Origin of the sequence: Pseudomonas sp. CFBP13508 (assembly GCF_005233515.1) — a bacterium.
GTDB lineage: Bacteria > Pseudomonadota > Gammaproteobacteria > Pseudomonadales > Pseudomonadaceae > Aquipseudomonas > Aquipseudomonas mercuritolerans.
In genome coordinates this window covers 450143-680828 of record NZ_QFZZ01000001.1, presented here as the reverse complement: position 1 = coordinate 680828, position 230686 = coordinate 450143, and the positions used below count along the sequence as shown (strand labels likewise).

Genomic DNA, 230686 nt, shown 5'->3' with positions numbered 1-230686 from the left:
CGATAAAGTCGAAGCCGCGGCAATGAGGTTGGCAGCTCCAGACGCCACCTATGTTTCTCTAAACTTTGACAATCCAGAACTCAGAAAAATCATGCCGTGGACCGGCACAAACAAAGGTCCCAAAGCCTTTAGCTCTTTGTTTTTGCAGGTCTCAAACTACTGGAAAATCGAAGACTTTACGATTACTACCAAAATCGCTTCCGGCGAAGATGTCGCGATTTTCGGTAAGTTCACCTACCGCTCCGTGGCGGTCGGACATCTGTTCACATCACCGTTTTCCATCCATGCGAAAGTTCAGGATGGAAAGATGACCTATTTCCAGTTCATGGAAGATACCTACGCGTCTGCCAGTTCGTTCCGGCAGTCCGGTTCATGGACCGTGAAGACATCCAAAGATGCACTTCCCTTCAAGGTGGGAGCGAATTAGCCGCAGATGATGTGCACTTGCAAAAGCAGCTTGGCAAGCGTTTTTCGGGCATTTAACTGAACCCCGCGAACGCGGCTGAACAATGCTGCATTCGTAAATTCACGGGGCTTTTCGGCACCCCTGAACTCGTCCGGAAAGTGGCTTTTAACCCTACCAGGACGGGTAGCGTTCTGCTTGCGCAGCCACGCATAACGCCGCTTTCGTATTGCTCTACTTACCAAAGGAAATGCGCCATGTCCAACAAGTACTTAGAAATACTGACCCCGCAAAACAGCCAAGTGATTTTCATCGACCACCAGCCCCAAATGGCCTTTGGTGTGCAGTCGATAGATCGGCAGGTGCTGAAAAATAATGTCGTGGGGTTGGCCAAGGCTGCCAAAGCGTTCGGCATACCTACCACCATCACGACTGTGGAAACCGAGGGTTTCTCTGGCAATACATACCCTGAGTTGCTAGCGGTATATCCGCAGAACAAAATCCTCGAACGTACTTCAATGAACTCCTGGGATGACCAAAACGTTCGTGATGCCTTGGCAGAGTCCGCCATTGCCGGCCGTAAGAAGATCGTCGTATCCGGCCTGTGGACCGAGGTCTGCAACACGACCTTCGCACTGTCCTGCCTACGCGATACAGACTATGAAATCTATATGGTTGCCGACGCCTCGGGTGGCACCTCGGTCGACGCGCACAACTACGCCATGGACCGCATGATTCAGGCCGGTATCGTACCGGTTACCTGGCAACAGGTGCTGCTCGAATGGCAGCGGGATTGGGCGCGCAAGGAGACCTATGAAGCCGTGATGGGGATCGTGCAGGAACATTCCGGCGCCTACGGGATGGGTGTGGATTATGCCTACACCATGGTGCATAAGGCGCCTGAGCGGGTGCAACATGGCGAGCACATCGGTCCAAACCCTGCTAAATAAATCCGTTATGCAAGAGCTGTCGCGCAGGGCTGACGCGATAGCTCCACCCATCGGCGCTATTGTCCAAAACACGAGGTGGAGCATGAGGATGTATGCAGTTTAAAAGTCCAGTCAGACGTGAGTAACCGGTTCGCAAGGTTCGCTATTCCCTGAAGGCCCTGGAAACGGGCTTTATATCTGTGAGGCCTCTACCTATGACATCGCGCCGAAAACTTCTCCAGGCCGCCTCCACCTTAGCGTTAGGGGGTGTCTTTGGACGCAGCGCTTTTTCCGAAACGCTAAGTAGGGAAGGGCCCAATATGACCGATTCAATTCCGGACATCATTTTCCACAATGGCGAGATCACTACACTGGATCGCGCCAACCCAGTCGCCCACGCCGTTGCAATCAAAGACGGCAAGTTTCTGGCTGTAGGGTCAGACCAGGAAGTCATGGCGCTGGCTGGCTCAGCCACAAAAGTTGTCGACCTCAAGCGCCGTTGTGTGCTCCCTGGCTTAGTCGATAACCATACCCACATGGTCCGCGGCGGCCTTAACTACAATCTGGAATTGCGCTGGGACGGTGTGCGTTCACTGGCTGACGCCATGGACATGCTCAAGCGCCAAGTGGCTAACACACCAGCACCGCAGTGGGTTCGCGTGGTAGGTGGCTTCACTGAACACCAGTTCGTTGAAAAGCGTTTGCCAACCATAGCCGAGATCAATGCGATCGCGCCCGATACACCTGTATTTCTTCTGCATCTCTATGACCGGGCCTTGCTCAATGGTGCGGCCTTGCGCGCGGTCGGCTACACCCGAGATACCCCCGAGCCACCAGGCGGGAAAATTTACCGCGATGCCAATGGTGCGCCTACGGGCCTGCTGTTGGCCACGCCCAACGCGACGATCCTTTACGCCACGTTGGCCAAGGGACCGAAGTTGCCCTTCGACTATCAGGTCAACTCCACTCGCCATTTCATGCGCGAGCTCAATCGCTTGGGTGTGACAGGGGTTATTGATGCGGGCGGCGGTTTCCAAAACTATCCCGACGATTACGCAGTGATCCAGAAGTTGGACAACGATGGGCAAATGACGGTCAGGTTGGCTTACAACCTGTTCACTCAGAAACCCAAGGAAGAGAAGGAGGACTTCCTCAAGTGGACCTCCAGCGTTAAGTACAAGCAAGGAAACGACTACTTCCGTCACAACGGCGCGGGCGAAATGTTGGTGTTTTCCGCTGCCGACTTCGAAGATTTTCGCCAGCCGCGACCGGACCTGCAGCCCGAGATGGAGGGAGAACTGGAGGAAGTTGTGCGCATCCTTGCAGAGAACCGATGGCCGTGGCGGTTGCATGCCACCTACGACGAAACCATTACCCGAGCGCTGGATGTATTTGAGAAGGTCAACGAGGACATCCCCCTCGCTGGCATCAATTGGTTCTTTGATCATGCCGAAACCATCTCGGACAAATCGATCGACCGTGTCGCCGCGCTCGGCGGTGGCATCGCTGTACAACATCGTATGGCTTATCAGGGCGAGTACTTCGTCGAGCGCTACGGCGCCCGTGCGGCGCAAGCGACCCCGCCCGTAGCGCGCATACTGGAAAAAGGGGTGAAAGTGTCTGCAGGCACCGATGCCACCCGGGTTGCCTCCTACAACCCCTGGGTTTCGCTATCCTGGATGGTAACCGGTAAAACGGTGGGCGGTCTGAATCTGTACCCTCAACGAAACCTGCTTGATCGCGAAGCGGCGTTGCGGATGTGGACAGAGAATGTCGCCTGGTTTTCTAACGAAGAGGGCAAACGTGGTCGCATCCAGACCGGTCACTTTGCTGACCTGATTGTGCCAAGTAAGGACTACTTCTCTGTGCCTGAAGACGAGATTTCATTTCTTACCGCCGATATGACCGTGGTTGGCGGGCGCGTGGTTTACGGGGCCGGCCAATTCGCCAGGTTTGACGACAACCCGCTACCGCCCGCCATGCCTGACTGGTCGCCGACGCGTACCTTTAAAGGTTATGGCGCCTGGGGAGACCCAGACGGAGCAGGCAGAAACTCGCTGGCTCCGCTGCGCGCCCAAGTCGCGGCCTCGTGCGGCTGCGCAAGCTTTTGCGGCCTGCACGGTCACGATCATGCCGGTGCATGGGGATCCAATGCTCCAGTATCGGACCCCCGAAGTTTTTTTGGTGCCTTGGGCTGCTCCTGTTGGGCCGTGTAGAAATGGGCCGGTGATCGATCAGCTATCCTATGAGGGTCATCGGCCATTACTCCTGCGCTGCCAGCGCCTCAATCAGTTCTTGGGTGGTCACGATTGAATGAGCGAAGGTCGGCCCGTTCAACTCGTGGGTGCTACGTGTTTGACGCTTTTGGCTGGGAGAATGGCGGCGAGGACGTTGCGGACCATTGCGCACGCTTTTGGCCGAGTGCGCTCTAAAGAGATTACAAAGAACTATGCACCCACAAACTCGATGACCGTCTTGCCCTTGCCGCGGCCTACGGCGACTTGGCGAAATGCCTCGTTGACGTCCTGCGGCGCAAAGTGCTGTTGATCCACGCGGATCGTCAGTTGACCCGCATTGGCCAGCGCAGCGGCCTCGCGCAGGATAGCGCCGTGGTGTTCGCGTCCTTTGCCGGTGAGCAGTGGCGCCAGTGTGAAGACGCCCGAGTAGGTGGCACTTTTGAACGATAACGGTGCCAGGCTGTGCTGGCCCCAGCCCAGGCAGCTCAGCACGTGCCCGGTATAGGCTTTCACAGCTTTGAATGATGCATCCAGCGTGCTGCCGCCGACGGTGTCGTAGACAATGTCGAACCCTTCGCCGGCGGTGTAGTGCTCGACATAATCCTCAACGCTCTGTGCCTGATAGTCGATCGCTGTAGCCCCCAGCGAGCGTATGAAGTCGAGACTGCCCGCCGAACCGGTGGCGTAGACATCGGCACCGCGTGCCTTGGCCAGTTGCACAGCCACTTGGCCGACCCCACCCGCGCCCCCATGAATCAGGACACGCTGACCAGAGCGAACATTGGCGTGATCGACCAGACCTTCCCACGCGGTGATGAATACCAAAGGCAATGCAGCCGCCTCACGCATGCTGAGGGTGTGTGGCTTGACCGCGATCAGGCGGGCATCCACGGCAATGTACTCGGCCATGGTGCCTTGGGCACCGCCGATCCCGCCGGGCATGCCGAAGACTTCCTGGCCCGGGGTGAACCCCTCGACCGCTTCGCCCACTTCGACCACCGTACCGGCAAGGTCAAGGCCGAGCACGGCCGGCAGCGTTTGGCGGGCGTGGGCCCCTGCGCCGGCGGCAATTTTGGTATCGAGCGGATTGACCCCTGCGGCGTGAACCTTGACCAGGACTTGCCCCTTACCGGCAACAGGGCGATCGATGTGACGGATGGCCAGAGGGGATTGAGCGGACTCGGCGATGGCGGCAAGCATGGAATGTTTCATGACGGGAACCTGTGTTCGGATGGACGCTTACAGATTGCCGCGCTTTAATCATTCCGATAAGAAACCCAATTTGCATATGACTTATTCCCCAAAGAGAACCAATCGTCGATGGATCTGTTCGATAGCATGCATGTCTTTGTCCGCGTCGTGGAGCGCGGGTCTTTCTCGGCGGTCGCCCGTGAACTGAACATGGGGCAGCCGGCGGTGAGTAAACAAGTGCGCGCGCTGGAGCAGTACCTGGGTGGGCCACTGTTCGCACGCAGCACTCGGCATTTGGCCCTGACCGACCAAGGTCAACGCTTCTACGACCACTGCCAGGATATTCTCGGCCACGTCGAAACTGCCACGCGAAGCTTCACCAGTGGCCAGGAGCAGATCGCCGGCCCTTTACGAGTCGCCGCCCCGGTCAGTTATGGAAGGTTATGCATCGCACCGCTCATAGGGATTTTCCTGCAACGCCATCCTGATGTGAGGATTGACCTGCGACTGAGTGACCACAATGAAGACCTGCTCAAGGAAAACATCGATCTGGCGATCCGCATTGGCGTAGTGAAGAGCGAGGGATTGGTGGCACTGCCACTGGGCAATAGCCCACGGCGTGTCTATGCCGCGCCCGGTTACCTGGCTCTGCACGGCGTGCCACGAGAGCCCAGCGAACTGTCAGGACACAACTGCATCGGCTTCACGTTGCTGGAGCATTACGACCGTTGGCACTTTACGCACCTCGGCCAGGCGTTCGATGTAGGTATCCAAGGCAACGTCACCAGCAACAGCAGCGAGGCCATCCGCGAAATTGTGCTTTCCGGCCTGGGTATTTCCCTCTCACCGCAATGGCTGTTCACAGCTGACGTCGAGCAGGGCAGGGTGAGTACCGTACTCGACAACTATCAGACCAGCGCGCTGCCTGTCAGCGCCGTACTCAGCCGCGAGCGACGACGTTCAGCGCGGACAATGCCGTTCATCGATTTTCTACGCGAGCAATTGTTGTAGAAGCGCCTTGTGATAAGCCGTCCGCTGCTTTCTTCTCCGGGACCCTAAAACTGTCTGATGACAGTCTCAAGTCGATTACTGCCGTATTTTTCCATCTACCAGAGATTTGATGCGGCCGAGTATTGGCACGGCAGCACGTGCCAGGGAGGTCAGCTCATGAGCGTACGCCTGCGGCCTGCTGCAACCGCCGTACCGCGTCTCGGGCCTGGGCGCCGAGTTCGGCCAGGTCGAAATCAGGCAACTGGTCGTCGTGTACGGTCAACCGGCCACCGACCAGCAAGGCGCGCAAGGTCGGGCGTCCTCCGCCCACCACCGGCCCGATCGCCGGGTCATGCAGGCCGAAGTATCGCGGCTGGTCCAGGCGGTAGATCGCCAGGTCGGCCGCCATGCCCACTTGCACGCTGCCCACGGCGTCCAGCCCCAGCACCCGAGCCCCGCCAGACGTACCCCAGCGCACCACGTCTTCCACCGTGGCCGCGCTGGCACCGCCTTCCTCTTCGCCGCCGGCATAACGCGGGCGGGCCCGTTCGCCAAGTCTGGCCCGTTGCATCAGCCAAGCGGCGTGGGTTTCGCTGATCATGTCGCAGGCCTCGTTGGACGCGGCGCCATCCACGCCAATCGACACCCGCATTCCCGCAGCCTCCATGGCCACCACATCGGCAATGCCACTGCCCAAGCGGCCATTGCTTTGCGGGCAATGCGCAATGCCCGTACCGCTGGCCCCGAGCATGCGGATTTCCTCGGCGTCGAGTTTCACCAAATGCGCGAACCACACGTCCGGCCCGAGCCACTCGTGCTCGGCACAGAACGCCACTGGCGACATGCCGTGGCGTTGCTGCACCTCATTTTGATATTCGACGGTTTCGCTCAGATGGCTGTGCAGGCGAATGCCCAGTCGCCGTGCGACCCGGGCGGTTTCGCGCAGGTGTTCGGCAGGCATGGAGTAGGGTGGGCTGGTGGGCGCCATCACCACCCGCCGCCAGGCATCGGCGGCAGGGTCGTGGTAGCGCCGCACCAGACGCTCGACGTCGTCCAGATATTGCTCCAGGGTCTCTGGCCCAGCCACGGACTTGCCTTCGGCTTGCCGTGCTTGCGTGGCACCGCCACGGCAGAGGACAAACCGCAGCCCCAGCCGTTCGGCTTCCTCGAACAGCACCTCGGCACTGTCAAAGTCCATGCCCGGCAAGTACAGGTAATGATGGTCTGCGACGGTGGCGCAGCCGGATCGTGCCAATTCGACCAGGCCAATGCGTGCGGCGAGGCGAAAGCTTTGCTCGTCAAACGCGCCGCGATAGCGATAGGGCACGGCACCCAGCCAGGCTCCCAGGCTCTGGTCGATACCTGCGGGAATGCCTTTGAGCAGCGACTGAAACAGGTGATGGTGGGTATTGACCCACGCCGGGTAGACCACGCAATCGGTGGCATCCAGCACTCGCTCGCCGGGCTGGGGTTGCAGGGCGCCGATGGCGCTGATGCGGCCGTCGACGATACGGATATCAGGCCCGGCATGGCGCGCCGCCGCGCCGGACAAACCGGTGAGGATCGCGCTGGCGTTACGTACCAGCCAGCTATTCTCAAGCTTCATGTGAGGCTCCATGCGCCGCGCCTGCGGCGGGTCAAAAGGTTCAGCCGAGTTCGCTTTCATGCCAGTTGCGCAGGCTCAACCGGGCCAGCACGGCCATCAGGCTGAATAGCGCGACACCGGTCAAGGCGATCAGCAGCAGGGCAGCGAACAGCCTTGGAATATTCAGTTGAAAGCCGGCCTGGAGGATCTGATACGCCAGCCCGGCACCGGTGCCCCCGGTGCCGGCAACGAACTCCGCCACCACCGCGCCGATCAACGCCAGCCCGCTGGCAATGCGCAGCCCGGCAAAAAAACACGGCAGGGCGCTGGGAATGCGCAGGCGCAGCAGCACCTGCCAGCGGCTGGCGCGGTTCAGGCGGAACAGATTGAGCAGGCCGGGGTTGACGCTGCGCAAGCCGAGTACGGTGTTGGCGATGATCGGGAAAATCGCCACCAGGGTCGCGCAAATAACCAACGCCAGCGTGGTGTTGCTGCACCAGATGATGATCAGCGGTGCCACGGCCACCACCGGCGTCACCTGCAACAGGATGGCGTAGGGAAACAGGCTGGCTTCCAGCACGCGGCTCTGCACAAACACAAAGGCCGCCAGGGTGCCGATAAGCACCGCCAGGGCAAACGAGAAAAAGGTGATCTTCAAGGTCATCCACAATGCACCGAACAGCATCGGGCCATCGCTGATCAGGGTACGGCCGATATCGACCGGGGAAGGCACCAGATACACCGGCACCTTCCAGGCCACACATGCCAATTGCCACAGACCCAGCAATACCGCGCCGAGCAGCAGCGGCGAGACGATGCGCAATACCGTGGGGTGACGTAACCAGGGAGTAAAGGACGGGTTCATGAGCGGGCTCTCAATAAAGTCAGCAAGAATCGCCATTGGCCTCGGCCAGCAGCCGGGACAGGCGTGCGCACTGCGCGATAAAGGCCGGGGAGGTGCGGTAGGCCTCGTCTCGTTCCAACGGGCCGTCGATTTCGATGTCGGCGATTACTCGGCCCGGGCGCGCACCCATCACCACCACCCGCGATGACAGGTAGACGGCCTCGAAAATGCTGTGGGTGACGAATATCACAGTCAGGTCGCGGCTAGCCCACAGCTGACGCAGGTCGCTGTCGAGCTTGTTGCGGGTGAACTCATCCAGGGCGCCGAAGGGCTCGTCCATCAGCAGCAGATTGGGCTCGGTGGCCAAGGCCCGGGCGATGGACGCGCGCATTTGCATGCCGCCGGACAGTTCCCGCGGGTACACCTGGCTGAAGCGGTCCAAGCCGACAAGGGCAAGGGCGGCGTCAACCTTTGGTTGGCTATGGGCTTTGGGCACATTGGCCAGATCCAGCGGCAGGCGCACGTTGTCGCTGACCTTCGCCCACGGCATCAGGGTCGCCTCCTGGAACACCATCGCCAGGCTTTGCCCTTGGGTCGGGCTGGCCGGGCTGTCCTTGCCCCACCAGCGCACGTGGCCGGCGGAGGGTTTTTCGAGGCCGGCGAACATTTTCAGCAGGGTGCTCTTGCCGCAGCCCGAAGGGCCGAGCAATGAAACGAACTCGCCGCGCTGAATGGCCAGCTTCACCCGGCTCAAGGCCTGGGTGCCGTTGCTGTAGGTTTTTTCCACCTGATTGGCGAACAGCGGTGTTTGCACGCCGACGCTGTCGCCCCGTGGCAACGCCTGTGGCAGGGCGTTGGCCCCAGTTATGGTTTGCATCAACATAGCGCTCTCCCCTTGGGTCATGAGCGTCCGGTAAAGCCCCGGCACACCGGGGCGCTGACTTCAATGGCTGAGGAACACTTCACTTTCACCGTGAGCTTCGAGCAGGCCCAGCAATTGCCGGCGAATCACCAGGCCAGGCTTGTCCGACGGCATGTGCAGTTCCACTCGCCGGCGAGTATCGACACAGGCGTCGTAATCGGTGGCTTCGAGGATGTCGCGGTCTTCGGCGGTGATCGCTGCGTCCCAGTCGATCAGTTCCTGGGTCGAGCATTGCTCTTCGCTGTCATTGCGATACAACCACTGGACCAGCATCAGGCGCCCGTCTTCCATGGGCGTCGCGCAGTTGTAGATGATGTGGTGGATGCCGCTGTCCGGGTACATGCAGCCAAAGCGCCGGGAGAAGGGCAGGTAATAGCGGTTGATCAGGTGGCGCTGGGTGATCGGCTCCCGGGTGCCGGTGATGCGATAGCTTTCCTCAGGATTGCGGATCGGCACCCGGGTCTCCGCCTCGAAACCATAGTCGGTTTCGCGAAACTCGTAGCCGGCCGGCGCGGGCTGGTCGAAAAGGCCGAAGTTGGCTTTGTGGACGAAGGAAAAATGCGAGTTGTCAAAGGAGTTTTCCATGACCCGCAGCGGACTGGTTTTCCACTCTTCATAAAACTGGAAGATGCGCCGGTAGCCCGGGGCGCCATCCTCGGGAAACTCAGGGATTGGTTGCAGAGGATCGTCGAGGGCGACCCAGGCGTAGCCGTATTTTTCCTGGCAGTGAAAGGCCTGGACCGAGGCGCCCGGCGGAATCATGCCAGCGGGGTTTTGCGGGATCTTCACGCAGGTGCCGGTGCAGTCGTATTCCCAGCCGTGATAGCCGCAGGCGATGTTGCCGTCCTCGCTGATAAAACCTTTCGAGAGCTTGGCGGTGCGGTGGCAGCAACGGTCGCGCATGGCCACCGGGGTGCCGTCGGGGCGCTTCCACAGTACCAGCGCCTCGCCGAGTAAAGTGAAGGGCTGCGGACCGGCATCCAGCGAGGTCATGGGCAGCAGGGCATACCAGAAACGGCGCAATACAGGTTGTTTGGTGACCAACATAACAAGTGTCCTCACGGTATTCGTTCAGCCGGCTCTTGGGCTCGGGCTCTGGGTTCAGCAGTCTTGCAATCAGGCTCAGCGGCTGGCGGACTGTTCGGCGCCAGGCAGTACCTTCAAGTCCTCGACGAAGCGCGTGGTGTAGGCCTTCTGCCAAGGCGCATCGGCACCGAGCAGGCCGGCGTCGACCATGAAATTGCGGGTGGCCTGCCAGCGCGCATCGCTCATCACGCCGATGCCTTGAGTGGCGGCATCACCGCCGGTGACCAGGCGATATTGCTTGAGCGTCGACAAGCCCCAGGCGAGCAATTCATCGCTCATGTTCGGGTTATCAGCCTTGATCAGGTGGTTGGCGCTCGGGTTGTCGAGGTAGCGCTTCCAGCCCTCCATCGAGGCGCGAACGAAGCGCTGGACTCGCTCAGGATGCTGATCGATGACGTCCTGGCGAGTGGCCAGCGTCGAGCCGTAGGGCGGGTAACCGGCGTCGGCAAACAGGAAGAAGTTGGCTTTCTCCCCGGCCTTCAACGCCTGGAACAACTCGGAGCTGGCATAGGCCTGCTGCGTGGTGTTGGCGTTCGCGAGGAAGGGTTGCAGGTTGAAGGTGTAGGGGCGGGCTTGGCTGTCCTTGAGCTGATATTTTTCCTTGAGCCAAGGCCACCAGGTTTGCTGGCCGGAGGTGGAAACCAGCACCTGCTTGTTCTGCAAGTCATCCAGGCCGCTCACATCGGCATGGGTCAGCAGACCCTGAGGATCACCTTGAAAGGGCGCGGCCACGGCCACCACCGGCAGGCCTTGCTCCACACTTTTGAGAATCTGCAAGTCGTAGTTGACGATAAAATCGGCCTGCTTGTTGAGCAGCAGCTGCATGCCATTGACCTGCGGCCCACCCATGCGGATGGTCACGTCCAGGCCTTCTTTTTTATACAGTCCGTCCGCCAGGGCCTGGTAGAAACCGCCCTGTTCAGCTTGGGCATACCAGGAAGTGAGCAGCACCACCTTGTCATTGGCCAACGCCAGTGGAGACGCGATCAGGGCGGCGGGCACAAGCGCCATGGCCAGTAGCGAGCGAAGCGGTTGACCCAAGGCAAAGCGAATTTTCATGATGTGTTCTCCACAACGATTCGAAAACCGCCGCGCGCCAATCGGCACGCCAGCGAGGGACCGATTGGAGAGAACAAGGGAGGAGAGAGGGCGCGTATGCGTAGTTACACGGCTGACACATCTCTCTTGCCCGGGGCGCTGGCGCCGCGTTCAAGCATCCAATCGGACGTACGCCCCACAGGGAAGGGCGCAAGAGCAATGCCCGGTGCCATTGCTGGCACTGACCGCTTCTACTCAAAAGTAGTCGTAGCCAAAAGTGTGCCAAGCCGTCGCAGGCCCGCCCTCACGGGATCCGGCGGGCGAGGCAATCAGCAGGAGGTGGGCACGCGAATCGCAACGGTGCGAATCCAGGTGAGCGCGCCTCAATCTGGTGCGCAGCCGATGGCTGTAAAGTATTCAGTTTTACGCGCGGATTGTGCTGAATGAGGGTTGAGGATTGTATTCGCTCAGTTGGCACAACCCCTGCTTAGTCCGGAATCGAGTAGAAGCGGTCAGCACAGAGGGCTCTCAACAGAACCCGAGGTGCAGGGCATTGCTCTGGCGGCATTACGCCGCGCACCCGGCAAGGGTCGCCCCTCGTTGATTTGAGGGCCAGAGCAGCTGCTTGATCCGCAGCTCGGGCGTGCCTTGCCGGTGATATCCGCTAATCACCTGACAAGGGCAGCCCATGAAAGCATCGCGTATTCCATTACTTGCACCTTCACAGCTGCGTCGCAGCCTGGCGCCGCTGTTAGCTCTGGCCAGCGCCGGCGCCGAAGCCGGCCCTTTGTTGTGGAACGACAACAGCTTGAGCTACCTCTACGGCCAGCATTTCAAAGTCGACGGCACTGGCGACGATACTCAGCAAACGCTGAGCTTCGAACACGCCAGCGGCTGGACGTGGGGCGATATCTTCATGTTCGTCGACAACAAATGGTCCAGCGGACTCTCGGGTGCCGACGGCCATTCCTATTACGGTGAATTCTCCCCACGGCTGTCGCTGGGCAAAATCAGTGACCGCTCCCTGAGCTATGGCATCGTCAAGGACGTCCTCATCGCCGCCACCTACGAGCGCGGTGAAAACCGCAATCGCAAATACCTGCTGGGTCCCGCTGTCGACCTCGTGCTTCCAGGCTTCGATCGCTTTTCCCTGAATACCTACTACCGCAAACCCGACGGCATTACCGGTAAGGCCTCAGGTCAATGGCAGATCAACCCGACCTGGTCCATGACCCTCCCGGTGGGTCGCTCCGACATTCTTTTCGACGGCTATCTGGAGTGGTACGTCAACGACGTCGGCAACAAAGGCACCTCCAACTATGTGGCCAGGAGCTTTCACTTCAACCCACAAGTCAAATACGACGTGGGCAAGGCGCTGGGGCAACAGCAAAAACGTTTTTATGCGGGACTTGAGTGGGATTACTGGTCGAATAAATACGGGATTGAAGACACAAGCGGATTCCCTACCGACCAGAACGCGTTGAGTCTCTTGCTCAAGGTGCATTTTTGACGGGGGCCGATCGCCAATTGCAGAAAGCGGCCTTGACGCACCTCCTCGGCAAACGGGCGAAACCGGTGGGGTTCATCGCCATTACACCTGCGCTGCCAGCGCCTCAATCAATTCCTGGGTGGTGACAATTGAGTGAGCGAAAGTCGGCCCGTTCAACTCGTGGGCGGCGTGCATCATTTCCGCGCGGAAAGCGGCGGTCGCATCGCGCACCAGCGTGACGTGGTAGCCCAATTCCGAGGCGTAGCGGGCGGTCGCTTCGATGCAGGTGTTGGCGAGCAGGCCGACGATGATGACGTGGGTGATGCCTTTCTGCTTCAGGCGAAAATCAAGGTCGGTATTGGCAAAGCCGCTGGCGCCCCAATGTTCCTGCACGACAATGTCGCCGTCCTTCGGTGCGAAATCGGGATGCCATTCGCCGCCCCATTCACCGCGTGCGAAGTGGTGCATGTGCATGATTTTGCACTGGGTGGGTGTTGGATGATCCCAGCCTTCGTAGTCGCCATGTTCCCAGCGGTGGTGCGGCACGATGACCACCGGAATGTTCTGCGCTCGTACAGCGCCATCGAGGGCTCGCAGGTTGTCGAGCAGCCCGACCTGTTCGGCAATCGGCTTGATCAAGGGGAAGACCTTGCCGTTTTCCGAGAGAAAATCGTTGTACGGATCGACCAGCAGATAAGCGGTGCGGTTCAGCGGATAAGAGGCGTTCGACATGACGATGTACTCCACGCAAGTTGAGTGACCGATGCGGTGGGCTTGCCCGTGCATCGTGCTGATCAATAGCTTTGTCAGGCTGTGGCGGACTCGCGGGCCACTTGCCTGAGGATTTGTTCGTATTCCGTGACTGAGAGCGATCCGGACACCAACTGACGACCGTTCAGCACCATGGCCGGGACCGAGTTGATCCCGCGTTCAAGGTAGAAACCTTCAAGTTCACGGACTTCGATAGCGAACGCCTCGCTAGTCAAAATCTTGCGGGCGCGGGTGGTTGAAAGTCCCGCTTCACCGGCCAGGCGCACCAGTGTTTCGTGGTCGCTGGGGTTCTCGCCATTGGTGAAATAAGCCTCGATCAGGATTTTCTTCAGCACGACCTGGCGGCCTTCCTGCACGGCCCAGAGCAGAAGGCGATGGGCATCGAAGGTGTTGTAGAAATGGCTGCGCTTTTCCAGGTTGAACTGAAAGCCGATGGCCTTGCCACGCGCGATGATCATTTCATTGCGCGAGGCGACTTCTTCGGCGCTGCGCCCGTATTTGCGCATCATGTGCTTGATGGCGTGCTCGCCCTCGGCCGGCATGTCCGGGTTCAGTTCGAAGGGCTTGAAGGTCAGCTCCACGGCAACCTCGCCGGCAACGTTCGCGATGGCTTGTTCCAGCGCCGTGGCGCCGAGTGCGCACCAGGGGCACACGACATCCGACACAAAGTCGATACTGACGGGGAACGTCATTTCTTCGACTCCGTCAATTGTTGGCGGTACTCGGTGGTGGTAATTCCGGCATAGCCCCAGTTGTCGGTGTCGACCTCTTCAATAACGATATGGGTGAGATGCGGGTCCTTGTTGAGGACGGTTTGCATGGTTTTGGTGATCTCGGCGATGACTTGGGATTTCTGTTCTTTGGTAACGCCGTCGCGAGTGATACGAACGCTGATGAAAGGCATGGGATAAGTCTCCTGTGGGCGCCCCATCGATATGAAAAGGGGAGCAGTGGGATGGACTTTAGAGTGTTGCGTTCAGGGGATAAATCAGGGGCGGAGAACATCACTTATAACGCGGTGTAATCAATACAACTGGGGGCTTTGCAGAAGGTAAATCGCCCTCCCTGGCTGCAGGCGCGGGGAGGGCGAATGCTACGGCGGGAGGAATCAGTTCTGCGCTTTGCTCATGCGGGTAAATAGCTCGGTGGGTACTTTCTTGCCGTTGGAAATGTACTGGTTGGTTCTGAACTTGTAGACCTCACCTTCCGAAAGAAAACCATCGTGGTTGGTGTCCATCGCTTTGAATTCTTCACCGCCCTGAGGTGCCACGGTCAGCAGTTCTTTTTGAGAAACAAGGCCATCGTGGTCGGTGTCTGTGCGAGCGAAAGAGTCGTCCCCACACTTGCCTTCACCGCACTTGCCCTCGGCAGTAGCGGACTTGTCGCTGGCTTCGCTGGCGCCGCATTTGCCTTCGCCACACTTGCCCTCGCCGGTTTTATCGGCCGATGCCAGTTGGTAGCCTTGGGGCAATGGCTCAACAGCAAAAGCCGCAGACGATGCCAGGCTCATGCCACCGGCTAAAGCAATTGCGGCCAGGCCAAGACTGGTTTTGTTCGACATTGGTTTACGGTACATAGTGCTTCTCCAGATGCTTTGCGCGGCCAGGCCGCGGTTCTTGCCACAGGGCGGATAGACCCTCAAGGAAGTTCGAGGCGAAAGGCACAAGCGTCTTCCACTTCGATACAGCGTCCTTGTTCGGGTAGGCCTATTTAGCGGGAGTCATGTATCGGCGATGTATCGGCGAGCGGAGCATTTGTAAGCCAATCCCAAGACTTAGCGTTTGGGTACATAGAGATACAAAAACTGACCTCAGCCTTTGCGCGTCATTCAGGACAACAGCTTTAAAACGGGTGTCGCTGCTATCCCGACGACAGCTTGCTCATGCAGCTGGCGCAGCAGCACCAGTGCGTCAGCGACGAAGCCGGTCACGTCTGAAGCACCAGCCTCCGCAGCCAAAGCGTGCAACTGCGCTCGACCATCCATGTCAGGGAACTGCTCGATCCGCTGCAACAAACGGAACGCGAGAGGGCTGACCTGGGAGAATTGCACTTGGCCACTCGGCACACGGCTGATCAGCAGCAACGTTGGTTGTTCTGGCGGTTCAGAAGGCAGATGACCTGGCCCGAGACGATGTACGGCCCAGGTGTAAGCCAGCGGCCAGACGAGTGGTGAAAGCCTGAGGGGACGATCGAGTAACTGTTCTGCATCACTAGCCTTTAACGGCGCAGCGTCCAACTGTTGCAGCGCCATTTCCACCCACTCGTAATGGGCCAATTCTGGCAAGAACGGGTACCAGGGGTGTTCGTGATCAGGCGAGTCCTCCAGGCTCGCTACGAATTCTACAAACTCACGAGCAATTTCTCCGAAGCGTGGCGTTTGCGCGCGGTAGTCACGCAAAAAACGTCGTACCAGTGCACGCCAACCGGCATCACCCAGCACGGCAACCAGCACCGGAAACGTTCCACCCAGCAACCCCAACAGATTGTTCAACACCAGGTTGAGATAGACCTGCGCTCTTGCAGGATTCATCTGCGCAGGCGGCGCATAACTGTCCGGGTCACGCAGGTACCGGGTCAGCGCGAGCTGCTGACTGGGCAAACTTGAAGGGGAGTCAGCCATCGACGGTCACCCGCACCAAAGCAATGGCGTCGCGTTGCAAGCGCCTGATGGTGTTCAGCTCAGCCACCAGTTCGTCGTAGGACGGAAAGTTGAAATCGCGCTCCAGTAGGGTTGGCTTCACGCCAAAGAGGCCATAAGCCTGGCCCAGCAATGACCAGACTACCGGTTTGACCGAGGCGCCATGGGTGTCGATGATCAGGTCATCAGCTTCGTCGTAATGGCCAGCCACATGCATGGCGACTACGCGTTCTGGTTCCAGGCCGGCGAGGAAAACCGCTGGATCGAAGCGGTGGTTCACTGAGTTGACGTACACATTGTTAACGTCGAGCAACAGGTCGCAATCCGCCTCGCGGAGCACTGCATTGGTGAACGTGAGTTCGTCCATGTCCTGATGAGCAGCGGCGTAGTAGGAGACGTTTTCTACAGCAAGACGACGACCGAGAATGTCCTGTGCACGGCGGATGCGCGCAGCAACGTGATGAACGGCCTCCTCAGTGAATGGCAATGGCAGCAGGTCGTATAAATGGCCATCGTCACTGCAGTAACTCAGGTGTTCGCTATAGAACGGCACGTTGAAGCGATCAAGAAACCCGCGGACTTGCTCAAGAAAAGATTCGTCCAGCGGCGCACTGCCACCCAGCGACAGTGACAGACCATGGCATGACAGCGGGTAGCGTTCAGCCAGCAACTGCAAGGCCTCACCATGAGCGCCGCCGATGCCGATCCAGTTCTCTGGAGCAACCTCTAGAAAATCGAAATCCCCGACTGGAGCGTCACGGAGCGTGTTAAGCAGCGCACGGCGCAATCCCAGCCCGACGGTCCCCTCAAGGGGGATCTGTGGATCTAAATGCGTTGATGATGAAGTGTTCGTTTGCATGAGCTCAATACTCCGATTCGACGTCTGAAACGCCCGATCCACGCCACCTCCACGGTCACCTTTGGCAGCCGGGTGGGCGTTGATCGGGCGGTTGAAACCCGCCACGGTTCTGCTCAAACGAGGTTGATCACTACGTTGATGTTGTTCCGCGTCGCTTTGGAGTACGGGCAAGTCTGGTGTGCGGTTTCGATCAGGTCTTGAGCGACTTCTCGATCAAGCCCGGGAAGGTAGACATTGAGGCGAGCCTGGAGGAAATAAGCGCCATCGGTTGTGCCTAGATCGACTTCGGCGTCGACAGCAAGGTCACCCGGGAGGGTGACTTTCAGCTTGCTCGCCGCAAGCCCCATCGCGCCGATAAAACAAGCCGACCAACCTGCGGCGAACAATTGCTCTGGGTTGGTACCGGCGCCAGAAGTGCCAGGCGATGACAGCTTTATATCCAGTCGGCCGTCGTCACTGAGGGCGGTGCCATTGCGACCACCCGAAGAGGTATGGACTTTGCCGGTGTACAGCACTTTATCAATATGGGTCATGGTGAAACTCCTGATTAACTAGCGGGGGTTGAGAGCGATAACCTCGGTGACGCGATAACACTCAGCGTGCATTCAAACGCTTGAGATACCGACCGATGAATGCATCCAGGCTCAGCTTGCCGGCGCCTGTGAATACCAGTGGCAGAAGTGCGACGAGATAGATCAACGGCAGCTTGAAATTGCCGTAGCCTTTGTTGCTGATGGAGTACCCCATAGCCAGTTCGCTCAACGTCGACCACTCTGCTGGCCAGTGAACTGCGGCAGTTGCCACGACGGTGACCACTATGAGGATCAGTGCCGAGAGGCGTGTTCCCAGGCCTACAAGCAAAGCAATGGAACAGAGCAGTTCTGCCCACATGGATAACTGCCAATTGAACGTAGCCGGCAGCTGATTGAAGGGAAAAGGAAAGGCCCCTTGAATGCTTGGGAACCAGTTCTCACCGTTCCACTTTTCCCATCCCGCTTCAAAAAACTCCCAGGCCAGAAAAACGCGCAGGCTCAAAGGGGCGATCCAGTCCCCAGCGCGATCGAGATTAAGTTGCAGCCGATTCAAGACCGATAACGCGTTTGTTTGCATTGGTTTAATCCTCCGACTCGTCGTCAAGAAAGTGGAAGCCGTTCAGGTGCTTCCAATGACAGGTGTCAGGCACAGGAGCACTGCGCTGGCCGTGAGCGCAGTTCATCGTGCTGGTGTATCTCGCTTGTGTCTGAGGGGGCGGGAAGATCAATGTTGTGTAACGTGTTTGCGTCCGTACACACTTGGATACAGAGCAGTGCCTGTCGAGGGCGCTATTTTGGAGTTGGGATATACGATCGGCTGCGTTCTGCCGGTGAATGGCGGGAGGATTTCACAGGGCGAATGAACGTCGCAGATGAGGGGGAGGGGCGAGGCGTGGAAAGTACTGTTGGATAAGGTGGGCACGCCAGATGCCCACCTTATCTGTCTGGAACCGCCTAAGGTATCAAGCGCATCTCCCGCAGCCTGTCGAACACGTCGAAAAATGCCTGATCGCTCGCCTGATAGGCAGTGAAGCCCATCAGGCGGCTTTTCGACATATCCGTGACCACTTCGATGGGGCGACCAAGGTCGGCATCGGTATGCCATGGAGAAATCAGGCGATCGATATCGGATTCTTTCAAACCGTGCTCCGCGACTATTTGCGTCCAAACGGCTTGATCGTCTGCCATCTGCTTTTCAAGGGGTGAGGCTGAAGCGGGATAATCGGCAGCATGCAGGTCGAAGTATTCGGCAATTCGGCTCCACATCCATTTCCAGCGGAATACATCGCCATTAGTGACGTTGAACGCCTGGTTGGCCGCAGCCGGAGTGGTGGCCGCCCACAGTTGTTGTTTCGCCAACTGCCGCGCATCGGTCATGTCGGTGAGGCTGTCCCACTGCACCTTGGATCCGGGAAACACAAAGGGGCGATTGGTGTGTTTGCAAATCGAGGCATAGACGGCGAGGGTGGTTGCCATGTTCATCGCATTGCCCACGGCCACCCCGGTGACGGTATGCGGGCGATGCACGCTCCAGGTGAAGCCGTCCTTTTCAGCTGCGGCGAAGAGTTCGTCTTCCTGTGCGTAATAGAAATTCTCGACATCGAGACGACCCTGTTCTTCGCGAAACGGCGTCTGCGGCAGACTGCCCTTACCGTAGGCTTCGAACGGGCCGAGGTAGTGTTTCAGGCCGGTAACCAGTGCTACGTGTTTGACGCTTTTGGCTGGGCGAATGGTGGCGAGGACGTTGCGCACCATGGCTGCATTGACGCGAATGTTTTCGGCCTCCGTGGCTTGCCGCGACCATGTGGTAATGAACACATGCGTGGGTTTCACATCCCTTAGCGCATGTTCCAGAGAAGCAGGATCCTGAAGGTCTGCCGCGACAGGAATCACGCCGTGCGCTTGCGATGGATGTCTCGACAGCGCGGCAACGTGCCACTGGTTGTCGATGAGTAACTGGGTGATGGCGCTGCCGACAATGCCGCTGGCGCCCACGACTAGAGCTGTCTGGGTCATAGGTTTCTCCTAGATTTGAGTTTGGGAGTCCTGCTGAGCAGCAGAGGTTCAACCTGAAAATCCGTTAGAGTGCGCGCTACTCCCCGTTAAAGCCTGTGAGAAAAATGACTCGTCCGCTGTTTGTCGCTCTGGATGGCCCCAAAGGCGTCGGCAAAACCTCGCTATTGGAGGCCATCACTGAAGTCCTGAGGGCAAACAACCAGAAAGTCATCCGACTGTGCGAGAAAAAAAGCGACCCGTTCAGGGGCGAGACAATGCATCTGGTGAATCGACTCGTCCGACATCCCGACCGGAATCTGGAACTGGAAGTTTGCCAACGCCTGGCTGATAGCCGCAGTTGGATTTCCCAGCACGTGCTGACCAAACAACCCGCCGACAGCATCATCCTCATCGATCGCTGGTACCCGTCCGATGCCGCGTTTCGCCGGATAGTCCCGTTTGCTGAAATCCTGCAATTGAACATTGACCGCAACGTACAGGTGCCAGACCTGCATGTCGGGGTGGTTACAGCGGCGGACATTTCGTGGGAGAGGGCGGGGGCACGACGGCGGGGCTTGAGCAGTACTGTACTTCGCGGTCTGGAGGAGCATGTCGCTTGTACTGAGGCGTTTGAGGTGGCCGCTGCCGATCAGGGTTGGTTTTTGTGTCGGAATGAGGGAACGATCGAGGAGGCGACGGGGCGGGTGGTAGGGGAGATTAATCGGGTGGTAAGCCGCCGGTGTAGCTTCTCGAGCTGACGCTTGAACACTCAGGTGAATCTGCGGCACCGACGAGCGGCGCAAATATGACAAAGTATTTCACGATCGAGCGAGGTCAAGTGGATAGGTTTATTCAGAGGTTTCAAGATGAAATTTGCACGCTTTTGCCAGGCACTTTCCAACTGGGCAGGTAGCCCGAAGACCTTTTTGACAGCGATCGTTCTGATCGTCGCCTGGGCTGGAACAGGGCCGTACTTTCACTACAACGACACTTGGCAACTCATCATCAATACCTCGACCACGATCATTACGTTCCTGATGGTGTTCCTCATTCAAAACACCCAGAACCGCGACAACGACATTCTGCATCTGAAGATCGATGAGCTGATCCGAGCCACCAATGAAGCGCAGAACGCCACGCTGGGTCTGGAGAAGATGGAGGCGCGCGAGCTGAGGAAGCTCCGTGATCGATATCGCGCATTGGGTGAGTCGAGTGAGATTGATGTCGAGCCGATCCACGATGATGGGGCTCGCTAGAATCTCGGCTGTGCAATATTCACAAGCGGCAATATTTCCGATCTTCACAATCGTTCAGCGCTCGTGGACAATCCGCGCTCTGTTCCGGGGTAGTTCAGCGGTAGAACACTCGGCTCTTAACCGGGTGGGCGCTGGTTCGAATCCAGCCCCCGGACCCACAACATCGCAGGCTCGGAAGGACTCATGCCCAAGGACGATAGGGAATCGAATGCTAATGCCGGCATAGGTGCCGGCTATGCAGCTTTTCAACTGTCTCGAGCACTCGCTGCACCGGGCCTCGACAATAACGGACAGACGAGCAAGCGCATCGAGCGCTGGCGCAATGTAATCGAGCACATATTGCAGGGATCGGCGTCGTATGGCTCACGGACTCCATTCGCGGATGTGCCTGAGTGGGTCACGCTGGAAGTCGTCACTGGAGGTTTCGCCACTGGGCAGTTCTTGGCCGGCGGTGCACTGACCGAGTACGAGCGACAGCTGGCTGTTGCAGCATCGCCTGGCTTCGATGGCCGAGGAATGCTTCAGATGGATATGCATGCGCCAGCAGATGAAGTTGAAGTTTTATCACTCCAGCCTGGTGATGATCAAAAATACGGCGTACGCGTGGCGGCAGATGGTGTTTTATCTAGCGATGCTCGATGAGGCAGAAATGCAATTTGCGCTTGAACGCATCGAAGCTCATTTCGCGATTCAGCCTCGTGCATTTCGTGAAAGGTTCCTGCCGGCGATTAGAGGATTGCGAGTAGCGGCTTCTGGCGCACCGTTGACCGGGGCTCGCCAAGCAAGCGAAGGTGCTCGGGTTTTTCTCGGATGGACTACCGAGAGACATTGGTTGTTGAAGCTGCAAACGAACGGCGTTGCTTAGACTGAGAGGTTAGGAGTGGTGGATCTGATATCTAAAGCCTGAGACCATTCGCATACACGATTTAACATAATATACATTACACGTAACAAGGTATTACAAGGTCAGCGTGGTTGCCCGGGAGATTTGAATCTGCGTTGGCCGCTTCAAAACCAGCTTTCCCTACAAACCGCATTCTTCCCAATCTACAGCCCTCATCCATCATCACGCGTCAGCTTTTCAATCAGCGCTCCGTGCTGTGGAAACTGTGCCGTGAGTTTTGCGCGATTACCGATTTCCATGTCTGCGAAATCAAACCCAGGCGAAACCGCTTCGCTGATCAAGCCAAAGCCATTTGAGCCTTCCAGTAATCGAGAGGCTTTCCAAATTCCACCCGGTACGTGCAACTGCAGTTGCTGACCAGCCAAAACATCGCTGCCCATCACCAGCGTTTGCAATGAGCCGTCGGCGTGGATCAGGTTGTATTCGATGGCGTCGCCCAACTGAAAATAATGCAGGATGTCGGACTGGTTGAAATGAAACTGGCCCGCCGGCGATTGCTCAGTGAGCAGATAGTAGATCGAGGTCAGCAGATAACGCGGGCCTTGCTGCGTTTCGAGGCAGGCACGGTGATCGGCTTGATAGGTTCTGCGGTAATAACCGCCCTCGACATGAGGCTGTAGATTCAGCGCAGCAATCACATCAAATGCGTTCGGCTTGCGCTGAATCATGGTTTTCTCCGTTATCGGTAATGATTTTTTGTTAGCTCAACTAAACGGTCATTTAGTGTAGTTAACGTATTATCGACGAAGATCGATGCAATCACCCTACTATCCTAGAAATCCACGGTCGCCGAAAGCAGATACGTTCTCGGCGTAGAAAGCGTCAATCCCGGCTCACTGTCATCCGATGCACCCGCCGAGCTCCAATAGCGTTTATCCAACACATTCTCGACATTGGCCCGCAAGGTAATGGTCTTCTCGTCCAGCTTGAAAGCATAGCGTGTGCCTACGTAGAGCCGTTCCCATGAGTCGATTTCCTTGTCGTTCGACTGGTCCAGATACTGCGAACTTGAGTAAATACCGCGACTGGTCAAGGTCAAACCCTGCACCATGGGCACGTCCCACTCCGCACCAAGGTTGACGTTGTATTTCGGCGTCGCCGGTGCGCGGTTGCCGTCGAATGTGCCGTTGGTGGTGTGGGTCAGTTCGCTGTCGATGTACATCAAACCGCCGAGCAATCGGAACCCCTTGAGCGGTTCGCCGAATACACTGAGTTCCACGCCATTGTTCTCGCGCTTGCCGTTCGGCCCGAAGACTCGCGTAACGGCGTTGGTCTCATACGCTGGTTGCTTGATACGGAACACCGCTGCCGTCAGCGCGTATGCGCCGGCGTCGTACTTGGCACCGACTTCAACTTGGCGGCTGATGAATGGCGGGAAGATTTCGTCTTCGTTGATAGATGTCGATGGCGCGATCTTGCCTTGGCTGAGGCCTTCCATGTAGTTGGCGTACAGCGAGAGTTTGTCCGTCGCCTTGAACAGGATCCCGCCCGATGGCGAGACTTTTTCCTCATCGTAAGCCGTGTCGCCCTTGATGCCGTCGCTCCAGTCATCAACTTTGACTCGCTGCCAGCGCGCCCCCAAAGTCAGCAACAGACGATCGTCGAAGAAGCCAAGCGTGTCGGACAGCGCCACGCCGCTGAAGCGGTTCTCGGTGTAGACCTTGGCGTCATTGCGGGTCGGCGTGCCGGGCCTGGGGATTTCCACCGGGTCGTAGAGGTTGCTGCGCCCGGCCGCGTAACGGGCGCCGCCGTTTTCGAAGTCCATATAAAAGTAGTTGGCCGCCAGATTGACTTCATGGCTGACCGGCCCGGTGTGGAACCAGTTGCGCACCCCAGCGGTAGCCGTGCGGACGTTCTCGTCGCGAGTGAAGTCGCGCGGCTGGACGCTGAAATCACCGGCATCGTTGGTCACCGAAACCGCATGGCGCAAAAAGTCATGATTGCTTTTGCGTGCGCCGACGCCGCCATACAGCATGACCGAGTCGCTGACATCGAGCTCGCCGTTGACCGTGCCGAAAGTGTCTTTGGTGCGCGCCCGGCTCCAGGGTTGCGCATAGTTATCGCGCACATCATTGGCGTTCGGCACCTTGGCATTGGCCGCGACTTGTACGCGTTCCTGCGGTGCGTCGGTGTCGCGTTCGGTGTGGCCGATATCGGTGGAAAGTCGCAAGCGTTCACCACGGAAATCCAGACCAAGGACCGCCATGTCGCGATCGACACTTTGATGATCCCATTCGGTATCACCGGACTGTTTAACCCCGTTGAAGCGCAGACCGAATTGGTTTTCGTCACCAAAACGCCGTCCGACATCCACCGCGCCGCCGACCTGGTTGTTCGAGGCGTAATTGGCCGTCAGCGAGGTAATCGGCTTGTCAGCCGCGCGTTTCGGCACGACGTTGATCCCCCCTCCTACACTGCCCCGTGGCGAAATCCCGTTGATCAATTGGCTCGGGCCTTTGAGGATGTCGACGCGATCGGCCATTTCCATGTCGATGGTGTAAGTCGGCAACACACCGTAGAGGCCGTTGTAGGCAACATCACTGTTGAACAGGCTGAAACCACGGATGGTGAATTGCTCGTAGCGGCCACCGGCCGGGTTGGTTGCGCGTACCGAAGGGTCGCTGCCGATCAGGTCGCCGAGGGTGCGCGCCTGTTGGTTTTTCACCGTTTCGCTGGTGTAGGTGGTCATGCTGAACGGGGTTTCCATGAAATCCTTGGAGCCCAACAGCCCTTGCGAGCCACGCCGCGCAACCTGACCGCCAGCAAACACGTCGGCATCCGCTGAACCGCTCGCGCCGAGAATCGATGTCGGTGCCAGTTGCAAGGTGCTGCCTTGCGCTGCGGGCACTAGCGTATAAGCCTGATCACCGACCGGTTGCAGCTGCAAACCGGAGCCCAGCAACAACCGACTAAACCCCTCCTCCACACCGAATTCGCCGGACAACCCACTGCTGTTGCGGCCGCTGACCAGCGCCGGATCCACCGAAAGATTGACTCCAGCGAGACCGGCGAACCGCGTCAGCGCCGCACTCAGGCTACCGGCCGGCACCTGATAACTGCGGCGGCTGCCGTCGTCGGCCCAGCTCGATTGGATCAACACGGGGCTGGCACTCAGGCTCAGCAACAGACTCAACTGCAACAACGGACGCAAACGACCTGGAAATACTGCGGGCATTGGAAGAAGCTCTCGATTTTGTTCACTTGCCTGGAATGACCAGCGAGGCGAAAAAAAGGGACAGGCTTCAGCCAGTTTTTTCTGCGCGCGGTACCAGTGACACCCAAAATCGCGTTCGCGTATGCACATCGACGGGCAAACTGGCTGCCAGCAGTGCCAGCACTTGATCGGTATCGTCGAGGCGGAAACTGCCGGTGATACGCAGTGATTCCAGCGCCGGATCCCAACGCAGCACGCCCGAGCGGTAGCGACTCAGCTCGCGGAGGAAATCACCCAGCGCCTGGTTTTGCGCCATCAACACGCCGTCGCGCCAGCCGGGCATCAACGCATCGAATGCCGTCACCGCCCCCACGCCCGAAGCTTGCAGACTGACTTGCTGACCCTGCTGCAATACCAGCGCCGGGCCGTGCAGTGGCTGCAATTGCACCGAACCACGCAATACGCAGACCTGGCAATCGCGCGCATTGAGGCGCACCGAGATGTCGCTGTGACTGACGATCATTCGCCCATAAGGCGCGTTGACGATAAAGGCTGAATCGCCCGCCACGTTGAGCGCCATTTCGCCACGAATCAGTGTCAGCTGACGTGCAGGCAGATCGACATTCACCGCGCTGTCGGTGTTGAGTTGCAATGAAGAATCCTGGGCCAACTGCACTTTGCGCCGCTCGCCAGTGCTGGTGTGCAAATCGGAGCGCCAGACCTCCAGCGGCAGCTCCCGACTGATCAACCACGCCGCCGGCACCAGCGCCGCCACGCCCAAGGCACGCTTGAGTGCCGCGCGCCGCGCCGGATCCGGCCGATCCAGCGTGGCCATGGCCAGTGTCGGCGGCAAACCTGCGAAACGCTGGCGAAGCTGTTGGATTTTCTGCCAAGCGTTTTCGTGGCGACTGTCACTGGCGCGCCAATACTGCAATCGGGCGTGATCTTCATCACTGGCGCCGCCGGATTCGAGCAAGGCCAGCCATTGCGCTGCGGCCCGTGCCACTTCACGTGTTTCCTCGCTCGGGGCAACGCGCATCACAGCTCCACCAGCAAGCAATGCTCGTACGCCTGGGCCATGTAGCGTTTCACCGTGCGTTCAGAAACCTGCAACCGCTCGGCAATCTCGCGGTAACCCAAGCCCTCAAGCTGACTCCAGAGAAATGCCCGTCGCACCGCACGTGGTAAGCCATCGAGCAATTCATCCAGCGCCTGCAAGGTTTCCAGCAGCAACCAGCGCTGTTCCGGCGACGGCGCGCACACTTCCGGCATTTGCGCCAAGGCGTCGAGGTAGGCTTTTTCCAGATGGCGTCGCGTGTAGAAATTGCTCAGCAGGCGTTTGCCGACGGTGAGCAGATACGCGCGCGGCTCGCGCAATTCGGCCAGTGGCGGCGCGTTGCACAGGACGCGCAGAAAGGTGTCCTGACTGAGGTCCGCCGCATCCCACGCATTGCCCATGCGCCGGCGCAGCCAGGTTTCCAGCCAGCCGCGGTGCTCGCGATACAACTGCTGCAGGCTCTGCTCCGACGGTGACGTGGCTTCAAACATCTCAAGAGACCCTGCGCGAAGGTAGATTCAAATGAGACTGATTCTATTTAACTTCTCGAAGGACACAAAGCCTTTTTCTGCTCAGCGCTTGAGCGTTTCGCTCGGCAGCTCCTTGAACAGCGCGCGGTAACTGCTGGAAAAGCGTCCCAGATGCCAAAACGACCAGCGCATCGCCACTTCGGCAACGGTGGTTTCCGTGGGCTTGCGCTTGAGCAATTCACGGTGCGCACTGTTCAGCCGCCTCAGCCGTAACCAGTGGCTCGGGGTCATGCCGGTGTAGGCCTTGAACGCCTGCTGCAACTGGCGCAGCGGCACACCGGCGACGTCGGATAGTTCGAGCAGATTGACCGTGTCTTCCGGCGAATCTGCCGCCCACTCCCCCACTCGTTTCATGATTTGGCGTTCGTCGTGGCGCCGCTGCAATCCACCGCGATCGAGACGAGTTTGAGCGTTGTCGAGGATGAACAGACAGTCCTCGAGCAGTTGCCGAGTCAGGCGATCTTTATCAAGTGGATCAGCAGCTTGCGACAACTTCGTGAGAATCGAGCTTAACCAGCCGCTGAACAAAGCGTTCTGTCCGCAGTTCAGCGGCGCCATGAACAACCCTTCGAGCTTGGCCACTTGCAGGCCGTGCTCGCGGACAAAATCCGCCCCGAACACCACGGCGATTTCCCGATAGTTTTCCGGGGTGATCCAGATGTTTCGGCTCTCTTCATTGAGCAGGTACAGCGCGTTGTCGCTGCGATCGAAACAGAACGCCAGAGCACCGGATGGCGCACTGAAATTCTGCTCGACCCGGGTGTTCATCTGTTCTTCGTAGACCTCGACGCCCTGCAGATCCAGATAACGAATCTGCCCGGCGAAATGCCCCGGCGACATCTGCTGGTAATGCTGGACCCAACCCGGTGTGGCGCGGATTTGCTCGGCCACGTCGGCGGTATTGAACGCTTGTACCTGGAGCGGATTGCACGTTGTCATGGGGTGACCTTGCGCACTCTTTTGGTGCGCTTTGGTGCTGCTGAAAGTGGATAGATGGAATCGCAAGCCGCGCCCAAGATAGTCGTCAACGCGCCACAGGGGAAGGGGCGGAAGATGAAACCCGCCCTCCCCGGCGTCTACAAAACCAATAACGAGGTCTTTATGAACGCCCCTTTCGATCAGCTGTTCACCTGGCTGAAAGATCACAAGATTACCGAAGTCGAATGTGTGGTCAGCGACCTGACCGGCATCGCCCGCGGCAAGATTGCACCGACCAACAAATTCCTGCATGAGCGCGGCATGCGCCTGCCGGAGAGCGTGCTGCTGCAAACGGTAACCGGGGATTTTGTCGACGACGACATCTACTACGACCTGCTCGACCCGGCCGACATCGACATGGTCTGCAAACCGGTTTCCGACGCCGTGTATGTCATCCCGTGGGCCATCGAGCCGACCGCCATCGTCATCCACGACACCTTCGACAAGTTCGGCAACCCGATCGAACTGTCGCCGCGCAACGTGCTGAAGAAAGTTCTGCAGCTCTACACCGACAAGGGCTGGAAGCCGATTGTCGCGCCGGAAATGGAGTTCTACCTGACCCAGCGCTGTGAAGATCCGGACCTGCCGCTCAAGGCACCGCTGGGCCGTTCGGGCCGTGCGGAAAGCGGCCGCCAGTCATTCTCGATCGATGCCGCCAACGAATTCGATCCGCTGTTCGAAGACGTCTACGACTGGTGCGAACTGCAAGGCCTGGACCTCGACACGCTGATCCACGAAGACGGCCCGGCGCAGATGGAAATCAACTTCCGCCACGGCGATGCGCTGGATCTGGCTGACCAGATCACCGTGTTCAAACGCACCCTGCGCGAAGCGGCGCTCAAGCACAACGTCACCGCGACGTTCATGGCCAAGCCGATCGGCGACGAGCCGGGCAGCGCCATGCACCTGCACCAGAGCGTGGTCGAGATCGCGACGGGCCAGCCGATCTTTGCCGACGCCGAGGGCAACATGAGCGAGCTGTTCCGTCATCACATCGGTGGCCTCCAAAAGTACATCCCGAAAGTCCTGCCGATGTTCGCGCCCAACGTCAATTCGTTCCGCCGCTTCCTGCCGGACACTTCGGCGCCGGTCAACGTCGAATGGGGCGAAGAGAACCGCACGGTCGGCCTGCGAGTGCCGACTTCGGGGCCTGAATCGATGCGCGTGGAAAACCGCTTGCCCGGCGCCGACGCCAACCCGTATCTGGCGATTGCCGCAAGCCTGCTGTGCGGCTACATCGGCATGGTCGAGAAGATCGAGCCGAGCGCGGCGGTCGAAGGCCGGGCCTACGAGCGCCGCAATCTGCGCCTGCCGATCACCATCGAAGAAGCCCTGACGCAGATGGAAGAGTGCCCGAAAGTGGCCGAATACCTGGGTAGCAAATTCGTCCGCGGTTACGTCGCGGTCAAACGCGCCGAGCATGAAAACTTCAAGCGCGTGATCAGCTCGTGGGAGCGTGAGTTCCTGCTGCTCAGCGTCTGACCGCGCTGCTGTCCCTGTGGGAGCGAGCCTGCTCGCGAAGACGTCGGCACACTCACCATAGATGTCGACTGAAACACCGCTTTCGCGAGCAGGCTCGCTCCCACATTGGATCTGTGATGTATCCAAGAAGTGATAACACCACAGACGAATGTGCAGCGCCTGAGAATTCCAATAAATCCAAGAGGTGTCGATATGCGTCTATTGAAATCCGTACTCCCGGTCGCGCTGAGCGTGCTGTTCAGCGCAGCAGCCCACGCCGAGCCCCAAGTGAGCGTTTACAACTGGACCGACTACATCGGCGAAACCACCCTCGCTGACTTCCAGAGCAAGACCGGGATCAAGGTGATCTACGACGTCTTCGACTCCAACGAAACCCTTGAAGGCAAACTCCTCGCCGGCCGGACCGGTTACGACGTGGTGGTGCCGTCCAACCACTTCCTCGCCCGTCAGGTAAAGGCCGGGGCGTTCATGAAGCTCGATCGTTCACAGTTACCGAACTGGAAGAACTTGGACCCGAAACTACTTGAATTACTTGAGAAAAATGATCCCGGCAATGCGCACTCGGTGCCTTACCTGTGGGGCACCAACGGCATTGGTTATAACGTCGATAAGGTCAAGCAAGTGCTCGGCATCGACCACATCGATTCCTGGGCCGTGCTGTTCGAGCCCGAGAACCTCAAGAAGCTGAGCCAGTGCGGCGTGTCGATGATGGATTCCGCTGACGAAGTCTTCCCCGCCATCCTCAACTACATGGGCATGGACCCGCGCAGTGAAAACCCTGAAGACTACAAAAAGGCCGAAGCCAAGCTGCTGAGCATCCGCCCGTACATCACCTATTTCCATTCATCCAAATACGTATCGGACCTGGCCAATGGCGACATCTGCGTCGCGTTCGGTTACTCCGGCGATGTGTTCCAGGCGGCCAACCGCGCCAAGGAAGCCAAGAACGGTGTGAATATCGCTTACGCCATCCCCAAGGAAGGCGCCAACCTGTGGTTCGATCTGCTGGCGATCCCAGCCGACGCGAGCAACGCCGAAGAGGCGCACGCCTTCATCAATTACCTGCTCGATCCGCAAGTGATCGCCAAAGTCAGCGCTACCGTCGGCTACGCCAACCCGAACCCGGCGGCCAAGCCGTTCATGGATCAGGAACTGGTCAACAACCCTGAGGTTTATCCGCCGCAGTCGGTGCTCGACAAACTCTACATTTCCTCGACCCCGCCCCAGGCGATCATGCGTCTGATGACCCGGTCGTGGAGCAAAGTGAAGTCGAACAAATGAACCAGCACAGCGCACAACACACCGGCTCTTATTACGCCGCTTCTGCGCGGGCGACCACGCCCTACCCTGCGATTGATGGTGATCTGCTTGCCGACGTCTGCGTGATCGGTGGCGGCTTCACTGGCGTCAACACCGCGATTGAACTGGCCCAGCGCGGTCTGTCGGTGGTGTTGCTCGAGGCGCGACGTATCGGCTGGGGCGCCAGCGGGCGCAACGGTGGTCAGCTGATTCGCGGCATTGGTCATGAAGTCGCGGGGTTCGCCCGTTACGTTGGCCAGGACGGCGTGCGCTATCTGCAGCGCGCCGGCATCGATTCGGTGGAGCTGGTGCGCCAGCGCATCACGGAAAACGCCATCGACTGTGATCTGCGCTGGGGCTTTTGCGAACTGGCCAACACCGCCGCGCAATTCGCCGCGTTCAAGCAGGAACAGGACAGTCTCGCCGAACTCGACTATGCCCACGAAACCAGGCTGGTCGGCCCGCAGCAGATCCGTGAGCAAGTGGTCGACGCCGGTGTGTACGCCGGCGGATTGATCGACATGGGTTCGGGCCATTTGCATCCGCTGGATCTGGTGCAAGGTGAGGCGCGACTTGCCGCATCGCTGGGCGTGCGTGTCTTCGAGCAAAGCCCGGTGCTGGAAATCCTCCACGGCCCTACCGTCGAGGTACGCTGCGCCACAGGTTCAGTACGCGCCGGCAGCCTGGTGCTCGGCTGCAACGCGCATCTGGATGACCTCGAGCCGAAACTCAGCGGCAAAGTGCTGCCCGCCGGCAGTTACATCATCGCCACCGAGCCGTTGGACGAAAGCCGCGCCGCGCAGTTGATTCCGCAGAACCTGGCGCTGTGCGATCAAAAAGTCGGGCTGGACTATTACCGACTCTCGGCTGATCGACGGCTGCTTTTCGGCGGCGCTTGTCATTATTCCGGGCGCGATCCGGCGGATATCGCTGCCTACATGCGCCCGAAAATGCTGAAGATATTCCCGCAACTGGCCGATGTGCGCATCGACTACCAATGGGGCGGCAAGATCGGCATTACCGCCAACCGTTTTCCTCAGGTTGGCCGGCTCAAGCAGCACCCGAACGTGTTTTACGCGCAGGGTTATTCCGGTCATGGCCTCAACGTCACCCATTGGTGCGCGAAGTTGTTGGGCGAAGCCATTCATGCCGGGCACAGCCAGGGCATGGACGTGTTCAGCGGCGTGCCGCACATGACCTTCCCCGGTGGCCCGGCCTTGCGTTCGCCGCTGCTGGCGCTGGGCATGTTCTGGTATCGCCTGCGCGAAATGCTCGGCTGAACCCGCCACATCCCCGGCCCCCTGTAGGAGCTGCCGAAGGCTGCGATCTTTTGATCTGTTCTGGGACGCAGAGTGTCCCCGGCGGCATTCCTTTGCTGCGCATGGGAACGATCAACGCCAGCTATACACATTTGCTCTATCGCCAAGCACTTCTATATTGATGAAGTGCTTTTGCGTTCCTGACGCTCAGTGCCCGATTAATTGAGGAGGACATGGATGAAGTCGTCAGCCAGCGATGAGCCGCGAGCACCCGGCCAGGCGCCGATCAAAACCCGCCGTTTCGCTATTTCACTGGTATGGATCGTGCCGATTGTGGCGGTGCTGGTGGGCATTTCGCTGGTGATTCACAACATCCTTCAGGAAGGCCCGGTCATCACCGTCACCTTCAAGACTGGCGATGGCCTCACCGCCAACAAGACCGAAGTCAGATACCGCAACGTGGTCATTGGCCATGTCTCCGACGTCGAACTGGCCAACGACCATAGACATGTCAACGCCACGATCAAACTGGCCAAGCAAGCCGAAGCCTTTACCCGCGAGGACTCGCAATTCTGGGTCGTGCGTCCCCGTATCGGCGCCGGCGGTGTCTCGGGCATCGATACGCTGCTGTCGGGCGATTACATCGGCGCCGACATTGGCCAGGCCAATACCCGCTCGAAAAACTTCAAGGGTCTCGAGAATCCGCCGCCGATTACTTACGGCGAGCCGGGCAAGCGCTTCACCCTGCATACCGCCGACCTTGGCTCGCTGGACATCGGCTCGCCCGTTTATTACCGCAAGATTCCCGTCGGCCAGGTTGTGTCCTACGCGCTGGACCCGGACGGTAAAGGCGTCAATATCGAAGTGTTCGTGCATTCGCCCAACGATGTCTACGTCACCGAAAATACCCGCTTCTGGAACGCCAGCGGTATCGACATCAATGTCGGCGCCAACGGCTTTGCCGTGAAAACCGAATCGCTGTCGACCCTGCTGGTCGGCGGCATCGCATTCCGCGCCCCGGACTACAGCCCCGACGATAAGCCGGCCAGCGACGACAAGAGTTTCGAACTGTTCGCCAATCAGACCGCCGCCCTCGCCCCGCCCGACGGCAAGGCGCAATACCTGTCGCTGCGGTTTGATCAGGCCTTGCGCGGGCTCAAGGTCGATGCGCCTGTCGAGTTTCTCGGCATCGAAATCGGCCGGGTGGTGGCAGTCAATCTCGACTTCGACGAGGTCAAGCGCACCTTTCCGGTGAATGTCGGCATCGTCATTTATCCGCAGCGACTCGGCCGTGCCCACGCGAAGATTCTGAAGACCTACCATGGCGACGAAAACGACGAGGCCACCGGCGCGCGCCTGATCGGCACATTCATTGAAAATGGCCTGCGCGCCCAGGCCCGCAATGGCAATCTGCTCACCGGTCAGTTGTATATCTCGCTGGATTTCTACCCCAAAGCGCCGAAAGTCGCGTTCGACCCCAAGGCACGGCCGGTCACCATTCCGACCGTCCCTGGCAGCCTCGAACAGTTGCAGGAAAAACTCGAGGCGATGGTCAACAAGATCAACGCATTGCCGGTTGAACGCATCGCCAGCAACCTCGACGGCAATCTGGTCGAGCTGCGCAAGGGCCTTAAGCAGTTCAATGCCAAGACCCTGCCGGGGGTGCAGAGTACCCTCGCCGACGTCAGCAAGACGTTGCAGTCCGCCAATTCGACTTTGGCCGAGGACTCTCCGCAACGCGAGCAACTCACCGAGACCCTCGACGAGCTCGGGCGCATGTCGCGCTCGTTGCGAGAGCTGTCGGATTACCTCGGTCGCCACCCTGAGTCGCTGATTCGCGGGCGTCCCGACAACGCCGCGCCGCTGGACCTCAAAGGACCGCCACGCAATTGAGCACAGGAGCTGCATCCATGGCTTTACCGTTGAAGATCACCATGCTCGCTGCGTTCGTGCTGCTGACTGCGTGCCGTAGCGACCCGATCAGCTTTCACACGCTGGTCCCGGCGCAACCGGGCGCCAGTCGCAACGGCGCCGACATCGCCATCGAAAGCATCAGCGTGCCGCCGCAGGTCGATCGCGCGCAGATTGTGATTCGCCAGGGCAACAGCGGCGTGGCCATCCTCGATACCGACTGGTGGAGCGCCACGCTTGCCGATGAGTTGCGCGGTGCGCTGGCCGATCAATTGAGCGGCGGCGTCGGCCAGCATCGAGCATCGGTGCGCGTCGATGTGCAGCGCTTCGATTCGATTCCCGGCCAGTACGCCTTGATCGATGTGAAATGGCGAGTGCGCCCGCTGGATGCAACGGACGCGGCGCTGCTCACCTGCCGCTCGGTGTTGCAGACGCCTTCAGGGCCGAGCATCGAGGAACTGGTGACGGCGCAGCAGAGCAACGTCAAACGCCTTGCTGCGCAAATCACTCAGGCTGCGAGCGGCTCGCGCTGCCCGGTGCAAAACTGACTCAGCCTACAAATCGAAGCGATCCACCGCTCGCCGTCGCTCGTTGTCATCGCGCACATCATAGTTGGCGGTCGTCTGGATATTGCTGTGATGCGCCAGTTTCTGGGCGATCGACAGGTCGTGTTCCTCGATCACCCGGGTGATGAACGAACGACGGAAGTCATGCGGCATGATTTTCACCCCGACCTGCGTACCGCGCTGGCGGGCGATGTAGTAAATCGCGTGTTTGGTAATGCGCTCGCGGGTGATGTGGCTGCCCCGGCGAATGCGGTTGAACAGAAAAGCATCGTCGCTCTCGCCTTCCTTGAGCTGTGAACGACGCAGTTCCAGCCAGGCATCAAGCTTGGCAAAGGCCCAGGCCGGCGCGTACTTGATCAGCTGTTTGTTGCCCTTACCGGTCACCGTCAGGCTGCGCTCTTTGAAGTCGACCTGACTCAGATCCAGATCCACCGATTCCGACTTGCGCATGCCGGTGCCGTACAGCAACGCTATCACCGCCGCATCACGCAAACCCTGCGGGCGCGGGTCGGCAGCGCAGACTTCCATCAGTTCGTGAATCAGCGTGCGCTTGAGGTTGCGCCCCTGGGACAGCCGTGTGCCGGCTATGCCCTTGACCGAACGCATCTTCAACAGGTGATCCTGGCTGATCAGGCTCATGCGCCACGCTTCGTTCATCACCCCGCGCACGGCGTTCACGTACAGCGACGAGGTGTTCGGTGCATAACCGTCGGCACGCAAAGCGGCGACCAGCGCCACCACGTCTTCCGGTTGCAGGCCGTGCCAGGGGATTTCTTCGATATCGACGTCCTCGAAACCGAGGCGGTCAGCGGCATCTTGCAGCACATAGCGCATGGTCAACTGGCTGGAAGGTGCCAGTCGCGCCAGGTAAACGGTCAGCGGATTGCTGTTGGACGGTGTGGGTTGGGTACTCGACAAATCACTCAAACGAAACGGCCTTGAAATAAAAAACGATTCAACAAAAACAATAAATGCATGAAATGAAACGCAAAAAACGGCATGACTCAATGAAAGGGGTTGCCGCGAAAGGCCGACAACCTGCCGTTCGAGGCGGTAAAAGTCAATCGGGCATTCCCCGAACGGTCTGTTTGCTGCTTCCTCAGTACGGTAGGCGAACTGAAACATCGCGCTCTTATGTTCAGTGCAGGGAACTGCAAGCAGGAGTGCGGCATGAAGATCACGGTGTTTGGCAGTGGTTACGTCGGTCTGGTGCAAGCGGCGGTGCTGGCCGAGGTCGGTCACGACGTTGTGTGCATGGATGTCGACGCGCAGAAAATCGAGCAGTTGCGTCAGGGCCACGTCAGTATTTTCGAGCCGGGGCTGGCGAGCCTGGTGCGTGAGGGCCTGGATTCGAAACGCCTGCAATTCACCACTGATGAGCGACTCGCGGTGTTGCATGGGCGGGTCGCGTTTATCGCGGTGGGCACGCCGTCACGGGAGGACGGTTCGGCGGACCTGCGCTACGTGTTGTCGGTCGGCGACGCGATTGCCCGGCATCGTCAGCAGCCATTGATCGTGGTGGAAAAGTCCACAGTGCCGGTGGGCACGGGCGACGCTTTGCGCAGCCACATCGAAAAAGCCCTGCTCAAGATTGGCCGCCTGCTGCAGTTCGATATTGTCTCCAACCCGGAATTTCTCAAGGAAGGTTCAGCGGTTGCTGATTGCCGGCGGCCGGATCGCATCGTCATCGGTTGCGAAGGCGCTGAAGTGCGCGATGTGATGCGCGATCTGTACGCGCCGTTCAACCGCAACCATGACCGCATCATGTTTATGGACCTGCGCAGCGCCGAGCTGACCAAATACGCCGCTAACTGCATGCTGGCGACCAAGATCAGCTTCATCAACCAGATCGCCGAACTCGCCGAGCATCTGGGTGCGGACATCGAGTCGGTGCGCCAAGGCATCGGTGCCGATACGCGGATCGGCTATCACTTTATCTATCCGGGTTGCGGCTACGGCGGTTCGTGTTTTCCCAAAGACATGCGCGCGTTGATTCACAGTGCCGAACAGGCGCATTGCTCCAGTGATCTGCTGCAAGCGGTCGAGGCGATCAACCAGCGCCAGAAGCACAAATTGTTTGAGCGCATCAACGCGTTCTACCGGGGCGATTTGCGCGGCAGGACCTTTGCCCTGTGGGGCCTGGCGTTCAAGCCCAACACCGACGACATGCGCGACGCGCCGAGCCGGGTTCTGCTCGAAGATTTATGGGCTGCGGGGGCCAGCGTGCGCGCGTTCGATCCGGAGGCCATGGTGGAAACCCAGAATCTCTATCCAAACGAATCAAAACTGATGCTGATGGGCACGCCGGAATCGGTACTGGCCGGCGCCGATGCGCTGATCATCTGCACCGAATGGCAACAGTTCAAGGCGCCGGATTTCGAGCTGATCAAACAGCGCCTCAATAGCCCGGTGATCTTTGACGGCCGCAACTTGTACGATGCCGAGCGTCTGGCGCGCAATGGTTTCCAGTATTTCCCGATGGGGCGCGGTGAATCGTGCAAGTTGCCGATCACCTTGCGGCAGAGGCCGGCGGAGTCGGATGTGGCTTGAACTGGCCCTGTGGGAGTCATTGCAAATTGTGAGCTACACAGACCCTGTGGGAGCGAGCCTGCTCGCGAATACGGTATGTCAGCGACATCGCAGGTGACTGGTCCGCCGCCTTCGCGAGCAGGCTCGCTCCCACAGGGAAATCATGTGTTCCCAGGGACGCTGGTATATCAGCTTGACCGGTGGCGGCTGCCCAGAGAGGATGGCGCTCGCCCCAGGCTTCCCGAATAAGGACATTCCCCTTCCGTGGCCATGTATTCGCCGTTCATTCGCCGGTTGATGATCAGCTCGCTGACCGTGGTCATCAGCCGCGCCTTGGTCAGTCCGTTGCTGACACTGTTCCTCAGCAATAAGCTCGGCCTCAATCCGCAGGATGTCGGCTTGCTGCTCGGCATCGCCGTGTTCAGCGCCACGCTGTTGTCGCTGTACGGCGGCTACATCATCGACAAGCTGGACAAGCGCCAGTTGCTGATTGTGGCCATGCTCTCCAGCGGTATCGGTCTGATCCTGCTGACCTTCGCGCAGAATCTTTATGTGGTCACCGTGGTGCTGATCATCAGCGAAACCGCGTCGGCGCTGTTCCTCATCGGCTCCAAGGCGATCCTCAGTGAAAATCTGCCGGTCGGCCAGCGGGTCAAGGCGTTTTCCCTCAATTACACGCTGACCAATATCGGCTACGCCGTCGGCCCGATGCTTGGCGTGGTGATTGCCGGGGTGCAGCCGTCCGCACCTTTCATCGTTGCCGGTGCGATCGCCATTGGCAGTATTTTTCTGCTGCTCGGTGTGGCCAAGGATTCCCGTAGTCCATCCGCCGGCAGCGCGCCGCAGAGTTTTCTCAACACGCTGATGATCCTGAAAAACGACAGAACGATGGTGCTGTTCACCCTTGGCTGCCTGCTCAGCACATTGGTGCACGGGCGCTTCACCCTGTACCTGTCGCAATACCTGCTGGTCACCCACTCCCAGCAACAGACCCTGGACACCATGGCCGCCCTGCTCGCCTGCAACGCAATCACGGTGATCCTCCTGCAATACCAGGTCGGTCGCTGGCTCAGCCGTGAGCACCTGCGTCACTGGATTGCCGGCGGTACCGCGCTGTTCATCGTCGGTTTGATCGGTTTCAGCGTGGCCGACAGTTTGCTCGGCTGGTGCGTCGCGATGTTCATCTTCACCCTGGGCGAAATGATCATCTACCCGGCCGACTTCCTCTTTGTCGACACCCTGGCCCCGGAGAGACTGCGCGGCAGCTACTACGGCGCGCAGAACCTGGCGGCACTTGGCGGCGGCGCGAGCCCGGTGCTGTGCGGGTTTTTGCTGATGCACACGCCGGCGCCGAGCATGTTCTATGCCTTGAGCGGCTTGGCAGCGCTGGGCGGTTATCTGTGCTTCGTCAGCGCACGCCGCACTGCTTCAATGCAAAATTAGTGTACTAAAACTGCATTTATATGAATTTGTCAGCATCGAATTTGCGCGGCAAACTACGCGCGTTCCTCCCCCAATGTTGGAACGCTTCGAGGGCTTTCCGGATATGCCGGACAAGTCCTTTTTTTTGCCCCGGATTTTGTAAAGGATCAGTTCTACATGCTTGCTCGCTGGTTGCCCGCTGCCATCAACACCCGCCCCACTGAATGGAGCCGTGCCGCGATCGGCATGGGCCTGGGCACGCTGTTCAGTGTGTGGATGTGCGCGCAGGTGTTCGGCCATGACGTTGCCTTTCACCTGGTCGGCCCGCTCGGCGCTTCGGCGGTGCTGCTGTTCGCGGTGTCCTCCGGCGCCCTAGCCCAGCCGTGGTCGATTCTCGGCGGCTACCTGTGTGCCGGCGTGGTCGCCTTGCTGGTGGCCCATGTGCTTGGCCGTACGCTGGGCAGCGCCTGCCTCGCCGCCGGCATGGCGGTGATTCTGATGTGCTGGCTGCGTTGCCTGCACCCGCCGGCCGGCGCATTGGCGCTGACGCTGGTACTGGCCGACCCCGCAACCATCGCCATGGACTGGAAAGCCATGGAGCCGGTGATGCTCGGCGCCCTGTGCATGCTCATCAGCGCGCTGGCCTATAACAACCTGACTCGCATTCGCTACCCGAAACGCGCTGCTGACCCGGCACCGCCAGTGGTCCCGGTCGACCGCCAGGCGATCACCGCCGAAGACCTCAAACTTGCGCTGGCCGACATGGAAGCCTTCATCGACGTCACCCCCGAAGACCTCGAACGCCTGATCCACGCCAGCGAACTGCACGCCAAGCGCCGCAGCATTACCGAAACGTTCAGATAACCCCTTTGTAGGAGCTGACGAGTGCAACGAGGCTGCGATCTGTTGATCTTGCTTTCAAGATCAAGATCAAGATCAAGATCAAGATCAAGATCAAAAGATCGCAGCCTTCGGCAGCTCCTACACGGACAGCGGCGCTAAGAGAAAAACGCAGATTCCCCCTGCACATATCCCCGTTGTACACGACAAATTTGCACTGTTACGATCCGCTAACGCCCGCGCGCGGGCTATTCGAATAAAGACAATAAAAGCAGGGAGTTACAGATGACAGCTCAGGCTTCATCCCGGCGGACCCCGTCCATGGATGCCATGAAAAACGACGTGCTGGCCGAGGTGCGCAACCATATCGGCCACCTGACCCTCAACCGCCCTGCGGGCCTCAATGCAATCACTCTCGACATGGTGCGTCTGCTGCAACAGCAGCTCGATGCCTGGGCGTCTGACGCCAATGTTCACGCCGTGGTATTGCGCGGTGCCGGCGAAAAGGCCTTCTGCGCCGGCGGTGATATCCGTTCGCTGTACGACAGCTACAAAAGCGGCGACACGCTGCACGAAGATTTCTTCGTCGAGGAATACGCCCTCGACCTGACGATTCATCACTACCGCAAACCGGTGCTGGCCCTGATGGACGGTTTTGTCCTCGGCGGCGGCATGGGCCTGGTGCAAGGCGCCGATCTGCGCGTGGTCACCGAGAAGAGCCGACTGGCGATGCCGGAAGTGGCCATCGGTTATTTCCCTGACGTCGGCGGCAGTTATTTCCTGCCACGCATCCCCGGTGAACTGGGGATTTATCTGGGCGTCAGCGGCGTGCAGATTCGCGCCGCCGATGCGCTTTACTGCGGCCTCGCCGACTGGTATCTGCACAGCAGCAAACTGGCGCTGCTCGACGAGAAACTCGATCAGATGGAGTGGCAGGACACGCCGCTCAAGTCGCTGCAAAACCTGCTGGCCAAGCACGCCGTGCAAACCCTGTCGGACGCACCACTCGAGGCACTGCGCCCGGCCATCGACCACTTCTTCGCCTTGCCCGACGTGCCGAGCATGATCGAGCAATTGCGCGCCGTCACTGTCGCCGACAGCCACGAATGGGCGCTCACCACGGCGGATCTGCTGGAAACCCGCTCGCCGCTGGCCATGGCCGTGACCCTGGAAATGCTCCGTCGCGGCAGGCACTTGAGCCTGGAGCACTGCTTTGCGCTGGAGCTGCATCTGGATCGCCAGTGGTTTGCCCGTGGTGACCTGATCGAAGGCGTGCGCGCCCTGCTGATCGACAAGGACAAGTCACCGCGCTGGAACCCGCCAACCGTCGCTGAGCTGGACGCTGCGCAGGTGACGAGCTTCTTCCATGGTTTTGATGAGAGCGGGAGCTGAGTCATGCACGATCTCGAACTGACTGAAGAACAAGTGATGATCCGCGACATGGCCCGGGATTTTGCCCGTGGCGAAATCGCGCCCCACGCCCAGGCCTGGGAAAAGGCTGGCTGGATCGACGACGCGCTGGTGGCGAAGATGGGTGAGCTGGGCCTGCTCGGCATGGTTGTGCCCGAGGAATGGGGCGGCACTTACGTCGATTATGTCGCCTATGCGCTGGCGGTTGAGGAGATCTCCGCTGGCGATGGCGCCACCGGTGCGTTCATGAGCATCCATAACTCGGTCGGCTGCGGCCCGGTGCTCAACTACGGCAGCGCCGAACAGAAACAGACCTGGCTGGCCGATCTGGCCAGTGGGCAGACCATCGGTTGCTTCTGCCTGACCGAACCCCAGGCCGGCTCCGAAGCGCACAACCTGCGCACCCGCGCCGAACAGCGTGATGGTCAATGGGTGATCAACGGCGCCAAGCAATTTGTCAGCAATGGCAAACGGGCAAAACTGGCGATCGTCTTCGCGGTAACCGATCCGGACTTGGGCAAGAAAGGCCTGTCGGCGTTTCTGGTACCGACCGACACACCGGGTTTCATCGTCGATCGCACCGAACACAAAATGGGCATCCGAGCGTCCGACACCTGCGCGGTGACGCTGAACAACTGCGGCATTCCCGAAGCCAACCTGCTCGGCGAACGCGGCAAGGGCCTGGCGATTGCCCTGTCCAACCTTGAAGGCGGACGCATCGGCATCGCCGCGCAAGCGTTGGGCATCGCTCGGGCAGCGTTTGAAGCGGCGCTGGCCTATTCGAAAGACCGGGTGCAATTCGACAAACCGATCATCGAGCACCAGAGCATTGCCAACCTGCTGGCTGACATGCACATGCAAATCAACGCCGCACGGTTGCTAATCCTGCATGCGGCGCGTCTGAGGACGGCGGGCAAACCATGCTTGTCCGAGGCGTCACAGGCCAAGCTTTTTGCGTCGGAAATGGCCGAGAAGGTCTGCTCATCGGCGATCCAGATTCATGGCGGCTATGGCTATCTGGAGGATTACCCGGTCGAGAAGTACTACCGCGACGCGCGGATTACCCAGATCTATGAAGGGTCGAGCGAGATACAGCGGATGGTGATTGCGCGGGATTTGAAGAACTATCAGCTGTAAAAGCTTCGCGAGCAGGCTCGCTCCCACATTGGACGGTGCAGATCCAGTGGGAGCGAGCCTGCTCGCGAAAGCGTCAGCTTAGGCACCGCATCTATTTGCCTTGGAATGCAGCCTCACGCTTGGCAATAAACGCCGCCATCCCTTCCTTCTGATCCTGCGTCGCAAACGCGGCATGGAACACCCGGCGCTCAAAGCGCACGCCCTCGGTCAGGTTGACCTCGAACGCGCGGTTGACGCTCTCCTTGATCATCATCGCAATCGGCAATGACTTGCCGGCGATCACCGCTGCAACTTTCAGCGCCTCATCAAGCAGCTCATCGCTCGGCACGATCCGCGCGACGATGCCGCAGCGCTCGGCTTCCACCGCGTCGATCATGCGCCCGCTCAGGCACATTTCCATGGCTTTGGCTTTGCCCACGGCGCGGGTCAGGCGCTGGGTGCCGCCCATGCCCGGCAGCACGCCGAGGTTGATTTCCGGCTGGCCGAATCTGGCGTTGTCGCCAGCCAGAATGAAGTCGCACATCAGTGCCAGTTCACAGCCGCCGCCGAGGGCGAAACCATTGACCGCGGCGATGATCGGCTTGCGTCGGTTGGCCACTCGATCGCTGTCGCTGAACAGATCGTCCATGTAGATCTGCGGATAGGTCAGTTCGGCCATTTCCTTGATGTCCGCGCCAGCGGCGAAGGCTTTTTTCGAACCGGTGAGGACGATGCAGCCAATGTGCGCATCGGCTTCCAGCGTATCGAGGGCGTGGTTCACTTCGCTGACCAGTTGCGCGTTCAGCGCGTTCAGCGCCTGCGGCCGGTTGAGGGTGATCAGGCCGACGCGGTCGCGGGTTTCCAGCAGAATCGTTTCGTAAGTCATGAATAAAATTCCTTGTCAGAGATTGCGCGAAATGACCATGCGCTGAATGTCGCTGGTGCCTTCGTAGATCTGGCAGACGCGCACGTCGCGGTAGATGCGTTCCAGCGGGAAGTCGTTGAGGTAACCGTAACCGCCGAGGGTTTGCAAGGCCATGGAACAGACCTTCTCGGCCATTTCCGAGGCGAACAGCTTGGCCATCGACGCCTCGACCAGCGCCGGTTGGCCGCTGTCACGCAAGGCTGCGGCGTAATGCACCATCTGCCGGGCGACGGCAATTTGCGTGGCCATGTCCGCCAGGCGGAACGCCACGGCCTGATGCTCGATGATCGGCTTGCCGAAGGTGTCACGCTCGCGGGCGTAATCACGCGCGGCCTCGAACGCAGCGCGGGCCATGCCGACGGCTTGTGAGGCGATACCGACGCGGCCGCCTTCGAGGTTGGCCAAGGCAATCTTGTAGCCCTCGCCCTCCTCGCCCAGCCGATTGGCCACCGGCACTTTCACATCTTCAAAAAGAATCTGGCAGGTGTCGGACGCGTGCTGGCCGAGTTTGTCTTCGACCCGCGCGACTTTGTAGCCGGGCGAGTCGGTCGGCACGATAAACGCGCTGATCCCGCGTTTGCCGGCGCTCGGGTCAGTCACGGCAAACACGATCACGATGCCGGCGTTCTGCCCGGAGGTGATGAACTGCTTGCAACCGTTGAGCACGTAGTGATCGCCTTCCAGGCGGGCGCGGGTTTTCAGGCTGCTGGCATCGGAACCGGCCTGCGGTTCGGTCAGCGCGAACGCACCGAGCATGGCGCCGCTGGCCAATGGTTTGAGGAAGCGCTCGCGCTGGTCGTCATTGCCGAACTTGAGAATCGGCACGCAGCCGACCGAGTTGTGCACGCTCATGATCGTCGAGCACGCACCGTCGCCGGCGGCGATTTCTTCCAGGGCCATGGCGTACGCGAGGTAGCCGGTGTCACAGCCGCCCCACTGCTCCGGCACGAGCATGCCGAAGAAGCCCAGCTCGGCCATCTCGGTGATGGCTTCCCTGGGGAAGCGGTGCTCGCGATCCCACTCGGCGGCGAACGGCTTGAGCCGCCCCTCGGCAAACTGCCGGGCCATGTCGCGGATCTGGGTTTGGTCTTCGTTGGGGATCATGGTGATTCCTTCAAATCTGAGTACGACATAGAACCCTGTGGGAGCGAGCCTGCTCGCGAAAGCGGTGTATCAGTCACGCATGTGCCGGCTGAAACGACGTCTTCGCGAGCAGGCTCGCTCCCACAGTTGATCGGCGATGCCTTCAGTAAACGCATTCCACCGCCATGGCCGTGGCTTCGCCGCCGCCAATGCAGATCGCTGCAATGCCGCGCTTGAGCTGTTTCTGCCGCAGCGCCGCGAGCAACGTCACCAGGATCCGCGCGCCCGAGGCGCCGATCGGGTGGCCCAGCGCACAAGCGCCGCCGTGCACGTTGAGCTTGTCGTGGGGAATCTCTAGGTGCGTCATCGCCGCCATGCCGACCACGGCAAACGCTTCGTTCACTTCAAACAGATCCACTTGATCCAGCGTCCAACCAGTCTTCTTCACCAGTTTCTTGATCGCGCCAATCGGTGCAGTGGGAAACAGCCCAGGGGTATCAGCGAACGCAGCGTGGCCATGAATCACCGCCAGTGGCTTGAGGCCCAGTTGCTGCGCGTGGGACTGTCGCATCAGCACCAGCGCCGCTGCGCCGTCGGAAATCGAGCTGGAGTTGGCCGCCGTGACCGTGCCGCCCTCGCGGAACGCCGGTTTCAGCGAGGCAACCTTGTCGAGTTTGGCTTTTGGCGGCTGTTCATCGTTGCTGATCACCACCTGCTCTTTGCCGACGGTCACCGTCAGCGGGACGATTTCGTCCTTGAAGCTGCCATCCTTGATCGCCTGTTGCGCGCGGGTGGTCGAGGCAATGGCGAAAGCGTCCTGCGCTTCGCGGCTGAAGCCGTTGGCCTCGGCGCAATCCTCGGCGAAGGTGCCCATCAGGCGGCCCTTGTCGTAGGCGTCTTCGAGGCCGTCGAGGAACATCGAATCGAGCACGCGGCCATGGCCCATGCGATAGCCGGCGCGGGCGCGATCGAGCAGGTACGGCGAGTTGGACATGCTTTCCATACCGCCGGCGATCACCACGTCGGCACTGCCGGCGAGCAGCATGTCGTGGGCCATGATGGTGGTCTGCATGCCCGAGCCGCACATCTTGTTGACGGTGGAGCAGCGCGTCGATTTATCCAGCCCGGCGCCCAGCGCAGCCTGGCGAGCCGGTGCCTGGCCGAGGCCGGCAGGCAGTACGCAGCCGAACAGCACTTCATCAACCGCGTCGCAGGCGACACCGGCGCGTTCGACCGCAGCCTTGATCGCCGCCGCGCCGAGTTGCGGTGCGGTAAGGCTTTTCAGCTCGCCCTGAAAACCGCCCATCGGTGTGCGGACAGCGCTGACGATAACAATTGGATCGTTGGCAATAGTCATGACTAATCCTCTTTACTTGGCGGCCATGCGCAAGGCGCCGTCGAGACGGATCACCTCGCCATTGAGCATGCTGTTTTCGATGATGTGGCGCACCAGCGCGGCGTATTCGCCAGGCTTGCCCAGCCGCGGCGGGAATGGCACGCCGGCGGCCAGCGAGTCGCGCACTTCCGGGGTCATGCCGGCCATCATCGGCGTTTCGAAGATGCCCGGGGCGATGGTCATCACGCGGATGCCGAAGCGCGCCAGTTCGCGGGCGGCTGGCAGGGTCAGGCTGGCGATTGCGCCTTTGGATGCCGAGTACGCAGCCTGGCCGATCTGGCCGTCGAACGCTGCGACCGAGGCGGTGTTGATGATTACTCCGCGCTCACCGTCAGCATTGGCTTCGCTTTCGGCAATCGCCGCAGCGGCGAGGCGCAGCATGTTGAAACTGCCGATCAGGTTGACGTTGATCACTTGCGCGAAACTGCTGAGTGCGTGCGGGCCGTTCTTGCCGAGGATCTTCTCGCCACGGACGATGCCGGCGCAGTTGATCAGGCCATTGACGCTGCCAAACGCGGCAACGGTCGCCTGCACAGCGGCTTCGGCGGCGGCTTCATTGCTGATGTCGGCAACCACACTTTGCGCACCCAGGCGCTGAGCCTGAGCGGCGACGGCTTCGGCGTTCATGTCGACCAGCATGACTTTGGCGCCGGCACTGACCAGCAATTCAGCGCTGGCGGCACCGAGGCCTGATGCGCCGCCGGTGACGATAAAAACCTTGTTCTCGATCTGCATGACGGTGTTTCCTTGGATTCAAGCTGAAACGTTGTGCGCCGCGGCCTCTTGAGCCTTGGCGATTTCCTGGTTGCGCAAGATAAAGCGCTGCAATTTGCCACTCGGGGTTTTGGGCAATTCGCTGACAAATTCGATTTCACGCGGGTACGAATGCGCGGCCAGACGCTTGCGTACGTGTTGGCGCAGTTCTTCGGCCAGCTCCGGCGCGGCGCGGTACTGCGCGCTCAGCACGACGAAGGCTTTGACCAGTTCGGTGCGTTCCGGGTCGGGCTTGCCGACGACCGCCGCTTCGACCACGGCAGGGTGTTCGATCAGGGCACTTTCCACGTCGAACGGGCCGACGCGGTAGCCCGAAGTGGTGATCACATCATCACTGCGGCCGACGAAGCTGATGCTGCCGTCCGGGTTCCATTCCACGGTGTCGCCGCTCAGGTAGTAGTTGCCGACGAAGGCCTTGGTCGGCGCGCCTTCGTAGCCGCCGAACCAGCACATCGGCGACTGCGGACGGTCGATGGCGAGAATGCCCGGCTGACCGACGCCGAGTTCGTTGTATTGCTCATCGAGCACGACGATGCGATGGCCCGGCGAAGCGAAACCGGCGGCGCCGACATGCACCGGGTGCTCGAGGCCGTGGTGGTTGCACAGCACCATGCCCAGTTCGGTCTGGCCGTAATGGTCGTGGATGACCACGTCGAGGTTGTCGGCGAACCAGCGGATCACTTCCGGGTTCAGCGGCTCACCGGCGCTGCTGACGATGCGCAGTTTGCCCTTGATCGATTTGGCGAACTCCTCTCCCCCGGCTATCAGCAAGCGATAGGCAGTCGGCGAGCCGGTGAGATTGGTAATGCCGTATTTGTTGATCACCCGGCAGGTGCTTTCGAGGGTGAACGGGCCATCGTAAAAGGTAATCGGGTGGCCCAGCGCCAACGGCCCGGTCACGCCGAAATAAATGCCGTACGCCCAGCCCGGATCGGCGACGTTCCAGAACGCGTCTTCAGGGCGCAGGTCCACCGCATCGCGGGTGTAGCTCTGGAAAGCGACGATGGCTTTGAGCGGTACTGACAGCGCTTTCGCCGGCCCCGTGGTGCCCGAGGTAAACATCAGCAGGAACGGGTCTTCGCCGGTCAGCAATACCGGCTCGCAAACATTGGAATAGTTGGCCAGCTCAGCCCAGAAACTGAAATCACCGCAAACAATGCCCTGACCTTTGGCGCCACCAACGGTGACGATGGTCGGGCATGCGCTGACTTCATTGAGCTTGGGCCGATTGACCGCGTCGGTGACCACGACTTTCGCCCCGGAACTGTTCAGGCGATGTTCGAGGGCTTTGGGGCCGAACGCGGTGAATAGCGGTTGGTACACCGCGCCGATGCGCCAGGTTGCGAGCACGGTGATGAGTAATTCGACGTTGCGCGGCAGCAGGCCGGCGACCTTGTCGCCCTTTTGCACGCCTTGGGCGAGGAGGTAATTGGCGAAACGCGCGGCTTTGTCTAGCAGATCAGTGAAGGTGTAAGTCGCACTCGATCCGTCGCGTCCTTCCCAGAACAACGCGATGCGCCCGGGCAAGGCATGGCGGTCGCAACATTCGACGCAGGCGTTGAGGGCAGCAAGCGTGCCGCTGAGTGCCGCGTCGACGGTGTGCTGATAATCGAACTGTTCGGTAGCAGACAAGTAATCGCGCATTGCCAGAATCCCTCGGTGTTTTTATTAGGCTGGGAACCGTAAACAACACAGGGATAGTCGCGCCGCGCGGGGCTCGGGGCAATGGTCAAAGTTATCAAAGTGGCTGACTGGTTTGGCCAAGAGGTTGGGGCCGCGTCCCCTGTAGGAGCTGACGAGTGCAACGAGGCTGCGATCTTTTGATCTTGATCTGGATTGTGAAAATCAAAATCAAAAGATCGCAGCCTCGTTGCACTCGTCAGCTCCTACAGCGGAATGCATTTCAAAGGGTGGGAGCGAGCCTGCTCGCGAAGGCGTCGGGTCAGACCACCTCATTGAGGATCAGTGTGCGGTAATGCCCCGGGTTCGACCCGGACCATTTGCGAAACGCCTTGTAGAACGAACTGGCATCCGCAAAACCCAGGCGTGCAGCAATCTCGACGAAACTGATCGAGGGCTCTGCCAGCCAGGTGATCGCCAGCTCTTTGCGCACACTGTCCTTGAGACCCTGATAAGTCTGCCCTTCCTCGGCCAGACGGCGGCGTAGTGTCGACGCGGACATGCACAGTTGCTGGGCCAGCGCCTCGGTTTCCGGCCAATGCTCGGCGGGCACTTGCCGCAGATCATGCTTGATCCGGCTGGCGAGGCTGTCGGGGTCGCGATACTTGACCAGAATGTTCGCCGGCGCCTGGGCCAGGAAGCGCTTGAGTTCTTCGGCACTGCGTTTGATCGGCAGATCGAGGCAATCAGCGGAAAAGATCATTCGTGTGCGCGGGCGCTCAAACCGCAGGTTTTCCGAAAACATCACCCGATAGTCATCAGTGAAATCCGGTTCGGCGCAGCGCAGTTCAATCGCCAGAATCGGAATCCGCCGCCCGGCCAGCCAGCACGCGACGCCGTGCACGATCATCCAGTAAGTGAAATAGGTAAAGGCGCGGCGCGGTTCGGCGTCGTCTTCGAGCAGGACGATTTCCGCAAGGCTCTGCTGATGCACCAGTTGCGCCGGCAGTTTTTCCAGCATCAGCGACAGGAACGTCAGACCGGTATCCAGCGCCGCCGCCAGCGTCGGTTGCGCCATGGCGCTGCGACACAAAAATGCCAGGCTGCCGGACTTGAGCGGGCGTGGGTCCATGCCAAAGAACTCGTCATCACCGCGTCGTGCCAGCAGGCGCCATAGTCTGGCGTATTGTGAGGCCGGCACCCTGCCTTCATCGGCCGCTAACAAAGCCGGTTCGATGCCGACCTTGCTCAACGCCTCATCCGTCGCCGCGCCCGGGGCGCAACTTTGCAGCAGCGCTTCGCGCACCAGTTGAATGGCAATGGTGTCTTTTTCCGCCATGGAGCGAGGTGAGCCTTGTTGTTTTTCGGTGGTGGGCATCTTAACCCAGCTGCGGAAGTCACCGCAGGGCCAATGTGGGAGCGAGCCTGCTCGCGAACGCGGTGTGTCAGATAAAGAAATGTCACAGGCATACCGCATTCGCGAGCAGGCTCGCTCCCACAGGAATCACAGTTGTTCAGCTAAGGTTCAGCTAAATGTCAATGAATGCCATTTGGGAATGAGTGTCATTATGTTACAACTTAGCCTCCTATCTAAATCGCTGTGGCTCGCCAATGCTCGTTCCCTTTTTGATCATGTTGCGCGAAGGCATCGAGGCCGCGCTTATCGTCGGCATTATCGCCAGTTATTTGCAGCAGACCGGCCGTGGCCAATGGATGCCAGCGGTGTGGATCGGCGTTTTCCTCGCCGCCGCCCTTGCCCTGCTGGTTGGCGGCGGTCTAGAGCTGGTGAGCGCTGAATTCCCGCAAAAGCAGCAGGAGCTGTTCGAAGGCGTGGTCGGTCTGGTCGCCGTGGGCATTCTCAGTTCGATGGTGTTCTGGATGCGCAAGGTCGCGCGGTCGATCAAGCACTCGCTGCAAGCCTCGCTGGATCAGGCGCTGACGCAATCCAGGCATCAGGTGATTGCATTGATCGCCATGGTCTTCTTCGCCGTCGCTCGCGAAGGCCTGGAGACGGTGTTCTTCCTGCTCGCCGTGTTCCAGCAAAGCGAAGGCCCGGGCGCGCCGATTGGCGCCCTGCTCGGCCTGATTCTGGCGGTGATCGTCGGTTTCCTGATCTACAGCGGCAGCATGCGCCTCAATCTTTCGGCGTTCTTCAAGTGGACCGGATTGTTCATCCTTGTGGTCGCCGCCGGGATTCTCGCCAACTCGGTGCAGGCGCTGCATGAAGCCGGGCTGTGGAATCACCTGCAAACGGTGCTGTTCGACTTCAGCGCGACGCTGCCGATGGACGGCCCGCTGGGCTCGGTGCTGGCCGGCATGTTCGGTTATCAGGATGCGCCGACCGTCAGCACCTTGGGCGCGTACCTGATTTATCTGCTGCTGGCACTGGTGATGTTCTTCATGCCCGCGCCTCGCCAGGCGACGCCAACCACTTCCGTTTCCAGCCAATAAGGCCCTTCATGTCTACTACCCAAACCTCTCCGGCCCTGCGTTGGGCGCTGGCCGGCTCGGTGCTGCTGATGGTCGCCGCTGGCGGGCTGTTCTGGTACGCCTCGAACATGGCCGCAGCCAAGCGTCAGCACAACCACGACGAAATCGTCGTCAACATCCATCCGCACAGTTGCGAGCCGAATGCCCTGACCGTGCCCGCCGGCCGCGCCAGTTTCCGCATCGTCAACCGCTCCGAGCGTGCGGTCGAGTGGGAAATTCTCGACGGCGTGCTGGTGGTCGAAGAGCGGGAAAACATCGCGCCGGGCCTGAGCCAGGTGATCAACGCCAACCTGCAACCGGGCGACTATGCGATCACCTGCGGCTTGCTCAGCAACCCGCGCGGGACTTTGCATGTGACGCCGACGGCCGCTTCCGATGCCGCCGCCAAGGCCAAGCCATCGATGGTGGCTTTCGTCGGGCCGCTGTCGGAGTTTCGCGTGTATCTGGCCGTTCAGAGCAGCGCGCTGATCAAAGCGGCGACGGCGCTGAACCAGGCAATTGCCACTGGTGATCTGGAACAGGCGCAAGCGCTGTACCTGCCGGCGCGTGCCGCTTATCAGCGTCTGGCGCCGGCGGCGCAGCGCCTGGCCGAGCTGGACAACCAGATCAATGCCCGCGCCGATTATTTCGAAAAGTGCGAGCAGGATCCGGCGTTCGTCGGTTTCCATCGCCTCGAATACGCGCTGTTCCAGCAGCGCAATCTCGACGATGTCGCGCCGATTGCCCAGCGCTTGCTCGCAGATGTCACCACCCTCAAGCAACAGTTGCTCGCGCAGTCGCTGCCGCCGGAGCAACTGGTCAGCATCGTCGTGCGCAACCTCAACAGCCTCGCCGAGGTGCGCGCCGGCAGCGGTGAGGAAGAGCGCTACAGCCACAGCGATCTCAACGGTTTCGCCGCCAACGCGCAGACCGCGCGCAAGGCCGTCGACCTGCTGCGCCCGATGCTGAGCAAATCCGCCGCTGACGTGTTAGCGAATGTCGACCAGGCCATGAGTGATTTCGACAGCCAGCTCAACGCGTTCAAATCCGCTGATGGCTACGTCAGTTACGACGCCGTGACCGCCGCGCAACGCCAGCAGATCGCCGCCAAAGCCAAGGCTCTGGCGACGGCAATGGATGGCATCGACCCCGCCCTCGGCCTTTCCGGCCTGTAAGCAGAAGACCACGACAGATGAACGATTCAGAACCTCTCAACCTGCAACGACGTCGCGTGCTGATGGGCATGGGCGCCGCCGGTGTCGCCCTTGCCGGATCGGCGCTGAGCTGCCCGGCCATGGCCGCGCAGCCTGCGCAAGTCACCGAAGCGCCGAGCAGCGACAAGACCGAAGACCGCCACGATTTCCACGGTGTGCACCAGGCCGGCATCGTCACCCCGCGCCCGGCCGCAGGCATGCTGGTGGCGTTCGATGTGCTGGCCAGCGATCGCGAAGATCTTGAGCGGCTGTTCCGCACTCTCAACGAACGCATCGCGTTTTTGATGAAGGGCGGCCCGGTTGCGCAGATCGACCCGAAACTGCCGCCGCCGGATTCCGGCATACTCGGCCCGGTGGTCACCCCGGACAACCTGACCATCACCGTTTCCGTCGGCGATTCGCTGTTCGACGAGCGCTTCGGTCTGGCGCCGGCAAAGCCCAAGCGGCTGCAACGTATGGTCGGATTTCCCAACGATGCGTTGGACGCCGACTGCTGCCATGGCGACCTCAGTCTGCAGTTCTGCGCCAACACCGCCGACACCAACATTCACGCCCTGCGCGACATCGTCAAAAACCTGCCTGACCTGCTTCTGGTGCGCTGGAAACAGGAAGGCAGCGTCCCGCCACAAGCCCCGGCCAAACCCGGTGTGCCGGCGCAGTCGGCGCGCAACTTTCTCGGTTTTCGCGATGGCTCGGCCAACCCTGATTCCAACGACGCCAAGGCCATGGAGCATATCGTCTGGGTACAACCTGACAGTGACGAACCGGCCTGGGCTGCCCACGGCAGTTATCAAGCGGTGCGCATCATCCGCAACTTCGTCGAGCGCTGGGATCGCACGCCGTTGCAGGAGCAGGAAAGCATTCTCGGCCGAGTCAAGAGCAGTGGCGCGCCGATCGGTGGCCACAGCGAAAGCGAAGTGCCGGATTACAGCAAGGACCCGGCCGGCAAGCTGACCAGGCTCGATGCGCACATTCGTCTGGCCAACCCGCGCACCGCCGCGACCCAGGCCAATCTGATCCTGCGCCGGCCGTTCAACTACTCCAACGGCGTCAACAAGAACGGCCAGCTCGACATGGGCCTGCTGTTCATCTGCTATCAGGCCGACCTGGAAAAAGGCTTTATCACCGTGCAGACCCGCCTCAATGGCGAGCCGCTTGAGGAATACCTCAAACCGGTCGGCGGCGGGTACTTCTTCACCCTGCCCGGCGTGACCGGCGACGCCGATTTCATCGGTCGCTCGTTGCTGGCTGCCACCTCCCACAACAAAACCGCATGACACCCAACCGACACTGGAGCCGCCCCATGAAAAAGACGCCACTCGCGCTATTGCTGACCCTCGGTTTGCTCAACACCCCGCTATCGGCGTTCGCCGCGACTGCGCCGCTGGATCTGGTGGGGCCGGTGTCGGACTACAAGATCTACGTCACCGAAAAGCTCGATGAACTGGCCAGCCACACCCAGCAGTTCACCGACGCAGTGAAGAAGGGCGACTTGGCGACCGCGCAGAAGCTCTACGCGCCGACGCGGGTGTATTACGAGTCGATCGAGCCGATCGCCGAGCTGTTCAGCGATCTCGATGCGTCCATCGATTCTCGCGTTGACGATCACGAAAAAGGCGTTAAGGCCGAGGACTTCACTGGCTTTCACCGGATCGAATATTCGTTGTTCGCGGAGAAATCCACTAAGGGCCTGGATGCATTGGCCGACGGTTTGAACAAAGACGTGCAGGATCTGCAAACCCGTGTGGCCGGTCTGACCTTCCCGCCGGAGAAAGTCGTTGGCGGCGCTGCCGCGCTGTTGGAAGAAGTGGCGGCGACGAAGATTTCCGGCGAGGAAGACCGCTACAGCCACACCGATCTGTATGACTTCCAGGGCAATATCGACGGCGCGAAGAAAATCGTCGACCTGTTCCGCCCGCAGATCGAACAGCAGGACAAGGTGTTCGTAGCGAAAGTCGACAAGAACTTCGCCACGGTCGACGGGATTCTGGCCAAATACAAGACTGCGGATGGCGGATTTGAGACCTATGACAAGGTCAAGGACAACGACCGCAAGGCGCTGGTCGGGCCGGTGAATACGCTGGCGGAGGACTTGTCGATGATGCGCGGGAAGTTGGGGCTGAACTGATTTTTTAGCCTCTGGTCTGGCCCCTTCGCGAGCAGGCTCGCTCCCACAGTTGGAATGCATTTCCCTGTGGGAGCGAGCCTGCTCGCGAAAGCAATTCCGGACGCTCTAGAGAATCCGGTAGAGCAACCGCTCAATCCTCACCCGACTCACCCGCTTGAGAAACTTCGCCACCCCTGCCGGGTAATCCGGCAGCGTTTCAAGCGTCTGGAAGTTATCGATCCGCGTGGTATGGCGGAAGATGTTCTCCAGCTCGTTCGCCCTTGGCTCCAGCCATTCGCCTTTCGGATCGTCGATCAGCAGCGCGTTTTCCAGATCGAGGCGGAACGCGCGCGGATTGAGGTTGTTGCCGGTCAGCAAGGTGTAGCGCTGATCGATCCACATGCCCTTGAGGTGATAGGTGTTGTCGCCGTCGCGCCACAGGTGCAGGTTCAACTGGCCACTGTCGATGCTGTGCTGATGGCGTTTGGCGAAGCGGCGCAGGCTGATTTCGTACAGATACGGCAGCGCGGCGATCACCTTGAACGGCTCGCTCGGCGGAATGTAGAAATCGTTGGCGGTCTTGTCGCCGACCACGATATCGATCTTCACGCCACGGGCCAGCGCTCGATTGATCTCACGGATCACGCCCAGGGGCAGGTTGAAGTACGGAGTGCAGATAGTCAGCTGCTTTTGCGCGCTGGCGATCAGCTCGAGAATCGCCCGGTTCAGCGGGTTGTTCTTGCCGACGCCGAGCAGTGGCGTGACCGACAGCCCTTCCCGGCTGGTGCTGCCGGCGCCGGTGTCATAAGTCGCGTATTTGAGACGGCTGCGCAGGTCACCGATGTCGTTGCGCAGGCTGCGGGTAGTCGGCAGGTTGGGCAGGTCGAGGCGGTGCACGGCTTTCGATTCGATCAGGCCATGCTTGACCAGGTGATGCATCGAATCCGCCAGCTCGCGACTGTGCAGCACGTGGTAACGGTCGAAACGGTACTTGTCGAGTTTGTGCAGATAGACGTTGTTGAGGCTGGCGCCGCTGTAGACCACCTTGTCGTCAATCACGAAGCCTTTGAGGTGCAGCACGCCGAACAGCTCGCGGGTCTGTACCGGCACGCCGTAGATCGGCACTTCGCTCTGGTGCGTGCGGGTCATGTCCTGATACCAGGCGGCGTTGCCCGGCTGCTTACCGGCGCCAATCAAACCGCGCTGGGCGCGCAACCAGTCGACCACCACGGCGATTTCCAGCTCGGGACGCTTGAGCTTGGCCGCGTGCAGAGCGTCGAGGATTTCCTGACCGGCTTCGTCCTGCTGCAAATACAGCGCGACGATGTAGATGCGTTGGGTCGCTGCGGCGATTTGCTCGAGCAGGCAGCGTCGGAATTCGGCAGCACTGGACAGAATGCTCACCGCCTCGGCGGTCAGCGCGAAGCTGCGCAGTTTGGGCAGCAGAGAACGTTTGAAAAGCAACGGCATAAGGCTCGCAAGGTTCGATTCCGAAGAGTTTGAGAGCTTACACCATCGTCTGCGCCGGGTCTTGTCAGTGTCCGTAATGGCCCCTTCGCGAGCAGGCTCGCTCCCACCGTTGAAATGCATTCCCCTGTGGGAGCGAGCGTGCTCGCGAAAGCGTTTTCACACACGCCGAAGAAATTCGCTTGACCAAGGAGAACACTCGTTCTACTGTTCGCCACATGAACGAATCAATCAGCAATGAGACACGCGACATCATTCTGGATGTCACCGAAAAGTTGATCTACAAAAGTGGTATCGCTGCCACCAGCATGGATCTTCTGGTGAAGACCGCCGGCGTCTCCAGAAAAAGCATTTACCGTTACTTTGCCGACAAGGACGCACTGGTTGTCGCAGCCCTTCAGCGACGGGATATTCGCTGGATGCACTGGTTCACAAATGCTGTCGATCAGACCGAAACCCCGGCCGATCGCCTGCTCAACCTGTTTACCGTGCTCAAGGGCTGGTTCGACTCGGAAGGCTTTCGCGGCTGCGCCTTTATCAACACCAGCGGCGAAACCGGTGATCCGCAGGATCCGGTGCGGCTGGTGGCCAAAGAACACAAACAGAAGCTGCTCGACTACGTGTGCGAGCTGTGTACCGAATATGGCGCCGAGGATCCACAACTGCTGGCCAGACAGTTGCTGATCCTGATCGAAGGCGCCATTACCGTAGCGCTTGTGATGGGTGATCACAGTGCCGCCGATAATGCGCAATGCATGGCGCGAAAGTTATTGGGCCTGTAACTGTTAATAAGCCGGACTTGTTGTTCTTACATCAAATGAATCAGGAGATTGAACATGTCGACTGCAACCCAGGTACGTCCGCCATTGCCGCCGTTCAACCATGCATCAGCAATCGAGAAAGTACGCCTGGCCGAAGATGGCTGGAACACCCGTGATCCGGAAAAGGTTTCGCTCGCTTACACTCTCGACACCAAATGGCGCAATCGCGCCGAGTTCGCCAACAATCGCGAAGAGGCCAAGGCTTTTCTGACGCGCAAATGGGCGAAGGAGCTGGATTATCGCTTGATCAAAGAGCTCTGGGCCTACTCTGATACACGTATCGCGGTGCGTTATGCCTATGAATGGCACGACGATTCGGGCAACTGGTTCCGCTCGTACGGTAACGAGAACTGGGAGTTCGATGACAACGGCCTGATGTTCCAGCGCTATGCCTGCATCAATGACATGCCGATCAAGGAAAGCGAGCGCAAATTCCACTGGCCGCTGGGCCGCCGGCCGGATGATCATCCGGGGCTAAGTGAACTCGGTCTTTAAAGGCTACCCCGTGTAGGAGCTGCCGAAGGCTGCGATCTTTTGATCTTGATTTGATCGCTCCCACGCGCAACAACCGGGACGCTCTGCGCCCCAGGAGATCGCAGCCTTCGGCAGCTCCTGCACGGGAACGCATTCCAAATGCAATCGGCAATGGCATGCTCTGGCTCGCCGCAACAGTTCGATACAGGTAACATAGCCGCCCTCCCCGCAGCCCATGTTCTGCGCCTTGCCGAATAAGCCGACTCCATGCCTTTCGAACTCAGCGTTGACCTCACCACCCTGGCCATTCTGGCTGCTGTTGCCTTCCTTGCCGGTTTCATCGATGCCATCGCTGGCGGTGGCGGTCTGTTGACCACGCCGGCGCTGCTGACGGCGGGCCTGCCGCCGCATCTGGTGCTGGGCACCAACAAGCTGAGTTCGACCTTCGGTTCGGCGACCGCCAGCTTCACCTTCTACAAACGCAAACTGTTTCACCCACGCCAATGGACCCACGCGATTGTCGGCACTCTGGTTGGCGCGCTTACCGGCGCGGTGGTTGCGCATTACCTGCCGGCCGAGTGGCTGAACAAGATGCTGCCGGTGATCGTCTTCGCCTGTGGCCTGTATTTGCTGTTTGGCGGCACGCCGAAAGCGCCGCTGGACAGCGACGCGCCGATCAAAAAGAAATGGCAATCGACCCAAGGCTTCAGCCTCGGCTTCTATGATGGCGTGGCGGGACCCGGCACGGGGGCGTTCTGGACGGTGAGCAGTCTGCTGCTGTACCCGATCGATCTGGTCAAGGCCAGCGGCGTGGCGCGGAGCATGAACTTCGTCAGCAACATCGCGGCGCTGTCGGTGTTCATCTTCTCCGGACAAGTCGACTGGATCATCGGCCTGTGCATGGGCCTGTCGGTGATGGTCGGGGCTTTCTTTGGCGCGCGCACCGCGATCAGCGGCGGCGCCAAATTCATTCGTCCGGTATTCATCACCGTAGTGCTCGGCCTGACCGTGCGCCTAGCCTGGCAACACTGGTTCAGCGTGGCCTAAGCGCCGCGCCACATAGACGTCGATCAGGTAACGGGCAATCGAACGCGACGCTGGCAACGGCGGCAAGTCATGCACGTTGAACCACTGGGCGTCTTCGATCTCGTCTTCCTGACAGACAATCTCGCCACCGGCGTATTCGGCATGGAAGCCGAGCATCATCGAATGCGGGAACGGCCAGCACTGGCTGCCGATGTACTGGATGTTCTTCACTTCAATCTGCACTTCCTCGCGAACTTCGCGAATCAGGCACTCCTCGGCCGATTCCCCCGGCTCGGCGAAGCCGGCCAGCGTGCTGTAAACCCCGGTGACGAAACGCGGCGAGCGCGCCAGAAGGATTTCGTCGCCACGGGTGATCAGCACGATCATGCTCGGTGAAATGCGCGGATAACTGCGCAGCTCGCACGGCTGGCAATACATCGCTCGTTCACGCGGTACTTGTGTCATCGGCTGGCCACAGTTGCCGCAGAAGCGATGCTCGCGAGCCCAAGTGCCGATCTGTGCGGCATAACCGAGCACTTTGTACAGCGTGTGATCGCCTTCGAGCATGAACGCTCGCAAGCCTTTCCAGCCGCATCCGGGCACTTCGCTGACGCTGCGCAACTCGAGCAGATACACCGGCTCGCCATCCAGATGACCAATCCCATGCTCGGCGAGGACTGAAAGGTCTTGGCGCTTGAGCCATTCGCGCGGGAACAGCGCGCCGTTGTCATCGAACAGAAAGCCTTCCGGGCTGCGCGCTACGGCCCAGCCGCCGGGTTGATCGGTGTCGAGTACTGCAGTGGTCCAGCGAGAGGTCATGGTTAACTCAATCCAGAAATTCGGGTTTCTGTTTGCTCATGTGGGCGGCCATGGCCACGCGCAGATCGGTGGATTGCAGCATGGCGGCGTTCCAGGTGGCAACGTATTCGAGACCATCGTCGATGCGATGATCGCGCATGTAGCTGATCATTTCCTTGGTGCCGGTCACGGCAATCGGCGACTTCGCCGCGATGTCACGGGCAATGCCGAACACGCCTTCGAGCAGTGTGTCTTTGTCACTGTAGACGCGATTGACCAGGCCCATGCTGCGTGCTTCCTCGGCGCCAAAGGTGCGACCGGTGTATGCCAGTTCACGCAGCATGCCGTCTCCGATGATTCGCGGCAACCGTTGCAGCGTACCGACGTCAGCGGCCATGCCGATGTCAATTTCCTTGATGGAAAATTGCGCGTCCTCGGCGGCATAACGCATATCACAAGCCGAGATCAGATCGATCGCCCCGCCCAGGCAATAGCCCTGAATCGCAGCAAGCACCGGTTTGCGGCAGTTGTCGACGGCGTTGAACGAGGCTTGCAGATTAAGGATCTTGCGCCGCAGCAGGCGCGCATTGCGGCCCACGTCCTTGCCCAGTTCATTGGCGACACCGGCAAGCATCATCAGGTCAATGCCGGAGGAAAAATGCTTGCCGTTACCGCTGAGGACTACCACGCGGACTTCGTCGGTATCGTCGATCCATTGGAAGATCTCGACAATCTCGCCCCAGAACGCCGCGTTCATTGCGTTGATCTTTTCCGGGCGATTGATTTGCACATGCGCGATGTTGTCGGCCAGTTCGACGCTGAAGGCGGAGTATTGAGTCATGGCAGTGATCCTTTACCGGGCTGGGAAATAAGGCCCGAACTATAACAAGGCAACGGGGCGGCGGTTCGGCCAAATGCGGGACTGACTGGCGCCCCCCATATGTAGGAGCTGCCGAAGGCTGCGATCTTTTGGGACGCAGAGCGTCCCGGGCTGCATTCCCACGCAGAGCGTGGGAACGATCAAGTCTGCGGAATATGCGGGCCTCTTCGCGAGCAGGCTCGCTCCCACAGGGAGACTGCATTTCAATGTGGGAGCGAGCCTGCTCGCGAAGGCGTCGGATCATTCACCGCACGCAATCATTTCAGCCCCAGCCTGTACAGCGAGCCATTCTCTTCGTCCGTCAGCACATACAGATAGCCATCCGGCCCTTGGCGCACATCGCGTATCCGCTTGTTCAACTCACCCAGCAAACGCTCCTCATGCACGACTTTGTCGCCATCAAATTGCAGGCGAATCAGTTCCTGGGTCACCAGTGCGCCGATAAACGCGTTGTGCTGCCACGGCGTGAAGCGATCGGCATCGTAGAACGCCATGCCGGTAACCCCGGGGGATTTTTCCCAGACATGGTGCGGCGCCACGGTGCCTTCAGCAGTCTTGCCCTGGGCTTCCGGAATCGGCTGCATCGAGTAATTGATGCCATGGGTCGCCAACGGCCAGCCGTAGTTTTTGCCGCGCTCGATGATGTTCACTTCATCACCGCCACGTGGCCCGTGTTCGTTCTCCCACAGCGTGCCGGTCCACGGGTTGAGCGCCGCGCCCTGCGGGTTGCGCAGGCCATAGGACCAGATTTCAGGCCTGACACCGGATTGGCCAACGAAAGGGTTGTCGTCCGGCACCTTGCCATCTGGGAAAATACGTACGACTTTGCCTTGCAGCTTGTCGAGATCCTGCGCCGTCGGCCGATCGTTGTTTTCGCCGAGGGTGATGAACAGATACCCGTCGCGATCGAACACCAGCCGTGAACCGAAGTGGTTGCTCACCGATAGTTTCGGTTCCTGACGGAAGATCACATTGAAGTCCTTCAGCGTCTTCAGGTCATCGGAAAGCCGTCCGCGCCCTACCGCCGTACCAGCCTTGCCGCCCTCGCCACCGCCTTCGGCATACGACAGGTAGACCATACGGTCCTGCTTGAAGTCTGGCGACAGTGCCACATCAAGCAAACCGCCCTGCCCTTTGGCCCAGACTTGCGGCACGCCACTGATCGGCTCCGACAGTTTGCCGTCCTTGCTCACGACGCGCAGATGCCCCGGGCGTTCGGTCACCAGCATGCCCTTCTGATCAGGCAGAAATGCCAGCGCCCACGGATGTTCCAGACCTTGGGCAATGGTGGTGACTTCAAGAATGCCCTGTTCGCTTTTCAGCTCTTTAGGCGCGGCGGCGAAGGCCGGGGCACTGATCAGCGCGGCGGCGCAACAGGTGGCTAGAAGGGTTTTACGCAACATGCACGATTCCTTTTGTTCGTGTGAAAGGCTGACAGGACCTCAGTCCTGCCGTTCAACGGTTGCTGCCGGTGCCCCGTGGGGGCGGGTTGGGAATGAAGGTTGGCGGATTGCTCGGCACCGAGCGAATGGGCTGGCCATTGCCGATACCGCGATTTTCAACGGTTGGCTGACGTGGCACGGGAACGGTGTTCGGCCCGCGAAGGGGCGGAGCACTGGGCTGGGTGCCCTGCATACTGTTGGGGTTGGCCCGGCGGATCGGGCTGTTGTAAGGGTTATTGCTGTTGCCGGTGGGGCTTTGCGCCAGCACGACATCGGCATGCACCAGACCGCCACTGAGGGCCAGGACGGCGATGCCAATCAGAAAGCGGTTCATGAGGAATACCTCTCGATGTGCGTGGACTAGAGCCTTGGAGCCCACGCTACGCCGTGGGTTCGGATTTGTTAACCCTCGCGTCTTAAACAACATGTAACACGGCTTGACCGTACCGCTGGACGCCGCGCAATCACTGGAAACTTTCTCACCGCGCCACGGGTCACCTGATCATCACTCGGAGGACAAGTCATGGCTCGGGCAATCTGGAAAGGCGCAATCAGTTTTGGACTGGTACACATCCCCGTGGCGCTGGTTTCAGCGACGTCGTCCCAAGGCGTGGACTTCGATTGGCTCGACAGCCGCAGCATGGACCCGGTGGGCTATAAACGCATCAACAAGGTCACCGGCAAGGAAGTCACCAAAGAACACATCGTCAAAGGCGTGGCCTACGAAAAGGGCCGATACGTGGTGCTCAGCGAGGAAGAAATCCGCTCGGCGCACCCCGTTTCCACGCAGACCATCGACATTTTTTCTTTCGTCGACGCCGAACAGATTCCACTGCAAAACATCGATACGCCCTACTACCTGGCGCCGGACAAGCGCGGTGGCAAGGTTTACGCGTTGCTGCGCGAGACGCTAAGCAAAACCAACAAGGTCGCCCTCGCCCGTGTCGTCCTGCATACCCGCCAATACCTGGCCGCGTTGATGCCGCTGGAGTCGGCGCTGGTTCTGGTGAAGCTGCGCTGGCCACAGGAAGTGCGCAGCCTTGATGAACTGGCGCTGGGCAGTGAAGTGACCAAGCCCCAGTTGGCCAAGGGTGAGCTGGACATGGCCAAACGTCTGGTTGAGGACATGACCTCGGAGTGGTCGCCGGAAGATTACAAGGACGAGTTCGAAGACAAGATCATGGCGCTGGTCGAGAAGAAAGCCCACGAAGGCAAGATCGAGGACGTCGAGACCGCCACTGGCGAGGAAGAACGCAAGACTGCCGATGTTATCGACTTGACCGAGCTGCTCAAACGCAGCCTCGGTGGCAAGGCACCGGCCAAGCCCAAGGCCAAATCAACCAGTAAGGCGGCGCCGGCGAAGAAGACTCGGAAGGCGTCTGGGGAGTAAGCGTTGGGCCAGATAGAGGTATGTTGGAATTGAAGCCGCCTTCGCGAGCAGGCTCGCTCCCACAGGGGTACGCATTCCAAAATGTGGGAGCGAGCTTGCTCGCGAAGAGGCGGTACTGACTCCGGAAATCTTCAGATCAGAATAAAGATCGCCAACAACGCGGCAAAAATCGCCCATTTTTCCAAGTAGTAACGCGTACGGTTGCGCTTCTTCAGATCTTTGCCGCGCAAACGAATCTTGTAGATCTTCGTAAACAAGCGGTTGATCCCACCGGTCTTGTCCCCCGCATCATTCGGCGCGCCTGCCGCTGACATCACCGTGCGGCTGAACCAGCGATTGAACGCCGCGGCCCAGCGGTATTTCAGCGGCCGCTCAATGTCACAGAACAGAATGATCCGGTTCTGATCCGTGGTGTTTTCGGCGTAATGAATAAACGTCTCGTCGAACATCACCGCTTCGCCATCGCGCCAGTGATAGTTCTCGCCGTCGACGTTGATGTAGCAGCCAGGATCGTTCGGCGTATCCAGGCCCAGGTGATAACGGTAGGAACCCGCGTACGGATCGCGATGGCGCACCAGTTTCGAACCCGGTGGCAGCTCGGCAAACATTGCCGCCTTGATCGAGCCGATGCTTTGCACCAGTTCGGTGGTGCGCGGGCACAGCTTCATCGCCGAGGGGTGACTGTCGCCGTACCACTTGAGGTAGAAGCGCTTCCAGCCAGTCTTGAAGAAAGAGTTGAAGCCGACATCGTCATACTGATTCGAGCGCTTGATCTCGCCGGCACGCAGCAGACTCTGGCCTTCCTCGCGAATCTCTTGCCAGTGCGCCTGCAATGGGCTCAGGTCGGGAAAGTCTGCCGGGTTCAGATAGGGCTTGTTGGGAATCTTCGAAAACAGATAGAGAAAGCAATTGATCGGGGCGAGAAACGTCGAATGGTCACTCAATTGCCGGCCCAGTTTGTGGCGCACGCGTCCACGCAGGTGGACGTAGGCAATTGAAATGACATAAACAGCGGCAATGATGAGTTTCACGGAAAAGAGTCACACGTCAAAAGTGAACAAACTGCGCGCGTGGCGGCCTTGAGCCCAGCGTCTTATGCAGCGGTCTTGATGCACAGGGCGCGTCCTTGGCCCGCGCCGTTTCCGGGCGCTCGGTGAAGGGTGGCATTTTAGCCACACTTTGTAACCGGTAGTGAACTCTCAAGTGTGAAAAACTGTCTTGCAGATCTTTTGTGTAATAGCTGCGGTACATGAAAAACAGGCGCAACGGCCATTGCTCAATTCGATGGAACCACGCTTCGCACGCACTCCTCTATCGCTTATCAACAATGGGAGGAACCCTCATGATCGCCCCACAAACCGGTATGAAACCAGGTCAGCGCTATCGCATTGAAAGTGTCGAACGCGCGCCGCAATTCTCTGGCTTTTTTCTCGATGGCAAGTATTACCTGGGACCCGAATTGCAGACCGCGATCGGCTGGCTTGAAGGGCAGACATTTTTTTACGACCAGCTCGACCCGACCGGTGAGCCGGTGTATCCGGACAGGATTGCCGGGACCATCGAGGGCCTGACGCTGGAAATGCCGGACGGCTTGCGCCTGGAGATCGAAGAAGCGCCCTACCAGGCGGAACCTGCCGCTGCGGTGCGTTCTTCGTTTGAGGGGCGGGTCGAGCGCATCTCGCGCCTGCCGATACGCCCTTCGCCGCTGCTGGTAGCCGGTGCGGCAATGCTGGTAGGGGTTTGCCTGCTGACCATTTCGCGCATCAGAAATCGCTGAAGGCCACCGCGCGAGCAGTGGCCCAACTATCGGTCACTGCTCGCGGGTTACCGTCAGTGCGACCACGGCGATTCGCTCGGCGCGCTCGTATTCAGGCTTGAGCAATTCCTCGCTGAAAACGTCCGGATCAAGCTCGCGATAGGTCCAGCCGAAACGCTCGCCCTTGAGCAGAGGCGCCACAGCCTCGCGGAACGGATCCTGCCCGGCGACGATCGCCACGCCGGTGTACACCAGCAACGTGCCGCCGACTTCCAGACGCGGTAACGCCTCACGCACGATCCGCACCGACAAACCCTCACCCAGCGCCCCGCCGCCGTGGCGATAGGCGCGCTGTTGTTCGTCGTTCATGTACGGCGGATTGGCGATGATCAGATCGAACTGCCCTTCGACACTGGCGAGCAGATCGCTGTGATACACCGACACATTGTTTGCGCCCGCCAGCTCGGCGTTGACCGCACTCATGCGCAGCGCCCGCGGATTGATGTCGACCGCCAGCACGTCGGCATCAGGACGTGCCTTGGCCATGACGACCGCGCCGGCGCCGCTGCCGCAGCCGATGTCCAAAGCGCGCCTGATCGGCGAAAAGCGTTGCTGCAATTGCGCTTCGATGGCCTGGGCGAAACGATAAGTGTCGGGGCCGAAGAACACCGCATCACTCGCCGTCGTCGGAAACGCCGAGTGGGCGAACAACCGGTCATTCAGCGTCGACCAGCGCACATGACTGCGCCACACTGCGCCATCGAGTTCAACTACGCCGGCCTGTTCCAGCGTGGCCAGTTCGTCTGCGCTGAACAGCTCAGCAGGAAACGGCATCGACCAACCAAACACATCGCGCAGATCTTTCGCCAACGGCGTGGCAAAGCGCTGCAGAAATCGTTCGTGGGTCAACGGCGTTGGGGTGATGAAGTGATAGCCGCTGTCGAGCAAACGCTTGCCCAGCTCGAACAGCGCTCTATCGGATGTTTCTTGTGCCGACATGAAGCCTCCTTGTTTCAACGCAAGCGGGCGCGCAGTTGGATGAAGCGACGCGTCGCAAAAAGTCCGGCCGGGCGCCAGTGTCGCTGCGGTTGCAGCCACGGCGTCAACAACGCCATTTGCTCGGCAGCAGGTTTGTCGGCCAGTGCCGCTTCCAGATTGAGCAGATCGGCATCATCGTCAAAGGTTTCCTCTACCGCAGCTTCGCGGCGTACGTAAGGCCGAGGGCGCGATGCCGGGCAATCCTGAGTGATCCAGTCGCGCAGCAGCTGTTTCTCATAGCCGTTGAACACCCCGAACATCGCCGCATCGCTACCGTCGATCAAACGCCAGAAGCGACTTTCTTCCACCGCCTCGCCGCGCTTGATCCAGCTCTTGCGCTCCAGAGCTGCGAGGAATTCGCCCATTTGCCCCGGCGTGGCCAGCCATTGATTGATGGTGCGGTTTTCGATGCGGCAATAATCGGAATGCATGTGCCGGCCAAAGACAGCCTTGCGCTCAAGCATGGCGATGACTTCGTGGTCCAGATCGAACTCTGTAATCACGGCGGTTGTGCCTTTGCCGACATCATTGAGGCGATAACCGACGGCCATGCGCCGATAGAACTCATCGCGCTCTTCGCCCAGCGGCATCAGTTCGAGCATTGATTGCACAGCCTTGCGCGCGTGCCCGGTACTGGCGTTGTCGATGGTCACATGCAGACGGAAATAGTGCGGATCGATGCCCAGCTCTGCCAATTCATAAGCACTGATCAGCAGATGCAGCGGCAGTTGTTCGTAGCCAAGATTGAAACCGATAACTTCAGGCAGAAACTGCCCGCCGAAACGTCCCAGTGCCAACTGCACCGCGCCTTGCAGAAAATACTCGTCGGCAAGACCGCTCAGATCAGAGCAGTCATGCTCAGCGAGCAGCTTGCGATAGATCACCACATGATTCTGCCGTGGCACGCCCTCGCCCAGCTCTTCAAGATAGGTATCGAGTAAATCGTCGAAACGCGGGTCCTGCCACTGCGGTAGTAACCCGGCCAGCCATGCGCCATCGACCTCTTTGGTCGGTGCCACATGCAGAATGAAATACAACGCGTGGGATTTGTTACGGAAATAGCGGCGCGGCGCGCCCTGCTGACGTTGCTCGAGGTAATCGGCGTACTCGGCCGCCACGCTGGCGCAGCGGGTTTCCGACCATTGCAGCAGTTCTTCAGCGCTGGCCGGCAAATCATCCGACAGCGCAGCCGCCTTGCTCAGTTGCCGGCGCAGGAAGTCCAGTGCCGCGCGATCAACCGTGGAATCTTCCGCCAGCAATCGGTCATAGAGCCGGCGCTCGGTATCCGCCGGCGTGGATGTTTTACCCGAAGACTTCCTGGTCGGGATTTCGATCAGCGACATGACTCATTCCCCTGCGTTATTGGCATTGCCTATAAACGAAAGAGTGATTGGCGCTGAAAAAAATTCCTTTTTTGTGCGGGGCGATGCGCTCAGTGGTGTGCGTCGGTTGGCTAACCCAAAGCCGTGTCGAGAAACATCATCACGCCGAAGCCGAGCATCAGCCCAAGCGTGGCAGGCGTTTCGTGACCGTTGCGGTGAGTTTCCGGAATAACTTCGTGGGACACCACGAAAATCATCGCGCCGGCGGCCAGGCCCATCGCCACCGGAAAGCCCAACGCAAAACTGTTGGTGATGCCCAATCCGATAATCGCGCCCAACGGTTCCATCAATCCTGAAGCGGCAGCAATCAACGCTGCACGCACGGCGGAAATGCCGGTCACCCGCAGCGCCAACGCCACAGCCAGACCTTCGGGAATATCCTGAATGGCGATCGCAGTGGTCAGCGGCAAGCCGATTTTCATGTCGCCGGTGGCGAAGCTGACGCCGATCGCCATGCCTTCCGGCAGGTTGTGCAGGGTGATCGCCAGCACGAACAGCCAGACCCGATTGAAGCGCTTGGCTTCAGGCCCGCGCCGGCCGCTTTTTTCATGTTCGTGGGGGACGAAGCGGTCAAGGCCGACCATCAACGCCACGCCCAAGGCCATGCCGGCCACAACGACGGCAGCGGCGAGCATGGGACTGCTCACCGCCTCCTTCGCCGCCGCAATGCCCGGCAGGATCAGTGAAAAGGAACTGGCTGCCAGCATCATCCCCGCCGCGAAACCGAGCATGGTGTCCTGGGTTCGCGAAGTAATCGCCCGCAGCGCCAGGGCCAATAACGCACCGACTGCCGTGGCCGCGAAACCCGACAGTCCGCCCAGTGTGGCGAGGCGCAAGGTGTCGCGGCCCGTACTGACCAAACCGGTGTAGCCACTGATCAACAGCAACACGGTGACGCCGACCAGGGTCAGCCAGAAAATGCGCCCTCCCCAGCCCGTACGCGACAGGCTGACGAACCATGCACGTACGGGAGCTGCGAATGAAGATGACGGTAGCGCCATGAAAACTCCTCGGTTTCAGGTGGCCGGTGCGAACGGTGTGGTTTCATCCAGCTGCGCCAGCGGAACATCGCTGCCACCCGGGGTCAGAATCACCTTGCGGCATTCTTCCTGCTTTTTATTGAAGATCTTGTAGCCCTCGGCCGCCTGTTCCAGCGACAGCCTGTGAGTGATGATCGCTTCGGGCTGCAACTTGCCGGTTTCGATGTAGCCAAGTAGCTCCGGCAGAAAACGCTGTACGTGAGTCTGGCCCATTTTGAAGGTCAGGCCCTTGTCAAAAGCGTCGCCGAACATGAAGCCATGGATGAACCCGGCATATACGCCCGGAACGCTGACCACACCACCGCGCCGGACGGCGGCGATGCACTGGCGCAAGGCCTTGCCGCTACTGCCTTCAAGCTTGAGTGTAGCCATCACCGTTTCGGTGGTGCTGCCCTTGGCTTCAAGGCCCACGGCATCGACCACGGCATCGACGCCGCGATGGCCGGGAGTCTGGCCGGTAATAGTGTCGGCCGGGTCATCGTCTTCATCGAAGTTGATCGGAATCACGCCATAGGTGCGCTGGGCGTAATCGAGGCGGTACTGGTGATGGTCGACCATGAAAATCAGCTCGGCACCGAGCATCCTGGCGCAGGCTGCGGTGAGCAGACCGACCGGCCCGGCACCATAAATCGCCAGACTCGAACCCTGTTTGACGCCGGCGTTGATCACCGCCTGCCAGGCAGTCGGCAGGATGTCAGAGAGAAACAGCACTTTCTCGTCCGACAGCGTGCCCGGCACCTTGAACGGCCCGGTGTTGGCTTTCGGTACGCGCACCAGCTCCGCCTGGCCACCGGGAATTCCGCCATACAGACGGCTGTAGCCAAACAGCGCTGCTGGCGGCGGAATCATTTTCTTGTTCAGCGCCGCGCCGGGGCCTTCATTAGTGGTCTCGCAGGCGGCGTAAAGCTCTTGCTGGCAGAAGAAGCAATCGCCACAGGCGATCACGAACGGAATCACCACACGGTCGCCGCGCTGCACGGCCGTGACGGCTGGGCCGGTTTCTTCGACGATGCCCATGAACTCATGGCCAAAGATATCGCCGTGCTCGACGGTGGGTATTTTGCCTCGATACAGGTGCAGGTCCGATCCGCAGATGGCGGTAGCGGTGACGCGCAGGATGATGTCGTCGGCGGCTTCAAGTTTCGGGTCCGGTACGGTTTCGACGCGCACGTCATGGGCGCCGTGATAGGTCATTGCTCGCATGGCTTGGTCCTCACTCGTTTGAACGAAAATGGCTACTGCTCCACTTTCCGAAGTGAAAATGGTCGAGTGAGTTCATTCGGGTTTTCGAGATTTTGATCAGCGGATATCGATCGCTTCTCGGACGAGCCGATGCGTACGTCCGTTTGCCTGCCATATAACTGCCGTCTGAGTTATGCGACAATGCGCGCCAATGTCCAACAAGAACCCCGTACTCGTCGCTCAGCAGCTTGCCTTCAACGGCCCCAGTTGCGGACGGCTTATGCGCGTTGGCTCAACTCAAGCACAGACTGGGGGGAGCTGGAAAAGCTCCAGATTGGTACTCAAGTCCGGTACCAGGCACCACAGACCAGCTCTAACCCATTGATAGGTAAGGTAATTGATCTCCACAGCTAACATCACGATGCAGTTTGGCGCCAAGCCGCTGTTCGAAAACGTTTCGGTCAAATTCGGCGCAGGCAATCGCTACGGCCTGATCGGTGCCAACGGTTGCGGCAAGTCGACCTTCATGAAAATCCTCGGCGGCGATCTCGATCCGTCCGGCGGTCAGGTCATGCTCGAGCCGAACGTGCGTCTGGGTAAGCTGCGCCAGGATCAGTTCGCCTACGAAGAATTCACCGTGATCGACACCGTGATCATGGGTCACGAAGAGCTGTGGAAGGTCAAGGCCGAGCGCGATCGCATCTACTCGCTGGCGGAAATGTCCGAAGAAGACGGCATGGCCGTTGCCGAGCTGGAAACCGAGTTCGCCGAGATGGACGGCTACACCGCCGAATCCCGCGCCGGCGAACTGTTGCTGGGTCTGGGCATTCCGCTGGAACAGCATTTCGGCCCGATGAGCGAAGTTTCGCCAGGCTGGAAACTGCGCGTGTTGCTGGCGCAGGCACTGTTCTCCGATCCGGAAGTGCTGTTGCTCGACGAACCGACCAACCACCTGGACATCAACACCATTCGCTGGCTGGAAAACATCCTGACTCAGCGTAACAGCCTGATGATCATCATCTCCCACGACCGTCACTTCCTGAACAGCGTGTGCACGCACATGGCTGACCTGGATTACGGCGAGCTGCGTCTGTTCCCGGGCAACTACGACGAATACATGACCGTGGCGACCCAGTCCCGCGAGCAACTGCTGTCGGACAACGCCAAGAAGAAAGCGCAGATTTCCGAGCTGCAGTCGTTCGTCAGCCGCTTCTCGGCCAACGCCTCGAAAGCCAAGCAGGCCACCTCCCGCGCCAAAGCGATCGACAAGATCCAGCTGGCCGAGGTCAAGCCTTCCAGCCGCGTCAGCCCGTTCATTCGATTCGAACAGAACAAAAAGCTGCATCGTCAGGCGGTCATGGTCGAGAAAATGGCCAAGGGTTTCGATGGCAAGCCACTGTTCAAGGACTTCAGCTTCCAGGTTGAAGCCGGCGAGCGCGTCGCGATCATCGGCCCGAACGGTATCGGCAAGACCACCCTGCTGCGCACCCTGGTCAATGAACTGACCCCGGACGCCGGTAGTGTGAAATGGACCGACGCCGCTGAACTGGGTTACTACGCTCAGGACCACGCTCACGACTTCGAAGACGACGTCACCCTGTTCGACTGGATGGGTCAGTGGACCCAGGGCGAGCAGATGATTCGCGGTACTTTGGGCCGCATGCTGTTCTCCAACGACGAGATCCTCAAGTCGGTCAAGGTCATCTCCGGTGGTGAACAAGGTCGCATGCTGTTCGGCAAGCTGATCCTGCAAAAGCCCAACGTGCTGATCATGGACGAACCGACCAACCACTTGGACATGGAATCGATCGAGGCGCTGAACCTGGCGCTGGAAAACTATCCGGGCACGCTGATTTTCGTCAGCCACGACCGTGAGTTCGTATCGTCCCTGGCCACACGCATCATCGAGCTGAGCCCGAACGGCGTGACCGACTTCAGCGGCACTTATGACGACTACCTGCGTAGCCAGGGTGTCGTTTTCTAAGGGCAGCTTTTAGTTTCAAGCTGCAAGTTGAAAGCCCTGTCCGTGTGACGGGGCTTTTTGCATTCGGCGGTTGGGAATTGTCGGTGCGCAGATATTCGCGAGCAGGCTCGCTCCCACAGGGGAATGCATTTCAAATGTGGGAGCGAGCCTGCTCGCGAAGGGGCCGTCAGCAGCCCCATCAATCCCAAGGGAAAGTAGTTAGCCTGCTTTCTTTTATCCCGGCCCCGCGCCATGATGTCGGCAACTCTCCCACCGCCGCCCGCGAACGAGTGCTCATGTCTGCGCAGCCACTGCCCCCGCAAAGCTCCCTGGCGATCACCCTGCAGATCGTCTCCATCGTTTTCTACACCTTTATCGCCTTCCTCTGCATCGGCCTGCCGATTGCGGTATTGCCCGGTTACGTCCATGAGCAACTGGGTTTCAGCGCGGTCATTGCCGGGCTGGTGATCGGCTCGCAGTATCTGGCCACCCTGCTCAGCCGGCCAATGGCCGGGCGCATGTCCGATACGCTCGGGACCAAGCGGGCGATCATTTATGGCTTGTGGGGGATTGTCCTCAGTGGCGCGCTGACGTTGCTGTCGACCTTGCTGCAAAGTTTTCCGCTGACCAGTCTGTTGATCCTGATTGCCGGGCGCTTGTTGCTCGGTATCGCCCAAGGCCTGATCGGCGTCGGCACCATCAGTTGGTGCATGGGTCAGGTCGGTGTCGAGCACACGGCAAAATCAATCGGCTGGAACGGCATCGCCTCTTACGGCGCGATCGCAATTGGTGCGCCTCTGGGCGTGGTGATGGTTGCCGAATATGGCTTTGTCAGCCTTGGCCTCGCGCTGTCGGCGTTGGCGGCAGGTGCGCTGTGGTTGATCCGCAACAAGCCTTCGGTGCCGGTGATTCGTGGCGAGCGCCTGTCATTCTGGGCGGTGTTCGGCAAGATTGCGCCGTACGGCACCAGCCTGACCCTCGCCTCGATCGGCTACGGCACGCTGACCACCTTCATCACTCTTTACTACCTCAACCGAGGCTGGACCGGCGCGGCCTATTGCCTGACCGTGTTTGGCGTGTGCTTCATTCTGTCGCGATTGCTGTTCATCTCGGCGATCGCCCGGTTTGGCGGGTTCGCCTCGGCCATCGTCTGCATGTCGGTGGAAACCGTCGGTCTGGTGATGTTGTGGCTGGCGCCCTCCACTGCGTACGCGCTGATTGGCGCGGGGCTGGCGGGGTTCGGGCTGTCACTGGTGTATCCGGCGTTGGGGGTTGAGGCTATCAAGCAGGTGCCGAGCTCCAGTCGCGGATCGGGGCTGGGAGCTTATGCGGTGTTCTTTGATCTGGCGTTGGCGATCGCCGGTCCGGTGATGGGCGCGGTGGCGTTGAATCTGGGCTATTCGTGGATCTTCTTCAGCGCGGCATTGTTGTCGGTGACCGGGTTGGGCCTGACCCTCGTTCTCAAGCGCCGCGCAACCTCCTGAAACCACACGGTTCCCCTGTAGGAGCTGACGAGTGCAACGAGGCTGCGACCTCTTGATCTTGAATAATCAAAGTCAAAAGATTGCAGCCTCGTTGTACTCGTCAGCTTCTACAGGAATTGGTGGGGGTGATGAAGTTATTGATCCGCCGTCTGCATTCCCGCCCTGCTCGATTTGCCCAACGCATGGGCAAAAAACCGTCCGGCCTCGGAGATCAGGTTGCGGTGAATATCCTCGCGATCCACCCCGTCGGCATCGGTGCACAATGCCGGCATGGCGCGGATCTGCTCTTCGGTGCAGGGCGCCATGAACACGAAGTGCCCTGCCCCGGCCAGCAGTTTGAAGTCCGGCGCGGTGGGCAGTTTGCGCGCCAAAGCCGCAGCGTTTTTATCGAAGGCCACCAATTTGTCGCCGTCGCCGCTATAGAGCAGCACCGGCACATGCACATCGGCGAGGGTATGGCGGCCGAATTTCAGGCTCAGCGGCGCCATCAGCAATAAGGCGTGAACCCGTGGATCGGCCACCGGCTGCAAGTCATCGCGATCGACAATCAACTCACCCTGGGTGTTGCAGGCATCGTGATCGTCCGGGCGTTCCTGACAATAGCGGCGCAGACGATCCAGATCCGGTTGCGCCCCGGAAAGAATCAACGCGGTCTCGCCCCCTGCCGAGTAACCGATCACACCGACCTGATCAGCATTGACGAACGGCGCGAGCATGCTGTCGCCGAGGGTCGCGGTGATCGCTTGGGAAATCTGGATTGGTCGCCCGTAGAGATTGCTCAAGGTGCCGAGTCGGCTGTGGTCGCGCCAGTTGTCGCCGGGATGAATCACCGCCACCACGACAAAGCCCTTGCGCGCGAGCGACGTCGCCAGATCATGCAAGGCCAGCGGCGTGCCGGTATTGCCATGGGAGAGCATCAACATGGGAAAGCGGCCGATGGCGACCTTGGTGTCCTCACCAGCCTCCACGGAATAGCCCTCAAGCAAACTCAGGTGCTCACGGTCACTGGACGGATAAAAAGCGATGGCGCGCATCGGTTGCAGATCGAGCGGGTCGAGAAAGGTCATCTCGTGATAACCGACGCTCCAGACAGGGTGGCGCCCCGGTGCGGCCTGCACCGAATTCAGGCTGCCCAGCAGGCAAATCAGCAACATTGCACAAAGATGCCTCATGAATGCCCCACCCTGTCGGACCACATCGTCGGATGTGCTGAAACTGCATAACCCGGGCCAGATTATGTAACAGCCAGAAACAAAAAACTCCGTATTCGGCCCTTGCGGAACCAGAATACAGAGTTTTTTGGGGATTGCCTGAACATCGGCTGTTCTTTACGCAAGCCTTACGCAGCGGCGAACAGTTGCTCGCTGATCTTCGCTTGTGCAGCGCTCATGGCGTTGTTGCGCACTTCTTCACCATAGGCCAGACCTTCAGCGCGAACGATCTCGATATCGGTGATGCCGAGGAAGCCCAATACCAGCTTCAGATATTCTTCGTGAGCGATGCCGCTCGCCTGACCGGCATGGATGCCACCGGAAGTCGACACGATCACCACTTTCTTGCCACCGCACAGGCCTTCCGGGCCGGCTTCGGTGTAGCGGAAAGTCTGGCCGGCCACGGCGATGCGGTCGATCCACGCTTTGAGCTGGGTCGGCACGGTGAAGTTGTACATCGGCGCGGCAATCACCACAGCGTCGGCAGCGATGAACTCGGCCAGGGTCGAAGCACTCAGCCCGGCTTCGTGCTGTTGCGCAGCGTCGCGCAGTTCGGCGGTGGTGCCGGCGGCAACCAGTGTGGTCGACGAAAAGTGGCTGATCGCATCGGCCGCCAGGTCGCGGTAGGTGACCACAGCGCTCGGCTCGGCGGCTTGCCAGGCCTCGACGACCTGACGGCTCAACTGACGGGAAGCCGAGTTGTCGCCGAGAATGCTCGAATCGATGTGCAACAGTTTCATATGGGTTCTCCTGAAAGAATCGCCGGCGGCGACGGAATGGAGACAATCCTACGCAACAAACCAATAGCTGATTAGTCGCCGACGATGCGATAGTTCGTCCCATTGATAGAACGACTGGAAACGCGCATGCAGGACCTCAACGATCTCTACTATTTCGCCAAGGTGGTCGAAGCCGGCGGATTTGCCGCCGCCGGGCGCCTGCTCGGCATTCCCAAGTCACGGCTTTCAAGAAGGATCGCCGAACTGGAAGAGCGCCTCGGCGCACGTCTGCTGCAACGCACCACCCGCCAACTCAATCTCACTGCCGTCGGTGAACGCTATTTGCGCCACTGTCAGGCGATGTTGCTGGAAGCGGAAATGGCCGATGAAGCGGTAGCAAGCATGTCCAGCGAGCCGCGCGGGCGCTTGCGGGTGTCGTGCCCTACCGGTCTGGCCCATGAAATGCTGCCGACGGTAATCAGCGACTTTCTCGGCAAGTTTCCGCAGGTGCAGCTGGAGGTCGTACTGCTCAATCGCCGGGTCGATCTGGTCACCGAAGGCATCGATGTCGCTTTGCGCGTGCGCGATCACGGCGATGAAGATCCGTTGCTGGTAACCCGGCGCTTGCGTCAGGCCCAAGCAGTGGTGATCGCCAGCCCGGCCTTCATGGAAGGCAAAACCATCAATCATCCGCAGGACCTGAAGAATCTGCCGGTGCTCGGCGCGCTGGAAGCCGATCGCATGGTGCATGTGCGTCTGCTTGATCAACAGGGCAAGAGCGTCGATCTAAGCATGGAAGCGCGGTTGGGCATCGATGACTTCGTAGTGCGCAAGGCCTGCGTGCTGGCCGGTCAGGGCTTTACCGTGCTGCCGATGATGTTCTGCGAAACGGAATTGCGTAACGGCACACTGGTGCAGGTTCTGCCGGAATGGTCATTGCCCGGCGGCTGGTTGCAAGCGGTGTATCCGCACCGGCGCGGAGTGATGCCGGCGGTACGCGCATGGATCGATCACCTGGTCGAATCGTTCAATGCCTGCGGGGATAGATTTCTATGAAACAAGGAAGAATGAGCGAAGCCGAGGTTGCCGAATTTTGTCTGGCGCTGCCCGGCGCGCGGGAAGACTACAAATGGGGCGGCGTGCGGGTATTTTCGATTGCCGGCAACAAGATGTTTGCCTTGCAGGGGCTGCGTGGGGATTCGCTGGCGTTCAAGGTCGACAAGGATCTGTTTCTCGGCCATTGCGACCGCCCCGGGATTCATCCGGCACCGTATCTGGCGCGGGCGCAGTGGATCATCATGCATCCGCCCTACCCGCTGGGTGCCGAGGAATTGCGGGGTTTGTTGCAGCGATCGCATCAACTGGTGGTGAGCAGGTTGCCCAGGAAAACCCAAATCGGCCTGAAGCTGTAAACCGATCCCGTGTAGGAGCTGCCGAAGGCTGCGATCTTTTGGGACGCAGAGCGTCCCTGGCTGCATTCCCAAGCAGAGCGTGGGAACGATCAATCAAAAGATCGCAGCCTTCGGCAGCTACAGAGGAATGTGTTTTCCTCAGATCAGCGACAGCAAGTTCGATCCGAGAAACATCTGGTCAATCCAGAACACCTGATGCAACAACACGATCGCCCAGAACAGAATCTGAAACGACACCTTGCGGGTCTTGTGCCGGAACACCTGCTGCGCGACCAAGGCGCCCGGCCAGCCGCCCGCCAGTTCTAACGCATGCAGGATGTTTTCCGGGGTGCGCCAGGCGTCGGCGCGAGCTTTGCGTTTGTCGGCCCAGTACACAAAGAACGCCAGCACACTGACAATCCCGTACGCCGCCAGCGGCACCGGCGAGATGCCGCTGAGCCACATCGACAGCGAGCCGAACAACGGCAGCGCGCAGACGAACAACAGCACCAGCAGTTTCAACTTCAAATGCTGAACGCGCCCGCCCGCAGGCCGGCCTTCCGGGCGGCGCGCGCGGGAATCATTCATGCCTTCGCTGCCGACCAGTCCACCCAGCCGAACTGCCACGTCGCCAGGATGAACAGGCCGAAGGCAATCCGGTACCAGGCAAAGGCTGCATAGCTGTGGCTGCCGATGAACTTGAGCAGGCCGCGCACAGCGATCATGGCGAAAATGAATGCCGTGACGAAACCAATCGCGAACACCGGGAAATCCGCCGGCACGAACAGGTCGCGGTATTTGTAGCCCGAATACACCGCCGCACCGACCATGGTTGGCATGGCGAGGAAGAACGAGAACTCGGTGGCGGTCTTGCGTGACAGGCCGAACAGCAGGCCGCCAATAATTGTCGAGCCGGAACGCGAGGTGCCGGGAATCATCGCCAGGCATTGCGCGAAGCCGATTTTCAAGGCGTCGGTCCAGCGGATCTCGTCGACGGTTTCGGCATGCACTTCATGCTGGCGCTGTTCGGCCCACAACATGATGATTCCGCCGATGACCAGCGCTGCGGCCACGGTAATCGGGTTGAACAGGTATTCGTGGATCAGATCGGCAAAAATCACCCCGAGCACTACGGCTGGCAGGAAAGCGATCAGCAGGTTGGCGGTGAAACGCCGTGCACTCGGCTGGGTCGGCAGGCCGATCACCACGTCGAGGATTTTGCGGCGAAACTCCCAGACTACCGCGAGAATCGCGCCGAGCTGGATGATGATATTGAACGCCATGGCCCGTTCGCCGCCGAAGTTCAGCAAGTCGGCAACGATGATCTGGTGTCCGGTGCTCGAAATGGGCAAAAACTCCGTCAGCCCTTCTACAACGCCTAGTATCAGTGCCTGCAAGGCAGTCCAAAGATCCATCAATCCCCCAGAGAGCGATGCACACCGGCATGCCCCGATAGTATTTTCTAGTGTTCACTGCGTTCAGCGTAGCTGGTTGAAGCTGTACCGATTCCGCGCGCACAGGATCCACACGAAACGGTAAAAATTCCGTGAAATTTCAAAACCGGATTCAGGTTTTCACGCGCGGGGCCGAAATCTTAACAGACAAGCCTTAATAGCGCTTCCCGCGTTGAAAGGCTTGAATCGCGCAGTCCCGAGCACTCAGCTGTGGCTGGATGCTGGCGATCGTTTATTACAAGAACAAGAATCCGGAGTGACAGCGTTATGAACAGCTTGCGCAGTGTGTCGATCAGCCGACGCTTGTGGCTCATCCTGGTGGTGGCGGTGGTCATGTTGCTGACCTTGGGCGTGCTGATGCTCAAGCAGATCCACGACGACCTCTACAGCGCCAAGGCGCAGAAAACCCAGCATGTGGTGCAGACCGCCAGCGGCCTGCTCACCTACTACCACGGCCTGGAAACCGCCGGCACCTTGACCAGGGATGCCGCGCAGAAACAGGCGCTGACCGCAATCCGTGGCCTGCGCTACGACCAGAGCGACTACTTCTGGATCAACGACCTCACCCCCGTGATGGTCATGCACCCGACCAACCCCAAACTCGAAGGCCAGAACCTCTCGGCGATCCGCGACCCGGACGGTTTTGCGGTGTTCAACGAAATGGTCGCCATTGCCAAGGCCAAGGGCGCTGGCATGGTCAATTATCGCTGGCCGAAACCGGGGGCGACGGATCCGGTGGCGAAGACTTCCTATGTGAAGCTGTTCGAGCCGTGGGGCTGGGTGATCGGTTCCGGCGTGTATGTCGACGACGTGCAGGCGGAATTTCAGGGACAAATGATCAAGGCGTCGGCAATCGGCCTGGCGATTGCGCTGATCATGGCGCTGCTGGTGATCCTGATCGCACGCAGCATCGTCCGTCCGTTGCAGGAAACCGTGAATGCGATGGCCAACATCGCCAGCGGCGAAAGCGACCTGACCCGCAGCCTCGATACTTATGGCAAGGATGAAGTCACCGAACTGGCCCATCACTTCAATGCCTTCACCGCCAAGTTGCGTCGGGTGATTGGTGAGTTGCAGGTGTCGGCCAGTGCCTTGGGTCAGTCGTCCAGCGAGCTGGGCAACGACGCATCGCAGGCCCAGCAGCGCAGTCAGCAGCAATCGCAGCAGATGGAACTGGTAGCCACGGCAATCAACGAAGTCACCTACGGCGTGCAGGACGTGGCGAAAAACGCCGAACACGCCGCCGCTGAAATGCGTGATGCCGAAGCGCAGGCGCAACAGGGCCAGATCAACATCGACGGCAGCCTGCAGCAGATCGACAAGCTTTCGGGCACGATCGATCAGGCGGTAGAAGTGATCCGCACCCTGGCGGCGGAGAGCACGCAGATTGGCAGCGTGCTGGAGGTGATTCGCTCGATCGCCGAGCAGACCAATCTGCTGGCGCTCAATGCGGCGATTGAAGCAGCACGTGCGGGTGAGCAAGGTCGTGGGTTCGCCGTGGTAGCCGATGAGGTGCGCTTGCTGGCGCAACGTACGCAGAAATCGACGGCGGAGATTCAGTCGATGATCGAGCGCCTGCAGAATCATTCGGAGGCTGCGGTGAAGGTGATTGGCGACAGCAGCAAAGCCTCGCAACTGACCATTGAACAGGCGGGACTGGCCGGGGCGAGTCTCAATGCGATTGGCCAGGCGTTGCGTAATCTGAATGGGCTGAATGCGTCGATCGCCAGCGCCACGTTGCAACAGGCGCATGTGGTCGAGGACATCAACCAGAACGTGACCCAGGCGGCCGGGCTTTCGCACAGCACTGCTTTGGCGGCTGAACAATCCAGTGCAGCCAGTCTGCGACTTGGACAACTGAGCGAACAGCTCAACGGGTTGCTGCGCCAGTTCCGGGTCTGACCGGTCACCGAGGTGAGCCCACCCCTCACCCCAGCCCTCTCCCCGAGGAGAGGGAGCCGACCGAGGGGTCTGGCGTCATACATCGACCTGAGCAATCGAGTCGATTATGGATTCAACGAAAATCGTTCAAACCGACGCTGCTCCAAAGCGTCCCCCAATCAGTCCCCTCTCCCTCCGGGAGAGGGTTAGGGTGAGGGGCTTTTGATGTTGCCGTCTGTACATTCGACTCGCTGTCCCCAAGTCGGCGTACCTCGACCAAACACCTCGGTCAGTCCCCTCTCCCTCCGGGAGAGGGTTAGGGTGAGGGGCTTTTGATGTTGCCGTCTGTACATTCGACTCGATGTCCCCAAGTCGGCGTACCTCGACCAAACACCTCGGTCAGTCCCCTCTCCCTCCGGGAGAGGGTTAGGGTGAGGGGGCTTTTGATGTTTGCCGTCTGTACATTCGACTCGCTGTCCCCAAGTCGGCGTACCTCGACCAAACACCTCGGTCAGTCCCCTCTCCCTCCGGGAGAGGGTTAGGGTGAGGGGCTTTTGATGTTGCCGTCTGTACATTCGACTCGATGTCCCAAAGTCGGCGTACCTCGACCAAACACCTCGGTCAGTCCCCTCTCCCTCCGGGAGAGGGTTAGGGTGAGGGGGCTTTTGATCTTACTAATGCAGTACAATCCGCCCCCTTCTTTAACTCCCCAAGGATCCCTCATGTCCGGGCTTGAACTGTTTGCCGCTGCCCTCGGGGTCATCGCCGTGTGGCTGACGGTCAAGCAGAATCCATGGTGCTGGCCGATCGGGCTGGTCATGGTGTTGCTCTACAGCTGGATCTTCTTTGAGGTGAAGCTGTATTCGGACATGTTGCTGCAAGTGATCTACGCCGCGCTGCAGATCTACGGCTGGTGGCAGTGGACTCGCGCCGGAACCATGCATGACGGTCGCGAAGTCACCCGCCTCGATACACGCTCGATTCTGCTCGGCCTCGGTATCGGCGCAATCGGCAGCATCTTGCTGGGCGCCGCGATGGCGCACTGGACCGATGCCGCACAGCCGTGGCTCGATGCGGCGCTCACCGGTTTCAGTCTGGTCGCGCAACTGTGGATGGCGCAGAAGCGCCTGCAATGCTGGGCGTTGTGGTTTGTCCTCGACGTCATTTTTGTCGGCCTGTTCATCTATAAAGGCCTGTACCTGACTGCCGGCCTCTATGCGCTGTTCACCCTGCTCGCCGTGCAAGGCTGGCGGGAATGGCGCGCCGATCCGGCGTTGCGCACATGAAAGTCGTTGTCCTCACCGGCCCGGAATCCACCGGCAAAAGCTGGCTGGCGGCAGGCTTGGAGCAGCGTTTCGGCGGCGTGCTCGTTGATGAGTATGTTCGCCGCTTCATCGAAGAAAACCCACGCGACACTTGCCTCGCGGATATTCCCGATATCGCCCGGGGCCAGTTGCAATGGGAAGATCAGGCACGGGCGAAACAGCCCGCGCTGCTGATCCTCGACACCCATCTGCTGAGCAACATGCTCTGGAGCCAGACCCTGTTCGGTGACTGTCCGGACTGGCTGGAAACCGAATTGCTTGCGCGTCATTACGACCTGCACCTGCTGCTGTCGCCGCAACAGGTCGACTGGGCGGAAGACGGCCAGCGCTGCCAACCGGATCTCGCGGATCGCATGGCCTTCTACGGAGCCACCCGCGACTGGTTGATCCAGCATCAACAGCCTGTGCAAATCATCGAAGGCAATTGGGCCGAACGCCAGACGCAAGCCTTTGCGGCGGTCGAGCGTTTGCTGTCCACTTGAGCCGCGACGGCGGCATTTCGGGCAAAACTGTCCGTTTTTGAAACACTCCTGACCGCGCAAAGCCCCCGTCCAAACGCTGTTCATCTCTCCGTCACGCGACCTGTTACGCCGATGAAACACATTGGCGCAAACCCTTGTTCCAGAGCTTTGTAACGTCAGTTGGCACTCAACCGGCTCCCCGCGTGTATCAACGGTGAAACAGTAACGACCAGAGCCATCCGCTCATATCCGCCAAACCATTGAAATAACAAGACAATCCAAAACCGGCACAGCTTTCGCTCTCTCCTTCACAACGCTGAATAACCCAGCCCACTGAAGAAGGAATTGCAGCCGTGGGGAATTTCAATAAAAGCCTGACCTGCCTCCTGCTGATCGGATCAGCCGCCAGCGCATTGATCAGCGTCAGCGCCCAGGCCGAAGGCAACGGGGTGATCGTCCTCAACCGCGACGTTCAGCCCATCCCGATCGGCCGCAATGGCGGCAAAGACCCGTATCCGACCACGGTCAACGCCAACCCTTCGGCGCGGATCAACCAGACCCTCAGCAGTACCGAACTGACTGACGGTGATTTCGCCAGTGTCGCCAGCGGCTCGTCGATTCGCGGCAACATGACCACGCCCAGCTCCAACCTGCCCGGCATGAACACCCTGACCAACCAGAATGGCCTGCCCGGTATGCGCACTGGCAGCGGCGGGGGTTCTGGCGCCTCCATCTCAAACACCGTCAACCGGGCGATGAGCACCGGCCTGGCGCCGCTGACTCGCATGGCCGGAGGCCAATGACATGAATCGCACCCTGCTGCTTCTCGCCCTGCTCGGCTGCACCAGCGCCATGGCCGATTCTTCTTCAGTCAACAAGGCAGATATTCAGGATTCAGGCGCTCAGTATCGCGGCAACTTCAACGTCAACCAGGCCGCCGGTGACCAGATGCAACAAGCCAACACCAAGGCGATTGCCATCGGCACCGAAGCCCATGCCACCACCAGCGTCAGGCAGACCATCGACACGCCCGCCAGCCGCGCCATCGACGCGAGCGCCAACATCGGCGGCAACTCCTTCAGCAATGGCAACGGCATCCTCGGTGTGAACCAGGGCGCCGGTGCCAACAATCAAATGGCCAACGTGACGCGCGTCAGCATCAGTGCCGGCCCGCAGAGCGTTGACGACAGCGCCCTTTCACAACAGAACGTGGCGTTTTTACCGAGCTCAGGAGCAACTGGTACCTCAATCGGCAGTCGCCAGGTCACGACAAGTGATCAGGCCTTCACCGGCAGCCGCGGGGTAATCCAGGTGAACCAGAGTGCCGGGGTGGGGAACCGAATGGCTAACACCCTGAGCATCCGGGTCGCAGACTGACCCATACAAAGTGCAATTGGAAAAGTAACAACACTTAACCCAACTAATAAGCACGACGGAGAAACACCATGAAACCTACAATGGCTCTCAAACCACTGGTTTTCGCACTCGCAGCAGTGATGGCAATCGCAGCACAGGCAGGCGGCCGTGATGACAACAACGGTCATGGTAACGGGCATGGCAATGGACACGGCAACGGTCACGGCCAGCCACAAGGTCCAAATCTTGAACAACTGCTGCAGATCACCGCAGGCGCCGGCGCCGCTGTACTCGACGCGCAAAACAGCGACGGCAACGTGGTGAAAAACCAGGGCACCCTGAACAACGCCAATGCCAGCGACTCGCTCAACGGCTCCAACGGCAACATGGGCGCCAACGTTGCCGCCGGCGACGGCAACCAGCAGGACAACGCAGCTGCGCTGGCCACCGCTGACGAAAGCTTCATCTTCGGCAACGCTGTTGCAGCCTCGAGCGCGACTCAGGTGAACAACAACAACTACGTGAAAAACTCGTCCACTTTCAACAACGCCACGCTCAACAATGCAGGCAACAATGGTTCCGGAAACATCGGCATCAACGTGAGCTCGGGCAACTTCAACCAACAGAAAAACAACCTCGCCATCGCCGTTTCCGGTGGTCGTGTAGCGCAGGCTGCTGCCTCTGCCAACCAGTCCTCGACTGGCCTGGTCGTGGAAAACAAAGGCGTGCAGGCTTACAAAACCGACACCCTCACCGGTACTTATGCAGCTGCCGGCACATTCAAAGCCAAAGGCACCGCGACCATCGAAGACGACAACCACGGCGGTTGGGGCAACCGTGGCGGCGGCCATGGCGGCAACGATGATCAGAAAGCCAAGTTCGAAGCCGTGGGTACTTTTGGCCTCGCTGGCGTCACCACCCAACAAGTGTTGACCAAAGATGGCTGGAAAACCCCAGTCGTCAACAACGCCAACATGACCAACTCGATGAACAACTTCTCCGGCAACGGCGGAGCCAACGTCTCGGCGGGTGTGGGCAACCAACAAAGCAACTCGCTGTCCATCGCCGCAGGTTGCAAAGCCTGCATGTAATCGCGATCGAAACGAAAGCCCCGGCAACGGGGCTTTTTTCCCAGGTTCCACAAGGCGTATTCGATCATGCGGACTCCTGCCCTCCTCGCTCTGCTTTGCCTGTGCGGCCTGACCCAGGCAGCGCAGATGCCCGTGGCTGCCCTGCCGGGTGGCGTGCTGGTCTACAAGGACGTGCAAAGCATTCGTGAGCGCAAGTTTGCCGACATCGTCGAACAGAAAACCGATTTCAGCTGCGGCGCTGCCGCACTGGCAACGGTTCTGCGCCAGGCCTATTGGCTCGACGTCGATGAGGAGCACATCATCAAAGGCATGCTGGTCAACGCTGACCAGGACCTGGTGCGAACCCAGGGTTTCTCCATGCTCGACATGAAGCGCTACGTAGAAAGCATCGGCATGCGTGCCCGTGGCTACCGGATCCCGCCCGAGAAACTCGAAGCGGTGACCATTCCGGTGGTGGTCCTGATGGACATTCGCGGCTACAAGCATTTCGTCGTCCTGCAGCGCTCGGACAAGAATTGGGTCTACATCGGTGACCCGGTTCTCGGCCACAAGCGCTACAAGCACGACGACTTTGTCAAAGGTTGGAACGGCATTGTCTTTGCCATCGTCGGCCCCGGTTACGACAAGGCCAACGCCTTGCGCAGCCCTCCCGTGCCGCTGACGGCGAAGAACTCGCTGGACAGTTTCAACCCGGTCAAAGATGCGGAACTGATGGATTTCGGGTTCATTCAGAGCGACTTCTTTTAATCGCCGAGTTAGAAAATGGGACTGGATGTCCCGGGAGCAGCAGATGAAAAGCTCATACTGGCTGGCCGCCGCCTGCCTGGCAGCGAGTGCGTCAGGTTTAGCCCATGCCGGATTCAAACCCATCGAAATCAAGGACCAGGAGCTCGCCGAGCTGCGCGGTCGTTACGTCATGCCGGGGCGGATCATCAGCTTCGGCATTGTCATGAGCAGCACCTGGCGCAACGCCAGCGGCGATTTGATCGGGGCTGCGACCTCGATGCAGGTCCAGGCCGCAACGGTCAAACCGGAATTCTATGTCTCGACCATCAAGGAGTCGGGCAATGGCAGTGCTCCCACATTGGGTACCGGCACTGTCATCGGTGGCGCCGGCCTCAACAGCAGCCAGGGCGTGACGCAAAGCGTGCGCGCCGCCGGCGATGGCAACACCGCCAACAACAACGTCGCGATCAACGTCAGCGAGGCCAGTCAGGCCCCGGCTCTGGTGCCGTCGCAAGGCCAGGCCCTTGTCGCCGGGCAGACCATCACCGGCAGCAACGGCGCCGGCAGCGTCGCGGTTTCGGCCAATGGTGGTGGCGTGCAAATGGCGATTCAGGCCAGCGGCAATCAGGGCACCGCGCTGCAACAGGTCGCCCAGGGCGGGCTGCTGCAGAACACGCGATTGCTGGGCAGTGCCAACGTAGTCAACAACCTCACTCAACTCAACGTCGTACTTAACAATAACGGCAGAAGCGCCGGTGCACTGGATTGCAACCTGACCCAACTCGGCGCCCTACGCAATATCGGATATTGAACTACGCTGAGTCTCGATCATTGGGCTTAAAGGGACGGCTTATTCATGTATCGATCAGTATCACTGCGCGCCGCAGTGTGTTTGAGTACCCTTCTCCCGGCGGCAATGCTGCAAGCAGCACCCGACGCCGATGTAGAAGCCCTGAAACGGGAACTTCTGGAACTGAAACAACGATACGAACAACAACAACAAGCGCTGGCGGTACTTGAACAACGGGTCCGCCAGGTAGAAGAAACACCCGCCGCCCCAGCGCCAAAACGGCTGGCCAAATCGCCGTCCGACATGAAAGGCAATCGCGTCGCTACCGGAGCCGCCACGGGCACCGGTGCGGCCGCTGCATCGGGAGGCGCCGCCGGGGGCAGTGGCGCTTCCTACGGTCAATCGCTGGCCGATGATTCGCAACCGGCGCAGAGCGTTTCCAATCTGTATGACGAAGCCAGCGGTTTCTTTGGCGGCGGCAAGTTCAGCGTCGAAACCGGCCTGACCTATTCGCGCTACGACACCCGCCAGTTGATCCTCAACGGTTTCCTTGCGCTGGATTCGATCTTTCTCGGCAACATCAACCTCGACCGGATCAAGGCCGACACCTGGACCCTCGACCTCACCGGGCGCTACAACTTCGACAACCGCTGGCAGTTCGACCTGAACGTGCCGGTGGTGTATCGCGAGTCGACGTATCAGTCCGGCGGCGGCAATCAGGGCGCGGCCGGTGTGACGACTGAAGAAACCGTGACCAAGGATCCAACCATTGGCGACGTCAACTTCGGGATCGCCTACAAGTTCCTCGACGAGTCGGTCAACACCCCGGACGCCGTGGTCACCCTGCGCGTCAAGGCGCCGACCGGCAAAGACCCGTTCGGCATCAAACTGCGCCAGACCGACGCCAACTCCAACCTGTTCGTGCCCGACACCCTGCCCACCGGCAACGGCGTCTGGTCGATCACCCCGGGCATCTCGCTGGTCAAGACGTTTGACCCGGCGGTGCTGTTCGGCAGCCTCTCCTACACCCACAACCTCGAGGAGTCATTCGACGACATCAGCTCCACGGTCAACCAGAAAACCCCGGGCAAGGTGAAGATTGGCGACAGCTTCCAGATCGGCGCCGGTATCGCCTTCGCGCTGAACGAGAAGATGAGTATGTCGTTCTCGGTCTCCGACCTGGTGCAACGCAAGAGCAAGCTGAAACAGGACGGGGGCGATTGGGAATCGGTGGTTTCCAGTGATGCCAACGCCGGTTACTTCAACGTCGGCATGACGATTGCGGCAACCGACAACCTGACGATCGTGCCGAACTTGTCGATCGGCATGACTGATGATGCGCCGGACTTTTCGTTCAGCCTGAAATTCCCGTATTACTTCTAAAGCAAAGCAAAAGATAGCAGCCTCCGGCAGCTCCTACAGGGATTACGCAATCCAAATGCAGGGGCCGCCGAAGGCTGCGATCTTTTGATTTTCAGGTTTTTTGCTCATCGACCATTCATCGGAAACATGCCCGCACCTGTCAGGTATGACAGGTGTGCTTTTCACGTAATTAACTTCTGATACTTGCAGTGTCTGGTCGCCCGTGATCAGCATGTTCAGGAGCATTTAGCCGTGACTGTACTTAGCGCCGCAGACTTGTTTCGTCCTCGAATTCCCTTGGCTACCGAGCTGGAAACGCCGGAGGAATATCATGGTGGCATATCGTTGGAAGCAGTGAAAAGTGGCTACCTGACCGGGGTCGTTGATCCTTGGCTTAACATGGCTCTGAAGGACAAGTGTGCTTTTTACTTTGATAACCCGTTTTTCCCGGTTCGTACCATAGAAATCGATGAAAACAACATTGATAAACAGCTCACGTTCGATATCCCGGCAGGCCAGATCACCAATGGCAGCGCCAACGCCTTCTACATAGTTACCCGATTGAATCAGGGTCCGGTCGAGTCGGATAGCTTGCTGTTATGGGTCAAACTCACCCGCCCTGGCGACGTTGACACCGACAGCGAACCGGGACATTCCGGCCTTCTCTACACCCTTGATCCCGACCCTTCGAAGGGTGTGGATGCCGATATGGCCAGGGGTGGGATCAAAATGCTGGTGAAGCCTTACAAGAATATTGCCACTCATGATCGGATGTTTTGTCGCTGGGGTGACGAACTGGTTTCGTACTACCCGGTGACTGAAGCACAAGTCGCTGATCCGGCAAACAATCCGATCATCGTCACCTTCACTGAAGAAGTCATCAAAAAAGAAGGCAGCAAACCCATTGTCGAAGTGTCCTTTCAAGTGGTCGACCGCGTTGGCAATTTTCCGGATCCAGAGGCGCCTTGGTCGAAAATTACTAATGTGTCGGTGGACCTTACCGACCGGTTGCCAGCGCCATTAGTTATGGTCGATGAACAAATCGTCTCGGCGATCGACCTAAAGCAATTGGGCAGCCACGATGCCGTTGCCCGCGCATTCTTCACAGACCAGCATTTCCAGATCAATGACGAGCTGAGCCTGACCTGGACGGGTACTCCGCCGCAGGGGCAGCCCGTAATTGTGGGACCGGCGAAAAAGAAGCTTCTCAGCCTGCCCAACATCCTCGATCTTACGATCCCGAACGCTGCGATCCTGCTCATCCGCAATGGTTCGGCCAAGGTCAGCTATGACTTGATCCGAGGCGACTTGCCTGCCCGTCAATCCCGTGAAGTCGACATCAAGGTGACCGGTGAAGTCAGCCAGTTGGAGCCACCGACTGTCACCGAAGCGCCGAATCTGGTGCTTGATCCGAATGTGCATCAAAACGGCTTCACAGTGGTGTTCGATAACTTGAAGTTGAATGCCAATGACGAAATTGAACTGGAGGTGGTCGGGCGACCTGGAGATGGTTCGGTGCCGCCCCAGAAGAAGGTCATAGTGGCTGGGCAAACGAAAACTGAATTCAAGATCCCTTACTCGATTACCGGAGCGAACCTGCAACTTCCAGTGGTTTTGAAATACTCGGTTATCAGCAGCGGACAGGGAACACCGGTTCAGAGTGTGGAATTGAAGATTGGCGAGTTGCTGCAGTCGAGCATGCCGATGCCGAAACTTGAGGGGTTTGATGGGGATGTGCTGGATGTTGGGTTGATCAAGGATGATACGAAGGTGTTGTGTGAGGCTTGGCCGTTGCAGTGCGCGAAAGGATGTCCGATTTGGTTGAAGTATGTGGAGACGTTTGCGGGTGGTGGGGAGCGGGTTAAGGAGCAGTTTGTGGGGGCGGTGCATGATCAGGGGGTGGGGCTTAGTTATTTGGCGGAGGTGGAGTGGTTGCGGGGGTGTGAGGTGGATTCGACGTTGGAGCTTGTTTTGAAAGTGGGTTTTTTTGATGAGGCCCCGCTGGCCGATTCGATCGAATGTAAGAGAGGGATATATAAGACCAATGTCGGAGATGTTACTACATTTGATAACTTCGACTGGAACGGTTGGGTTACTGTTCACACGAACAAAATATCAAACACAGGAGACGAGTATTTTTTAGAATCAGCCCTAGGGGTCCCTTCCGGCGTTCCATACACATCCATAGCCAAAACTTTTCAAAATTTCAAGATCGGACATAAGTATGTAGTGAGTATGGTTTATAGGGGAGGTAAAGCGACAATGCAATTTTGGCAGGGTGATAAAGTGTTTTTCACCGCGGAGCTGCCTGCGACCTCCGGCTGGCAAACAATAACCAAAGATTGGATTGGAATCGATTGGCACACTCCAACAACTACAAAAATTAGCATCTCAGGTTACTCCGATTCAACGTTTTACATAAATAAAATAATTATAAAGCAAAGCTGAGGACTACATGAAAGCATAGAACAAGAAAACCATCATCCACCTATCCCAGCTTTCAAGAGCGTATAGGGAGTCCGTACGAGCCCTTCAACCGCCGATTTACGATAAACTCAACTCACCTAATCTGATGCTTATGCAACAACCGATAAAAAGTAGGCCGCGAAACCCCTAGGACCTTCGCGGCCACACTCAAATTATCACTGTGCCGATTCAACACATCACACAACGCCTGCCGTTCCGCGCGAGTCTTGTAATCCTCCAAGGTACCCATCGGCGTGGCAATGGAGTGCTGGCTGATCAAGCCGAGATCCCGCGCCTCGATCTGCCGGCCCTCCGCCAACACCAACCCCCGCCGTACCCGATTCGCCAGCTCGCGCACATTCCCCGGCCAGTCGTGCTTGCCCATGGCGATCAACGCATCTTCGCTGAAGCTGCGTGGCCGGCGCCCGGTTTCATGGCTATAGAAGTGCGAAAAATGGTTGGCCAGCATGGATAAGTCGCCATGGCGTTCACGCAACGGCGCGGTCACGACTTGCAGGACGTTGAGCCGGTAATACAGGTCTTCACGAAAACGCTTCTTCTCGATGGCTGCTTCCAGGTCAACGTGGGTCGCCGCGAGCACGCGCACGTCTACGGGGATCGGCTGACTGCCCCCTACCCGCTCAATATGCTTTTCCTGAAGAAATCGCAGCAGATTGGCCTGCAATTCCAGCGGCAGGTCGCCGATCTCATCGAGGAACAATGTGCCGCCATTGGCTGCTTCGATGCGCCCGACCTTGCGCTGATGCGCGCCGGTGAACGCGCCTTTCTCGTGGCCAAACAATTCCGACTGAATCAGATGCTCAGGGATCGCCCCGCAGTTGATCGCCACAAACGGTTTGCTGTGGCGTTGCGATTGCCGGTGCAGGGTGCGGGCGACCAGCTCTTTGCCGGTGCCGCTTTCGCCGCGAATCAGCACTGGCGATTCGGTCGGTGCGAGTTTGCTCAGCAGCTTGCGCAGTTCGCGGATCGGTTTGCTGTCGCCGAGCAGTTCGTGCTCCGGCTGATCGACATGAATCGTGCCCTGCCCGCGCAGGCGTGCCATGCCGAAGGCGCGGCCCAGGGTGACCTGCACGCGGGAGACGTCGAAGGGCAAGGTGTGGAAATCGAAAAACCACTCGCAGACGAAGTCGCCGACGTTCTGCAAGCGCAGGACTTCCTGATTGAGCACCGCAATCCACTCGGTGCCGCTGCGGCTGATCAGCTCTTTAACGGCTTCGGGACGTTCCAGATGGAACGGCTGCAAACGCAGCAGGCCTACGTCACAGGCGCGGGATGCGGCGTTTTCAAGATTACAACTGTCGACATCCCAACCCACGGCGCGCAATCCGGGCAACAGGCGATGGCAGTCGTCACACGGATCGACTACCAGTAAACGTCTCGACGCGGGCGCTTCGCTCATGACTGCTCCTTGGCGCCAAATTTTATAAATGATTGTAAAAACAGTCATTTGGCAGACCCGGTTGTAACACTAGCAAGATTTTGACGGGGGCTTGTATCGATTGCTTATATGAAGCTTGATGAAAGAGTTATAAGAAACCTGGTTGTTAGTTAGCTATCGACTATTTGTGTTGTGTCAGAGAGCGGCCCCTCACCCTAGCCCTCTCCCCAGGGAGAGGGAACTGACCGTGGTGTTTGTTCGAGCTACACCGACCTGAATTATCGAGCCGAACCCAAGTTTGAGAAGCCCACAAGTCGGCTCCCTCTCCTCGGGGTGAGGGATAAGACCGTGGTGTTTGTTCGAGTTACACCGACCTGAATTATCGAGCCGAACCCAAGTTTGAAAAGCCCACAAGTCGGCTCCCTCTCCTCGGGGAGAGGGCTGGGGTGAGGGGTGAATTCAGCGCGGTGTCCTGACATGTGCAGGACTACCGAAGCGAACGGCCGTTATGTAAAGAACTTGAAATTTCTTTGTTTCAAGTGTGACCCACCCCCCGGTTGCGTGCATCAGTACAAGTAACCCGCCGTACGGTAAGCCCAACCGACGGCACATCATTTGATTGGGCGCCAATAGAGAGAAGACCCCATGACTGCCCCGCTGCGTATCAACGAAGCACTTTTGATTGCCAACCACGCGTTCAAGCCTTTCCAATGCGTGGCCTGGGCGCCACAAGACGGTAACGGCGAACTGAGCCTGACCGTCATCGACCGCACCAACTCGCACATCGGTCGCAAACAGATCCCGAGCAGCGCCTACTCTGACCCGGCGCAACTTGAACAACTGCTGCAGCAGGCCCGCGCCGAACTGAGCGAAGACGGCCACAAGTTGCAATCCTGGTCGATGCCACACTGATAACCGCACAAGGGCGGATGACGTTGAAGTCATCCGCCCTTGTTGTATGCGTAGTCGAACAAGCAGGTACTTTCAGCGCAGTTTTACCCAAAGTACTTGGCTCGCTTGCGACTGGTTCAACAAGACACTGTTCTGGCACAGTGCGACCGTCGTTCTGTTAATCCGTCCAGTTGTGCTTCACGCGGTTCAGGGATTGAATGTTTCGCTCGTGCAGTCAGCCGCCCAATCACTGGGTATCGGTTCACTCGCAAGGAGATGCGTGCATGTCCACCCTGAACACTTTTGCGCTGCCTACTGCATGGAACAACCCCGGTTCGCTCGACTCGGCATTCGCCATTGGCGGTGTTGCGCAGGTGTACTTTGCCGGCAGTCTATCGAGCCAGACTCAGCATGTAGCGCTCGATGCACAGGGGCGGATTCTGGTTGCCGCGAAAGTCGGTACGCCAAAGGGAAGCCGATTTGGCCTGGCGCGACTGCTGGCGGATGGTTCGGCGGATTTGTCCTTTGCCATTCAGGGCAGCGTGATTGGCAGCTTCATCGAAGGTTGCGAAGCCAGGGCCGGCAAGGTCCAGGTGCTGCCTGACGGAAGGGTTCTGCTGGGTGGCCTGCATTATGAGGGCACCCATCGCACCTTCCCCGCCCTCGCCCTGTTCGATACCAACGGCCAGCCAGACCGCACCTTCGGGGATGATGGCTTCCAGGTCGTGCAACTGCCCGGCGAGTTGTCCATGGGAACCCGCGACAACTGGTTGCCGCCGGGCGTGCCGGGTGTCGAAGCCTGTGATTTTGCGGTGCAGCAAGACGGCCGCATTCTGCTGATCGCCAATCATCATTTCAGCCTCGCCGACCACGCCGGGATGCTGATTCGTCTGCTGCCCGACGGCCAACTGGACGAATCCTTCAACGGACGCGGATTCGTGATGGTCCGCCACCTGCTGCTCAATACCTGGCTGAGCACCCTGCTGTTGAAGCAGGACGGGCGCATCGTCGTCGCAGGCTCGATCGACTTTCCGCAGCAAGGCCTGTTGGCAGTCTATCGCCCCGATGGCAGCCTGGATGAGCGCTTCGCCGTGGACGGTTTCATGGCCTTCAAGGCCCATGGCAACAGCACTCAGGTCAGCCAGATCATCGAGTCCGACGACAGGCTTTATTGCTTCGGCAGCAGCCGCGATCCGATCCGCTGCCTGACATTTGTCCTGCACGCCAACGGTCGACCGGACCTGCACTGTCATCGTGGCCAGCCACAGGTGTTGGACATCGGCCCCAGCGGTTGCCAATGGAATGCCGCCCAGCCAATGAGCGACGGCCGCATCGTCGCCGTAGGCGCCACCATCGGCGGGGTTGAAGCCGACTTCATGGTCGCCCGTTATCAAGCTGACGGCAGTCTCGATCCAGCGTTCGGCCAAGGCCAAGGTTGGTTACGCACGCGACTGGGACGAAGTCTCGACACAGCCAGTTCGCTGGCCGTGCAAACGGACGGGGCCATTGTTGTGGGCGGCTATTCACTGGATGGCAACTACCGGGCAATGGTTGCGCGTTATCTGAATCCATAGAGCATTGAACAGGATCGAGGTTAACGGCGACTTGATCTTCCCTGAAACATCCGGCAACTTTCGCGCTTCTAAATAAAAGGAGCAGCCGATGTCCGGTTCAATCGCCCAGGCGTTCGCGCACAACTTCCTCGGGCAATCGCCGCGCTGGTACAAGGCGACCATCGTCGGTTTTCTCATTCTCAATGCCGTGGTGCTGTTCACTATCAGCCCGGTCGCCGCAGGCTGGTTACTGGTGATCGAGTTCATCTTCACCCTGGCCATGGCGCTCAAGTGTTATCCGTTGATGCCGGGCGGCTTGTTGTTGATTGAAGCGTTGCTGCTGAAGATGACCACACCGCAAGCGCTCTACGATGAGTTGCTGCACAACTTTCCGGTGATTCTGCTGCTGATGTTCATGGTGGCCGGCATTTACTTCATGAAGGATCTGTTGCTGTTTCTCTTCTCGCGGCTGCTGTTGGGCGTGCGTTCGAAAGCCATTCTCGCGCTGATGTTCTGCTTCTTGTCGGCGTTTCTTTCGGCGTTTCTTGATGCGCTGACCGTGACGGCGGTGATCATCAGTGCGGCTGTCGGCTTTTACTCGGTGTATCACCGTGTCGCATCGGGCAACGATCCGCGTCAGGACAGCGAATTCGGTGACGATCAGCATTTACCGTCGCGACACCATGAGGACTTGAATCAGTTCCGCGCCTTCCTGCGCAGCCTGCTGATGCACGGCGCGGTCGGTACGGCGCTGGGCGGGGTCTGCACCTTGGTCGGTGAGCCGCAGAACCTGTTGATCGGCCATGAGATGGGCTGGCATTTCGGCGAGTTTTTCCAGAAAGTTGCCCCGGTGTCGCTGCCGGTACTGGTGGCGGGTCTGGTGACGTGCGTGCTGCTGGAGAAGCTGCGCTGGTTCGGATACGGCACGCTGCTGCCGGACAACGTCCGCGCGGTTTTGGCCAACTACGCCGCCGAGGACAACGCCAAACGCACGCCTCGTCAGACGGCGGCGCTGCTGGTGCAAGGTGCGGCGGCGCTGATTCTGATTGGTTGCCTGGCGTTTCACCTGGCTGAAGTCGGCCTGATCGGATTGATGGTGATTGTGTTGATCACTGCGTTTACCGGCATCACCGACGAGCATCGCCTCGGCAGTGCGTTCAAGGACGCCATGCCGTTTACTGCGCTGCTGGTGGTGTTTTTTGCCGTGGTGGCGGTGATCCATGATCAGCAACTGTTCGCCCCGCTGATCCAGTGGGTTCTGGCATTGCCGATGGATCAGCAGCCGGGCATGTTGTTCATCGCCAACGGCCTGCTCTCGGCGATCAGCGACAACGTATTCGTCGCAACCATTTACATCACCGAAGTGAAACAGGCTTTCCTTGCCGGGCACATGACTCGCGAGCACTTCGAAACGTTGGCGATTGCGATCAACACCGGCACCAATTTGCCCAGTGTGGCGACGCCGAATGGTCAGGCAGCATTTCTGTTCCTGCTGACCTCAGCAATCGCGCCGCTGGTGCGGTTGTCGTACGGGCGCATGGTCTGGATGGCGGTGCCGTATACCGTGGTAATGGGACTGTTGGGCTGGTATGCGGTGAGCTACTGGCTCTAAGCAACACTGAATAAACCTGTGGGAGCGAGCCTGCTCGCGAACGCGTTGGGTCAGGCAATGAAGGTGTTGAATGTGCCGACGCCTTCGCGAGCAGGCTCGCTCCCACATTGGTTTTTGTGTTGGGTCAGTGCGGGAGGATGTATTTCTCTATCGCCAGGACCACGCCGTCTTCGGTGTTTGACGCTGTAACGACATCAGCCTGACGCTTCACCGCCTCTTCCGCCTGGCCCATGGCTATCGACAAACCGGCGCATTTGAACATTGCCGGGTCGTTGCCACCGTCGCCGATGACGGCGGTCTGTTCCAGCGGCACGCCGAGGTATTCGGCAATCGTCGTCAACGCGGTGCCTTTGTTGGCCTCCAGGGCAGTGACGTCGAGATACACCGGCTGTGAACGCGACACTTGCGCCATGCCGTTGACCTTCGGCAACAGCTGCGCCTCCAGTTCGATCAACAACTCAGTGTTGTTGCTGGTGGCGACGATCTTGTCGATGCGCTCCAGATACGGTTCAAAACTTTCCACCACCACCGGCGGATAGCCGAGGCCGCTCTGTTCACGCGGGACCATCGGCCCGTGCGGATCCTTGAGCAGCCAGTCACCGCCGCTGAACACCCAGATTTCCACCTCCGGTTGATCGGCAAACTGCGCCAAAGCAATCAGCGCGGTCGTCGCTGGCAAATAATGCGCAGCCAACAGTGTGCCGTCCGGTTTGACGATGGTGCCGCCATTGAACGCCGCTGTCGGCAGATCAACGCCCAGCGCCTCGATCTGCTGCAACATGGCTTTCGGCGGGCGGCCGCTGGCGAGGCTGAACAGCACGCCGGCCTCGCGCAACGAGCGCACGGCGTCAATGGTGCGTTGATTCAGTGTGTGATCCGGCAACAACAGCGTGCCGTCCATGTCGCTGAGCAGAAAACGTATGGGTTGTTTCGACAAATCACTCATCCCAGGCTGTGCCAGACGCGACCATCGCGAGTCAGCAGATCTTCGGCGGCCTGCGGGCCATCGTCGCCAGCGGCATACAACTCGACGCTGGCATCCTGCTGCCACGCATCAAGGAAAGGCTGCACCGCTCTCCAACCGTTCTCGATGTTGTCGGCACGCTGGAACAGCGTCTGATCACCGGTCAGGCAGTCGTAGATCAAGGTTTCGTAGCCAGTCGAAGGCTGCATCTCGAAGAAATCCTTATATGCAAAACCCAGCTCGATATTGGCCATGTTCAGCGCCGGCCCGGGCCGCTTGGCCAGCAGGTCGAACCACATGCCTTCGTTTGGCTGGATCTGGATACGCAGGTAAGTCGGCTGCAACTCGTCGACTTCCGTGTCGCGGAATTGCGCATACGGCGCCGGTTTGAAGCAGATGACGATCTCGGTGTCGCGCACGCTCATGCGCTTGCCGGTGCGCAGATAGAACGGCACGCCGACCCAGCGCCAGTTATCGATCATCACCTTCAGCGCCACGTAGGTTTCCGTGGTGCTGTCGGGAGACACGTTGGCTTCTTCGCGATAACCCTTCAATGGCTGGCCATCGCGCTCGCCAGCGCTGTACTGCCCGCGCACCGAGTTGGCCCGGGCTTCTTCGGTGGACCAGGGACGAATCGCCCCGACCACTTTGGCCTTCTCGCCGCGTACCGCGTCAGCGCCAAAAGCCGCCGGCGGCTCCATCGCGACCATGGCCAGCAGCTGGAACAGGTGATTGGGCACCATGTCACGCAATGCGCCGGTGTGTTCGTAAAAACTGCCACGGGTTTCCACGCCGACGGTTTCCGCCGCGGTGATTTGCACGTGGTCGATGTAATGGTTGTTCCAGAACGCTTCGAACAGGCTGTTGGAGAACCGGCTGACCAGGATGTTCTGCACGGTTTCCTTGCCCAGATAGTGGTCGATCCGGTAGATCTGCTTTTCGCTCATGACCTTGAGCAGGCACGCGTTCAAGGCTTCGGCGGTGTGCAGGTCGGAGCCGAACGGCTTCTCGATCACCACCCTTCTGAACGCTTCGGGAGTTTCTTCGAGCAAACCGGCGCTGCCGAGGCGGCGCACCACTTCACTGAAGAAACGCGGCGCGGTGGCCAGGTAGAACACCGCATTGCCGGTGCCGCTGTCGGCGATTTTCGCCGCCAGGGCTGAATAAGTGCTGTCGTCGAGGAAATCGCCCTGGACGTAGCTGATACCTTTGGCGAGCTTGGCCCACAAGGCCGGATCAAGCATCTGATCGCCCTTGCCGACCTTCGCCGCCACTTCGGTACGGATGAAGTCTTCAAGCTTTTGCGCGAAGGCTTCATCGGTAATGGCGTTGTGATCAACGCCGACGATCCGCAGATTCTCGTCGAGCAGGCCGTCGCGGCTGAGGTTGTACAGCGCCGGCATGAGCAAGCGCTTGACCAGGTCGCCGTGGGCACCGAACAAGAAAAGCGTCGTCGGTGGTGCGGGTTCTGCCTTGGATTTTCTGCGGATCGTATGGGTCATTTTTTCGCGGTCTCCACGTGGCCGCCGAAGCCGAAGCGTTGTGCCGACAGGATCTTGTCACCGAAGGTGCCCTGCCCGCGCGAGCGGTAACGGGAGAACAGCGAGTTGGACAGCACTGGCACCGGCACGGCTTGCTCCATGGCCGCCTCGATGGTCCATTGACCTTCGCCGCTGTCGGCTACCGAGCCGGAGAAACCGTCGAGCTTCGGATCGCTGGCCAGCGCATCGGCAGTCAGGTCGAGCAGCCACGACGAAACCACGCTGCCACGACGCCAGACTTCCGCGATGTCCGCCACGTTGAGATCAAAACGCTGATCTTCCGGCAGGCGTTCGCTGGATTTGGTCTTGAGGATGTCGAAGCCCTCGGCGAACGCGGCCATCATGCCGTACTCGATGCCGTTGTGGATCATCTTCACGAAGTGCCCGGCGCCTGCGGGACCGGCGTGGATGTAGCCATGCTCGGCGCGGTGGTCATCGGACTTGCGATCCTTGGTGCGCGGAATGTCGCCCATGCCCGGCGCCAGTGCGGCGAACAGCGGATCGAGACGCTGCACGGTTTCGGCGTCGCCACCGATCATCATGCAATAGCCGCGTTCCAGGCCCCAGACGCCGCCGGAGGTGCCGACGTCGATGTAGTGCAGGCCCTTCTCGTTCAGCGTCTTGGCGCGACGAATGTCGTCCTTGTAGTTGGTGTTGCCGCCGTCGATGATGGTATCGCCGGGTTCGAGCAGTTCGCTCAGGGTGTTGATTGTGTCTTCGGTCGGTGCGCCGGCCGGCAGCATGACCCAGACCGCGCGCGGCTTGTCGAGGCCGGCGACCAGCGCTGGCAAGTCAGCGACGCCAGTGGAGCCCTCGGCGACCAGGTTATCGATGAAAGCGGTATTGCGATCGTAAACAACGGTGGTGTGCCCGTTGAGCATCAGACGTCGCGCAATATTGCCGCCCATGCGGCCCAGTCCAATAATCCCGAGTTGCATGTGCTGATGCTCCTTACTACAAATAAATGTGTGTCATTGGTTATAGCCCAACGCGACTGATGGAGGTTAGTCCAGAGCGTTGCGATGAAGTTTCCGGGCATTGTGCCCGATCCAGAGTGATAACGCCCCGAATCCTGCCGAAGACACACCGACCATGAAAAATAAAAAAGTTCCCTTCCAGGGCAAAAGAAATCAAAATTGGCGCCGATAGTAAGTCAAGCGCCTCGGAACGAGGAGTGACTTACAGTTGATGCACGCCATTTGCGAGGTGAGCAATGGGCACAGTACACACAGCAATGCCGCCACAAACCCTCTACGTTACGATCCGTCGCGATGAATTGCGCCAGTTGAAAGACGAGCGCGACCAGTTGAAGCACGAATTGGCGCAATTGCGCGCATTGACCCAGGGCTCGCAGCCGCAACCGCGTCCGGTTGTCCAGCGCGCACCCCACGCCTGATCCCCGCCAGCTTCGGGAACGGCCCCCGTCGTTCCCGACACGTTGCACCTATGACCGCTTGATACTCAACAAACGCGGCGCTTAACAAATCTTTCACAAGCCCTTGGGGATACTCCGCCCCATTCTGGCCGTGCCTGCGCGTACGGCCTCTGTTCGTCGGTGTCATGGAAGCGTTTCCGGCGTGGGTCTGATGATTGAGCTGGAGCGCTGAATGGCATTGTTCAAACGCAGCAAAACGACTGCGACCGGGTTCGACTGGGCCGGATTCATCTGGCTGTTCGTCTTCTTCTGGTACTTCTCGGGTATTACCCAACTGCTGATCCAGCTGACTGGCACGTCCGGCTTCACCGGATTTCGTCAGGCATTCGTGATGAGCGCGCTGTGGCTGGCGCCGATGCTGCTGTTCCCCAAACAGACTCGCCTGCTTGCGGCGATCATCGGTGTGGTGCTGTGGGCCTGCTCGATGGCCAGCCTGGGTTACTTCTTTATCTATCAGCAGGAATTTTCGCAGAGCGTCATCTTCATCATGTTCGAGTCGAACGTGTCGGAAGCCGGCGAGTACATGACCCAGTATTTCGCCTGGTGGATGATCCCGGCGTTCCTCGCCCATACCGCGTTCGCCTATTTTCTGTGGACACGCCTGCGCCCGGTGTACATGCCCCGCGGACGCGCACTGGTTGCCGCGACCGCGATCGTGGTCGCCGTGGCTGGCTACCCGTTGATCAAACAGACGATGCGCATGGGCAATTTCGCCGAAGGTTTCGAGAAATTCGAAACCCGCATCGAGCCTGCCGTGCCGTGGCAGATGGCCGTCGCCTATCACCGCTATCTGGAAACGCTGGAGGACATGCAAGGCATGCTCGACAGTGCCAGCAAGATCGCGCCGCTGAAAAACCTCAAGGACGCCTCGGCCGGTCAGCCGGCGACGCTGGTGCTGGTCATCGGTGAGTCGACCAACCGTCAACGCATGAGCCTCTACGGTTATCCGCGCAACACCACGCCGGAACTGGACAAGCTCAAGGATCAACTGGCGATCTTCGACAACGTCATTACCCCGCGCCCGTACACCATCGAGGCGCTGCAGCAAGTGCTGACCTTCGCCGATGAGCAGAACCCGGATCTGTACCTGTCGACGCCATCGCTGGTCAGCGTGATGAAACAGGCCGGTTACAAGACCTTCTGGATCACCAACCAGCAGACCATGACCAAGCGCAACACCATGCTCACGACCTTCTCCGAACAGGCTGACGAGCAGGTGTACCTGAACAACAACCGCAACCAGAACTCGGCGCAATACGATGGCGACGTCATCGAGCCGTTCAACAAGGCTCTGACTGATCCGGCTGAACGCAAACTTATCGTCGTGCACCTGCTCGGTACGCACATGAGCTATCAGTACCGTTATCCGCCGACGTTCGACAAGTTCAAGGATCGCCAAGGCGTTCCGGCTGGCGTGCGTGACGATCAGGTACCGACTTACAACAGCTATGACAATGCCGTGCTGTACAACGACTTCGTGGTCTCGAGCCTGATCAAGGACTACGCCAAATCCGACCCGAACGGCTTTTTGCTGTACCTGTCCGACCACGGCGAAGACGTCTTTGACTCGGCCGGCCACAGCACTCTCGGCCGCAACGAAAACAAACCGACCGCGCCGATGTACACCATCCCGTTCATGGCCTGGGCTTCACCGAAGTGGAAGGAAAATCACGACTGGAACTTCGCCGGCGACCTCAGCCGTCCATACAGCAGCTCGCAGCTCATTCACACCTGGGCGGACCTGGCCGGGCTGAGCTCCGATGAACTGGATCGCAGCAAAAGCCTGGTCAGCGACAACTTCGTACCGCGCAAGCTGCTGATTGGCGATCCGTATCAGGCACCGCGGCGGGCGTTGATTGACTTCAGTTTGATGAAACCCAAGCATCCCGATCCTGCGGAAGTAGCGCAGAAGTAAAACGACAAAGGGCCGAGAAGGCCCTTTTTTGTGCCTATCGACCGCGTTGTTTCCGTAATACGCCGCAATATTTGCGCTGAACCAGCGTTAACCCATTGTTAATGGCGGCGACACAGACTCTTTTCTGCGGTCTGCTTCACGGACGAACCGACTCCCACTTGTTCAGTAGGAGGCACCATGAAAACCACCACCTTCATCTTCACCACCCTGCTCGCACTCGGCTCCACCAGCGCCTTCGCCGAAGGCGGCGCCGAACGCATGCGTTATTACTACGACAATTTCCCGGTCCAGCACGCGCAAGGCGAGCAGAAGGCCGACGCCGGCGCGACAGAAATCCGCGTCCCTGCTGACCAAACGGCGCAGGTCACCGAGTCTTATCGCGACTGAGTTTTACCGAGCAACCGATGGACCTTCCGTGGCTCCGCTCTGGCCCGGGAGATGACAGTTGAGGCGCCCTGATTGGGGCGCCTTTTTTTATGGCGGGCAAATGGGGACCGGCTTTTCATTTGCGGTGAATTCCCCCCTCACCCCAGCCCTCTCCCCGAGGAGTGGAAGCCGATTGTGGGCTCTTCAAACCTGAGTTCGGCTCGATATTTCAGGTCGGCGTATCTGGATCAGTCACTGCGGTCAGTCCCCTCTCCCTCCGGGAGAGGGTTAGGGTGAGGGGCTTTTCAAGCCTGCAATTCCTTTATCCAGAACAGCATCCGCCCGTGATCTGGATTGAACATCCCCGGCGCAAAGCCGAATTTGCGATATGAACCCTGCGCCACAGCATTGCCTTCCAGCACTTCCAGGGTGATCTTGCAGCAACCACGCTGCCGGGCAATCTCCTCAACCTTCTGCAGCATTTTCTGACTAAGCCCAAGGCCTCGGAATTTGCCCACCACAGCGACGTCATGAACATTCACCAGCGGTCTGCAGGCAAATGTGGAGAAACCTTCGAAGCAGTTGACCAACCCCGCCGGTTCGCCGCCGACGAAGGCCAGCACGCTGAAAGCATGCGGGCGGCGAGCGAGTTCTTCGGGGAGACGGCGCAGCAGGTCGGGGTCGAGGGAATGACCGCCGCCCATGGGGTCCTCGGCATAGTGGTTGAGCACGATGCCGATGGCTTCGGCGTGCACCGGGTTGGTGTAGCTGGCCTGAAGAACGAGTATTTCTGCGGAATCCATTTCCATCCCCAAATACATAAGCCCCGGCGCGCGAGGTGCTTGCTGGAAGGCTGAGGGGGACATTAGCTTGGGTTTGAATGGGTGGGCAACTGGAAAACAGAAGAGCAAGATCAAAAGATCGCAGCCTCGTTGCACTCGTCAGCTCCTACAGCCCAAAACGTGTAGGAGCTGACGAGTGCAACGAGGCTGCGATCTTTCGCGTCAGTGGCCCCATACAAGTTCTTCCGTCCAGCCCAATTCCGCGAAGTCTTCGGCACGCAATGCGCTTTCGCCGACACAGAAAAACTCATCCAGTTGCGGTGGCTTTACCGCCGTGCCGCTGAGCATGGCGTGCACCTGGCCGCGATGATGGATCTGGTGTTCGAACAGGTGCGAGAGCATGCGCAGTCGACTTTCATGTTGCGGTGTGTCGCGGGCGATGGTGACGATTCTCGGCAGATCGGCATCGCGCAGTTGCTCGCAATAAGCGATCAGCCGGCGATCGACGCGTGCCTGTTCCTCGCGCAGTGCGGCGGCTTCGCTAAACGGTTCGTCTGTATCGAAGAACACGTAACAATCCGGGTGCGGCTCGTCACCGCGCAATTCGCGCTCCAGCGCGTCGACGTAGAACCAGTCGCAGGTGAGGATGTGATTAAGCGTGAGGCGGATGCTCGGGAAAAAGCTCACTCTCGGTGCGGCCAATTCGGCGGCGTCGAGCTGGCTCCAGGCCTTGGCCAGACGATGATTGGCCCAGGCATTCTGGTAGGCCATGGTCAGCAAATGATGGGACAGCGGTTGAGTCATGTCGGCGCCCTCTTCTTTCAAGCTTCGGCGAAACGCTGCAACTGCATCTCCTGCAAACGGCTGAGGGTGCGGCGGAACGGGAATTCCAGATAGCCCTCGGTGTACAAGGCGTCCATCGGTACAGCCGCCTCGACGTACAGCGGCACCTTGCGGTCGTAGCATTCGTCGACCAGCGCGATAAAGCGGCGAACGCCGTCGTCATGCACCGACAACTGCGGCAACTCGCGATCACCGGCCACTACGCGCTCGGCGCCGTCTTCGGTGCCGCGTGCGATGCGCCCTTCGCGTTTCTGTGCGCTGAGGTTCGGCACTTCGCTCAACAGAATAGCCCGGTAGCGATCACACAGGGCGATGAAGTCCATGGCGGCGAAAGGTTGCTCGCACAGATCGCTGTAGCGGCACCACAGCACGGATTCACTGGCCTGCACCACGTTGAGCATTCGATGGCCCACGGCGACGGGTTCTTCGCTAAGTGTCTCGCCTGAACCCAAGGTGTTGAACACGGCATCCAGCGAGCTCGGCGAACCTGTCGCGCGAACAAAATAGCGCTGTTCGATCATCCCTGGATGCAAACGATGATCCTCGGCGCCATTCACCGCGACCACGGTCATGTGCGCCTTGATCGCCGCAATCGCCGGCGTGAAACGGTCGCGGTTGAAGCCATCGGCGTACAGATTATCGGGCGGCAGATTGGAGGTGCAGACGATCACCACACCTTCCTCGAACATCACCTGAAACAGCCGGCCGAGAATGATCGCGTCGCCGATGTCATTGACGAACAGCTCATCGAAACACAGCACCCGCACTTCGCCGGCCAGCTCTTTGGCCAAAGCGCGCAAGGGATCGGCGATGCCACTGAGTTGGAACGAACGCTGATGCACCCAGCCCATGAAGTGATGAAAGTGTTGACGCCGCGCTGGCACCCGCAGGCTCTGATAGAACTGATCCATCAGCCAGGTCTTGCCGCGCCCGACCGGCCCCCACAGGTACACGCCGCCGACCGAGCGGGCGCCGGCGTGCAAGGCTTCATGGCATTTTTGCAAGGCCCAGACCGCGTGCTCCTGGGCTTCATCCTGGATGAAACCCTTGTGGTCGACTGCGTATTGCCATGCACTGAGGGGGGAGTCGAAAGTCATGCGCGGGAGTATGCCACGGGCGATTGGCCATTGCTGATTAACGGGCGTGGACGATCATTGTGGGAGCGAGCCTGCTCGCGAAGGCGGCTCGTCAGTCACCAAGATGCAGACTGAGCCACCGCTTTCGCGAGCAGGCTCGCTCCCACATAGGCAGTAAAACCTGACCTTTCAGGCAGTTATTGCTCGTTGCCCTCGCCGCCCTCTTCCGGCATTCTGCGCACCCATTTTCTGACCCGGCCCCGCCTTGCGGCGCGCACATCACCATGACCGCCTCTGACAAAACCCCGCGCAACAACGACCTGATCTACGGCCTCAACGACCGTCCGCACCTGACCGCCACGGTGTTCGCCGCGCTGCAACACGTGCTGGCGAGTTTCGTCGGCATCATCACCCCGACCCTGATCATGGGCGGCGCCCTCGGTCTGCACAGTGAAATCCCCTACCTGATCAGCATGGCGCTGTTCGTCTCCGGCCTCGGCACCTTTGTCCAGGCCAAGCGATTCGGCCCGGTGGGTTCCGGTCTGCTGTGTCTGCAAGGCACCAGTTTTTCCTTTATCAGCGTGATTCTCAGCGCCGGGTTCATGGTCAAGGCGCGTGGCGGTGGCACTGACGAAATCCTCTCGACGATCTTCGGCGTGTGCTTCTTCGCCGCGTTCATCGAAGTGGTGCTCAGCCAGTTCATCGGCAAACTGCGCATGCTGATCACCCCGGTGGTGACCGGCACCATCATTACGCTGATGGGCCTGTCGCTGATCAAAGTAGCGATGACCGACATTGCTGGCGGCTTCGGTGCGCCTGATCTCGGCGCCGCCAGCCATGTATTTCTGGCGGCACTGGTGATCGGCACTATCGTCGTGCTGAATCGCGTCGACGTGCCGTTCCTGCGCCTGGGCGCGATCGTCATTGGCCTGACTCTTGGTTATGTGGTGGCCTGGCTGATGGGCACAGTGGATTTCGCCTCGATGCCCGTCGTGCCGCTGGTCAGCGTGCCGGTGCCGTTCAAGTATGGCTTCAACTTCGATTGGGTGGCGTTCGTGCCGGTGGCGGTGATTTTCCTCGTGTCGCCACTGGAAGCTGCCGGTGACCTGACCGCCAATTCGATGATCTCGCGGCAACCGGTGAAAGGCCCGCTGTACATCCGCCGAATCAAATCCGGCCTGCTCGCCGATGGTCTCAACTCGGCCATGGCGGCAGTGTTCAACAGCATGCCGATGGTGACCTTTGCGCAGAACAACGGCGTGATCCAGTTGACCGGTGTGGCCAGCCGCTACGTAGCGTTTTTCATCGCCGGGCTGCTGGTGTTGCTCGGTTTGTTCCCGATGATCGGCGCGGTGCTGCAATTGATGCCGAAGCCGGTGCTGGGCGGCGCCGAGCTGGTGATGTTCGGTACCGTCGCCGTGGCCGGGATCAAGATCCTCGCCGAGGCCGGCCTGCATCGACGCAACATGCTGATCGTGGCGATCTCGCTGGGCATGGGCCTGGGTATTGCGGCGGTGCCGGAAGTCCTGCGCGAACTGCCGCAAGCGCTGCGCAACATCTTCGAATCGCCAATCACTGTCGGTGCGTTGTGCGCTATCGTGCTGAACATCTTCCTGCCGGAAGAATTCATTGAGCTGGAAGAAGATGATTTCGACCCGGAAGCGTCGATTCTGCAGGTAATGGAAAACCCCGACGTCGCCGCCAAAGGTGAACCCGGCCAAGCGGCGGCTGTCGCACAGTTGAACCGCTGACGTCACGCCTCGAAAAAAAGGGCTGCACCGGCAACGGTTCAGCCCTTTTTTGTCGAGAGATTTTTATGCGCCGCGTCCACGCCGTCATCCTGTCGCTTCTGCTGTTGTCGCTCAGTGCCTGCGCATTGTTTCCCAATCGCGACCCGGTGAACATCAACGTGGTTGGCCTCGAACCGTTGCCCAGCCAGGAACTGGAAGTACGCTTCGCGATCAAGCTGCGCGTGCAGAACCCCAATGAAACGGCGATCGATTACAACGGCATCGCCCTGGATCTGGAGGTCAATGGCCATTCGCTGGCGTCCGGTGTGAGCGATCAGAGCGGCTCGATCCCGCGTTTCTCTGAAGCCATTGTCACGGTACCGGTCAGCGTCTCGGCGTTCTCGTTCCTGCGCCAGACCTTGGGCCTGAGCCAGACGCAAAGCCTCGATAACCTGCCCTACGTGCTGCGCGGCAAACTGGCGGGCGGGTTGTTCGGCACGATGCGCTTTACCGACAGCGGCAAGTTGAGCCTGCCTAAAGCGAGTGCGGCGACTTGGTAGACAGCGCTCGCAATCGGCAGAACAACACACAACCCCTGTGGGAGCGAGCCTGCTCGCGATAGCGGTAGTTCAGGCAATTCCAATATTGCAGGTGCCTACGTCTTCGCGAGCAGGCTCGCTCCCACAGGTTCTCTACAAGTTTCAAGGTCAGGTATTGAACCGCACCCCCGGCTTCGCGCGCTCATCAACGGTCAACTCGAAGACATCCGGCCGCGCATAGTGGCCGACCACATCGTAGTCATATCGCGCGCGGATCAGTTCATCGGTGTCGATCTGCGCCGTAAGCAAGCCCGCTTCCCCGCGCAACGGCCCCGCCAGCACATCGCCCATCGGCCCGACGATCACGCTGCCACCGGCAATCAACGGTCGATCACCCGGCCAATTGGCAATCTCCACACCCAACGCATGCGGCGAGGCCTGTACCTGACAGGCGCTGACCACGAAGCAGCGGCCTTCATGGGCGATGTGGCGCATGCTGACCTGCCACATTTCGCGCTCGTCCACGGTCGGCGCGCACCAGACCTCCACGCCCTTGGCATACATCGCCGTGCGCAGCAGCGGCATCATGTTTTCCCAGCACACCACCGCGCCAAGCTTGCCGACCTGGGTGTCGAACACCGGCAGCGTCGAGCCGTCACCCTTGCCCCAGATCAGGCGCTCGGTGCCGGTGGGCATGAGCTTGCGGTGCTTGCCGATCAACCCAGCCTGCGGATCGAAATACAGCACCGTGCAATACAACGTGCTGCCGGCGCGCTCGATCACGCCGATCACCAGATTGGCCCCGGTGCGCGCTGACAATCCGGCCAGGGCGTCGGTTTCCGCTCCCGGCACATCGATGGCATTGGCGAAATACCGGGCGAAAGCTTCTCGACCCTCGGGCAGTCGATAGCCCAATTGGGTGCCGAAACCCTCGCCTTTCGGATAACCACCGAGCAAGGCTTCCGGCATCACCACCAACGCAGCGCCGGATTCGCGGATTGCGTCTTCCCAGCCAAGAATCTGCTCAAGGGTTTCGCCCTTGCCACCGGGTAAGGCACCGATTTGCAACGCCGCAACTATTGATTTGGCCATCGTGTTTACTCCATCAGGTTCAGGTGTTGCTGATTCTCCAGCGTCACGCGATGATGAATAAAGCCCTGCCCACTGCTGAATGATATGAGCCAAATGAATATCGCCGACATCGACCTGAACCTGTTGAAAGTCTTCGAAGCGCTGTACGAGGAATCCAGTGCCAGCCGCGCAGCCCTGCGCCTCGGCGTAACGCAGTCGGCGGTCAGCGCGGCATTGCGTCGTTTGCGCGAGGTGTATGGCGATCAGTTGTTCGTGCGCACCGGGCGCGGTCTGGCACCGACGCTGCAAGCCAATCAGCTGAAACCGGTGATCAGCGATGCCCTGAACAAATGCCGGCAAAGTCTGGCCATGCTTGATCCTGCGGCCAATCAATACGACGGTCGCTCGGTGGCGATTGGTCTGTCAGATGATTTTGAAATTGCCTACGGTCGCCGCTTGATCGAGGAAATCGCCCGCCGTGCGCCGAAACTGCGGTTGATATTTCGCCAGACCCACAGCCAGATCGTCGCCCGCGCGTTGATGGAGCGCAGCATCGATCTGGCGATCACTGCCGGAGGATTTGCCGAGCGCCTGCTCAGCCGTCAGGTGTTGGGCGACGGTGGCTATGCATGCCTCGTCGACCCGGCCAGTCTCTCGCCAAGCCAGCAGCACATCGAATTGCAGGAGTTCGTTGAGCGCGAGCACATTCTGGTGTCGTCGGGAGGCTTTATCGGCATTACCGATGAGGGATTGGCGGCAGTGGGTTTGAGCCGGCGAGTCTGCGCGTCGACCACGCATTTTGCTGCACTGCCCTTTTTGCTCAAGGGCAGTCAGGCAGTGGCGACCATTCCGGCCCACGCCGCTGAAAGTATCGCGGCGCTAAGCGGGCTGGCGCTGCTGCCCTGCCCTCTGGCTTTACCGCGCTATCCGGTGGAACTCGGCTGGCGCACCAGCACACAGATCGATCCGGTGCTGGTCAAGGTTCGCGAGGCGATTGCCGCCACGTTCAGCCAAGTGTGAAGCGGTTTATTTGTTCGCCGCCATCAGGCGATTGACTTCACTTCGCACCATGTTGGCGAACTCCGGCGGCGACATGCCGTCCAGCTCGGCGCGGACCCACTCGGCCCATTTGCCCTTGCGCTTGGAGCGCTCCCCAAACAGGCGCGCGGCTTCGCCTTTGGCTTTGCCCAGATTGTTCTGCCAGAGTTCGAACAGACGGGATTTCTCGTCTTCCAGTGCTGCGCGCTCTGCGAGGGATTTGTCGGCCAGATTGAAACTCATGGGGATTTATCCTGCTGCGTAAAATGGCGACATCTTACACGCTCGGTACAAATCTCCGGTGCAGGTTTTTCCCATGTCCGCGAATGACATGCAACTTTTCGCCTGCCGCTACACTCCATTGGTCACTGTCCATTCACCTGCAAGGAGTCACCCAATGGCCCGTAAAACCGCGGTGCAAGCCGCCGAAGAGCAAATCAAGGATCAGGCCTTCAGCGAGCTTCAGTCGCTGATCGAGGAATCGGACAAACTGCTCAAGAGCAGCGCTTCACTGGTAGGCGAAGAAGCGGAAACCCTGCGCGCACAAATCGCCCTGAAACTGCAGCAGGCACTGGATTCAGTGTCGAGCGTGCGCGAGCGCACCAAACCCGCCGTTGAAGCCACGGAAAATTACATCGGTGGCCACCCATGGCAAACCGTAGCGATCTCCGCCGGTTTCGGCCTGGTGGTGGGCCTGCTGCTCGGCCGTCGCTGAGTCAGGCGCACAAAAAAAGGCGAACCTCAGGGTTCGCCTTTTTTATGCCCACCGCTTTGCTTTTCCATTACTGAATTCACCTCGGTATCCCAAGTCCGCGTATCTCGCCCAAACCACGCGGTCAGTCCCCTCTCCCCCTGGGAGAGGGCCAGGGTGAGGGGCTTTTGACCTTGTCACTGCAATCGTCAGAACAACAAAAGACTCACTCCCCCGCCAACTCCCGCAACTGCCCCAACGTCTGTTCATCCAGCGCAATCCCTTGCGCCATCGACCGACTGCGCTGCAAATGCCGTCGATCCCCCGGCAAGCGCTTGAGACCGACCCCGTGCATCTGCCGCACCAGTTCCTCACTGCGCTGGGCGAAACTCTGCCCCGCCGCTTTACTCGGGTCGATCACGATCAATAGCTGGCCAGTCCATGGAGTCTTCGCGCCAGGATGGTTGGACCAGTCGAACTCGAAAGAGAAATTGCCGCCGGTCAACGCCGCCGCGAGCAGCTCGACCATCATCGACAACGCTGAGCCTTTGTGCCCGCCAAACGGCAACAAGGCGCCACCTTCAAGAATCGCCTTGGGATCCTGTGTCGGTTGGCCGAGGCTGTCGACGCCCATGCCGGCCGGGAGTTTTTCACCTTTGCGCGCGGCAATTTGCACATCGCCATGGGCAATGGCGCTGGTGGCGAGGTCGAAAACGATCGGCGCGGCGTTGGCCCTTGGCGCGGCGAAGGCAATCGGATTGGTGCCGAACAACGGCCGATCCGCGCCATGGGGCACCACGCAGGTCATGCTGTTGACCACGCTCAGGGCTACCAGACCTTCATCGGCAAACGGCTCGACATCCGGCCACAACGCGGCGAAATGATGCGAGTTGCGAATCGCCAACACCGCGATCCCGGCATTGCGCGCCTTTTCCACCAACAGTGATCGTGCAGCGGCCAGCGCCGGTTGAGCGAAACCGTTGCCAGCGTCGACACGGACAAAACCGGGCGCGACGTCTTCGACCTGAGGCACGGCGTGGCCATTGACCCAGCCGCTTTTCAACGTCGAGACATAGCCGGGAATGCGAAAGACGCCGTGGCTATGGGCGCCATCGCGTTCGGCGTTGGCGCAGTTGGCGGCCAGCACCCGGGCGACTTCCGTGGAGGTGCCGTGGCGCAGAAAAATCGTTTCAAGCAGTTGCGTCAGTGCTTCGAGGGGCACTGTGGACGAGCCATGATCGTGTGGCGCAGACATCTGAAGCTCCAGAATGATTATTGGAGGGAACAACAGCGTACGGTCGGTTTGCCCACCGATTAACCCCGTCGAAGCTGTCGGCTGTCAACCCTTCGATTGATCGCGTCCGTCCTGCCGCACATTTCGCATCGGCACGTGCGGTAACTCTCTACCGCAAGTGCTGCGGGCCGCGCCTCTACTGTTGAGTCCCGGCCCAAGGGCGCCCCGATCAGAGCTTTGATGATGTCCAGTTCGACCGCACCACTCCTGTTCCCCAACATTCTGAATTTCCCAGGTTTGCATCGTGCGCTGGCGACAGCTCACGGTTTCAACAGCAAAGATTTCGCCTGGCTCGCGCACGTACAGCTGGCGAGCCACGAACTGCGCAACGCGCAAACCCCGCCAATGCGCGCCGAGCGAATTCTGCTCAACGCCGACAAACAACCGGCCGTTGCTCTGGCCGGCAGTTTCATCCTCGGTGCCGGGCCGGATGACAACGGTGTTTTTCTCTATACCCCCTACGATGGGCTGAAGAAATACAGCGATGACAAAGCGCTGACGCTGGCCCTGCAAACGCGGCTCGACAACGCCACTGAAGAGGATGACCTGTTGGCGTTTCTCCGCGTTTCGCAGCGCAAGGAGCTGGTGGAAAAACGCGGTATCACCATCACCCGCGAGACCATCGAGGGAGATGTATTCGACGATCAACAAACCGCGATTACACGCTCTCAGGAGCGTTGCGCCGGTGACTTGCTGGACGAACTGAAACGCCTGCCGTCGCTCACCACCCTACTGGAGAAAATCCTCGACGAACAGCTCCAGCCTCACTTTGGCGATCTGCAGCAGTCGCTCACCCAGGTCGGTTTTTACGCCGCTGCGCCGCCTGCCTCTTCCGGCGCAGGCAAGCAGTGGGTCGACTCGCGCTCACTGCCTGAGGCGCTGTTGCTGCATTTTCGCCGTCAGGGCTGGGCACACGGTCAGACTGTCGAATTTTCACATCCGGCCCGTCTATCCAGCGCTGGCGATCAATCAGCGTGGGCAGCTGCAATCATCCTGGCCTCGGGCAAACTCACCATGCTGTTGTTTCGGCAGCTCGAGGGCTACTGGAATGCCGCTTCATTCGAGGGTTCGCCGCGACGCACCTTCTTCGCCCAGACGCTGAAGGATCAGGCGCGCGCGGACCTGATGATCAAGCGCGAAACGGAGATTCTTTCAGCCAGTGAGTTCGACGCCCTGCACAGCCTGATCCGCGAGCCAAACGTGGCCGTGCGGCGGCCTGCGTACGAAACCGTGTGCCTGCGCGAGGGCACTGCTCAAGTCGAGTTGGCCGGCTCGCTGATGATCAACCACGACAAGGCTTATCTCTACACTCCGAGCGAGGGCGTGCAAGTGCTCACAAACTACGCCGACCTCAAACAAACGCTGACCGCCAAGCTCGGTGCTGCAGGGCACGAAGACGAGCTGTACGGGCTGATGAACCTCGAAGAGCGCAATCGCTACCTGGGTTTTGCCAATGCTCAGGTGTCAGGCGAAAACATCGGCGGCGATATCATGACGACCCTGTTTGAGGCAATCCTCACCAAGCAGCGGCAAAACATCGAATTTGTCCTGCAGCGGTTTCGCCAGAGCGAACGCACCAGCGATATTCACGCGCTGTTCGACAAGGCGCTGGATATCCGTTCAATGCTTCATCAGCGCCTGCTCAAGCTTGACGTCAATCAGCGCTGGAGCACCCGACCATTGTTTGCCAGCGCTCCGCCATCGTCAGTGGTGCAGGCGGACAAGGCTGCGCAATTGCTGACAAAACTGCAACGAACGCTGGACAACCTCAGCGCTGACTTCAAGAACCAGCCGACTGCCAGCAGTCGTGAGCAGCGCGGCTTTGTCGAAAGCCTTGGCTGGAAACTGGCCCAGGCTTTCGAAGCGGCCATACGCGGCGAAGCCCAGCTGAGAAACCTCGGTGGTACGTGGCTGGAAGCCGAACGACAGATCGTCGATACCGTGTTCGACACAGGCAACGCTACGCGCGCCGAGCGCAAATCGCTCAATGGTTTTCGTCCGGATGCCTGGTCAATGACGGTGAGATGCGATGGCCAGAATGACGCGTTGCCGCTTGCTCATTGCGTGCTGTTGACCGAGCGCGGTGGCATGGACGTCGCGCATTCCGGACGCGCCCTTATGTGGACGCCAGCCGATGGCCTGGAATCGTTCGCCGATATCGAAACAGCGCGCAAACAACTGCAAGGTCGGCTGAATAACAACAACCGGAGCCAGGCCCTGCTGGAAAATCTGCCATCCAGGCAACGGCGCATGGGCCAGCAGTACACGCTCGGCACGTTCCAATTGATAGAAGAAAGTGTGTCGAGCAATCGCATGCAATCGGCTATCGAGCACTACATGGACGAGTGTGATCTGTTCCGCACGTGCATCAAGGACGAAGCCACGCTGGCGAAGTTCCTCGGCCACATGAAAGCCACCGTCATCGATACCAATCTGCGCCGAGCCATTGATTTCGCTCGCGCCGTTGCCGGCCATCTGGACTACCCGGACTGGTTGCGCATGGCCCCGGCGAAAGAGCAACACACGCAACTTGCACTGCTGGATGAATTGCGCCACGCATTTTTTGAAGGCAAGGATTTTCTCGAGGGCGTTCCGGCACTCGCCACTCATGTCGAGCAGACACTGAAGACACTGCTTGACGCCAGATTCCCCAACAACCGCCTCAAACCGCAGGACATCCAGATCACCCCGAACCTGACGCTGGCCGGTACAGCCTGCGACCTTGTGGAGTTTGCCCTGCATCACTACAACATCGTGCAGGGTACCGGTTTCAAAGTGACCGCGAAGACAGCTACGGCGCTACCGAAAAACTTTGGTCAATCCGCGGTGCAGCAGCTGCTGCAGTCTCTGGAAGTATCCACGACCTATGCAGGGAAAGTGACCGCCGCACTGTCCGGCGACAGTGAGTCGGCACGCATCAGCAAACAGCGGTTTCTCCGTCAGGTGCCTTGGCAACTGATGCAACACGCACACGCGTTGAAGCTGCAACAGCAACTCTCCGAGAACGGTTACGACTACATTTGCCAAGTGCTCGACATGCCTGACGGGATGGCTCGGGCCATGGTCGAGGGCGCCCAGGCAATTGTCTGCCCGCTGTCATTGATCAAGACCGGTGGCGCTGATCCCGTCGACACACTCGGGCTGTATGTCTTCGGGCCAGGATCGGGGCACACCGGCCCACGGGTGCTCTATGCACCCTACTCCAGATTCGTGTTTCGCGAGTTTGAAAACCAAGCGCAATTGATTGATGCGCTGAACACTCCGGGGCATTTCCAGGATCTGATCATTCGGCGTCTGCCGGAGGGGCAGCAGGCCGTATTCAGAAACTTGCTGAAAACGACGATTGGCAAATCCAGCGAGATCACTGTTGGAAGTCAAGCTATCAGCGGCAACGTGCTTGAACGGCTGCACAAGGACACCCTCGGACTTCTGCCGAAAATGCTCGGCAGTCAGCCGCAGATCAATGCCCAGGCGGATTGGGAAGCGGCAAAGTTTCTCTTCAGTCACGGTGTTCGTCTGGTTCCGCACGTGCTGCCAGGCAAACTCGCCTCGTTGCTGTTCCTTTGGAAAAGCTTTGAGGACTTCAAGCAATCCGCTGAAGACCTTCAGGACCACCATTGGGCCAATGGTGTGAAGAGTTTCATCGCAGGGGCCATCTCTCTGTTCAGTCTGGGACGCTTGTCCTGGGAAGACGAAGCAGAAACGGCGACCACTGAATTTGCCGCCCACGCGCAGCCCTCATCCGGTGTCGCCACAACGGTCAAAGCAGCCCCGCGCTGGGCGAAAATGCCGCCGACTGCGGCCGCTCGCGTCAATTTGCAGCCGTATGAAACCAGCACCGCACTGGAAACCCTCAAGCTTGACGCGCAAAAGCTGGTCTACAGTGCCCCTTCGACAACTGACAAGTATGCGGCTATTGCCGGCAAGGTCTATGCGGTGGCCCAGGCCGAGAAAACCTGGCATTTGCGCAAAAAAGACGGCAGCCAGGGGCCAGCACTCGAGGTAAAAAACTCGCGACTGGTAGTCGCCAGCGCGGACCACCCGGCCCATTGCTCCAGGTCCACGCACCGTGACCCCGTGCAGCAGGATGTCGAGAAAAACCGACGCATAGAATTGCTTATCCAGGCGAGAGGAATGGCTCAGATCAATCGTCGTTACCCCGCGAGGGCCTACGTGATACAGCAAGCGGTGGTTCGGGCGAGAGAGTACGCATTGAAGTGCCTGCATAACTTCGTCATAAGTCGCGACAATCTGGGCGGCACAAGGGTGGAAACGCTGCTGAAAAGCTTTTTTGAGGTGACTCAGGTTACGCCTGAACTGCTGAGGAAATTCGAGGACGTGGCCATCCCGATTTGCCGCGAATTGATGGATCCCAGAGATGATTTGCTCTCTACCGAACGTTTCTACGCGGGCCTCAATGGCTACGTTGACAGCAATATCCTCGCCTTTGTTTTCAAAAACGACAAAAAGCGAATCATCCATCTTACTGAAGTTTTTTTTAATCCCGGGATGGATGGTTACCGCCCATTTACCTTTCAGATTCGGCGTCGATTCTCACGCCCGCGCGGTGACGCTCATCCACGAACTTTCGCATCTGGTCTGCGCCAGCGAAGATCTTGTCTGGGTACAGGCAATCGGGCCATTTCCCAGCCTTATCGACACCACAACCGACATGGGTCAACTTGCCTTGGAAAGTCTTGAGCGTCAGCGAAATTCATTGTCGCGTTCTGCCCCGCACCTTTTCGCAGAGAAAACCAGCGACACGGTGTGGACTGACCTGGACCAGATTCCGTCGCGCGCCGATGAATACAAAAAAATACTCAGCCTTACCAAAACCACCAATCTCGCAGACGCGCGCAAAGCGTTTCGCAATCCTCTCTCGGGCGAGGCACGCATCGACGTCCATCTGGCCAACGCCGATTCGATCGCGTTGCTCATCAGCGAAATGGGCAAGGATCTGGATCCCCTTCCGACACCCATACCGCTGCCCGCACCGGTGCCAAGCCAACCGGCATCCTCGCAACCTGAGCCGTAAACAAAAAAGGTGCGCCGGCTCAACGCCGGCGCACCTTTTCCAACAATCTGTATGGGAGGCTTAATCCTTCTGGTCACGCAGCACATTGCCGGAAGCGCCATCGATACGGAACTCATAGACGCTGCCATCGGCCTTGCGCCCTTCGCCTTCCCAGTAACCGTCATTGTCAGCGCCGATCTCATAGACCTCGACATAGCCGGCCTTGGTCTTGGCGACCTCGATGGCTTTCTCGATGGTTATCCAGCCCGCGCCCGGTTTGTCGGCCAGGGCGGCACCGGCGCTGAGCAAACCGGCGGTGGCAATCAGGGCTGCGAATGTCTTTTTGATCATTTTTTCACTCCATTTATGGATAGTAGGCAGTTGCTTCCTGTTTTTTTGGGCGCCACAGGGAAAAATAAGTTCCACGTTGATGGGTAAATGCCATGACGGATGTTCTCGGCAGCCTGCCGGCGAGGTTAGAATGAGCGAAATCAGGACGAGTCAATGACCCAAGACACTCTCTCGGAAGCCGAATACGATGCGATCACCGATGCCGCCGCGCATTGGTGCATGCGTCTGCACGCCGCTGACTGCACGGACGAGGAGCGTCGCGCATTTGAAGCCTGGCACGAAGCCCATCCGTTGCATGCCTTTGAATACGAAGCGATGCAGGAAATCTGGGAAGTGGCCGGGGATCTGCCTCGAACCGAGCCGGGTGAGCTGGCCGCACAACGCAAGCCTTCGCGACCGTGGCGCAAGTTCGCGGTCATTGCCGCAGCATGCGCCCTCGCCCTGCCGCTGGCGGCTTACAGCGGCTGGAGTCTGGGCTGGCTGCCCAACAGTTATCAGCATTACGCCGCCACCGACAGTGTGCGTCGGGTCACGCTGGGTGACGGCAGCCAGCTGGAACTCAACCTCAACACCGACCTGACCTTCAGCAATTACAAACATGAACGTCGCGTTACCCTGAACAAGGGTGAAGCGTTTTTCAACGTCAGTCACGACACCGGGCATCCATTCGTAGTGCGTGCCGGCGACGGCAAGATCCGCGTGACCGGCACCCGGTTCAACGTATGGATGTATGAGGATCAGGTGCGGGTCAATCTGGTCGAAGGTTCGGTGCTGGTCAGCAGCAATCGCGATCTGCCGGGCGACGGCCTGCGCCTGAGCCCCTCGATGCAGGCACGCTACCGACATGGCGATTACGCCCCGCAGATCAGCCAGACCTACCCAGGCGACACTTCACTGGCGTGGCGCAGCGGCAGACTGGTGCTCGACAACCTTGCGCTTCACGACGCCCTGCCGCTGATCAATCGTTACCTCGACAAGCCGTTGATGCTCGCCGACACCAGCACCGGCGCGATCCGCGTGGGCGGCGTCTACAACATCAAAGAGATGAACAACCTCGCCAACACCCTGCCGAAAGTGCTGCCGGTCTACCTGACCCGCAACAAGGAAGGCAATCCGGTGATCAACTCGATGCCGCAGCGTCCGCCGAAAAGCTGAAGGCCGCGTCCCTTGCGGGAGGCGGCCTTCGTTTGTTTCAGGCGACGACTGTTTACTGCGCTGCCACCTTCCCTGCCTGATCCAGCTTGATCGTCTGCACCTGATATTGAGGATCCGCCTGAATCTGCTGCTCGGTGAAAGGCAACACACTCCACTGTTTCTTCGAAAACGCCTCGGTCTGGTCACGCGAATATTGCGACGCCGGATCACTGGATAACGAAAATGCCAGCAGCCCTTGGGCGTGAGGGCCTTTTTCGTCGAAGCTCACCACTTGCAGGTAGCTGGTGCCACTGACCACCTCGAGTTTGCCGTCCTCGCGGGGCATGCTCTGCATCGCGTTGTAGATGCCCAGCGTACCCGGTCCACCGTGAATCGGCGTTTGTTGCCCGCCGCTGCTGACCACCTGGATGTCACCCCAGCGCATGTCCGGCTCCAGGCCCATTTTGCCGGCCAGCGCGACTGAAGCCAGCATCGCTTCACGCAGCGCCTTGGCCACAGCCGGTTGTTCGACCGCAAGGCCGCGCGGAGTGTGTTGCGCATCAGCCGGGTTGAACGCGACGCGCCAGATGTCCGGCGACTCGAGCAGAGCCTGCATGATGTTCTGGAAATGCACCAGACCGAGTCCGGAATCCAGGTTGGCGCGGCCGTCCCAGGCTTTGAGGCTGGCGCAGACCGGCTTCAGCGTGGCCGCATCGCTCCCCAGATCGGCGCCGCAGAACTTCAGCAGATCCGGCATGATCTGCGCCGCCAGGTACACCTGATCGTCCATCACCATGTGCTGCAGATCCCCGACCGCCAACGGGCCTTTTTTGCTCAGCTCAGCCAAACGATCAAGCGCGAATCGCGAGCGCAGGCCCAGCGGCTGTCCTTCCTGGCTGATCAGCGGCGAATAGCCGGTGAGCGGTTGCGCCGGGTTGGCCAGCCACGCCGAGTCGTTGGAATGCTGCACGAAATCCTTGCGCAACAGTTGCGGCAACTCGCTGGAGGCGAAAATGCCCTTCTGCGCCGCTTGCGGATCGACATCCCAGGCACAGCCGCTGTTGGAACCGTCCAGCACAATCATGCGCAGACCAAGACGCGGGTCGCTGCACTTGGCCAGTTTTTCCGCGCTGACGTTCGGCACCACCGACAGGTTCATGTACAGCGTCTGGCCCTTGTCATCCGCTGCCAGGGTGTTGACCCACGGGATGCCCTGAATCTTCTGCACCGCGTCTTGCAGATCGTGGAGATTGCGGGCCTGGTTCATCGCATACCACTGTTTGAGTACGCGATCGTTATCGAGGTTGGCATCGCGCAAGCTGTAGGCGTACTGCTTGTCCCAGTCGAGTTTGCCCGGCCATTGCACGATCGGACCGAACTGCGAGCTATAAATGTTGCGCGCCACCGGTACGATCTGGCCGTCAGCCTGCTTGACCTGCACGGTGACCGTCTGTTTATTCAGCGGCAGCGACTTGCCGTCAAGCAGATACCGGGTCGGATCCTGCGGATCGAGTTGCAGGCGATACAGCGTGAAGTGTTTCGACGAATCGACGGTATGGGTCCAGGCCAGGTGCTGGTTGAAACCGATGTTGATCATCGGCAGGCCCGGCAACGCAGCGCCCATCACATCGAGCTTGCCGGGGATGGTCAGGTGCATCTGATAGAAACGCATGCCCCCGACCCAAGGGAAGTGCGGGTTGGCCAGCAACATGCCACGGCCATTGAATGAACGCTCGCTGCCGACCGCCACGGCATTACTGCCGCGATCCAGGGCGAAACGCTGCTGACGTGCGTCGGCCAGTTGAAACGCCTGGGCGTTGCGCTCGACTTGCGCGGTGGCTCGCGGCGGCGTGGCGCCGGCCAGAGCCTCAGCGAACTGTCCCACCCCACCTTCTACCAACAGGCGCCGCGTCAGTTTGACCAGATCGCGGGCACTGATATCACGGACCCACTCACCCTGACATTGCTGCGGCAGCCCCTTCTGACGACGTTCGCCCAGATAGCGGTTGTACCCGGCGGCATAACCTTCGACCAGGTCGCGGACCTGCACCGGTTGCGCCTGCCAGAAGGTCTCGACCGCTTCAGGGGTATTGAGCCAGGTGAAGAAGACATCACTGACGCGGTTTTCCCGCTGTTCGACAGTGAACTGTTCCGGGCCGAAGTAACGTGAGCGCTCGCCGTTGACCGTCACAATTTCGTTGGCCAGCAAACACAGGTTGTCCTGGGCGTAGGCGTAACCGATGCCGAAACCCAGCCCGCGTTCGTTTTCGGCGCGAATGTGCGGCACGCCGAAGCTGGTGCGGCGAATGTCCGCGCTCGTTTGTGCAGCCGGACTCAGTGCATGGGCCGACAGGCTCAGTCCGAATAGGGTGCCGGCGAGGGCCAGCCCGGTGAGTTGCCTGGAAATGATCACGCTCGCTCCTGCTCGAAAGGTCAATTGCCCACGCGTCCACGCGCAATGAGCCTGTCGAAGAAACGAAACTGATGAAAAAAATTTAGCGAGCATTCCATCCAGGCAAAGTCGTCATCACACGGCCGAGACGAATTAGCGACGAAATTTCTACATCTTTTCTTTCATGATTTGTCGCGCTGAAACGTCTTGTTTAGAGAGCGCAACAAAACCTTTCCCGATCTGGCTCTGAAAAGGAGTAATCGCATGTACAACTCGCAACTACCATCGGACGGTAGCCAGACGCCACAGGGCGTATCCATGAGTTCGCACACCGGCAGTTTCCCTCAGCGCGGCGAGCGTCCGGGCAATGAGCGTATTCGCGTGTTATTGAAGAGTTTCGGCCTGCGCACCAGCCTGATTCGGCTGAAAGTCATCGATGCCCTGCTGGTGGCGGCACAGAGCAATCGTCGCCTGGGCGTGCGCGGTGTGCATGGTCAATTGCTCGATCTCGATGTGCCGCTGTCCTTTCTGAGCGTGCGCGAAGTGCTTAAACGCTTGTGCGCCGAAGGCGTGATCACCTTCAACGCCGACAAGAGTTACAGCCTGCACCCACAGGCTGCAGCAGTCCTCAACAACGAATGAGGCCCTGGGTGCCCGCCGTTACGGCTTGACCTTGCGGCGCATCACACCATTGATCACCACCACAACCACGGCGACACCGATGGCGACGTACTGGAAGGTCTTCTCGGTGATCATCCCGGCATTTTGCAGCCAGGACAGGCCCAGCATGATCGCCAACACGGACAGGGCGATCAGAATCGAATAAATCAAGCGTTGCTTCTGGGTCATTGCGGTTTCCTGAAACGTTGGAATAGATCTGTGCGCATGTTCATGCGCTTGCCGATGCGCGGACGCGTCGCTGCAAACGGGCTGTCATGTTACAGCCGCCGAAGCGTTTTGGCTGCATGCGGCTCAACCGCAAGGCACGGCACCACCACTCGCTCCACTGCAAACACCTCTTGCGCTGCGCCGACCCTGTAAACATGCCGAGAGTTTTTGAAATCTGCTGACGCAGCAAACGGCTAGGTGAGCCGCGTGTCTGCACCTAGGCTCTGCGAACTTTCCACAGCTGTTAAAACAGGGATGTTCATGCAGAGCACACTTATAAACATCAGCCCCCGCCAGACTGCAGGTTTCTGTCTGGCGCTGACCACTTTCGAACTTCTCACGTATATGGGCAGTGACGTGATCATGCCGGCGATGCTGGATGTCACGAGCGAACTTGAGGCGCACGCGCGGCATGTGCCCAATGCGTTCAATCTGTATCTGTTGGGCGGTGTTTGCCTGCAATGGTTACTCGGGCCTTTGTCCGATCAATTCGGGCGCCGGCCACTGTTATTGAGCGGCAGCGCGCTGTTCGGTGGTTCATGCGTGGCAGCATTTTTCAGCGACAGCATTGAAGCCTTCAACCTGTTACGTGTGTTGCAGGGCATGGGCCTGGGGTTTGTCGTCGCGGTGAGTTACCCGGCGCTTCAGGAAGTGTTCTGCGAAGCCGACGCGGTCAGGCTCATGGCCCTGCTGGGGAATATCGCCTTGTTGTCGCCGCTGCTCGGGCCGCTGCTTGGCATCCTGCTGCTGGAATGGCTGAACTGGCGGGAGATCTTTCTGCTGCTTGGTTTCGCAGCGGCGCTGGTCTGGCTCGGCCTGTTGCTGTGGATGCCGGAAACCGTGGGCGTCGAGCGCCGCGACGGGCATCGAAACCCGACAGTGTCTTTCTCCTGGCGTCTCACTGCGCAACGCTATGGCACGCTGTTGGGCAATCCGCGCTTTCTCTGCGCCAGTCTGGCGCTGGGCCTTATGAGTCTGCCGCTGATTGCCTGGATTGGCCTGGCACCGTTGCTGTTGGTACGGGTTCTGGAGCTGACGCCGCTGGAATATGGCCTGTGGCAGATTCCGGTGTTCGCCGCGGTTATTGCCGGCAACCTGCTTCTCGATCGCGTGCTGCGCACCCATACATTGCAGCAATTGATTCAACTGGCGCTCTGGCCGTTCTGTCTGGGCCTGCTGCTGTTGGCGGCATGCGCCTTGCTCGGCGAGGGGCTTGGGCCGGTGGTCGCCAGCCTGGCGCTGTACGCCGTCGGGCTGGGCATGAGCAACGCGGCGGTGTATCGGATTGCGCTGTTTTCCAGCGATGACAGCAAAGGCCTGGTGTCGGCGCTGACAGGCATGATCTCGATCGCCGTCATGGGACTTGGCGGTTCGCTGATCGCGGCCATCGGTGGCGGCAGCCGTCTTGAATACTTCGCTCTCTGGGCCGCGTTCGGCGGGTTGATGTGTCTGCCCATGGTGTACCGACTGCTGCAAACCACCACGCCGGATGTCGCCTCGCCTCAATAAGGAACATTGATGATCGACTTGCCCTTTGCCGACGCGCTCTGCGCGTTGACGGCCCCCTATTGCGCTGATTCCGCCCCGGCTGACCTGTTTGATCGGGCGATGGCTGAAATCAGCCGCTTTCACTGCGATCACACCCCGGGTTACGCCCACTGGCTCAGCGTTCATGGACTGGCGCCGAAGGATCTCGACAGCCTTGATGACTGGTCGCGTCTGCCGCCGATCTTTGCCAGTTTCTTCAAGCAACACCTGCTGCTGAGCAGCACGGGGACGGACGCCCTCGAACTGACTTCATCAGGCACCAGCGGGCAGAAAAGCCGCATGCGTTACGACGAACGCAGTCTTGCTCGGGCGCAGTTCATGGTTGCGCAGATATTTCGCCACTACGGCTGGGACACTCCCGATACGCCGTGCAATTACCTGTTGCTCAGCTATGAGCCTGAGGGGCGCATTACCCTGGGAACGTCGTTCACCGACCAGTTTCTCTGTCAGTTCGCCCCGGCCAATCGCGTGGTTTATGCCTTGCGCAGCACCGGTAGCGGCCATCAGTTCGACGTGTTCGGCGTCATCGCCGCGTTGCAGTCATTCGCTGAAGAAGGTTTGCCGGTAAGGATTTTCGGCTTCCCGGCGTTTCTCTGGCAGGCGCTGCAACGCATGCAGGCTACCGCTGTGCAGGACCTGCAACTGCCCGCCGGTTCACTGGCGTTTTTTGGCGGTGGCTGGAAAAACCAGACCACGCAGGAAATTCCCAAACAGCAGTTCTACGCACATATCCATCGGCAACTGGGCATCGAACCCGGCCGCTGCCGCGACGGTTATGGCGCTGTCGAACACGCGGTGCCTTACATCGAATGCGCCCGGCACCGCTTTCATGTGCCGGTGTATTCGCGGGTGCTGATTCGCGACCCGGTAGATTTTTCCCTGCTGCCCCATGGCCAACCAGGCCTGCTCGGCTTCGTCTCGCCCTATATCACCTCCAGCCCGGCCCACGCCGTGGTCATGAGCGACCTGGCCACGCTGCACCCGGGCGCAAGCTGCGGCTGCGGATTGACCAGCGACTGGTTCGAACTGCACGGCCGCGCCGGCACCACGGCGGGCAGGAGCTGTGCAATGGCCGCCGCCGAATTATTGGGAAGTCACTGATATGTATTTGCTCAATGGACAACTGCACGACGTTTACCAACTCGACCAAGCGCTGCAAGAGTTGCAACAAAAGTTGCCGCAGCTCTTGGCGACGGCAATCGACAGCAGCCAGGTCATCAAGGCAGTGGCGAGGTTTACCGACCGACTGCGTAGCGCACCGACGAATCTGCCCCTCGACAACGAGCAGCGTCAGGCCCTGATGGATTTCTGCCGGCCCGAGGCCTTGATCTCTAAACGCGAGCGCGAACTTGGCGCCGATCCCGACTCTCTGCGTCGCATCGATTATCGCCAGCCGCGCTTCGAAGCGTGGCGCCCACTCGGGCTGGTGGTGCACATCACTCCCGCCAACGCGCCGTTGCTGGCCTTTTGTGCGGTGGTCGAGAGTCTGCTCGCCGGCAACATCAACTGGCTGCGCCCCAGCCGCAGCGATCAGGGCCTGACGGCACGACTGCTCAGCGCATTGGTGGACTGTGATCCGAGCGGACACCTGGCCGGTTACGTCGCAGTCGTCCCGGCTGATACCGAACAGATCGGCCAATTGTGCAAGCACGCCAACGGTGTTGCGGCATGGGGTGGCGAAGCGGCGTTGCAAGCGATTCGGCAACAGCTGGCGCCGGGTTGTCGCTGGATCGATTGGGGGCATCGCATCAGCTTTGTGTATCTCTGTGCAGAAACTGCGACGCCGCGAACCCTCGATGCCGTCGCCGACGAAGTCTGCCGACTGGATCAGCAGGCCTGCTCGAGCCCGCAATGGCTGCTGGTCGACAGCGATGATCCGCAGGTGTTGCGCGATATCGGAGAACGCCTGGCGCAGGCGCTGCAACGACGCGCCGCGCAATGGCCGGCACTGGTACCGACAATCCAGGAGGCCTCGCAAATTACCACGCACACGCAGATGGCCCGCCTCGGCCAGAGTTTCGCCGGTCACACCGGGCAAGTCTGGAACGGCGCGGGCTGGCGGGTGATCTGGGCGCACGACCAGCAGCTTGCGCCTTCACCGCTGTTTCGCAGCGTACTGCTGCATCCAGTGCCGCAGGCGCTGCTGAGCGCCACCCTGCTGCCGTGGCGCAATGTGCTGCAAAGTTGTGCGTTGGCGTGTGCTCAACCGCGCATTGTCGAGCTTTGCCATGCGCTGATCGCTGCCGGGGTCACGCGGATCGCACCGATCAGCGGCATTCACGACGGTTACGCAGGCGAACCCCATGACGGCGTCTACGCGCTGCAACGCCTGAGTCGACGCGTATCGGTGTGTCTGGAGGCCACGCATCTGTCGAATCAGGCCAGTTTCGATTCAGCGCCGTTACCAGCGAAGCCATGCACTGCGATCATGGACAAACAGGCCTTCGTCGCCCAGCCCATCAACGATCAGGCGCAGTTGTATTTCCGTTCTGGAGGCAGCAGCGGCACCCCTGCTCTGGCCGGCTACAGTTATCGCGACTTCGATCGGCAAATGCGCGCAACCGCAGACGGTCTGTTCGCCGGTGGCCTTGATCCGGCGCGGGATCGGGTCATGAACCTGTTCTTCTGCGGCGGGCTGTATGGCGGTTTTCTCAGCTTCAGCAAAGCGCTGGAACTGCTTGAGGTGACGCACCTGCCCATGGCCGCTCCTACAGATGACGATTATCGTGAGATTGCCCAGCTGATCATCGATCAGCGGGTCAACGTGCTGGTGGGTATGCCAGCCACGCTGCATCGCCTGTTTCTCAACGAGCAGGAGTGTCTGCGCATTTATGGTGGGGTCGAAAAAGTCTTTTTGGGTGGCGAGCACCTGAGCGAGCAGAACCGGGCATTGCTGCGCCGCTGTGGCGTATCGACGATTCGCTCGGCGATCTACGGCAGCGTCGATGCCGGCCCACTTGGCCATGCCTGCCAGGCTTCGGCCGATGGGGTTTTCCATTTGATGAGCGATATCCAGCAGTTGGAAATCGTTGCGTTCGAAGAAGATGTGCCGGTTGCGGGTGATCAGGTGGGGCGGCTGCTGGTGACCTCGCTCGCCCGCGACGGTGGCCAACGCGTGCAGCGTTATGAGATTGGCGACACCGGGCGCTGGCTGCCGGGCGCCTGCGCCTGTGGGCTGAAGTCCCCTCGCTTCGAACTGTTGCAACGCCACGGCAGGTTGCTGCGTATCGGCACTGACTTTATCTCCCTGAGCGAATTGGCGTCGCGGCTGCAAGTTCCGTTTCAGTTGCAGCTGGACCACAGCGCTGACGGCGTCGAGCGCATGCAACTGCGCTGCGAACTCGCAGCAGACATCGCTAAAACCCGTCTCGCCGATTACCTGACATTGATGACCGTCATCGACAGCGGACTGCTGGTCCTGCGCATCGAGCAGTGCTCGCCCGCGAATTTCATTCAAAACAGACACAGCGGCAAAACGCCGCTGGTCATCGACTCACGCCGCTGACGTTCGAGCGTGAGCCAGCTCATTCGAATCAAGAAGAATACATCGTGAAAACAACCGACCCGATTAGCGAATTGACGGGTTATGCCCGTGAGCATTCGCCCTACTACAAGAACAGCCTCGCCGATGTTCCCGAGGCAATAAACTCGCTGTGCGAATTACCGTTGCTTGATCCGGCAGATTTCTGGAAAGACAGTGCGGATCTGGCGCACTGGCCGGTACTGACAGCTCCCATTGAACACGCCTTGGTCTTCAAGACCGGTGGCTCCACCGGCGGCGGCAGGCTTTCGGTCTATACCCGCACTGAATGGCAACGCACGGTCGAAGATTTCGGCCGCAGTCTGAGCGGTCAATTCAGCCCTGGCGACCGTGTCGCCAATCTGTTTTTCGCTGGCGACCTGTACGCCAGTTTTCTGTTTATCCATGATTCGCTGGCCCATGTTGAAACAGCGATCACCGAGTTTCCGTTTACCGGTGAGGTCGATCCGCTGAAGTTGGCCGATGCCATCGCCCAGCACCGGATCAACGTGCTGGCTGGCGTGCCAGCGCAACTATTGACCTTCGCCAGTTGGCTCAAGCAACGCAACCTTGCGTTACCGTTGGTTGATACCGTGCTTTACGGCGGGGAGAGCCTGTTTGCCTCACAGCGCCAACTCCTTGAGCAAGTGCTGCCCAACGCGCGCATTGCCTCGATCGGTTACGCCAGCGTCGACGGTGGATTTATCGGTGCCAGTCATCGTGACTGCATGGAAGGCGAACATCGCACGCCCGACGGCCACGTCCTGCTGGAGATTGTCGATCAGCACAGCGGCGCAACGATCGAGGCCTGCGAGCAAACAGGTCTGCTGGTGTTGACCAATCTGCATCGGCGCCTGATGCCGCTGATCCGCTATCCCGTGGGTGATCTGGCGTGCTGGCGCGAACCGGCTGGAACCGCGCAACGCAAATTCGCCTTGAAAGGCCGCAGCGCCAGCAGCCAGCGTGTTCGGGTCGGCATTCTGTCGCTGATAACCGATGAAATCGGCGAAACCGTGCGATGCATCACGGGCAGCAACGACTGGCAGTTGTTGATCGAGCAGGCCGACGGCAGCGATGTGTTGACCTTCAAATGCGTGATCAACGAACGCTCGATCTGCAGGCTCGGCCAGCTTGAAGCGCGACTGATCGAACTCTACCCCGGGATATTGCCCCTGCAGGCCGCAGGGTTACTGGCGTTGCGTATTCAAAGCTGCCAATTCGAGGATCTCGCACGTCATCCTCGCGCAGGCAAACGACTGCGGGTGATTGATCTGCGCTGCTATGACCGGAATGACAGGGAGGTGTCTGATGGAATCTTTGGTCCTGCGCAATTACCGTGACAGCGACGCGGTTGCTGTCAGCGAACTGTTTCGCGAGGTTTATGGCGACCGTTACCTGAAGATCGACGTGTATCTGCCCTGTCTGATCAACCAGAACCATGCGGATAAACGCTGGCATTCACTGGTGGCAGTCGAGGGCGAGCGGATCCGGGGTCATGCGACCTTGTATCGGCAGAGCGAAAAAGCGCACGACGCCGAGTTGGCGTTGAGCGCCGTACATCCCGACACACGCGGGCAGAACATTGCCACGCGGCTGGGCGAGCAACTGCTCACTCACGCGCAGGCGTTGGGCTGTCGCAGCGTTTCGATCAAACAGGTGACCCATCACCCTTACACCCAACGCATGGCCCTCAACCTCGGTTTTCATAACACCGGACTGCTCCCGGATTACGTCCGCTCACCTTTCGGCTGCAAGATGCCAGAGTCGATCGTGGTGGGCGTTCGCGCCATCGATGGTTATCAGCGACCACTGCCAGCGCAGGTGTGGCCCCCCAGCTGCCGTACGTTCATGCACAGACTGGCGGACGTATTCGGTGTCGGGGCCGGCGCTACACGCTGGCGCGGGGCCTCGGTCCAGGTCGAACAACATGGCAATCGCCATGAAATGCTGCTGGAGAAACTCGACCCGGAACTGCTCAGCCAGCTCAGAGCATTACCCAGGCATTGGCTGATTTCGATTCATCTGCAGCTGTCGCGACACTTTGCCGGGGACCTGCACAGCCTGAACGCCATCGGTTTCGCTTTCACCGGCCTGGCGCCGGCGCATGACAATTGCGGGGGATGGCTGGCGTTGTTCCATCGCGGTTACCGTCCGCGCAAACTGGCATTGCATTGCCCGCACATGCAGACGCTGCATGATCAGATACGACGGCAAATCGGCAGTGGTGATTTGCCGCCGGTTTGAACGAGCGCCAGTAAACGACATGAGCCCGCTCAACTGCGCGCGGGCTTATGCCTTGGCCGTCAGGCCCTTGTCGGATGGCACGGCAGCGTTGCCTTCACCATAGGTCTTGAGATTCTGCAGGACGTAAATGGCTTTCTTGAATTCGGGAATCAGGCTCTTGCCGTAGTAATTGCCATTGAGACTGTTGGTCTGGATAGCATCGAGCTGCGTGGCGAAATATTCCAGCGCGTTGAACTTAGCCTCCGGGTCCTTCTGCACGCCGAACCGGTCGAACTTGTCGCCGGCATTGAGCAAGGTAATCGAGGTGATCTCGGAAATCAGGCCGCGCCCGCGCAGAAACTCGCTCAGGTTGCCCAGTTGCTTGACGGAGACGTTGGCGGGGTCGAAACCCTTGATCTGCTTGCGCAAGCCCTGTTTGTCCATCTCCGCGACATTCAGTGCATTCGGATCGTTACCGACCAGGGTCAACATCTGCTGCACTTTGACGCTCTGCGAAACCTGCTTCTTCGCGCCGGTATCACGGACCAGAACGCCCGCCTTGCTTTCCCAGGCGCCGGTATAGCCGATCGTCATGCGAGTACTCCTTGTGCAGTGAGCATGAAATGTCCTTGTCCAACGATTTGAATGGGCGCGAGTATCGGCCGCTTCGCCTGATCCAACCAACCCTTTTGTGCGCTTTTTTACAAATCTCGTACATTCTGAGACAGGGCCGAAAGCCCACAAACGTTGCTTCAAAGTGTTCATCAGGATGTAACAAACGTGTCGATTTCCAGGGATGTACCAATCCCGATACCAACCGGTCATCGCCCTGTGTTCTTTAGGCACGCAAGTACCTAAAGCTTCCGCGCGCTAAGTCGATACGCTGTGATACCCGTCCTGTTTTGACCCTGCCTTCCAATAAAAAACGCCGCTCAAGGATCAGTTCCATGCCCGCACTGCGCACTATTCAGGCTCGCTACACGCTGTTTCTGGTTCTGTTCATTCTGCTGTTGTCCGTGCTGACCGTGGTCGGCATCAGCCAGTTGGTCGCACCGACCCTGCGCGATACCGAAGAGAAGGTGGTACTCAACCGCATCGCCGAAGTCGCCGTGCAGATTCAGGGCGAGTTGAACAAGGTGCAGGCGCAGCAACGCAGCATCACCCAGACCATCCCCCTGCTCGACAGCGCCGCCATCGATGTGGTGTTGCCCGGGCTGGTGGATCAGTACGGCGAACTGAAAGTCTTTGGCGGCGGTATCTGGCCGTTGCCCGGCCAGCGCGAGGCCGGGCGCAACAAGTTCAGCACCTTCTGGCACCGCGATGCCTCGGGGCAGCTCAAGGTCAATACGTTCTGGAACAGCGACGCCGCACCCAACTACTACGACCAGAGCTGGCACAAGGGCGGCATGGCCACCCCGCGCGGCCAATGCGCGTGGGCCGCTGCCTATAAGGACGACGCCAGTGCCGAGCCGCGCACCAACTGCGCCATGGCGATCTACAAGAACGGCAGCGCCTGGGGCGTCTCGACCATCGACGTGACCCTGGGCTTTTTCAACGACCTGGTGGCACGCAAGGAAAAAGACCTCAACGCCGAGATGCTTATCGTCGAGGCTGACGGCAAGATCATCAGCAACAGTTCGCGCATCAGCGGCCCGATCGTGTTGAAGAACATCAGCGAACTGGCGGCCAGCTCGACCTTCGTCAATCAGATCAAGACCGGCCTGCAGAACCGCGATAAAGCGCAACGCGTCGAGTTCGACAACAACGGTGAAGACGCCACATTCTTCATGCGCCCTATCGAGGGCACACCGTGGTTCCTCGCCACTGCCCTGCCGACCAAGATGCTCACCGCCCAGCGTGACGATGTGCTCAACAGTCTCAGCCTGATCCAGATTCCACTGGTGATCCTGCTGGTGCTGTTGCAGGTTTACGCGATTCGCAAACTGGTACAGCGCATGAAGGCTCTGAAAGCCAACATCGATTCGCTGTCCAGCGGCGACGCCGACCTGACTCGCCGCATCACCATTCGCGCCGAAGACGAACTGGGTGCCATCGGCCATTCGGTCAACACCTTCATCGTCTACCTGCAGAACATGATCGGCGAAGTCACCCAGGCCACCGGCGCCATGGCTTCCAGCCTCGACAATCTGCAACGCACCTCGGCGCACACCAGCCAGATTCTGCTGCGTCACGCCTCGGAAACCGACCAGACCGTCACCGCCATTACCGAAATGAGTTCCACCGCTGAAAGCGTGGCGCAGAATGCCGCTGAAACCGCTGCGTTCACCCAGCGCGCCAATGAAAACGCCGATCGCTCGCGCGTCGTGGTGGGTGAAGCGACCAACAGCGTGGTTGCGCTGATCGACGAAGTGGCCAGCGCTACACACAAAGTTGAAAACATGCAGCAGGACGCCCAGCGCATTACCGAAATCCTCGGCGTGATCGGAGCGATTGCCGGGCAAACCAACCTGCTCGCCCTCAACGCGGCGATTGAAGCGGCCCGGGCCGGTGAACAGGGTCGCGGCTTTGCAGTAGTGGCGGATGAAGTCCGCGCCCTCGCCGCCCGCACTCAGGCCAGCACCTCGGAAATCAACGAGATGTTGACCCGTCTGACCCAAGGCGTGAGTTCCTCGGTCAGTGCCATGGAAAACACCCAGGCCAGTTGCCAGTCCGCCGCTGACGCCACCGCCCGAGTCAACTCGGGGCTGGACGAAATGGCCGGTTCGGTCAGCCACATCAACAGCCTCAGCACGCAGATCGCCACCGCCGCCGAACAACAAAGCGCAGTGACCGAAGAGATCAACCGCAGCATGGTGCAGATCCGCCACATGGTCGATGAACTGGTGCAGAGCGGCCAGGCCAGCGAGCTGAATACCCGCCAATTGCTCGAAGCCAATAGCCGCGTGAGCGCGATCATGGGGCGGTTCAAGGTCAGTTAAGCCAACCGCGACCACGGGGATTTTGGCCTTTACGCCAATCCCCTGTGGGAGCGAGCCTGCTCGCGAAAGCGATTTTTCAGTCACTGTAGCTGCGGCTGGCCGACCGCATTCGCGAGCAGGCTCGCTTCCACATTGGTTCGGCTGTCTTGTAGCAACTGGAAACACTCAGTTGATGCCGGGATGGAAAAACCGGTCAAAATGCGTTCTTGCTGACCTTCACCGAGTCGAGAGCCCATTCCCATGCGAAGCCAACTGCGTCTGCTCGCCCTGAGCGCCCTGTTCATCTCCTCCCTGGCGCAAGCCGCCGAACTGATCCCGATCGAAGTGCACCGCGACGCCAATTGCGGCTGCTGCAAAAAGTGGATCAGCCATCTCGAAGCCAATGGTTTCAAAGTCGAAGACCACGTCGAAAGCGACATGAGCAGCTTTAAACAGCAGCACGGCGTACCACCGCGTCTGGCGTCCTGCCACACGGCGATCATCAATGGCAAATTCGTCGAAGGCCATGTGCCGGCCGATCAGGTGCTTGCGTTGAGCAAGCGCGACGATCTGCTGGGTGTGGCTGCGCCGGGCATGCCAATGGGCTCGCCGGGCATGGAAATGGACGGCATGAGCGATGCGTACCAAGTGATCGGCCTGAAGAAGGACGGCGCTGATGTGGTAGTGGCGGACTACCCGGCCCATTGATGGGGGCAGCCTACTTCGGCCTGTTCTTTGCTGCGTTTGGTGCGGCAACTTTGTTGCCATTGCAGTCCGAGGCGCTGCTGGTCGGCCTGATCGTCAGCGAGCGTTACTGGCTGTGGGGTTTGCTCGCGGTAGCGACGCTGGGCAACGTGCTCGGTTCGCTGGTCAACTGGTGGCTGGGACGGGGCATCGAGCGCTTTCAGGATCGACGCTGGTTTCCGGTCAATCCCAAGCACATGGCCAAGGCACGCAAGCACTACGAGCGTTATGGGCATTGGTCGCTGCTGCTCAGTTGGCTGCCGGTGATCGGCGATCCGCTGACCTTGATAGCCGGCGTCATGCGCGAACCGCTCGGGCGCTTTCTGTTGATCGTCACCCTGGCCAAAGGCGCGCGCTATGGCGTGCTGGCCTTGCTGACACTGGGCTGGCTCGGTTGAACCAACCCTCAGTGTGATTGCCTTTGTTTAACGTCGGCGTAATCCCCGCCTTCCAGAGTCGGCCAATTTTCAAGGAGTTTGTGCTTATGTCCGTCACGCTTTCCCGCTGGCTGCCCGGCCTCGTCCTCAGCGCTGCCCTGCCATTAATGGCGCACGCAGCCACTGAAACCGCCCCCGCCGAAGGGCCTGCCTACGGCCCGGAGCTGCAAGGCTTCCAATATCCCTACACGCTTAAACACTTCGCCTTCGAATCCCAGGGTCAGAAACTGCAAATGGGTTACATGGACGTCGCCGCCAATGGCAAGGCCAACGGCCGCACCGTGGTGCTGATGCACGGCAAGAATTTCTGCGCAGCGACCTGGGACAGCTCGATCAAGGCCTTGAGCGATGCCGGCTACCGCGTTATTGCGCCGGACCAGATCGGCTTCTGCACCTCCAGCAAACCTGAGCACTATCAGTACAGCTTCCAGCAACTGGCCACCAACACCCAGCAACTGCTCAAAGCCCTGGGTATCCAGAAAGCCACCCTGCTCGGCCACTCTACCGGCGGCATGCTCGCCACCCGTTATGCGCTGCTGTTCCCGGAGCAGGTCGATCAATTGGCGATGGTCAACCCGATCGGTCTGGAAGACTGGAAAGCCCTCGGCGTTCCCTATCGCACCGTCGATCAGTGGTATCAGCGTGAGTTGAAGGTCACGGCCAAGGGCATTCGCGACTATGAGCGCACCACCTATTACGATGGCCGCTGGAAGCCGGAATTCGATCGTTGGGTCGACATGCTCGCAGGTCTGAGCAAAGGTCCGGGCAAGACCCAGGTCGCGTGGAACTCGGCGCTGATCTACGACATGATCTTCACCCAGCCGGTGTACTACGAGTTCAAGGATCTGAAGATGCCGACCCTGTTGCTGATCGGCACCTCCGACACCACGGCCATCGGCAAGGACCTCGCACCGCCGGAAGTGAAAGCGAAAATCGGTCATTACGAGGTGCTCGGTAAACAGGTCGCCAAGCTGATTCCGCAGTCGACGCTGATCGAATTCCCGGGCATGGGCCACGCGCCACAGATGGAAGAACCGGAGAAATTCCATCAGGCGTTGCTCGGCTGGCTGGGCAAGACTCCTTCCGCTCCATGATGAGGTAAGCCGATGACGGTGCAGATTGCAGTGATCGATGACTGGCAGGACGTGGCTCGCGACGTGGTCGACTGGTCCGTGCTGGAGAGCATCGGTGAAGTGACCTTTGTGCATGATTACCCGGCCGACAACGCGACACTGGCCGAGCGCCTCGGCCAGTACGAGGTGATCTGCGTCATGCGCGAACGCACGCGTTTCGACGCCGACTTGCTCGGGCGCTTGCCCAATCTGAAGTTGCTGGTCACCGGCGGCATGCGCAATGCCGCGCTGGACATGCCGGCTGCAGCAGCGCTGGGCATCAAGGTCTGCGGCACCGACAGCTATAAACACGCCGCGCCGGAACTGACCTGGGCGCTGATCATGGCTGCCACCCGGGATCTGGTGAAGGAAGCAAATGCCCTGCGCGCCGGCCTGTGGCAACAAGGACTCGGCGGCGACCTGCATGGCAAGACCTTGGGAATCCTGGGTTTGGGCAGCATCGGCCAGCGGGTCGCGCAGTTCGGCCAGGTATTCGGCATGCGGGTGATTGCCTGGAGCGAAAACCTCACGGCCGAACGCGCTGGACAGGCCGGTGTGACGTACGTCAGCAAGCAGCAACTGTTCGAACAGGCCGACGTACTGTCGGTGCACCTGGTGCTCAGTGAGCGCAGTCGCGGTCTGGTGGATGCCCAGGCGCTGGACTGGATGAAACCCACTGCGCTGCTGGTCAACACCGCTCGCGGGCCGATCGTCGATGAAGCGGCGTTGATCAAGGCGCTACAGAAACGGCGGATTGCCGGGGCGGCGCTGGACGTGTTCGAGCAAGAGCCTTTGCCGGCCCTGCACCCGTTTCGCACGCTGGACAACGTGCTCGCCACGCCGCATGTGGGGTATGTCAGTCGGCAGAATTACGAGCAGTTCTTCCGGCAGATGATCGAGGATATTCAGGCTTGGGCGGCTGGGGAGCCGGTGCGTCTGTTGAATTGATTCCATCGCTTTAAAGTTCAGTTGCTGCAACAGGCCTCTTCGCGAGCAGGCTCGCTCCCACAGGTTGTACGCGTTCCAATGTGGGAGCGAGCCTGCTCGCGAAGGTCTCATCTCAGATACCGCTCTGAAATACCCTCGCACCACAACGGTGCAACCGGCCCGTCCCCTAGCACAAAATCGTGACTGCTCAGTCACCGTTTTGGCCCACTCCCACCGAAAAACATGCCCTTCGTCGGAGCGTTTCCCCTCCTGAACCCTCGCTTACATCCCGACACAACCGATTGTCGAACAATTTACCCATTTGCCCCAGCCCGCTCTAGGATCTGGCCTAGACTGATTTTTCAGTGGCCAAACCACTCGGTCATACCGACGAAAAAAAGTCGAAACTTTTGCTTCACGCCACAGGTCATCAGAACAACTGGGCGAAAGCGACTGGTGTAATCCTTGCAACGGCCTCACCACCCATTCTGCTTGCGCGTGTTGGGTCAGCATTTGCTCACCGATGCGTGGCGCCTTTGCGCCCGGCCACAGGACTTGGCCACGAAACAGCTTGTTCGAGACAAGAATCAGATCACACACGGGAGATACATATGATCAGTGCGGCATTGGATATTCAGGGAGAGCGTGCTCACCAGTCGCTTGGAGAATCGAGCACCATCAGTGTTCCCGGCAGCCGACAGATCAACGTACCCGGCACCAAGACGCTTGCTCCGGTAGCAAGCCAGAATCCCAACAAGAAAAAAGTGTTGTTCGTGACTTCGGAAATCGCCGATCTGGTCAAGACCGGCGGCCTCGGTGACGTCTCTGCCGCCCTGCCCCGGGCCATGGCCCATCTGCATGATGTGCGGGTGCTGATCCCAGGTTATCCGCAGGTGGTGCACAGCGAAAACCCGATTCACATCATCGGCGAGCTGGGTGGCCACGCTGCGCTGCCACCTTGCAAGATCGGGCGCATGGACATGCCCGATGGCCTGGTGATCTACGTGTTGATCTGCCCTGAACTCTACGAGCGTGAAGGTGGCCCTTACGGCGCCAACAACGGTCGCGACTGGCCGGACAACCATATCCGCTTCGCCCGTCTCGGCCTCGCCGCTGCCGACATCGCCGCCAATCTTGCGCAAATCCATTGGCGCCCGGATCTGGTGCACGCCCATGACTGGCCGGCTGGCCTCGCGCCCGCTTACATGCACTGGCGCGGGCAGCGCACGCCAACGCTGTTCACCATTCACAACCTTGCCTATCAAGGCGTGACCAGCCTTGGTTCCTGCCCGGAGCTGGGGATTCCCACCCATGCCCTGCAACAGGAAGGCATGGAGTTCTACGGCAAGATGTCGTTCCTCAAGGCCGGCATGGCCTATTCGAGCCACATCACCACCGTCAGCGCGACGTATGCGCAAGAGATCACCACCCCGGACTTCGGCTGTGGCCTCGACGGTTTCCTTGCCGCCAAGACCCAGCAAGGCCTGCTCAGCGGCATCCCGAACGGCATCGATGAGAGCTGGGATTCGGCGACCGACCCGCACCTGTTTGCCCCGTTCGCCATCGGCGACTGGGAAGGCAAAGCGATCAACGCGGCGCACGTCCGTGAGCTGTTTGGCTTGAACGATTCGACTGGCCCGTTGTTCGCCGTGGTTTCGCGTCTCGTGTATCAGAAAGGTCTCGACCTCACCGAAGCGGTGTCCGAGTACATCGTGCAGAACGGTGGCCAGATCGCGATCATCGGCCGTGGTGAGCCGGAAGAAGAGCAAGCCATGCGTGAACTGGCCCTGCGCTTTCCTGGCCAGATCGGCGTACGCATTGGCTTCAACGAGACCGATGCCCGGCGCATGTTCGCCGGCAGCGATTTCCTGCTGATGCCGTCGCGTTACGAACCATGCGGCTTGAGCCAGATGTACGCCCAGCGTTTCGGCTCGTTGCCGGTCGCGCGCAACACCGGCGGTCTGGCCGACACCATTGAAAACGGCGTCACCGGTTTCCTCTTCGATGAGTCCACCGTTGATAGCTACAAGGAAGCCCTGAGCCGCGCGTTCAAGGTCTTCGCCTTCCCGGAATTGCTCAATGCCATGCGCTGCCGCGCCATGGCTGCACCGTTCAACTGGAGCAAAGCGGTTGAACCCTACGCCGAACTTTACGAACAACTGGTCGCCAAGGCGTTGGGTAAAGCCAGCCACAAATAACCAGGGAGTTGCAGAAAATGCCGTCAAGGACCCAAGAAACCTGGCCCCACGGCGCGATCATGCTGGATGCCGAGCACACGCAATTTGCGTTGTGGGCGCCTGACGCGTTCTACGTCAGTGTGGAACTGGAAGATGGAAAATCGTTGCCCATGCTGCCTCAGGGCGACGGTTGGTTTGTAATCAAGGCCAATTGCCCGGCGGGCAGTCGCTACCGTTACTGCATCGATGGCGAACTGGAGGTGCCGGACCCGGCCTCCAGAGCGCAGGATGGTGACCTCGACCGCCACAGTGTGGTGGTCGATCCCCATGCCTACCAATGGCGGCACACGACCTGGAATGGTCGGCCGTGGAGTGAAGCGGTGATTTACGAGCTGCACGTCGGTGCGCTCGGTGGTTTTGCCGAAGTCGAACAGCATCTGGCGCGGCTGGTGGCGCTGGGCATCACCGCCATCGAACTGATGCCGCTGGCGCAATTCCCCGGTGATCGCAACTGGGGCTATGACGGCGTACTGCCCTATGCACCGCAAGCCTCCTACGGCACACCGGAACAACTCAAACACCTGATCGACACCGCCCACGGCCATGGCCTGGCGGTGATTCTCGACGTCGTCTACAACCACTTCGGCCCGGATGGCAACTATCTGCATCGTTACGCCAAGGGTTTTTTCCGCGAGGACAAGCACACGCCTTGGGGCGCGGCGATCGACTTCCGTCGCCCGGAAGTGCGCGAGTTCTTCATTGAAAACGCGCTGATGTGGCTGCTCGAATACCGTTTCGACGGCCTGCGCCTCGACGCGGTACACGCAATTGAAGACCCGGACTTCCTCAGCGATCTGGCCCGGCGCATTCGCCAGCAGATCGACCCGACCCGGCACGTCTGGCTGACTGTCGAGAACGAGCTGAACCAGTCGAGCCTGCTTGAGACCGACTACGACGCGCAGTGGAACGATGACGGCCATAACGCTTTGCACGTGCTGCTGACCGGCGAAACCGACGCCTATTACGCCGACTATGCCGCGCAGCCCACCGAGCAACTGGTGCGCTGTCTGAGTCAGGGCTTCGTGTTCCAGGGCCACATCACTCGCCATGGCGAACCTCGCGGCGAGCCGAGCGAACATCTGCCCTCCACCGCCTTCGTGCTGTTCCTGCAGAACCATGACCAGATCGGCAACCGCGCGTTTGGCGAACGTCTGCATCAGCTTGCCGACCCACGTGCGGTGCAGGCGGCGACGGTGTTGTTGCTGCTGTCGCCGATGATTCCGTTGATGTTCATGGGCGACGAGTTTGCCGCCGAGCAACCGTTCCTGTTTTTTACCAGCCACCACGGTGAACTGGCAGAGCTGGTGCGAGAAGGCCGGCGCAACGAGTTCGCCGCATTCAGTGCCTTTACCGATCCGCACAAGCGCGAACAGATCCCCGATCCGAATGCCGAAGAAACCTTCCGCGCCTCGCAGCCACAACTGGTTGGCAGTGGCACGCCGTTACAACAGGAGACGCAAGAGCTCTACCGGCAACTGCTGAAGTTGCGTCACCAGTACATCATTCCCCACCTCTCCGGAACTCAAGCGTTGGGCGCGCAAATGCTCGGCCATGGCGCGGTCAGCGCACGCTGGCGGCTGGGCAACGGCAGTGAGCTGCGAATTGACCTGAACCTCAGTGACACGCCAGTGGTCAACCCTGCACAGACTGATACCGAGTGGTTGTTTCAACAGCCAGCCGCAGTCGAACTGTCGGACCCGAACCAACTGCCGGCGTACACCGCGCTCGTCAGCCTCACGGCCGCACCCCTTTTGCACCCCCTGGATGGAGAGCGCCTATGAGCGATGCGCAACTGGAAATACTCGCCAGTCGAGCCGGCCTTGCCGTCGACTGGATCGACGCCAACGGGCGTCAGCAAAAAGTCGCTCCTGCTGTGTTGCGCAATGTCCTGATCGGACTCGGCCACCCCGCCAGCACCGCGCAAGAAATCGATGCCAGCCTGCTGGAATTGCAAGAAGTCCAGCAAGACCGCCATTTGCCACCCCTGCTGACCTGCGACGTGGGCGTCGCCCTCGACCTTAGTCGCTATTTCTCACCGGAAACCCCCTGCGAAATCCATCTTGAAGACGGCTCGCAGATGAACCTGAAGCTGGACAACGAAGCCATGTTGCCCGGCTTGGTTCCGGTCGGTTACCAGCAAGTGCATATCGCCGATCAGTATTTCACGCTCGCCGTGGCGCCTGAACGCTGCTTCAGCGTCGCCGATGCGGTCGATAGCCCGATCCCGCGCGCCTGGGGTCTGAGCGCCCAGTTGTATTCGCTGCGCCGTCCGGGTGACGGTGGTTTTGGCGACACCCAGGCGCTGGAGGAACTGGTTCGTGTCGCGGGCGAACGTGGCGCCGATGCGCTGGCGATCAGTCCGATGCACGCGATGTTCAGCGCAGACAATGGCCGCTACAGCCCTTATTCGCCGTCCAGCCGTTTGTTTCTCAATTCACTGTATGCCGCGCCGGGGAGCATTCTCGGCGAACGCGCGTTGCGTGATGCAATTGATGCCAGTGGCCTGGCCGCGCAGTTCGAGCAGCTGGAAAATCTCAAGCTGATCGACTGGCCGACCGCTGCCGAAGCCAAGCAGAAACTGCTGCAAGCTTTATATGACGGCTTCGTTGCTGGTGAGCATCCGCTGCACGCCGACTTCGCCAGTTTCCGCCATGCCGGTGGCGAAGCGCTGGAAAACCATTGCCGCTTTGAAGCCATTCAGGAAATGCGCGCCGCCCGTGGCGAAAGCCTCGACTGGCGCGAATGGCCGGAGCACTGGCACGACCCGCGCGGCGCGGCGCTGGGCGCGTTTGCCGAGGAATACGCCGAGCGCATCGGCTATTTCGCCTTCTGCCAATGGCTGATCCATCGCTGCCTTGAGCGCGCACAGACTGCCGCGCGCAGTGCCGGCATGGGCATCGGTCTGATCGCCGACCTCGCCGTCGGTGCTGACGGTGCTGGCAGTCAGGCCTGGAGTTTCCAGGACGAATTGCTCGCCTCGCTGACCGTAGGCGCACCGCCGGATATCCTCAATCGCAGCGGCCAGGGCTGGGGCATTTCCGCGTTCTCGCCGGAAGGGCTGATCCGCAACGGTTTCCGTGCCTTCATCGACATGCTGCGCGCCAACTTCGCCCACGCCGGTGGCTTGCGCATCGACCATGTCATGGGCCTGCAACGCCTGTGGGTGATTCCCAACGGCGCCGCTCCGGCCGATGGCGCCTATCTGTATTACCCGTTCGACGACATGTTGCGCCTGCTGACCCTGGAATCCCATCGGCATCAGGCCATTGTGCTCGGTGAAGACCTCGGCACGGTACCGGAAGGCCTGCGGGAAAAACTCGCCGCGCGTTCGATTCTGGGCATGCGCGTATTGTTGTTCGAACAGGACAACACCCGCTTCAAACCGATTCTCGACTGGCCGGATGATGCCCTGGCGACCACCAGCACCCATGACCTGCCGACACTTAATGGTTGGTGGCATGGTCGTGACATCGACTGGAATGCACGCCTCGGTCTGGTCGATGCCAACGGCGAAATCGACTGGCGTCGGCATCGTGAGCGTGAACGCGAAGGCCTGCGCGATGCGCTGCGCCAGGATCCGCAGAACTTCCGCGAAGAGTCCCACGAAGCCGATCAAGTGGTCGATGCCAGTGTGCGTTTTCTCGGCCACACCCGCGCGCCGCTGGTGCTGCTGCCGCTGGAAGATGCCCTGGGTATCGACGAGCAGCCGAATCTGCCTGGCACCACCGATTCACATCCGAACTGGTCGCGACGTTTACCCGGTCCCAGCGAAGCGTTGCTGGACGGCCCCGATGCCGCCCGCCGCCTGGAACTGCTGGCCTGCGCGCGCCTTCAAGCCTCTGAGCGTGACCAATGAACCAACAGCAAATCCAGCCACTGCGCGCCACCTTGCGCCTGCAGTTTCATAAAGGTTTTACCCTCGAACAAGCGGTGCCACTGGTGCCGTACTTTGCCCGACTCGGCATCAGCCATATCTATGCCTCGCCCCTGCTGGCAGCCCGCGCCGGTTCCATGCATGGCTACGACGTGGTCGACCCGACCCAGGTCAACCCTGAGCTGGGCGGCGAGCCGGCATTGCGCCAACTGGTCAGCACCCTGCGCGAACACAACATGGGCCTGATCCTCGACATCGTTTCCAACCACATGGCCGTCGGCGGCAACGACAACCCGTGGTGGCTTGACCTGCTGGAATGGGGACGCCTGAGCCCGTACGGCGAGTTCTTCGACATTCAGTGGCACTCGCCCGATCCGTTGATGGAAGGTCAGTTGTTGTTGCCGTTTCTTGGTAGCGACTACGGCGTGGCGTTGCAGGAAGGTACGCTCAAGCTCAAGTTCAATGCGCAGACTGGCAGTTTCTATGTCGAACATTACGACCACCACTTCCCGATCTGCCCGAACAACTATGGCGAACTGCTCAAGTCCGACGACACGCTGAAATCTCTGGCAGATCGCTTCAGCACACTCAGCTACCAGACCGACGCACATTCGCTGGCGATGCCGCTCAAGCAGGAGCTGCGCGAGCTGGCGAGCGATCCGCGTGTTCTGGCGACTATCGAAGGCAGCCTCGCACAGTACGATTCCACCACCGAGGAAGGCTTTCACAAGCTTCACGAACTGCTGGAACGGCAAAGCTATCGCCTGGCCAGTTGGCGCACGGCGGCGGACGACATCAACTGGCGGCGCTTCTTCGACATCAACGAGCTTGGCGGCCTGCGCGTCGAGCGTCCGGCGGTGTTCGAAGCGACCCACGGCAAAATCTTCCAATTAGTCGAAGAAGGTCTGGTCGACGGCTTGCGCATCGACCACATCGACGGCCTCGCCGATCCGCGTGGTTACTGCCGCAAACTGCGTCGGCGTCTCGATCACTTGGCACCGGGACGTCATCTGCCCATCTATGTCGAAAAGATCCTTGGTGAGGGCGAAACCCTGCGCCGCGACTGGAGCGTCGACGGCACCACCGGCTACGAATTCATGAATCAGCTGTCGCTGCTGCAACACGACCCGGACGGCGAACATGTGCTCGGCGAACTCTGGCAGCGCCGCACCGAGCGCCCGGCTGCGTTCATGGAAGAAGCGCAACTGGCCCGCCAGCAGATCCTCAACGGCTCGCTGGCCAGCGACTTCGAAAGTGTCGCTCAGGCCCTGCATCAAGTCGCGCGGGATGACCTGATGACCCGCGACCTGACCTTGGGCGCGATTCGCCGCGTGCTCCACGCGTTGATCGTGCACTTCCCGGTTTATCGCACTTACATCAGCGCCATGGGCCGTTCCGAGCCGGACGAAGCGATTTTCCAGCACGCCATGGACGGTGCGCGGCAAACCCTCAGCGAAGCCGATTGGCCAGTGCTCGACTCGGTCGCCAGCTGGCTCGGCGGCACGCCTTGGCGCCGCAAGCCACGGGGGCGCTCGCGCAAGATCCTCAAGCATGCCTGCGTGCGTTTCCAGCAACTGACTTCGCCGGCAGCTGCCAAAGCCGTGGAAGACACCGCGCTGTATCGCTCGGCGGTGCTGCTGTCGCGCAATGATGTCGGTTACAACACCGAGCAATTCAGCGCGCCGGTCAGCGAGTTTCATGAGGTCAATCAGCGGCGCATGGCGGAGTTTCCCGACAATCTGCTGGCCACCGCGACCCACGACCACAAGCGGGGCGAAGACACTCGCGCACGGCTGGCCGTTCTCAGTGAACGCAGCCATTGGTACGCCGATCAGGTTGAACTGTGGCGCGCCCTCGCCCGCCCGGTACGTATCGAAGATGACGCGCCTTCCGCTGGTGACGAACTGATTCTGTACCAAGCGTTGCTCGGTAGCTGGCCGCTGGATCTGCGGGACGACGACAAGGCCGGTTTCGCCGATTACGCCAAGCGCATCTGGCAATGGCAGCAGAAAGCCCTGCGTGAAGCCAAGCTGCAAAGCAGCTGGAGCGCGCCGAACGAAGCTTATGAAAACGCAGCACAGGCTTTCACGGAAAAACTCCTGACCGGTGAAGAAGGCGAGTTGCTGCGTGCGGCGCTGAGCAAGACCGTCAACAGCATCGCCGCTGCCGGCGCGCTCAACGGGCTGGCGCAAACCTTGCTGCGCATGACCGTGCCGGGTGTGCCGGATCTGTACCAGGGCAACGAGTACTGGGATTTCAGTCTGGTCGATCCGGACAACCGCCGCCCGGTGGATTACGCCGCCCGCGAGCAAGCGTTGCAGGCATCCGTGCCGGGTACCGAACTGCTCAAGGACTGGCGTGACGGGCGCATCAAACAGGCGCTGATCAGTGAGGTGTTGAACCTGCGCAAGGAACACAGCGAGCTGTTCCGTCGTGGTGATTACCAGCCATTGGAAGTGCTGGGCAGCCAGGCGCACAACGTGCTGGCATTCGCGCGTGAACACGAGGGCGTGCGGGCCATTGTGGTGGTGCCGGTGCGCTGCGCAACGTTGCTGGAAAACAGTGCCGTGCCGCAGGTCGATGCGCTGCACTGGGGCGATACGCGGGTGGTTCTACCGTCTGCCGGTGCGGATACAAACCCGAAGGGACTTTTTGCCAGCAGCGTAGTCACAGCAAACAGGGAGCTGAATGTCAGCGAAGCGCTGGGGGATGTCCCGGTCAATCTCTTTATCCAACACTTAACACAAGCATGAGTTCAGTTCAGGAGCATTGCGATGAGCACCGACGATAAACGCATTCGCGAATTCGCCTATCAGATTTGGGAATCGGAAGGGAAACCTGAAGGCCACGAAGAACGTCATTGGGAAATGGCGCGCAAGCTGGCCGAGGCCGAAGCGCTGGCACCCAAGAAGCCACCGAAAGCGGCTGGCAGCAAGGTTGCTGGCAAGACCACAACGGCAGCAGCGAAGAGCACCGACGGCAAGACACCGGCTGCCGCGAAAGCCAAACCGGCAGCGAAGGCCAAGCCAGCGGCCACGCCTAAAGTAGTCCCGCCGGGCGAAAAGGCTGCCGAGAAAAAGCCGCGAGCAGCGAAGAAGCCTCCGGCGAACTGACCCGATCCATTTTTGAACTGAATGACTGTGTGGCGAGCATGCTCGCCACAAGGGGTTCTTGCGCCCTGAAGAAAGTCCCTTATTGGGAAAAACACACAACCCTGTGGGAGCGAGCCTGCTCGCGAAAGCGCTAGGTCAGTTGGTGAAAATGTCGAATGTACCGACGCTTTCGCGAGCAGGCTCGCTCCCACCAGGAAATCTCATTGCCCGAACTGTCCCGTTTTTTTGCAGGAGCAATCATGACCCGTCCAAAGAAAGCCGAACCCGCTGCGCACGCCGAGCCGTCGAGAATCCGTGAAGGCCTGCCCTTCCCGCTCGGTGCGACCTGGGATGGTCTGGGGGTGAACTTTGCTCTGTTTTCCGCCAACGCCACCAAGGTCGAGCTGTGCATTTTCGACGATGCCGGCGAGGTCGAGCTCGAACGCATCGAGCTGCCGGAATACACCGATGAGATTTACCACGGCTACCTGCCCGATGCGCATCCTGGCTTGATCTACGGCTACCGCGTTTATGGTCCTTATGACCCGGCCAATGGTCACCGCTTCAACCACAACAAACTGCTGATCGACCCGTACGCCAAGCAGTTGGTCGGCGAGCTGAAATGGTCGGAAGCACTGTTCGGCTACACCATCGGCCACCCCGACGCCGACCTCAGTTTCGACGAGCGTGACAGCGCGCCATTCGTCCCCAAGTGCAAGGTCATCGACCCGGCGCACACCTGGGGCAACGACCATCGCGTCAGCGTGCCGTGGGACAAGACCATCATTTATGAAACCCATGTGCGCGGCATCAGCATGCGGCACCCGTCGGTGCCGGAAAACCTGCGTGGCACTTTCGGCGGTCTGATGGTCGACGACGTGCTCGAGCACATTCGCAAGCTCGGCGTGTCTTCTGTCGAACTGCTGCCGATCCATGCTTTCGTCAACGATCAGCATCTGCTGCAAAAGGGCATGACCAACTACTGGGGCTACAACAGCATCGCGTTCTTCGCCCCGGACCCGCGTTATCTTGCCAGTGGCAAGATTGCCGAATTCAAGGAAATGGTCGCGCATCTGCACGATGCCAATCTCGAAGTCATACTCGACGTGGTCTACAACCACACCGCCGAAGGCAACGAGCAAGGCCCGACCCTGTCGATGCGCGGTATCGACAACGCCTCCTACTACCGCTTGATGCCCGACGACAAGCGCTACTACATCAACGACTCCGGCACCGGTAACACCCTGGACCTGAGTCACCCATGCGTGCTGCAAATGGTCACCGACTCCCTGCGCTACTGGGCCAGTGAGATGCACGTTGACGGTTTCCGCTTCGACCTGGCAACCATTCTTGGCCGCTACCACGATGGTTTCGACGAGCGCCACAGCTTCCTCGTCGCCTGCCGTCAGGACCCGGTGCTGCGTCAGGTGAAAATGATCGCTGAGCCGTGGGACTGCGGCCCCGGCGGTTATCAGGTCGGCAACTTTCCGCCGGGCTGGGTTGAGTGGAACGACAAGTTCCGCGACACCGTGCGTGCGTTCTGGAAAGGTGACGACGCTCAGCTTGCCGATTTCGCCAGCCGCATGACCGCTTCCGGCGAGATGTTCAACCAGCGCGGGCGCCGGCCGTATTCGTCGGTGAACTTCATCACCGCCCACGACGGTTTCACCCTCAACGATCTGGTCTCGTACAACGACAAGCACAACGAAGCCAACGACGAGAACAACCAGGACGGCAGTAACAACAACCTGTCCTGGAACCACGGCGTCGAAGGCCCGACCGACGATCCGGAAATCAATGCCCTGCGCCATCGGCAGATGCGCAATTTCTTCGCCACTCTGCTGCTGGCCCAAGGCACACCGATGATCGTTGCCGGTGACGAGTTCGCCCGCACCCAGGACGGCAACAACAACGCCTATTGCCAGGACAGCGAGATTGGTTGGGTCAACTGGGACCTGAGCGAGGACGGCAAGGCCCTGCTCAAGTTCGTCAAACGCCTGATCAAGCTGCGCCTGACTTATCCGATCCTGCGTCGCGGACGCTTCCTGGTCGGCGAATACAACGAAGACATCGGCGTCAAGGACGTGACCTGGCTGGCACCGGACGCTACCGAGATGACCACCGAGCACTGGCACGATGCGCACAATCGCTGCCTGGGCATGCTCCTCGATGGTCGCGCGCAGGAAACCGGCATCCGCCGCAAAGGTGCCGATGCGACCCTGTTGCTAGTGGTCAACGCGCACCACGACATCGTCAACTTCACCCTGCCGGAAGTGCCGGACGGTGGCTTCTGGACCTGCATGATCGACACCAATCAACCGTCGATTCGCGGCCAGGAACGCTTCGACTTCGGCAATGAATACTCGGTGACCGGGCGCTCGTTGCTGTTGTTCGAACTGCAACGTGACGAAGAAGATTGATATGGACTTTCAACATTATCTGGCCCGCCGTCCGCCAGATTACGCCGACACCAATGCCCTCGGCCGTTGCCTGCGGGCAATGGTCGAGGCCGGCCTCGACCGCTTGCCGTTGCCCGGCAGCGGTCACACCCTAGAGCGCTTTCAGCGTCTTTCGGAAGTCGGCGGACATGATTTAGGCCTGTGCAAACTCTATGAAGGCCACACGGATGCGCTGGCGATCATCGAGCAATTGGGCGGTACGCCAACGCCCGGCAGCACGTGGGGCATGTGGGCCGCCGAACCGCCGCAGGCACGGGTGAAAGTCACGCCGGCCGGGCACATGGTGGCGCTGAACGGGCGCAAGGCCTGGTGCTCTGGCGCTGCGGTGCTCAGCCACGCCTTGCTCACCGCGTGGGACGCGGACGGTCAGCAGCAATTGGTTGCAGTCGCACTCGATCAACCTGGCGTGACCATCACCGATCAAGGCTGGCAAGCGGTGGGCATGGCGGCGACCGGCAGCGTTGAAGTGCTGTTCGACAACGCCGAAGCGCAGGCCATTGGCAACCCCGGTGATTATCTGCACCGGCCGGGGTTCTGGCAGGGCGGGATCGGTATCGCCGCTTGCTGGTATGGCGCTTCACGACGGATTGCCGAAGGGCTGCGTCAGCATTGCGCGCAACGCGATGAACCGCACGCCCTCGCCCATCTCGGTGCGACTGACACAGCACTGCAAGCGGCAGCCGATGTGTTGCGCTTCAGCGCGCTGCAAATCGATGCGCAGCCCGAGGCCGACGCTGAATTGCTCGCCCGCCGCGCCCGCGCCGTGGTTGAACAGTCTGCTGAACAGGTGATGCGCGAAGTAGGTCGCGCGCTGGGTGCCGGGCCGTTTTGTCAGGATCGGCATTTCGCCCGGTTGAGCGCCGACCTGCCGGTGTTTCTGCGCCAGAGTCACGCTGAACGCGACCTTGCTGCATTGGGCCAGCAGATTGCCGGTCAGTCCTGCGAGGTCTGGGCGTTATGAAAGCCAACCCGATCGTTGGCCAGGGCACTTCATTGCAGCAATGGCAGGCTTCGCGGCGTCTGGCCGAGCTGCCGGCCATCGATATTCTTGACTTGGTACCGCTGGGCTCGCGAGCGGTGATCATCGCGCCGCACCCGGATGACGAAGTGCTCGGTTGCGGCGGCATCATGCAGTTGCTGGCGGCAGCCGGACGTCCATTGCAGTTGATCTCGGTCACCGATGGCAGCGCCAGTCACCCCGGCTCGCAGCGCTGGACAGTCGAGCGTTTGAGTGTGGTGCGTCCGCAGGAGTCTGCCGAAGCCTTGCGGCGCCTCGGTCTGCCGATGCATAGCCTGAAATGGCTGCGCGGCGGTTTTACCGACACCCAAGTGGCGGCGCAGGAAACCGAATTGAGCGAATTCATCGCCGGGTATCTGCACGCCAGTGATGTGGTTTTCACTACCTGGCGCCAGGACGGCCACAGCGATCACGAGGCCGTCGGCCGCGCCAGTGTCGAAGCGGCGCGACGCGTTGGTGCGACCTGCCATGAACTTCCGGTCTGGACCTGGCACTGGGCAACCCCGGAAGACGCCACAGTGCCATGGGAGCGTGCGCGCAAGATCCTCCTTTCACCGACGCACATCGCACGAAAACGCCACGCAGCGCACGCGTTCGCCAGCCAGTTGGAAGGCGACCGCGACGTCGGCCTCGGGCCGGTGCTCGCGCCCTATGTGCTCGATCGTTTGCTGCAACCTTTTGAAGTGGTGTTCCTGTGAGCGTCGATGACCGCTATTTCGACGGCCTGTTCGCGGGCAATGACGACCCATGGGCGTTCCGCCAGCGTTGGTACGAACAGCGCAAGCGAGCGATCACCCTCGCCGCCCTGCCCCGTCCGCGCTACAGGTCGGTTTTCGAACCGGGCTGCGCCAACGGCGAACTGAGTGCAGAGCTGGCTCCGCGCTGCGACCGCCTGTTGTGCTGCGACACGGCGAGCGCGGCGGTGAAGCTGGCGCGTACGCGCTTGAGCGTGTTCGAGCATGCCGAAGTCCGTCAGGGCCGCCTTCCGGCTGACTGGCCCGAGGAAAAATTCGACCTGATCGTATTCAGCGAAATCGGCTACTACCTCGACGAAAAAGATCTGACAGAAATGATCCGCCGGATCAGTGAGTCACTGACCGCCGACGGCCAATTGCTGGCCTGCCACTGGCGCCCGCCGATCGAGGGCTGCCCGCTGAATGCGCGTCAGGTCCACGATCAGATCCACGATCAGTTGGCTTTGCCGCGTCTGGTGCTGCATCAGGAAGCGGATTTCATTCTTGAACTGTGGAGCCGCGAGCCACGCTCGGTGGCGGCCCTGGAGGGCTTGCGTTGATTGGTATCGTGATTCCGGCGCACAACGAAGAGGCGCTGCTTGATGAATGCCTGCGTGCAGCGTTGCGTGCCAGCCAGCATGCACAACTGGCCGGCGAGCCGGTGGAAATACTGGTCGTGCTCGACAGTTGCAGCGATGGCTCGGCGCAGATCGTCAGCGCTTATCCAGTGCTCAGCTTGCAGATCGATGCACGCAACGTTGGCGAAGCCCGCGCCACCGGTGCGCGCCTGCTGCTCGAGCGCGGTGCCCGCTGGATCGCCTGCACCGACGCCGACAGCCGCGTCGCCGATGACTGGCTGGCGGCGCAACTGGGGCTGGAGGCTGACGCAGTGTGCGGCACGGTAACGGTCGAACACTGGCACGAATCGATCGATGAGGCGGCGCAGATTCGCTATCACCGCCATTATCAGGCCCGTGAGGGGCATCGACACATTCACGGCGCCAACCTCGGTGTCAGCGCCGAGGCTTATCGTCTGGCCGGCGGTTTCAAGTCGCTGACCTGTGACGAGGATGTGCAACTGGTGCGTGCGCTGGAGCGCAGCGGCGCCAATATCGCCTGGAGTCACCGTCCGCAAGTGCACACCAGCGCCCGTCTCGATAGTCGGGCCAAGGGCGGGTTCGGTGACTTTCTGCGCAATCTGGCACAGCTGGAAAAAAAAATTACGGATCAGATGGATCTGTGACGCGACGAATCGGCTGTCTTGAGCAATACTCTGCCTCGCAGTAATCCAAGGGTTGGAGCACTGCACCGTTGCTATTCATTTGCCTTCACGGGCCGCGATCAGCGTTGGCTGCTCACGACTGAGGGCGAGATACCACAAGGACGTCGCACTCATGAAATCGTCATTGCTCAACGAACACGGCCTGCCGGCACAGATCTGGAACAGCGCGCCGCAACTCGACAATATTCCCGTCATCAACACCCACAGCCTGGTACCCGCCGGCGCCCGCGCCGTGGTCATCGCCCCGCATCCGGGCGACGAAGTGGTCACTTGCGGCGGTCTGCTGCAATTGCTCTCCAGCCTTGGCCATCCCCTGCAATTGCTCTCGATTACCGACGGTAGCGCCAGCCACCCTGGCTCGCGCCAATGGTCGGAACAACGCCTGAGCGTGTTTCGTCCGCAGGAAAGCGTCGAAGCCCTGCGCCGCCTCGGCCTGCCGATGCACAGCCTGAAATGGGTGCGCGGCGGGTTTACCGACAACGCCCTGAGTGATCAACAAAGCCAACTGACAGAATTCATTGGTCGTTATCTACGCCCGGGCGATGTGGTGTTCAGCACTTGGCGCAAGGATGGCCCGCCGGATCATGAAGTGGTTGGCCGGGCCAGTTTCGACGCGGCGCAGAAGGCCGGGGCGACCTACCACGATGTGCCGGTGTGGGCCTGGCACTGGCCGGAGCGCGAGCAGCAAATGATTCCCTGGGAACGCGCGCGCAAGCTGCGCCTTGATACCTGGACGGTCGCGCGCAAGAGCCACGCCACCCACGCTTACGCCAGCCAGCTCAAGGGCGAACCGGCCATCGGCATCGCCCCGCTGCTGCCACCGGTGCTGCTGGAGCGGATGCGCTTGCCGTATGAAATTGTCTTCTTCTGAACGGCGGAAGCTCAACATACCTGTGGGAGCGAGCCTGCTCGCGAAAGCGGTGTGTCATGTGTCAGATGTATTGAATGTGATGAAGTCTTCGCGAGCAGGCTCGCTCCCACATTAGCCCAGCAGTGAATCATCGGAAGGAACTGCCACCCCCTCAGACCAGTCGCATGAACAGGCATGCCCAATTCAGAGGAGTGAACGTGTCCAGCGATCCCAAGCGTCAAGTGGTCGACGCGCCAGTCATTCATCGCCTGCGGGTACTCACGGTCAACACCCACAAGGGCTTCACCGCACTGAATCGGCGGTTCGTTCTCCCGGAACTGCGCGAAGCGATGCGCAGTACCTCGGCCGATCTGGTGTTTCTGCAGGAAGTGGTGGGTGAGCACGAACGCCATTCCAGTCGCTACAACGACTGGCCGCAGACCTCGCAATACGAATTTCTCGCCGACAGTATGTGGAGCGATTTTGCCTACGGGCGCAACGCCGTTTACCCGGATGGCCACCACGGCAACGCGCTGCTGTCGAAATACCCGATCCGCGAATATCGCAACCTCGACGTGTCGATCACCGGGCCTGAACGGCGCGGGCTGTTGCACTGCATTCTTGATGTGCCCGGGCATGCCGAGGTGCATGCAATCTGTGTGCATTTGAGTCTGCTGGAAAGCCATCGGCAATTGCAGTTGCAACTGCTCTGTCAGCTGCTTGAATCTCTACCCGACGATGCGCCGGTGATCATCGCCGGCGATTTCAATGACTGGCAGTTGCAAGGCAACGCCGCCCTCGCCCGTCGCGATTATCTGCATGAAGCCTTTGAGCGCCATCATGGGCGCCCGGCGAAAACCTATCCCGCGCGGTTTCCCTTGCTGAGGCTTGACCGGATCTACTTGCGCAATGCCAGCAGCCACGACCCACGCATTCTTGGCAACAAGCCGTGGACGCATCTTTCCGATCACCTCCCGCTGGCGGTCGAAGTGCATCTGTAAGTGCATTTTTGACAGCAATTAAATGACAGGCCTTCCCGGCAACTGACGCTAGGAAAGACCTTTCGTCGGCGGCAAAAAACCGTCAGCAGCCTGCCTTACAAGCGTTTTTCCATGCAAACAAACACTTAGTTATGTGCAGAAAAACAAACGCTTGCAAAGGCCGATTTAAGTGCACCATTCATCGTGCATTTTCTTGACGCGCAGGCATCACTCTTCTTATCTCTACCTTACTACCCCCGGAATCACTACTGGGGCTGACCTTCCGGCACTCGCGAAATCGAGCAGCCGCGGTTCGCCCCGCTCTATTCGGTCGCCCCTCATTCGGGGTAGGAGAGACGCCAAACACGAGATGACGCATGCGCTTGCAAGGTAGACCTCCATGAAAACTTCACTGACCCCACACGAACTGAAAATCACCCTTTGCACAGTGTCAGGTTCGCTGTTGCTCTGCTCGTCCATGGAGGCGCATGCGGGATCTGCGGCGGACGAACCCGCGTGGTATCGCACGGACGTTCCGGTGCTGACCCTGCCAGCAACCGTGATAACACTCGGACCGCTGCCATTGAGTCAGCAGAGTTCGCGCCTGATCACTGAGGATCTTGCCCCATCTGCCTGGGACGAGCTGTACGGTAAAAGCGCTCGGCAAGCACAGACCGACGCACTTTCATCCGGTTATGCGATGGCCGCTGGCGAGTTCAAAGGTCCGGCCGTGGTCACGTTGAAAAGCGCTAACGGGACTACTCAGACCCTTGGTCTTATAGGTGGCGACAATCAGGTCCAGCTGAATGCCGATGGTGCGCTGACCCGACGTGCCCTCGCCGACCGCAACACTGACAGCCTCAACCTGCAAGGCCAGAGCCTCGGCGCCTATTACAGTCTGGTGGGTGCGCAAGGCTGGCACGTCGACCTGTCGGCCAGCGGCGGTCGGGTCAGCGGCTTCAGTCGCACTGCGCAAGGTAATCGGCAAGCCACCGAAGGCAATGCGATGACCTTTTCCGTCGAAGGCGGTTACCCGATCGGCTTGAGTGAAAACTGGGTGGTCGAACCGCAGGCACAACTGATCAACCAGCGCATCAGTCTCGACGCTCCGTACGCCGGCTCGGGCAATGCCTCTTCCACCGACCTGACCGCGTGGAGTGGCCGCGTCGGTGCGCGGTTGAAAGGCAGTTATGACTTGAACGGGTTGCCTGTCGAACCCTACGTGCGCACCAACCTTTGGCACACCGTTTACACCGGCAGCACGGTGACGCTCGATCAGGTCGACAAGATCAGCAGCAGCCGCAAGTCTTCAACAGTGGAGTTGGGTTTGGGCCTGGTGGCGCGGGTCACACCGGCGGTAAGCCTGTACATGAGCGCCGATTACAGCAGCGATGTGGATGACAATGACCTGAACGGGATCATCGGCAGCCTTGGCGTGCGGATGCGCTGGTGATCTGCTGAACGCTGAACGCTGAACGCTGAAGAACCTTGTGGGAGCGAGCCTGCTCGCGAAAGCGGTATCACCTTCAACATCATCGTTGACTGACATGACGCCTTCGCGAGCAGGCTCGCTCCCACAGCTGCTAGCCCTGCGGCTTGAGAATCAAAACCGCCAACGGCGGAAGATTCAGTTCCAGCGACAACGATTGACCATGACTCGGTACTTCATCGGTCAATGCCCCGCCACCATTGCCATAGTTGGAGCCGGCGTAAATGTCGGCGTCACTGTTGAACAGCTCGGTCCAGCGCCCGGCAAACGGCACGCCGACCCGATACGACTGGCGCGGTACCGGTGTGAAGTTGGCAACCACCAGCACCGGCGAGCCGTCCTTACTCCAGCGTAGCCATGCGTAAACGCTGTTGATCGCATCATCGCCAATCAACCACTGGAAGCCTTGCGGCGCGTCGTCCTGATCATGCAGCGCCGGCTCTTCGCGATACAGCCGGTTGAGATCGCCAACCAGTTTCTGCACACCTTTGTGCTCGGAATACTGCAGCAGGTACCAGTCCAGCTGCTGATCGTGGTTCCACTCGCGCCACTGGCCAAACTCGCAGCCCATGAACAACAGCTTCTTGCCCGGATGCGTCCACATGAAGCTCAGATAGGCGCGCAGGTTGGCGAACTTCTGCCAGCGGTCGCCGGGCATCTTGTCGATCAGCGAGTGCTTGCCGTGCACCACTTCGTCGTGGGAAATCGGCAGGATGAAGCGTTCCGACCAGGCATAGACCAGACCAAAGCTCAACTCGTTGTGGTGATGGGCGCGGTACACCGGGTCCTGCTGGATGTAGTGCAGCGAATCGTGCATCCAGCCCATGTTCCATTTGTAGGAAAAGCCCAGGCCGCCCTGCTGGGTGCTCTGGCTGACGCCCGGCCATGCGGTGGATTCTTCGGCAATCACCAGCGCACCCGGCGCTTCCAGTTCAACCACGTCGTTCAAATGACGCAGGAAGTCGATAGCCTCCAGGTTCTCCCGACCGCCGTGGCGGTTCGGCACCCATTCGCCAGCCTTGCGCGAATAGTCGCGATACAGCATCGACGCCACGGCATCAACACGCAGGCCGTCGATGTGGAAGTGTTTCAGCCAGTGCAGCGCCGAGGCCAGCATGTAGCCGTGCACTTCAGTGCGACCGAGGTTGTAGATCAGCGTGTCCCAATCCTGATGGAAGCCTTCCAGCGGATTGCCGTATTCGTACAGCGCGGTGCCGTCGAACTGCGCCAGACCATGGGTATCGGTGGGGAAATGCGCCGGTACCCAGTCGAGAATCACACCGATGTCGGCCTGGTGACAGGCGTTGACGAACGCGGCGAACTGATCCGGCGTGCCGTAACGCGCGCTCGGCGCGAACTGCGAGAGCAATTGATAGCCCCAGGAACCGCCGAACGGGTGCTCCATGATCGGCATCAATTCGATGTGGGTGAAACCCAGCTCTTTGACATAAGGAATCAACCGCTCGGCCAGTTCCGGCCAGGTGTACTGGCGCGCAACCTCGCCGAGATCATCCAGTTCGCACTGCCACGAGCCGGCGTGCAACTCATAGATCGACAAAGGTTTGGAGCGCTGCTGACGATCCTGACGGGAATTCATCCACTCGTGATCCTGCCAATCGATTTGCAACGGCGAGGCGACTTTCGAGGCGGTGTCCGGTGGCAGGCTGGTGGCCAGCGCCATCGGGTCGGCCTTGAGCGGCAGAATGCCGTGGGCGCCGAGGATTTCGTACTTGTACAACTCCCCCGCTTGCAGGCGAGGGATGAACAACTCCCATACGCCCGAAGGATGGCGCAGGCGCATCGGGTGACGACGACCGTCCCAGACGTTGAAATCGCCGACCACCGAGACACGCCGGGCATTCGGTGCCCACACGGCAAAGCGCACACCGTCGACACCATCGACGGTTTTCAGCTGCGCACCGAGGCAAGCGCTGAGGTCACGGTGATTGCCTTCGGCAAACAGATACAAATCCATTTCGCCCAGCAGCTGGCCAAAGCTGTACGGATCTTCGGCGACCTGCTCGCCACCGGCCCAGCGCGTGCGCAACAGGTACGGTCGCGCCTGATCGAAATGGCCGACAAACAGCCCCGGCGTCTCGGTCATCTCCAGCGGGCCAAGCTCTTCGCCGCTGTCCTTGTCCAGCACCGCCACACTCAGCGCACCCGGCAGATAAGCGCGGATGAATTGTCCGCCAGCGCCATCGCCGTGCGGGCCGAGAATGGAAAACGGGTCCTGATGTTCAGCGCGCACCAACGCATCGATGTCGCGCGCCGAGGGTAATAATGCTTCCTTTACCACACCCTGTTCCTTGTTCGAGAAACTCATGACTACTCTCCACCAAGATCGGAAAAGGGTTTAAGCCCTGTCAATAATCCATACAAGCCGTGCAATGGCACGGGCAGCCACGTTGGGCGGTTTTCCGCCTCGTAGGCCACTTCATAAGCGGCTTTTTCCAGGCCGAACAACGCCAGCGCGGCGTCGGCACCCTGAGGATCCTGCCAGGCATGCTCAAGACTAGCTGCTGCCTCGCGGTATGCCTGGACAAATGCCTCGCGTGCTTCGCGCAGATAACGCTCGGCGACACGTTTACGCGCCGCTTCGGCTTCGACGCTGTTGTCGACGTTATGCACATTGATGGTCATCGCCGCTGCGTAATCGAACGAACGCAGTACGCCGCTGACATCCTTGTACGGGCTGTGCTTGCCGCGACGCTCACTCAACGGCCGCGCCGGTTCGCCCTCGAAGTCGATCAGGTAGGCATCGCCCTTGATCACCAGTACCTGACCCAGGTGCAAGTCGCCATGCACCCGAATGCGCAAGCCGCCAGTGGCTTTCTTCGCCAGATCCTGCACATGGGCAAGAATGGTTTTCTTCTCGTCGAGCAGACGCTTGACGAGTTTCTGATCCGCCGCGTTCAACTCGCCTTGATGCTGCTTGAGCAGTTTCAAGGCATGTTCGACCTGGGCGGTGACATCCTTGGCCGTCGCGGCCATGTCCTTGCTCGACGACACTTGCGGCGCAAAGTCGGCGTTCTCGGTTGGCGCAGCGAGCACCTGATGCATCTCGCCCAGACGCTGACCGAGCATGCCGGCGAAGTCCCTCAGCTCGCCGAGCGCGTTGTAATGCTGCTCCTGCTCGGACATGGCGTCGGCCAGTTCATCGCGCAACGCCCGTTCGAGGTTGTTCTGCGTCCATTCCCATGCATCGCCCTGATTGCTCAGATAGCCCTGCGCGATCATCAGCAGATTGTCTTCTCCTTGAGCATCGCGGCGAATCACCGAACCCAGCAGCGGAGAGATATTGGCAAACCCGGCCTCGGTCAGGTAAGCGCTCATCTCCAGTTCCGGGTGTACGCCAGAAGCCACTTTGCGTATCAGCTTAAGCACCAGGCTGTTGCCGACAACCACGGAGCTGTTCGATTGCTCGGCCGACAGGTAGCGCACATCCGACTCGGCGCCGAGGCCGAGTTTTTCCAGATGATCTGTCTGTTCGAAGCGGATTTCGCCTTCAATCGACTCCAGTACGGTGTTGTTCTGCATGCCTTGCAGAACGGCGCGGACGAAGGTTTCCAGACTGAACGCATCGGTAATCAGGCCGACCTGACGCACACGACGAACACGCGATAGCGCCAATTGCTGCGGCAACGGCGGGCCGACATGGTCTTCGGCGATGAAGCCGAACGGCAGTTGATACCGATTGGTCTGGCCACCGCTGGTGACTTCGATTTCGCTGAGCAGCACCGGATGCTGGGCATCGCCGAAGCGCACGCCATAAGCGAGATTGACCTTCTCGATCGCCGCGTCCTTGCCGGCGAACCAGCGACGGTTCTGCAGCCAGCTCGGCAGAATGCTTTGCTCCAGCGTCGTACGCGACGGCGCTTCGAGCAGCTCTTCCATGCGTTTTTTCAGCACCAGTGTGGTGAAGTCCGGCAGGCTCTGTGCCGGCTCGACGTGCCAGCTCGGCATCTGGTTTTCCGCCGCCAGCGCAAACCAATAGAAACCGTACGGCGCCAGGGTCAGAAGGAAATTCAACTGACCGATCGGCGGGAACGCGTTACCGCCGAGCATTTCCACCGGCACCATGCCGACGTACGCCGACAGATCCAGCTCCACAGCTTGCGCACTGCGCGAGACGTTGGCCACGCACAGAATGATTTCGTGCTTGCCGTCGGCATCGGTGTATTCGCGGGTATAAGCCAGCACGCGTCGGTTGGCCGGCGAGAGCATTTTCAACGTGCCACGGCCGAACGCTTTCGATTGCTTGCGCACGGCCAGCAGGCGCCGCGTCCAGTTCAACAGCGAATGCGGATCGCCGGACTGGGTTTCGACGTTGACTGACTGATAGCCATACTGCGGATCCATGATCGGCGGCAGTACCAGACTGGCCGGATCGGCGCGGGAGAAACCGCCGTTGCGGTCGATCGACCACTGCATTGGAGTACGCACGCCGTCGCGGTCGCCGAGGTAGATATTGTCGCCCATGCCGATTTCGTCGCCGTAATACAGGGTCGGCGTGCCGGGCATCGACAGCAGCAGGCTGTTGAGCAGTTCGATGCGGCGACGGTCGCGCTCCATCAGCGGCGCGAGTCGGCGGCGAATACCGAGGTTGATTCGCGCGCGACGGTCAGCCGCGTAGTAGTTCCACAGGTAATCGCGCTCACGATCGGTGACCATTTCCAGGGTCAGCTCATCGTGGTTGCGCAGGAAAATTGCCCATTGGCAATTCGCCGGAATTTCCGGGGTCTGCCGGAGAATGTCGGTAATCGGGAAGCGATCTTCCTGCGCCAACGCCATGTACATGCGCGGCATCAGCGGGAAGTGGAAGGCCATGTGGCATTCGTCGCCATTGACCCCAGCGGCATCGGTGTCACCGAAATACAGCTGTGTGTCTTCCGGCCACTGATTGGCCTCGGCCAGCAGCATGCGGTCGGGGTAGTTGGCGTCGATCTCGGCACGGATCTGCTTGAGGACGTCATGGGTCTCGGGCAGGTTTTCGTTGTTGGTGCCGTCGCGCTCGATCAGGTACGGAATCGCATCGAGACGCAGACCGTCGATGCCCATGTCCAGCCAGTAACGCATCACCGACAACACGGCTTTCATGACTTGCGGGTTATCGAAGTTCAGATCCGGCTGATGCGAATAGAAGCGGTGCCAGAAGTATTGGCCGGCGACCGGGTCCCAAGTCCAGTTGGACTTCTCGGTATCGAGGAAGATGATCCGCGTGCCGTCGTATTTCTGGTCATCATCGGACCAGACGTAGAAATCCCGCGCCGCCGAACCCGGCTTGGCTTTACGCGCACGCTGAAACCACGGGTGCTGGTCGGAGGTGTGGTTGATGACCAGTTCGGTAATCACCCGCAGACCGCGCTTGTGCGCTTCGGCAATGAAGCGCTTGGCGTCGGCCATGGTCCCGTAGTCGCTGTGCACGCCACGGTATTCGGCGATGTCGTAACCGTCGTCGCGGCGTGGCGAGGGATAGAACGGCAGCAGCCAGATGGTGTTGACGCCGAGGTCGGCAATGTAATCGAGTTTGGCGATAAGCCCGGGAAAGTCGCCGATCCCGTCATTGTTGGAGTCGAAAAACGATTTGACGTGAACCTGATAGATCACCGCGTCCTTGTACCAGAGCGGGTCTTTGATGAAGGCGGCTGCCTTGGGTTTCTTCGCCATGTGGAACTCCTGAAAAATTCTCTGATACACCGAGGGACTCGCATTGGTGAGCCCCTGTGGCGAGGGGATTTATCCCCGTTCGGCTGCGCAGCAGTCGCAAATTATTAACGCGGTGCAGCTTGAAAAAAGGGGCCGCTGCGCGCCCCGGCGGGGATGAATCCCCTCGCCACAAGTGCGGTTCAAATGTTACGAAGCTGTAATCCGCCAAATCCCGAACGGCTGATACGCCGGGTCGATGCGCATGAACTGATATTTGCCGTGCCAGTCCCAGCGATGGCCATTCATCAGATCTTCACCATGGGTGGTGGCGTCGTCCGGCAGGCCCATTTCCCACAGCGGCAGTTCGAAATTCGCTTCCTGCACGTTGTGCGGATCGAGGCTGACCGCGACCAGAATGAAATTGCTGCCATCGGCGCTGCGCTTGCCGAAGTACAGAATGTTGTCGTTCCAGGCGTTGTAGATTTTCAGGCCCAGATGCGTATGCAGCGCCGGGTTCTGCCGGCGGATGCGGTTGAGCTGGGCGATCTCGGCAATGATGTTGCCGGGTGCGGTGAAATCGCGGACGCGGATTTCGTATTTCTCCGAATCCAGATATTCCTCTTTGCCCGGTACTGGCGCCGATTCGCACAATTCGAAACCGGAATACATGCCCCACAGCCCCGAGCCCATAGTCGCCAGCGCCGCGCGAATGAGGAAACCGGGACGCCCCGACTCATGCAGGAACGCCGGGTTGATGTCCGGAGTATTGACGAAGAAATTCGGCCGATAGCATTCGCGCCACGGCGACTGATTCAGTTCGGTGAAATATTCCGCCAGCTCGGCCTTGGTATTGCGCCAGGTGAAATAGGTGTAGCTCTGCGAATAACCGACCTTGCCCAGACGGGCCATCATCGCCGGCGTGGTGAAGGCCTCGGCGAGAAAGATCACTTCCGGGTACAGGGTGCGCACATCGGCGATCAGCCATTGCCAGAACGGCAGCGGTTTGGTGTGCGGGTTGTCAACGCGGAAGATTTTCACGCCTTCCCTGACCCAGCCGACGACGATGTCGCGCAACTCGACCCACAGGCTCGGAATCGCGTCCGGCGCATAGAAGTCGACGTTGACGATGTCCTGGTATTTCTTCGGCGGATTTTCGGCGTATTTGATCGTGCCGTCCGGGCGCCAGTTGAACCAGCCCGGATGCTCCTTGAGCCACGGGTGGTCCTGGGAACACTGGATGGCGAAGTCGAGAGCGATTTCCAGGCCATGGTCGGCGGCGGCGGCCACCAAACGGCGGAAATCTTCACGGGTGCCGAGTTGCGAGTGAATCGCTTCGTGGCCGCCCTCTTCGCTACCAATCGCGTACGGGCTGCCGGGATCGTCTGGGCCAGCGGTCAGGGAATTGTTGCGGCCCTTGCGGTGGGCGCGGCCGATCGGGTGAATCGGCGTGAAGTACAACACGTCGAAACCCATGTCCTGAATCATCGGCAGACGCGAGTGCACATCGTTGAACGTGCCGTGACGCTGGGGATCGTCGGTGATCGAGCGTGGAAACAACTCATACCAACTGGCGAACTCGGCGAGTTCGCGCTCGACGTCCATGGGGAATTCGGCGCTGACGCTCAGATAGGCGCGGTGATCGGCCTGAGCCATCAGCTCTGCACTGCGCGAGTGCAGAAACAGGGCGACCTGCTCGGTTTCGAGCAGGCCCGACAATTCATGGTGCAGCGCCGCGAGCTGCTCGCTGAGCTGGCCTTCGCTGCGTTCGGCGGCCTGTTGCACCATCGTCCGGCCTTCCTGCAGCTCCAGAGAAACCGGCACCGCCGCGCTGTGCTTCTTTTCCAGTTCGTACTGGAAGCTGGCGAAATGGTCGATCCACGCTTCGATGCAATACAGGTAGCGGCCCTGTTCCTCGGGGCGGAACTGGCCTTGCCAGGTGTTGTTGCCCTGATCGGACATGACCTCGGTCTGCCAGGTTTCCTGGCCTTCCTCGCGCCAGCGAATGCGCACGGCGAGCTTGTCATGGCCGTCGGCAAAGACTTTGCTGGTCACCACTACTTCGCGCCCGGCAATCGATTTGACCGCGAATTGGCCACCGTCGAGGGTCGGCATGGTGTTTTCGATGACGATACGTGGCAGCAGCAACGCCTGCGACAGCGGCATGTGCGGGTTGTAACTCAGCTCTGAAGGTCTTTCAGCAGTCATTGAGCATCTCTCCTTAACGCCCCAAGGACGCTCTTGTGCCGGAACAGTATTCGCGAGAAAGCGCCGGCCCTGTCATGAACTCACTTAGGTTCCGAGCAACCGGCGCGGGGAAAAGTTCAGATGAAATTAACAAGACAAACCTGCGGATCGAATTTGCCGTGGCCGGGTCAACTCACTTAAGCACGTCCCACGCCATGTGCCATACGGAGGTCACCTGATGAGCATCCCGATCCCGGCGGAAACGCCCGATCCGAACATCGACAAACCCACCCTGCCGGACACCGAACCTCCACCGGTGCCCGAGCAAGAGCCGCCAGGCACCACGCCACCACCGAAGGAAGAGCCACCGAGCACGATGCCGCCGGTGATCGTCTGACATTGGCATGTCTGCGTGCCATCCCTGTAGGAGCTGCCGAAGGCTGCGATCTCTTTGCCGCGCGGCAATGCAAATCAAAAGATCGCAGCCTTCGGCAGCTCCTACACGGGACCGAGTGATTAGCTAGAGGTGGTCGTTCTTGTCGACATCCTTTTCGAACACTCTCACCACGTAGGGCATCACGCTGAAAATCGCCAGCGCCAGAATGGTACTGAGCAATGCCGTCGCTTCCTTGCCCAGCCCGGCTGCCACGCCGATCGCCGCCGTCATCCATAAGCCCGCCGCCGTGGTCAGGCCTTTGACATGGGCCTCGTCGCCCTGCTGATTTTTCAGAATGGTCCCAGCGCCGAGAAAGCCGATCCCGGCAATCACGCCCTGCAATACCCGACTCATGGCATCGGATTCCGCACCCGAGGTCTGCGGCACCAATACGAATAGTGCGGCGCCGAGCGCCACCAGCATGTGCGTGCGCACGCCTGCTGCCTTGCCTTTATGTTCGCGCTCGAAACCGAGAATCCCGCCAAGAATCGCCGCCATCACCAGGCGTACGGTGATCCGGGTCATTTGCGAGGCATCACCGATATCGGCGAACTCGGCTTGCATCGTGGCCCACACTTCATCCCACCAGTCTTCCATCGTGCCTCCCTTGTTATTGGCTTGATAAGCGATGGACAACAGCGACCATTAATCGGTTGCGCAGAACGATCGGCGCGCTGCGCTTCCTAATATGCAGACCTCCCTGGAACAAGGACTGCCGCCATGCCCGTTCGAATCGATGAATCCAACCCCGAGCAGAAAGTGTGTTTTTTTACCGTCGAGCATGGTGAGGAAATTCGCATCTGCGACACCCTCGAAGTCCTGACCGATAGCGACAAAGCCATGTCGTTCGTGGAAATCGAAGGCAAACGCACCTACATCACCGAAGCAGAAGCCGATGCCTTGACCGTCGCCGGGGCCAGGGACGGGCGCAAACATCTGAAGGCCGATGACAGTGATTCGGTGGTTTGATTGATCTCGATCAACACCCGACGCAGACGCCTGCAATAGGCGTTTGCGCCTTGCCTGGCAGGTTGCTTCAAGTTGTCGCAGGCATTGCGTCAAACCTCATCTGATCCGCTTTTTATTGCCAAACCTGAGTCTGTTCTGCAAACAGATCGCCGCTCATAGTGCATCGGCCTGATGGAGGCTGATGAGCGAACGAACATGAGCGAGCAAATCCCCGTCCGAACCGTAGAAGCATCGCCAACGATAAAAAGCGTACCCGCGCGCCCACTGAAAGCGACCGCCGGATCCACCGACAAGCAGATCCACACTCGCAGTTTCACCGGTCTGTTCCGCAACCTGCGTATGAGCGGTGCCGGACTTCTGTTTGTGCTGTTCTTCGGCACCGTGTGGCTGAACTGGGGCGGTCGGCAGGCGGTGCTGTGGGATCTGGCGGAAAGTAAATTCCATATCTTCGGCGCGACGTTCTGGCCGCAGGATTTCATTCTGCTCTCGGCCCTGCTGATCATTGCTGCGTTCGGACTCTTCGCCATCACCGTGTTTGCCGGTCGCGTCTGGTGCGGTTACACCTGCCCGCAGAGTTCGTGGACGTGGATCTTCATGTGGTGCGAGAAGATCACCGAAGGCGAGCGCAACCAGCGAATCAAACTGCAAGCCGCGCCATGGAGCCTGAACAAACTGGCGCGGCGCGCCGCCAAACACACGTTGTGGCTGGCAATCAGCGTAATCACCGGCCTGACCTTCGTCGGCTATTTCACGCCGATCCGGCCGCTGGCCGAAGAACTGCTGACCCTGCAGATCGGTGGGGTCAGCCTGTTCTGGGTGCTGTTTTTTGCCGCCGCCACCTATATCAACGCCGGTTGGCTGCGTGAAGCGGTGTGCATGCATATGTGCCCGTATGCGCGGTTCCAGAGCGTGATGTTCGACAAGGACACGCTGACCATCGCCTACGACGCCGCGCGAGGCGAAAACCGTGGCCCGCGCAAGCGTGATGTACGCCCGGTCGAAGCTGGCCTGGGTGATTGCATCGACTGCCAGTTATGCGTGCAGGTCTGCCCGACCGGCATCGACATCCGCGATGGCTTGCAAATGGAATGCATCGGCTGCGCAGCATGCATCGACGCCTGCGATTCGATCATGGACAAAATGCATTACCCGCGCGGCCTGATCCGCTACAGTTCCGAGCGCGAATTGCAGGGCGGCAAGACCCACCTGCTGCGTCCGCGCCTGATTGGCTATACGGCGGTGTTGCTGGTGATGATTGGAGCGTTGGCATTAGCATTGATCGAGCGGCCGATGGTGTCGCTGGACGTAACCAAGGATCGCGGGTTGTTCCGCGAGAACGCTCAGGGGCAGATCGAGAATATTTATTCGCTGAAAGTGATCAACAAGACTCAGCAACGGCAGGATTACCGGTTGAGTCTGGTTGATGGCGACGGGTTTGAGTTGCAGGGCAAAACGGCATTGAGCCTGGCGCCCGGGGAGATTGTCGATGTGCCGGTGTCGGTGGCGATGACCACTGAGCGGCCGGCGAGCAGTTCGCAGACATTGAGTTTCAGGATTGAAGACAGTGACGAGCCGCAGGTATACAGCGTGGCGAACAGCCGGTTTGTGGCGCCGATGAATCGCTGAGGAGCTGGCATTGCTGCCCTCACCCCAGCCCTCTCCCGGAGGGAGAGGGAGCCGACCGAGGTGTCTGTCGCTATGCATCGACCTGAAAGACCGAGTCGATTATGGATTCGGCAAAGCACTGTCAGGTCGGCGTATTTCATCAGCATCCCCCAATCAGTCCCCTCTCCCTCTGGGAGAGGGCTAGGGTGAGGGCTCCTTCCCTGACACCCCACAAAATTAAGTCCACCAAGGCCCACCGATGAAACGCTACGAAAAATTCGCCGACGACATCGCTGAACTGATCCGCTCCGGCGTCCTCGGCCCTGGTCAGCGGGTACCGTCGGTGCGCTATGCCAGCCAGGCTTACGGGGTCAGCCCGTCGACCGTATTCCAGGCCTATTACCTGCTCGAACGCCGCGGCCTGATCCGCGCCCGGCCGCGCTCCGGTTACTTCGTCAACGCCCATACGCCAAGCACATTCTCCGAGCCGGTGATCAGCAGTCAGGTCAACGAGTCCACCGAGGTTGACGTCAGCGAACTGGTGTTCTCGGTACTCGATTCGATCAAAGACCCCAATACCGTACCGTTCGGCTCGGCCTTCCCCAGCCCGACGCTGTTCCCGCTACAACGCCTGTCGCGCTCCTTGGCCAGCGCCGCGCGGGAGATGGATCCGCGCATGGTCGTCACCGATATGTCGCCGGGCAACCCGCAACTGCGGCGGCAGATTGCCCTGCGCTACATGGTCGGCGGGCTGATGTTGCCGATGGAAGAATTGCTCATCACCAACGGCGCTCTCGAAGCGCTGAACCTGTGCCTGCAAGCAGTGACCGAGCCCGGCGATCTGGTGGCCATCGAGGCCCCGGCGTTTTATGCCTGCCTGCAAGTGCTGGAGCGCCTGAAGCTCAAAGCCGTGGAAATCCCCGTGCACCCGCGTGACGGCATCGACCTCGGCGTGCTCGCGCAAACTCTGGAACGCCATCCGATCAAGGCCTGCTGGTGCATGACCAGTTTCCAGAACCCGATGGGCGCGACCGTGCCCGAGGCGAAGAAACAGGAACTGGTCGAACTGCTGCGTCAGCATCAGGTGCCGTTGATCGAGGACGACGTCTACGCCGAGCTTTATTACGGGCAACAGGCGCCAAAACCGGCCAAGGCTTTTGATACCGAAGGATTGGTCATGCATTGCGGCTCGTTCGCCAAAAGTCTCGCCCCCGGCTACCGCATCGGCTGGGTGGCGGCCGGGCGTTTCGCGCAGAAGATCGAGCGACTGAAGCTGATGACCTCGCTGTGCGCTTCGATGCCGGCGCAAGCGGCAATTGCCGATTATCTGCAACACGGCGGCTACGATCGGCATCTGCGCAAACTGCGTTATGCCCTGGAAGAACAGCAGAGCGCGATGCTCGCGGCGATTGCCCGTTACTTTCCGGCGCAGACCCGGGTCAGCCAGCCGGCGGGGGGCTACTTTCTGTGGCTGGAGTTGCCGGAGCAGATGGATTCGCTGAAGCTGTTCCAGATGGCACTGGCACAAGGCATCAGCATCGCGCCGGGGCCGATTTTCTCGCCGACCCAGCGTTTCAGAAATTGCATTCGCTTGAATTACGGCAGCCCGTGGACCGAGGAATCGGAAAAGGCCATGGAGACGTTGGGGCGGATTGTGCGGTCGTTTTGACGGATAGGTGTTGTCTGGGCTGGCCCCTTCGCGAGCAGGCTCGCTCCCACAGTTGATTTGTGAATACAGAACCAATGTGGGAGCGAGCCTGCTCGCGAAGAGGCCGGCTTTAACACTGCAAATCCACCGGTTTACCGCCCACCCCCCAAGTCAACAAACGTCCCGGTCGCATACGACGCCTTGTCCGACAGCAACCAGACAATCGCCTCCGCCACTTCATCCGGCCGCCCGCCCCGGGCCATGGGAATCGCCGATTCGAGCTTGCTGACCCGATCCGGGTCGCCGCTCAGGGCATGGAAGTCGGTGTAGATGTAACCCGGACGCACGGCATTGACGCGAATGCCCTCGCCCGCCACTTCTTTCGACAGACCGATAGTGAAGGTGTCGAGCGCGCCTTTGGATGCGGCGTAATCAACGTACTCGTTCGGCGAACCGAGGCGTGCCGCGACCGAGGAGACGTTGACGATGCTGCCGCCCTGCCCGCCGTGTTTGGGCGACATGCGCAGGATCGCGTGCTTGGCGCAGAGGATCGGCGCCAGCACGTTGGTTTTCATGATTTTGAGGATGCGGAATTCGGACATTTCATCGACCCGCGACTTTTGCCCGACGGTGCCGGCGTTGTTGACCAGCGCAGTAACCCGGCCCAGTTCGCTGTCAACACGCTGAAACATCGCGATCACTTCGTCTTCGATACTGACATCGGCGCGAACCGCAATGGCCTGGGCGCCCAAGGCGCGAACCTGTTCGAGTACGCTGTGTGCGGCCTGCTCATCCGACTGGTAGTTGATGCAGATCCGGTAGCCCTGTTCGGCTGCCAACAATGCCGTAGCCGCGCCGATTCCGCGCCCGCCACCGGTGATGACAATGACTTTATCCATGCTGGCCTTCCCCCACGTGCACACGTAACAGTCGGGGGAAGAATAACTGCGATTGGCGGGTTTTGCATGGAGTCTGTGGCGTCTGGCCGGACGCCTTCGCGAGCAAGCTCGCTCCCACAAGGGAATGCGATCACCTGTGGGAGCGAGCCTGCTCGCGAAGAACGATGACTCGGTCTCTCAGACCACCGCCAATCGCTGCCCACGCACGATGTCCTGCATGAAGCGCTCCGCCGGCATCGGGTGGCCAAGCAGATAGCCCTGCAGCGAATCACAGCCCAGTTTGGTGAGGAAATCCTGTTGCGCGCCGGTCTCGACACCCTCGGCGACAATCCGCAAGTCCAGCGCCTGCCCCAGCGCGACAATCGCCGAGACGATCGCCGCATCATCGCTGTCGTGCTCCAGATCACGGACGAAACCGCGGTCGATCTTCAGCTCATTGGCCGGCAGGCGCTTGAGGTACATCAGGCTGGAATAACCGGTGCCGAAGTCGTCGATCGACAGGTCGACGCCCATGTCCGACAACTCTTGCAGCACGGTCATGCTCGCGTCGGCGTCGCTCATGGCTGTGGTTTCAGTGATTTCCAGAGTCAGGCTGTTGGCCGGCAAATGGTGGGTGGCCAGCGCCTTGGCCACGCTTTGCACCAGCCCGGCATGGCAAAACTGCAACGCCGAGAGGTTTACGGCAATGCGCCAGTCGGTGTAACCGAGCACGTACCATTCGCGCATCTGCCGGCAGGCTTCGTTCAGGACCCATTCACCCATCGGAATGATCAGCCCGGTTTTCTCCGCCAGATCAATGAACTTGTCCGGCATCAACATGCCATGCAGCGGATGCTTCCAACGCAGCAGCGCTTCGGCACCGACCGGACGGCCATTGGCGGCGTCGAATTTGGGCTGGTAATGCAGGCAGAACTGGTTGTGCTCGATGGCCGCGCGCAGGTCCTGCAACAGTTGCAATTGCTTGCGCGCGTTGGTGTTCATCGATGCATCGAAGAAGCTGTAGCCGTTCTTGCCGCCGCCCTTGGCGTGGTACATCGCGGCGTCGGCGTTCATCAGCAGTTCCTGGGCGTTGGCGCCGTTGCCTGGATACAGGGCGATGCCGACGCTGGCGGAAATCTGCAGGTCATGCTCGGCGACGCGGAACGTGCGACCGATCAGGCCGACCTGACGCGCGGCCAGGCTCAAGGCGTCATTGGGCTCGCTCAAGCGCACCAGCAGAACGAACTCATCGCCACCGATTCGCGCCAGGGTGTCCTGGCTGCGCAAATCCTCACGCAGACGCGCGCCGACTTCGCGCAGCAATTGGTCGCCCATGTGATGGCCGAATGCGTCGTTGACCGGTTTGAAGCCGTCGAGGTCGATGAACATCAAGGCGAAGCAGCCGCCCTGCTCTTCAACTTTTCTGATCGCCTGATTGATGCGGTCGTCGAGCAACATGCGATTGGGCAGACTGGTCAGCGGGTCGTGCAGGGCCAGTTGGGTGAGTTCGCGATTGGCCACCGTCAACGAGTGCGCCAGATCAGCGGTGCGCGCTTCGAGGCGGGCGTCGAGGATCGAGGTCAACAAGGCAATTGACAGCACCGCCAGCGTGGTGACCACGACCAGACTGTCGAGGCCATTGCCCTTCAAGCCATTGAGTGTCGCGCCGCAGAAACTGCCGTCAGGAAACTGCGCCGCCGCCATGCCGGTGTAATGCATGCCAACAATCGCCACCCCCATGATCACCGCCGCGCCAGCACGAATCAGCCGCACATAGGGCGATTGCTGACGCAGGCGAAAGGCAATCCACAACGCCGCTGCCGAGGCGCCGACGGCAATCAGCAGGGAGGCGCTGAACAGGGTCGGGTCGTAATCGATGCCCGGGGTCATGCGCAGCGCGGCCATGCCGGTGTAATGCATGGCGCTGATGCCCGCCCCCATGATCAGCGCACCGAAGGCCAGTTGCGCCAGGGGCAGCTTCGGCTGGCTGACCAGCCACAAGGCGAAACCGCAGGACAGCACCGCGATCAGCAGCGACAGCGCAGTGAGGGCGAAGTCATAGCCCAGGTCGATCGGCAGTTTGAAGGCGAGCATGCCGATGAAATGCATCGACCAGACGCCAACGCCCATCGCCAACGCCCCGCCCGCCGTCCAGAAATGCACGGCCCGGCCTTTCGCCGTGGCGATGCGCCCGGTCAGGTCGAGCGCCGTGTAGGAGGCCAGAATGGCCACGCACAACGAAATCAAAACCAGAGTGAAGGAGTAGCTGCCGATGAGCATGGACGTTCTCGTGACAAGCCGAAACCGTACTGCTTCCATTCTCGGTCGGGCAAATGCGGCGATTGTACTGATTGCACGGAAGAACGCACTGACAAAGTAACCAAATTGCCATCAAGCCGATGAAACGCTTGTTCGATCGTCCTACAAGGCTCTGCGGTGGGCTTTAAGCACACCTTGTGAAAGTGATCTCACGCCAGACACAAATCCATGTGGGAGCGAGCCTGCTCGCGAAGGCGCCGGCACAGCCACCATCGAGTTGCCTGACCCACCGCTTTCGCGAGCAGGCTCGCTCCCACTATTTTCAGCGTCCAGCCACCCTACACCATTCGAACGCGAATCCCTGTGGGAGCGAGCCTGCTCGCGAAGGCGCCGGCACAGCCACCATCGAGTTGCCTGACCCACCGCTTTCGCGAGCAAGCTCGCTCCCACAATTTTCAGCGTCCAGCCACACTTCACCCTTCGAACGCGAATCCCTGTGGGAGCGAGCCTGCTCGCGAAGGCGCAGGTACAGCCACCATCTTAGTTGCCTGACCCACCGCTTTCGCGAGCAAGCTCGCTCCCACAATTTTCAGCGTCCAGCCACCCTTCACCCTTCGAACGCGAATCCCTGTGGGAGCGAGCCTGCTCGCGAAGGCGCAGGTACAGCCACCATCGTAGTTGCCTGACCCACCGCTTTCGCGAGCAGGCTCGCTCCCACAATTTTCAGCGTCCAGCCACCCTTCACCCTTCGAACGCGAATCCCTGTGGGAGCGAGCCTGCTCGCGAAGGCGCAGGTACAGCCACCATCGTAGTTGCCTGACCCACCGCTTTCGCGAGCAAGCTCGCTCCCACAATTTTCAGCGTCCAGCCACCCTTCATCATACGAACGCGAATCCCTGTGGGAGCGAGCCTGCTCGCGAAGGCGCCGGCACAGCCACCATCGTAGTTGCCTGCCCCACCGCTTTCGCGAGCAGGCTCGCTCGCACAATTTTCAGCGTCCAGCCACACTTCACCCTTCGAACGCGAATCCCTGTGGGAGCGAGCTTGCTCGCGAATGCGTCGGCACATTCAACATCTCGCTCGACTGACCCACCGCTTTCACGAGCAAGCGCGCTCCCACAGGTTCAGCGATTATCACTGACGTCCAGTTGCCCATCCCAGCCGCCGCCCAGTGCGGCGATCAGTTGCACGCTGGCAATCAATCGACTCTGCAGAATATTAAGCACACTACGTTCGTTACTCAGCGCCGTGGCCTGCACCACCACCACGTCGATATAGGCAATCAGCCCGGCCTTGTACTGGTTTTCCGTCAGGCGCAGGGAATCGCGGGCGGCATCCAGCGCTTCCTGGCGTACCGCCGCTTCGTCTTCATACACCTTGAGCTGGACCAGGTAGTTTTCCACTTCGCGGAAACCGTCGAGCACGGTCTGCCGGTAGCGCGCGACGGTTTCGTCGTAGGCCGCTTCGCTGCGTTCGACCTCGGCCGAACGGATGCCACCGTCGAACAGCGGCAACGACAGCTGTGGGCCGACCGACCAGAAACGGTTCGGCAGGCTGATCAGGTTTTTCGAGGTACTGCTGCTGTAGCCGCCGCTCAGGCTCAGGGTCAGGTCCGGGTAATACGCGGCTTTCGCCACGCCGATGTTGGCGTTGGCGGCGATCACCGAGCGCTCGGCCGAAGCGATGTCCGGACGGCGTTCCAGCAGTTGTGAAGGCAAGCTCAGCGGTACCTGCGGCAGATTCGGGATGCTCTGGCTTTCGGCAATGCTGAAGTTGGCCGGTGCTTCGCCGGTCAGTACGGCGATGGCGTTTTCAAACTGTGCACGCTGCCAGATCAGGTCGACCAGATCGGCCTGGGTGCTTTTCAACTGGGTTTGCGCCTGCGCCACCGCATCACGCCCGGAAACTCCGGCGCGGTACTGGTTCTGGGTCATCTTCAGCGAGCGTTCATAAGCGGCAACGGTGGCCTCGAGCAAACGCTTCTGCTGATCGATGACCCGCAGTTGCAGGTAGTTCTGCACCAGCTCCGATTGCTGACTCAGACGCATCGCCGCCAGATCGGCAAAACTCGCCTGGGCGTTGGCCTCATCCGCCTCCAGTCCACGGCGCAGCTTGCCCCACACGTCCGCTTCCCAACTGACGCCCAGTTGCGCGTTGTAGGTGTCGCGGATGCCGCTTGAGGAACTGCTCAGGCTCGAACTGCTGCTACCGGTGCCCTGGCTGGAGCGGGTCTTGCCCAGACTCAGGTCGACGCTGGGGTAAAACGCCCCACGCGCGCTGCGCACCAAAGCCTGCGCCTGACGAAACTGCGCTTCGGACTGGGCAACGGTCTGGTTGGAGCTGTTGAGTTTTTCCACCAAGGCGTTGAGCTGCCGATCGCCGTACAACTCCCACCAGGCGCCACGGGCCAGCGAGTCGCTGGGGTTGGCCTGACGCCAGCCTTCGGCTTCCTTGAACTGAGCGATTTCGGCAGTTTGCGGACGCTGATAGTCCGGGCCGACTGCGCAAGCGCTGAGCAGCGCCACGCACAGCGACAGGCTCAACAGGCGCGAGCCGCGGACGGTGGCCAATTGGATAAGCGAACGGTCAGTCATAGCGGAGTTTCCAGAGCGGCGTCAGTGCGCACGCCACGCCATTTATTGAAACGATGGCGCAGCTTGTCGAGATAGAGGTAAACCACCGGGGTGGTGTAAAGGGTCAGGACCTGGCTGAACACCAGGCCGCCAATGATGGTCAGGCCCAGCGGCTGGCGCATTTCCGCACCCTCGGCGCGGCCGAGCAGCAACGGCAAAGCGCCGAGGATCGCCGCCAGCGTGGTCATCAGAATCGGCCGCAAGCGTTGCAGGCAGGCGCTGCGGATCGACTCCAGCGGCGACAGGCCCTCATGCCGCTCCAATTGCAGCGCAAGGTCGATCATCAGAATGGCGTTCTTTTTCACCACGCCGATCAGCAGGAATATCCCCAGCAGGGAAATCAGGCTGAACTCGCCGCCCAGTGCATAGATCGACAGCAACGCGCCAACCCCGGCCGAGGGCAAGGTCGAAAGAATGGTCAGCGGGTGGATGTAGCTTTCATACAGCACACCGAGCACCAGATACACGGCCAGCAACGCACCGAGGATCATGAACGGCTGGCTCTTCTGCGTGGCGGCGAAGGCGTCAGCGGTGCCGGCCATTTTCGCGATCACATCCTCCGGCAAGCCGACCTTGGCGATCGCCCGTTCGATGGCGGCACTGCCCTGCTCCACGGTCACGCCTTCAGCCATGTCAAAGGAAATGCTTTCGGACGCGAACTGGCCTTCATGACTGACCCGGTCGTTTTCCAGACTGTTTTCGTAATGGGCGAATGTCGACAGCGACACCCGCGCACCGTCAGCGGTGATCACTTCGACCTGCTTGAGCGTCACCGGATCCTGGGCGTATTTCGGATTGACCTCCATCACCACCTGGTACTGGTTGAGGCTGTCGTAGATCGTCGAAATCTGCCGCTGGCTATAGGCGTTGTTGAGCACGGCGGTGACCATGTTCATGTCGACCCCCAGGCGTTTGGCCTGATCCCGGTCGACAATCAGCGTCACCTGCTGCGCCCCGGCACCTTCGCGGGCATCGATGGCAGTCAGCTCGGGCAACGCACGCAGCGCGGTGACCACTTTCGGGAACCACTTGCGCAGCTCGGCAAGATCGCCGCTTTGCAGAATGTAGGTGTATTGCGAACTGGTCTGCTCGCGGCCGCCGCCAAATTGCAGGTCCTGGTCGGCCATCAGCATCAACTGCGCCCCGGGCACCTTGGGCATTTCCTTGCGCAGGCGTTCTATGACCTTCTGCGCTGAAAGCTGGCGCTCCTTGATCGGCTTCAGGCGCACGATCATGAAGGCGTTGTTGGTGCCGTTGTTGCCGCCGATGAACCCGGCCACGCTTTCCACCGCTTCGTCCTTGAGCACGGCGCGGCGGAAGGTTTCCATTTTCGGCTGCATGACGTTGAACGACAGACCGTCGTCGCCACGCACGAAACCGATCAACTGGCCGGTGTCCTGCTGCGGCAGGAAGGTTTTCGGCACCACCACATAAAGCGCAATGTTGACGCCAACGGTGAGCAGCAGGCTGAGCAAGGTCAGACGTCGATGACGCAATACCCAGTCGAGGCTGGTGGCGTATTTGCCGACCATCCAGTCGTTGGTCTTGTGGCTCCAGCGTTGCAGGCGGTTTTCCTGGCCCGGGGTGTGCGGCTTGAGCCAGCGCGCGCAGAGCATCGGTGTCAGCGTCAGGGACACCACCAGCGACACCACGATTGCCGCCGCCAGGGTGATGGAAAATTCGCGGAACAGGCTTTCGACCAGCCCGCCCATGAACAGAATCGACAGAAACACCGCCACCAGCGAGACGTTCATCGACAGCAGGGTAAAGCCGACTTCTTTAGCGCCGAGGTACGCGGCCTGCATTGGCTTCACCCCCTCGTCGATGTGCCGGGAAATGTTTTCCAGCACCACGATGGCGTCGTCCACCACCAGACCGGTGGCGAGAATCAGCGCCATCAGCGACAGGTTGTTCAGCGAGAACCCGTAGAGGTACATCACCGCAAAGGTACCGACCAGCGACACCGGCACCGCCAGCGTCGGGATCAGCGAGGCGCGGAAGTTACCCAGAAACAGGTAGACCACCAGCACCACCAGGGCGACGGCGATCAGCAAGGTCATCTCGGCTTCGTGCAGCGTGGCCTTGATTACCGGCGAGCGATCCATGGCCAGATTGAGTTTGACGCTGGCCGGCAGCACCGCTTGCAGCGCGGGCAACTGCGCCTTGATCTCGTTGACCGTTTCGATGATGTTGGCGCCGGCCTGGCGGTTGATCACCAGCAGCACCGCCGCGTCGTCGTTGAAGAAACCGCTGTTGTAACGGTCTTCGACGCCATCGCTGACTTTCGCCACATCCTTGAGACGCAACGCGGCACCGTCGGCGTAGTGAATGATCAGCGACTCATAATCCTTGGCTTTCTCCAACTGGTCGTTGGCCTGGATCTGCCACAAGCGCTCGCCGTCCTCGACCGAGCCCTTGGGCCGGCGCACGTTGGCGTCGGCGATGGTCTTGCGCACATCGTCGAGGGCCACGCCGTACTGGTTCAGCGCCTGCGGTTCGAGTTCGATGCGCACCGCCGGCAGCGAACTGCCACCGATCTGCACTTCACCAACGCCCTGCACTTGCGACAGGCTTTGCGAAAGGATGGTCGAGGCCAGGTCGTAGAGCTGGCCTTTTTCCAGCACATCCGAGGTCAGCGACAGCACCATGATCGGCGCCTGCGACGGGTTGACCTTTTTATACGTCGGCATGCTGCGCATCCCGCTTGGCAGCAGGTTGCGCGAGGCATTGATCGCCGCTTGCACTTCCCGCGCCGCGCCGTTGATGTCGCGGTCGAGGTCAAATTGCAGAATCACCCGCGTCGAACCCTGACTGGAGCGGCTGCTCATGGTGTTGACGCCGGCAATCGCACCGAACGAACGCTCCAGTGGCGTCGCCACTGTCGAAGCCATCACCTCGGGACTTGCGCCCGGCAGACTGGCCTGGACGACGATCACCGGGAAATCCATTTGCGGCAGCGGCGATACCGGCAAGAGACCGAAGCTGACGCCGCCGAGCAACATGATTGCCAGGGAGAGCAGCATGGTTGCCACGGGGCGTTTGATGAAAGGTCCGGAGAGGTTCATCGACTCTTGTTCTCCCCGCATACCTCTGTGGGAGCGAGCCTGCTCGCGAATGCGTCCTTACCTTCAACTTTGGCAGTGACTGACCTACCGCTTTCGCGAGCAGGCTCGCTCCCACAGGGAAGATATATTCCGACCGTCATACCGCGACCTCGTCACCTTCGGCTTTGGCTTTGCCAAAGCGCCTTCCGAGGCGGTCGAAGTACAGGTAAATCACCGGCGTGGTGAACAGCGTCAACACCTGGCTCACCAACAAACCGCCAACCATCACCAGACCCAGCGGCTGACGCAATTCAGCACCCGACCCAGTGGCCAGCATCAGCGGCACCGCGCCGAACAACGCCGCCAGCGTGGTCATCAGAATCGGCCGGAAGCGCAGCAGCGCCGCTTGATAGATCGCCTCTGCCGGGGCCATGCCCTGGGTGCGTTCGGCGTCGAGGGCGAAGTCGATCATCATGATCGCGTTCTTCTTGACGATACCGATCAGCAGGATGATGCCGATGATCGCGATCATGCCCAGATCGTTGCCACTGAGCAGCAACGCCAGCAAGGCGCCGACCGCTGCCGATGGCAAGGTCGAGAGAATGGTGATCGGATGGATGTAGCTCTCGTAGAGCACGCCCAGCACGATGTACATGGTCACCACCGCCGCCAGAATCAGCAGCAAGGTACTCGACAGCGAAGCCTGGAACGCTTGCGCCGCGCCCTGGAACTGAGTCTGCACGCCGACCGGCATGCCGATGTCCTGCTGCACTTGCTCGATAATGTCCACGGCATGCCCCAACGCCACGCCCGGCGCGAGGTTGAACGACATCATCACTGCCGGGAACTGGCCGATGTGGGTGATCGCCAATTGCGCCTGACGTTCTTCGACATGCGCCAGACTCGACAGGCGTACCTGCGCGCCGTCGGTGGTCTTGACGTGAATCTGATCCAGCGCCTGCGGGCCGATCTTCTCCCCGGCTTGGGCTTGCAGCACCACGCGGTACTGGCTGGCCTGGGTGTAAATGGTCGAAATCTGCCGCTGGCCGAACGCGTCGTACAGCGCATCGGTGATATTCGCCACCGACACGCCAAGGCGCGATGTGGCGTCGCGGTCGATCACCAGATAGACCTGCAAGCCTTTGTCCTGCAGATCACTGGCCACGTCGGTCAACTCCGGACGCTGCGCCAGGGCTTCGACCAGACGCCCGCTCCACTGGCTGAGCAATTCGGAGTCCGGCGAAGACATGCTGAACTGATACTGCGTGCGGCTGACCCGATCCTCGATGGTCAGGTCCTGCACCGGCTGCATGAACAGCCGAATGCCGACCAGTTTGTCCAGTTGTGGTTGCAGGCGTGCGATCACTTCGCTGGCCGTCAGATCGCGCTCGCCGTGGGGCTTGAGGTTGATCAGCAAGCGGCCGCTGTTGAGCGTGGCGTTGTCTCCGTCGACGCCAATGTAGGACGACAGGCTCTGCACCGCCGGATCTTCAAGAATGATCTTCGCCAGTTGCTGCTGCCGCTCGCCCATCGCCGCGAAGGAGATCGACTGCGGCGCTTCGGAAATACCCTGAATCACGCCGGTGTCCTGCACCGGAAAGAAACCCTTCGGCACGATGACGTAAAGGAATACGGTCAACGCCAGCGTGCCGATGGCGACCAGCAAGGTCAGCGGCTGATGCTTGAGCACCCAGCGCAGCATCCGCCCGTATTCCTTGATCATCCAGTCGATGAACGCACCGCTGGCGCGGTAGAAACGGCCTTGCTCGTGTTCCTGCGGTTCACGCTTGAGCAGGCGCGCGCACATCATCGGCGTCAGGGTCAGCGACACCACCAGGGAAATCAGGATCGCCACCGCCAGGGTGATGGCGAATTCGCGGAACAGGCGCCCCACCACGTCGGCCATGAACAGTAGCGGAATCAGTACGGCGATCAGCGACAGCGTCAGGGAAATCAGGGTGAAGCCGATCTGCTTGGCGCCCTTGAGCGCGGCCTGCATCGGGCTGTCACCCTCTTCGATGAAGCGCGAAATGTTCTCGAGCATGACGATGGCATCGTCGACCACGAAACCGGTGGCAATGGTCAGCGCCATCAACGTCAGGTTGTTCACCGAGAACCCGGCGAGGTACATCACGCCAAAGGTGCCGATCAGCGACAGCGGCACGGCCACCGAGGGAATGATCGTCGCACTGGCGCGGCGCAGAAACAGGAACGTGACCATGACCACCAGCGCGATAGCGATCAGCAGTTCGTGTTGCACGTCGGTGACCGAGGCACGGATGGTCTGGGTGCGGTCTGTGAGCACAGTGACGTCGAGGCCGGCCGGGAGGTTGTCGGTGATACTTGGCAGCAAGGCCTTGATGCGGTCGACCACTTCGATAACGTTGGCGCCCGGCTGACGCTGGATGTTCAGCAACACCGCCTGATTCTGGTTGGCCCACGCGGCCAGACGCTCGTTCTCGGCGCCATCGACGATTTCCGCGACGTCCTTGAGCCGCAACGGCGCGCCGTTCTTGTAGGTCAGGATCAGATTCGCGTAGTCCTCGGGCGAGGTCAGTTGATCGTTGGCATCGAGCATCGACACCCGGGTCGGGCCATCGAAGTTGCCTTTCGGCTGGTTGACGTTGGAGGCACCGATCAGCGTGCGCACGTCCGACAGGTTGAGGCTGTTGGCCGCCAGCGCTTCGGGGTTGACCTTGATTCGTACCGCCTGACGCTGGCCACCAGCGATACTGACCATGCCGACGCCGCTGATTTGGGCGATCTTCTGCGCCATGCGCGTATCGACCAAGTCATTGAGCTTGGGCAGCAGCATGGTTTTCGAAGTGATGGCCAGGGTCAGCACCGGGGTGTCCGCCGGGTTGACCTTGTTGTACACCGGCGGCGCCGGCAGGTCGGTGGGCAGCAGGTTGGTCGCAGCGTTGATCGCGGCTTGCACCTGCTGTTCGGCGACGTCCATGTTGATGTCGAGGCTGAAACGCAGGGTCAGCACCGAAGCGCCGCCGGAGCTGGTCGACGCCATTTGCGTCAGGCCCGGCATCTGCCCGAACTGGCGTTCAAGCGGCGCGGTGACGGCGCTGGTCATCACGTCCGGACTGGCGCCGGGGTACAGGGTCATGACGCGGATGGTCGGATAATCGACCTGCGGCAGGGCCGAAACCGGCAGCAGGCGATAAGCGATCAGGCCGGCCAGGACAATGGCCAGCATGCTCAGGGTGGTGGCTACCGGACGGAGGATGAACAGCCGCGAAATGTTCATGCGCCCTTCTTGGCCTTATCGGCTGTGGTCGCATCGGGATTGGCGGCAGATTTGCCTTGCAGGTGTTCGGTCGGCGAGGTCGGCACTTCGCTGCTGTCATTGACCACTTCGACTTCGCTGCCTTCCTTGAGGCGATCGGTGCCTTCGAGCACCACGCGATCACCTGCGGCGAGGCCTTCGGTGACCACGGTGTTGTCACCGTCGCTGGCACCGATTTTCAGTTGGCGAATGGTGACTTTCCTGTCGCCGTCCAGCGCATAGACGAAGGTGCCGTTGGTACCGAACTGGATCGCTGCCGACGGTGCCAGCACTACACCTTTGAGCGTGTCGGCCAGCAAATGGACGTTGACGAACTGGTTGGGAAACAGCGACTGGTCGCGGTTATCGTAACGCGCCTTGAATTTCAGGGTACCGGTTGCAACGTCGATCTGGTTGTCGAGGCTTTGCAGCACGCCAGTGGCTTGCAGCTTGGTGTCGCCGCGATCCCACGCTTCGGCAGGCAACTTGGCGCCGCTGCGGTAACGAGCCAGCACGGTGTCGAGGCTGTTCTCCGGCAAGGTGAAGGCCACGCTGATCGGTTGTGTCTGGGTGATCACCGCGAGGAATGTGGTGTCGTTGGCGGCGACGAGGTTGCCGACGTCGACCTGACGCAGACCGACGCGACCGGCAATCGGCGCGCGGATCTTGGTGAATTCGAGATTGAGCTTGGCATCGTTGACCGCTGCCTGATTCGTCTTGACCGTGCCCAAGTATTGGCCGACCAGCGCTTCGGCGGTGTCGAGGGTCTGTTTGGCGATGCTGTCTTCTTTATACAGACCGCGGTAGCGCTCGACGTCGACCTGGGCGTTTTTCAGTTGCGCCTGATTCTGCAGCAGTGTGCCTTCGGCCTGGAGCAAAGCGTTCTGGTAAGGACGCGGATCAATCTCGGCCAGCAGGTCGCCCGCCTTGACCATCTGCCCTTCTTCGAAATGAATCTTCACCAGTTCGCCGCCCACCCGGCTGCGCACGTTGATGGTATTGAGCGCGGTGACCGTGCCCAGTGCCTTGTAATACAGCGGGAAGTCGCCCTTCACCGCCGGCGCCACACGCACCGGAATCGGCCCGGTACCGCCGCCGAAGCCCGGCCGCATCATCCCCGAGCGCCCGGTATGGCCGGCGGCCGCTTTGTCGCCGCCCGCCTTGTCAGCAGAGCCGGCGGGCCAGAATTTCCAGCACAGGACGGCGATGACCAACAGGACCAGCAGGCTGATCAGCCAGCGACGGGATTTGCGGGGGGACGATTGCATGGAGTTATTGACCATTGGGCGCGTGGGCTTCTATTACGGGAGGCTGAACGATAAGCACTGAGTGGATTTAAGCAAAGCAGCTTTACCGGCAATTTACCTTCCACTTACGTTTCAAGGTGTGAGGCAAAACCCTGATACACAAATGAAAACGGCCTGGACAGGGCCAGGCCGTTAACAATTGTAAAAGCCTTACTTGAGAACGGACAGTGCCGCTTCGTAGTTAGGCTCTTCGGCGATTTCCTTGACCAGTTCGCTGTGCAGGACGGTGTCGTTTTCGTCCAGCACCACAACGGCGCGAGCGGTCAGGCCTTTCAGTGGACCGTCAGCAATCGCCACGCCGTAGTTTTCGATGAACTCGCTGCCGCGCAGGGTCGACAGGTTCTGTACGTTTTCCAGACCTTCGGCGCCGCAGAAGCGCGCCTGGGCGAACGGCAGGTCAGCAGAGATGCACAGCACCACGGTGTTGCTGATGTCGTTGGCCTGGGCGTTGAACTTGCGCACGGAGGTGGCGCAGGTCGGGGTGTCGACGCTTGGGAAGATGTTGAGGACTTTGCGCTTGCCGGCGAAGTCTTTCAGGGTGACGTCGGACAGATTGCCGGCTACCAGGGAAAAGGCTGGCGCCTTGGAACCGGCTTGTGGCAACTGGCCGTTGACTTGAACCGGATTGCCTTTGAGGGTGACTTGAGCCATGACTTGAGTCCTTCTGTTTTTTGATTGGAAAGCATGCAAGAGGCGGAAGTTAACCACGAAATCGGCTGACGACCTATGCCCCGTTGGAAATTGTTGGGCGCTCGGCTGCGAGATTGTATACAAGTCCTGTGGGAGCGAGCCTGCTCGCGAAATCAGGTATCGATATCAGAAACGTGTGTCAACTGGACTACCGCTTTCGCGAGCAGGCTCGCTTCCACAGAGTTTGCAGTGCCGCCCCAACCACCTTCGATTCAGCCCGGCTCCGACGATTAGAGGTGTGATATGTGCACCGCGTCGCCTCCACCAACGAATTAATTCCTTCGACTGGCTAACCCCCGATTAGCTGCTAGTTTCAGAAGGACGTGTCCTACAGGCTTGATAAGCAAAGGGATAACGCAGTAGCGGCGCGACAGTGCTCAGTTGTCCGGAAAAACACCATGGAATCGGGAAATGATCTGCAGTCGAGCCGGGAATAGAGGATTTCTGCCGGGGCCGGGTGGCGCGGCGTTCGCCATGCTCAAGCCACGGAGCGGGCGTCTCCTCCTCTCTCTGTGCCTGGGCGTCAGTCCATCGCTGTTCGCTGCGGAAGGTGGCGTCGGTCGGCCGATCACCGGCCAGCAAGTGTTCGCCAATGCTGGCATCGTGCCGCCGGAGCCGGGCTGGGTAATGTCGTTGACCAGCATCTGGTACGACGGCTCGCTCAAGGGCAGCGACGGCGCACCGATTTCCGGCGCGATCAGTGGCGGGATCGACATGAAAGTCTCCTACACCATGGCCAACTTCACTCATGTCTGGAACACCGGCAAGGGCCGCTGGAATTTCGCTTCGGCAATGGGCCTGCCGGTGCAATACACCGACATCAAGGCGAGCATCACCGGCCCGCGCGGGCGCACGTTGGGTGACAGCGATTCCGGCACGCAGTTTGCCGATGCGCTGATCACCCCGCTCGCCGCCGGTTATCACTTCGACGAACTCAATCATCTCTCGCTGTCGCTACCGATCTACGTGCCGACCGGTGCCTATAACAAGGATCGCCTGGCCAATCCCGGACAGAACAATTACACGTTCATGCCGACCGTGGCCTTTACCCATCTCGACGGCAAGGGCGGCGAGTTCACTTTGTCCAGCGGGCTGGAGTTCTACACCGAGAACGACGCTACCGATTATCGCAACGGCAACATCTTCACCCTCGACGCCCTCTGGACTCACGGCTTGGGCAATGGCTGGAACGCCGGACTTGCCGCTGGCTACGTGCGGCAACTGACTGACGACAAAGGCCAGACCGCCGATGTCTTCAACGGCTATCGCGGCCGTTCGGTCGGCGCCGGCCCGGTAATTGGCTGGGCCGGAAAATTCGCCGATGCCCAGGCCAATATCAGCGCGCGCTGGGTGCCGGAGTTCGACACCAAGAACCGCCCCGAAGGCAATGGCTTCAGCGTCAATCTGACCCTGGCGTTTTTCTAGACCCGGACACAAAGGACTGCCCATGACAGCGCTCACCGACCTCAACGCCCTGCAAGCCAGCATCGCCGAAGCGGTGCTCGGCCAGGATCAAGTCATCCGGCAGATTCTGCTCGGGCTGTTGGCCAATGGTCATTTGCTCCTGGAGAGTCTGCCCGGGCTGGCCAAGACGCGCACGGTCAAGGCACTGGCCAAACACCTCGATGCCAAGATGAGCCGCATTCAGTTCACCCCCGACCTGTTACCGTCGGACATCACTGGTGCCGAGGTGCTGCACCAGGTCGAGGGCAAAAACGAGATCCGATTCCAGCCCGGCCCGCTGTTCGGCAATCTGATCCTCGCCGACGAAATCAACCGCGCCCCGGCCAAGGTCCAGGCGGCGCTGCTCGAAGCCATGGAGGAGCGCCAGATCACGGTGGCCGGCAACAGCCATGCGCTACCGGAGCTGTTCATCGTCGTTGCGACGCAGAACCCGATCGAGCAGGAAGGCACCTACCCACTGCCGGAAGCGCAGATGGACCGTTTTCTGATGAAGGTGCTGCTTGATTACCCCAGCGCCGAAAACGAAAGCCAGGTGCTGCGCCTGCTGCGCAACGAAGAGTTTGCCCAAGGTGCGAGCACCACGCCGGTGAAGAATTTCACTTTGCCGCAGGAGGTGATTTTTGCCGCGCGCAAGGAAGTCAGCGCGGTGCACGTTTCACCGGCCATCGACACTTACCTGATCGACCTGATCAACGCCACCCGCCACCCAGCCGACTACGACGAAGACCTCGCACGCTGGATCGCCATTGGTGCCAGTCCCCGAGGCGGCATTGGCCTGGACCGCTGCGCCCGCGCCGATGCGTGGCTGCAGGGGCAGGATTTCGTTTCGCCGGACAACGTCCGCGCCGTGGTCCATCCGGTGTTGCGCCATCGTTTGCAGCTGAGTTACGACGCGGTTGCCGATGGCGTCAGCGCCGATCAGGTGCTCGAGCGGATTCTTGACAAAGTGGCGATTCCCGCATGAACGACGAAGGTCTGGTCTACGTCTCTCTCGCGCAACTGATGGCGCTGGAGTTCAAGGCCCGTGACCTGAGTTTTCTTGCGCGGCAGCCGCAGGGCAGCATTCTCGCCGGCAACCACGCTTCGCGGCTGCGCGGTCGCGGGCTGAATTTCGACGAGTTGCGCCGCTATCAACCGGGCGATGACCTGCGCCACCTCGACTGGCGCGCCTCGTTGCGTACCGGCAAACCGGTGGTGCGCACTTTCACCGAAGAACGCGACCGCCCGGCCCTGATCGTGGTCGACCAGCGCATGTCGATGTTCTTCGGCTCGCAGCGCAGCTTCAAATCGGCAGTCGCCGCCGAACTCGCCGCGCTGGCGGCGTGGATGGTTTTTCACGCCGGGGATCGGGTTGGCGGTCTGGTCTTCAACGACCAGCGTATCGACAGCATCGCGCCTTTGCGCAGCCGCAAGCGTGTCGAAGCGCTGCTCAGCCGCGTAGTGCAGCAAAACCGCGCGCTGAACGCCGGTAATCCCGACGCCGAAGATGAAGACCAATTGGACAAGGCCTTGCAGCGTTGCCTCGGTGTGGCCGGGCACGACCACTTGATCTGCATCGTCAGCGACTTTGCCGGCGCCGGTGAACGCACCTTGCAATTGATGCGGCAGCTGTCGGCGCACAACGATGTGATTGCCTTGCAGGTCTATGATCCGCTGGCGCTGAAACTGCCGAACAACGGTCGCCTGCTGGTCACCCAGGGCGAGTTGCAGGTCGAACTGGCGATCGAGAAACGTAACGTGCATCAGCCGCTGGGGGATTTTCTCAGCGGGCGGCTCAAGGACGTCGCCACCCTGCTGCGCCGCAGTCAGGTGCCGCTGATGATGATCAGCACCGCCGAGGACGCCCATGGGCAACTGCGCGCCGAACTGGGCAAAAGCGCCGGGGGCGCGCGATGAACCCGAATATCCCCAGCATCGATCAGCTCAAGGAGTTGGCCCTGCCCGCGCCCGTCAGCTATGCGCCGCAAACGTGGGGCTGGTGGCTGTTGCTGGCGGTGCTGATACTCGCCGCGCTGTTGCTCGGCCTGCGCAGATACTGGCAATGGCGCCGCGACCGCTATCGCCGTGAAGCTCTTGCCCGACTGGCACAGTTGCGCGGCCGCAGTGACGACCTCAATGCCCTGCGCGAATTGCCAGAGCTGCTCAAACGCACGGCCCTGTCCATGCCCACTCGATCGTGGCGCTGGAGTGCATCCCCTGTGGGAGCGAGCCTGCTCGCGAAGACGTCAGCGCATGCAATACCTCGATCCACTGACACGGCGCTTTCGCCAGCAGGCTCGCTCCCACAAGGGCCGGCGGCGCTCGGCAGAGATGACTGGCAGGAGTTTCTGCAACGGCATTGCAAAAACAGAATGCCCGCCGACTTCAGCACTCAACTGGCCCAACTCGCCTACGCGCCGGACCCCGTATTGCGCGCCCTCCCCGCAGCGCAACGGCAAATGCTTTTCGACAGCTGCCAATACTGGGTGGAGCATCACCATGTGGCAGCTTGATTACCCCTGGTTGTTACTCCTGCTGCCGCTGCCCTGGCTCGCTTACCGTTTTTTGCCCGCTTACAACGAAGCCCGCAGTGCCGTGCGCGTACCGTTTTTCGGCGCGATGAGCCGCGCGGTCGGCGAAGCGCCAGGCACCGCGGGCAGTCGGCGCAATCGCTGGCAACTGCTGCTCAATGTGCTGGTGTGGGCGCTGATTCTGCTGGCCGTGTCACGTCCGGTGTATGTCGAAAAGCCAATCGAACGCCAGCAACCGGTGCGCGACCTGATGCTCGCCATCGACCTGTCGCAGTCGATGGAAACCGAGGACTTCACTAACGCCCAAGGCGAAAAAATCAATCGCCTGGCAGCGGTCAAAGGCGTGGTGCAAGGCTTTATCGACAAACGCAAGGACGACCGCATCGGCCTGATCGTATTTGGCAGCGGTGCCTATCCACAGGCTCCACTGACCCTCGATCACGCCAGCCTGTCGTTGTTGCTGGCGGATACCGGGATCGGCATGGCCGGCCCCAACACAGCGATCGGCGATGCGATCGGGCTCAGCCTGAAATTGCTCGACAAGGCCCATGAGCAGGAAAAAGTCCTGATTCTGCTGACCGATGGCAACGACACCAGCAGCGCGATCACCCCGGATCACGCCGCCGAAATGGCGGCCAACAAAGGCGTGGTCATTCATACCATCGGCATCGGCGACCCCGACGCTTCCGGCGAAGCGAAGGTCAATCTGCAAGGCCTCGAACAGATCGCCAATACCACCGGCGGCCGCTTCTTCCGCGCCGAAGATCGCGCGGCACTGGATCAGGTCTACACCACCCTCGACCAGCTCACTCCGCATCAGGTGAAGACCCTCAGCCATCAGCCGCAACGGGAATTGTTCTACTGGCCGCTGGGCGCAGCATTGCTGCTGTTGGCGCTGTATCAGCTCGGCGCCCTTTTACGCCCGAACCTGACGGTTGCGCGGCAGCGGCAGGAGGCCTGAAATGGAGATCAACCTGAGCGATTTCCACTTTCTGCGCCCGCTGTGGCTGTTGCTTGCGCTGTTCGGCGCAATGCTGCCACTGATCTGGCGTCGCAGCCGCGACCTGCAAAAACGCCTGCGCGGCAATATCGCCGAACACTTGCTGCCGCACTTGTTGATCACCCCGCAGGATCACCAGCGCTGGCGCCCGGTGCACCTGCTCTGTGCGCTGCTGATCCTCGGCGCACTCGCCGCGGCCGGGCCGACGTGGGAACAGGATCGCCCGGACTTTCTCGAGAACCGCGCACCACTGATCGTTGCCGTCGACCTTTCGCCCTCGATGGACGCCAACGATGTGCAGCCGACGCGGCTGGAGGCGGTCAAGCACAAGCTGCATGAGCTGCTGCAACGTCGCGCCGGCGCGCGGACCGCACTGATCGCCTATGCCGGCAGCGCGCATCTGGTGTTGCCACCGACCGACGATCCGGCGCTGCTCGACAGCTTCATCCAGGCCCTGGGCACGGGCTTGATCGACAAACCCGGCAAGAACGTCGCCGCCGTGATCGATCAAGCGAAACGCTTGCTCAGCGCCGAGAACACCCCGGGCAGTCTGCTGCTGATGACTGATGGGGCCGATACCACGCAACTCGATGATCTGCAAAAACACCTCGACGGCAGTGCCTTGCAGGTTCTGGTTCTGGCGGTGGGCAGCGAAGACGCGGGCGTCATCACTACCGCCAGCGGCCAACCGAAAATCGACAGCCGCGGACGACCGGTGCTCGGCAGTTTCGATCAAGCGGCCCTCAAGCAATTGGCCTCGGCCGTCGACGCGCCGCTCGGCAGCCTGACCCTCAATAACGATGACCTGAAGTGGATCGAGTTGCACGCCCGCCAACACTTCCAGAGTGCCAGCGCCGAACAGCGCGAATTGCACTGGAAGGACGCCGGTTACTGGCTCTGCTGGCCATTGCTGTTACTGGCGCTGTTCAGCGTGCGCAAGGGCTGGAGCGTAAACTGGATGCCGGCGCTGTTTTTGGCCGTAGGGTTGGGCTGGCCTGCGGCGCCGGCGCAGGCCAACGCCCTCACCGATGCGTTTTTTACCCGCGACCAACAAGGCCGCTGGGCGTTTGAGCATGATCGTCTGCCCGAGGCGGCGGCGCTGTTCGTCGACCCGTACTGGAAAGGCGTCGCGGCCTATCACGCTGCCGATTACGACTTGGCTATGGCGACCTTTGCCCGCCTGGACACGCCGCAGGCGTATTTCTACCTGGGCAATATTTACGTGCGCCGCTTCAAGTTCGATCAGGCGATTGCCGCCTACAGCCAGGCGTTGAAACTGCAGCCGCAATTTGCCGAAGCGAGCGCCAATCTGGCCTTGGCCCGGGCACTGCTCAAGGACACCGAAAGCGCCGAGAAAAACGCTCCGCAAACCAAGCCCGATGAAGTCAAATTCGACAAGGCACCCGGTAAAGGTCAGAGCAAAAAGGTCGAGACCCAGCAGGCGGCGTCCGACGCGCTGTGGCTGGAGAACCTGACCACCTCGCCGGCGAAGTTTCTAAGGCAGAAGTTCAGCTTGCAGGATCAGCAGGGAGACCGGCCATGAACCGTATTGCGGCCTTCGCGAGCAGGCTCGCTCCCACAGGAAAACCGTGGACTCCAAGTGGGAGCGAGCCTGCTCGCGAAGAGGCCCGGACACTCAGCGCAAAACTTAGCGCACTGCTGCTGACCAGCCTGCTGTCGCTGAATGTTTTTGCCGCCCCAGCGCAACTGAAAGTCCAGGCTCACCTCAACCCCAGTGAAGGCGCGATGGTCGGCGGTCTGGTCGAACTGCAACTCGACGTGCTAACCGACACCTGGTTCACCAGCGCCGCCACCCTGCCTGATCTGCAACTCGACGGTGCGCTGGTGATGCCGCCGAACGGCCAGGCGCAGCATCTGAACCAGACCATCGATGGCCAATCGTTCAATGGCTTGCGCTATAGCTATCTGATCACGCCCAACGTCGCTCGCAGTTTCGATATCCCGGCGCTGACCGTACGCGCCAGACTGGGCCAGGCCACTGAAGAAATCAGCGCACAAAGCCAGCCGCTGAGTTTCAGCGCCGCCCAGCCGCCCGGCTTCGCGCCCGGGGAGACGCCTCTGGTCGCCAGTGGGTTGCGCTTGAAACAGATCGTTACCAATTCGGCCACGCCGCTGAAAGTCGGCGACAGCGTCACCCGTGAGCTCACCCTGCAAGCCGATGGCGCGCTGGCGATGGCCCTGCCGATTCCGACCTTCAGTGATGTCGACGGCTTGAGTCGCTACGCGAAGACGCCACAAGTCAAAGCGCTGGATGACGGTCGCGGCAATATCCTTGGCGGTCAACGCGTCGACAGCGCCAGCTATCGCATCGACAGCGCCGGTACTTACACGCTGCCGGCGATCCGCGTGAAATGGTGGGACGCCTCTGCGAGGCAGATCCGTAGCGCTGAGGTGCCGTCTGTGAGCTTCGAGGCCGCAGCCAACAACGTCTATAAACCGGTGTTTTCGCTCGCCGAAGACCTCAGGCAACTGCAACAGAATCACTTGCACTTCTCCAGCCGCTGGCTGCTCTGGCTGGCGCTGGCGGTCGGCCTCGCCGTCGGTGTGTACTTGCTGCGGCCCGTCGCCGCTCGCGCCCATCAACGCTGGCTCGCACATAAACGGGCCAAGCAATTGGCCTGGCAGCATTCGCCCGCTTTCGCCTGGCAACAGATCGCCCCGCAACTGCAAGCCAGGCCGGCGCAACTGACCGCGCTGTACCTGTGGCTGCGGCGTAGTCGTCTGGGCTTGAAACTCACGGGCGCCGGTCCGCGCTTGCAGGGATTGTTACGCGGGCTTTACGGCCGTCAGTCTGCCGCCGATCAAACACTTGTTCAGCTTCGCCAATCGTTGTCTACGCTTCAAAGTCAGGTCGCCCGGCAACAGGCGAAACCCGCACCGGCCCTGCGCCCGCTCAACCCTGTGCATGAGAAGGACTTCACATGATCAACCCGTTGCTGCGTCGCCAACGTTTCGGTTTCGCCCTGCTGTTGACACTGGTTCTGCCCCTGCTGGCACAGGCGAATGAACCGCTGCCGTCATGGAACGAGGGCCCGGCCAAAAAGAGCATCATCGAGTTCGTCCAGGCCGTGACCGACCAGAGCAGCAAGGACTTCGTCAAACCGGCCGATCGCATCGCCGTGTTCGACAATGACGGCACCTTGTGGAGCGAACAACCGGCGTACTTCGAATTGCTGTTTGCCTTCGACGAGGTCAAGCGCACCGCCGCACAACACCCGGAATGGAAAACCACACAGCCGTTCAAAGCGGTGCTGGAAAATGATCACAAAGCCCTCGCCGCGTCGGGCATGGAGGGTTTGCTGAAGATCGTCGGCGCCACCCACAGCGGCATGACCACCGAAGCCTTCGATGACTACGCGAAAACCTGGTTCAGCCAGGCCCGCCACCCGAAAACCGGCAAGCCCTACACGGAAATGATCTTCCAGCCGATGCTGGAAATGCTCGACTACCTGCGCAGCCAGAACTTCAAGACCTACATCGTTTCCGGCGGCGATACCGGCTTCATGCGCGCCTTCGCCGAGAAGGTCTACGGCATCCCGCCGGAACAGGTGATCGGTACCACGTTCGTCACCTCTTACCAGTTCAAGGACGGCAAAGCGTCGATCGTGCGCACGCCGAAAGTTGCGCACAACGATGACGGTCCGGGCAAACCGGTCAGCATCGATGCGGTCATCGGTCGGCGGCCGATCCTCGCCTTTGGCAACTCCGACGGCGACCTGCAAATGCTGCAGTGGACCGCCGCCGGGCCGGGCAAGCGCCTGATGGGGCTGGTGCACCACACCGATGCCAAGCGCGAGTGGGCTTATGACCGGCAATCGAATATCGGCCGACTCGACAAGGCCCTCGATGAAGCGAATTCCCGTGGCTGGACGGTGGTGGACATGGCGTCGGAATGGCGCCGGATCTATCCGTTCGATCCGCCGGCAACCGAGCAAGTGCAATAAGAAAGCGTGATGCAGGAGAGCAGTAAACGTTTGTCGCAAAAAACGACCCCCGTGCAAAAGGAGCAAGTCAGATGACTCGCATACGCAAGTGGCTACCGAAACTCGCCCTGGTGGCAACCTCGGTGATGGCGCTGTCGGCAACCGCCACAGCGGCTGAAAAACCCAACATTCTCGTGATCTTCGGCGACGACATCGGGCAGACCAACATCAGTGCCTATTCCATGGGCGTGGTCGGATACAAGACGCCGAATATCGACCGTATCGCCAAAGAAGGCATGATGTTCACCGATTACTACGCGGAGAACAGTTGCACGGCTGGGCGTTCATCGTTCATTACCGGGCAGACGCCTTTGCGTACCGGCTTGTCGAAAGTCGGCATGCCGGGGGTTCCGGTGGGCTTGCAGCCACGCGATGTGACCATTGCCCAAGCGCTGAAAGCCCAGGGCTATGCCACGGGTCAATTCGGCAAGAACCACTTGGGCGACAAAGACGAATATCTGCCGACCAACCATGGTTTCGACGAGTTTTTCGGCAACCTGTATCACCTCAACGCCGAAGAGGAACCGGAGCGTCCGTACTGGCCCAAGGATGATGCCGAGTTCGTCAAGGCCGCCTCGCCTCGTGGCGTGATCCACAGTTTTGCCGACGGCAAGATTGAAGACACCGGCGCGCTGACCAAGAAACGCATGGAGACCATCGACGACGAAACCACTGCGGCAGCGCAAGCGTTCATCGAGAAACAGGCCAAGGCGGACAAACCGTTCTTTGTCTGGATGAACACCACACGCATGCATGCCTTCACTCACGTGCGCGAATCCATGCAAGGCCAAAGCGGCATGGTCGGCAACGAATATGCCGATGGCATGCTCGAGCATGACGGCGACGTCGGCAAGCTGCTCAAGACACTGGATGACTTGAAGCTGACCGAGAACACCATCGTTGTCTACACCACCGACAACGGCCCGAACCAATGGTCGTGGCCTGACGCTGCAACGACGCCGTTCCGCAACGAGAAAAACTCGAACTGGGAAGGCGCATACCGGGTACCGGCGATGATTCGCTGGCCGGGCAAAGTCAAGGCAGGCGAAGTCTCCACGCAGATGTTCTCCGGTCTGGACTGGTTCCCGACACTGTTGGCCGCCGTGGGCGACACCGACATCAAGGACCGCTTGCTCAAGGGCGCCGACATCGGCGGCAAGAACTTCAAAGTGCACCTGGACGGCTATAACCAGCTGGACTACCTGACGGGTAAAACCGACAAGAGCGCGCGCAAGGAGTTCTACTACTTCAACGATGACGGTGCGTTGGTCAGCATGCGTTTCAATGATTGGAAACTGGTGTTCTGTGAGCAGCGCGCGCCCGGCGGACTGCAGGTGTGGAGCGAACCGTTCACCTGCCTGCGTGTGCCGAAAATGTTCAACCTGCGCATGGACCCGTACGAACGCGCCGATGTCGTGTCCGACCAGTACTATGACTGGCTGACGAAAAACGACTATCTGATTTTCGACGGTACCCGCCGCGCGGCGAAGTTCCTGCAGACCTTCGTCGACTATCCACCTAGCCAGCGTCCGGCGAGCTTCAGCATCGACCAGATCCGCGAGGATGTGGACCGCCGTATCGAAGAAAAAATGAAGAAAGCCCAGTAATAGCGCTGTACCGCCGCTCGCCTTCATCGGCGGGCGGCCCTGTTTTCAACAAGCGACCGGGTCGGTTTCGTTCGCGAGCAGGCTCGCTCCCACAAGGTTTTCTGCGATCGTTCCCACGCTCTGCGTGGTAACGCAGCCCGGGACGCTCTGCGTCCAATGCCGAAGCGGACGCGGAGCGTCCAGTGAGGCATTCCCACGCAGAGCGTGGGAACGATCAACATCAGCCAATCCATAACAAGGCTCACCGCATGTCCTCACGTATCGCCAGCAAGCCGTCGGCCATACCCGTTCCGCAAGCCGCATCCACCACCTCAATGATCCCTGCCCTGCTGCTATGCATCTCCGGCGCGGCAGCGTTGGTCTATCAGGTGTTGTGGATCAAACAGCTGTCGCTGGTGGTCGGCGTCGAGGTCTACGCAATCACCACCGGCATCAGCGCGTTTTTCGCCGGGCTCGCGCTCGGCGGCTGGCTGTTCGGGCGCTGGGCCGATCGCTTGCAACAGCCGGTTCTGCTCTACGCCGGGCTGGAAGTACTGGTGGCGATACTCGGCGTTGGCGCGACAGTGGCAATGAGTCTGGCGGCCGGTGCGTTTGCCTGGTTGCAAGGTCATGTCGGCGTGCTCGCGTGGTTGCTGCCGTTTGCGCTGGTAGGCATTCCGGCGGTCTTGATGGGCGGGACGCTGCCGGTGCTGGTGCGCTCACTGGCGGCTGAGCCGGGCAAGGCCGGCGGTCAGTTGTATGCGGCGAATACGCTGGGCGCGATCGTCGGCACTTTGCTCGCCGCGTTCGTACTGATCGCCAGCCTCGGCGTGCGCGGCAGTGCGCTGTTCGCCGCGATGCTCAACCTGCTTGCTGCGGCCGGTGCGCTGTGGTTGCAGCGCCAGCAGCCAGTAGCGCTGGCCACACCGGTCAAACACGGCAACGCCAAAGCGCCCGACCGCACTGCGTTGTGGCTTTACGCGATCGCCGGGGGTGTGGCGTTGGGTTACGAGGTGGTCTGGTCGCAATCGATCGTGCAGTTCATGAGCACGCGCACCTATGCGTTTGCTGTGGTGCTGGCGACTTACCTGACCGGGCTGTTTATCGGCAGCGCCCTGCTCGCCCGTCGCGTCGAGCGCATTCGCGACCCATGGGGCGTATTCGGCTTGTTGATTGCCGGTGCAGGCCTGCTTGCGCTGCTGGAGATCGCCGTGCTCGGCCGCTGGCTGGTGCTCGCGCAGAGCCATGCGGAAACCTGGCTGCTGAGTCTGGGCGCCAGCGAGCTGGCCGGTATGAGCGCGCGCTTTGCCGTGGCGGCGCTGAGCATCGTGTTTGTGCCGACCCTGCTGCTCGGCGCGGCGTTTCCTCTGGCGTTGCGCCTGAGTGTCGGCAGCGAACGTGTGGGCCGCGATGTCGGCGCCGTTGTCGCGTTCAACACCCTGGGCGGGATCATCGGTGTGATGCTTTGCGGCTTCGTATTGATTCCCTTGCTGGGCCTTGTGCGCACCCTCGGCCTACTGGCGCTCGTCGCAGCGACAATCGGTTATCTGGCGGTGCGCAAGGGCCATGGCGTGGCGAAAGGTCGGCGCCAGGCCGTGGTCGCACTAGGTCTGGTTTGCGTTGCAGTGGCGGTACTGACGCCCGTCGACAAACTGGCCAGCCTGTTGCCCGGCGCACGCAACGGCACGCTGGCCTTCTACGAGGAAGGACGCGGCGGCACGGTCGCGGTGGTCACTCAGGGACGTGGCGAAAACACCTTCCACCGTTTGTACATCCAGGGCGTGTCGAACACCGGCGATGCCATGCCGTCGCTGCGCTACATGCGCATTCAGGCACTGCTGCCGCTGCTGATCCACAACGGTGAACCGCGCTCGACCCTGGTGATCGGCTTCGGCACCGGCATCACCGCAGGCGCCATGCTGCGCTATCCAGGTCTGGAACATCGCGTGGTCGCCGAATTGCTGCCATCGGTGGTGAAAGCAGCGCCGTTGTTCAAGGGCAACTTCAATGCCGCCAGCGATCCCGGCGTCGACGTTCGCCTGCGCGACGGCCGCCAGGAACTGCTGCGCAGTGCACAGACCTACGACGTTATCACCCTGGAACCGCCACCGCCCTCCGCTGCAGGCGTAGTCAATTTGTATTCGCGGGACTTCTACCAGCTGGCCGCCAGTCGCTTGCAGGACCAGGGCATCGTTGCGCAGTGGCTGCCGCTGCCGACGCAGAATATCGACGACTCGCGCTCACTGGTGCGCAGCTTCCTCGACGTGTTCCCGCATGCCTCGCTATGGACCAGCGAGTTCCACGAAATGCTGCTGGTTGGCTCAATGAAACCGATGCAACTGGACGCCGCGAAAATCACCGCGCGCTTCCAGCAGGACAGCGTACGCAACACCTTGCAGGACGTCGGCATCGGCTCGGCGGCGGCGCTGCTGGCCACCTGGGTCACCGATCGCACCGGCCTGGAGCGCTTCGCCGCCGATGCACCGGCAGTGACTGATGATCAGCCGCGCATCGAATACGCGCCGTGGGTACGCAGCAAGGAAATCACCCGCGTGCTACCGGCGCTGCTTGACTTGTATCAGCCACCTACACTGGTCAGTGCCGATGCCGGGTTCAGTGAACGCATGGAAACGCATCGGCAGCGGTTGATGCAGTTTTATCGGGCAAGCCTGCACGCCTACGACGGCGATCGGGACGCCTGGGGTCGGGATATCCGGGAAGTGATGCAAGGGGATCGGGCGAACCCATATTTTCGCTGGTTTGTCGGGCAGTAAGGCGGGGCTGACAGAATGCCTTCGCGAGCAGGCTCGCTCCCACAGAAAAGCAAAAGCAAAAGATCGCAGCCTTCGGCAGCTCCTACACAATGAGCGCAAGCTCGAGTGCTTTTGATCTTGATTCACCGGCGACGTCGGAAGGCTGAGTGGAGGGATTGATCCGGGGGTGGGAGCGCAGCGACCGTCTGGCGCAGCCAGACACAGCGGAAGGAGGTGCAGCGAAGCAAACCGTAGCCGCTGCGCCCGGATCGATCCCGCAGCGAAGGAACCCGAGCCTGCGAGGGCCGAACGTAGGAGCAAGCCTTTTTGGGTACTTTTTCGGCGTTTGGAAAAAGTGCCTCGCCGTAAGGGCGAAACCGTAATCAGCAACACCCGCAGCAACGGATATGTACCCAAAAAACCAGGAGGCAGGCCCCACCAAAATAGCGGGAGCCAGCCTGCTCACAAAGAGGCCTCAAGCCTCACGACATCACTTGGCCTCGGACTTGAGCTTCAGATACGTCTGATGCATGTCACTCGCCCAACCATCGATCACCGCTTTGACATCAGTGGCTTTCATCACCTGCGAGGAATTTTCCAGCGGCTGACCGGTGCCCTTGCGCACCACTTGAGCCACTACCTTGTTACTGCTGCCGTCGAGGAACACCGCCTCGGTGGCCAACGTGGTTTCCTGATCGCGAATACCAGTGGCCGTACTCACCGCAGCAGCAACCAGCGCAATCGGAATCACCTCATACACATGCAGGCCTTCGGTCTTGCTGCTCACTGCAGTGATCGCCGGACGCACCACAATCACACCTGGTCCCGGGCCGGTGGCCAGCGGCAACGACTTGCTCAGCTCACGCTTGAGCGCCTGATCGTAATAACTGGTGATGCCATTGAGCGTCTGCTGGGGAATTTTTTCCGTCGCTTGCGGCTTCGGATACAGCTGACTCGGCTCGACGTAGACGCTGCTGAATTTGTTGATATCGAGTTTCGGGTCCATCCAGCGCATCACCTCGGCACCCGACGGTGATTTGGTCTCCTTCAGTTGACTGTAATCCTTGAGGAAACCGGAGTACTGGTCTGGCTCGACGGTTTTGCTGGAACAACCCACCACACCCAGGGTGGCGATGCACAGCGTGCCCATCATTACGGCTAGCTTCATGCTGTAACTCCTGTCAGAAGGCCAAATCGTTTGCATAGGGGGAGTTACAGGTATAGCTAAAACCGCAGCAATTGCGATTGCAAATTACAAAATTCACACGGCGCTGCGCAGCAAGTCACAGCGCTTATTTGACAGACGCGCTGCATGCGGCAAAGCTGCATCCAGATGTATGCACGCCAGAAGGCCAACGCACCGGACTACGGAAGTCGCAATGCCCAAGCACAAAAACAAAGCGGTGCAACCTGAACCTGACGCATCACCCTCCTCTTTTTCGCGTTACCTGTTTCCAATCACCATCGGTGTGCTGCTGGCGGCAGTGGCGGGCATTGGCTGGTTCCTGTTCAGCCCGGCGCCGGCCCCCGTCAAACCCGCAGCGATCAGCATGCCTGTAGCACCGCCAGCCAAGCCGCAACCGCCAGTGGCAAGCAAACCGGCAAGCATGGTCGATGAGCAGCAATGCCAGGGCTGCCACAGCGAACAGGTCAAGGACTGGCAAGGCTCGCATCACCAATTGGCCATGCAGCCGGCGACCGCCGAAACCACCCTCGGCGACTTCAACAACGTGACCTTCAAGGCCGAGAACGAGACCACAAAGTTCACCCGCAAGGGCGATGAATTCTGGGTCAATGCGCCCGGCATCGACGGCAAGAATGCCGACTTCAAAGTGGCCTACACCTTCGGCATCGCGCCGCTACAGCAATATCTGATCGAGGTCGGTCAGGGGCGTCTGCAAGCCCTCGGCGTGGCGTGGGATACCGAGAAAAATCGCTGGTTTCATCTGTACGCCGGCCAGGGCGTGAACTTCAAGAATCCGCTGCACTGGAGCAAACCGAGCCAGAACGCCAATTTCATGTGCGTCGAATGCCACACCACCGGTTTCAAGCGCAATTTCGATGCGCAGAGCAACAGCTTCAACAGTCAGTGGAACAGCCTCGGAGTCGGCTGTCAGGCCTGTCATGGCCCGGCGTCGAATCACCTGGAGTGGGCGCAGAAAAAAGACGATTTGATCCATAAGGGCTTCGACGTCGATCTCAAGGACAAGAACGCCACGGTAGAAATCGAAACCTGCGCGCGCTGCCATTCCCGCCGCGCGCCGCTGGGCGATGGCTTTACCGTCGGCAAGCGGCTGATGGACGATTACCTGCCCAGCGCCCTGACCCGCGAACTCTATGCGCTGGACGGCAAAATCAAGGACGAAGTGTTCGAACATGGCTCGTTCCTCCAAAGCAAGATGTTCGACAAGGGCGTGCGTTGCAGCAATTGCCATAACCCGCACAGCAACGAACTGAAGGCACCGGGCAACGCCGTGTGTCTGCAATGCCACAACACGGCGGGCAAGACCTCGGTCGCCGGCGTCGACGGCAAGGGCCTGCAAGCGAAGAACTATGACTCCATCGAACACACCCGCCACGCCATGGGCCAGCCCGGCTCGCAGTGCGTCGATTGCCACATGCCTGGCAAGTTCTACATGGGCAACGACTTTCGGCATGACCACAGCTTCAGTATTCCCAACCCGGAGCGTGCGCAAAAACTCGGCACGCCAGACGCCTGCCTGACCTGTCACCAGGGCAAGGCCGGCGACAAGGTCACTGCGCAGTTCAAATTGTGGAACGCCTCCGCCTCCCCGGCTCAGCAGGCGCCACGCTATGACGAAAGCCTGTGGCTGATCCGCAATGGCCAGCCCGGCGCCGCCGACGCGCTGTACCAGCAATTGCAGCGCAGCAACCTGCCGGCGATCCAGCGCGCAACGTTGCTGGCGGAATTGCCGCTGTACCCGAGCGAACAGGCGCTGAAACTGGCCACTCAGGATCTGAAACATCCAGAGCCACAGGTGCGCGACAGCGCGGTGCGGGCAATCAGCGCATTCCTGCCACCGCCGGAGCGTGCGCCGTTATTGGCACCGTTGCTCAATGATCCAGTGAAAGCCGTGCGCATCGTCGCCGCGCGGGATCTGCTCGGTGCCTCGCGCAACAATGGTCTGGGGGCGGTGCAAGCCAGCTGGAACGCGGCGATCGCCGAATATGAAGCCGTGCAGAAAAGCTTGCTCGAACGTGCAGAAGCCAATCTCAATCTGGCGATGCTGTACCAGGCCAGCGGACGCAGTGCCGAGGTCGAACCGTTGCTGCGCAGCGCCCTGCAACGTGACCCGGACTTCTACCCGGCGCTGGTCACGCTGGCACAGTGGCTGGAAGCGAATGGTCGCGCCACCGAAGCGCAGAAGCTGTTGGATGACAGCCTCAAGCAGCATCCGGATGCGGCACTGTTGCAGCACACGCGCGGGTTGTCGCTGATCCGTGCCGGCCAGTCCGCCGACGCCATGTCCTACCTGCGCAAAGCCGCGCAACTGGAACCGGAGAATGCGCAATACGGCTATGTACTGGCGGTGGCGCTGCATGAGAGCGGCAAGGTTGATGAGGCGTGCGCGATTCTGGAAAGTTTGCTCAAGGTACAACCGGCCAACCGCAATGCGCGGCTGTCGCTGATCCAGTACTACCTCGATAGCGGCCAGGAACCGAAGGCGCAGGTCCTGTTGCAGGGCTGGAAGAAAATGAATATGGGGGATCCGGCGCTCAAGTGATCGATGGGATGCCCCCCCGATCACCTGTGGGAGCGAGCCTGCTCGCGAATGCAATCTGTCAGTGACATCGCAGTCGGCTGACGTAGCGTTTTCGCGAGCAGGCTCGCTCCCACAGGGCTACCACCGCGCTTGCTTCACCAGGACGATGTTTCGCCACTGCGCAAAGCCATTTCCCGCCGGCTATTGGCGCGCATCGCCTTGATCAGCGACACCGTCCCCACCAACAAAATCGCCGCACCAAACAAAAAGTCGATGTTGTACAGCTGGAAATCTTCCACCGGCCCGATCAGCAATGTGCGCACCACTGCAATCCCCACCAGCGTCGCGAGAAAGTCGATCCCCGGTTCATCGCGGTAAAACACCAGCATCAGCGGCAGGCACAGCACCAGCAGAAGCAACAGCACCACCACCTTGAACGAGCCTTTGCGCTCGACGCTGAACGCGCACTCATGCGCCCCGTACGGCTTGTAGTCCTCATCGCGGATCATCGAGTTTTTCTCGTTGATGTAGTCGGCGCGGTTGTACTTCTGGATCGGCGTGAAGGTGTTGGACATCTCCATCAGCGTGGTGATGTTCTTGAAGCGCAAGTCGATGCGCTCGCTGCCCTTGAGGTAATACAGCACCGGTTTGTAGCCGTAGCGATAGGTATCGAAGGGGAACGCCGCGGTCTGGGCGTGCACGCCGATCGGCCGTGGCTCAAGTTCGGCGAAGGCGCTTTTGTTGGTCGACGAGAGGTTGCGGCTCAGCGGCTGCACCTTGACCTGCTCGAGGAAGATCGGCGTGACGCCGAACGACCACTGCAACGGTTCCAGACGCAGGCGCAGTTCGTTGCGGCTCAGGTCGTAGCGGTTGAAGGTGCGTTCGGAAACCACCAGCGAACCGCCGACCATGAACTCGCCGCGCAGGTTGTTGGTGACGCGCAAGGTCAGTTGATCCTTGCCCAGCAACGCCGCTTCCGTGGTCGGTGGGGTGCCGCACCACGCGGTGCTTTCGCCGACACCGCCAAGCTGGCCGTCGCGGTTTTCCTTGAATACATAAAAGTAACTGGCCCACAGCGTCAGCAGCAAAAGCGACGCCGTGAGACCGAGGATTTTTTTGCCCGGACTCACTGATCAGACTCCCTTCTTCGGTTCCATCGTCCAGCCGAAAACCCGCTGGCGACGGCGACTCTACCAAAAGGCCATCAGTGACCCAAGGGAAAATGCCGGATCGGCACCGGACCTAAGGGTTTCCCCGGTACTCGCCTCAACCCTTGTAGGAGTGAGCCCGCGTGCAGTCAGCTGCGATCGCGAGGAATCAGGCTTTGCAGTTGCTGCGCCAGAAAATTCGCATCAAACGCAAACGTATCCGGATCCTTCAAACCATTGGTCTTGCGCCACTGCCACGCGCCATCCGCCAGGCCAACCAGGGAAATGCTCCCGTACCGCGCCGCCGTCAGCCCCATCACCGCCAAGGAAATCTGCCCGCCGCTGCCCATCACATCTGGCACAAACTCCACCGGCTTGCCGGCAATGACAATGCTCAATTTTTCCGTCTTGAACGTCGAGGTCTCCACCGGCACGCTCGGCCCGGACGCGACATACGCCTCGCGACTGACCTCCAGCAGATTCGGCGCCTTGACCGGTTCAAGCCATTGCTCGATCTGGTCGAACAGCGCGCCAATCCGTGTGGCCCATTCATCTGATTGCGTGGTGAACAGTTGCTTCTTGTGCGCTTCGCTCTCGGCATAGTGGCGAAGCATTTCGCCCAGTTGCTGTACGTCGTTCATTGCGGTGTTCCTCGGAAAGGACCTGCGAAGGGTGATAGTGGCAGATCCCCGGCGCGGCGTACGTTTAGTTCTTGCAGATGCACAGTTGCGGGAAAGATCGGCGGTACAGTCAGTCGGTACTGGCGTCGGGTCTTGAACAGAAGGTAACTTCGGGCAGACCTGAATGCTCGATACTGACATTTGCTTGAGGAAATCCAATGCGCACCATCGGCCTTATCGGCGGCATGAGCTGGGAGTCCAGCGCCGAATACTATCGCCTGATCAACCAACAGGTTCGCGACCGCCTCGGCCCTTTGCGTTCGGCGCAGTTGCTGATGTTCAGCGTCGACTTCGGCCCGGTCGAACAGGCCCAGCACGCCGGGCGCTGGGACGATGCAGCGGCGATTCTGGTGGATGCCGCGCGCAGGCTCGAAGCCGGCGGCGCCGATTGCGTGGTGCTGTGTACCAACACCATGCACAAGGTCGCCGGGCAGATTCAGGCCGCCATCAGCATTCCGTTCCTGCACATCGCCGAACCCGCCGCGCAGGCGGCATTGGAAATCGACGCGCGCACGGTCGGGCTGCTCGGCACCGCTTTCACCATGGAGCAGAACTTCCTCAAGCAGCGCCTGATCGCCCAGGGTCTGACCGTGCTGGTGCCGGATGATGCCGAGCGCAAAGAGGTGCACCGGATCATCTACGACGAACTCTGCGTGGGTGTGATCAGCGAACAATCGCGAGAAATCTACCAAGACGTCATCGAATCCCTGACCGCCCGTGGCGCCCAGGCGATCATCCTCGGCTGCACCGAAATCGGCCTGCTGATCAAACCCGAACACAGCGCCCTGCCCCTGCTCGACACCACCGAACTGCATGCGCAGTCAGCGGTGGCGTTCGCACTGGGCGACTGACTCAGGGTTTCGACGAACCGCGCAGTCGGGCCATGCTCAACGTGTTGACCCAGTGCCCGTCGCGCACCGCGTAATCGCGAAACAGGCCTTCGCCCTCGAAACCGAATTTGCGGTAGAGGCCGATGGCCGCTTCGTTATCGGCGTACACCGTGAGTTCGACGCGGTGCAGATTCATCCAGTTGTCGGCAACGACCAGCGCCGCCGCCAACAACATCGATCCCACGCCTTTGCCCTGCCAGGCTACCGCGACTGCCATGCCGAAACTGCCGGCGTGGGCGCGGCGCATGCGTGAATAAGCTTCCAGGCCCAGATTGCCGATCACCACGCGTTGGTGCAGGGCAACCAGTTTCAGCGCGCGCTCGTTGTCGGCCTGCAGACGCTGACGCCAGACTTCGGTGGACTGGAACGGCATCTGCAGCACCTGCCGTGCGACGGCGGGATCGTTATAGAGCGCGGTGATGCCTTCGAGGTGGGATTCGCAGGAGGGGACGAGGTGGATGATGGGGGTTGGGTCTGGCATGGGGGATCTGTCCGTGATCGTTGAGTGTCTGCGCCACTCTAAGCCGACGACTGTCGGGTTGGCCAGTGTTCAGACGCTTGACCACTCATCGGAAAAGGCCCTTTACCTGTCAGAGTTGACAGGTGACGGCTTCGCCAACCTCACGTTAGATGATCGGAGGAGTTCCCATTAAAGCTGGAGAATGTCATGAGCCGCATCCGTAACTTTGTCGAGCCTTTTGAGCTGACCCTCCCGTACGTTCTTGAAATGATCAAACTCGTACCGCCAATGCAGGACGTGCACGGCGGCGTGTCGATTGAAAAGGCCAATGGACCCGACGATTTACAATTTCTCATGCTCGCGTATTTGAAACAGGACAAAAATGACGAGCTGAGGCTGGAAGTGAACGGAACTGTCGAAGACACTACCTCCGTCAAGGAAGGCAAGGAAACTGAGGATACGCCTTTGTATCTTGCGCCCGGCCTTTTACGAAAAGGCCTGAACCGAGTAAGAATCTTGATCAAGCGTATTTCCGGAAACGAGGAAGCCACGCCAGAACTGGTTCTGTTTTATAAAACCTCCCCGCCTGGTGACACGCCGCCAGTGATGAACCTCAGTCTGAACCACCGCACAATCGACGCAGCTAATGCGGATGATGTGTATGCCACAGTCGATTACAACAACTCGCAGGATCACGACAAAATCTTCATCAGTTGCAATGGCGTTATTGTCGAACATACGCGCTTACCAGGTGATCCCTCGCCGCTGCGGATCCACATTCCAAAAATGAAGTTGATCGAGGGCGGCGTTAGTAAAACGTTTCCGTTCAAGTTCCGTGTTGTCGACTACGTGAGAAACCCATCCGGCCCGCCTACATGGTCGGATATTGTGACTGCTGATGTGGACTGGAACAGAGTCTCACTGTCTCCGCCTTTCTTGGTAGATCCATCACTTAACCCAATTGATTTACTGAAAGGTGAGCAGGTCGTTACGGTACGTGTTCAATTTGACTCGTCAATACCGGGTCAAAAAGCCCGGTTAGTCGAACGATATCCGTTACCGGGTTCTTCTCTGTTTGCGCCGATAGAGTTCAACCAGAATCACCGCGCCAACTTCAAGCTTGAAACCTCGTTTCTGGTGAAACGGCGTGGCGGTCCGTGTGGATTGTATTGGGAATTAATGGACGGTGATGATGTGATTGGCGAGTCGCCGGATCTGGTGCTGGACATTCTGCCTATCAAGGAAGACGACCCACGACTGCCCACGCCGACTATTGCTGGGGTAACAGGGCCCGTGCTGGAAGTGAGCGCACTGACTGACCCTGTTCTTGTTGAATCAACGCAATGGCCGTTGCAAAAGCGTGATCAAGCGCTTTGGTTAACACTAGTGGGGATCGACAAAGATGGAAAAACGGTGAGCTTGGTTGTTCGAGCGGGTGAGCCTAATAAGTCGACTGAAGGGTTTTCGGTTGATGTAGCGCTTGAGTGGTTCGAAGAACTTCAGGATCTGAGCGAGGTGAAGGCGATATGTGCGGTCAGTCTTGACGGCAACCTTGACGAAACGAAGGCGGTAAGGTTGCCGTCTCGAGCCTATAAAATCAGTGCACTTGCCGAGATAGTTCCAGAAATACTTCAGATTAAGGATTCAATAAGGGATGACATTGCCAATGGAGAAACTACGGCCGATACAACCCTCATATTCTCAGGCAAAGCCAGTAATAATCGGGAAATACAGCTATATGATTCAGACACCAAAATTGGTCCCGTTATTTTAGTTTCAGCTAACGGCACGTGGCGCCAGGAGATAGCTGCCTTACATTTGAAAAGTCATAGCATAACTGCAAAAGCACAATATGGCGGCGAGGCCTCATCAACACCACCTAGGACATTTACTGTCGTTGATTATGTCCATGAAAATTTCGACCAACTACCTCAAGGAAACGCAACGGAAACGCCAGTCATGTTCATTCATGGCGCATTATTTATCAGTACAACAATGCAATCGTTTCCCGTAAAGCCTGGGAAAAGTTTAACGCTTTCAAGCACAGACCCCAAAAACTGCACAATGACCTTAAAAAGCCATTACAAAAGAATAACTTTGCTAATGCACACTATCCTTTCTACAGCTCCACTTCAGATCCTACTATTTAACGATCAGGATATGGTGGGCAGCTACCAATATCCATACATTACCGGTAGCACCACCAAAAAATTTGACTTTCCAATTGCGGCCGGTTTCAACCAAATACAGTTCAAATGGTCAAACTCAGGTTACAGCACTCAAACTCAAATAGACGACGTGCGATTATACAAATAAAGTATATAAAACGGAGCCGAAGCATGAAAAAATTGGACGTATTTATTTGCACTTCCAACCAAGCACGGCGCCCCCCCCCGCTAATAAAAGGCGGAATTCCCAGATGTAAGCAATATTTGCGCTCCGACAACCACCCAATCTTTCGACTTTTAAACTCAGTCGTTTAAAAGACACCCGCCGACATGGTCTCAAGGCTACAAATCCTTGCGCCTTTGCCTACAGCTACGCCAGAATCCGCCGGCTTGTGCGCCTTGGGGGCAGGTTCTATTGTGGTCCGGTCGCTGACGAATCAGCGATCGGGTTTAGCGATCCGACACCTTACAGACGCACCAGTGCCCAGTTTCAATTGCGGTTTTTCGGATCTGCACTTGATGTCATGGTGGCTGTGCGTGGGAGACCTTCGGGTCTACCCGGGGTTTCTGTGACCCGGATCGCTAACCTGCGTACAGCCGCCACCTTTACTTGTTTAGCGATGAGCCGTGGCGGCTAAATCAACCACGGAGTCTCACCATGATCAAACCAACACCCAACCCACCCGAAACCGACCCCACCTCCCCCTACGAATCCCTCGACTCCAAAAAACTCCACGAAGCCGCCGACCGCGCCCTCGACCACTACCTTTGCCCACCCGGTTCCACCCCACCGCCCTTCAGCGCCCGCGCCATGTACGCCGTCACCGCCGACACCAAAAACGAAGACCTGCTGGCCAACGCCTGCGAAACCCTCGCCTCGGCCAAAACCATCGCCCAGGAATTCGCCGGACTGGTGAAACCGTCGCAACGGCGGACGCTGATGGGGATTGCGCAGTTGATCATGCTCGGCGAACTGGCGGTGAATCGGGTGCTGGATAATCTGGAGTTGCCGCAGTAGCGAGCCCCGCGACAGGCTCTGAGTAAGGCGCCGGCAGTGCCGACGCCTTCGCGGGCAAGCCCGCTCCCACAGGACTTGTGTCGCTCACTCGGCTGCGGTTACACCGCTGGATTTGTGGGAGCGAGCTTGCTCGCGAATGCGGTTTGTCAGTCACTGTAGCTTCGACTGGCGGATTGCATTCGCGAGCAGGCTCGCTCCCACTATTGATGCGGTTTGTTCAGTTACGGGCGTGGTGTATGGGCAGGCGTGATCGCGAGCAAGCTCACTCCTACAGGGGGGCGCGTCAAGGCTGGAACCATTCGTGGCGTTCTTTGAAAGTTTGGTGGATGAGGTCGGTGAGGGCTTGGGTTTCGGGTGCGTTTTTTGAATCAGCGTTGATCGCCAGCCACGCGTGTAGCTGCATCGGTTCGGCGAATAATCCGGGCAATGCGATGAGGCCTCGGTCGAAGCGGCTCATGTATGTCGGCAGCAAACCGATGCATGCGCTGCAGCGGATCATCTCCAGCATGAGTTCATAAGATTGCATCTGCACTACTCCGGCCAACCGCTGCTCGACCAACTCATTCCACGGGCGAAAGCTCTCAACCTGTCGATCACACTGCCAGTGCACCAGCATGAAATCAGCCAGATCTTCCGGCGTTTCCGGTCGCGCTGTCACCCTCGAATAGCGCTTGGCGATGTGCGGCAGATATTCAATTCGCGCGAGGTGTTGCGGTTCGCTGGTAGCGAAGGTGGGAACAAGGTTTGGAGCATCGCCAGGAGCGAGCCAGAGGACAATGTCGGCGCTGACCGCACGCAGGGCCAGTTCGCTATCCAGAGCAGTAATTTCCAGACGCAGGCTGGCATTGCGCCGCAGCAATGCGATGAGGTCGCGGCCGAGGATGTCGTGGAGGATGGATTCGGCGATGGCGAGGCGGATCAGTGGTTGTTCGATGACAGGGAGTTTGCGTTCGTGGGCCAGGGTGCTGAGTCGGGCCTGCAACTGTTGGCCTTCGCGGGTGAGCGTTAGGGCGCTGCCCTGGAAGCTGAACAGGCTGTGTTGCAGTTGTTGTTCGAGTTGCGCGAGTTGTTTGCGCAGCAGCGTCGAGCGCACATTGAGGCTGCGCGCGGCTTGCATGAAGCAACCGCAGCGGGCGCTGACGAGGAAATATTGGGCGACTTCGCTCTCGATGGTCGCGGCCTGGTTGAGCCAGGGCTCGGATCTGGATTGCGGCGATTGATAATCAGCGGTGCCCGGGCGTCCTGCGGGTTCGGTGAATGACATTGATGACTCCCTGTCGATCTAATGTGGTTGCTCTGAATACACCGGATTCTCATTGTGGGAGCGAGCCTGCTCGCGAAAACGTTGGCACATTCAACATCTTCGCTGACTGACCCACCGCATTCGCGAGCAGGCTCGCTCCCACAGGGGTGAATGGTGTTTTGGCTGATGTCAGTGTTTTTCCTCGAGAATTTTGTTCAGTTCGGCGCCGTCGATGCTCAGGGTGGCGGTGTTGAGCATGCCGTCCAGATACGCCTGGGCGATCTGTTCCTGGCGTTGTGCGCGCAGGGCCTGGGTCAGTTGATCGCGCAGTTCCTCCAGCGTCGCGGTGCGGGCCGGTTGTTGTTCGGTGAGTTTAATCACGTGAAAACCGGCCGCGCTTTGCACCGGATCAGACACGGCGCCCACCTTGAGCCGCGCCACGGCGCTACGTACTTCCGGCACCAGTTGCTGCAACGGTTGCAGGCCGGTATCACCGCCCCGCTCTGCAGTCACTCGATCCTGCGAATATTGCGTAGCGAGCGCCGCAAAATCGGCCGGTGCTGACTGCGCCTTCTTGCTCAATTCAGCGGCTTGTTTGCGCACTGTTTCCACATTCGCTGCGTCACTGACGCCAAGGAAAATCTGACTGACCCGGTACAGCGCCGGCGTCTGCCAATTGGCCTTCCCCGCGTCGTACGCCTGCTGCAACTCAACCGCGCTCGGATATTCCGCCGGCACCTGACTCACCGAGCGCAAATAATCACGAAACACGATTTGCTCAGTCGCTGCGCGAGTCTGCCGGGCGACGTCTGGCCGCTGCGCCCAACCCTGTGCGTCAGCCTGTTCCAGCACGGCTTTTTCGGCCAGACGCGTACGAATCCAGCGTTCCAGCGCCTCACGGTTGCCGCGCAGCTGTTCGCGGGTTTGCGCCGGGACGGTGGCCAGCAGCGCCTGCAATTCCTCTGGCGAAACCTGCTGATTGCCCAACTGCGCGACCGCTGGCCCGGCTGCAACCGCCATCACCGGCGAGGGCTGCTGAGCGGCGACCGGATCACTGCCCGGCCGCAGCACCAGCGCCACGGCCACCACCAACAACGCCAGCGCTCCGGCGCCGATCACCATGGCAGGCTTTCTCACAGCGTGACTTCCTCTTGTTCGGCGACAGCGGATTTTGCGGTTTGCGAAGCAGCGGTCTGGCTGAAATCGCGCAGGTAAACGATGAATTCCTGCAACAGGCGATCCCACAGCTCCAGATTGCCGCGCAGGTGCTCGTCGCTTACGCCCGCAGCCACCACCACGTCCATTTCCATGACCAGAAACTCGCCCTGCAACGACAAGCGCGCAAAACGCCGCGTCGCGTTCCACTGCTCCGCGACGCCCTGGGGCAAATCACCTTGCACGCGCAGGGCACAGCTGAAGGTGAAATCGACAAAGTTGCCCTGCTCCAGCGCCGGGTTGCCGAACCGCACGGCGTAGCCGATGCCCTGACTGGCGCTGTGCAATTGCACGATGCCGTTCTGTTCGCTCTGGTTGACGCGGTAACCGGCGGCTTGCAGGACGTCGGTCAGCGATTGCGGGGAAACGTGGGTGATCAATTGAGTCATGGCTTTCTTCCTTGTTATCAGTGAGCGATCGCCGCTTGCGGCGCGTCGAATTGGGTTTTGTACAGCTCGTCGCCGAAGCCCTGCGCCAGTTCTTCGAACTTGACCCGGGCGCTGGCGGCGAAGGGCTGGCGGATCTTCATCACTTCGGCGACGTCGATGTTTTCGTAGGCACTGAGGATCTGTTTGGCGACCCCGTACATTTGCTGATTCTTGGCTGAACATTGCTGCACTTGTGTGTCACGTTCCGCCAGCTGCGCTTGCAGCTTCGTGCGTTCGGCTTCTTTGCCGCGAGCGAGGACCAGCAATTCGTCATAGGCTTTTTTGAACTTGCCGGTCTGCTCGGCACTGGCCGCCACTTGTGCCTGCGCCTGGCTGTGCAGGCTCTGTTGTTGTCCGGCCAGTTGCTCGGCGAGGCCTTTGGCTTTGGCCAGTTCGGCAGTCAGCTGCTTGATCTGCGCTTGCGCTGCCTTGGCTTCGTTCTGCGCCGCCAGTTGCGCGGCGCTGGCCTGGGCCTGCTGACTTTGCAGGGCCTGCAATTGCTGGGTGGTGCTGCGCAATTGCGTGCGCAAACGTTCTTCCATGCCTTCGCCGTTCGCCCCGGTGGCAATCAACAAACCCAGGCCCAGCGCGAGAAAACGCGTGTTCATAAAGCTCTCCCGGCGCCTTAGAAGCGCGTGTTGATCTCAAGCTGCAAGACGTCGATGTCGAACGGCGCGCCGTACACCGCTTCGGTGCTCATCCAGCGACCCGTGGCGGAAACGTTCTTCGCCAGGCCGTAGTTGCCGCCCATGAAATAGCCCTTGGCGTTGGTGCCGCCGAGGTGGAACGACGAGTCGTTGAAGCCGTCCGGCAAGGCGTCCGGCTGGATGTACTTGTAGCCGGCGAACAGGTTCCAGTCGCCCTTGCGTTTGAGGTCCAGTGCGTTGCCGAGGGTGAACTGCACCATCCATGCATTGGCGCCGCTTTCGATCTCGCCGTTGCTGTCGAGGTTATTGACGATCTGTCCGGCGGAACGCTTGCGCATGTCGCCTTCGTCGTAGCTGAGGTTGTGGATGTAGTTGCCCTGGCTGCGCAGTTTGAAGTCCTGCGGCAAGTCGGCGTCCCACACGACGTTGAGATCGAGCAGGTTGAACTCGGACGCAAGCCCGACGAATTGCGGCTGCGGCGTGGCGCTCGGGTTGAGCGGGTTCGGCGTGATGTCACGCAGCAGGAACACGCTGTTGCCCTTCTGCATGAACGCCGCGCGGGTGCCGTCGCTGTCGCAGCCCGGCGCGCCGGCCCACGGTTCGCAGGGGCTGGAGCGCTGGCCCTGAATGTCGTCGAAGCGGTAATAGGCCAGCGCGCCTTTGAGGCGGTTGTTGCTGTTGATCGCCCATTTCGCGCCGAGCTGAGCGCCGTAAAGCCACTTGTTGTCGCTCTCTTCCTTGTCGAAACCGTTACTGCTGGAGGTGTCGTTGGTGTAGTCCACCGGGAACGCGCCGACGGTGCCGAACACGCCCCAATCGCGGTTGAGCTTGTGATCGAAAATCGCCGCCACACCGTCGAAATTCAGGTCGTTGGAATAGAGCATGTCGGTGGACATGAACGGGTTGGCGAAGCGCCCGCCGGTCAGAGTCAATTCGTCCATTGGCTTCCAGGTCAGGTAGCCCTGATCGAGCCAGATGTCCTTCTTGGCAAAGCCGCCGCCGAGGTTCTGCGTGGTCGATACCGGGTTATTGTCCGAACCGGTGCCGATGCGAATGCCGGCGGTCCATTCCTCCGAAATCACCGCTTTCATGCCCAGGCGAGCGCGCAGGCGAAAGAGGTTTTCGCGGTCTTCGCGGGTGTTGAGCAACGGCGGCAGGCTGGTGCTGCTGTTGGGATTTACGTCGTACGGGCCATTGTTGTTGAGCTTGGCGAAGTCGACAATTTCGTTGCTGTTGTTGCCCGAGTAGTAACGCGATTCGTCACGCAGGCGAATGTCACCGTCGAAGCTGATGCGCGAGGCCCAGTCCGGGAAGGTATTCGGCGCTGCCCAGTTTTCCTGTTTGGCGGTGGCCATGACCTCGGCTTTGACCTGATCGCGGATCTGGTCGCGCACTGCTGCCGGTACGTACTGCACGCGCACATCCCCCGGCGCGGCGACCGGTCCGGCCGCGACTGCGGTGGACGCGGCAGCCTGTTTCGCCTGCGCCGCTTCGTTCTGCGCCTGGGCGATCAGCGCGTCGGCCTTGTCCTGCTTGAGAATGCCCTGCTCGACCAGCAAGCGGATCAGATTGATCGTGGCGTTCTCCGAGGGCGCGGGCGCTGCCACGGCCTGACCGACCAGGGTCGCAATGACCATGCCGACCGCCAGGGACAATCGATTCACGTTGGAAATCATCTGCACACAACTCCTTTTGCCGAAGCTTGAATAAGTGAATTAACCCGGACGCCGCCCTTGCAGGGACAGGCGCACGGGCAAAGTGATGGAGGCCGGAGGCCGTTCGCTGAGGGCTGGCGCACCACGTAATGCGGCCAGCACCTGGGTATCGATTTGCGGGTTGCCGCTGGACTTGATCAGCTCGACACGGGTGATCTCGCCGACGCTGCTCAGCCAGACATCGGCCTGCAGCGAGAATGCGAGGTTGCGCAGGTCGGGGTTCTCACGCAGCAAGCGCTGGAAGGTGAACGCGAGAAACTGGCTGTACGTGCCCGTGCCCAAACGCCCACCGCCGGCACCGGCCATGCCGCCGCCCTTGCCCGCGCCGATGTTGAAAGCGTCGCTGCCGGCCTGCGCGTCGCCGTCCATTTGCATCGGGTTGGCCAGATCGTCCGCCGGCGATGGCGGTGCTTCTTCAGGCTTGACCTCCTCCGGCTCAGGCGTTGGCTCGGGCTCGACGATTTTTTCTTCCACCGGCGTTTCCGGCTCTGGCGGTTTCTCCGGCGGCGGGGGTGGCGGTGGCGGCAACGGAATGATCGTCGGCACCTTCGGCGCTTCGCGGCGCACGCCGGCCATGTCGTTGGCCCACTGCCAGAGGAACCACGCGGCGAGCGCGGCGACCAGCAGTCCGGCGCCCCACTTCACATAGCGCAACGGCGACTTTTTCACGGGCGGCGGATCAATCGGGAGTTGTGCGGTCATGACTCAGCCCTGACTCGGTTTGCCGGTAACGAGACCGACCTGGGACAGTTCGAGCCGGCGCAGCAGGTCGAGCACTTCGATGACTTTCTGGTACTGCACCGTCGCATCGCCACGCACGATCACCGGGAAATCCGGGCTCTGCGCTTTCTCGATGCGCAGGCGTTCTTCCAGCTCAGCCAGCGTCACGGGATAGGCATCGAGGAACACCTGGCCGCCGTCGTTGACCGAGATCGCCTTGGTCTTGGCTTCCGACAGCGACACCGACGCGCTGGCCTTGGGCAGGTTGATCTGGATCCCGGAGACCTGCGCGGTGGCGGTGAGGATGAACATCACCAGCACCACCATCAGCACATCGACCAGCGGGGTGATGTTGATGCTGTCGACGGCGGCATCGTCATCATCGTCATGAGAGGCATTTACGGACGCCATGACAGTGCTCCTCAGGCCGGTACGGAGTGGTTGGCGTGATGGCCGCGCTGGTGCGACGCCTCACTGAACTGGCTCTCGCCGTGCATTTCCGCCAGCCGGGTAATGAACTCGTCGACGAATACGCGCATGTCGGCGCTGACTTCCTTGTTGCGGGTGATCAGGCGGTTGTAGCCGAACAGCGCGGGGATCGCGACGAACAGGCCCATCGCCGTGGCCAACAGCGCGGCGGCCATACCGGGAGCGATGGCGTTGATGTTGACGTCGCCGGCCATTGCCGTGCCGAGGAACACCACCATGATCCCCAGCACCGTGCCGAGCAGGCCGATGTACGGGCCGCCGGCGATGGCGTTGGACAGGGTCGAGAGTTTCGAACTCAGTTGCTGGTTTTCGCGGGTGCGCACGCCGTCCATCGAGCAGCGGATGGCTTCGATGGTCGCCGCTGAAACCGAGGAGGTATCGGCGCCCTGCTCGCGGCGGGTGCGAATCTCTTTGACTGCCACCAGATACAGGCGCCACAGCGACGAATGCTGCAGGCGTTGGGCGAGTTGCGCGTCGTCGGCGAACATCTCCAGACGTGTGCCGACCTTGGCGAATTGCGCGCGGAAATCTTCGTTGGCAGCGGTGACGCGGCTGAGGCTGCGGTTCTTGCGCAGCATGATGATCCACGACTGGAACATCATCAGTACCAGCACGGCGATGATCACCCAGGCGTCGATTGGCACCGCTTTGAGCAGGAAGCCGAGACTGCCGAAACCAAAGCCGGACTGTTCCTCATCGACGCCGTAAGCCACCAGTTTCGATTCCGCGCCTTGCGAGGTGGCGTCGGCCAGCAGCAGCGCAGCCGGACGGGCGACTTTCGACAGGCGCAGTTCATCGATGGCGCCAGCGAACGGCTGGAACGCGCCTTCCTGCAGATCGGCGCCGATGGCCATGACCGAGTTGAATGCCGGCATCGCTTGGGCCAACGCAGCACTCTCGCGACCGTTGATGTACAGAGTGACTTTCGAGCCCTCGGCAGTTAGCGCGACGTGTTGCCATTGCCCCGGCGCCAGCGCTTGTGTGGCAGCGGCGCGCTGGCCGTCGATCTCCACAAACGGCAGGCCTTGGCTGACACCGACCAGCAAACTTTGCGTGCCTTCGCGGCGAGCGAGAATCAGTTGCTCGCCACTGGCCTGATCCAGACGCAGCCAGGCACTGAAGGTAAACGCGCTTCCGGCGTTGTGTTGCAACGATGGGCTGGCCGGCAGCAGCAACGGTTGACCGCTGAACTGCAAGGCGCGACCCACTACGCCGTCGATCGCGGCACCGGTCGCGCTTTGCGCGGTGTTGCCGTACGCCGTGGTGTCTTTCGCCGGGGTGCCGGTGGCGCCGTCGAAGTGATACAGCGCGGTATAACTCGGATCGAAGGTCAACTGGCCGTTGCCGGTAGCCGGGGCTTTCTGGTTGCCGTAGTACATCCAGATGTCCTGACGCTGACCGCCCTCTACATTCGGCACATCAACCCAGATCAGCGCCATGCCCATCAGCGCGTCGAAACTTTCGATCTGGTGGTTGAGCACGGTTTTGTCATCGGCGGCGACGAAGCGCAGATCGGAGCCGTCCTCTTTCACGCCGTCGAAGGTGAAGTTGCCGGTGTGCAGGCGCACCAGCAGCGTGGTGCGGCCGAGGGGCTGATTGATCGCCGCGCCTTGGGGCGTGGTGTCGACGGCAATCTGTTTGCGGTAATGCCAGTCGTCCTGCCACCAGGCCTGAGCCGTGGCCGGGAGCACGAAGCCCAGGCAGATCAACAACGAAAGAAAGAGGCGTTGCATGGACGTGCTCCGTTAGAAAGTGGCTTGAAGGTTGAAGTGCAGGCGCGATTCCTGCTTTGAGGTGTTCGGCCCTTCGAGTAGCGGGTAGCCCCAGTCGAGGCTGCCGGACAGCCATTTACTGAGGCTGGCGCGGGTGCCGAGGCCGACGCTGGCCAAGGCGTAATTGGCGTCCTGGTCCGGCAGTTCGTCGCGCAGATACAACTGCGCGCCCTCGGCGAAGGCATAGAAGCGCCAGTCCTGCATCCACGTGCCGACGAATTTCGCCAGCGACGGTGTGCGCAATTCCTGGCTGAGCAAATAGCCGTCATCAGCGGTACGTTCAGCCGCGAGATAGCCGCGCACCGAGGTGGCGCCACCGGCGGAGAATTGTTCGTTGGAAACCAGCGGCCCCGAGGCGAGTTGGAATGCGGCTTTGCTTGCGCTCTGCCAGTCGCTGTCGAAGGTCCAGGTGTAGTTGGTGTCGCCCTTGAGCACGGCGAAACTCGGTTTGGCGCGATAGCGTTTGTAGTCGAAGTCTTCGTCGTCGCTGCCGTAGCCGAACACGCTGCGCGTGGCGGCCACCAGACTCAGGCCGACGCCGAGCTGGCTCTTTTCGCTGTAGCGAAAGCCGTTGTAGGCGAAGGTGAACGGCGCGTATTTGAGCGGCACCTTGTCGCTTTCGCCGGACAGGCTCAGGCGCTCGTCGAAGTCCTTGAAGTCGATACCGGCGGACAGCGAGTTCGACCAATTGCCGCTCGAGGGCAATGTGTAAATCGCCGCGACGCCGTAGCTGTGACCCTTGCCGAGCACGTTGCTGCCGCCGATGGTGGCAACGTTGCTGTCGGACTGGTAACCGGAGAACTGCACGCTCCAGCGCTCGCTCAGCGGCGCGGTGTAGGAGCCCGACCAGACCTTGGCGTTGTCGGTTTCCTGGGGCGCGGTGAAGAACGTCAGGTTGACGCTGTGGCCGAGCTGCCAAAGGTTGTTGTAACCGAGGCTGGTGACGCTGCGCAGCTTTTCGGTGTCGGCACTGTAATCGTTATTGAGACCGACGCTGGCCGTCCACGGGTTCTGGTCTTCGACCTGCAAGTCGACATCCATGGTGCCGGGGCGCTGACCTTCGCGCACCAGCGGCATGACCTGGCGACCGGGAGTTTTATTGAGCTGCGCGAGTTCGCCCTGGACTTTGGCAAAGTCCGGCACCTCGCCTTCTTTCAGCGCCGGTACGTTGTCGCGGATGTCCAGCGGCGAATAGTGTTTGGCGCCGACCACGCGCACCCGGCCGACTTTGGTTTCACTGACTTGCAGATAAACGATGCCATCGGCCACGGCCTGCTCGGGCAGCTCGACAAACACCGATTGATAGCCGCGTTCCTGATAGGCCTTCTGCAACGCATCGCGGGCGCCTTCGATGTCGCTCAAGGCTTTCTGCGGGCCGAGAAACGGGTACACCGCTTCTTCGATCGCCCGGGCATCGAGCACGGTATTGCCGCGCACGAAGTATTCGTTGACGTCGACCAGACGCTGCGCGGCGGGCGCTTCTGTGCCCTCCTCGGCCAGCGCCGGCTGCGCGCCCGCCGTCACCAGCAGCCAGCCCCACAGCGCCAGCCGTGACGTGAAAATCCGTTCCACATTACCCCCTGAAATTCGCGATGACCTGTGGGCGTTAGCGCCCGGTGTGCTGCGTCAATTGCTGATCGTTGTGGCGCAGGCGTGCTTGCCCAGCCAGGTGTGCAACAGCGCAAAGTTCAGCGAGAACTCGGGCATTTGCAGCAAGGCACCGCAGAACACTTCGCCGATGATTTTCTGAATCAGCAGCACCGCGCGCGGCTCGTTGAGCAACGTGGTGATGTCACGGCTGAGGGCGGTGAAGCTCCAGACTTTCTGGTTCAGGCCGAGGCCGACGAACCAGCGGAACAGCAGGTTGTAGTTCAGCTGTTCATAGAGCTGCTGTTCGCTGGGCACCGAATAGAGCAATTGCAGGAGCAGGATGTGCATCACCGTCTGCGCGGGAATGAGCATGCCGGGCACGGCATTGAGGTCGTGCAGCAGGTCCTGATGGGCGTCGAGCAGATCGTCGATCTGCGGGCGCAGCAACACCAGCGAATGGCCCGGCGGAATGTAGCTGGACACTTCTTTCAGAGCGCCCTGCCAGTCATCCTGCGAGACGATCCAGACCCACGGCGCGCCATAGCGATACACCGAAACCGGCTTCTTGCGCGCGGCTTCGACGATCTTCGACAGGCGTTGATCGAGCTCCTGCATGCCCACTTTCGAATAACGTTCCATAGTCCCCATTGCCTCACTCCCGGCGTCCCGCCCCGACTCGCAAAGTGCGCCCCGAAAGGCCCCTCAAGCGCGTTACACAGGCATGACCGGACTGGCAAAGGGCTACCGAACTTTTGTCATAAAAGCTTCATTACCGAAGACAGACTGACTAATTTGCACGATCGACCGTGGGAGCGAGCCTGCTCGCGAAAGCGCTGCGTCAGGCAATGAGGATGTTGGATGTGCCGCCGCCTTCGCGAGCAGGCTCGCTCCCACAGGGTGGACTGTGGTTGCACCGTTGCGTGACATTCGCGTGACATTCACGGGGTTAAATCCCGGCCCGTTCAGGCGTATAACCTTCACAAGACTTTCAATCGGCACGCCGACTTCAACACAGGGTAGTGACATGACCACAGCAAACAACCTTGGCAACCTGTTCCCTTCGGTCAGCGACATCCCGGAAAAATATCGCCTCGACGCTCAGGTCGAGCAGCGTGAATATCTGGTCGATGGTCAATTGCGCCGCTGGGACGGCCCGCTCGCGCAGGTGCGCAGCCCGGTTTATCTGAAAGGCGAAAACGGCGAAGAACAGGTGATCCTCGGCAGCACGCCGCTGCTCGATGCCGACACCGCGCTCACCGCTCTCGACGCTGCCGTTCGCGCTTACGACCGGGGCCAGGGCCTGTGGCCGACCATGCGCGTGGCCGAGCGCATCCAGCATGTCGAAGCGTTTCTCGGCCGCATGCGCGAGCAGCGCGAGGCCGTGGTCAAGCTGCTGATGTGGGAAATCGGCAAGAACCTCAAGGACTCGGAAAAAGAGTTCGATCGCACCTGCGATTACATCGTCGACACCATCAATGCCCTGAAAGAACTCGACCGCCGTTCCAGCCGCTTTGAGCTGGAGCAGGACACCCTCGGTCAGATTCGCCGCGTGCCGCTCGGCGTCGCCTTGTGCATGGGGCCTTACAACTACCCGCTGAACGAAACCTTCACCACGCTGATTCCGGCACTGATCATGGGCAACACCGTGGTGTTCAAACCGGCCAAGCTCGGCGTGCTGCTGATTCGCCCGTTGCTCGAAGCCTTCCGCGACAGCTTCCCCAGCGGCGTGATCAACGTCATCTACGGCAGCGGCCGCGAGACCGTCAGCGCTTTGATGGCCAGCGGCAAAATCGACATCTTCGCTTTCATTGGCACCAACAAGGCTGCCAGTGACCTGAAGAAGCTGCACCCGAAACCACACCGCTTGCGCGCGGCTCTGGGTCTGGACGCCAAGAACCCGGGCATCGTTTTGCCCGAAGTCGATCTCGACAACGCCGTCAGCGAAGCGGTCACCGGCTCGCTGTCGTTCAATGGTCAGCGCTGCACCGCACTGAAAATTCTTTTTGTGCATGAAGACGTGGTCGACAGCTTCATCGAGAAATTCAATGCCAGACTGGCCACGCTGAAACCGGGCATGCCGTGGGACAGCGGCGTGGCGCTGACGCCGCTGCCGGAGTCGGGCAAGGTCGATTATCTGCACGGTCTGGTTGCTGACGCGCAAAGCAAAGGCGCACAGGTGGTCAACCCGAATGGTGGCGAATCCCACGCGTCGTTCTTCTACCCGGCAGTGCTGTATCCGGTGAATCCGCAAATGCGCGTGTATCAGGAAGAACAGTTCGGCCCGGTCGTGCCCATCGTGCCGTACCGCCACCTCGATACCGTGATCGACTACGTGCTGGAATCCGACTTCGGCCAGCAGTTGAGCATCTTCGGCACCAACCCGGTGGCGGTCGGCCGGCTGGTCGACACTTTCGCCAACCAGGTCGGGCGGATCAACCTCAACGCCCAGTGCCAGCGCGGCCCGGACACTTACCCGTTCAACGGTCGCAAGAACTCCGCCGAAGGCACGCTCTCGGTTCACGATGCATTGCGGGTGTTTTCGATCCGTACGCTGGTGGCGACCAAGTTCCAGGAGAGCAACAAGGATCTGATCAGCGAGATCATTCGCGGGCGGGATTCGAGTTTCCTGACCACCGATTACATCTTTTGACGGGTGATCGGCAGGATTGAATGATCCTGCCGATCCGTCAGCCCCCCGGCGATTCAGTGACTACACTGAGCCCAGCATTGCTGGATGCCCGGGAGGCTGACCATGCTCGACTACTTCGCGTTGGGTTTGCTGGTTTTTGTCGGTCTCGTGCTGTTTTACGGGATCATCGTGCTGCATGACATTCCGTACGAGATCGCCGTTCACCGCAACCATCCGCATCAGGACGCGATCCATGCCACTGGCTGGGTCAGCCTGTTTACCCTGCATGCGCTCTGGCCGTTTCTGTGGATCTGGGCTATGGCCTATCGCGAGGATCGCGGTTGGGGTTTCGGCGATGGCAAACCCGTTCAGAACCATGTCATCCGGCTCGAGCAGCAGGTCATTGAGCTGCAAGCCCGGATCGAGCGACTCGAAGCGCAGTCGCCGGTTGCGCCTCACTCTGACAGCGGGGGGATCTGAGCATGGATCTGTTGCTCATCCTCACGTACGCCGCACTCTGCGTCGCCATCTTCAAGATCTTCCGCATTCCGCTGAACAAATGGACGGTGCCCACCGCTGTCCTGGGTGGCGTGCTGATCATCGGCGCGCTGATTTTCACCATGAACTACAACCATCCCTATTCCGAAGTGGCGCGCTCCTACTTTGTCTCGGTGCCGGTCATTCCGATCATCAGTGGCCAGGTGATCGACGTGCCGGTAAAGGGCAACGAACCCTTGGAAAAAGGCGACGTGCTGTTCCGCATCGATCCCACGCCTTTCCAGAACCGCCTGAAATCGCTCAAGGCGCAACTGGTCGCAGCCAAAGGCGACCGCTACCGCATCACCGAGCTGATTCGCCGCAATTTCGGCACCCAGCGCGAACTGGACGCGGCCATTGCCCGCACCGACGATCTGCAGGCGCAACTCGACAATGCGCAGTTCGAGTTGGACAACACCGTGGTTCGAGCACCGAGCAAAGGCTTCGTCACCCACGTTTCGCTGCGCCCGGGGATGATGGCGAGCAAGCTGCCGCTGCGCCCGTCGATGGTGTTTATTCCGCAGGAAGGTCAGTACTTCGCCGCTTGGATGCGTCAGAACAGCCTGCTGCGTCTGACCGTGGGCGACGAGGCCGAAGTCGCCTTCGATGGCATTCCCGGCAAAGTCTTCGCGGGGCGAGTGAAAAGCGTTATCGGGGTGATCGCCGAGGGCCAGGTGCAACCTTCCGGCACGCTGATCAGCTACACCGGCTCGCCACCGGCCGGACGGGTGCCGGTGATCATTGAAATCACTGACCCGGCGTTCGCCGAATACAGCGCGCTCATGCCGGGCGGCGCCTACGGGCAAGCGGCGCTGTACAGCCAGCACTTTCATCACATCGGCGCGATGCGCAAAATCCTGCTGCGCATGTCGGCCTGGATGAATTACATTTTCCCCTTCCATTGATTTGATTGACGTACGAGGTTCGCACTGACTACTTACAGCACCCACCGCCTGCCACCGCTGTTGCGCCGTATCCTGCGTCCGCTGCTGGACCCGTATCGGCGCTACCGTCACGCCCGCCTGATCCATTCCGTGCGGGTGGCGCTGGGGTTGCTGGCGACGATTCTGCTGACTACTGGCATCAACCTGCCCCACGGTGAATGGGCATCGGTGACCATGCTGGTGGTGATCGGCGGTTTGCAGCACCACGGCAACATCGGCAAAAAAGCCGCCGAGCGCGCCATCGGCACCCTGATCGGTGCGGGGGTAGGCCTGGCGTTGGTCGCGCAACACGCCTGGCTGGGCATGCCGTGGCTGACCTACTTTTCCATGGCCGTGGTGTGCGGCTTTTTCTCGTATCACGCGATTGGCAAGGGCGGCTACACCGCCCTGCTCTCGGCGATCACGGTGTTCATCGTCGCCGGGCATGGCGACAACCCGATAACCGATGGTCTGTGGCGCGGCGTCGACATCCTGATCGGCATCGCCCTCGCCCTGGCGTTTTCCTTCGCCCTGCCGCTGTATGCGGTCTACTCGTGGCGTTACAACCTCGCCGATGCCTTGCGCGATTGCGCCACGGTGTACGGGCGCATCATCAACGGTGAAGCGGTCAGCGCCGACGAGCATGTGCGGCTGATGAGCAAGGTGGGTGCGGTGATGGTGCAGTTGCGCTCGCTGATGCCGTCGGTGTCCAAGGAAGTGAAAATTTCCATGACCGAGCTCGACGCTATACAGCGCAACTTGCGCATGTGTATCAGCACCCTGGAGATTCTCGGCAATATCCGCCCCAACCTCAGCGACCCACAGGCCATGGCACATCTGCAAACGGCGCTGAGGGCTGAGCACCGGCAGATTCGCGTGCAGCTGATCGGCATGGCTCGCGCATTGAAAACCGGGGCCTCGCAACGGCTGGAGCGACCGATGGAGCTGCCAGCAGGGGACCCTGATGCGCCGGTCGCCAATACGCTCGACGGCTACCGGATGCTGACCCGACAACTGGCGGCCAACATCAGCGAGATGCGCCAGCGCCTGGCAGCAACCGCACCGCGCTGGAACATCTGATCCTTATTGCGCCGCCAGCCGCCGGGCTTTCCAGCCCCAACCTTGTTGCATGCCGGCGGCGGCCAGCAGGATCGCTGCGACGCCTATCCATTGCAGCAATTCGAGGCGATGGCCGAAGGCGAACCAGTCAACGAAGATCGCCGCAATCGGATAGATAAAGGACAGCGCGCCGGTTAATGCCGTCGGCAGCTTTTGAATCGCGCCGTAAAGCAAGACGTACATCAGACCGGTGTGCACGATCCCGAGAGTCAGCAGACTGGCCCAGGCTTCGACGCCTTGCGGCAACGCATCGAAATGCGCGAACGGCGCGAGCAACAACACACCTGTGCAGACTTGAATCAGCGCGATCAGATGTGGCGGCGTGCCGGTCAGGCGCTTGATGATCAGTGCCGCGATCGCATACAGAAACGCCGCGCCCAACGCCAGGGCAATCCCCATCAAGTAATCGTTACCCTCCTCGCTTTGCGTGCCATGGGCGCTGACGATCGCCAGCATGCCCATGAACGAAATCGCCAGCCAGAACAGCTTCTGCAGGGTAATTTTCTCGCCGAGAAACAGTGCCGCCAGACCGACCAGCATGAATGGCTGCACGTTATAGACCGCGGTGCCGATGGCAATCGAGGCGCGGGAATAGGACGCGAACAGCAGCACCCAATTGCCGACAATCGCCCCACCACTGAGCACGGCGAGAAGAAACGTAGTGCGGGTGAGAATCCCTGGGCGCAGGAAGCCAAACCCGGCGCAGACCAACAGCAACGTGCCGGCGCCGAACACGCAGCGCCAGAACACCACGTCCAGTACCGGTTGCCCGGACACCAGCACAAACCAGCCGATCGTCCCGGATATCAGCATGGCGGCGGTCATTTCCAGCGAGCCGCGGCGAATTGGGTTGTCCATTATTGTTCTCCTGAGGCTGTGAGCGAAGCGTGGCAAAAGTATGCCAAGCGCGCCTCGGGCTGCTCCAGCGCATAAAGCAGGCTAAACTTGGTTTTCGCCTTTTTTATCGAGGGTGATTTGCGCCCTTTGCCTAATCCGGAGTTTGAATGTGACTGACGATATCGATCAGATCCTCATCAGCGCGCTTATGGAAGACTCGCGGCGCTCACTGAAAGCGCTGGCGCAGATCAGCGGTTTGTCATCGCCAAGCGTTGCCGAACGGTTGCGGCGCCTGGAGGAACGTGGCGTGCTCAAGGGCTACACCGTGGAGATCGATCCGAAGTGCTTCGGCTATCAGTTGCAGGCGATCGTCCGTGTACGGCCGCTGCCAGGGCAATTGCAGGAGGTTGAGCGGCAGATCATGTCGATCCCTGAGTTCACCGAGTGCGACAAGGTCACCGGTGACGACTGCTTTATTGCCCGCCTGCATGTGCGCTCGATGGAGCAGCTCGATACCCTGCTCGACCGACTGAATACGTTGGCTGAAACCAACACCGCGATCGTCAAGAAGACCCCGGTGAAACGGCGGCTACCACCGATGGCGTAGATGTCTTTTGGGAATGATCAGGGTAGATTGTGTTTTTTCGCGGCTAAGGAATGGCGGTATGAAAATTCAGGCAATGCTGCTGGCGGCCCTGCTGATCGGCGGTTGTGGCACGATTCAGACGGTGGCGCGTAGTGATCAGGCTGCCGTGAACGGCCTCAAGGAGCAAAAAAGCTATTGCGGCGCGGTACCAAGAATCTACAGCGGCCTCGCCTATGATTTCTGCACGCTGAACGCACCGCTGGCCTCAGGCATCGATCCCGATGACCACCGCAACGCGGCCATTCCGGTGGTGCTGGTGGACGCCGTGGTGTCCGGCGCGCTCGACACCTTGCTCCTGCCCTACACGATCTATCGTCAGCAAGTGGACGGCAGCATCGTCATCAACTGAACGACTACTTTCTTCCAGACAATAAAAAACCCGCAGAAGCGGGTTTTTTATTGCAGCCATTACGATCAGTCGTCGCGGCTCATGATGCCGAACAGTTGCAGCAGGCTGACGAACAGGTTGTAGATCGATACATACAGGCTGATGGTCGCCATGATGTAGTTGCGCTCGCCGCCGTGGATGATCGCGCTGGTCTGGAACAGAATGCAGACCGACGAGAACAGCACGAAGCCGGCGCTGATCGCCAGTTGCAGGCCGCTGATCTGGAAGAAGAAGCTCGCCAGCGTAGCGCCCAGCAGGACAAAGAAACCTGCGGTGATGAAGCCGCCAAGGAAGCTCATGTCCTTGCGGGTGATCAGCACGTAGGCCGACAGACCACCGAACACCAGCGCGGTCATGGCGAATGCCGAGCTGACCACTTCAGCGCCGCCCTGCATGCCCAGGTAACGGTTGAGGATCGGGCCGAGCAGGAAACCCATGAAACCGGTCAACGCGAAGGCGGACACCAGGCCCCACGCGGAATCACGGAGTTTGTTGGTGAGGAAGAACAGCCCGTAGAAGCCGATCAGCACCACGAAAATGTTCGGGTAGCCGACACGCATCTGCTGGGCTACGAAGGCCATCACACCGCTGAATGCGAGGGTCAGAGCCAAGAGACCATAAGTGTTGCGCAGGACGCGGCTAACCTCTAGCTGCTCAGCCTGCACGCTGTTATTAACTGCGTAATCCTGTTCGCGCATGGCGACACTCCTGTTGGTTTGAAACGTTCAGTCGCAAAGATCATAACAGACGCTCTGTAACAAGCCATGCAGAGAGTTTGACAGTGTGTTTCATTCAGGTATTATGGCGCCCGCAACGCAAACGGAGGTGTGGCCGAGTGGTTTAAGGCAACGGTCTTGAAAACCGTCGACTGTAACAGGTCCATGAGTTCGAATCCCATCGCCTCCGCCATCTTATGTACGACAAAGCCCTGATTATTCAGGGCTTTGTCGTTTCTGGCGTTTGAAAATCGAATCTTCCCGTTTGCGGGTTGTCCCTATTCTTCGATCGCTCGCAGCCACTCTCCAGCCGTCAATTTCCAAGCTACTTTGCCTTGACCGCAATGGCCCCGAATTCAAATTGGCGTTAGCATTTCATCCATCCGGCTTAACAAGCCTGTTTATTCAGATCAGGGTCGCATTGTGGAAAAGCTAAAACGCCTTCAAAGCGGAATCGAAGGGCTCGACGCGCTGCTTCAGGGCGGCCTGGTGGCGGGTGCTTCGTACATCATTCAAGGGCGTCCGGGTTCCGGCAAGACCATCCTCGCCAATCAGTTGGGGTTTCATCACGCCCGCAACGGTGGTCGTGTTCTGGTCGCTACGTTGCTGGCCGAGTCCCACGATCGTCTGTTCCAATTCCTGTCGACGATGAGTTTCTTCGACGCTTCGCGAGTCGGCGCCGAAATTCAGTTTGTCAGCGCATTCGATACGCTGGAAAACGAAGGCCTCGATGAAGTCGTGAAGCTGCTGCGACGCGAAATCACTCGGCAGAAGGCGACCGTCATGGTCGTCGACGGCCTGCTCAATGCACGCTCCAAAGCCGACTCGCCGATCGACACGAAAAAATTCATCTCCGAACTGCAAGGCCACGCAGCTTTTGCCGGTTGCACCGTGCTGTTTCTCACCAGCTCGCGCCTGGACGACGGCAGCCCCGAGCATACGATGGTCGACGGCGTCATCGAAATGGGCGAAGAGCTGTTCGGCACCCGCTCGGTGCGTCGCATTCATCTGCGCAAGACTCGCGGCAGCGGCGCGTTGACCGGTCTTCACGAATGTGAAATCACCGATAATGGCCTGGTCGTTTACCCGCGCCTCGAAAGTCTCTACAAGCGCCCTTCCGCCCCCGACAGCGCGGACATGACGCGCATTCCAAGCGGCATTGCTTCCCTTGACGAGATCTTTGGTGGCGGCTTGCACAGCTCCAGCGTCACGCTGGTCATGGGGCCTTCCGGCATCGGCAAGACCACGCTGGGTCTGAAGTTTCTCTCGCAATCGACGGTCGAAGCGCCTGGCCTGCATTTCGGTTTCTATGAAAGCCCGCAGCGCCTGCGCCTGAAAGGCCGTTCGCTGGGCATTGATATCGAACACATGGAACACAGCGGCGCATTGAGCATTGCCTGGCAGCCAACAACGGAGGGTTTGCTCGATGGCCTCGGCGCACGCCTGCTGAGCCTGGTCGATGAGAGAGGCATCAAGCGCCTGTTCATCGATAGCCTGAGCGGCATGACACGGGTGTCAACCACACCGGAACGCATCACCGACTTTTTCAGTGCACTGATGAACGAACTGCGGTCCAGAGGCGTGACGGTCTTTGCCTCCTGGGAAATGCGCGATTTGTTCGGCTCCGAGGTCAGCGCACCGAACTCTGACCTGTCCAGTATTGTCGACAACCTGATCCTCATGCGGTTCTTTGAAAATCACGCTGAACTTCGCAGGACGCTTTCCATTCTTAAGGTACGCGATAGCTCCTACAACCCGTCGCGGTTCGAGGTGGTTGTACGCGATCAAGATGTGTTCCTGGAAAAGGCTTTGAAAAATGAACCTTCAGTCGCAGCTGAGTCATTGCCTGGTTCAATTTCGTAAGTCTTCAAGCGGGTTGAAATAACATGACCACCATTCTGGTAGTCGACGACGAGTATCTGATTGCTGACATTCTTGGCTTTGCGCTTGAGGATGAGGGCTTCATGACTGTGACCGCGAGCAATGGCAAGAAGGCTCTAGAAGTGCTGGAAAGAGAACGTCCAGCCCTGGTCATCACTGACTTCATGATGCCGGTCATGGACGGCCTCGAATTCGCCGAAGCCGTGCGTGCCCAGCCGTCCGTCAAACACTTGCCGATCATTCTCATGAGTGGCGCGCAAGCGCACATCGGCATGCAGCGCTCGGATCTGTTTGATGTGGTAGTGCCCAAGCCGTTTGATATTGCGGTGATTGTGGCTGAGGTGAAGAGGCTGTTGGGCTCATAGATACTCGACGACAAAGGCAATTTCGGCATTGGCATCGCCCGCTCGCATTTGCGCATTGGAAGGCTCGATGCGCACGAAGCGGGCTTGCAAGGAAACGGATGCATTACCGCCGCTCGATGTTGGCGCTTTCATTATGTAATTCTGGTTCAGCTTGAGTATCGTCCTGTCACTGAAGCGCATTTGCAATGCCAGCCCTTTGGCAGTGGAATTACTGTTGAGGTGTACCACGCCGGTATCAGCGCTCCATGCAGGGCTGCCCGCAGTGGGCGAAAAGGAGTACCTGAAGTTATTGATTCCGGGAGGACAGTTTTTCATATCAAGAAAGAAGTATTTCTCCTTCGCATAATCACCGTTCTGCAAAAAATCGCTCATGGTGTAGCTGCCCATATCCACTTTCACATCAGGTGTTTCACAAGACTGCGAGACGATCCGCGTGCCATTTGTATTCATTGCCAGAGGCTCGATCTCTGCAGCGACGAAGGTCCCAAGTTGGCCTGAGGGTATCGTCGCACTGCCGGAAATAGTTCCCGTCTTTACAAAACGCAAGATGTGCTCAGAACCATTCCAACCCCAACCGCCAGCAGTGTCGGTAGTTCCTGGAAAGCCTTTCCACGCTTTCCCCGATGGCGGTCGGACCCATTGCCAGCCGATTCCGGTATTTCCGATAGGAAAAATCTCCGCGCCCGGCTGAGTAACGCCGACAGTATTGCGTACACCTTCGTTGTGTACCGCAGAGCACCTGAATGAGCTGGGTATGGCGCCCAGGGTCACGATCGGGCTTTCATAGATAACCGTGCCGTTGGGCGTGTCACGAGGCACCGAGATCGTGGCTGGAAGAACCACCCTGACACTGCCCTTGGAATGGTCGGGATAAAATTCGCAAACTGCAGCCATTGCGTTAAATGGCAGTAAATACAAAAAACCGACAATTAAAACATGGGAAAACTTCATAGCAATCTCTCTGAACTCGCCGTGTTTGCAAACATTTGAATGGCGGACGATTGCGTGAACTATCAGCAGTAAACGCCACCAAAGCGGCAGCAGACGATAATGAAAAAAAGGAGCTTGAGCAAAAAGTTTATTTATTCGCAAACAAGACAATTCTCATGGACCCACAAGAAACTTTAGATAGTCGGTTTAAACAAGAAGCCTTCTGCGAATTCGTTAACAAATGTTAGCCGTTATCGACATACGCAAATAGAGCACAATTTAAGACTCGTCTTAAAGGCCCAGCGAATCGAGGTTATTACACTGTCTACTCTTGATAGGAGAAACGATTCCGTGAGAGCCCTCGATACCCTCAATAGCTCAAAACCCCAGAGCAACGCCGCCATCTACTGCCTGACCATTCTTGCGCTGGCACTGATCGCCATGACTGTGGTCGCCGGCTACCAACTCAATGAACTGTTTCCACTGAAGGCTGTGGTGCAACAACAGGAGGTCCAACTCACCCAGCGCGCCGATGCAATCCAGTCGATGAGCGCAGAACTGAAGCGCCTGGCGGAACAGAAACAGGTTTTGGAAGCCGACCTGCTTAGCGCAAAGGAACAGGCGAAGGCCGCTGAGCACGCAAAAACCGAACTCGAAAACAACCGACAGGCAGCCCTGTCCAGCGCGGCGTTAGAGGATGAAGATTCACTGTGCGCGATCATCGAGCAAAACATCCGACTTGTTGCGGACCAACTCAATCGCGACGATTTCTTCCGCCTGCGTGATGAGCGCGAAGCTGAAGCCGAAGCGGTACTTGAAAGCTATGAAAAACAACTCGCCAGCTGCATTGAGCAGTTGACAGCACAAACCGCATCGCCAGCACAAACTGACTCTGCACCCCATGCGCAAGACTTTGCTGCGCCGATCGAGCGCTGATCAAAAAGCCCTGGTAGCCAGGGCTTTACGTTTACTGATTAAAGTTTGAATTCCTTGGTCAATTTGTTCAGCGACGCCGCCAATTGCGACAGCTCCGCCGATGCGACTGCGGTCTGTTTCGATCCCTCTGCGGTTTCACACGAAAGGTCGCGAATGCTGATCAGGCTGCGATCCACTTCACGCGCAACCTGAGCCTGCTCTTCTGCAGCGGTTGCCATCAGCAGGTTTCGCTCGTTGATGAGATTCAGCGAGCCAGTGATGTCGGTCAGCACTTCGCCGGCGATATTGGCCATTTCGAGCGTTCTCTCGGCCTGAGCGCGGGTGTGGCTCATGGAGGAAACTGCGCGGCTGGTGCCCGACTGAATGGAGCTGACCATGGACTCGATGTCCTCGGTCGACTTCTGAGTACGCTGCGCCAGCCCTCTCACCTCATCGGCAACCACGGCAAAACCGCGACCCGCCTCCCCCGCCCGCGCCGCTTCGATCGCTGCGTTCAAGGCAAGCAGATTGGTTTGTTCGGCAACCTCTCGGATAACGTCCAGCACGCTGCTGATATCGCTCGCCATGGTCGATAGCGCCTGCACCTCAGCCGAGGTGCTGTGCACGCTGGACACCATCAGGTTGATTGCGGCTACCGTGTCGCTGACCTGACTTCGACCGGCAATGGCTGCCGCGCTTGATTCCGACGTCAGCTGCGAGGTCGATGCGGCGTTGTCTGCAACCTGCTCCACCGCTGCACTCATTTCAGTGACGGCGGTGGCGGCCATTTCGATTTCATGGCTCTGACGTTGAGTGATACGCGAGATATCTTCAGTGACGCCGTGCATGACCTCCGAGGTCTCGGCCAACTGCGTGGACGAATCACGGATCATGATCAAGGCATCTCGCAGACTGGTTTGCATCGCCGCCAATGACGACAGCATTTGCGCCGCCTCATCGGAGCCATCCAGCGCAATGGTTTCGCTCAGATCATTGGCGGCGATGCATTCGGCCACCCTTAGCGAGCCTGCAATGGGTACCGTCAGGCTGCGGGTATACAACACGGCCAGGGCCAACGAAGCACCGATCGCGATGAGAATGAACACACTGACGATCAACAGCGTGTGCTCATAGACATTGTCGGCCTGCTTGCCCGCCTCATAAGCTTCTATCTCGTTGAGAGCAATCAACTTCTTGAGCGCGACCTGTACGCCATCCGACGCCGCACGCATCTGATTCCTGGACAGCGCAATGGCCGCTTCAAGCTGCCCGTTCGCCACTGTTTCAAGGTATTGATCTTGCGCCTGATCGTTGACCTTCTGTGCTTTGGCAAACTCCTCGAACGCCTCGCGCCCGGCGTCAGTCGCCAGCAGGTCAATGAGCGCACGCTGATGATTTTTGATCATCTGACGCGACTGCTGGATGTCAATCAGGGCCTGCGCTTTGCGCTCACTCGTTTCAATGGGATTGCGCAAGCGAGCGTTGTTGCCCTTGATTTCGACGAACTCGCGATCGAGTTGGCCGAGCAGCTTGATACTCGGCACGATCGTCGTCTCGACGTACGTTTCTGCCTTGTTGAGCAAGTCGACTTGCTGCAGAGCGATCAATCCGATCGCGATAATCATGAGACAGAACAAGCCGAAACACAGCGCCGAACGCGGCGCGAGATTGAGTTTACGAAGCAGCATGATGCCTTACCTTAGAGTGTATTCAAGACAATGGGGTAAACGAGTGGGCAGCAGAGCGGCGCTGCGGTATAGCGCCTCGGCGCATACCTGGATCAACGCGGGAAGGTGCGGTAGCTAGCGGTTGGCGCACGGAGAGAGTGTGGAGTTGGTCGAGGCCGGCTCCGCAATTTCCTTGAGCGCCGGGTCGGCCAGCATCAGAAAATCTGCCAGTCGCGGCAGATTGATTTTCGAGACCAGGCGCATCCAGCGTTGCGGATGCGGGTTGAAGAAGGTCTTCGACCACTGGTGATCATCGTTGGGATTGAAAATCAGCAGATGACGAATCAGCGGGTTTTCCCCGAAAAAGTCGAGCGGATCCATCGCCATTTCGTTGAGCAACTCAGCATTGACGACGACCAGGCTCAACCGTTGAGGGCAGTAATACGTCAGTATTTTCAGGTCACGATAAGTGCAAACGTTCAAGACGCTGAGACAGCCCAGCTTGTTGAACTGCTGTTCGATTGACTGACCTCTGCGCACATCGCTATCGGCGATCAGGATCCGCAAGGATCTACTGCGGTTATTTTCAAGAAACATCGGACACCTTTGGCAGCTCCATTCTTCCTTTCAAGAAAATAACCAAGGGCCAACCTGCCTGATATGAGACTTGTCTCAAAAATGAACGCAGGGATAGATGATAAAAAGCCACACCTTGACGACAGCCCACGCGATCGGCGCATGGTCTGGCTCAGAAAGTGTTGAAGGAGGGATTTTGCAACGCAGGGGAGTCGCGACGAGCCAGAAGCGCGGGACGGTTCTGTGCGAACCAGACAATTCTCATTATTAACGCCCCTTTTTGTCAGTAACCTTGAAACAAGGGGCGCAGACTCATTCTTTCCAAGCCATCAAGGCAGCGTCATCGTCACTACGTAATTACCGCTCGTTATCTGGTGACCCTTGTTGTCCGTGAGCAGCAAGCGCTGGTCGTAATAATCGTCCTGCTCATGAGTATCGGCAATCACCTTCACAAACACCTGCTGGCGCGACTCACCTCGCCCTGCCGCACTGACGTTGTTCACGGTAAAAATCTGCCCGGTGTTTGCCTGGGGGCAATCAAGCAACTCGACAGAAGAATGGCTGGCGCCACTCGCAATGCAACTTGCCTCGACAATTCGACCGCTGAAGCGAATCACTCCGCTGACCGGCGCAGACTGGGCTGCGCTGACGGTGTCAAAACCGAGCAGGCAAAGGCAGGCAATCAATAAAGGACGTCGAATGATCATCGCGAAACTCCATGGTTATTAACCAAGGTATCGCCCGCTGCAAAATGATCTTTAACGTCAGCTTCAATGCAAGGCCAGTCGGATGGTCATGAGCCGATACGTTTACAGCTCGATCCGTTTGATTTTCTTGATCAGATCAGCCTGTGCATGCTCCAGCTTCAATGCACTGCGATTGAGGTCCAGCGGATCGATAACAGGCGCCTCGCACTCGGCCTCAAGCTCGTTACACGCCTCAATGACCTGATGCTCGGCAACAATGCGCGCCGCCCCCTTGATGCGGTGCGCCAGGTCAGCCAACAGCCCGGGATCGCTTTCGGGTATTAGCGAATGCAACTCCTCCAGATCCTTTTCGCAACTCGACAGCGCCTCGCGCAGAAGTTCTTTCATCATGTCGAGATCGCCCCCGGTGAGCTCGTCAAGACGCTCGCGAATCGAACCCAGCTCCTTGATAGTCGCCGCAGGCGGGCTTTCAAATGGCTGGGTTTCAACATTTTTTTCCCAGCCTGCAAGCATGATCGACAAGGTGCCGAGACTGATCGGTTTGAACAGGCAATCATCCATCCCGGCCTCCCGGCATTTCACTTTTTCTTCCGGCTGCGCGTTGGCCGTGAAGCCCAGTACGATGCACGGCGATCCACCACTTTCGCGTTCGTCCTGGCGAATGGTGCGGGCCAGCTCATAGCCGTTCATGACCGGCATGTTGCAGTCCGTGATCACAATGTCGAACGGCTCCGAGCGCCACAGCGCCAATGCCTGGGCACCGTCGGCGGCATCACGCACCGCCTGGCCAAGGAAACTCAGCTGCTGCGTCAACAGCAGGCGGTTGGCGCTCTGGTCATCGACTACGAGAATCCTGAGTGTCGGTACCGGTTTGTCCTGAACAACCGAAACAGGCAGCACTTTGCCGCCAAGCGGGCTGAGAATATTGAAGAAGAGCGACACTTCCAGGCAGGTGCCTTTGCCAAGCGTACTGGTAATGTTCAGCCGCCCGCCCATCAATTCGCACAATGAACGGGAGATCGCCAGTCCCAGACCGGTGCCGCCTCTGCTGGAGGGACCATGATTGGCTTGGGAAAACGGCTGGAACAGATTCTGCAGATCGGCGCTGGAAATGCCGATGCCGGTGTCCTCGACCTTGAGGTCGACCTGTAAGCGTTCGTCAGCGAGACGTTGGCCGCGAATCGAGACGCTGACATGACCGGTGTCGGTAAACTTGATCGCGTTGCCCACCAGGTTCGAGAGCACCTGCTGGAAGCGCATCGGATCAACCAATACGTCACAGCCGACAGTGGCGTCGATGTCGAGCTTCAGCACCAGACTCTTCTGCCTGGCCAAGCCGTCGAACACCCGCGCCACGGATTCGACCAATTCGCGCAGGTTGGCACGTTTCGGCGAAAGGCTGACATGGCCCGATTCGATGCGTACCACATCGAGGATATCGCCGATCAGTTCCAGCAGACCTTTTGCCGAGTCGTATGCCACTTCAATCGCCGGCCGATCGAAGTGTCCCTGCTCGGCACGCTTGAGGGTAAGTTCGAGCATGCCGATCACGGCGCTCATCGGCGTACGGATTTCGTGGCTCATGGTCGCCAGGAACGTGGTTTTGGCGCGGCTCGACTCGTCAGCCAGCTCTTTCGCCGAACGCAACTCCTCGATGAGTTCACGGCGTTCGCTGATATCGATCCAGCCGCAGATCACGCCTCTGACTTCACCCGCCGTGTCGTGATACGGCTGGATCCAGTGGTAAATGATCAGCCGCGTATCACCGACATGCAGCGTGCGATCCACCTCGTAAGGTTCGTCCTGCTCGATGACGCGCAGGTAGTCGTCGTGAAATTGCAACGCCTCCTGACGATTGCGCTTGCCGCTTTCGAGCACGGTCTTGCCGATCACGTCCTTTTCCAGCAGGCCAAATGTTTGCAGATAATTATTATTGCAGGTGACAAGCCGACCTTCACGATCACGTACGTAGATGGGATGCGGCGTGCCGTTGATCAACGCGCCCATGAACTTCAACTGATCGCCCAGCAAGCGCTCTGCCCGGCTGCGTTCGCGGATCTGCCGGCGAATATAGAAATTCCACGCCAGCGATCCCAGGATAATCAGGAACGCGCCAGCGCTGATCTGGTAGATCAGCGCCTTGTAATCGCGCCACGACAACCCCGAAAACGCTGCAATGGGACGCCACCTGTTGAGAATTACGTCCAGCTCATCCGGCGGAATGCTCAGCAGCGCCTTGTTCAGAATGCTGACCAGTTCGGTATCGGCACGCCGCGCGGCGAAAGCGAGGAAGCCTTTGTTCATGCCGACGATGTTGGAGATACGCAAGCTGTCGCTGTAGATGTGGGCGATGTAGTAGCGCGCACTGTGCAACGTGGTAATCATCGCGTCCGCTCGACCGTCCTTCACGTCAGCCAAGGCGCCCAGAACTGTTTCGTTATCAACGATCTCGATGTCGGGGTAGTCCTTGAGCAGCTCACGCTCAGCCGAACTTTCGGGCACTGCGACGCGCTTGCCGCGCAGCTCCTGCAGGCTTGAAGGCGCGCCTGCGTCCTTGGTGGTGACGATCACAAAGGGGCTGGCAAGGAACGGATGAGTGAAACGCATGCCGACTTCCCGCGAGACCGTTGGTGTCAGCAGAGAAATATCCGCGCTGCCATCCAGCAGACGCGTGCTCAGACTGGAAAAGCTGTCGGTGCGCTCGACATTGATCTGCAAGCCGGTACGCCGCTGGATGAGCTCGAGCAGATCAGCGCCGATCCCGCCGAAGTTGCCGTCACCATCAAAGAATGCAAACGGTGCCTGATCGTCATTGATCACGAACCGCGCGACCGGATGCAGCTCAAGCCAACGTGCTTCGCCGGGTGTCAGGTCAATGCGTTTGGGCGTCAGCGCCCCGCCGCCGCCCGACCAGCGCTTGGTAATTTCGGCAATCTTCGCATCACCCAGCGACTCGAGGGTCGAATCGATCAGACGCAGCAATTGGTCGTTGCCCCGGCGCAAGGCAAAGCTGAAACCGCTGGTTTGGGTTTTGACGAAAGAGTGCAGCCGCACATAGTTGAAGTAGTTGAGGTTGATCAGGTAATTGCTCGACACCGTATCGCCGAGAAACAGGTCGACCTTGCCAAAAGCCAGCGCAGCCAGTGCCAACTCGTTCGATGGAAAAAGCACGAATTCGGCGTTGGGGTATAACGCGTGTAATTGACTGGAAGGCAGGTAATCGTCGGCAACCGCAATACGCAAACCGGCCAGATTGGCCGGCATCGGTCGTCGATCATCGCCGCGCATGAACATCGCCGGCACGTCTTCGACATAAGGTTTGCTGAGCGTGACGAGGCCATCGATCAATTCGAAACTGTTGGAACTGCCCAACATGTCGATGTCACCGCGCTCAAGTGCGGCCATGGCGTCACGCCGGTCAGGGTAAGCCTTGACGGTAATCTCAACATGCAGTGCCTGACCGATAATGCAGGCGATATCGGCGGCAATCCCCTCATAGCGCGTACCGCTGGCGGTCATGACATAAGGCGGGAAATCCGGAAGCGCAGAACCCAATATCAGGCTGCGCTTTTGCCGCAGCCAACTCCAGTCTTCATTGGCCAGATCGACTTGCAGCTCCTTGCAGTCCGAGCGACCGAACACCTGCAAGGTGCGCGGCTCTGCTGCCAATAACACACCACTACTGAATACGAAAAGCACACTGATTAGCAAAACACCGCGCAACAGATGAAACATAAGCGTGTTATCCCTGGTTGTCGGCTGTCAGGCTGTGCTGCAACTTGAACAGCTCTGCGTCACCACGAATGCCAAGCTTTTTGAAAGCGGCCTGTTTTTGCCCACTGATGGTTTTGCGACTGCGCGAGAACTTCAAGGCAATCTGCGTCACCCCCATCCCCTCGAGACAACAGCGCAAGACTTCTTTCTCTTTAGGTGACAGCAGAGGATTACTGAGGAAATCGTCGCTGTGCGCCGCGCTCTCGTCTTTGGCACCGGCGGGCTCTTCGATCGATGCTGGCAACACGTCAAGCTCAAAGGCCATGGTTGGAGACAGGTACAACTGGCCGGACGCTGCACAGCGAATGGCAGTAATCAGGTCATCGACCGACTGTGACTTGCCGAAGAATCCACTGACGCCCGCCCCGACCGCCATGTTCACAACTGCCGGGCGCTCTTCTGAGGAAGAGACGAGGATGCGCATGCCCGGATATTGCTTGCGCAGCAGGCGGATCAGATTGAGCCCGTCCAGCTCCCCATCGTGCAGTTTGTAATCGAGTATCAGCAGGTCGATGTCGATTTCGCGCAATCCGGCGAGCAACTGCGCGCTGCTGCCATACACACCTACGACACTGAACTCGGCTTCGCGCGTCAGCCGCGACTTCATCGCCAGACGTATGAGCGAGTGATCATCAAGGATGGCAACGCGTAACGGATTCACGACTGACCAATGCATGAACAGCTCCATGATGAAGAGTGTTGGAGGACCATCAGCACTTGGCAACCGCAGCAAATCCCGGGCATCACCGAAGCATTCAGGTGCATCTGATTGATTTCTCGGCACATGATGAGTGTTTTAAAGGCGTGACGAAATAGGGCTTTGTCCCAAAAGTCAGAATGCCGCTTGCATCAACGATCGGATGTGCCTATTGCGCGGCGCCAGGATGACTTCTGACCCTCGAAACGCCAGTCGACCAAATGCGCCCAATTCATCGGGCGAGCATAGAAGAAGCCCTGCCCCCACTGACAACCAAGCCGCGCCAGATGCTGAACCTGATCTGCGGTTTCAATACCCTCTGCCACCACGCGCATGTCCAATTCCCGCGCCAGGGCCAACGCCCCGTGGATGACCGCGCTGTAGCGCGCCTGATGGAAATTCTGCACGAAGCCGGCGTCGAGTTTGATTTCGTTGAACGGCATCTGGCACAGCCGCTCAAGTGAAGAATAGCCGACACCGAAATCATCGATTGCCAGACTGAAGCCGAGCATGCGCAGACGCACCATGTTTTCCATGCTGATCTCGGGCATCTGCAGCAGGCCGGTTTCCGTGAGCTCGAAAATGAGCCCAGCTGGCGAGGCGCCATGGATGCGCAACAGCGCCTTGATCCGGTCGACAAGATTCGGATTGGCCATCTGCGTCACGTCGAGATTGAACGCCAGCTTGAACGGCTTGCCGTGAGACTGGACGAAGCGCTGCAGACTCAAGCCTTGCGTGAGCAGGCTGAAAAACATCTCATCGAGCAGACCGCAACGCTCGATCGTCGGCAAGAACATGCCTGGCGAGAGCAAGCCGCGACTGGGGCTCTGCCATCGCACCAGCACCTCGGCGCCATCCACCTCACCACTGCGCAGATGAAACTTGGGCTGGAAATAGGCGCGAAATTCCTGACGGCGTATCGCTTCGAGCACTTCGTTCTCCGAAGGCTGATCGAGATGACTTTCCACCACTTTGGCATCGCCCGGAGTGTGCGGCCGATAACGCGCCAACAATGGCCCCAGCACATCGACCATCAGAGGCTTGCCGACACTGCCAAGCAATTCCAGCCCCTGCAACGTGACAATCCGGTCAACCGTGCGCAACAAGTCTTCAGGCAATGAACTGCAGATGATCACTGCACGAATCAAACCGGCTTCTCTCGCCAGGCGCAAGAACGTCAAACCATCCATCCCGGCCATGCTCAAGTCACACAATGCAACGTCCACGCCTCCAGCCTGGGATATCACAGCCAGCGCATCCTTGCCGTCAGCCGCCTGAAAGATATTTTTGTACCCCAGACTATTAAGCGCACTGACTGCCGCCGTGCGCTGAAAGGCGTGATCTTCCAAGACCAATATACGAAGCGTGTTCACAAACCTGGAACCTCTTTCTATCAGTCGTTAATAGCGAAAGTCTGAATAATCTTTCAAGCAGGACGCCCGCTCACAAACTTTGCGTTGACTGAGAATTTCTGCATCCGCGAATACTAACCAGACAAAGACCGCACGACTTTGAGAATTGTCTCATTTGGTTCGCTGCACCATTACCGCAAATATAAATACGCCACGGCCATATTACTGACTGGCTCGCACCTTTATCGCTTTAAGACAAATCCCAAAGACCCGCCACCACCGCACACCTAATATGGCCTGGCATTTCAATGCAGCACTTCACAATAACTTCGGATATAAACATGAAAAAGTTCGCTTTCGCAGTACTCACTCTTTCCGTACTGGCTGCCTCCACTGGTGCAGTGGCTGAAGAAGCCGCCAAAGCTGTCAAGGGCGGCAGCGGTCAAATCAGCTTCACCGGCGTTATCAATAACGACGCTTGCTCGGTAGATGGCGCCTTGGGTAACGACAAGATGATTGCCGTGGACATGGGCAGCGTGTCGATCAAAGACATGGGCACCGACTCCGCTCCGGGCGCCGGTCGTGTGGCCGCCAACGATTTCAACCTGAAAGTGAACTGCAACGCTGGCACCAAGGTTTCGATGCTGTTCAAACCAACCGTAAACGGCGGTTCGGGCCTGGTTGATGGCAAGAAAGTTCTCAAGCTACAGGGTGCAGACGCGGCCAAAGGCGTTGGTATCGCACTGCTGGACAGCAATGGCCAGTTGATCGACCTGAGCTCCGAAGCCACTGCCAAAGTGCAGACCAACCTGACTGGCGACGCAACCACAGGCGGTGACGGCACCCTGTCGTTCGCAGCCGCTTACGTCACCACCGGCGACAAGACCACCGCTACTGCCGGTACCGGTAACGCCACTCTGCCGTTCGTTCTCGAATACGAATAAGCAGCCCGCAATACCTGGACGGGGCCGCTGTGCCTCGTCCTTCCCGACCAGATTAATCGGTGAAATCTATGTTAAGTCGCTACTTTCCGCTTTGCCTGGGGCTTGCCGGGGTGTTGATGACGCACTCGG

General features: G+C 59.8%; 197 protein-coding genes, 2 tRNA genes and 1 pseudogene (2 of these 200 cut by a window edge). 109 read left to right on the top strand and 91 right to left on the bottom strand.

Going from position 1 to position 230686, the window contains the following annotated elements; genetic code table 11:
• The 3 genes from PspCFBP13508_RS03050 to PspCFBP13508_RS03040 form a co-directional block, all read left to right on the top strand.
• Positions 1–427 carry the 3' portion of a nuclear transport factor 2 family protein gene (locus PspCFBP13508_RS03050; RefSeq protein ID WP_016774755.1) on the top strand. The gene continues 152 nt to the left of window position 1, outside the view, so the window shows 427 of its 579 coding nt (coding positions 153–579); its start codon lies off the left edge, out of view; the stop codon is at positions 425–427.
• Positions 428–660: 233 nt separating this feature from the next.
• Positions 661–1353: a hydrolase gene (locus PspCFBP13508_RS03045; protein WP_122507374.1), complete on the top strand. Its 693-nt coding sequence runs from the start codon at positions 661–663 to the stop codon at positions 1351–1353.
• 299 nt (positions 1354–1652) lie between these two features.
• Positions 1653–3548, top strand: a complete 1896-nt coding sequence (locus PspCFBP13508_RS03040) for an amidohydrolase (RefSeq protein WP_241669488.1) — start codon at positions 1653–1655, stop codon at positions 3546–3548.
• A gap of 231 nt (positions 3549–3779) precedes the next feature.
• Here PspCFBP13508_RS03040 and PspCFBP13508_RS03030 read toward each other — a convergent pair whose 3' ends face one another.
• Complete coding sequence (locus tag PspCFBP13508_RS03030; protein ID WP_137213610.1) at positions 3780–4781, bottom strand: zinc-dependent alcohol dehydrogenase family protein; 1002 nt, start codon at positions 4779–4781, stop codon at positions 3780–3782.
• Between the two features lie 108 nt (positions 4782–4889).
• On the opposite strand from PspCFBP13508_RS03030, the gene PspCFBP13508_RS03025 reads away from it, so the two are divergent.
• Positions 4890–5771: a LysR family transcriptional regulator gene (locus tag PspCFBP13508_RS03025; protein WP_137213609.1), complete on the top strand. Its 882-nt coding sequence runs from the start codon at positions 4890–4892 to the stop codon at positions 5769–5771.
• Positions 5772–5925: 154 nt separating this feature from the next.
• Here the strand turns inward: PspCFBP13508_RS03025 and PspCFBP13508_RS03020 are convergent, their stop codons facing one another.
• The 5 genes from PspCFBP13508_RS03020 to PspCFBP13508_RS03000 form a co-directional block, all read right to left on the bottom strand.
• Positions 5926–7356, bottom strand: coding sequence for an amidohydrolase family protein (locus PspCFBP13508_RS03020; RefSeq protein ID WP_137213608.1), 1431 nt, complete (start codon positions 7354–7356; stop codon positions 5926–5928).
• A 40-nt stretch (positions 7357–7396) separates the two neighbouring features.
• On the bottom strand, positions 7397–8200 hold the full coding sequence (locus PspCFBP13508_RS03015) for an ABC transporter permease (protein WP_137213607.1): 804 nt from the start codon (positions 8198–8200) through the stop codon (positions 7397–7399).
• Between the two features lie 19 nt (positions 8201–8219).
• Entirely contained in the window at positions 8220–9062 is an 843-nt protein-coding gene (locus PspCFBP13508_RS03010) for an ABC transporter ATP-binding protein (RefSeq protein ID WP_137213606.1), read from the bottom strand.
• A gap of 60 nt (positions 9063–9122) precedes the next feature.
• Positions 9123–10148 carry an aromatic ring-hydroxylating dioxygenase subunit alpha gene (locus tag PspCFBP13508_RS03005; protein ID WP_137213605.1) on the bottom strand — a complete coding sequence of 342 codons (1026 nt, stop codon included), beginning with the start codon at positions 10146–10148 and terminating at the stop codon, positions 9123–9125.
• 75 nt (positions 10149–10223) lie between these two features.
• Entirely contained in the window at positions 10224–11246 is a 1023-nt protein-coding gene (locus PspCFBP13508_RS03000; protein WP_137213604.1) for an ABC transporter substrate-binding protein, read from the bottom strand.
• 667 nt (positions 11247–11913) lie between these two features.
• On the opposite strand from PspCFBP13508_RS03000, the gene PspCFBP13508_RS02995 reads away from it, so the two are divergent.
• A complete protein-coding gene (locus PspCFBP13508_RS02995; protein WP_137213603.1) occupies positions 11914–12735 on the top strand; it encodes an outer membrane protein OmpK in 822 nt (273 codons plus the stop codon).
• Positions 12736–12816: 81 nt separating this feature from the next.
• Here the strand turns inward: PspCFBP13508_RS02995 and PspCFBP13508_RS02990 are convergent, their stop codons facing one another.
• The 9 genes from PspCFBP13508_RS02990 to PspCFBP13508_RS02950 all read right to left on the bottom strand — a co-directional run bounded on the left by PspCFBP13508_RS02990 (position 12817) and on the right by PspCFBP13508_RS02950 (position 19531).
• Positions 12817–13446, bottom strand: coding sequence for an isochorismatase family cysteine hydrolase (locus PspCFBP13508_RS02990; protein WP_137213602.1), 630 nt, complete (start codon positions 13444–13446; stop codon positions 12817–12819).
• A gap of 74 nt (positions 13447–13520) precedes the next feature.
• A complete protein-coding gene (locus PspCFBP13508_RS02985; protein ID WP_137213601.1) occupies positions 13521–14177 on the bottom strand; it encodes a DsbA family oxidoreductase in 657 nt (218 codons plus the stop codon).
• Positions 14174–14389 (bottom strand): 4-oxalocrotonate tautomerase family protein, encoded by a 216-nt coding sequence (locus PspCFBP13508_RS02980; protein ID WP_016774741.1) that lies wholly within the window; start codon positions 14387–14389, stop codon positions 14174–14176. The genes PspCFBP13508_RS02985 and PspCFBP13508_RS02980 overlap by 4 nt, the downstream gene beginning before the upstream one ends.
• Positions 14390–14593: 204 nt before the next feature.
• Entirely contained in the window at positions 14594–15061 is a 468-nt protein-coding gene (locus PspCFBP13508_RS02975; protein ID WP_137213600.1) for a hypothetical protein, read from the bottom strand.
• 252 nt (positions 15062–15313) lie between these two features.
• Entirely contained in the window at positions 15314–16105 is a 792-nt protein-coding gene (locus PspCFBP13508_RS02970; protein ID WP_137213599.1) for a putative DNA-binding domain-containing protein, read from the bottom strand.
• Positions 16098–16982 carry a DUF692 domain-containing protein gene (locus PspCFBP13508_RS02965; RefSeq protein ID WP_137213598.1) on the bottom strand — a complete coding sequence of 295 codons (885 nt, stop codon included), beginning with the start codon at positions 16980–16982 and terminating at the stop codon, positions 16098–16100. The genes PspCFBP13508_RS02970 and PspCFBP13508_RS02965 overlap by 8 nt, the downstream gene beginning before the upstream one ends.
• A 113-nt stretch (positions 16983–17095) precedes the next feature.
• Complete coding sequence (locus PspCFBP13508_RS02960; RefSeq protein WP_137213597.1) at positions 17096–17515, bottom strand: organic hydroperoxide resistance protein; 420 nt, start codon at positions 17513–17515, stop codon at positions 17096–17098.
• A 61-nt stretch (positions 17516–17576) separates the two neighbouring features.
• The gene (locus PspCFBP13508_RS02955; protein ID WP_137213596.1) at positions 17577–18092 is read right to left on the bottom strand and encodes a DoxX family protein; all 516 of its coding nucleotides are present in this window, start codon (positions 18090–18092) and stop codon (positions 17577–17579) included.
• Between the two features lie 377 nt (positions 18093–18469).
• The gene (locus PspCFBP13508_RS02950; RefSeq protein WP_137213595.1) at positions 18470–19531 is read right to left on the bottom strand and encodes an SDR family oxidoreductase; all 1062 of its coding nucleotides are present in this window, start codon (positions 19529–19531) and stop codon (positions 18470–18472) included.
• 104 nt (positions 19532–19635) lie between these two features.
• Here PspCFBP13508_RS02950 and PspCFBP13508_RS02945 point away from each other — a divergent pair, with 104 nt between their 5' ends.
• The 4 genes from PspCFBP13508_RS02945 to PspCFBP13508_RS02930 all read left to right on the top strand — a co-directional run bounded on the left by PspCFBP13508_RS02945 (position 19636) and on the right by PspCFBP13508_RS02930 (position 21408).
• Entirely contained in the window at positions 19636–20268 is a 633-nt protein-coding gene (locus PspCFBP13508_RS02945) for a dTMP kinase (RefSeq protein ID WP_137213594.1), read from the top strand.
• 108 nt (positions 20269–20376) lie between these two features.
• The gene (locus tag PspCFBP13508_RS02940; protein ID WP_137213593.1) at positions 20377–20766 is read left to right on the top strand and encodes a low affinity iron permease family protein; all 390 of its coding nucleotides are present in this window, start codon (positions 20377–20379) and stop codon (positions 20764–20766) included.
• 83 nt (positions 20767–20849) lie between these two features.
• Positions 20850–20924 (top strand) — tRNA-Lys (locus PspCFBP13508_RS02935).
• A 25-nt stretch (positions 20925–20949) separates the two neighbouring features.
• Positions 20950–21408 carry a hypothetical protein gene (locus tag PspCFBP13508_RS02930; RefSeq protein WP_137213592.1) on the top strand — a complete coding sequence of 153 codons (459 nt, stop codon included), beginning with the start codon at positions 20950–20952 and terminating at the stop codon, positions 21406–21408.
• 414 nt (positions 21409–21822) lie between these two features.
• Here the strand turns inward: PspCFBP13508_RS02930 and PspCFBP13508_RS02925 are convergent, their stop codons facing one another.
• The 5 genes from PspCFBP13508_RS02925 to PspCFBP13508_RS02905 all read right to left on the bottom strand — a co-directional run bounded on the left by PspCFBP13508_RS02925 (position 21823) and on the right by PspCFBP13508_RS02905 (position 27350).
• Positions 21823–22338 (bottom strand): cupin domain-containing protein, encoded by a 516-nt coding sequence (locus tag PspCFBP13508_RS02925; RefSeq protein ID WP_130910178.1) that lies wholly within the window; start codon positions 22336–22338, stop codon positions 21823–21825.
• A gap of 104 nt (positions 22339–22442) precedes the next feature.
• On the bottom strand, positions 22443–24845 hold the full coding sequence (locus tag PspCFBP13508_RS02920; RefSeq protein WP_137213591.1) for a TonB-dependent receptor: 2403 nt from the start codon (positions 24843–24845) through the stop codon (positions 22443–22445).
• Between the two features lie 67 nt (positions 24846–24912).
• Entirely contained in the window at positions 24913–25863 is a 951-nt protein-coding gene (locus tag PspCFBP13508_RS02915) for a FecR family protein (protein WP_137213590.1), read from the bottom strand.
• The gene (locus PspCFBP13508_RS02910; RefSeq protein WP_137213589.1) at positions 25863–26372 is read right to left on the bottom strand and encodes a sigma-70 family RNA polymerase sigma factor; all 510 of its coding nucleotides are present in this window, start codon (positions 26370–26372) and stop codon (positions 25863–25865) included. The genes PspCFBP13508_RS02915 and PspCFBP13508_RS02910 overlap by 1 nt, the downstream gene beginning before the upstream one ends.
• Positions 26373–26453: 81 nt before the next feature.
• A complete protein-coding gene (locus PspCFBP13508_RS02905; RefSeq protein ID WP_137213588.1) occupies positions 26454–27350 on the bottom strand; it encodes a helix-turn-helix domain-containing protein in 897 nt (298 codons plus the stop codon).
• A gap of 162 nt (positions 27351–27512) precedes the next feature.
• Here PspCFBP13508_RS02905 and PspCFBP13508_RS02900 point away from each other — a divergent pair, with 162 nt between their 5' ends.
• The 5 genes from PspCFBP13508_RS02900 to PspCFBP13508_RS02875 all read left to right on the top strand — a co-directional run bounded on the left by PspCFBP13508_RS02900 (position 27513) and on the right by PspCFBP13508_RS02875 (position 33888).
• Positions 27513–28871, top strand: a complete 1359-nt coding sequence (locus PspCFBP13508_RS02900) for a glutamine synthetase family protein (RefSeq protein ID WP_016774729.1) — start codon at positions 27513–27515, stop codon at positions 28869–28871.
• A gap of 192 nt (positions 28872–29063) precedes the next feature.
• Positions 29064–30152, top strand: a complete 1089-nt coding sequence (locus PspCFBP13508_RS02890) for a polyamine ABC transporter substrate-binding protein (RefSeq protein ID WP_137213586.1) — start codon at positions 29064–29066, stop codon at positions 30150–30152.
• Entirely contained in the window at positions 30149–31450 is a 1302-nt protein-coding gene (locus tag PspCFBP13508_RS02885; RefSeq protein ID WP_137213585.1) for an FAD-binding oxidoreductase, read from the top strand. The genes PspCFBP13508_RS02890 and PspCFBP13508_RS02885 overlap by 4 nt, the downstream gene beginning before the upstream one ends.
• Before the next feature lie 216 nt (positions 31451–31666).
• Positions 31667–33322, top strand: coding sequence for an MlaD family protein (locus tag PspCFBP13508_RS02880; RefSeq protein ID WP_130910171.1), 1656 nt, complete (start codon positions 31667–31669; stop codon positions 33320–33322).
• 17 nt (positions 33323–33339) lie between these two features.
• The gene (locus PspCFBP13508_RS02875; protein WP_137213584.1) at positions 33340–33888 is read left to right on the top strand and encodes a PqiC family protein; all 549 of its coding nucleotides are present in this window, start codon (positions 33340–33342) and stop codon (positions 33886–33888) included.
• A 6-nt stretch (positions 33889–33894) separates the two neighbouring features.
• Here PspCFBP13508_RS02875 and PspCFBP13508_RS02870 read toward each other — a convergent pair whose 3' ends face one another.
• Entirely contained in the window at positions 33895–34833 is a 939-nt protein-coding gene (locus PspCFBP13508_RS02870; RefSeq protein ID WP_330221325.1) for a tyrosine-type recombinase/integrase, read from the bottom strand.
• A 243-nt stretch (positions 34834–35076) separates the two neighbouring features.
• On the opposite strand from PspCFBP13508_RS02870, the gene PspCFBP13508_RS02865 reads away from it, so the two are divergent.
• The 5 genes from PspCFBP13508_RS02865 (at position 35077) to PspCFBP13508_RS02845 (ending at position 41244) form a co-directional block, all read left to right on the top strand.
• Positions 35077–36456, top strand: coding sequence for a UDP-glucose/GDP-mannose dehydrogenase family protein (locus PspCFBP13508_RS02865; RefSeq protein ID WP_137213583.1), 1380 nt, complete (start codon positions 35077–35079; stop codon positions 36454–36456).
• 243 nt (positions 36457–36699) lie between these two features.
• Positions 36700–37878: an MFS transporter gene (locus PspCFBP13508_RS02860; protein WP_137213582.1), complete on the top strand. Its 1179-nt coding sequence runs from the start codon at positions 36700–36702 to the stop codon at positions 37876–37878.
• A 156-nt stretch (positions 37879–38034) separates the two neighbouring features.
• On the top strand, positions 38035–38721 hold the full coding sequence (locus PspCFBP13508_RS02855; protein WP_071172429.1) for an HPP family protein: 687 nt from the start codon (positions 38035–38037) through the stop codon (positions 38719–38721).
• 261 nt (positions 38722–38982) lie between these two features.
• Positions 38983–40089: an enoyl-CoA hydratase/isomerase family protein gene (locus tag PspCFBP13508_RS02850; RefSeq protein WP_137213581.1), complete on the top strand. Its 1107-nt coding sequence runs from the start codon at positions 38983–38985 to the stop codon at positions 40087–40089.
• A 3-nt stretch (positions 40090–40092) separates the two neighbouring features.
• Positions 40093–41244 carry an acyl-CoA dehydrogenase family protein gene (locus PspCFBP13508_RS02845; RefSeq protein ID WP_137213580.1) on the top strand — a complete coding sequence of 384 codons (1152 nt, stop codon included), beginning with the start codon at positions 40093–40095 and terminating at the stop codon, positions 41242–41244.
• A gap of 91 nt (positions 41245–41335) precedes the next feature.
• Here PspCFBP13508_RS02845 and PspCFBP13508_RS02840 read toward each other — a convergent pair whose 3' ends face one another.
• The 6 genes from PspCFBP13508_RS02840 to PspCFBP13508_RS02815 form a co-directional block, all read right to left on the bottom strand.
• Positions 41336–42109: an enoyl-CoA hydratase gene (locus tag PspCFBP13508_RS02840; RefSeq protein ID WP_024012950.1), complete on the bottom strand. Its 774-nt coding sequence runs from the start codon at positions 42107–42109 to the stop codon at positions 41336–41338.
• Positions 42110–42124: 15 nt separating this feature from the next.
• Positions 42125–43252 carry an acyl-CoA dehydrogenase gene (locus PspCFBP13508_RS02835; protein WP_137213579.1) on the bottom strand — a complete coding sequence of 376 codons (1128 nt, stop codon included), beginning with the start codon at positions 43250–43252 and terminating at the stop codon, positions 42125–42127.
• A gap of 142 nt (positions 43253–43394) precedes the next feature.
• Positions 43395–44588 (bottom strand): acetyl-CoA C-acyltransferase, encoded by a 1194-nt coding sequence (locus tag PspCFBP13508_RS02830; RefSeq protein ID WP_137213578.1) that lies wholly within the window; start codon positions 44586–44588, stop codon positions 43395–43397.
• Between the two features lie 12 nt (positions 44589–44600).
• Positions 44601–45362, bottom strand: coding sequence for an SDR family NAD(P)-dependent oxidoreductase (locus tag PspCFBP13508_RS02825; protein WP_137213577.1), 762 nt, complete (start codon positions 45360–45362; stop codon positions 44601–44603).
• 18 nt (positions 45363–45380) lie between these two features.
• Positions 45381–47045 (bottom strand): AMP-binding protein, encoded by a 1665-nt coding sequence (locus PspCFBP13508_RS02820; protein WP_137213576.1) that lies wholly within the window; start codon positions 47043–47045, stop codon positions 45381–45383.
• Between the two features lie 298 nt (positions 47046–47343).
• Entirely contained in the window at positions 47344–48360 is a 1017-nt protein-coding gene (locus tag PspCFBP13508_RS02815) for an AraC family transcriptional regulator (protein WP_130910546.1), read from the bottom strand.
• A 272-nt stretch (positions 48361–48632) separates the two neighbouring features.
• Between PspCFBP13508_RS02815 and efeU the strand changes: the two genes are divergently transcribed.
• From efeU to efeO (PspCFBP13508_RS02795), 4 genes are read left to right on the top strand one after another with little or no spacing between them, the layout of a single operon-like run.
• Positions 48633–49472, top strand: a complete 840-nt coding sequence (efeU, locus tag PspCFBP13508_RS02810) for an iron uptake transporter permease EfeU (protein WP_041480384.1) — start codon at positions 48633–48635, stop codon at positions 49470–49472.
• 8 nt (positions 49473–49480) lie between these two features.
• A complete protein-coding gene (efeO, locus tag PspCFBP13508_RS02805; RefSeq protein WP_137213575.1) occupies positions 49481–50665 on the top strand; it encodes an iron uptake system protein EfeO in 1185 nt (394 codons plus the stop codon).
• Positions 50666–50682: 17 nt separating this feature from the next.
• Positions 50683–51981 carry an iron uptake transporter deferrochelatase/peroxidase subunit gene (efeB, locus tag PspCFBP13508_RS02800; RefSeq protein ID WP_137213574.1) on the top strand — a complete coding sequence of 433 codons (1299 nt, stop codon included), beginning with the start codon at positions 50683–50685 and terminating at the stop codon, positions 51979–51981.
• Positions 51982–52007: 26 nt separating this feature from the next.
• Positions 52008–52832, top strand: coding sequence for an iron uptake system protein EfeO (gene efeO, locus PspCFBP13508_RS02795; RefSeq protein ID WP_137213573.1), 825 nt, complete (start codon positions 52008–52010; stop codon positions 52830–52832).
• A gap of 105 nt (positions 52833–52937) precedes the next feature.
• Here efeO (PspCFBP13508_RS02795) and pssA read toward each other — a convergent pair whose 3' ends face one another.
• Complete coding sequence (gene pssA / locus PspCFBP13508_RS02790; RefSeq protein WP_137213572.1) at positions 52938–54281, bottom strand: CDP-diacylglycerol--serine O-phosphatidyltransferase; 1344 nt, start codon at positions 54279–54281, stop codon at positions 52938–52940.
• A gap of 215 nt (positions 54282–54496) precedes the next feature.
• Here pssA and PspCFBP13508_RS02785 point away from each other — a divergent pair, with 215 nt between their 5' ends.
• From PspCFBP13508_RS02785 to PspCFBP13508_RS02775, 3 genes are all read left to right on the top strand, one after another.
• Positions 54497–55060, top strand: a complete 564-nt coding sequence (locus PspCFBP13508_RS02785) for a TetR family transcriptional regulator (RefSeq protein ID WP_137213571.1) — start codon at positions 54497–54499, stop codon at positions 55058–55060.
• A gap of 54 nt (positions 55061–55114) precedes the next feature.
• Positions 55115–55594, top strand: a complete 480-nt coding sequence (locus tag PspCFBP13508_RS02780) for a nuclear transport factor 2 family protein (RefSeq protein WP_137213570.1) — start codon at positions 55115–55117, stop codon at positions 55592–55594.
• A gap of 246 nt (positions 55595–55840) precedes the next feature.
• Entirely contained in the window at positions 55841–56620 is a 780-nt protein-coding gene (locus tag PspCFBP13508_RS02775; protein ID WP_016774706.1) for a TSUP family transporter, read from the top strand.
• Here PspCFBP13508_RS02775 and nudC read toward each other — a convergent pair.
• The 4 genes from nudC to PspCFBP13508_RS02755 all read right to left on the bottom strand — a co-directional run bounded on the left by nudC (position 56588) and on the right by PspCFBP13508_RS02755 (position 60053).
• Positions 56588–57418, bottom strand: a complete 831-nt coding sequence (nudC, locus tag PspCFBP13508_RS02770; RefSeq protein WP_122507332.1) for an NAD(+) diphosphatase — start codon at positions 57416–57418, stop codon at positions 56588–56590. The genes PspCFBP13508_RS02775 and nudC overlap by 33 nt on opposite strands.
• Positions 57419–57425: 7 nt before the next feature.
• A complete protein-coding gene (locus PspCFBP13508_RS02765; RefSeq protein ID WP_137213569.1) occupies positions 57426–58238 on the bottom strand; it encodes a crotonase/enoyl-CoA hydratase family protein in 813 nt (270 codons plus the stop codon).
• Positions 58239–58534: 296 nt separating this feature from the next.
• Positions 58535–59680, bottom strand: coding sequence for a PQQ-dependent sugar dehydrogenase (locus PspCFBP13508_RS02760; RefSeq protein ID WP_137213568.1), 1146 nt, complete (start codon positions 59678–59680; stop codon positions 58535–58537).
• A 52-nt stretch (positions 59681–59732) separates the two neighbouring features.
• Positions 59733–60053, bottom strand: a complete 321-nt coding sequence (locus PspCFBP13508_RS02755) for a hypothetical protein (protein ID WP_041480395.1) — start codon at positions 60051–60053, stop codon at positions 59733–59735.
• 189 nt (positions 60054–60242) lie between these two features.
• Here PspCFBP13508_RS02755 and PspCFBP13508_RS02750 point away from each other — a divergent pair, with 189 nt between their 5' ends.
• On the top strand, positions 60243–61109 hold the full coding sequence (locus tag PspCFBP13508_RS02750) for a Ku protein (protein ID WP_137213567.1): 867 nt from the start codon (positions 60243–60245) through the stop codon (positions 61107–61109).
• 131 nt (positions 61110–61240) lie between these two features.
• On the opposite strand, the gene lpxO is transcribed toward PspCFBP13508_RS02750, so the two are convergent.
• Entirely contained in the window at positions 61241–62140 is a 900-nt protein-coding gene (gene lpxO, locus PspCFBP13508_RS02745) for a lipid A hydroxylase LpxO (RefSeq protein ID WP_130910523.1), read from the bottom strand.
• A gap of 311 nt (positions 62141–62451) precedes the next feature.
• On the opposite strand from lpxO, the gene PspCFBP13508_RS02740 reads away from it, so the two are divergent.
• Positions 62452–62886, top strand: a complete 435-nt coding sequence (locus tag PspCFBP13508_RS02740) for a short chain dehydrogenase (protein ID WP_137213566.1) — start codon at positions 62452–62454, stop codon at positions 62884–62886.
• 33 nt (positions 62887–62919) lie between these two features.
• On the opposite strand, the gene PspCFBP13508_RS02735 is transcribed toward PspCFBP13508_RS02740, so the two are convergent.
• The 4 genes from PspCFBP13508_RS02735 to PspCFBP13508_RS02720 all read right to left on the bottom strand — a co-directional run bounded on the left by PspCFBP13508_RS02735 (position 62920) and on the right by PspCFBP13508_RS02720 (position 67528).
• Positions 62920–63864, bottom strand: coding sequence for a class I SAM-dependent methyltransferase (locus tag PspCFBP13508_RS02735; RefSeq protein WP_137213565.1), 945 nt, complete (start codon positions 63862–63864; stop codon positions 62920–62922).
• Positions 63865–63878: 14 nt separating this feature from the next.
• The gene (locus PspCFBP13508_RS02730; RefSeq protein WP_137213564.1) at positions 63879–65246 is read right to left on the bottom strand and encodes an iron-containing redox enzyme family protein; all 1368 of its coding nucleotides are present in this window, start codon (positions 65244–65246) and stop codon (positions 63879–63881) included.
• 110 nt (positions 65247–65356) lie between these two features.
• Positions 65357–66286, bottom strand: a complete 930-nt coding sequence (locus PspCFBP13508_RS02725) for a ZIP family metal transporter (RefSeq protein WP_016774695.1) — start codon at positions 66284–66286, stop codon at positions 65357–65359.
• 15 nt (positions 66287–66301) lie between these two features.
• Positions 66302–67528, bottom strand: coding sequence for a zinc-dependent alcohol dehydrogenase (locus PspCFBP13508_RS02720; protein WP_110645264.1), 1227 nt, complete (start codon positions 67526–67528; stop codon positions 66302–66304).
• Between the two features lie 376 nt (positions 67529–67904).
• Between PspCFBP13508_RS02720 and PspCFBP13508_RS02715 the strand changes: the two genes are divergently transcribed.
• Together PspCFBP13508_RS02715 and PspCFBP13508_RS02710 are read left to right on the top strand one after the other, a co-directional pair.
• Positions 67905–69491, top strand: a complete 1587-nt coding sequence (locus tag PspCFBP13508_RS02715; RefSeq protein WP_016774693.1) for an ABC-F family ATPase — start codon at positions 67905–67907, stop codon at positions 69489–69491.
• A gap of 275 nt (positions 69492–69766) precedes the next feature.
• Complete coding sequence (locus PspCFBP13508_RS02710) at positions 69767–70954, top strand: MFS transporter (protein WP_137213563.1); 1188 nt, start codon at positions 69767–69769, stop codon at positions 70952–70954.
• Between the two features lie 134 nt (positions 70955–71088).
• On the opposite strand, the gene PspCFBP13508_RS02705 is transcribed toward PspCFBP13508_RS02710, so the two are convergent.
• On the bottom strand, positions 71089–72126 hold the full coding sequence (locus PspCFBP13508_RS02705; protein WP_137213562.1) for a dienelactone hydrolase: 1038 nt from the start codon (positions 72124–72126) through the stop codon (positions 71089–71091).
• A 167-nt stretch (positions 72127–72293) separates the two neighbouring features.
• Positions 72294–72905, bottom strand: coding sequence for an FMN-dependent NADH-azoreductase (locus PspCFBP13508_RS02700; RefSeq protein WP_137213561.1), 612 nt, complete (start codon positions 72903–72905; stop codon positions 72294–72296).
• Positions 72906–73031: 126 nt separating this feature from the next.
• Between PspCFBP13508_RS02700 and PspCFBP13508_RS02695 the strand changes: the two genes are divergently transcribed.
• Entirely contained in the window at positions 73032–73940 is a 909-nt protein-coding gene (locus PspCFBP13508_RS02695; RefSeq protein WP_137213560.1) for a LysR substrate-binding domain-containing protein, read from the top strand.
• Complete coding sequence (locus PspCFBP13508_RS02690; RefSeq protein WP_130910532.1) at positions 73937–74296, top strand: MmcQ/YjbR family DNA-binding protein; 360 nt, start codon at positions 73937–73939, stop codon at positions 74294–74296. The genes PspCFBP13508_RS02695 and PspCFBP13508_RS02690 overlap by 4 nt, the downstream gene beginning before the upstream one ends.
• A 138-nt stretch (positions 74297–74434) precedes the next feature.
• Here the strand turns inward: PspCFBP13508_RS02690 and PspCFBP13508_RS02685 are convergent, their stop codons facing one another.
• Together PspCFBP13508_RS02685 and PspCFBP13508_RS02680 are read right to left on the bottom strand one after the other, a co-directional pair.
• Entirely contained in the window at positions 74435–74863 is a 429-nt protein-coding gene (locus PspCFBP13508_RS02685; protein ID WP_137213559.1) for a DUF1294 domain-containing protein, read from the bottom strand.
• Positions 74860–75690, bottom strand: a complete 831-nt coding sequence (locus tag PspCFBP13508_RS02680) for an undecaprenyl-diphosphate phosphatase (protein WP_016774688.1) — start codon at positions 75688–75690, stop codon at positions 74860–74862. The genes PspCFBP13508_RS02685 and PspCFBP13508_RS02680 overlap by 4 nt, the downstream gene beginning before the upstream one ends.
• Positions 75691–75996: 306 nt before the next feature.
• On the opposite strand from PspCFBP13508_RS02680, the gene PspCFBP13508_RS02675 reads away from it, so the two are divergent.
• The 10 genes from PspCFBP13508_RS02675 (at position 75997) to PspCFBP13508_RS02630 (ending at position 87169) form a co-directional block, all read left to right on the top strand.
• On the top strand, positions 75997–77631 hold the full coding sequence (locus PspCFBP13508_RS02675; protein WP_130910535.1) for a methyl-accepting chemotaxis protein: 1635 nt from the start codon (positions 75997–75999) through the stop codon (positions 77629–77631).
• 701 nt (positions 77632–78332) lie between these two features.
• Positions 78333–78896, top strand: coding sequence for a nicotinamide riboside transporter PnuC (pnuC, locus tag PspCFBP13508_RS02670; protein WP_137213558.1), 564 nt, complete (start codon positions 78333–78335; stop codon positions 78894–78896).
• A complete protein-coding gene (locus tag PspCFBP13508_RS02665; protein WP_137213557.1) occupies positions 78893–79417 on the top strand; it encodes an AAA family ATPase in 525 nt (174 codons plus the stop codon). The genes pnuC and PspCFBP13508_RS02665 overlap by 4 nt, the downstream gene beginning before the upstream one ends.
• 332 nt (positions 79418–79749) lie before the next feature.
• On the top strand, positions 79750–80199 hold the full coding sequence (locus tag PspCFBP13508_RS02660; RefSeq protein WP_024012918.1) for a hypothetical protein: 450 nt from the start codon (positions 79750–79752) through the stop codon (positions 80197–80199).
• 1 nt (position 80200) lies between these two features.
• Positions 80201–80773: an adhesin gene (locus tag PspCFBP13508_RS02655; protein ID WP_130910538.1), complete on the top strand. Its 573-nt coding sequence runs from the start codon at positions 80201–80203 to the stop codon at positions 80771–80773.
• A gap of 68 nt (positions 80774–80841) precedes the next feature.
• Entirely contained in the window at positions 80842–81843 is a 1002-nt protein-coding gene (locus PspCFBP13508_RS02650; protein WP_130910539.1) for a heme utilization protein, read from the top strand.
• Positions 81844–81909: 66 nt separating this feature from the next.
• Positions 81910–82590, top strand: a complete 681-nt coding sequence (locus PspCFBP13508_RS02645; RefSeq protein WP_130910540.1) for a C39 family peptidase — start codon at positions 81910–81912, stop codon at positions 82588–82590.
• Between the two features lie 43 nt (positions 82591–82633).
• Positions 82634–83380, top strand: a complete 747-nt coding sequence (locus PspCFBP13508_RS02640) for a hypothetical protein (protein WP_130910541.1) — start codon at positions 82634–82636, stop codon at positions 83378–83380.
• 45 nt (positions 83381–83425) lie between these two features.
• A complete protein-coding gene (locus tag PspCFBP13508_RS02635; protein WP_130910542.1) occupies positions 83426–84742 on the top strand; it encodes a hypothetical protein in 1317 nt (438 codons plus the stop codon).
• A 231-nt stretch (positions 84743–84973) separates the two neighbouring features.
• A complete protein-coding gene (locus PspCFBP13508_RS02630) occupies positions 84974–87169 on the top strand; it encodes a hypothetical protein (protein ID WP_137213556.1) in 2196 nt (731 codons plus the stop codon).
• Positions 87170–87281: 112 nt separating this feature from the next.
• Here PspCFBP13508_RS02630 and PspCFBP13508_RS02625 read toward each other — a convergent pair whose 3' ends face one another.
• A complete protein-coding gene (locus tag PspCFBP13508_RS02625; RefSeq protein ID WP_137213555.1) occupies positions 87282–88607 on the bottom strand; it encodes a sigma-54 dependent transcriptional regulator in 1326 nt (441 codons plus the stop codon).
• A gap of 624 nt (positions 88608–89231) precedes the next feature.
• Between PspCFBP13508_RS02625 and PspCFBP13508_RS02620 the strand changes: the two genes are divergently transcribed.
• The 3 genes from PspCFBP13508_RS02620 to nhaB all read left to right on the top strand — a co-directional run bounded on the left by PspCFBP13508_RS02620 (position 89232) and on the right by nhaB (position 92642).
• Entirely contained in the window at positions 89232–89498 is a 267-nt protein-coding gene (locus PspCFBP13508_RS02620) for a hypothetical protein (protein WP_137213554.1), read from the top strand.
• Positions 89499–89761: 263 nt separating this feature from the next.
• Positions 89762–91051, top strand: a complete 1290-nt coding sequence (locus PspCFBP13508_RS02615; RefSeq protein ID WP_137213553.1) for a hypothetical protein — start codon at positions 89762–89764, stop codon at positions 91049–91051.
• Between the two features lie 88 nt (positions 91052–91139).
• Positions 91140–92642, top strand: a complete 1503-nt coding sequence (gene nhaB / locus PspCFBP13508_RS02610; RefSeq protein WP_137213552.1) for a sodium/proton antiporter NhaB — start codon at positions 91140–91142, stop codon at positions 92640–92642.
• 124 nt (positions 92643–92766) lie between these two features.
• On the opposite strand, the gene PspCFBP13508_RS02605 is transcribed toward nhaB, so the two are convergent.
• From PspCFBP13508_RS02605 to gnd, 3 genes are read right to left on the bottom strand one after another with little or no spacing between them, the layout of a single operon-like run.
• The gene (locus tag PspCFBP13508_RS02605) at positions 92767–93588 is read right to left on the bottom strand and encodes an HAD family hydrolase (protein WP_137213551.1); all 822 of its coding nucleotides are present in this window, start codon (positions 93586–93588) and stop codon (positions 92767–92769) included.
• Positions 93585–95108: a glucose-6-phosphate dehydrogenase gene (gene zwf / locus PspCFBP13508_RS02600; protein WP_137213550.1), complete on the bottom strand. Its 1524-nt coding sequence runs from the start codon at positions 95106–95108 to the stop codon at positions 93585–93587. Before zwf ends, PspCFBP13508_RS02605 begins: the two co-directional genes overlap by 4 nt.
• The gene (gene gnd / locus PspCFBP13508_RS02595) at positions 95105–96085 is read right to left on the bottom strand and encodes a phosphogluconate dehydrogenase (NAD(+)-dependent, decarboxylating) (protein ID WP_064362242.1); all 981 of its coding nucleotides are present in this window, start codon (positions 96083–96085) and stop codon (positions 95105–95107) included. Before gnd ends, zwf begins: the two co-directional genes overlap by 4 nt.
• A gap of 275 nt (positions 96086–96360) precedes the next feature.
• Between gnd and PspCFBP13508_RS02590 the strand changes: the two genes are divergently transcribed.
• The 3 genes from PspCFBP13508_RS02590 to PspCFBP13508_RS02580 all read left to right on the top strand — a co-directional run bounded on the left by PspCFBP13508_RS02590 (position 96361) and on the right by PspCFBP13508_RS02580 (position 98884).
• Positions 96361–96543: a DUF6026 family protein gene (locus tag PspCFBP13508_RS02590; protein ID WP_016774671.1), complete on the top strand. Its 183-nt coding sequence runs from the start codon at positions 96361–96363 to the stop codon at positions 96541–96543.
• Positions 96544–96754: 211 nt separating this feature from the next.
• Entirely contained in the window at positions 96755–98497 is a 1743-nt protein-coding gene (locus tag PspCFBP13508_RS02585) for a phosphoethanolamine transferase CptA (RefSeq protein ID WP_137213549.1), read from the top strand.
• A gap of 177 nt (positions 98498–98674) precedes the next feature.
• Positions 98675–98884 (top strand): hypothetical protein, encoded by a 210-nt coding sequence (locus PspCFBP13508_RS02580; protein ID WP_137213548.1) that lies wholly within the window; start codon positions 98675–98677, stop codon positions 98882–98884.
• 284 nt (positions 98885–99168) lie between these two features.
• Here PspCFBP13508_RS02580 and PspCFBP13508_RS02575 read toward each other — a convergent pair whose 3' ends face one another.
• The 3 genes from PspCFBP13508_RS02575 to zapE all read right to left on the bottom strand — a co-directional run bounded on the left by PspCFBP13508_RS02575 (position 99169) and on the right by zapE (position 101585).
• Positions 99169–99666, bottom strand: coding sequence for a GNAT family N-acetyltransferase (locus tag PspCFBP13508_RS02575; protein WP_137213802.1), 498 nt, complete (start codon positions 99664–99666; stop codon positions 99169–99171).
• Positions 99667–99867: 201 nt separating this feature from the next.
• Positions 99868–100449 (bottom strand): DinB family protein, encoded by a 582-nt coding sequence (locus tag PspCFBP13508_RS02570; RefSeq protein WP_130912442.1) that lies wholly within the window; start codon positions 100447–100449, stop codon positions 99868–99870.
• Between the two features lie 17 nt (positions 100450–100466).
• Complete coding sequence (gene zapE, locus PspCFBP13508_RS02565) at positions 100467–101585, bottom strand: cell division protein ZapE (RefSeq protein ID WP_137213547.1); 1119 nt, start codon at positions 101583–101585, stop codon at positions 100467–100469.
• A gap of 263 nt (positions 101586–101848) precedes the next feature.
• On the opposite strand from zapE, the gene PspCFBP13508_RS02560 reads away from it, so the two are divergent.
• A complete protein-coding gene (locus tag PspCFBP13508_RS02560; protein ID WP_137213546.1) occupies positions 101849–103315 on the top strand; it encodes a nucleobase:cation symporter-2 family protein in 1467 nt (488 codons plus the stop codon).
• A gap of 65 nt (positions 103316–103380) precedes the next feature.
• Positions 103381–103854 carry an LEA type 2 family protein gene (locus PspCFBP13508_RS02555; RefSeq protein WP_073474543.1) on the top strand — a complete coding sequence of 158 codons (474 nt, stop codon included), beginning with the start codon at positions 103381–103383 and terminating at the stop codon, positions 103852–103854.
• Between the two features lie 147 nt (positions 103855–104001).
• Here the strand turns inward: PspCFBP13508_RS02555 and PspCFBP13508_RS02545 are convergent, their stop codons facing one another.
• Positions 104002–104925, bottom strand: a complete 924-nt coding sequence (locus PspCFBP13508_RS02545) for a carbon-nitrogen hydrolase family protein (RefSeq protein ID WP_137213544.1) — start codon at positions 104923–104925, stop codon at positions 104002–104004.
• 84 nt (positions 104926–105009) lie between these two features.
• Between PspCFBP13508_RS02545 and PspCFBP13508_RS02540 the strand changes: the two genes are divergently transcribed.
• On the top strand, positions 105010–105924 hold the full coding sequence (locus PspCFBP13508_RS02540) for a LysR family transcriptional regulator (RefSeq protein ID WP_137213543.1): 915 nt from the start codon (positions 105010–105012) through the stop codon (positions 105922–105924).
• Positions 105925–105930: 6 nt separating this feature from the next.
• On the opposite strand, the gene PspCFBP13508_RS02535 is transcribed toward PspCFBP13508_RS02540, so the two are convergent.
• Positions 105931–106185: a hypothetical protein gene (locus PspCFBP13508_RS02535; RefSeq protein ID WP_003224595.1), complete on the bottom strand. Its 255-nt coding sequence runs from the start codon at positions 106183–106185 to the stop codon at positions 105931–105933.
• A 154-nt stretch (positions 106186–106339) separates the two neighbouring features.
• On the opposite strand from PspCFBP13508_RS02535, the gene PspCFBP13508_RS02530 reads away from it, so the two are divergent.
• Positions 106340–106657, top strand: a complete 318-nt coding sequence (locus PspCFBP13508_RS02530; protein WP_130912447.1) for a DUF883 family protein — start codon at positions 106340–106342, stop codon at positions 106655–106657.
• Between the two features lie 202 nt (positions 106658–106859).
• On the opposite strand, the gene PspCFBP13508_RS02525 is transcribed toward PspCFBP13508_RS02530, so the two are convergent.
• On the bottom strand, positions 106860–107888 hold the full coding sequence (locus PspCFBP13508_RS02525; protein WP_137213542.1) for an Ldh family oxidoreductase: 1029 nt from the start codon (positions 107886–107888) through the stop codon (positions 106860–106862).
• 84 nt (positions 107889–107972) lie between these two features.
• Positions 107973–108578: a hypothetical protein gene (locus PspCFBP13508_RS27550; RefSeq protein WP_241669486.1), complete on the bottom strand. Its 606-nt coding sequence runs from the start codon at positions 108576–108578 to the stop codon at positions 107973–107975.
• A gap of 474 nt (positions 108579–109052) precedes the next feature.
• On the opposite strand from PspCFBP13508_RS27550, the gene PspCFBP13508_RS02520 reads away from it, so the two are divergent.
• Together PspCFBP13508_RS02520 and PspCFBP13508_RS27545 are read left to right on the top strand one after the other, a co-directional pair.
• A complete protein-coding gene (locus PspCFBP13508_RS02520) occupies positions 109053–112628 on the top strand; it encodes a DUF6543 domain-containing protein (RefSeq protein ID WP_241669485.1) in 3576 nt (1191 codons plus the stop codon).
• Positions 112600–112962 (top strand): hypothetical protein, encoded by a 363-nt coding sequence (locus PspCFBP13508_RS27545; protein WP_241669484.1) that lies wholly within the window; start codon positions 112600–112602, stop codon positions 112960–112962. Before PspCFBP13508_RS02520 ends, PspCFBP13508_RS27545 begins: the two co-directional genes overlap by 29 nt.
• 60 nt (positions 112963–113022) lie before the next feature.
• On the opposite strand, the gene PspCFBP13508_RS02515 is transcribed toward PspCFBP13508_RS27545, so the two are convergent.
• The gene (locus PspCFBP13508_RS02515) at positions 113023–113292 is read right to left on the bottom strand and encodes a PepSY domain-containing protein (protein WP_071172382.1); all 270 of its coding nucleotides are present in this window, start codon (positions 113290–113292) and stop codon (positions 113023–113025) included.
• A gap of 153 nt (positions 113293–113445) precedes the next feature.
• On the opposite strand from PspCFBP13508_RS02515, the gene PspCFBP13508_RS02510 reads away from it, so the two are divergent.
• Entirely contained in the window at positions 113446–114447 is a 1002-nt protein-coding gene (locus tag PspCFBP13508_RS02510) for a FecR family protein (protein WP_130912917.1), read from the top strand.
• Between the two features lie 52 nt (positions 114448–114499).
• Here the strand turns inward: PspCFBP13508_RS02510 and PspCFBP13508_RS02505 are convergent, their stop codons facing one another.
• A complete protein-coding gene (locus PspCFBP13508_RS02505; protein WP_137213541.1) occupies positions 114500–116839 on the bottom strand; it encodes an acylase in 2340 nt (779 codons plus the stop codon).
• Between the two features lie 243 nt (positions 116840–117082).
• Between PspCFBP13508_RS02505 and PspCFBP13508_RS02500 the strand changes: the two genes are divergently transcribed.
• The gene (locus PspCFBP13508_RS02500; protein WP_130912919.1) at positions 117083–117460 is read left to right on the top strand and encodes a fe2+ zn2+ uptake regulation protein; all 378 of its coding nucleotides are present in this window, start codon (positions 117083–117085) and stop codon (positions 117458–117460) included.
• An 18-nt stretch (positions 117461–117478) separates the two neighbouring features.
• Here the strand turns inward: PspCFBP13508_RS02500 and PspCFBP13508_RS02495 are convergent, their stop codons facing one another.
• The gene (locus PspCFBP13508_RS02495; protein ID WP_016770563.1) at positions 117479–117667 is read right to left on the bottom strand and encodes a hypothetical protein; all 189 of its coding nucleotides are present in this window, start codon (positions 117665–117667) and stop codon (positions 117479–117481) included.
• A gap of 300 nt (positions 117668–117967) precedes the next feature.
• Here PspCFBP13508_RS02495 and PspCFBP13508_RS02490 point away from each other — a divergent pair, with 300 nt between their 5' ends.
• The 5 genes from PspCFBP13508_RS02490 to PspCFBP13508_RS02470 are packed head-to-tail and all read left to right on the top strand — an operon-like array spanning position 117968 to position 125018.
• Entirely contained in the window at positions 117968–119215 is a 1248-nt protein-coding gene (locus tag PspCFBP13508_RS02490; RefSeq protein WP_137213540.1) for an MFS transporter, read from the top strand.
• Positions 119216–119224: 9 nt separating this feature from the next.
• Complete coding sequence (locus PspCFBP13508_RS02485; protein WP_137213539.1) at positions 119225–120355, top strand: acyl-protein synthase; 1131 nt, start codon at positions 119225–119227, stop codon at positions 120353–120355.
• Position 120356: 1 nt separating this feature from the next.
• Entirely contained in the window at positions 120357–122759 is a 2403-nt protein-coding gene (locus PspCFBP13508_RS02480; protein WP_137213538.1) for an aldehyde dehydrogenase family protein, read from the top strand.
• Positions 122760–122803: 44 nt separating this feature from the next.
• Entirely contained in the window at positions 122804–124114 is a 1311-nt protein-coding gene (locus PspCFBP13508_RS02475; protein WP_137213537.1) for a phenylacetate--CoA ligase family protein, read from the top strand.
• Positions 124083–125018, top strand: coding sequence for a GNAT family N-acetyltransferase (locus PspCFBP13508_RS02470; RefSeq protein WP_130912924.1), 936 nt, complete (start codon positions 124083–124085; stop codon positions 125016–125018). The genes PspCFBP13508_RS02475 and PspCFBP13508_RS02470 overlap by 32 nt, the downstream gene beginning before the upstream one ends.
• A gap of 45 nt (positions 125019–125063) precedes the next feature.
• Here PspCFBP13508_RS02470 and PspCFBP13508_RS02465 read toward each other — a convergent pair whose 3' ends face one another.
• Entirely contained in the window at positions 125064–125591 is a 528-nt protein-coding gene (locus tag PspCFBP13508_RS02465) for a hypothetical protein (protein ID WP_130912925.1), read from the bottom strand.
• 353 nt (positions 125592–125944) lie between these two features.
• On the opposite strand from PspCFBP13508_RS02465, the gene PspCFBP13508_RS02460 reads away from it, so the two are divergent.
• The 18 genes from PspCFBP13508_RS02460 to PspCFBP13508_RS02370 all read left to right on the top strand — a co-directional run bounded on the left by PspCFBP13508_RS02460 (position 125945) and on the right by PspCFBP13508_RS02370 (position 149114).
• Positions 125945–127936, top strand: a complete 1992-nt coding sequence (locus PspCFBP13508_RS02460; protein WP_137213536.1) for a methyl-accepting chemotaxis protein — start codon at positions 125945–125947, stop codon at positions 127934–127936.
• A gap of 240 nt (positions 127937–128176) precedes the next feature.
• Positions 128177–128623, top strand: coding sequence for a DUF411 domain-containing protein (locus PspCFBP13508_RS02455; protein WP_137213535.1), 447 nt, complete (start codon positions 128177–128179; stop codon positions 128621–128623).
• Entirely contained in the window at positions 128623–129057 is a 435-nt protein-coding gene (locus PspCFBP13508_RS02450; protein ID WP_130887322.1) for a YqaA family protein, read from the top strand. Before PspCFBP13508_RS02455 ends, PspCFBP13508_RS02450 begins: the two co-directional genes overlap by 1 nt.
• 86 nt (positions 129058–129143) lie before the next feature.
• Complete coding sequence (locus PspCFBP13508_RS02445) at positions 129144–130190, top strand: alpha/beta hydrolase (protein WP_137213534.1); 1047 nt, start codon at positions 129144–129146, stop codon at positions 130188–130190.
• A 12-nt stretch (positions 130191–130202) separates the two neighbouring features.
• Positions 130203–131156 carry a D-2-hydroxyacid dehydrogenase family protein gene (locus PspCFBP13508_RS02440; RefSeq protein WP_137213533.1) on the top strand — a complete coding sequence of 318 codons (954 nt, stop codon included), beginning with the start codon at positions 130203–130205 and terminating at the stop codon, positions 131154–131156.
• A 590-nt stretch (positions 131157–131746) separates the two neighbouring features.
• Complete coding sequence (gene glgA, locus PspCFBP13508_RS02435; RefSeq protein WP_137213532.1) at positions 131747–133333, top strand: glycogen synthase GlgA; 1587 nt, start codon at positions 131747–131749, stop codon at positions 133331–133333.
• 17 nt (positions 133334–133350) lie between these two features.
• Positions 133351–135153 (top strand): malto-oligosyltrehalose trehalohydrolase, encoded by a 1803-nt coding sequence (gene treZ, locus PspCFBP13508_RS02430; protein ID WP_137213531.1) that lies wholly within the window; start codon positions 133351–133353, stop codon positions 135151–135153.
• Positions 135150–137228, top strand: coding sequence for a 4-alpha-glucanotransferase (gene malQ, locus PspCFBP13508_RS02425; protein ID WP_137213530.1), 2079 nt, complete (start codon positions 135150–135152; stop codon positions 137226–137228). The genes treZ and malQ overlap by 4 nt, the downstream gene beginning before the upstream one ends.
• Positions 137225–139999: a malto-oligosyltrehalose synthase gene (locus PspCFBP13508_RS02420; protein ID WP_137213529.1), complete on the top strand. Its 2775-nt coding sequence runs from the start codon at positions 137225–137227 to the stop codon at positions 139997–139999. Before malQ ends, PspCFBP13508_RS02420 begins: the two co-directional genes overlap by 4 nt.
• A gap of 21 nt (positions 140000–140020) precedes the next feature.
• Positions 140021–140359, top strand: coding sequence for a DUF2934 domain-containing protein (locus tag PspCFBP13508_RS02415; protein ID WP_137213528.1), 339 nt, complete (start codon positions 140021–140023; stop codon positions 140357–140359).
• 239 nt (positions 140360–140598) lie between these two features.
• Complete coding sequence (gene glgX, locus PspCFBP13508_RS02405; protein WP_137213527.1) at positions 140599–142758, top strand: glycogen debranching protein GlgX; 2160 nt, start codon at positions 140599–140601, stop codon at positions 142756–142758.
• Between the two features lies 1 nt (position 142759).
• Positions 142760–143758, top strand: coding sequence for an acyl-CoA dehydrogenase (locus PspCFBP13508_RS02400; RefSeq protein WP_137213526.1), 999 nt, complete (start codon positions 142760–142762; stop codon positions 143756–143758).
• Entirely contained in the window at positions 143755–144513 is a 759-nt protein-coding gene (locus PspCFBP13508_RS02395; protein ID WP_137213525.1) for a PIG-L family deacetylase, read from the top strand. The genes PspCFBP13508_RS02400 and PspCFBP13508_RS02395 overlap by 4 nt, the downstream gene beginning before the upstream one ends.
• A complete protein-coding gene (locus PspCFBP13508_RS02390) occupies positions 144510–145109 on the top strand; it encodes an SAM-dependent methyltransferase (RefSeq protein ID WP_056785814.1) in 600 nt (199 codons plus the stop codon). Before PspCFBP13508_RS02395 ends, PspCFBP13508_RS02390 begins: the two co-directional genes overlap by 4 nt.
• Positions 145106–145792: a glycosyltransferase gene (locus PspCFBP13508_RS02385; protein ID WP_137213524.1), complete on the top strand. Its 687-nt coding sequence runs from the start codon at positions 145106–145108 to the stop codon at positions 145790–145792. Before PspCFBP13508_RS02390 ends, PspCFBP13508_RS02385 begins: the two co-directional genes overlap by 4 nt.
• A gap of 151 nt (positions 145793–145943) precedes the next feature.
• Positions 145944–146702, top strand: a complete 759-nt coding sequence (locus tag PspCFBP13508_RS02380) for a PIG-L family deacetylase (protein WP_016774638.1) — start codon at positions 145944–145946, stop codon at positions 146700–146702.
• A gap of 197 nt (positions 146703–146899) precedes the next feature.
• Complete coding sequence (locus tag PspCFBP13508_RS02375) at positions 146900–147682, top strand: endonuclease/exonuclease/phosphatase family protein (RefSeq protein WP_056786852.1); 783 nt, start codon at positions 146900–146902, stop codon at positions 147680–147682.
• Positions 147683–148061: 379 nt separating this feature from the next.
• Complete coding sequence (locus PspCFBP13508_RS02370) at positions 148062–149114, top strand: autotransporter outer membrane beta-barrel domain-containing protein (RefSeq protein WP_137213523.1); 1053 nt, start codon at positions 148062–148064, stop codon at positions 149112–149114.
• 130 nt (positions 149115–149244) lie between these two features.
• Here PspCFBP13508_RS02370 and glgB read toward each other — a convergent pair whose 3' ends face one another.
• The 3 genes from glgB to PspCFBP13508_RS02350 all read right to left on the bottom strand — a co-directional run bounded on the left by glgB (position 149245) and on the right by PspCFBP13508_RS02350 (position 157004).
• Complete coding sequence (glgB, locus tag PspCFBP13508_RS02360) at positions 149245–151476, bottom strand: 1,4-alpha-glucan branching protein GlgB (RefSeq protein ID WP_016774635.1); 2232 nt, start codon at positions 151474–151476, stop codon at positions 149245–149247.
• A 2-nt stretch (positions 151477–151478) separates the two neighbouring features.
• Positions 151479–154820, bottom strand: coding sequence for a maltose alpha-D-glucosyltransferase (treS, locus tag PspCFBP13508_RS02355; RefSeq protein ID WP_137213521.1), 3342 nt, complete (start codon positions 154818–154820; stop codon positions 151479–151481).
• 186 nt (positions 154821–155006) lie between these two features.
• Positions 155007–157004 carry an alpha-1,4-glucan--maltose-1-phosphate maltosyltransferase gene (locus PspCFBP13508_RS02350; RefSeq protein ID WP_137213520.1) on the bottom strand — a complete coding sequence of 666 codons (1998 nt, stop codon included), beginning with the start codon at positions 157002–157004 and terminating at the stop codon, positions 155007–155009.
• Between the two features lie 217 nt (positions 157005–157221).
• Here PspCFBP13508_RS02350 and PspCFBP13508_RS27385 point away from each other — a divergent pair, with 217 nt between their 5' ends.
• A complete protein-coding gene (locus PspCFBP13508_RS27385) occupies positions 157222–157380 on the top strand; it encodes a hypothetical protein (protein WP_163012245.1) in 159 nt (52 codons plus the stop codon).
• 123 nt (positions 157381–157503) lie between these two features.
• On the opposite strand, the gene PspCFBP13508_RS02345 is transcribed toward PspCFBP13508_RS27385, so the two are convergent.
• On the bottom strand, positions 157504–158016 hold the full coding sequence (locus tag PspCFBP13508_RS02345) for an MgtC/SapB family protein (protein WP_016774631.1): 513 nt from the start codon (positions 158014–158016) through the stop codon (positions 157504–157506).
• Positions 158017–158139: 123 nt separating this feature from the next.
• Between PspCFBP13508_RS02345 and PspCFBP13508_RS02340 the strand changes: the two genes are divergently transcribed.
• The 3 genes from PspCFBP13508_RS02340 (at position 158140) to mapR (ending at position 161662) form a co-directional block, all read left to right on the top strand.
• Positions 158140–158388 (top strand): DUF3203 family protein, encoded by a 249-nt coding sequence (locus PspCFBP13508_RS02340; RefSeq protein WP_137213519.1) that lies wholly within the window; start codon positions 158140–158142, stop codon positions 158386–158388.
• Positions 158389–158583: 195 nt separating this feature from the next.
• Positions 158584–160014 (top strand): cytochrome c oxidase accessory protein CcoG, encoded by a 1431-nt coding sequence (gene ccoG / locus PspCFBP13508_RS02335; protein ID WP_122507281.1) that lies wholly within the window; start codon positions 158584–158586, stop codon positions 160012–160014.
• Between the two features lie 238 nt (positions 160015–160252).
• Positions 160253–161662, top strand: coding sequence for a GntR family transcriptional regulator MpaR (mapR, locus tag PspCFBP13508_RS02330; protein WP_071172353.1), 1410 nt, complete (start codon positions 160253–160255; stop codon positions 161660–161662).
• 131 nt (positions 161663–161793) lie between these two features.
• Here mapR and PspCFBP13508_RS02320 read toward each other — a convergent pair whose 3' ends face one another.
• The 8 genes and pseudogenes from PspCFBP13508_RS02320 to tpx all read right to left on the bottom strand — a co-directional run bounded on the left by PspCFBP13508_RS02320 (position 161794) and on the right by tpx (position 175690).
• A complete protein-coding gene (locus PspCFBP13508_RS02320) occupies positions 161794–162540 on the bottom strand; it encodes an SDR family oxidoreductase (RefSeq protein WP_130912948.1) in 747 nt (248 codons plus the stop codon).
• Between the two features lie 177 nt (positions 162541–162717).
• A complete protein-coding gene (locus tag PspCFBP13508_RS02315) occupies positions 162718–164799 on the bottom strand; it encodes an EAL domain-containing protein (protein WP_137213518.1) in 2082 nt (693 codons plus the stop codon).
• Positions 164800–165136: 337 nt separating this feature from the next.
• Positions 165137–165631: pseudogene (locus PspCFBP13508_RS27540) on the bottom strand (hypothetical protein); the annotation flags it as partial.
• 271 nt (positions 165632–165902) lie between these two features.
• The gene (locus PspCFBP13508_RS02305) at positions 165903–167372 is read right to left on the bottom strand and encodes an efflux transporter outer membrane subunit (protein ID WP_137213516.1); all 1470 of its coding nucleotides are present in this window, start codon (positions 167370–167372) and stop codon (positions 165903–165905) included.
• Positions 167369–170476, bottom strand: a complete 3108-nt coding sequence (locus PspCFBP13508_RS02300; RefSeq protein ID WP_137213515.1) for an efflux RND transporter permease subunit — start codon at positions 170474–170476, stop codon at positions 167369–167371. The genes PspCFBP13508_RS02305 and PspCFBP13508_RS02300 overlap by 4 nt, the downstream gene beginning before the upstream one ends.
• A 136-nt stretch (positions 170477–170612) precedes the next feature.
• Positions 170613–173714, bottom strand: coding sequence for an MdtB/MuxB family multidrug efflux RND transporter permease subunit (locus PspCFBP13508_RS02295; RefSeq protein ID WP_137213514.1), 3102 nt, complete (start codon positions 173712–173714; stop codon positions 170613–170615).
• A complete protein-coding gene (locus tag PspCFBP13508_RS02290) occupies positions 173711–175015 on the bottom strand; it encodes an MdtA/MuxA family multidrug efflux RND transporter periplasmic adaptor subunit (RefSeq protein ID WP_133337943.1) in 1305 nt (434 codons plus the stop codon). The genes PspCFBP13508_RS02295 and PspCFBP13508_RS02290 overlap by 4 nt, the downstream gene beginning before the upstream one ends.
• A 174-nt stretch (positions 175016–175189) precedes the next feature.
• Positions 175190–175690 carry a thiol peroxidase gene (gene tpx / locus PspCFBP13508_RS02285; RefSeq protein ID WP_016774621.1) on the bottom strand — a complete coding sequence of 167 codons (501 nt, stop codon included), beginning with the start codon at positions 175688–175690 and terminating at the stop codon, positions 175190–175192.
• 513 nt (positions 175691–176203) lie between these two features.
• On the opposite strand from tpx, the gene PspCFBP13508_RS02280 reads away from it, so the two are divergent.
• From PspCFBP13508_RS02280 to PspCFBP13508_RS02235, 10 genes are all read left to right on the top strand, one after another.
• Complete coding sequence (locus PspCFBP13508_RS02280; protein WP_137213801.1) at positions 176204–177154, top strand: transporter; 951 nt, start codon at positions 176204–176206, stop codon at positions 177152–177154.
• Positions 177155–177176: 22 nt separating this feature from the next.
• Positions 177177–178157, top strand: coding sequence for a MoxR family ATPase (locus PspCFBP13508_RS02275; RefSeq protein WP_137213513.1), 981 nt, complete (start codon positions 177177–177179; stop codon positions 178155–178157).
• Positions 178154–179089, top strand: a complete 936-nt coding sequence (locus tag PspCFBP13508_RS02270; protein ID WP_110603408.1) for a DUF58 domain-containing protein — start codon at positions 178154–178156, stop codon at positions 179087–179089. The genes PspCFBP13508_RS02275 and PspCFBP13508_RS02270 overlap by 4 nt, the downstream gene beginning before the upstream one ends.
• Positions 179086–179685 carry a DUF4381 domain-containing protein gene (locus tag PspCFBP13508_RS02265; RefSeq protein ID WP_122507271.1) on the top strand — a complete coding sequence of 200 codons (600 nt, stop codon included), beginning with the start codon at positions 179086–179088 and terminating at the stop codon, positions 179683–179685. Before PspCFBP13508_RS02270 ends, PspCFBP13508_RS02265 begins: the two co-directional genes overlap by 4 nt.
• Positions 179672–180664, top strand: coding sequence for a VWA domain-containing protein (locus PspCFBP13508_RS02260; RefSeq protein ID WP_016774616.1), 993 nt, complete (start codon positions 179672–179674; stop codon positions 180662–180664). Before PspCFBP13508_RS02265 ends, PspCFBP13508_RS02260 begins: the two co-directional genes overlap by 14 nt.
• A gap of 1 nt (position 180665) precedes the next feature.
• Complete coding sequence (locus PspCFBP13508_RS02255) at positions 180666–182246, top strand: VWA domain-containing protein (RefSeq protein ID WP_137213512.1); 1581 nt, start codon at positions 180666–180668, stop codon at positions 182244–182246.
• Positions 182243–183649, top strand: coding sequence for a BatD family protein (locus tag PspCFBP13508_RS02250; protein WP_137213511.1), 1407 nt, complete (start codon positions 182243–182245; stop codon positions 183647–183649). The genes PspCFBP13508_RS02255 and PspCFBP13508_RS02250 overlap by 4 nt, the downstream gene beginning before the upstream one ends.
• A complete protein-coding gene (locus tag PspCFBP13508_RS02245) occupies positions 183646–184668 on the top strand; it encodes an HAD family hydrolase (RefSeq protein ID WP_130910288.1) in 1023 nt (340 codons plus the stop codon). The genes PspCFBP13508_RS02250 and PspCFBP13508_RS02245 overlap by 4 nt, the downstream gene beginning before the upstream one ends.
• 71 nt (positions 184669–184739) lie before the next feature.
• Positions 184740–186314, top strand: a complete 1575-nt coding sequence (locus PspCFBP13508_RS02240) for an arylsulfatase (RefSeq protein WP_137213510.1) — start codon at positions 184740–184742, stop codon at positions 186312–186314.
• A 248-nt stretch (positions 186315–186562) separates the two neighbouring features.
• Positions 186563–189067: a fused MFS/spermidine synthase gene (locus PspCFBP13508_RS02235; protein ID WP_130910287.1), complete on the top strand. Its 2505-nt coding sequence runs from the start codon at positions 186563–186565 to the stop codon at positions 189065–189067.
• Positions 189068–189536: 469 nt separating this feature from the next.
• On the opposite strand, the gene PspCFBP13508_RS02225 is transcribed toward PspCFBP13508_RS02235, so the two are convergent.
• Entirely contained in the window at positions 189537–190214 is a 678-nt protein-coding gene (locus PspCFBP13508_RS02225; protein ID WP_137213508.1) for a DUF3313 domain-containing protein, read from the bottom strand.
• Positions 190215–190425: 211 nt separating this feature from the next.
• Here PspCFBP13508_RS02225 and PspCFBP13508_RS02220 point away from each other — a divergent pair, with 211 nt between their 5' ends.
• The gene (locus tag PspCFBP13508_RS02220; protein ID WP_137213507.1) at positions 190426–192792 is read left to right on the top strand and encodes a tetratricopeptide repeat protein; all 2367 of its coding nucleotides are present in this window, start codon (positions 190426–190428) and stop codon (positions 192790–192792) included.
• A gap of 134 nt (positions 192793–192926) precedes the next feature.
• Here PspCFBP13508_RS02220 and PspCFBP13508_RS02215 read toward each other — a convergent pair whose 3' ends face one another.
• Positions 192927–193901, bottom strand: a complete 975-nt coding sequence (locus tag PspCFBP13508_RS02215; protein ID WP_137213506.1) for a hypothetical protein — start codon at positions 193899–193901, stop codon at positions 192927–192929.
• Positions 193902–194068: 167 nt separating this feature from the next.
• A complete protein-coding gene (locus PspCFBP13508_RS02210) occupies positions 194069–194560 on the bottom strand; it encodes a hypothetical protein (RefSeq protein ID WP_137213505.1) in 492 nt (163 codons plus the stop codon).
• Between the two features lie 197 nt (positions 194561–194757).
• Between PspCFBP13508_RS02210 and PspCFBP13508_RS02205 the strand changes: the two genes are divergently transcribed.
• Positions 194758–195450 carry an aspartate/glutamate racemase family protein gene (locus tag PspCFBP13508_RS02205; protein WP_137213504.1) on the top strand — a complete coding sequence of 231 codons (693 nt, stop codon included), beginning with the start codon at positions 194758–194760 and terminating at the stop codon, positions 195448–195450.
• A 1-nt stretch (position 195451) separates the two neighbouring features.
• Here PspCFBP13508_RS02205 and PspCFBP13508_RS02200 read toward each other — a convergent pair whose 3' ends face one another.
• Entirely contained in the window at positions 195452–195970 is a 519-nt protein-coding gene (locus tag PspCFBP13508_RS02200; RefSeq protein ID WP_137213503.1) for a GNAT family N-acetyltransferase, read from the bottom strand.
• Positions 195971–196156: 186 nt separating this feature from the next.
• Here PspCFBP13508_RS02200 and PspCFBP13508_RS02195 point away from each other — a divergent pair, with 186 nt between their 5' ends.
• Both PspCFBP13508_RS02195 and PspCFBP13508_RS27505 read left to right on the top strand, forming a co-directional pair.
• Complete coding sequence (locus PspCFBP13508_RS02195) at positions 196157–198265, top strand: Ig-like domain-containing protein (protein ID WP_137213502.1); 2109 nt, start codon at positions 196157–196159, stop codon at positions 198263–198265.
• Between the two features lie 510 nt (positions 198266–198775).
• On the top strand, positions 198776–199135 hold the full coding sequence (locus tag PspCFBP13508_RS27505; protein ID WP_161984065.1) for a DUF6124 family protein: 360 nt from the start codon (positions 198776–198778) through the stop codon (positions 199133–199135).
• Positions 199136–199418: 283 nt separating this feature from the next.
• On the opposite strand, the gene PspCFBP13508_RS02185 is transcribed toward PspCFBP13508_RS27505, so the two are convergent.
• The 10 genes from PspCFBP13508_RS02185 to PspCFBP13508_RS02135 form a co-directional block, all read right to left on the bottom strand.
• Positions 199419–200399, bottom strand: a complete 981-nt coding sequence (locus tag PspCFBP13508_RS02185; RefSeq protein ID WP_137213501.1) for a LysR family transcriptional regulator — start codon at positions 200397–200399, stop codon at positions 199419–199421.
• A gap of 168 nt (positions 200400–200567) precedes the next feature.
• A complete protein-coding gene (locus PspCFBP13508_RS02175) occupies positions 200568–201515 on the bottom strand; it encodes a peptidylprolyl isomerase (RefSeq protein WP_137213500.1) in 948 nt (315 codons plus the stop codon).
• Complete coding sequence (locus tag PspCFBP13508_RS02170) at positions 201512–201982, bottom strand: YbjN domain-containing protein (RefSeq protein WP_137213499.1); 471 nt, start codon at positions 201980–201982, stop codon at positions 201512–201514. Before PspCFBP13508_RS02170 ends, PspCFBP13508_RS02175 begins: the two co-directional genes overlap by 4 nt.
• 17 nt (positions 201983–201999) lie before the next feature.
• Positions 202000–202629: a DNA repair protein gene (locus PspCFBP13508_RS02165; RefSeq protein WP_137213498.1), complete on the bottom strand. Its 630-nt coding sequence runs from the start codon at positions 202627–202629 to the stop codon at positions 202000–202002.
• A gap of 17 nt (positions 202630–202646) precedes the next feature.
• The gene (locus tag PspCFBP13508_RS02160) at positions 202647–204344 is read right to left on the bottom strand and encodes a putative porin (RefSeq protein WP_024012852.1); all 1698 of its coding nucleotides are present in this window, start codon (positions 204342–204344) and stop codon (positions 202647–202649) included.
• A 39-nt stretch (positions 204345–204383) separates the two neighbouring features.
• Complete coding sequence (locus PspCFBP13508_RS02155) at positions 204384–205085, bottom strand: energy transducer TonB (RefSeq protein WP_137213497.1); 702 nt, start codon at positions 205083–205085, stop codon at positions 204384–204386.
• 3 nt (positions 205086–205088) lie between these two features.
• Positions 205089–205514 (bottom strand): biopolymer transporter ExbD, encoded by a 426-nt coding sequence (locus PspCFBP13508_RS02150; RefSeq protein ID WP_003201710.1) that lies wholly within the window; start codon positions 205512–205514, stop codon positions 205089–205091.
• An 11-nt stretch (positions 205515–205525) separates the two neighbouring features.
• Entirely contained in the window at positions 205526–207325 is a 1800-nt protein-coding gene (locus PspCFBP13508_RS02145; protein WP_137213496.1) for a MotA/TolQ/ExbB proton channel family protein, read from the bottom strand.
• Between the two features lie 12 nt (positions 207326–207337).
• On the bottom strand, positions 207338–208936 hold the full coding sequence (locus PspCFBP13508_RS02140) for a ShlB/FhaC/HecB family hemolysin secretion/activation protein (protein ID WP_137213495.1): 1599 nt from the start codon (positions 208934–208936) through the stop codon (positions 207338–207340).
• A gap of 54 nt (positions 208937–208990) precedes the next feature.
• Complete coding sequence (locus PspCFBP13508_RS02135) at positions 208991–209602, bottom strand: transposase (RefSeq protein WP_137213494.1); 612 nt, start codon at positions 209600–209602, stop codon at positions 208991–208993.
• Positions 209603–209978: 376 nt separating this feature from the next.
• On the opposite strand from PspCFBP13508_RS02135, the gene PspCFBP13508_RS02130 reads away from it, so the two are divergent.
• From PspCFBP13508_RS02130 to PspCFBP13508_RS02115, 4 genes are all read left to right on the top strand, one after another.
• Positions 209979–211604, top strand: coding sequence for an NADP-dependent glyceraldehyde-3-phosphate dehydrogenase (locus PspCFBP13508_RS02130; RefSeq protein WP_137213493.1), 1626 nt, complete (start codon positions 209979–209981; stop codon positions 211602–211604).
• Positions 211605–211706: 102 nt separating this feature from the next.
• Positions 211707–212063: a DUF3302 domain-containing protein gene (locus PspCFBP13508_RS02125; RefSeq protein WP_130912428.1), complete on the top strand. Its 357-nt coding sequence runs from the start codon at positions 211707–211709 to the stop codon at positions 212061–212063.
• Between the two features lie 2 nt (positions 212064–212065).
• Positions 212066–213025 (top strand): HlyD family secretion protein, encoded by a 960-nt coding sequence (locus PspCFBP13508_RS02120; RefSeq protein WP_016774598.1) that lies wholly within the window; start codon positions 212066–212068, stop codon positions 213023–213025.
• A 57-nt stretch (positions 213026–213082) separates the two neighbouring features.
• Positions 213083–214123 (top strand): FUSC family protein, encoded by a 1041-nt coding sequence (locus PspCFBP13508_RS02115; RefSeq protein ID WP_178084469.1) that lies wholly within the window; start codon positions 213083–213085, stop codon positions 214121–214123.
• Positions 214124–214126: 3 nt separating this feature from the next.
• On the opposite strand, the gene PspCFBP13508_RS02110 is transcribed toward PspCFBP13508_RS02115, so the two are convergent.
• Positions 214127–215020: a DMT family transporter gene (locus PspCFBP13508_RS02110; RefSeq protein WP_137213492.1), complete on the bottom strand. Its 894-nt coding sequence runs from the start codon at positions 215018–215020 to the stop codon at positions 214127–214129.
• Between the two features lie 148 nt (positions 215021–215168).
• Between PspCFBP13508_RS02110 and PspCFBP13508_RS02105 the strand changes: the two genes are divergently transcribed.
• Together PspCFBP13508_RS02105 and PspCFBP13508_RS02100 are read left to right on the top strand one after the other, a co-directional pair.
• A complete protein-coding gene (locus tag PspCFBP13508_RS02105; protein ID WP_056785725.1) occupies positions 215169–215606 on the top strand; it encodes an Lrp/AsnC family transcriptional regulator in 438 nt (145 codons plus the stop codon).
• A 58-nt stretch (positions 215607–215664) separates the two neighbouring features.
• Positions 215665–215994, top strand: a complete 330-nt coding sequence (locus tag PspCFBP13508_RS02100; RefSeq protein ID WP_129998645.1) for a YceK/YidQ family lipoprotein — start codon at positions 215665–215667, stop codon at positions 215992–215994.
• 65 nt (positions 215995–216059) lie between these two features.
• On the opposite strand, the gene PspCFBP13508_RS02095 is transcribed toward PspCFBP13508_RS02100, so the two are convergent.
• Positions 216060–216731 carry a Bax inhibitor-1/YccA family protein gene (locus PspCFBP13508_RS02095; RefSeq protein ID WP_008006561.1) on the bottom strand — a complete coding sequence of 224 codons (672 nt, stop codon included), beginning with the start codon at positions 216729–216731 and terminating at the stop codon, positions 216060–216062.
• Positions 216732–216854: 123 nt separating this feature from the next.
• Between PspCFBP13508_RS02095 and PspCFBP13508_RS02090 the strand changes: the two genes are divergently transcribed.
• From PspCFBP13508_RS02090 to PspCFBP13508_RS02080, 3 genes are all read left to right on the top strand, one after another.
• Positions 216855–216942, top strand: a tRNA-Ser gene (locus PspCFBP13508_RS02090).
• A gap of 230 nt (positions 216943–217172) precedes the next feature.
• Positions 217173–218612: an ATPase domain-containing protein gene (locus tag PspCFBP13508_RS02085; RefSeq protein ID WP_137213491.1), complete on the top strand. Its 1440-nt coding sequence runs from the start codon at positions 217173–217175 to the stop codon at positions 218610–218612.
• A gap of 23 nt (positions 218613–218635) precedes the next feature.
• On the top strand, positions 218636–218995 hold the full coding sequence (locus PspCFBP13508_RS02080) for a response regulator (protein WP_016774585.1): 360 nt from the start codon (positions 218636–218638) through the stop codon (positions 218993–218995).
• On the opposite strand, the gene PspCFBP13508_RS02075 is transcribed toward PspCFBP13508_RS02080, so the two are convergent.
• Positions 218990–219946 (bottom strand): fimbrial protein, encoded by a 957-nt coding sequence (locus PspCFBP13508_RS02075; RefSeq protein ID WP_056785684.1) that lies wholly within the window; start codon positions 219944–219946, stop codon positions 218990–218992. The genes PspCFBP13508_RS02080 and PspCFBP13508_RS02075 overlap by 6 nt on opposite strands.
• Positions 219947–220276: 330 nt before the next feature.
• Here PspCFBP13508_RS02075 and PspCFBP13508_RS02070 point away from each other — a divergent pair, with 330 nt between their 5' ends.
• Positions 220277–220861: a hypothetical protein gene (locus tag PspCFBP13508_RS02070; RefSeq protein ID WP_137213490.1), complete on the top strand. Its 585-nt coding sequence runs from the start codon at positions 220277–220279 to the stop codon at positions 220859–220861.
• Positions 220862–220899: 38 nt separating this feature from the next.
• On the opposite strand, the gene PspCFBP13508_RS02065 is transcribed toward PspCFBP13508_RS02070, so the two are convergent.
• The 6 genes from PspCFBP13508_RS02065 to PspCFBP13508_RS02040 form a co-directional block, all read right to left on the bottom strand.
• Positions 220900–222528, bottom strand: a complete 1629-nt coding sequence (locus PspCFBP13508_RS02065) for a methyl-accepting chemotaxis protein (protein WP_073474635.1) — start codon at positions 222526–222528, stop codon at positions 220900–220902.
• A 114-nt stretch (positions 222529–222642) separates the two neighbouring features.
• Positions 222643–223104, bottom strand: coding sequence for a hypothetical protein (locus PspCFBP13508_RS02060; RefSeq protein WP_137213489.1), 462 nt, complete (start codon positions 223102–223104; stop codon positions 222643–222645).
• Between the two features lie 308 nt (positions 223105–223412).
• The gene (locus PspCFBP13508_RS02055; RefSeq protein ID WP_137213488.1) at positions 223413–223790 is read right to left on the bottom strand and encodes a type 1 fimbrial protein; all 378 of its coding nucleotides are present in this window, start codon (positions 223788–223790) and stop codon (positions 223413–223415) included.
• A 102-nt stretch (positions 223791–223892) separates the two neighbouring features.
• Positions 223893–227465: a transporter substrate-binding domain-containing protein gene (locus PspCFBP13508_RS02050; protein WP_240996746.1), complete on the bottom strand. Its 3573-nt coding sequence runs from the start codon at positions 227463–227465 to the stop codon at positions 223893–223895.
• Between the two features lie 67 nt (positions 227466–227532).
• On the bottom strand, positions 227533–228240 hold the full coding sequence (locus PspCFBP13508_RS02045) for a response regulator transcription factor (RefSeq protein ID WP_016774579.1): 708 nt from the start codon (positions 228238–228240) through the stop codon (positions 227533–227535).
• Between the two features lie 173 nt (positions 228241–228413).
• On the bottom strand, positions 228414–229634 hold the full coding sequence (locus tag PspCFBP13508_RS02040; protein WP_024012832.1) for an EAL domain-containing response regulator: 1221 nt from the start codon (positions 229632–229634) through the stop codon (positions 228414–228416).
• A 320-nt stretch (positions 229635–229954) separates the two neighbouring features.
• Here PspCFBP13508_RS02040 and PspCFBP13508_RS02030 point away from each other — a divergent pair, with 320 nt between their 5' ends.
• The gene (locus PspCFBP13508_RS02030; RefSeq protein ID WP_101159472.1) at positions 229955–230557 is read left to right on the top strand and encodes a fimbrial protein; all 603 of its coding nucleotides are present in this window, start codon (positions 229955–229957) and stop codon (positions 230555–230557) included.
• A gap of 68 nt (positions 230558–230625) precedes the next feature.
• On the top strand, positions 230626–230686 hold the 5' end (the start) of the coding sequence (locus tag PspCFBP13508_RS02025) for a molecular chaperone (protein WP_041478776.1). Its footprint extends 689 nt past the window's final position; the window shows 61 of its 750 coding nt (coding positions 1–61); its start codon is at positions 230626–230628; its stop codon lies beyond the right edge, outside the window.

What these genes read in the sequence shown, in the direction of transcription:
- PspCFBP13508_RS02900 (WP_016774729.1), top strand. Translation starts at nt 27,513, where the DNA reads ATGAACGCCCCTTTCGATCAGCTGTTCACCTGGCTGAAAGATCACAAG.
- zwf (WP_137213550.1), bottom strand. Translation starts at nt 95,108, where the DNA reads ATGACCCATACGATCCGCAGAAAATCCAAGGCAGAACCCGCACCACCG.
- PspCFBP13508_RS02455 (WP_137213535.1), top strand. Translation starts at nt 128,177, where the DNA reads ATGCGAAGCCAACTGCGTCTGCTCGCCCTGAGCGCCCTGTTCATCTCC.
- malQ (WP_137213530.1), top strand. Translation starts at nt 135,150, where the DNA reads ATGAGCGATGCGCAACTGGAAATACTCGCCAGTCGAGCCGGCCTTGCC.
- PspCFBP13508_RS02685 (WP_137213559.1), bottom strand. Translation starts at nt 74,863, where the DNA reads ATGAATGATTCCCGCGCGCGCCGCCCGGAAGGCCGGCCTGCGGGCGGG.
- zapE (WP_137213547.1), bottom strand. Translation starts at nt 101,585, where the DNA reads ATGACTTTCGACTCCCCCCTCAGTGCATGGCAATACGCAGTCGACCAC.
- PspCFBP13508_RS02440 (WP_137213533.1), top strand. Translation starts at nt 130,203, where the DNA reads ATGACGGTGCAGATTGCAGTGATCGATGACTGGCAGGACGTGGCTCGC.
- PspCFBP13508_RS02130 (WP_137213493.1), top strand. Translation starts at nt 209,979, where the DNA reads ATGACCACAGCAAACAACCTTGGCAACCTGTTCCCTTCGGTCAGCGAC.
- PspCFBP13508_RS02260 (WP_016774616.1), top strand. Translation starts at nt 179,672, where the DNA reads ATGTGGCAGCTTGATTACCCCTGGTTGTTACTCCTGCTGCCGCTGCCC.
- PspCFBP13508_RS02530 (WP_130912447.1), top strand. Translation starts at nt 106,340, where the DNA reads ATGGCCCGTAAAACCGCGGTGCAAGCCGCCGAAGAGCAAATCAAGGAT.
- PspCFBP13508_RS03000 (WP_137213604.1), bottom strand. Translation starts at nt 11,246, where the DNA reads ATGAAAATTCGCTTTGCCTTGGGTCAACCGCTTCGCTCGCTACTGGCC.
- PspCFBP13508_RS02135 (WP_137213494.1), bottom strand. Translation starts at nt 209,602, where the DNA reads ATGGGGACTATGGAACGTTATTCGAAAGTGGGCATGCAGGAGCTCGAT.
- PspCFBP13508_RS02295 (WP_137213514.1), bottom strand. Translation starts at nt 173,714, where the DNA reads ATGAACATTTCGCGGCTGTTCATCCTCCGTCCGGTAGCCACCACCCTG.
- PspCFBP13508_RS02920 (WP_137213591.1), bottom strand. Translation starts at nt 24,845, where the DNA reads ATGCCCGCAGTATTTCCAGGTCGTTTGCGTCCGTTGTTGCAGTTGAGT.
- PspCFBP13508_RS03015 (WP_137213607.1), bottom strand. Translation starts at nt 8,200, where the DNA reads ATGAACCCGTCCTTTACTCCCTGGTTACGTCACCCCACGGTATTGCGC.
- PspCFBP13508_RS03010 (WP_137213606.1), bottom strand. Translation starts at nt 9,062, where the DNA reads ATGTTGATGCAAACCATAACTGGGGCCAACGCCCTGCCACAGGCGTTG.
- PspCFBP13508_RS02185 (WP_137213501.1), bottom strand. Translation starts at nt 200,399, where the DNA reads ATGTCATTCACCGAACCCGCAGGACGCCCGGGCACCGCTGATTATCAA.
- PspCFBP13508_RS02380 (WP_016774638.1), top strand. Translation starts at nt 145,944, where the DNA reads ATGAAATCGTCATTGCTCAACGAACACGGCCTGCCGGCACAGATCTGG.
- PspCFBP13508_RS02320 (WP_130912948.1), bottom strand. Translation starts at nt 162,540, where the DNA reads ATGGATAAAGTCATTGTCATCACCGGTGGCGGGCGCGGAATCGGCGCG.
- PspCFBP13508_RS02820 (WP_137213576.1), bottom strand. Translation starts at nt 47,045, where the DNA reads ATGCGCGATTACTTGTCTGCTACCGAACAGTTCGATTATCAGCACACC.
- PspCFBP13508_RS02965 (WP_137213598.1), bottom strand. Translation starts at nt 16,982, where the DNA reads ATGCAAACGAACACTTCATCATCAACGCATTTAGATCCACAGATCCCC.
- PspCFBP13508_RS02315 (WP_137213518.1), bottom strand. Translation starts at nt 164,799, where the DNA reads ATGCTCATCGGCAGCTACTCCTTCACTCTGGTTTTGATTTCGTTGTGC.
- PspCFBP13508_RS02145 (WP_137213496.1), bottom strand. Translation starts at nt 207,325, where the DNA reads ATGCAACGCCTCTTTCTTTCGTTGTTGATCTGCCTGGGCTTCGTGCTC.
- PspCFBP13508_RS02345 (WP_016774631.1), bottom strand. Translation starts at nt 158,016, where the DNA reads ATGGAAGACTGGTGGGATGAAGTGTGGGCCACGATGCAAGCCGAGTTC.
- PspCFBP13508_RS27505 (WP_161984065.1), top strand. Translation starts at nt 198,776, where the DNA reads ATGATCAAACCAACACCCAACCCACCCGAAACCGACCCCACCTCCCCC.
- PspCFBP13508_RS02030 (WP_101159472.1), top strand. Translation starts at nt 229,955, where the DNA reads ATGAAAAAGTTCGCTTTCGCAGTACTCACTCTTTCCGTACTGGCTGCC.
- PspCFBP13508_RS02075 (WP_056785684.1), bottom strand. Translation starts at nt 219,946, where the DNA reads ATGAAGTTTTCCCATGTTTTAATTGTCGGTTTTTTGTATTTACTGCCA.
- PspCFBP13508_RS02910 (WP_137213589.1), bottom strand. Translation starts at nt 26,372, where the DNA reads ATGTTTGAAGCCACGTCACCGTCGGAGCAGAGCCTGCAGCAGTTGTAT.
- PspCFBP13508_RS02705 (WP_137213562.1), bottom strand. Translation starts at nt 72,126, where the DNA reads ATGAGGCATCTTTGTGCAATGTTGCTGATTTGCCTGCTGGGCAGCCTG.
- PspCFBP13508_RS02350 (WP_137213520.1), bottom strand. Translation starts at nt 157,004, where the DNA reads ATGACTGCTGAAAGACCTTCAGAGCTGAGTTACAACCCGCACATGCCG.
- efeO (WP_137213575.1), top strand. Translation starts at nt 49,481, where the DNA reads ATGTCTACTACCCAAACCTCTCCGGCCCTGCGTTGGGCGCTGGCCGGC.
- PspCFBP13508_RS02855 (WP_071172429.1), top strand. Translation starts at nt 38,035, where the DNA reads ATGCTTGCTCGCTGGTTGCCCGCTGCCATCAACACCCGCCCCACTGAA.
- PspCFBP13508_RS02205 (WP_137213504.1), top strand. Translation starts at nt 194,758, where the DNA reads ATGCGCACCATCGGCCTTATCGGCGGCATGAGCTGGGAGTCCAGCGCC.
- glgB (WP_016774635.1), bottom strand. Translation starts at nt 151,476, where the DNA reads ATGAGTTTCTCGAACAAGGAACAGGGTGTGGTAAAGGAAGCATTATTA.
- PspCFBP13508_RS02955 (WP_137213596.1), bottom strand. Translation starts at nt 18,092, where the DNA reads ATGCAAACAAACGCGTTATCGGTCTTGAATCGGCTGCAACTTAATCTC.
- PspCFBP13508_RS02235 (WP_130910287.1), top strand. Translation starts at nt 186,563, where the DNA reads ATGTCCTCACGTATCGCCAGCAAGCCGTCGGCCATACCCGTTCCGCAA.
- PspCFBP13508_RS27385 (WP_163012245.1), top strand. Translation starts at nt 157,222, where the DNA reads ATGAGCATCCCGATCCCGGCGGAAACGCCCGATCCGAACATCGACAAA.
- PspCFBP13508_RS02155 (WP_137213497.1), bottom strand. Translation starts at nt 205,085, where the DNA reads ATGACCGCACAACTCCCGATTGATCCGCCGCCCGTGAAAAAGTCGCCG.
- PspCFBP13508_RS02785 (WP_137213571.1), top strand. Translation starts at nt 54,497, where the DNA reads ATGAACGAATCAATCAGCAATGAGACACGCGACATCATTCTGGATGTC.
- PspCFBP13508_RS02835 (WP_137213579.1), bottom strand. Translation starts at nt 43,252, where the DNA reads ATGATCCCCAACGAAGACCAAACCCAGATCCGCGACATGGCCCGGCAG.
- PspCFBP13508_RS02450 (WP_130887322.1), top strand. Translation starts at nt 128,623, where the DNA reads ATGGGGGCAGCCTACTTCGGCCTGTTCTTTGCTGCGTTTGGTGCGGCA.
- PspCFBP13508_RS02845 (WP_137213580.1), top strand. Translation starts at nt 40,093, where the DNA reads ATGCACGATCTCGAACTGACTGAAGAACAAGTGATGATCCGCGACATG.
- PspCFBP13508_RS02690 (WP_130910532.1), top strand. Translation starts at nt 73,937, where the DNA reads ATGAAACAAGGAAGAATGAGCGAAGCCGAGGTTGCCGAATTTTGTCTG.
- PspCFBP13508_RS02740 (WP_137213566.1), top strand. Translation starts at nt 62,452, where the DNA reads ATGATCGCCCCACAAACCGGTATGAAACCAGGTCAGCGCTATCGCATT.
- pnuC (WP_137213558.1), top strand. Translation starts at nt 78,333, where the DNA reads ATGTCCGGGCTTGAACTGTTTGCCGCTGCCCTCGGGGTCATCGCCGTG.
- PspCFBP13508_RS03045 (WP_122507374.1), top strand. Translation starts at nt 661, where the DNA reads ATGTCCAACAAGTACTTAGAAATACTGACCCCGCAAAACAGCCAAGTG.
- PspCFBP13508_RS02815 (WP_130910546.1), bottom strand. Translation starts at nt 48,360, where the DNA reads ATGGCGGAAAAAGACACCATTGCCATTCAACTGGTGCGCGAAGCGCTG.
- PspCFBP13508_RS02160 (WP_024012852.1), bottom strand. Translation starts at nt 204,344, where the DNA reads ATGATTTCCAACGTGAATCGATTGTCCCTGGCGGTCGGCATGGTCATT.
- PspCFBP13508_RS02305 (WP_137213516.1), bottom strand. Translation starts at nt 167,372, where the DNA reads ATGACTGACCGTTCGCTTATCCAATTGGCCACCGTCCGCGGCTCGCGC.
- PspCFBP13508_RS02645 (WP_130910540.1), top strand. Translation starts at nt 81,910, where the DNA reads ATGCGGACTCCTGCCCTCCTCGCTCTGCTTTGCCTGTGCGGCCTGACC.
- PspCFBP13508_RS02780 (WP_137213570.1), top strand. Translation starts at nt 55,115, where the DNA reads ATGTCGACTGCAACCCAGGTACGTCCGCCATTGCCGCCGTTCAACCAT.
- PspCFBP13508_RS02735 (WP_137213565.1), bottom strand. Translation starts at nt 63,864, where the DNA reads ATGTCGGCACAAGAAACATCCGATAGAGCGCTGTTCGAGCTGGGCAAG.
- PspCFBP13508_RS02095 (WP_008006561.1), bottom strand. Translation starts at nt 216,731, where the DNA reads ATGCGCGAACAGGATTACGCAGTTAATAACAGCGTGCAGGCTGAGCAG.
- PspCFBP13508_RS02340 (WP_137213519.1), top strand. Translation starts at nt 158,140, where the DNA reads ATGCCCGTTCGAATCGATGAATCCAACCCCGAGCAGAAAGTGTGTTTT.
- PspCFBP13508_RS02840 (WP_024012950.1), bottom strand. Translation starts at nt 42,109, where the DNA reads ATGACTTACGAAACGATTCTGCTGGAAACCCGCGACCGCGTCGGCCTG.
- PspCFBP13508_RS02500 (WP_130912919.1), top strand. Translation starts at nt 117,083, where the DNA reads ATGTACAACTCGCAACTACCATCGGACGGTAGCCAGACGCCACAGGGC.
- PspCFBP13508_RS02975 (WP_137213600.1), bottom strand. Translation starts at nt 15,061, where the DNA reads ATGTACCGTAAACCAATGTCGAACAAAACCAGTCTTGGCCTGGCCGCA.
- PspCFBP13508_RS02665 (WP_137213557.1), top strand. Translation starts at nt 78,893, where the DNA reads ATGAAAGTCGTTGTCCTCACCGGCCCGGAATCCACCGGCAAAAGCTGG.
- PspCFBP13508_RS02580 (WP_137213548.1), top strand. Translation starts at nt 98,675, where the DNA reads ATGAAAACCACCACCTTCATCTTCACCACCCTGCTCGCACTCGGCTCC.
- PspCFBP13508_RS02225 (WP_137213508.1), bottom strand. Translation starts at nt 190,214, where the DNA reads ATGAAGCTAGCCGTAATGATGGGCACGCTGTGCATCGCCACCCTGGGT.
- ccoG (WP_122507281.1), top strand. Translation starts at nt 158,584, where the DNA reads ATGAGCGAGCAAATCCCCGTCCGAACCGTAGAAGCATCGCCAACGATA.
- PspCFBP13508_RS02060 (WP_137213489.1), bottom strand. Translation starts at nt 223,104, where the DNA reads ATGTTTCTTGAAAATAACCGCAGTAGATCCTTGCGGATCCTGATCGCC.
- PspCFBP13508_RS02485 (WP_137213539.1), top strand. Translation starts at nt 119,225, where the DNA reads ATGATCGACTTGCCCTTTGCCGACGCGCTCTGCGCGTTGACGGCCCCC.
- PspCFBP13508_RS02165 (WP_137213498.1), bottom strand. Translation starts at nt 202,629, where the DNA reads ATGAACACGCGTTTTCTCGCGCTGGGCCTGGGTTTGTTGATTGCCACC.
- PspCFBP13508_RS02710 (WP_137213563.1), top strand. Translation starts at nt 69,767, where the DNA reads ATGTCTGCGCAGCCACTGCCCCCGCAAAGCTCCCTGGCGATCACCCTG.
- PspCFBP13508_RS02725 (WP_016774695.1), bottom strand. Translation starts at nt 66,286, where the DNA reads ATGGCGCTACCGTCATCTTCATTCGCAGCTCCCGTACGTGCATGGTTC.
- PspCFBP13508_RS02520 (WP_241669485.1), top strand. Translation starts at nt 109,053, where the DNA reads ATGATCAAGCGCGAAACGGAGATTCTTTCAGCCAGTGAGTTCGACGCC.
- PspCFBP13508_RS02765 (WP_137213569.1), bottom strand. Translation starts at nt 58,238, where the DNA reads ATGACTCAATACTCCGCCTTCAGCGTCGAACTGGCCGACAACATCGCG.
- PspCFBP13508_RS02915 (WP_137213590.1), bottom strand. Translation starts at nt 25,863, where the DNA reads ATGCGCGTTGCCCCGAGCGAGGAAACACGTGAAGTGGCACGGGCCGCA.
- PspCFBP13508_RS02400 (WP_137213526.1), top strand. Translation starts at nt 142,760, where the DNA reads ATGGACTTTCAACATTATCTGGCCCGCCGTCCGCCAGATTACGCCGAC.
- PspCFBP13508_RS02625 (WP_137213555.1), bottom strand. Translation starts at nt 88,607, where the DNA reads ATGAGCGAAGCGCCCGCGTCGAGACGTTTACTGGTAGTCGATCCGTGT.
- PspCFBP13508_RS02415 (WP_137213528.1), top strand. Translation starts at nt 140,021, where the DNA reads ATGAGCACCGACGATAAACGCATTCGCGAATTCGCCTATCAGATTTGG.
- PspCFBP13508_RS02055 (WP_137213488.1), bottom strand. Translation starts at nt 223,790, where the DNA reads ATGATCATTCGACGTCCTTTATTGATTGCCTGCCTTTGCCTGCTCGGT.
- PspCFBP13508_RS02775 (WP_016774706.1), top strand. Translation starts at nt 55,841, where the DNA reads ATGCCTTTCGAACTCAGCGTTGACCTCACCACCCTGGCCATTCTGGCT.
- PspCFBP13508_RS02760 (WP_137213568.1), bottom strand. Translation starts at nt 59,680, where the DNA reads ATGTTGCGTAAAACCCTTCTAGCCACCTGTTGCGCCGCCGCGCTGATC.
- PspCFBP13508_RS03030 (WP_137213610.1), bottom strand. Translation starts at nt 4,781, where the DNA reads ATGAAACATTCCATGCTTGCCGCCATCGCCGAGTCCGCTCAATCCCCT.
- PspCFBP13508_RS02940 (WP_137213593.1), top strand. Translation starts at nt 20,377, where the DNA reads ATGAAATTTGCACGCTTTTGCCAGGCACTTTCCAACTGGGCAGGTAGC.
- efeO (WP_137213573.1), top strand. Translation starts at nt 52,008, where the DNA reads ATGAAAAAGACGCCACTCGCGCTATTGCTGACCCTCGGTTTGCTCAAC.
- pssA (WP_137213572.1), bottom strand. Translation starts at nt 54,281, where the DNA reads ATGCCGTTGCTTTTCAAACGTTCTCTGCTGCCCAAACTGCGCAGCTTC.
- PspCFBP13508_RS02125 (WP_130912428.1), top strand. Translation starts at nt 211,707, where the DNA reads ATGCTCGACTACTTCGCGTTGGGTTTGCTGGTTTTTGTCGGTCTCGTG.
- PspCFBP13508_RS02620 (WP_137213554.1), top strand. Translation starts at nt 89,232, where the DNA reads ATGACTGCCCCGCTGCGTATCAACGAAGCACTTTTGATTGCCAACCAC.
- PspCFBP13508_RS02270 (WP_110603408.1), top strand. Translation starts at nt 178,154, where the DNA reads ATGAACGACGAAGGTCTGGTCTACGTCTCTCTCGCGCAACTGATGGCG.
- PspCFBP13508_RS02985 (WP_137213601.1), bottom strand. Translation starts at nt 14,177, where the DNA reads ATGACGTTCCCCGTCAGTATCGACTTTGTGTCGGATGTCGTGTGCCCC.
- PspCFBP13508_RS02250 (WP_137213511.1), top strand. Translation starts at nt 182,243, where the DNA reads ATGAACCGTATTGCGGCCTTCGCGAGCAGGCTCGCTCCCACAGGAAAA.
- PspCFBP13508_RS03025 (WP_137213609.1), top strand. Translation starts at nt 4,890, where the DNA reads ATGGATCTGTTCGATAGCATGCATGTCTTTGTCCGCGTCGTGGAGCGC.
- PspCFBP13508_RS02755 (WP_041480395.1), bottom strand. Translation starts at nt 60,053, where the DNA reads ATGAACCGCTTTCTGATTGGCATCGCCGTCCTGGCCCTCAGTGGCGGT.
- PspCFBP13508_RS02945 (WP_137213594.1), top strand. Translation starts at nt 19,636, where the DNA reads ATGACTCGTCCGCTGTTTGTCGCTCTGGATGGCCCCAAAGGCGTCGGC.
- PspCFBP13508_RS02560 (WP_137213546.1), top strand. Translation starts at nt 101,849, where the DNA reads ATGACCGCCTCTGACAAAACCCCGCGCAACAACGACCTGATCTACGGC.
- PspCFBP13508_RS02570 (WP_130912442.1), bottom strand. Translation starts at nt 100,449, where the DNA reads ATGACTCAACCGCTGTCCCATCATTTGCTGACCATGGCCTACCAGAAT.
- tpx (WP_016774621.1), bottom strand. Translation starts at nt 175,690, where the DNA reads ATGGCTCAAGTCACCCTCAAAGGCAATCCGGTTCAAGTCAACGGCCAG.
- PspCFBP13508_RS02100 (WP_129998645.1), top strand. Translation starts at nt 215,665, where the DNA reads ATGAAAATTCAGGCAATGCTGCTGGCGGCCCTGCTGATCGGCGGTTGT.
- PspCFBP13508_RS02555 (WP_073474543.1), top strand. Translation starts at nt 103,381, where the DNA reads ATGCGCCGCGTCCACGCCGTCATCCTGTCGCTTCTGCTGTTGTCGCTC.
- PspCFBP13508_RS02300 (WP_137213515.1), bottom strand. Translation starts at nt 170,476, where the DNA reads ATGAACCTCTCCGGACCTTTCATCAAACGCCCCGTGGCAACCATGCTG.
- efeU (WP_041480384.1), top strand. Translation starts at nt 48,633, where the DNA reads ATGCTCGTTCCCTTTTTGATCATGTTGCGCGAAGGCATCGAGGCCGCG.
- efeB (WP_137213574.1), top strand. Translation starts at nt 50,683, where the DNA reads ATGAACGATTCAGAACCTCTCAACCTGCAACGACGTCGCGTGCTGATG.
- PspCFBP13508_RS02395 (WP_137213525.1), top strand. Translation starts at nt 143,755, where the DNA reads ATGAAAGCCAACCCGATCGTTGGCCAGGGCACTTCATTGCAGCAATGG.
- PspCFBP13508_RS02495 (WP_016770563.1), bottom strand. Translation starts at nt 117,667, where the DNA reads ATGACCCAGAAGCAACGCTTGATTTATTCGATTCTGATCGCCCTGTCC.
- PspCFBP13508_RS02585 (WP_137213549.1), top strand. Translation starts at nt 96,755, where the DNA reads ATGGCATTGTTCAAACGCAGCAAAACGACTGCGACCGGGTTCGACTGG.
- PspCFBP13508_RS02445 (WP_137213534.1), top strand. Translation starts at nt 129,144, where the DNA reads ATGTCCGTCACGCTTTCCCGCTGGCTGCCCGGCCTCGTCCTCAGCGCT.
- gnd (WP_064362242.1), bottom strand. Translation starts at nt 96,085, where the DNA reads ATGCAACTCGGGATTATTGGACTGGGCCGCATGGGCGGCAATATTGCG.
- PspCFBP13508_RS02650 (WP_130910539.1), top strand. Translation starts at nt 80,842, where the DNA reads ATGAAACCTACAATGGCTCTCAAACCACTGGTTTTCGCACTCGCAGCA.
- PspCFBP13508_RS02370 (WP_137213523.1), top strand. Translation starts at nt 148,062, where the DNA reads ATGAAAACTTCACTGACCCCACACGAACTGAAAATCACCCTTTGCACA.
- PspCFBP13508_RS02210 (WP_137213505.1), bottom strand. Translation starts at nt 194,560, where the DNA reads ATGAACGACGTACAGCAACTGGGCGAAATGCTTCGCCACTATGCCGAG.
- PspCFBP13508_RS02675 (WP_130910535.1), top strand. Translation starts at nt 75,997, where the DNA reads ATGAACAGCTTGCGCAGTGTGTCGATCAGCCGACGCTTGTGGCTCATC.
- PspCFBP13508_RS02110 (WP_137213492.1), bottom strand. Translation starts at nt 215,020, where the DNA reads ATGGACAACCCAATTCGCCGCGGCTCGCTGGAAATGACCGCCGCCATG.
- PspCFBP13508_RS02240 (WP_137213510.1), top strand. Translation starts at nt 184,740, where the DNA reads ATGACTCGCATACGCAAGTGGCTACCGAAACTCGCCCTGGTGGCAACC.
- PspCFBP13508_RS02460 (WP_137213536.1), top strand. Translation starts at nt 125,945, where the DNA reads ATGCCCGCACTGCGCACTATTCAGGCTCGCTACACGCTGTTTCTGGTT.
- PspCFBP13508_RS02615 (WP_137213553.1), top strand. Translation starts at nt 89,762, where the DNA reads ATGTCCACCCTGAACACTTTTGCGCTGCCTACTGCATGGAACAACCCC.
- PspCFBP13508_RS02695 (WP_137213560.1), top strand. Translation starts at nt 73,032, where the DNA reads ATGCAGGACCTCAACGATCTCTACTATTTCGCCAAGGTGGTCGAAGCC.
- PspCFBP13508_RS03005 (WP_137213605.1), bottom strand. Translation starts at nt 10,148, where the DNA reads ATGTTGGTCACCAAACAACCTGTATTGCGCCGTTTCTGGTATGCCCTG.
- PspCFBP13508_RS02950 (WP_137213595.1), bottom strand. Translation starts at nt 19,531, where the DNA reads ATGACCCAGACAGCTCTAGTCGTGGGCGCCAGCGGCATTGTCGGCAGC.
- PspCFBP13508_RS02905 (WP_137213588.1), bottom strand. Translation starts at nt 27,350, where the DNA reads ATGACAACGTGCAATCCGCTCCAGGTACAAGCGTTCAATACCGCCGAC.
- PspCFBP13508_RS02290 (WP_133337943.1), bottom strand. Translation starts at nt 175,015, where the DNA reads ATGGTCAATAACTCCATGCAATCGTCCCCCCGCAAATCCCGTCGCTGG.
- PspCFBP13508_RS02265 (WP_122507271.1), top strand. Translation starts at nt 179,086, where the DNA reads ATGAACCCGAATATCCCCAGCATCGATCAGCTCAAGGAGTTGGCCCTG.
- PspCFBP13508_RS02995 (WP_137213603.1), top strand. Translation starts at nt 11,914, where the DNA reads ATGAAAGCATCGCGTATTCCATTACTTGCACCTTCACAGCTGCGTCGC.
- PspCFBP13508_RS02065 (WP_073474635.1), bottom strand. Translation starts at nt 222,528, where the DNA reads ATGCTGCTTCGTAAACTCAATCTCGCGCCGCGTTCGGCGCTGTGTTTC.
- PspCFBP13508_RS02540 (WP_137213543.1), top strand. Translation starts at nt 105,010, where the DNA reads ATGAGCCAAATGAATATCGCCGACATCGACCTGAACCTGTTGAAAGTC.
- PspCFBP13508_RS02605 (WP_137213551.1), bottom strand. Translation starts at nt 93,588, where the DNA reads ATGAGTGATTTGTCGAAACAACCCATACGTTTTCTGCTCAGCGACATG.
- PspCFBP13508_RS02825 (WP_137213577.1), bottom strand. Translation starts at nt 45,362, where the DNA reads ATGCAGATCGAGAACAAGGTTTTTATCGTCACCGGCGGCGCATCAGGC.
- PspCFBP13508_RS02720 (WP_110645264.1), bottom strand. Translation starts at nt 67,528, where the DNA reads ATGCGAGCAATGACCTATCACGGCGCCCATGACGTGCGCGTCGAAACC.
- PspCFBP13508_RS02510 (WP_130912917.1), top strand. Translation starts at nt 113,446, where the DNA reads ATGACCCAAGACACTCTCTCGGAAGCCGAATACGATGCGATCACCGAT.
- PspCFBP13508_RS02890 (WP_137213586.1), top strand. Translation starts at nt 29,064, where the DNA reads ATGCGTCTATTGAAATCCGTACTCCCGGTCGCGCTGAGCGTGCTGTTC.
- PspCFBP13508_RS02680 (WP_016774688.1), bottom strand. Translation starts at nt 75,690, where the DNA reads ATGGATCTTTGGACTGCCTTGCAGGCACTGATACTAGGCGTTGTAGAA.
- PspCFBP13508_RS02730 (WP_137213564.1), bottom strand. Translation starts at nt 65,246, where the DNA reads ATGTCGCTGATCGAAATCCCGACCAGGAAGTCTTCGGGTAAAACATCC.
- treZ (WP_137213531.1), top strand. Translation starts at nt 133,351, where the DNA reads ATGCCGTCAAGGACCCAAGAAACCTGGCCCCACGGCGCGATCATGCTG.
- PspCFBP13508_RS02280 (WP_137213801.1), top strand. Translation starts at nt 176,204, where the DNA reads ATGCTCAAGCCACGGAGCGGGCGTCTCCTCCTCTCTCTGTGCCTGGGC.
- PspCFBP13508_RS02640 (WP_130910541.1), top strand. Translation starts at nt 82,634, where the DNA reads ATGAAAAGCTCATACTGGCTGGCCGCCGCCTGCCTGGCAGCGAGTGCG.
- PspCFBP13508_RS02970 (WP_137213599.1), bottom strand. Translation starts at nt 16,105, where the DNA reads ATGGCTGACTCCCCTTCAAGTTTGCCCAGTCAGCAGCTCGCGCTGACC.
- PspCFBP13508_RS02960 (WP_137213597.1), bottom strand. Translation starts at nt 17,515, where the DNA reads ATGACCCATATTGATAAAGTGCTGTACACCGGCAAAGTCCATACCTCT.
- PspCFBP13508_RS02925 (WP_130910178.1), bottom strand. Translation starts at nt 22,338, where the DNA reads ATGATTCAGCGCAAGCCGAACGCATTTGATGTGATTGCTGCGCTGAAT.
- PspCFBP13508_RS03040 (WP_241669488.1), top strand. Translation starts at nt 1,653, where the DNA reads ATGACCGATTCAATTCCGGACATCATTTTCCACAATGGCGAGATCACT.
- PspCFBP13508_RS02575 (WP_137213802.1), bottom strand. Translation starts at nt 99,666, where the DNA reads ATGGATTCCGCAGAAATACTCGTTCTTCAGGCCAGCTACACCAACCCG.
- PspCFBP13508_RS02195 (WP_137213502.1), top strand. Translation starts at nt 196,157, where the DNA reads ATGAGCCGCATCCGTAACTTTGTCGAGCCTTTTGAGCTGACCCTCCCG.
- PspCFBP13508_RS02865 (WP_137213583.1), top strand. Translation starts at nt 35,077, where the DNA reads ATGAAGATCACGGTGTTTGGCAGTGGTTACGTCGGTCTGGTGCAAGCG.
- PspCFBP13508_RS02545 (WP_137213544.1), bottom strand. Translation starts at nt 104,925, where the DNA reads ATGGCCAAATCAATAGTTGCGGCGTTGCAAATCGGTGCCTTACCCGGT.
- PspCFBP13508_RS02220 (WP_137213507.1), top strand. Translation starts at nt 190,426, where the DNA reads ATGCCCAAGCACAAAAACAAAGCGGTGCAACCTGAACCTGACGCATCA.
- nhaB (WP_137213552.1), top strand. Translation starts at nt 91,140, where the DNA reads ATGTCCGGTTCAATCGCCCAGGCGTTCGCGCACAACTTCCTCGGGCAA.
- glgX (WP_137213527.1), top strand. Translation starts at nt 140,599, where the DNA reads ATGACCCGTCCAAAGAAAGCCGAACCCGCTGCGCACGCCGAGCCGTCG.
- glgA (WP_137213532.1), top strand. Translation starts at nt 131,747, where the DNA reads ATGATCAGTGCGGCATTGGATATTCAGGGAGAGCGTGCTCACCAGTCG.
- PspCFBP13508_RS02635 (WP_130910542.1), top strand. Translation starts at nt 83,426, where the DNA reads ATGTATCGATCAGTATCACTGCGCGCCGCAGTGTGTTTGAGTACCCTT.
- PspCFBP13508_RS02465 (WP_130912925.1), bottom strand. Translation starts at nt 125,591, where the DNA reads ATGACGATCGGCTATACCGGCGCCTGGGAAAGCAAGGCGGGCGTTCTG.
- PspCFBP13508_RS02150 (WP_003201710.1), bottom strand. Translation starts at nt 205,514, where the DNA reads ATGGCGTCCGTAAATGCCTCTCATGACGATGATGACGATGCCGCCGTC.
- PspCFBP13508_RS02420 (WP_137213529.1), top strand. Translation starts at nt 137,225, where the DNA reads ATGAACCAACAGCAAATCCAGCCACTGCGCGCCACCTTGCGCCTGCAG.
- mapR (WP_071172353.1), top strand. Translation starts at nt 160,253, where the DNA reads ATGAAACGCTACGAAAAATTCGCCGACGACATCGCTGAACTGATCCGC.
- PspCFBP13508_RS02525 (WP_137213542.1), bottom strand. Translation starts at nt 107,888, where the DNA reads ATGTCTGCGCCACACGATCATGGCTCGTCCACAGTGCCCCTCGAAGCA.
- PspCFBP13508_RS02120 (WP_016774598.1), top strand. Translation starts at nt 212,066, where the DNA reads ATGGATCTGTTGCTCATCCTCACGTACGCCGCACTCTGCGTCGCCATC.
- PspCFBP13508_RS03020 (WP_137213608.1), bottom strand. Translation starts at nt 7,356, where the DNA reads ATGAAGCTTGAGAATAGCTGGCTGGTACGTAACGCCAGCGCGATCCTC.
- PspCFBP13508_RS02245 (WP_130910288.1), top strand. Translation starts at nt 183,646, where the DNA reads ATGATCAACCCGTTGCTGCGTCGCCAACGTTTCGGTTTCGCCCTGCTG.
- nudC (WP_122507332.1), bottom strand. Translation starts at nt 57,418, where the DNA reads ATGACCTCTCGCTGGACCACTGCAGTACTCGACACCGATCAACCCGGC.
- treS (WP_137213521.1), bottom strand. Translation starts at nt 154,820, where the DNA reads ATGGCGAAGAAACCCAAGGCAGCCGCCTTCATCAAAGACCCGCTCTGG.
- PspCFBP13508_RS27545 (WP_241669484.1), top strand. Translation starts at nt 112,600, where the DNA reads ATGGGTCAACTTGCCTTGGAAAGTCTTGAGCGTCAGCGAAATTCATTG.
- PspCFBP13508_RS02990 (WP_137213602.1), bottom strand. Translation starts at nt 13,446, where the DNA reads ATGTCGAACGCCTCTTATCCGCTGAACCGCACCGCTTATCTGCTGGTC.
- PspCFBP13508_RS02885 (WP_137213585.1), top strand. Translation starts at nt 30,149, where the DNA reads ATGAACCAGCACAGCGCACAACACACCGGCTCTTATTACGCCGCTTCT.
- PspCFBP13508_RS02515 (WP_071172382.1), bottom strand. Translation starts at nt 113,292, where the DNA reads ATGATCAAAAAGACATTCGCAGCCCTGATTGCCACCGCCGGTTTGCTC.
- PspCFBP13508_RS02655 (WP_130910538.1), top strand. Translation starts at nt 80,201, where the DNA reads ATGAATCGCACCCTGCTGCTTCTCGCCCTGCTCGGCTGCACCAGCGCC.
- PspCFBP13508_RS02170 (WP_137213499.1), bottom strand. Translation starts at nt 201,982, where the DNA reads ATGACTCAATTGATCACCCACGTTTCCCCGCAATCGCTGACCGACGTC.
- PspCFBP13508_RS02750 (WP_137213567.1), top strand. Translation starts at nt 60,243, where the DNA reads ATGGCTCGGGCAATCTGGAAAGGCGCAATCAGTTTTGGACTGGTACAC.
- PspCFBP13508_RS02535 (WP_003224595.1), bottom strand. Translation starts at nt 106,185, where the DNA reads ATGAGTTTCAATCTGGCCGACAAATCCCTCGCAGAGCGCGCAGCACTG.
- PspCFBP13508_RS02875 (WP_137213584.1), top strand. Translation starts at nt 33,340, where the DNA reads ATGGCTTTACCGTTGAAGATCACCATGCTCGCTGCGTTCGTGCTGCTG.
- PspCFBP13508_RS02275 (WP_137213513.1), top strand. Translation starts at nt 177,177, where the DNA reads ATGACAGCGCTCACCGACCTCAACGCCCTGCAAGCCAGCATCGCCGAA.
- PspCFBP13508_RS02590 (WP_016774671.1), top strand. Translation starts at nt 96,361, where the DNA reads ATGGGCACAGTACACACAGCAATGCCGCCACAAACCCTCTACGTTACG.
- PspCFBP13508_RS02200 (WP_137213503.1), bottom strand. Translation starts at nt 195,970, where the DNA reads ATGCCAGACCCAACCCCCATCATCCACCTCGTCCCCTCCTGCGAATCC.
- PspCFBP13508_RS02700 (WP_137213561.1), bottom strand. Translation starts at nt 72,905, where the DNA reads ATGAAACTGTTGCACATCGATTCGAGCATTCTCGGCGACAACTCGGCT.
- PspCFBP13508_RS02480 (WP_137213538.1), top strand. Translation starts at nt 120,357, where the DNA reads ATGTATTTGCTCAATGGACAACTGCACGACGTTTACCAACTCGACCAA.
- PspCFBP13508_RS02470 (WP_130912924.1), top strand. Translation starts at nt 124,083, where the DNA reads ATGGAATCTTTGGTCCTGCGCAATTACCGTGACAGCGACGCGGTTGCT.
- PspCFBP13508_RS02830 (WP_137213578.1), bottom strand. Translation starts at nt 44,588, where the DNA reads ATGACTATTGCCAACGATCCAATTGTTATCGTCAGCGCTGTCCGCACA.
- PspCFBP13508_RS02045 (WP_016774579.1), bottom strand. Translation starts at nt 228,240, where the DNA reads ATGCATTGGTCAGTCGTGAATCCGTTACGCGTTGCCATCCTTGATGAT.
- PspCFBP13508_RS02490 (WP_137213540.1), top strand. Translation starts at nt 117,968, where the DNA reads ATGCAGAGCACACTTATAAACATCAGCCCCCGCCAGACTGCAGGTTTC.
- PspCFBP13508_RS02080 (WP_016774585.1), top strand. Translation starts at nt 218,636, where the DNA reads ATGACCACCATTCTGGTAGTCGACGACGAGTATCTGATTGCTGACATT.
- PspCFBP13508_RS02850 (WP_137213581.1), top strand. Translation starts at nt 38,983, where the DNA reads ATGACAGCTCAGGCTTCATCCCGGCGGACCCCGTCCATGGATGCCATG.
- PspCFBP13508_RS02980 (WP_016774741.1), bottom strand. Translation starts at nt 14,389, where the DNA reads ATGCCTTTCATCAGCGTTCGTATCACTCGCGACGGCGTTACCAAAGAA.
- PspCFBP13508_RS02880 (WP_130910171.1), top strand. Translation starts at nt 31,667, where the DNA reads ATGAAGTCGTCAGCCAGCGATGAGCCGCGAGCACCCGGCCAGGCGCCG.
- PspCFBP13508_RS02930 (WP_137213592.1), top strand. Translation starts at nt 20,950, where the DNA reads ATGCCCAAGGACGATAGGGAATCGAATGCTAATGCCGGCATAGGTGCC.
- PspCFBP13508_RS02255 (WP_137213512.1), top strand. Translation starts at nt 180,666, where the DNA reads ATGGAGATCAACCTGAGCGATTTCCACTTTCTGCGCCCGCTGTGGCTG.